The following is a 230,686-nucleotide window of genomic DNA, read 5'->3' as shown; positions in this document are numbered from 1 at the left end:
CCGGCGGCGCCAATGGATCGTGGACCCAGGACGTGGCGCTGAACCGCTTCACGGCCTCGAATTTCCAGGGCGTCAACCTGAAGGCCGGCGGCGAGACCATTCCCCTGACCCAGGGCCAGCAGATCACCATCTCGACCCGCCTGCCGGGCGACCACGTCATGCTGATGGACAAGCCGCTGGTCTTCGTCGGCTACGGCATCAAGGCGCCCGAGCGGAACTGGGACGACTTCAAGGGCGTCGACGTGCGCGGCAAGGTCATCGTCGTTCTGGTCAACGACGCCGACTTCGAGGAGCCGGCGCTGGACACCTTCAACGGCCGGGCCATGACCTACTACGGCCGCTGGACCTACAAGTATGAGGAGGCGGCCCGTCAGGGCGCCGCCGGCGTCATCATCGTGCACGAGACGGCCCCGGCCTCCTACGGCTGGGCCACGGTGCAGAACAGCTGGTCGGGCCCGCAGTTCGACATCGTCCGCGCCAACGCCGCCGCCGAACGCGTGCCGATGGAAGCCTGGATGCAGCGCGACGTCGCCGTCGACCTGTTCCGCCGCGCGGGTCAGGATTTCGAGGCTCTCAAGACCGCCGCCCGGGGCCGTGATTTCCGCCCGGTCGAGCTGGCCGGCGCGACCTTCAGCGCCATGTTCGACGTGGCGACCAGCCGGGTCACCACCCGCAACGTCATCGCCCGTCTGCCGGGCACGACCCATCCGGACGAGACCATCCTGTACACCGGTCATTGGGACCACATCGGCGTCGGCGAGCCGGACGCCAACGGCGACCGCATCTTCAACGGCGCCGTGGACAATGCGACGGGCACCTCGGGCCTGCTGGAGCTGGCGCGCCTCTGGGCCGCCGGTCCGCGTCCCGAGCGGTCGATCGTGATGATCAGCTTCACCGCGGAAGAGAGCGGCCTGCTGGGCTCGGAATTCTACGCCGCCAATCCGGTGTATCCGCTGGCCACGACGGTGGCGGGCTTCAACATCGACGCCATGAACGTCTACGGTCGGGTCGCCGACGTGGACATCATCGGCTCGGGCCAGTCAAACCTGGACGCCCGCGTCACCGCCGAGGCGACGCGTCAGGGCCGCACCGCAAGGCCGGACAGCAACCCCGCCTCGGGCAGCTATTTCCGTTCGGACCACTTCCCCCTGGCCAAGCGCGGGGTGCCGATGGCCTATGTCGACGGCGGCGGCGCCTTCCGTGACGAACCGATCGCCGCCCGCGAGGCCGCCCGCTCCGAATACAGCGCCAAGCGCTATCACCAGGCCGACGACGAATGGTCGCCCGACTGGGACCTGCGTGGCCAGGTCGAGGATCTGGAGCTGATCTTCAACATCGGCCGCGATCTGGCCAACAGCCGCGACTGGCCGGAATGGATGCCGGGCTCGGAATTCGGCCCGGCGCGCGCGCCGAGCGCGAACCAGCGGCGGTAGGAAGCCGGGTTCTCCCTCCCCCGAAGTGGGGAGGGTGGTCGCGCAGCGACCGGGTGAGGAACAGTCCAGCCATACCCCACCCTGTCGTCGCTTCGCGCCGACATCCCTCCCCATGAAAGGGGAGGGAGAAGCGACCCTCGACATGACGAAAACTTAAGGGACGCCGTCCGGACGGCTCCCTAGAGTGCGCGCCATCAGGTCCGGGGATGGAGTCCGCCAAATGTTTCGCAAGATGATGGGCGGCGTCGCCGTCGCCGCCGTGCTTCTGGCCGCCGGCATGGCCTCGGCCCAGGAGTTCTCGGCCGCCCGGATCAGCGACAATATCCGCACCATCAGCGCCGACGAATACCAGGGCCGCTATCCCGGCACCGAGGGCGAGCGGATGGTGCTGGCCTGGCTTCAGGCCCAGTACGAGGCCATGGGCATGCAGCCCGGCGGCCCCGACGGCCAGTGGCTGCAACCCGTCGAGCTGAAGCGCTACACCCCCGTCGCCGGCGCGACCGCCAGCTGGACAGGGCCGGACGGCCAGGTTCATGCCCTGACGCCGGGAACCGACATCGTCGTGCGCGCCGCGACCAATGACGGCCGCGCCTCGATCCGGGACGCGGGCGTGGTCTTCGTCGGCCACGGCATCCATGCCCCCGAGCGCCAGTGGGACGACTATGGCGACGCCGACGTGCGCGGCAAGGTCGTCGTCGTGGTCGGCGGCGAGCCGGACGGAGAACGCTTCAACGGCGAATACGCCACCAACTACCAGTCGGGCGCCTACAAGGCCGACGAGGCCTTCCGCCGCGGCGCGGTCGGGATCATCACCCTGGTGGCCCAGCCCGCGGCTTCGCCGATGTGGCAGGGCGCCCTGCGCGGCGCGGCTCGCACCCGCACCCTGACGCCCGGCGCGGCCGATCTGGAGTTCTCGGGCGCCATGCCGCACGACACCGCCGCCGCCTGGGCCGCCGCCGCCGGTCTGGACATCAGCCAGCTGCCGAACATCGCGGACGGCTCGTTCAAAGCCGTGGCCCTGCCGGGCGTCACCCTGTCGGTCGAAGTCGCCGAAACCATCGAGACCCTGGTCACCCACAATCTGCTGGCCCGGATTCCGGGGACCGAGCATCCCGAAGAAACCATCATCTACTCGGCCCACTGGGACCATGTCGGCGGCGCGGAGCAACACCCGACCGTGACCGGCGACAACATCTGGAACGGAGCCTGGGACAACGCCTCGGGCACCATCGGCGTGCTGGAGATGGCGCGTCAGATCAAGGCCGCGCCGGCGCCGAAGCGTTCGATCGTCTTCGCCCACATGGCGGCCGAGGAGATGGGCCTGATGGGCGCCTATGGCTATGCGGCCAATCCGGTCTGGCCGCTGGAGACGACGGTCGCCGACATCAACATCGACATGCTGCCGCTTTCGGGTCCGACCCGCGACGTGCCGATCTTCGGCCGGGGCCAGAACGAGCTGGAAGACCGGCTGCAGGCCCTGGCCGAACCCCTGGGCCGCTATGTCTCCGACGACGGCATGCCGGAGGAGGGGTTCTACTACCGCTCCGACCACTTCCCGTTCGCCCGCATGGGCGTGCCGGCGATCATGCCGTGGCACGGCTGGGACTGGGTCGACGGCGGCCGGGCGGCGGGCGAGGCCGCGTGGCGCGCCAAATTCGCGGCCGACTATCACAAGGCCTCGGACGAATGGTCGGCGGACTGGGACCTGACCTCGGCGGTCGAGAACCTGACCCTGCTGTATCATCTGGGCCTGGACCTCGCGAACAGCGGCGACTGGCCGGGCTGGAAGCCGACGTCGGAATTCGCCGTCGTCCGCGCCCGCTCGGACGCCGCGCGGCAATAGGACGGAGACGCCGGTGGCCGCTATCATCCGCCCGCTGACCGGAGACGGCTCCCCGCCGGCGGAAGGCGCCTACGCCCAGGCGGCGGAGGTCTCCGGGGCGACCCGCTGGCTGTATCTGTCCGGCCAGATTCCGGTCGCGCCCGACGGCTCGCTGGCGCCCGACTTCACGGGCCAGTGCGAGCAGGTCTGGGACAATGTCGAGACCCAGCTGAAGGCCGCCGGCATGACGCTGGACAACCTGGTCAAGGTCACGACCTTCCTGTCGGACCGGGCGCATGCGCTGGAGAACCGCGAGGTCCGCATCCGCCGGCTGGGCGGACGGCAGACGGCGCTGACGGTGATCGTGACGGGCATCTTCGACGAGGCCTGGCTGGTCGAGATCGAGGCGGTGGCGGCGGCGTAACGCCGCCTTGTGCGGCCCCGGCAAGCGCCGCAGTGTGCCCGCATGAACCGCTGGTCGCCGCAGCCCGCCCCGGATGAAGCCGACGGCCTGATCCTGTTCGACGGCGTGTGCGTCTTCTGCTCGCGCTGGGTGCGGTTCGTGATCGCACATGACCCCGGGCGGCGTTTCCGTTTCGTCGCCATCCAGTCCGAAACCGGGCGGAAGCTGGCGGCGCGGTACGGGATCGATCCGGAGGCGCCGCAGACCAACGCCGTCGTTTGGGGCGGGCGCATCTTCTTCAAGTCGGACGCGGCGTTGACTGTCTTGGGCCAGCTGTCGGGCACGCGCGCGCTGGCGGGTCTGAAGGCGGCACCCCGGTGGGTGCGGGACCCGGCCTATGATCTGATCGCGCGGAACCGGTACGCCATCTTCGGCCGGACCGAGACCTGCATGGTCCCGTCGCCCGAAGACCGGGCGCGCTTCGTCGCATGACGCGGGTGCTGGTGGTCGGGGCGGGCGGGGTGTTCGGCTCGCGCCTGTGCGAGGGCCTGCTGCGAAACGGGTTCGAGGTGGTGGTCGCCGGCCGGGATCCCGCCCGGGCCGAGGGCGCGGCGGCGCGGCTGCGGGCGGCGTTTCCCGACGGGTGGGTCGAGGCGGCGGTGATGGACACGGCCACCCTGACGGCGGGCGATCTGGCGGCTACAGGCGCGGCGATCGTCGCGGATGCGGCGGGACCGTTCCAGGGCGCCGAGCCGGGGACCGCGCGGGCGGCGATTTCGGCGGGGATGTCCTATGTCGACCTGGCCGACGGGCGGGATTTCGTGGCGGCGTTTCCGGCGCTCGACGCGGCGGCGGAGGCCGCGGGGGTGGTCGCCCTGACCGGCTGCAGTTCGACGCCGGCGCTGTCCAACGCCGTGCTGGACCGGCTGACGGAGGGGTGGCGCGAGGTCGTCTCCGTGGAGGCGGCGATCTCGCCGGGCGCGCGGGCGCCGCGCGGGCTGTCGGTGATGCGGGCGATCCTGTCCTGGCTGGGGCGGCCGGTGAGGGTGTTCGAGGGCGGAATCTGGACGACGCGGGCGGGTTGGAGCGGCCTGCATCGGCGCGACTTCGGCGCGGCGGGCCGGCGGCGGGTGTCGCTGTGCGAGACGCCGGACCTCGATCTGCTGGCGGAGCGGTTTCGGCCCGGCGAACGGGCGTGGTTCCTCGCCGGGCTCGAGCCGTGGCCCGCCCACATTGGCGCGTGGGCCCTCGGCCTGCTGGTGCGCGGCTTCCGGTTCGATCCGGTTCCGCTGGCCAAGGCGCTGGTCGCCATGTCGGGATGGATGTCGGTCTTCGGCTCGGACCGGGGAGCCATGCGGGTCGAGGCCTATGGCGTCGACGGCCAGGGCCGGGCGGCGCGGACGGTCTGGCGGCTGGTCGCCGAGCCGGGCGAGGGACCGGCGACGCCCGGCCTGCCCGCTCTGGCGGCGATCAAGGCGATCGCGGCGGGACGTGTTGCGCCCGGCGCGCGGGCCTGCGTCGGCGTGCTGTCGCTGGAGGACATCGTCGCCGAAATGGCGCCGTACGGGCTGGCGACGGAGACCGTGGACCAGCGAGGGGCGATCTACGCGCGCGCCATCGGGCCGGCGTTCGACGCCCTGCCGGCGCCGATCCGCGCGCTGCATGAGGCGCCGGGGCGGTCGCTGTGGCGGGGAGAGGCGGCGACCGAGGGGGCGTCGGGACCGTTGGCCGCGCTGGCCGCCCGCATCGTGGGCTTTCCGAAGGCGCAGGCGGCCTGTGCGGCCGAGGTGGCGATCGAGGCCGACGGCGAACGCTCCGTCTGGCGGCGGCGGATCGGCGGCCACGGCTTCGCCAGCGTGCTGTCGCATCCGCGGCCGGGCGGCCGGATGAGCGAGCGGTTCGGGCCGCTGCGCATGGACCTGACGCTGACCCCCGAAGGCGGTCGGCTGGTCTACCGGGTCGAGGGATGGCGGCTGGGGCCGATCCCCCTGCCGCGCGCCCTGGCCCCGGCGACCCGGGCGCACGAGGAAGTCGACGAGGAGGGGCGGTTCGTCTTCGACGTCGAGATTTCCGCGCCGCTGATCGGGCGGCTTGTGCGCTATCGCGGTTGGCTGATGCGGGTCGCATGACGGCGATTTAAGCTGACAAGCTTCGCCATGCGGCGTCATCTTCCGTCGTCAGGGAGGACACCGTCATGAGCATCGATCCCGCGGCCGAGACCGCGCGCTGGCTGGCGACCCTTTCGTCGGACGATCTGGAACGGGCGGTGGCCTATACGCGCGGCGGTCACTGGCTGCTGCTGTGGGGCGCGATCGTCTCGATCGTCGTGGCCTGGATCATCATCCGCACCGGGGTGCTGAGCGGCATCCGCAACCGGCTGGAGCGGCGGCGCAAGCGGCCCAAGCTGGTCTCGCTGCTGGTCGGCGTGACGTATCTGCTGATGAGCTTCATCCTGACCCTGCCGTGGTCCATCTATGAAAGCTGGTGGCGCGAGACACAGTACGGGCTGACCAGTCAGCCGCTGACGGGCTGGCTGACCGAGGCGCTGATCGGGACGGCGATCTCGGTGGTGTTCACGGGGCTGCTGATCGTCGGCCTGTATTTCATCATCCGCCATGCGCGGCGGCTGTGGTGGGCCTGGGGCGCGGGGCTGACGGCCCTGGCGGTGGTCTTCATGCTGATCGTCTCGCCGATCCTGATCGAGCCGATCTTCAACACCTATACGCCGGCGCCGGACGGACCGGTCCGCGACGCGGTGGTCGAGCTGGCCCACGCCACGGGCACGCCCGACGACAAGATCTACATCTACGACGGCTCGAAACAGTCGGATCGCTACACGGCCAATGTCTCGGGCCTGTTCGGCTCGGCGCGGGTGGCGATGAGCGATGTGATGTTCGCCAAGGGCGCCGACATCGCCGAGGTGCGCGGCGTGGTGGGCCACGAGATGGGGCATTACGTCCACATGCATTCGCTGTGGATCACGGGCGTGCTGATCCTCCTCACCGCCGTCGCCTTCTGGCTCATCGACCGGCTGTTCCCGATGGCGAAGCGGTTGCTGGGCGCGAACCGGGTGGGCGACATCTCCGATCCGGCCGGGCTGCCGGTTCTGGCGGCGATCGGAGCGGTGATCGGCCTGCTGGCGACGCCGGTGATGGCGACCCTGATCCGGACCATCGAGGCGGACGCCGATCATTTCTCCATGGTTCACGCCAATGAGCCGGACGGGCTGTCCAGGGCGCTGATCAAGACGGCGGAGTATCGCGCGCCGTCGCCCCCGGCGATCGAGGAATTCCTGTTCTACGACCACCCCTCGGTGGAGAACCGCATCCGCAAGGCCATGGAGTGGAAGGCGGCGCATCCGCCGTCGGGCGGGACGCCTACGCCGGCACGGTGAGGCCGGGGCGCTCGTTGTCCCAGATCATGTGCAGGATCGACCACAGGCCGTCGGGGCCGCGGCACAGCTGGATGGAGTTGATGCCGCGGCGCTCGGGCTCGACGTCGTCGGGGGCGGTGCGGGCTTCGTAGATCGACCAGACGTGGGCCATGTTGCCGAACACGTCGATGCGGCGGCTGATCTCGACCTCGAAGAAGCCGTTGGCCTCGAAGAAGGGCGTGACGTTGGCCTGGTATGCCTCGCGGCCCATGACGATCAGGGTCGGGCGGCCGGCGGTGTCGAGGCCGGTGCGGGCCTGGCGGCTGTCGGGGTGGAAGATCTCGCGCTGGGTCGCCCAGTCGCGCGGCCCGGCGGGGCCGGAGATGCAGGCGTACATGGCGTCGACGACGGCGCCGATATCGCTGCGGTCGACCCTCATGCCCGCTTCCGGACGAAGACGGTCCCGGCCGAATAGCCGGCCCCGAAGCTGCAGATCAGGCCGACGTCGCCGGGGGCCATGTCCTGCTGGCGCAGGTGGAAGGCGATGATCGAACCGGCCGAGGAGGTGTTGGCGTAGTCGTCGAGGATGATGACGTTCTCCTCCGGCGTCGGCTCGCGGCCCAGCACCTTGCGGCCGATGAACTGGTTCATGTTGATGTTGGCCTGGTGCAGCCACATCCGCTTGAGGGTCGCAGGGTCGACGCCCAGCTCGGCGGCGTGGTCGACGATCATCTCCGACACCATCGGCACCACGTCCTTGAAGACCTTGCGGCCCTGCTGGATGAACAGCTTGTCGGGCTTGCCGATGCCTTCGGGGGCGGCGTTGTTGAGGAAGCCGAAATTGTTGCGGATGTTGTTGGAGAACACCGTCTTCAGCCGGGCGCCGAGGATGTCCCAGCCGCCGGGCCCGGCCTGATCCGAGGACTCGATGATGACGGCGGTGGCGACGTCGCCGAAGATGAAATGGCTGTCGCGGTCGCGGAAATTCAGGTGGGCCGAACAGACCTCGGGGTTGATCATCAGCACGGCCTTGACCGAGCCCGAGGCGATGAAGTCGGCGGCGGTCTTGAGGCCGAAGGTGGCCGAGCTGCAGGCCACGTTCATGTCGAAGGCGAAGCCGTCGATGCCCAGCGCCTGCTGCACCTCGATCGACAGGGCCGGATAGGGGCGCGGCATGTTGGAGGCGGCGCAGATGACGGCGCCGATCTCCGAGACCGGCTTGCCCCAGGCGACGATGGCGTCACGGGCGGCGGCGACGGCCATCTCAGCCATGACCGACAGTTCGTCGTCGGGGCGTTCGGGGATGTTCGGGACCATGCGGGCGGGGTCGAGCACGCCGGCCTTGTCGAGGACGAAGCGGCTCCTGATGCCCGAGGCCTTTTCGATGAATTCCACCGAGGACGGGGTCAGTTCGGCGACGTCGCCCTCGAGGATTTCGGCGGCGTGGTCGATGTTGAACTGTTCCGCATACGCATTGTAGGCGGCGACCAGCTCGGCGTTCGAGATCGACTGTTCCGGGGTGAACAGGCCGGTGGCGGCGATGACGGCATGGGACATGAGACGTGGGGCCCTATCGCTCGCGGCGCGGCCGCTCGCTGCTTGAGGGCCCTCGCTGAGTTCTGTTTCTGGACGCACTAGATAGGCGTGAGTCCGGACCGCGTCGAGGCCGCCTCGTGACGCGCCAGCAGGCGGTGGGCGGCGTCGAGGTGCAGGCGCTCGACCATGCGGTAGCCGACGCGGATGGCGCCCTGGCCCTGGGCGTCGGCGGCGGCGAAGGCGGCGACGACCTCGCGGGCCCGGGCCACCTCTTCGGGGGAGGGGGAGAAGGCGGCGTTGGCGGCGTCGATCTGGGCCGGGTGGATCAGGCTCTTGCCGTCGAAGCCGAAGGCGCGGCCCTGCAGGCATTCGGTCCGGAGGCGGTCGGCGTCGTCGGTCGCATTGACCACGCCGTCGATGGCCAGCAGGCCGTGGCCGCGCGCGGCGGCGACGACGGCGGCCAGCCACGGCTTCAGCGGTTCGCGCTCGGGGCCGAGGACGAGGTTCATCCGCTCGCCGAAATCATTGATCCCCAGCATCAGGGCGGCCAGCGGAGCGCCGGCGCCGGCGATGGCGTCGAGCCGCAGGACCGAGAGCGGAGTCTCGACCATGATCCACAGATCGACGTCGGCGGGCAGGCGGGCCGCGACCTCATGGACGGCCCCGGGGCTCTCGATCTTGGGCGCGACCACGAAGTCGGGCTTGCGGCCGGCGAGGACCGCCAGATCGTCGGCGCCCCAGGGGGTGTCGAGGCCGTTGACCCGCACCCCGATGCGACCTCTGAAGCCGCCGGCGGTCAGGGCCTCGACGGCGGCCCGCCGCGCTTCGGCCTTGGCGTCGGGGGCGACGGCGTCCTCGAGGTCGAGAATCACCGCGTCGGCGTTCAGGCCGCGGGCCTTTTCGATGGCGCGCGGATTGCTGGCGGGCAGGTAGAGGACCGAGCGGGTGAGGAACATCAGACCCGCCCCGTGACCGGCAACAGGGCGCCGGTGACGGCGCGGCTGTCGGGCGAGGCGAGGAAGAGCATGACTCGGGCGAGGTCGGACGGCTGGACCCATCTGGCCGGGTCGGCGTCGGGCATGTCCTTGCGGTTCTGGTCGGTGTCGAGGATCGAGGGCAGGACGGCGTTGACCGTCACCGACGTGTCCTTGAGTTCTTCGGCCAGGGCCTCGGTGAGGCGGTGGACCCCGGCCTTGGAGGCGGCGTAGGCGCCCATGCCGGCCGCGGCCTTCAATGCGCCGTTGGCCCCGACGTTGACGATGCGGCCCTCGGGCGAGGTCTTGAGGTAGGGCAGGGCGGCGCGGCTGGCGTTCAGGGCGGTGGTCAGGTTGAGGGCGAACATCTTCGCCCAGGCCGGATCGGCGTCGTCCGTGGTCTGCCAGACGAAGCCGCCGGCGATGTTCAGCAGGGCGTCGAGCCGGCCGAAATGGGCGGCGACGGCGTCGATGGCCTTCGTCGCCGAGGCGGGATCGGTCAGGTCGACGCCGCCCAGCTCCAGCACGCCTTCGGGTGCACTCCGGCCGCCGGCGTGGTCGATGATCGCCACCTTCAGACCGTCAGCCAGCGCCGCCTCGACGACGGCGCGACCCAGCACGCCATGGCCGCCCGTGACCGCGATCACCCGTTCCGACATGCCGATCTCCCAAGTCATTCCAGCGGCTCCTGGCGCCTGCCCCGGACGAAAAAAACAGTCTCATGAGTTTCATGAGTCTCATCGGCTCAGGCGAAGACCTTCGCCATCAACCGTTCCAGAGCATAGGCGTCCGTTGCGTCAAAAGCGGACGTCTCGGTCGCGTCGACGTCGAAGACCGCGATCAGGGCCCCGGTGGCGTCGAACACCGGCACGACGATCTCGCTGGCCGAGCGGCTGTCGCAGGCGATGTGGCCGGGGAAGGCGTGGACGTCGTCGACGATCTGCGTCGCGCGGTCGCGGGCCGCCGTGCCGCAGACGCCGCGGCCGAAGGCGATGCGCAGGCAGCCGAGCGTGCCCTGATAGGGGCCGACCACCAGTTCGTCGGCCTTGTCCGGATCAACGAGGTAGAAGCCGGTCCAGAAGAAGACGGGAAAGGCGTCGGCCAGCATGGAGGCGACGGTGGCCATGCGCGCGACGCGGTTGGGCTCGCCCTCCAGGACGGCCAGAATCTCGTCCTCGAGCTCGGCATAGCGCGCGGCCTTGTCGGCGGGTCGGTCGTCGCGGGCGGCATAGGCCATGGAAAGGCTCCGGGCGGGTCTGGCCGATGCATATAGGGACGCCCGCCGGCGCTGGCGAGAGGCGGCTTTTCCCCTGTCAGGCGAGTCGGCAAGCGACTGATTCGTGGGGATAAGTACGGGCGCAGACACAAAAGGGCCGTGCTGCGGCAACGCTTTGTCGCAAACCGGCGTTAACCTTGACAGATGGTTAACTGGACGGGACTGTCCCGCTTGCGCAAGCTTGAGCGTGGGGGCCCCGGGGCTGTCGGCTTTGATCGAAGGGGGGTGGATGCGCGACGATCAATCGAACCATGACGAACAGCCCCGCTCCGGCAACCGACGCGGTCCGATCGCCATAGCGGCTGCGGCGGGCGTGCTCGCCCTGACCGCCCTCGGCATGGTCTCGTGCGGCGACCGCGACGGCGTGCGCTTCTGGCAACCGGCCGGCGGCGGAGCCGGCAACGCCTGCCCGCGTCCCGCGTCCCTGAGCGGCTCCGAGTTCAACGCCCAGGAGACGGGGCTGCGGGCCCTGCGCCGCGCGGCCTTCCGCGGCGACTTCTTCGCCCAGCTGGAGCTGGGGTCCCGCTACGCCGCCGTCAGGGCCACGGACAAGAATATCGAAGACCCGATCGAGAGCGCGACCTGGTACGCCCTCGCCCTGGCCAATGACGAGGGCTACGCCCCGATCAACCGCGTCGACCGCGGCGGCTTCGGCGGCTGGCGGCCGCTGTCGAAATACGACGACTGCCGGGCGTGGGAGCGCCATGCGGCCTATCAGCGGCTGGACCGCCTGCTGGGCCAGATGACGCGCGAGGAGCAGGAGGCCGTCCGCGACCGCGTCATCTATGTGCTGTCGACCCAGGACGCCGACGGCTACCGCACCCTGGCGCGGCTGCACGACGGCCTGTACGGCCCCTTCGGCGAGCCCGAGGACAACCGCGAGGCCCGCGAAGCCTGGGGCAGGAACCGGAGCGGCGCCCCCGGGGACCGCAACCGGCGCGGCTACTACTCGGCCACCAACCTGTTCCAGCGCAACGACGTCGACGCCTATCTCTACAACTATCTGGCGGTGCAGACCGGGGATGTCGGGGCCTATGTCCTGCTGAAGGATTTCGAGCGCTCGACACCCAGCCGCAGCCAGTATCAGGGACTGGTCGAGACCAAGGCGCGGCAGTGGACGCCGCCCTTCGAATTCTATCCCAACACCGCGCCGCGATCGGGCGTGCCCTTCTCGGACGAAAGCCGTCCGCGCGGCGACGCCTATGAATATGCGCTGGGCCGGATGGCGAGCGAACTGCCCTTCGTCCACGTCGGCCGGGCCCTGCGCTACCTCGGCATCACCGACGCCGCCCCGGCGCGGCCCGAGGACCTGTCCAAACGCCAGATCGAGACGCTGGAGGCCATGCTGGGCCACCCGATGGAGGGCCGGCTGTCGTATCTGGAGCGGGTGCGGGCCATCCAGATGGCCGCCATCAACGGCTCGTCCGAGGCCCAGCTGGTGCTGGCGGTGATGTACGCCGAGGGCATCGGCCTGCCGCCCGACTACGCCCGCGCCTTCAGATGGTTCGATGAGGCGGCCAGGCAGGGCAGCCCCGAGGCCAAGTTCGCCATGTCGAGCTATTTCGCGCTCGGCGTCGCGGGAGTGGCCGATCAGGACAAGGCCCAGGCCGTGGCCCTGCGCATCGATTCCGCCCTCTCGGGCTTCGGCCCCTCGGCCGGCCGCCTGCAGGCCGTGCTGGCCCAGGTCTCCCGTTCGCAGCAGCGCCGCTAAGGAGGGCGTAGCACCATGACCAGCCCCACGCCCTTCGCCCGGATCGCCAGCGTCATCGGGGGCGCGTTCGCAATCGCCGCCGCCGTCGGCGCCTTCGTCCTCACCGACGCCCCGACCGCGCGGGCCCAGGTGGCCGCCAAGGTCGAAAGCCAGACCCGGCCCAATTTCGGCATCCTGCTGGATCCGCCGACGCGCACCTACCGCAACCGCGGCTCGTCGCACCGGCGCTATGACTATGGCCGGCACCGGCCCGACTGGCGGCCCGGCTATCCGGGCGGATATCCGCGCGGGGAAGAGGTCGTGCTGGTCGACTGCGGTGGCAATCCCGGCAGCGGGGCGGTCGAGGACGCTGTGCGCCGCGTGCGGCCCGGCGGGACCCTGGTGATCCGCGCCCGCGGCGGGGCCTGCGTCGGCTGGCTGAACATCGACAAGCCGTTGACCATCATCGGCGAGAGCGGCTTCGATCCGCGCGACTGGGACCGCCATCCGTCGCCGACCCTGATCGCCCCCGACGGCCTGCCTTGCATGACGGTGGCCCAGGGGGTGCGGGTCGAGATCCGCGACATGATGTTCGCCTCGCCCCACGCCGGCGACGCCGCCTGCATCGTCGGCTACGGCGCCGAGATCGTCATGAACCGCGTCGGCTTCCGCCATGCCGGCGACGAGGCGGCGATCTACATGGACGGCGGCCTGCTGGACATCCGCAACGCCGTGATCGACGCCCAGACCATCGCCCCGGCGATCGTCGCCGACGGCGCGGTGCTGACCGCCTGGGAGATGGTGGTGACGGGCGCCCAGTCGGGGCTGGAGCTGATCCCCGGCGCGGGCCAGACCTCGCGCATCGGTTCGACGACGCTGAAGGGCACGGGCGCGCCCAACGCCTTCGGTCCGCGCTCGATCGGGGTGGTGGTGCGGTCGGCCCGGGACTACGGCCGGGTCGAGATCGAGAACACCGCCGTCGTCGGCTATGTCGAGGGCGTCGCCGTCGAGGGGGCCTCGGTCCAGATTCACAACAGCCGCATCGGCCGGTCGGACAAGGGGGTGGTGCTCTACAATGGCGAGTTGCGCCTCGCCGACAGCCGCATTCGCGCCACCACCGTCGGCGTGGCCGCGGCCTCGGGTCATGCGGTGATCGTCAACAACGTCTTCGCCGGAGTGCGCGAGGTCATCTACAGGGAGGCCCGCGCCACGGTGGAGGCCAGCGGCAACCGGGTCTGGTCGCAATACGCCTGCCGACCCCAGTTCCGCGACCGCTACCGCGGCCGCTACGAGCCCTACTGGCGGCCCGGCGAGGGCTGGACCTGCGAGGACAGTTCGTATCCGCGCGACTGGTGGGACGACGAGGACGGCCTGCTGGGCCTGCCCTACCAGGACGACGGCTACCGGCCCGACGGCTATGACGACTATCGCGACGGCCAGGGCTGGTACGACCGCGACGGGCGCTACATCCCCGACAGCCGGTATCGCGGCGACGACCGCTGGGGCCGGGGCGGGGGCATCTGGGGGCGGTAGGCGCGGAGGGACTCGAACCCCCAACCAGACCGTTATGAGCGGTCGGCTCTAACCATTGAGCTACGCGCCCGCCGTGGGCTTGGCCTAGCAGGCGGGGCGGCGGCTTGCCAAGCGGCCTCCCTCGCGCCCTCGACCTGTCGCCGATTTCACGCCGATGAACGGAAACCGCCACCGTACGCGGGCGTTCATTCAGCGGCCAATGGTCAAGGTGCGGCCATGGTCGTCGCCCACCTTCGGATGAACGGCCTTTCCGCTTTCAGGAGCTCCGACCCCATGAACCGTCCCGCCGCCCGCGCCGCCGTCGCCACGCCCGCCGTGTCCAACCGCCTGCTGCTGATGAGCGGCGCGGTCATGGCCGCCGCCGCCCTGTTCGCCGCGCCCGCCGCCCGCGCCCAGTCGCAGCCCGAGGGCGGCGCGCCGATGGTCATCCACGCCGTCGCCGACCGCCCGGCGCTGAACCTGTCGGCCTATGGCGAGGTCAAGACCGCCCCGGACATGGCGACGATCAGCTTCGGCGTCGTCACCGAGGCCACGACCGCCGCCGAGGCCATGCGGCTGAACGCGACGCGGATGAACGAGGTCATGACCGCCCTGCGCCGCGCCGGGATCGAGGCGCGCGACGTCCAGACCTCGGGCCTGAACCTGTCGGCGCAATATGACTACGTCCAGAATGAGCCGCCCCGGCTGCGCGGCTATCAGGCCAACAACCGGGTGACGGTGATCATCAACGACCTCGACGCCGTCGGCACGACCGCCGACGCCGTGGTCGCCGCGGGCGTCAACCAGATCGACGGCATCTCGTTCGGTCTCAAGGATCCGACCTCGGCCGAGAACCAGGCCCGTCAGATCGCGGTGCGCAATCTGCAGGCCAAGGCGGCGCTGTACGCCCAGGCGCTGGGCGTGCAGTTGGGCGGCATCCGTTCGCTGTCGGAAGGCGGCGGCTATTCGCCCCAGCCGCAGCCGATGCTGCAATACGCCCGCGCCGAAATGGCCCAGGACTCGGGCTCGACGCCCGTCGCCGCCGGCCAGTTGACGGTGCGGATCGACATCACCGGCGTCTACGACCTGGTGCGATAAGACGCTTGTCGTCCCGGATCGCCGGTTCGCGGCGTCCGGGATGACAAGGCTACCGCGAACGCACCAGCATCAGGCCGACGCCGACGTTCAGGCCGTAGCAGATGCCCAGCACCGCCAGCGCGGTGACCGGGCCGTCGTCCATGACGAACAGCGGCAGGCTCCACGGCAGACCGAGGATTGTGGCCGGCAGGAAGGACACCATGCCGTCCGTGAGGCCCAGCGCGCGCAGGCCCGCGGGCGTGGCCAGCATCAGGGCCCCGGCGCCGGCGACGACATAGAGCCCGAGCAGGGCCCACTGCAGTGTCTGGATCGTGCGCGCCATCGACCGTCCTCCCTGTAGACAGGGAAGGGAAGGCCCGGCGCGCGCCGCCGTCAAGCCGCGCGCTTGATCTCGTTGCGGTCGTCGAGCAGCACCACGGTCGGCGACCACTGGCGCGCTTCTTCCTGCGGCAGCTGGCCGTAGGTGACGATGATGACCTTGTCGTGCTTCTGCACCAGCCGGGCGGCGGCCCCGTTGACGCCGATGACCTTCGAACCGCGCGGCGCCTCGATGGCGTAGGTGGTGAAGCGCGCCCCGTTGGTGATGTTCAGCACATCGACCTGCTCGTGCGGAAATATGCCTGCGGCGTCCAGCAGGTCGGCGTCGATGGCGATCGAGCCTTCATAGTCGAGGTCGGCCTGGGTCACCGTCGCGCGGTGCAGCTTGGCCTTCATCAGGGTGACCAGCATGGGGAGTGCGGTCCGGAAGTGACGCGGGGCGATAGGCCCCCGCTCGCAGATCGCTCATATAAGGGGTCGGACCCCCGCCATCAATCGTTCTCGTTGCGCTGCACCATCGATGCTGCGGCGCGGCTCGCCCGTTACGCGACGTTCATTTGACGGCGAGGTTCGCCGCCCTATGGTCAGATCGCGGCCAGGACCCGGCCCGCGCCCCGGACCACGTCCCCTTCCATGAAGCAGTTCTTCCTGACCGTGCTGGGCGTCTTCGCCGGGCTTTTCCTGTTCCTGATCGTCGTGCCCTTCATCCTGATCACCGTGGCGATCAGTTCGGCCTCGTCGAAGGAGCCGACGCCCGCCAACTCGGTGCTGGAACTGGACCTGCGTGAGGGGATCACGGACCAGACGCCGACCAACCCCTTCGCCGTCTTCGGCGGCGGCCTGTCGACGCTGCAGATCGTGGACGTGCTGGCCCAGGCCGAGACCGACAACCGGGTCAAGGCGCTGCTGATCCGCCTGCCGGAGGGCGGGATCACGCCCGCGGCGGCCGATGAAATCCGTCAGGCGGTTCGCCGCTTCCGCCGCTCGGGCAAGGTCGTCATCGCCCACAGCCAGGGTTTCCAGCCGGTCGGCACGGCCATCTCGAGCTATATGGTCGGCGCCTCGGCGTCGGAACTGTGGATGCAGAACACGGCCAGCTTCCAGCTGGCGGGCTTCTCGTCCGACGGCGTATTCCTGGGCCGGGCCTTCGACAAATACGGCGTCACGCCCCAGTTCGAGCAGCGCTACGAATACAAGAACGCCGTCAACGAATTCACCGAGAGCGACTACACCCCGGCCCACCGCGAGGCGATGACGGCGTGGATGACGTCGATCTATGTTTCCGCCATCGCCAATGCGGCGCAGGACCGGAAGCTGACCCCGCAGGCGCTGCGGGCGGCCATCGAGGCGGGCCCCTGGTCGTCGGCCGAGGCGCGCCAGCGCCGGCTGATCGACAAGATCGGACAGGTCGAGGAGGCCGAGGCCGAGGCCCGACGCCGCGCCGGACGCGGGGCCGAGATCATCGAATTCTCCGACTACGCCTCGGCGAAGGGCGAACGGGCGGGCTCGGGCCGGAACGCCATCGCCATCGTCGGCGGCGAGGGCGCGATCAACACCGGCACGGGCGGCGGCGAGCCGTTCGGCGGCGGCTCCTCGATCCAGTCGGACGATCTGGCCGAGGCTCTCTACGACGCCATCGAGGACAAGGCGGTCAAGGCCATCGTCTTCCGCGTCTCCTCGCCCGGCGGTTCGCCCGAGGCGTCGGAGCAGATCCTCGCCGCCGTGCGCGCGGCCAGGGCGGCGGGCAAGCCGGTGGTGGTGTCGATGGGCGACTATGCCGCGTCCGGCGGCTACTGGATCAGCTCCGAAGCCAACTGGATCGTGGCCCAGCCCTCGACCCTGACCGGATCGATCGGCGTGTTCGGCGGCAAATTCGTGCTGGCCGACGCCCTGGGCCGCTTCGGCGTGGACATGCGCAACCTGTCGGTCGGCGGCGAATACGCCGACGCCTTCTCGCCGTCGCAGGACTTCACGCCGGCGCAACGGGCCGCCTTCTCGGCCCAGATCGACCGGACCTACGAAGAGTTCATCACCCGCGTCGCGACCGGCCGCCGCCTGCCGCCCGCCCGGGTGCGCGAGATCGCCCGCGGCCGCGTCTGGACCGGCGCCCAGGCCCGGACCCTGGGTCTGGTCGACCAGCTGGGCGGCCTCGAGGAAGCGATCGCCAAGGCGCGCGAACTGGCGCGCATTCCGGCGGACGAGTCCGTGCGCTTCAAACGCTATCCGACGCCGGAATCGCCGTTCGAGGCCCTGGCCGAGATGTTCGGCGTCTCGGGCGAGGCAGCGCAGGTCCTGGTCGGCATCGGCGGGGTCATGAACGACCCGGCGGCGGAGGCGACGGTTCGCCGCATCCAGACCGACCGCGCCCGGGCCTCGGGCGCGTCCGTGCTGGCGGATCAGCCCTGGTAGGGCGCGCGGAACACTCTCCTGTGAAGGGGCCGGTCATTGACCGTTCACCCTCGCGGACCGACATTGGGTGTTCGGCGTTGTACACAGCGTCTGTGAAGGTGAAGTCATGACCCAGTCCGACCGTCTGATCTTCGGCCCCGGTTCCGGCGCTGCAGCCCGCCGTCCGGCCAACGGTCTGCTGGCCTCGATCCTGTGGCTCGGCGGTCTGGTGGCCACCCTTGTCGCCATGGCCGTGGGCGCGGTGCTGGCCGTCTTCACCGCGGCCGCCGTGGCCGTGATCGCCCTGTTCGCCGCCGTGCTGGTCTTCTTCGCCGGCCTGGCCATGGGCGCCCGCCGCAAGGTCACCGTCCGCGCCCGCCGCGCCGACGACGTCATCGAGGCCCGCAAGGTCGACGGCGCCTGGGTCGCCTATGGCTGGGAGAGGCCCGGACGCTAGGCCGGGACCGCTGACGGTGCTGGCGGTCAAGGACGCGCCGTCCCCCAATTTCGACGCCCGCCGGGCCCCGCCCGACATGCTGGTGCTCCACTATACCGGGATGAAGACGGCCCGTGAGGCCATCGCCCGGCTGCAGGATCCCGAGGCCAGGGTCTCGGCCCACTATGTGGTCAAGGAAAACGGCTCGATCCTGCGCCTCGTCCACGAGGAACGCCGCGCCTGGCATGCCGGCGCCGGCGCGTGGCAGGGCGAGACCGACTGCAACGCCGCCTCCATCGGCGTCGAGATCGTCAATCCGGGCCATGAGTTCGGCTATCGCGACTTCCCCGAGACGCAGATCGACGCGGTCATCAGCCTGATCAGCGACATCCGCACGCGCTGGACCATCCCCGACGCCCGCATCATCGGCCATTCCGACCTCGCGCCCGAGCGGAAGCAGGATCCCGGCGAGCGCTTCCCGTGGAAGCGGCTCGCCTCGGTGGGCCACGGCCTGTGGTTCGAGCCCGCGCCGGAACGCACGGCCGCGCTGGGCCCGCCGCTGGGCGTGGGCGACGAGGGTCTGGGCGTGGTGGTTCTGCGCGCCGGCCTGCACCGGCTCGGCTACGCCCTGCCGCCGGGCGGCGACTATGACGAGGCGACCCGGCTGACGGTCGAAGCCTTCCAGCGCCACTGGCGGCCGGCGAAGGTGGACGGCATCGCCGACGGCGAGACGCGGGCGACGCTGATGGGCGTGCTGCAGCTGGCCACGGCGGAGAGCGTGACGGGCGTGCTGAGCTAGTTCAGCTGCTAGCCCTGACCCAGATCGCGCCGATCTGGAGAACCATGCCCACCAGAAAAACCGGCCAGAACGGAAGTCCGGTCGCGAGCCCGAGCACCAAAGCTGCGCCGGCCGTAACGAAGAGGCAGTTCGAGATCAGCGCGCGCTTTTCTTCGATCACGACGTGATCATTGACCCCGATCCGCTGGCGGCGCAATTGAGCCCCGTCAGACGGCCGGGCGGTCGCGGCGGGGGTTATGCCCGCGTCGAGGAAAGTCCGGGCTCCACGGTGAAAAGGCGGCGGGTAACTCCCGCCCGGGGCGACCCGAGGGATAGCGCCACAGAAAGCAAACCTCCGGCCTTGCGAGGCCGGTAAGGGTGAAAGGGTGGGGTAAGAGCCCACCGCGTGCCTGGCAACAGGGACGGCATGGCAAGCCCCGCCTGGAGCAAGACCGAATAGGGACGTCGCGCGGTTTCGGCCGCAGGGTTCATCGCCCGAGGCGTCCGGGTAGGTCGCGAGAACCGTTCAGCAATGGGCGGTCCAGAGGAATGATCGTCGCCCGCTTCGGCGGGAACAGAACCCGGCTTACAGGCCGTCTGACATTTTCTCCTTGTTGGGGCCTATCGCTCGCGACGCGGTCGCTCGCTGCTTGAGGCCGCCCCTCCGTCACGGCGCGAACAGCGGCGCGCCTCGTCGCCATCCGCGAGGGGGATAGAGAAGTCGACCGCCGTTCGGCGGTTAACGCCTTGGCCCGTATTGCGGCGCAACATCAGTCCACAGCCTGTCTATACTTTGGATGTTCTATGTATGTTCTGGTCGTTACAGCGTTTTCAACCACCTTCGAGGTTAACCTCCGTCAACTAATCCCATTGAGGCCCAGTTGATCCCATGCTATCCCATTCTCTCTGAGGGTGTTCAGGGGAACAGAGGGGCGGATCGCGAGATCCGAGTTTGGGGCAGGCGTGTTTCTCTCGACCTATGAGAAACAGTTGGACGGAAAGCGACGCCTGCTGATTCCGCAGGAGTTCCGCACCGCCGACAACGGCGCCGAGCACGGCGTCTTCTGCTTCTTCTCCATGGCGTCCGACTGCCTGGAGGCCGGCGGCGACAAGCTGATGGCCGAATACGTCGCCCGCATCGAGGCCCTGCCGTTCGGCAGCGACCGGCGCACCGCGCTCGAGGAAACCTTCTACGCCGGCCAGCGCCCGCTCTCGTACGACGGCGGCGGCCGCATCACCCTGCCGGAAAGCCTGTGTCAGGACGCCGGCCTGGGCGAGGACGTGGTCATCGTCGGCCTGGGCCCGCGCTTCCAGATCTGGGACCGGGCGCGCTGGAACGCCCGCCGCGACGCCCGCCGCGCCCTGGCCCGTCAGGTCATGCTGGGCGACGACGTGAAAGGGGAGGGCGCATGAGCCCTCACGCCCCGGTTCTGCTCGATGAAGTGATCGAGGCCCTGGCCCCGGGTCCCGGCGACGTGATCATCGACGCCACCTTCGGCGCCGGCGGCTATACCCGCGCCATCCTCGCGACCGGGGCGACGGTGATCGGTCTGGACCGCGACCCGACCGTGCAGCCGCATGCGGACGCCGTGGCCAATGACTATCCGGGCAAATTCCGGCTGATCCGCACCCCCTTCTCGGGCCTGGCCGACGCCTTCGCGCAATCGGGCGAGGCGAGGCTGGACGGGGTGGTGTTCGACATCGGCGTTTCGTCGATGCAGCTGGACCAGGCGGAGCGCGGCTTTTCCTTCATGCGCGACGGGCCGCTGGACATGCGGATGTCGGACGAGGGCCAGACCGCCGCCGACATCGTCAACACCTGGGACCACGGGCCGATGGCCCATATCTTCAAACTGTATGGCGACGAGCGCCAGTCGGGCCGGGTCGCCACCGCCATCCTGCGCCGCCGGGTCGAGAAGCCGTTCGAGCGGACGCTGGATCTGGCCGCCGTGGTCGAGAAGGCGCTGGGCGGCCGGCGCGGCGCGGCCATCCATCCCGCCACCCGCGTGTTCCAGGCGCTGCGCATCGCCGTCAATGACGAGCTGGGCGAACTGCGCGCCGGGCTGGAGGCGGCCGAGGCGACGCTGGCGCCGGGCGGGCGCCTGGTCGTGGTCACCTTCCATTCGCTGGAGGACCGCATCGTCAAGGCCTTCCTGACCGAGCGCACCGGCAACGCCCCCGGCGGTTCGCGCCACGCCCCGGTCGCCATCGAGACCCGCAAGCCGAGCTTCACCCTGTCGTTCAAGGGCGCCCGCGAGGCGGGCCAGGCGGAGCTGGGGTCGAACCCGCGCGCCCGGTCGGCCAAATTGCGCGCCGCCGTGCGCACCGACGCCGCGCCCTGGGGGAGGATCGCCGCATGAGCCCGGCCGTCGCCACCCTGAACCGGCTGTATGCGTGGAAAATCCGCGGCGTGCGCTGGGTCGAGATCATCGGCGTCATGCTGGTCGCGGCCATGGTCTTCTCGGTCTATCTGGCCAAGGCCGCGGCGGCCCGCGAGAGCGCCCGGATCACCGATCTGGAACGCCAGATCACCGACAACGGCCAGCGCGTCCGCCTGCTGCGTGCAGAGGTCGCCCGCCTGGAACAGCCGGGCCGGCTGGAGGCCCTGTCGCGCGGCGCGGGTCTGGGGCCCGTCGATGTTCATCGCCAGGCGACCGAGGCCAGTCTGTCGACGCTGACGGCCGTGCCCGCGCCGCCGCCCGCTCCGGCCGCCGCGCCGCCCGTCGAAGCCGCGGCCCCCGCCGCGCCGGTCGCGGAGCCCGCGCAATGAGCGCGCACGATCCCTTCGCCGCCGACCGGTCCCCCGCCTACGACGGGCGGCGCTACAGGCCCTCGTGGCGCTGGCTGGCCGAGGCCATGTGGTGGGTCGAGCATTCGTTCGGCCGCGCCCGCGCCGACGCCCGGCCGGAGGAAGACACGCGGGTCCGCATCTTCGTCATCCTGTCGCTGTTCTCGGCGGTGTTCGTCTGTCTGGCCGTGGGCGCCGCACATGCGGCCCTGCTGACGCCGAAGGGCGGGGCGGGGTCGGCGGTCCATCCCAATGCGGTGGTCCGCGCCGACATGGTCGACCGCAACGGCGCCCTGCTGGCCACCAACATCACCCACTACGGCCTCTATATCGATCCGCGCGAGGTGTGGGACCGCAAGGCGGCGGCGATCCAGATCAAGCGCGCCCTGCCGCGGGTCTCGATGGCCAAGCTGAACCGCGTGCTGAATGGCGACCGGCGCCTGCTGGTCATCAACCGCCTGACGCCGCAGGAGAAGGTGGCGGTCCACGCCCTGGCCCTTGGCGGGATCGGCTTCGAGCCCGAGGACGTGCGGGTCTATCCGCTGGGCGAATCGGCGCGCCATGTCGTGGGCAATGTCGACACCGGCGGGGTCGGCCTGTCCGCCGCCGAACGCGCCTTCAACGACGAGATCCGCGCCGCCGGCGCGCGCGGCGAGACCTTCCAGGTCTCCATCGACCTGCGCATCCAGGGCATTCTCGAGAACGAGCTGGCCGCCGCCGCCGCCGAGACCCGGGCCAAGGGCGCGGTGGGCATCATCACCGACGTCCAGACCGGAGAGGTCCTGGGCATGGCCAGCTGGCCGGGGGCGAACTCGCGCAACCTCGCCTCGGCCGCGACCTATGAGATGGGCTCGGTGTTCAAGACCTTCACCGTCGCCGCCGCCATCGACACCGGCCGGGCCGACATGAACACCCTGCTGGACGCCTCGGAGGCGCTGCAGATCGGCAACCGGCGGATCACCGACTTCCACGCCACCAACAAGGTGCTGACGCTGGAGGAGGTCTATCTGCACTCGTCCAACATCGGCACCTCGCGCCTGTCGACCGAGATGGGGCCGCGCGTCATGCGCGACTATTTCCAGCGCTTCGGCCTGATGTCGCGGGCGCCGTTCGAGATCGCCTCCGAGACCCCGATCATTCCGCGCGAATGGTCGGACTCGACCCTGGCCTCGCTGTCGTTCGGCTACGGCATCTCGATCACGCCGCTGCAGATGGCGGCGGCGATGCAGGCCCTGACCAACGGCGGGCGCTATATTCCGCTGACCCTGCGCAAGGGCGGGCGGCCCGATGTGCAGGCGCGGCAGGTGATCTCGCCCGAGACCTCCCTGACCATGCTGGACCTGATGCGCCGCAATGTGGTGCGCGGTTCGGGCGGCCGGGCCGAGGCGCCCGGCCTGCGCGTCGGCGGCAAGACGGGCTCGGCCAACAAGTCCGTCAACGGCCGCTATTCCACCGCCCACGCGGTCGGCACCTTCGCCGGCGTCTTCCCGGCGGATGGTCCGGTGAACGCGCGCCGCTACCAGATCCTCGTCCTGATCGACGAGCCGCAAACCTATCCGCGCACCGGGGGCTTCGTGGCCGCCCCGGCCGTGGGCCGCATCGCCGACCGGATCGCGCCCTTCCTGAACGTGCAGCGCCGCGCCGACCCGTATCGCACCGCTGTCGGCGACAAGATCCCCGCCTTCGAGGATCTGGAAGGCGACGGCCGATGAGCGCCGTCCCGTCCCCCGTCAAACTGTCGGAGCTGCTGCGCCGCGACGTGGCCTCGGACCCGGTGATCACCGGTGTGACGGCCGACAGCCGCAAGGTCGCGCCGGGCTCGCTGTTCGTGGCCCTGCCGGGCAGCGCCGCCGACGGCCGGGCCTTCATCCCGCAGGCCCTGTCGCAGGGCGCCGCCGCCGTGCTGGCGCCGGCCGACACCGACGCGGCCATGGCGCCGGTGCTGGTCACCTCGGGCGACGTGCGCCGCGCCTACGCCATCGCCGCGCGCAGCTTCTACGGCGCCCAGCCGGCCACCTGCGTCGCCGTGACGGGGACCAACGGCAAGACCTCGGTCGCCGCCTTCTGCCGCCAGATCTGGGCCTCCATGGGCCTCCATGCCGCGAGCATGGGGACGCTTGGGGTTTTGGCCCAATCAGGTAACGTTAACCGGGCGTTGACGGGCCCCGGCCTGACCAGTCCCGACGCCGCCGACGCCGCCCGCATGCTGGCCGATCTGGCCGCCGGGGGCGTGACCCATCTGGCGCTGGAGGCGTCGTCGCACGGCATCGACCAGCGGCGTCTGGACGGGGTGTCGCTGAAGGCCGCGGCCTTCACCAATCTGAGCCAGGACCATCTCGACTATCACGGCGACATGGAGGCCTATCGCGCCGCCAAGCTGCGCCTGTTCGAGACCCTGCTGCCGCGCGGCCGGACCGCCGTGCTGAACGCGGACAGCGACGCCTATTCCAGCTTCGCCGCCGCCTCGATCATGTCGGGCCTCGGCGTCATGGGCGTGGGCGAGCGCGGGCGGGACCTGTCGCTGGTCGCCCGTCGGGCCACGCCGGAGGGCCAGCGCCTGACCATTGACGCGCGCGGGACGATGCACGAGGTGCTGCTGCCGCTGGCCGGGGCCTTCCAGGCCTCGAACGCCCTCGTCGCCGCCGGCCTTTGCATCGCCGCTGGCGAGACGCCCGAGCGGGTGCTGGCGGGGCTGGAGAAGATCACCGGCGCCCAGGGCCGGCTGCAGCGCATTCCCGGTTCCGGAAAGGGCGAGGTCTATGTCGACTACGCCCATACGCCCGACGGGCTGGAGACCGTGCTGAAGGCGCTGCGTCCGCATGCGACGGGCCGGCTGATCGTGGTGTTCGGCGCCGGCGGCGACCGGGACAAGGGCAAGCGGCCGCTGATGGGCGAGATCGCGGGCCGTCTGGCCGACGTGGCCATCGTCACCGACGACAATCCCCGCTCCGAGGACCCGGCCGCCATCCGCCGCGCCGTGCGCGAGGGCTGCCCGTCCGCGCGGGAGACCGGCGACCGCCGCGCCGCCATTCAACAGGCCATCGCGATGATGGGCGACGGAGATGTGGTGGTCATCGCCGGAAAAGGGCATGAGCAGGGACAGATCATCGGCGGGACGACTCATCCCTTCGATGACGCAACCGTCGCCGCCGAAGCCCTTCGCCTCCATGCCTGACACCGCTCCGCTCTGGACCTCCGCCGAAATTGAAGCCGCGACGGGCGGCCGCCTGTCCGGGGTCGCCTTCGAGGCGACCGGCATCACCTACAACAGCCGCGAGATCGTGCCCGGCGACCTGTTCCTGGCCCTGAAGGGCGCGCGCGACGGGCATGAGTTCGCCGCCGCCGCCTTCGCCGCCGGCGCGGCCGGCGCGATCACCGAACACCCGGTCGAGGGCGGACCGTCCGTCGTCACCGCCGACACCCTGCGGGCCCTGGAAGCCCTGGGCGTCGCCGCGCGCGAGCGCAGCGCGCGGGTCCGGCGCGGGGCGGTCACCGGCTCGGTCGGCAAGACCAGCGTGACCCAGGCGGTCAAGGCGGGGCTCGACCTGGCCGGCCCGGCCCACGCCTCGATCAAGAGCTACAACAACCACATCGGCGTGCCCCTGACCCTGGCCCGGATGCCGCGCTCGACCGAGCGGGCGGTGTTCGAGATCGGCATGAACGCGCCGGGCGAGATCGCGCCCCTGTCGAGGATGGTCCGGCCCCACGCCGCCTGCGTCACCACCATCGGCCCGGTTCACATCGAGGCCTTCGCCGACGGCGAGGCCGGGGTGGCGGCCGAGAAGGCGGCGATCTTCGAAGGCCTGGCCCCCGACGGCGTGGCGGTGCTGAACGGCGACACGGCGTTTTCCGTCCTGCTGGACGCGGCCGCGCGCAAGGCCGGGGCCCGGCGCGTCACCTTCGGGACCGGCGCCGGCCACGACGCCCGGCTGATCGATTTCGAGCCCCTGCCGCAAGGCGCGCGGGTGAAGGCCGAAATGTTCGGCAAGACGGTCGACTTCGCGCTCGGCCAGTCCGGCTTCCACTGGGGCCTCAACAGCCTGTGCGTCCTGTTGATGCTCGACGCCCTCGACGTGCCGCTGGAGACGGCGCTGAGCGCGCTGGCGGATTTCCAGCCGCTGGCGGGCCGGGGCCAGACAACGGTCGTGGCCGCGCCCGGCGGGGCCTTCACCCTGATCGACGAGAGCTACAACGCCAATCCGCTGTCCATGGCCGCGGGCTTCCGCAGCCTCGGCGCCAGGCCGGTGTCAGCGGGCGGGCGGCGGGTGGTCGTCCTGAGCGATATGCTGGAGCTGGGCGACCAGTCGCGCGTCCTCCACGAAGGTCTGGCCGCGGCCATCGACGCCGCCGCGCTGGATCTGGTCCACACCGCCGGGCCGGAGATGAAGCGGCTGCACGACGTCCTGCCGCCCGCCCGTCGGGGCCTGTGGCGCGAGACCGCCGCCGAACTGGCCGCCGAGGCCGCGGCTCTGGTTGCGCCCGGCGACGTGGTCATGGTCAAGGGATCGAACGGGTCGAAGGCGTCACTGGTCGCCCGGGCCCTTGCTGCTCTGGGAGGGGCTGGCTGATGTTTTACCTGCTGTATCTCCACTATGCCGACATCGCCCAGGATTATCCGCTGCTGAACCTGGTCCAGTACCAGACCGTGCGGGTGGCCCTGGCCATGGCCACGGCCATGATCGTCTCGGTCGCCATGGGCAGCCGGTTCATCGCTTGGATGCGGCTCAAACAGGGCAAGGGCCAGCCGATCCGCTCGGACGGCCCGGTCTCGCACCTGTCCAAGGTCGGGACCCCCACCATGGGCGGTTTGATGATCCTGGCGGGCATCGCGGTGGCGGTGCTGCTGTGGGGCGACCTGACCAATCCCTACATCTGGATCGTGAGCCTCGTCACCGCGGCCTTCGGCGTGCTGGGCTTCATCGACGACTACGCCAAGGTCTCGAAACAGACCTCGGCGGGGCTGACCTCGAAGCAGAAGCTGCTGGCCCAGGTCGCCGTCTCGCTGGTCGCCGGCGTGCTGACGGTGCTTTGGATGAAGGCGTCGCCGACATCCCCGAACCTCGAGACGTCGATCGCCTTCCCCTTCTTCAAGGCCGTTCTGCTCAACGTCGGCTGGTTCTATGTCGCCTTCGCCGCCTTCACGATCGTCGGGTTCTCGAACGCGGTGAACCTGACCGACGGCCTCGACGGCCTCGCCATCGTGCCGGTAATGATGGCCTCCGCCGCCTTCGGCATCATCGCCTATCTGGCCGGCAATTTCATCTTCTCGAGCTATCTCGGCATCCACCACGTCCCGGGCGCCGGCGAGCTGGCCATCTTCCTCGCCGCCATCATCGGCGGGGGCACGGGCTTCCTCTGGTACAACGCCCCCCCGGCCAAGATCTTCATGGGCGACACCGGGTCGCTGGCCCTCGGCGGCGCGCTCGGCGCCATCGCGGTGGCGACCAAGCACGAACTGGTGCTGGGCATCGTCGGCGGCCTGTTCGTGATCGAGGCCGCCTCGGTCATGATCCAGGTCGCCTATTTCAAGGCCACGAAGAAGCGCATCTTCCTGATGGCCCCGATCCACCACCATTTCGAGAAGATGGGCTGGCCGGAATCGACCGTGGTGATCCGCTTCTGGATCGTCTCGGCCATGCTGGCGCTGCTCGGCCTCGCCACCCTGAAGCTGCGGTGAAGCCGGCCTCATCAAACAGACCGTCACCCTCGGGCTTGACCCGAGGGCCGGACCGTACGCGCGCGCGATCGCTGGTGAGTTCGCACCGCCCTGGCGCGGCGCCTGCGGAACATCTGATCCTCGGGTCAAGCCCGAGGATGACGGAGCTTTTGCCATGATCCCCGTCCCCGGTTTCGAAGGGCGGCGCATCGCGGTCTTCGGCCTGGGACGGTCGGGACTGACGGCCGCCCGCGCCCTGAAGGCCGGCGGGGCCCTGCCGGTGCTGTGGGACGACAGCGTCTCCAGCCGCATGCAGGCCGAGGCCGAAGGCTTCGCCGTCGAGGACCTGACCGGCGCCGACTGGTCGGGCTTCGCCGCCCTGGTGCTGTCGCCGGGCGCGCCCCTGAACCATCCCGAGCCGCACTGGACCGTCGGCAAGGCGAAGGCCGCGGGTGTCGAAGTGATCGGCGACATCGAACTGTTCGCCCGCGCGATCGCGGCCCTGCCGGAGAGCGACCGTCCGAAGATCGTGGCCATCACCGGGACCAACGGCAAGTCCACGACCACGGCCCTGATCGGCTGGGTGCTGAAACAGGCGGGGCTGACGGTCCACGTCGGCGGCAACATCGGCATCGGCGTGCTGGCGCTGCCGGCGCCGACATCGGGCGCGGTCTATGTGATCGAGGTGTCGAGCTACCAGCTGGATCTGACGACCGGTTTCGCGCCGGACGTGGCGATCCTGACCAACGTCAGCCCCGATCATCTGGATCGGCATGGGGGCATGGCGGGCTATGTCGCGGCCAAGGCGCGGATCTTCCAGGCGCAGGGGGCCGACGGGCTGGCGCTGGTCGGCGTGGATGAGAAATGGGGGCGGGCGATCGCGGCGGACCTCGCGGAGAACGGGCGTCGCGTCACGACGGTCAGCACCCTCCCTTCTCCCCTGGGGGGAGAAGGTGTCTCGCGGAGCGAGGCGGATGAGGGGTCTGCCCCACACGCACAGGCTGGCGCCGGGCAGGCGGCGCAAGCCCCCTCATCCGAGCCGCTCCGCCGCCCACCTTCTCCCCCGAGGGGAGAAGGGATTCTGGCGGCCGACGGGGTCTTGAGCGTAAGGCGTGAAGCGGACGTCAGCCTGTCGAACGCCCGTTCTCTGCCCGGCCGCCACAACGCCCAGAACGCCGCCTTCGCCTGGGCCGCCGCGCGCGCGCTGGGCGTGAGCCACGCCGCCGCCGTCGAAGGCCTGATGACCTTCCCCGGCCTCGCTCATCGCATGGAAGAAGTCGCTCGCCTCGGCCGCGTCCGCTTCATCAACGACTCCAAGGCCACCAACGCCGACGCCGCGCGGCAGGCGCTGGCCAGCTATGAACGCAGTTTCTGGATCGCCGGCGGGCGGGCCAAGGCGGGCGGGATCGACGATCTGGAGGACCTCTTCCCGCGCGTCGTCGAGGCCTTCCTGATCGGCGAGGCGGCGGGGCCGTTCGCCGCCCGGCTGGGAGAGACGCCGCACCGGATCAGCGGCGACATGGCCAGCGCCGTGAAAGCCGCCGCCGAAGCCGCCGCCGCGACCGGCCGCGAAGAGGTGGTGCTGCTGTCGCCCGCCGCCGCCAGCTTCGACCAGTATCCGGACTTCGAGGCGCGGGGCGAGGCCTTCCGCGCCGCCGTCCTCGCCCTCGGCGCCACACCGGCCAGCGCGTCATGACCGACTACAGCCCCGCCTTCTCGCGCAACGACCAGAGCCCGATCGCCAAATGGTTCTGGACCGTCGATCGCGGCCTGCTGGCCGCGGCCCTGACGCTGGTGGCGTTGGGCGTGTCGCTGAGCTTCGCCTCCAGCCCGGCGGCCATTCTGGCGGATCAGTCGATCAGCGATCCCTTCCACTATTCCTGGCGGATGATCGTCTGGGCGGCGGGCGGGACGGTGATGATGCTGCTGGCGTCCCTGCTGTCGCCGCGCGGCGTGCGGCGCATCGCCCTGCTGGCCCTGCTGGGGGCCATCGTCGTCATGGCCGCCCTGCCATTCATCGGCAATGAGGTGAAGGGGGCGGCGCGCTGGGTCAATCTGGGGCCTTTCAGCCTGCAGCCGTCCGAGTTCGCCAAGCCCAGCCTCATCGTCTTCGCCGCCTGGATGTTCTCGGAGGCGCAGAAGGGGCAGGGGGTGCCCGGCGTCAGCATCGCCTTCGGGGCCTGGGCCCTGACCGTGGGCCTGCTGCTGATCCAGCCCGACATCGGCCAGACCCTGCTGATCACCACCACCTTCATGGCGGTCTTCTTCATGGCGGGCGTGCCCCTGAAATGGGTCGCCGCCCTCGCCGCCGCCGGCATGGCGGGGGTGGTGGGCCTGTATTTCGCCTTCAGCCACATGCGCGACCGTCTCAGCCGCTTCCTCTCGCCCGAGACCACCGACACCCACCAGATCGACCGCGCCTCCGAGGCCATCCGCGCCGGAGGCCTGGTCGGGCGCGGCGTCGGCGAGGGGGTGATGAAACGTTCGGTGCCCGACCTGCACACCGACTTCATCTATTCCGTCGGCGCCGAGGAGTTCGGCCTGGTCCTGTCGCTGGCCATGATCGGCCTGTACGCCTTCATCGTCGTCCGCGGCATGCGCCGGGCCATGAAACTGACCGACCCGTTCGATCAGACGGCGGCGGCCGGCCTGTTCATGCTGATCGGACTGCAGGCCTGCATCAACATCGCGGTGAACCTGAACCTGATCCCGACCAAGGGGATGACCCTGCCCTTCATCAGCTATGGCGGCTCGTCGATGCTGGCCATGGGGCTGACCATGGGCCTGGCCCTGGCCTTGACCCGCCGCCGCCCCGGCGCCTACGAGCCGGGGGCCAGCCTGCCGCAGGGCCGGCGGATTTTGCCGTAGGTTTCCGATGTCCAGAGTCTGCGTCGTCGCCGCCGGAGGCACCGGCGGCCATATGTTCCCCGCCGAGGCCCTGTCGCGAGAGCTTCAGGCGCGCGGCTGGCGCATCGTCCTGGCCACCGACCATCGCGGCGAGGCCTATGCCCACACCTTCCCCGCCGAGGAGCGGATCGCCCTCGACGCCGCCACCGGGCGCGGACCGATCGGCATGGCCAAGGCCGGGGTCGCCATCGCGCGCGGCGTGCTCAAGGCCCGCAAGGCGCTGAATCGTCTCGACGCGGCCGTGGTCGTCGGCTTCGGCGGCTATCCGTCGGCGCCGGCCCTTATCGCCGCGCTCAGCCAGCGGCGGCCGACCCTGCTGCACGAACAGAATGCCGTGCTGGGCCGCACCAACCGCTGGCTGGCGCCCTATGTCGGGGCGGTGGCGTCGTCCTTCCCCGATCTGCAGAAGGTGCCGCAGGGGCTGGGCGCGCGCGTGTCGCTGGTCGGCAATCCGGTGCGGCCGGATATCCGCGCCCTGTACGACCGCGTCTGGAGCCCGCCCTCGCCGGACGGCCCGATCCATGTGCTGGTCACCGGCGGCAGTCAGGGCGCCCGCATCCTCGCCGAGACCGCCCCCCGCGCCCTGGCGGCCCTGCCCGAGGCGATCCGCGCCCGGCTGAAGGTGCAGCAGCAATCGCGGGCCGAGACGCTGGAAGCCGCGCAGCAGATCTATCTCGAGGCCGGTGTCGCCGCCGAGGTCGCGCCCTTCTTCCGCGACATGGCCCGGCGTCTGTCGGCGGCGCATCTGGTCATCGGCCGGGCGGGGGCCTCGACCTGTTCCGAGCTGGCCGTGGCCGCCGTGCCGTCACTGCTGATCCCGCTGAAGATCGCCATGGACGACCACCAGCGCTTCAACGCCCTCAGCCTGGCCGAGGCCGGCGGGGCCGAGGTGATGCTGGAGGACGAGGTGACGGTTCAGGCCCTGACGGCGGCCTTGGCGCCCCTGCTGTCCGATCCGGCCCGTCTGGCGGCGATGAGTACGGGCGCACGGTCAGCCGCCCTGCCGGACGCGACGCGGGCCTTGGCCGATATGGTCGAGGCGGCGGCCTAGTTCGCGGCCAGAGCCGCGCGCCCCACCCGCACCGCATCTGCCAGATTGTCGGCGTCGGCCTCGCCTGCGGAGGCAGGATCGCAGGCGACCGCCAGCAGTTCCGCTGCGTCTCCGCCGGGCGCGGCGGCATAGGCCTGGGCCGGATCCGGCGTCGCGGGCCCCTCGGCCCCGCCCTCGCGCACCGCGGCGAAGTCCAGCCGGTCGGCGGTTCTGGCCGCGCAGTCGAAAGTCCACCATGACCAGCCGCCCCACCAGGGCTGGCCGCCGGCCGTGAAATCCTCTTCCGTGACCTGCAGGCTGCGCATCCGCACACGGCCGCCCTGCCGCGAGATGGTCGACAGGTCCGCCAGCACCGCAAACCGGCCCACGCCGGTCAGGACGAGGCGGTGCCCCTCGGGCTGCGGCGCCGGCGGCTGGGCGCAGGCGGGCGCGGCCAGCAGGGCGGCGGTCAGGACGACGGCGTGCAGGCGCGTTTTCATGTCCCATCGTAACCGCGCGTTGACCGGGATGCGACTAGGCTGTCGACCATGACGCGCTTCATGACGCTCGATTTCGCCGGCGGCGACCGGTCCGCGATGCTGGACCGCGTCCTCGGCATGGCGCGCGACGCCTATGGCTATGTCGTCACGCCCAATGTGGACCACGTCATCAAGCTGATGGACGGCCGTGTTCCCCGCGACGTGTATGAGGGCGCCGGGCTGAAGGTCTGCGACAGCCGCATCCTCGCCCATCTGGCCCGGCTGCGGGGCGTGCGCCTGCCGGTCTATCCGGGATCCGACCTGACCGCCGACCTGCTGGCCTCTCCGGCCGCCGAGGGCCTGACCATCGCCGTCTTCGGCCCCGACCGCGCCGCCTTCGACGATCTGGCGGCCCGCTATCCGCGCCAGACGCTGAAATTCCTCGAGGCGCCCATGCTGGTTCCCGGCACGCTCGGCTGGCGCGCCGCCGTCGGCCATGCCGCCCACGCGGAGTGGGACGTCCTGCTGGCCTGCGTCTCCTTCCCCAAACAGGAGCTGTTCGCCCACGCGCTGCGCGCGGCGGGCCGCCGCACCGGCGTGACCCTGTGCGTCGGCGCCTCGGTCGACTTCCTGACCGGCCGCCAGCAACGCGCGCCGCGCATCTTCCAGCGGCTGTCGCTGGAATGGCTGCACCGCCTGCTGAGCCAGCCCCGCCGCATGTTCCGCCGCTACGTCATCGAGGGGCCGGCCATCTTCGGCTGGTTCGTCCGCACCGAACTGCTGGGCTCATCCCGATAATCCGCTCATCCCGGCGAAAGCCGGGACCCAGTCCTTTGCGTGATGAGGCGGTTCCGGAAGTCTGCGATCGGCAGTCCTGAAACGCCGGCGTCAGGCTGTACAGAACTGGGTCCCGGCTTTCGCCGGGATGAGCGGAATTTGGATCAGGCGGTCACGATCTCTTCCGCCTGCGTGAGATCCACGCTGACCAGCTGGCTCACCCCCCGCTCGGGCATGGTCACGCCGTACAGCCGGTCCATCCGGCTCATGGTCACCGGGTTATGGGTGATGACGATGAAACGGGTGTCGGTGCGTTTGCGCATCTCGTCGAGCATGCGGCAGAAGCGGTCGACGTTGGCGTCGTCCAGCGGGGCGTCGACCTCGTCCAGCACGCAGACCGGGGCCGGATTGGCGAGGAAGACGGCGAAGATCAGGGCCGCCGCCGTCAGGGCCTGTTCGCCGCCCGACATCAGGCTCATGACGGCCAGACGCTTGCCGGGCGGGCAGGCGTAGATTTCCAGACCGGCTTCCAGCGGATCGTCGCTCTCGACCAGTTTCAGCTCGGCCTGGCCGCCGCCGAACAGGGCTTCGAACAGGCTCTTGAAATTGTCGTTGATGATGTCGAAGGCGGCCACCAGACGCTCGCGGCCCTCGGCGTTCAGTTCATCGATGCCGTCGCGCAGCCTGGCGATGGCGGAGGTCAGGTCCGACCGCTCGACCTTCATGGTGTTGAGCCGGTCGCCGTATTCGAGCGCCTCGTCCTCGGCCAGCAGATTGACCGCGCCCAGGGCTTCGCGCTCGCGCTCCAGACCGTACAGCAGGCTCTCGGCCCCGGCGGCGTCGGGCGGACGGGCGATGGCGTCGTCGGTCAGCTTCTGGCCCAGTTCTTCCGGCGACATCTGGGCCGTCTCGCGCAGGTTGGTCTCGGTCTCGGCCAGCCGTTCGGCCGCCGCCTCCGCCCGCGCCGCCAGCCCGGCCCGCGCCTCTCGCGCCGTCGAGGCCGCGCTTTCGGCCGCCCGCGCCGCCCGGTCGGCCTCGCCGGCCGCGCCCTCGGCCGTGGCGAGGGCGTCGCCCGCCGCCTTGCGCCGGGTCTCGGCGGCGGTCAGGGCGTCCAGCAGGGATGAGCGCTGCGCCGCCAGTTGTTCCGGCGCGTCCGCCGCCTGCTTCAGCCGCTGCGCCGCCTTTTCCGCGTCCTTTTTCAGCGCGGCGATGCGGGCCGTGGAATCCTTCGCCCGCGCGGACCAGCCGTCGCGTTCGCGGGTCAGGCCGTCCAGACGCGCCTGACGCCCCGCCACCTCGCGCGCCTCGGCGTCGCGTTCGACCCGCGCCGTGGCCGCCGCGCCGCGTGCTGCGTCCGCCGCCGTTCGGGCCGCCGTCAGTTCGGCGCGCAGGCCGTCGAGGGTCTCCGACGGCGCGTCGTCTCCCTGCGCCTCCGCCAGGGCCGCCTGCGCCGCCTCGACCTCGGTCGTCAGCCGCGCGATCGTCTCGTCCAGCGCCTGGGCCCGCGCCTCCTTGCGCGCCTGTTCGCGGCCCAGGGCCTCGACCCGGTCGCGCGCCGCCGTGACGGCCTTGTCCAGCGGGAAGGGCGCCGCGCGGGCCGTCTTCACCGCCTCCTCCGACGCCCGGAAGGCCTCGGTCGCCGCCTTCTGCGCGGCTTGGGCCGCGTCCAGCGCCGGTCGGCCCGTGTCGATCTCGGCCTCCAGCTCCGCCAGCCGTGACCGTTGCGCCAGACGCACGGCGGCCGGACGCGGCGCCGCGGCGCGCTGCACGAAGCCGTCCCAGCGCCACAGGTCGCCCTCGCGGGTCACCAGCCGCGCGCCGACCGGCAGGGATTTCGCCAGCCGCTCGATGTCCCCCGCCGACGCCACCCCGCAGTGGGCCAGCCGCGCCGCCAGCTGAGCCGGCGCCGAAACATGGTCCGCCAGCGGCTTGACGCCCTCTGGCCATGACGGGGAGGGGACGCCGGCCCCGGCCCAGTACGCCGCCGCCCGCGCGTCCAGCGCCGCGTCCAGATCGTCCCCCAGCGCCGCCGCCAGCGCGGCCTCATAGCCCTTGTCGGCCTGCACGCCGTCCAGCGCCGGCGGATATTCCCGCTTTCCCTGCACCAGCAGCTGCGCCAGTCCCCGCGCCTCGGTCTGCAGCCGGCCCAGCCGGTCCTCGGCCGCGCGCGCCGCCGTGCGCGCCTCGGCCTCGGCCCGGGCCCGGTCGCCGCGCTCGGTTTCCGCCGTCTCCACGGCCGCCCGCGCCGCCGCCAGTTCGGCCTGGGCCGTCGCCAGCGTCGCCGTCGCCGCCTCGATCTCGGGCGTCTGCAACGGGCCCAGCGCCGCGCGCTCGGCCCGGGCCGACTCCAGCTGCGCCTCTGCCCGGTCGACCCGGGCCTCGGCGTCGCGCTTGCGGGCGTTCTCGGCGTTGACGCGCGCCTCGACCGAGGCCACGGCTCCGGCGACCCGTTCGACCTCGGCGTCGGCGGCCTTGCGCGCGTCCTCGGCGGCGGCGAGGGCGGCTTCCAGTTCCGGGCCGCGCGCGGGGGCGCCGGCGATCTCGGCGGTCAGGGTCTCCAGGGCCGCGCCCAGCCGGGCCAGTTCGTCCCCGGCGTCGCCGGCCATGGCGGTCTCGCGTTCGATGTCGGCGGCGATGCGCGTCGTCTCGGCGGTCAGCCGCTCGACCTCGGCCCGCGCCGCCTGTTCGGCCATGTCCAGCCGGTCGCGCTCCAGCGAGGCGCGGTGCAACAGGGCGCCGGCGACGGCGTCCTCCTCGCGCGCCGGCTTCAGCGCCTCCTGCGCCGCCAGGGCCGCGGTCTGGGCCCGGCTCGAGGCCGTGCTCGCCTCGGCCACGGCCCGGTCGGCCCCGGCCAGCTCGGCCGCGGCGGCCTCGGCGGCCACCCGGGCATCATTCCAGCGCACGAACAGCAGGGCGGCCTGCAGGGCGCGGATCTCGGCGGAAATCTTCTTGTAGCGTTCGGCCTGCCGCGCCTCGCGCCGCAGCCGCGTCAGCGCCGTCTCCAGCTCGCGGCCGATGTCGTCCAGCCGTTCGAGGTTGGTCTCGGCCGCCTTGAGCCGCAGCTCGGCCTCGTGCCGGCGGGTGTGCAGGCCGGCCACCCCGCCGGCCTCCTCGAGGATGCGGCGGCGGTTCTGCGGCTTGGCGGCGATCAGTTCGCTTATCTGGCCCTGACGCACGAGGGCGGGCGAGTTGGCGCCGGTCGAAGCGTCGGCGAACAGCAGCTGCACGTCGCGCGCGCGCACCTCCTTGCCGTTGATGCGATAGGTCGAGCCTTGGCCCCTGTCGATGCGGCGGGACACCTCCAGCATGGGGCTGTCGGTGAACGGCTGGGGCGCGCGGCGCTGGGCGTTGTCGATGGTGAGCTGGACTTCGGCGTGGTTGCGCGGGGGCCGGTTGGCGGCGCCGGCGAAGATGACGTCGTCCATACCCTGACCGCGCATGGCCTTGGCCGAATTGGCCCCCATGACCCAGCGCAGGCCTTCCAGCACATTGGACTTGCCGCAGCCATTGGGCCCCACCACGCCGGTCAGGCCCGGCTCGATATGCACCTCGGCGGGGTCGACGAAGGACTTGAAGCCCACGAGCCGGAGGCGCTGGAACTGCATGGGTCCCTACGCGGTCATCGGCCGGATGCGGCCGCCCGGATCGCGACCTCCAGTCCGCCCAGCGAACGGTCCGTCACCCGGCGTCCGTTGACGAAGAAGCTCGGGGTGCTGTCGATGTCGGCGGCGATGGCGCTGTCGATGTCGCGGTTGATGGCGGCCCGGGTCGCCGGGGTCGCGGCGCAGGCGTCGATCTGGGCCCGTGTCCGGCCGCTGACGGCGATGGCGGGGGCGTACCAGTCGTCGCGATCCCCGCCGCGCAGCACCGCCGCCTGGCCGTGCATCAGGCTGGCGGCCACGTCGAAGAATTTGCCCGGCGCGGCGCAGCGCGCCAGGGCCGCCGCCGGCAGGGACATCTCCTCGGGCGGCGTGGGCAGGTTGCGGAACACGTACCGCACCCGGCCGGTGTCGATGAACCGCGTCTTGAAGGTCGGATAGACCAGCTGATGCCAGTCGGCGCAGAGGTGGCAGGCGAACGAGGCGTATTCGATCACCGTCACCGGGGCGTCGGCCCGACCGATGCTGCGGTCGGCCGCCGTGACCGGCGCGACCTGTTCGGTCGCGACCGCGGGCGCCGAGGCCGAGACCGAGGCGAGGGGCGCCGTCGCCAGCGCCAGGATCAGCAGGAGACGCGGCGGCCGCACCGGCGCGATCAGCCCTTCGCCAGCTCGGCCTCGATGGCCTTCGACAGATCGGCCATGGTCGCGCCCTCCTCGCCGGGCGAGATGATCTGCACCCCGTTGACGAAGAAGGCGGGCGTACCGGTGACGCCGGCCTTGATGGCCGCGTTCGAGCGCTCCTCGGAGGCCTTCAGGTTCTCGGGGTCCTTGATGCAGGCCTCGATCTGCTGGTTGTTCAGGCCGGCGCCGTTGCCGACGCGGAACAGGGTGTCGCGCGGATTGACGCCTGTGCGCCATTCCGCCTGGCTGGCCATGATGCCGTGGACCACGTCGAAATATTTGTCCTCGCCGGCGCAGCGGGCGATCATGAAGCCGGCGACGGCGACATTGTTCGGCGGGGTCGGCAGTTCGCGGAAGACGTAGCGGACCTTGTTGGTGTCGACATAGGCGGCCTTGAACGCCGGCCAGGTCGTTTCCTGCCACGCGGCGCAGTGGGGGCAGGTGACCGAGGCGTATTCCACCACGGTGACCTTGGCGCCCTCGGGGGCTCCCAAGGCCATGTCGCCCTCGGCCGTCGCGCCCGCTCCACCCCCGCCGCAACCGGCCAGGGTGACCATGGCGGCCATGGCGGCGGCGGTCATGGCCGCACGGCGGTTCATGGCGGCGTATTTCGTGATGGCGCTCATGGCGTCGTCCTCAACTGGCGGCGGGAATTTCCGGAGTATCGCGCGATTCCCCGCGGTCGCGCGCGCCTGACCACCTTCGAGAACAGAAACGGCGAAGTTTTGTCAACGGCCCGCGCGGTCGCGGCCTTTTCCGGGGTCGCCCAGAACCGCCCGTCCCAGCCGTTCCAGCGGGCCCTTCAGGGCGTCGGACGCGTCCGCCACGGCCGCCTTCAGCGCGGCTTCGTCCCGGGCCGCCAGCGGCTCGGCGGCGGGGCGGCGCTTCAGGGGGGCGGCGATGTCGGACGGCGGCTTCACCGGCCCTTGGGCGATGCGCAGGCGGTCGACGCTGCCCGCGCCGAGGAACAGGTTCACCCGGGCGATGATGTCTTCCGACTGGTGCTGCACCAGCAGGGCCGCCGGACCGGCCACGCGCAGCTCCAGCGTCCCGCCGGTGCCGCCGCGTCCCCTGGTCAGCTTCTGCGGCCGGGTCACCCTGGCCAGCCGGTCGCCGACGATCTCGCGCCAGCGCGGCTCCAGCGCCTGGGCGCCGCGGCCGAATTTCGCGTCCAGTTCCTTGATCAGCCCCTGCAGCGCCCGCCCGGCCTTGGGCGCGGGACGCGGGGCCGGACGCGTGCGTCGTCGCGACAGGATTTCGCGGACCTCGGCGTCGGTGGGCAGCGGGCGGGGCATTTCCGGGTTATAGCGCGGTCGATGCCTCCCGTCCCGGTTCACCCGTCCGCCGACCTGCCAGCCCTGCGCGCCGCCCTGCTGGACTGGTACGACGCTCACCGCCGCACCCTGGCCTGGCGCGGCGCCCCCGGCGCGGCGGCCCCCGATCCTTACCGGGTGTGGCTGTCCGAGGTCATGCTGCAGCAGACCACCACACCACACGCCACACCGTATTTCGAGGCCTTCACCGCCCGCTGGCCGACCGTGTCCGATCTGGCGGCGGCGGCGGACAGCGACGTCATGGCCGCCTGGGCCGGCCTCGGCTACTACGCCCGCGCCCGCAACCTGCTGGCCTGCGCCCGCGCGGTGGCGGGGGACCATGGCGGCGTCTTCCCCGACACGGAGGCGGGACTGCTGGCCCTGCCGGGCGTCGGCGCCTACACCGCCGCCGCCGTGGCCGCCATCGCCTTCGGCCGCCCCGCCAATGTGGTGGACGGCAATGTCGAGCGCGTCATGGCCCGGCTGTTCGCGGTCGAGACGCCGCTGCCCGCGGCAAAACCCGAACTGCGCCGGCGGGCGGCCTCCCTTGTCGCCGATCACCGGCCCGGAGACTGGGCCCAGGCGCTGATGGATCTCGGGGCCACGGTCTGCCGTCCCGGCCGGCCCCTGTGTCATCTGTGCCCGCTGACGGCCTGGTGCGCCGGCTTCCGGTCGGGCGCGCCGGAGCGCTGGCCGCTGAAGACAAGGAAGACTGTGCGCCCGCACCGGACCGGAACCGCCTGGGTCCTGCGCGACGACAGGGGCCGGGTCGCCCTGGTGCGCCGGCCGGACAAGGGGCTGCTGGGCGGCATGACGGGCCTGCCGACCTCTGACTGGGCGGTGGACGCGGCCGAGGCCTCGCCCCCTGTCGCCGCCGATTGGCGCGGCGCGGGTGCGGTCGAGCACGTCTTCACCCATTTCTCGCTGACGCTGGACGTCCGCACCGCGACCGGAGCGGGCGACTTCCTCTGGACCGACCCCGACGAGGCCCTGCGATCCCTGCCCACCGTCTTCCGCAAGGCCCTGGAGCGGGGCCTTGCCTAGCGAACGGTGCGCACCGACACGGGTCCCTCGCGGCGCTGGGGGATGACCACCGTGTGCTGGCCCATCTGCTGGAAGGCCAGGTCCACGACGCCGTCGCCGACCTGCAGATTGGTGACATTGAGCCGATCGATGCCCGCCGGCAGCACCGGGTCGTCGATCTCGACCGTCCCGGCCACGGCGTCGAGGCTGATCCCCAGCGCCGACTGCAGCATCAGGAACACCGACCCCGCCGCCCAGGCCTGGGGCAGGCAGGCCACCGGATAGGCGATCGGCGGCTCGCCGGTCTGCCGCTCGAAGCCGCAGAACAGCTCGGGCAGGCGCAGGTGGAAATGGGTCGCCGAGGCGTAGATCTCGCCCAGCAGCAGGGCTACCGCCCGCCGCTCGCCGTAGCGGGCCATGCCGGCCGCCGCCATGGCGGTGTCGTGAGGCCAGACCGAGCCGTTGTGGTAGCTCATCGGATTGAACCGGGCCTGACCCGTGGCCAGCGTCCGCACGCCCCAGCCGGAGCGGAACTCGGCCCCCAGCAGCCGCTTCGTGACCCGCTTCGCCCGCTCCGGCGAGGGCAGGCCGGTGAATAGCAGATGGCCGGCGTTGGAGCCGATCGAGCGGCACTGCTCGCCGTCGCCGTCGACGGCGATGGCGTAGAAGCCTTCCTCCTCCATCCAGAACCGGTCCTCGACGAGGGCCCGCACCCGTTCGGCCTGCGCCGCCCAGCCCAGGGCGCCGGGATCGCCGAGCGCCGCGCCAAGGTCCGCCATCGCCTGCCAGGCGGCATAGGCGTAACCCTGCACCTCCAGCAGGGCGACCGGTCCCTTGGGGAAGCGGCCGTCGGTGTGGAAGATGGAGTCCTCGGAATCCTTCCAGCCTTGGTTCGACAGGCCCGTCTCGGCCCCGCGCTGGTAGCTGATCAGGCCGTCGCCCTGGATGTCGCCGTGATCCTTCATCCAGCCCACGGCGGCGATGAGATTGGGCCACAGCTGGCGGATCAGGGCGAAATCCCCCGTCCGCCGCGCATAGGCTCCGGCCAGGGCCACGAACAGGCAGGTCGTGTCGACCCCGCCGTAGTAGAGGCCGAACGGCACCTCGCCGAGCGCCGACATCTCGCCGCCGCGGGTCTCGTGCATGATCTTGCCCGGCGCCGAGTCCTGGAAGGCCGAGAATTCCGTCGCCTGGCGCATGGCCAGATAGGTCAGCACCCCCTTGGCCAGGCTGGGGTCCAGCCACAGCATCTGCCAGGCGGTGATGATCCCGTCGCGCCCGAAGGGCGTCGAGAACCACGGCACGCCGGCATAGGGATAGGGCCCGGTCGGCAGGTCGGTCGTCAGCAGGGCCACGTCGGCCCGGCTCTGGTCCAGCCAGTCGTTGAACCGTGGGCTGCGGGGCCCTCTCAGCGACGCCCCGCGTCTCCGGCGCGTGCGCATGGCCAGCCGGGCCGCCACCGCATGGAACCGGTAGCGCGCCTCGTCGGGCTGCTCGCATCGGTCGGGGCCGCATTCGATGTAGAGATCGCTGCGCCGGCCCCGGGGCAGGCTGAACATGAATTCGGCTCGCGCGCCGGTCAGCCGCGCCGGCGGTTCGGAGAAGGCCAGGCAGCTGGTGCGGCGGACGCCGTCCAGCCCGGCGTAGGCGAAGGTGACCCGCCGCCCGTCATGCGTCGGCGTCTCGGTGGTCCCCCGCTTCTCGCGCAGCGTGCCGCGCACCTGGAAGATGTCGGCGAAGTCGGCGGCGAAATCGATCGCCAGCGGCAGCAGCATGTCCTCGACGCCGTGATTGACGATCCGCACCCGCTCGAACATGCGCCGGTCCCGGATGAAGCGCCGACGCTCGATATGCAGCACCCCCGCCGGCGCCGAACGCCCGCCCATGGGCGGCAGGGGCCGGTTGGTGGAGTGACAGGTGAAGTAGACGTTGTCCTGGCTGACCCCCGAGCTCAGCCGCGACGGCCGCGCCAGCCCGACCGTCAGGACCAGTCGCGACAGGATCCGCGTGTCCTGCTCGAACAGGCCGTCGGCCCCGCCCTTCATATCGCCCCAGCCATCCGCCACGGCGAAGGTGTCGCCGTCCTTCAGCGCCATAAGCCGTTCCAGCCCGTCGGCTTCGGACGTGTCGAGCGCGGTGGTCTGAACGTTGTAGGCGTCGTCCATGAAGACTCCAGGGGCGGTGGCCGGGGCGGACAGGCTGGCGCGCAAATGCGAACGCTTGATGGCGCGGCCCGTTCACTCTTCCGCTCATCCCGGCGAAAGCCGGGACCCAGTTCTGTCCAGCTTGACGCCGGTGTCAGAGGACCGGCGAGCCGAGATCCTCGGCCCCGCTGCATCACCCGCAGCACTGGGTCCCGGCTGTCGCCGGGATGAACGGAAGACTATGCGGAGAAAAAACTGCGCCCCTCATGGGCCCGCAGCGGCGTCACCACCTCGGCCAGAGGCTCTTCCGCATAGGGCCTTCGGGCCAGCAGGTCGCCGTAGACGTCGAGATAGCGCCGCGCCATGGCCGTGGCCGAGAAGCGCAGGTCGAACCGGGCCCGGATCGCCTCGCGGTCCAGCAGATGCGCCCGCCCGGCCGCCGCGACGGCCTGTTCCAGCGTATCGACGAGGAAGCCGGTCTCGCCGTCCTCGATGATCTCCGGGGTCGAGCCGCAGCGGAAGGCGACCACCGGCGTGCCGCAGGCCATGGCCTCGATCATCACCAGGCCGAAGGGTTCGGGCCAGTCGATGGGGAACAGCAGGGCCTCGGCCCCGCCGAGGAAGGCGGACTTCTGGTGATCGCCGATCTCGCCGACGAATTCGACCAGCGGATTGGCGTCGACCATCGGCTTGATGACCGTCTCCCAATAGACCTTGTCGGCCGCATCGACCTTGGCCGCGATCCTGAGCGGCTTGTTCAGCTTGACGGCGATCTCGATGGCCCGGTCGGGCCGCTTCTCGGGCGAGATGCGGCCCAGGAAGGCCAGATAGCCCTGGGCCTTCGGCGAGAATTTGTAGGTCTCGCCCGGCATGCCGTGGTGCACCGTGGCCTTCCAGTTGGCCAGGGGCAGGGGGCGGCGCTGGTCGTCCGAGATCGAGACCAGGCCGAATTCGTTCCAGCGCTCGTACACGCCGGCGAGGTCCTTCAGGTCCAGCCGCCCGTGCAGGGTCGTGATCGTCTTGTCGGCGCAGCGCGAGAAGAAGGGGAAGTGGATCATGTCTGTGTGGAAATGGATCACGTCGAAGTCGTCGGCGCGCTTCAGCACTTCGGCCAGCATGGTCATGTGGGCGGCCAGGTCGGACTTGAGCGGGGCCGGATCCAGACGGATGGCCTGATCGCGAACGGGGATCAGGCGCGCCCGCGTCTCGGCGTCGGCCGAGGCGAACAGGGTGACGTCATGGCCGAGGTCGACCAGGGCGTCGGTCAGGTGCGCCACGACGCGCTCGGTGCCGCCGTACAGCTTCGGAGGCACGGCCTCATACAGGGGGGTGACCTGGGCGATCTTCATCTCGATGGTTCCGTCGGCGCCCCGGGGCCGGGGGCGCTCCTGTATCAACCATCGGTCAGGTGGACGGGTTCCGTCCGAAAGAAGCGAATTTCGCGTGTCTTCTCTGTCGGTTACCGCACCCAGACGATCGGTCGCAGCCTATTGCATCCCCGCGCGGACCTCGGCCCGCAGGGTATCGATGGAGCGCAGCCCCTGGTCGGTCTTGAAGCGCCAGTAGGTCCAGCCGTTGCAGGCGGGCGCGTTCTCGAACAGGGCCCCGAGCTTGTGGATCGAGCCGCTCATCTCGCCGGCCACCAGCGAGCCGTCGGCCCGCACCCGGGCTTCCCGGTCGCCGCGCGGGCAGTAGAGCTTGTCGCCTGGCGACAGCAGCCCGGCCTCGACCAGGGCCCCGAACGGCACCTTCACCTCGGCCCGCTTCGAGCCCATGACCACCAGATCCTCGGGCGCGGCGGGGATGACCGCCTTGATCCGCTTCTCGGCCACCTTGGCATAGGTCTCGTCGCGCTCGATGCCGATCCAGCGCCGGCCCAGCCGCTTGGCGGCCGCCCCGGTCGTGCCGGTGCCGAAGAAGGGGTCCAGCACCACGTCGCCCGGCCGCGTCGCCGCCATCAGCACCCGGTGCAGCAGGCCTTCGGGCTTCTGGGTCGGATGGGCCTTCCGGCCGTCGGCGTCCTTGATCCGCTCCTCGCCCGTGCACAGGGCCAGGGTCCAGTCGGACCGCATCTGAACGTCCTCGTTGAAGGCCTTCAGGGCGTCGTAGTTGAAGGTGTAACGCTTCTGGTCGCGGCTCCGCGCCGCCCAGATCAGGGTCTCGTGGGCGTTGGTGAAGCGCGTGCCCTTGAAATTCGGCATCGGGTTGGACTTGCGCCAGATAATGTCGTTCAGGACCCAGAAGCCCAGGTCTTGGATCGCCGCGCCCAGCCGGAAGACATTGTGATAGCTGCCGATCACCCAGATCGAGCCCTCGGGCTTCAGCACCCGGCGGCATTCCGTCATCCATTCGCGCGTGAAGGCGTCATAGGCGGCGAAGCTGTCGAACTTGTCCCAGTCGTCGTCCACGGCGTCGACGAGGCTGTTGTCCGGCCGCAGCAGGTCGCCGCCCAGCTGCAGATTATAGGGCGGGTCGGCGAAGACCATGTCCACGCAGGCGTCCGGCAGGGACCGCAACACCTCGATGCAGTCGCCCCTCATGACGACGTCGGTCTTCAGATCGGACATGGAAACGCGGCCCCGTACAGCTTGAGGACCGATTGGTGAATGAGCGCGGTTAAGGGCGGTTTAAGCGACCCATCGTTCTTCCTCCCCACTTCGGGGGAGGGAGTTTGCATAAGGGGGCCGCGGTCGGTCCTTGGATTGGCCGCGATCGTCCTTCATGAGGAAAGCGCGCTCGTGGCGCGTAGAGAAACACAGGGCCGGAAGCGGCCGGACGTCAGGAGACCAGGCATGCGCAACTTCAATCCCGCGCCCCTTATCGCCGTCGCGACGATCGTCGCGTTCGCCGCCGGACCGGCCGCGGCCCACGCCCGGCTGGTCAGCGGGACACCGGCGCCCAACACGACTGTGTCCGCGACCCGGACGCTGAGCCTGACGTTCAGCGAGCGCACGGTTCCCGCCTTTTCCGGCTTTGATGTCGTCAATGCAGCGGGTGACAAGGTCGCGGTCCGGACCGCAGTCGCCGAGGACGGCAAGACTCTGACGGGGGTCCTGACGCGCCCGCTGGCCGCCGGGGCCTACCGCGTCGATTGGCGCATCGCGTCGCGTGACGGGCACCGCATGACGGGCTCCTATACCTTCACCGTGCGCTGACGCTGTGCTGGAAGTCGCGGTCATCGCGCTTCGCTGGCTTCAATACAGCGGCGCGGTCGTCCTTCTCGGCGCGCCGCTGTTCCTGCTCTACAGCTTCAGGGATTCCAACGGGCCGAGCCTCGTCTGGGCGCGCCCCACGCTGATCGTCGCGGCGAGCGTCGTGGTCCTGGGATCGCTCGCCGCCCTCGTGGCCCAGACAGCGGTCATGGCGGGGTCGTTGAGCGAAGGGCTCAAACTCGCTTCGCTGTCCTTTATGGTCACGGGCATGGCCTTGGGCATGGCCATGGTCGCCCGGGCCGTTGTCGCCGCGTTCGCACTGCTCGCGATCATCGTTCTCAAGCCGGGACGGGCGCTCTGGACAGTGCTGTCTACGGTTGGAGTGGTCGCATCCGCCAGTTTCGCCTGGACGGGTCATGCCGCCGGGACGGAGGGGCCGGGCGCGCTGCTGCACCTGACCGCCGCCGTAATCCATGCCGTCTCCGCTGCTCTGTGGCTGGGCGCCTTGATGGCCTTGACCATCCTCCTGCTGCGCCGAACGGCCACGGACGACCCGGAGATCCATCACGCCCTGCGCGGGTTCTCTGGCTGGGGGACCCTGGCCGTCGCCCTGCTGGTGCTGAGTGGGCTGGGGAACAGCTGGTTCATGATCGGACCTGAGCGCGTCACGGGCCTGGGAACCAGCCTCTACGGCCAACTCCTGATCGCCAAGCTCGCCCTGTTCGCGCTGATGCTCGCCATTGCAGCGACAAACCGCTTCCGCCTGACCCCGGCCCTGGGTGTGGTTCTGGGGCGGGGCGAGAATCCGCGACAGGCGCTCCGCCGGCTCCGGCTCAACATCATCGCGGAGACCGGGGTCGGAGCCGTGCTGCTCGCCGTGGTCGCCGTCCTGGGCACGCTCGCCCCGCCGTCATCCATGTGAAGCGTCGAATGCGCCTGACCGGCCGCACGCGGCGGCGCGTTTCGGCCGGAGACCTCACTGAGGGTTCAGGTCACCACTCCCGCCCCGCTGATCCAGACCCGCCACATCCGCTCACGGTTTGTTACAGCCCCGGCCTCGCCTTCGCGGGCGCAGCACGTTAGTCAGGCGGGATACGACCAGGGCTCAGGGACCATGCGATGACTCAGTGGGTGTACGGCTTCGGCGGCGGTTCCGCTGACGGCGATGCGTCGATGAAGAACCTGCTCGGCGGCAAGGGCGCCAACCTGGCCGAGATGTCCTCGCTCGGCCTGCCCGTGCCCCCCGGCTTCACCATCACCACCGAGGCCTGCGTCCACTACTATTCCAACGGCCAGACCTACCCCGACGCCCTCGCCGACCAGGTCGCCGCCGGCCTCAAGAAGGTCGAGCAGGTCGTCGGCAAGACCTTCGGCGACGCGAACAACCCGCTGCTGGTCTCGGTCCGCTCGGGCGCCCGCGCCTCCATGCCGGGCATGATGGACACGGTCCTCAACCTCGGCCTCAACGACCGGACGGTGGAAGGCCTCGCCGCCCTGTCCGGCGACCGCCGCTTCGCCTTTGACAGCTACCGCCGCTTCATCACCATGTATTCCAGCGTCGTGCTAGGCCTCAGCCACGACGACTTCGAGGAGGTGCTGGACGACCACAAGGACCGTCTGGGCGTCACCATCGACACCGACCTGACCGCGAAGGACTGGGAGAAGGTCGTCGCCGACTACAAGGCCGTGGTCGAGGACCGGCTGGGCCAACCCTTCCCTCAGGACCCCAACGACCAGCTGTGGGGCGCCGTCTCGGCCGTCTTCGCCAGCTGGATGAACGACCGGGCCAAATTCTATCGCCGCATGCACGACATTCCCGAAAGCTGGGGCACGGCGGTCAACGTCCAGTCGATGGTGTTCGGCAATATGGGCGACACCTCCGCCACCGGCGTCGCCTTCACCCGCAATCCCTCGACGGGCGAGGCCAAACTCTACGGCGAGTTCCTGATCAACGCCCAGGGCGAGGACGTCGTCGCCGGCATCCGCACGCCCCAATCCCTGACCCGGGCGGGCCGCGAGGAGATGGGCGAGACCGCCCCCTCGATGGAAGAGGCCATGCCCGAGGTCTTCGGCCAGTTCGTCGAGGTCGTCGGCCGGCTGGAGACTCACTATCGCGACATGCAGGACATCGAGTTCACGGTCGAACAGGGCCGGCTGTGGATGCTGCAGACCCGCAACGGCAAGCGCACCGCCAAGTCGGCGCTCAAGATCGCCGTCGATCTGGCCGCCGAGGGCGTGATCTCGGAGGAAGAGGCGGTGTCGCGCGTCGAGCCGTCGGCGCTGGATCAGCTTCTGCACCCCACGCTCGACCCGAACGCGGCCCGTCATGTGGTCGCCGCCGGCCTGCCCGCCTCGCCGGGCGCGGCCACCGGCAGGATCGTCTTCGACGCCGATGAGGCCGAGCGGCTGAACCAGCTGGGCGACGCCGTCATCCTGGTGCGCGAGGAGACCTCGCCCGAGGACATCCACGGCATGCACGCGGCGCGTGGCATCGTCACTGCCCGCGGCGGCATGACCAGCCACGCCGCCGTGGTGGCGCGCGGCATGGGCCGCCCCTGCGTCTGCGGCATCAACGAGCTGTCGATCGACGACAAGGCCGGGACCTTCACCGCCCGCGGCCGCGTCTTCAAGGCCGGCGAGATCATCACCATCGACGGGTCGAAGGGCGAGGTGCTGGACGGCGCCGTGGCCATGATCGAGCCCGAGCTGACCGGCGATTTCCAGACCCTGATGGCCTGGGCCGACAAGGTCCGCCGCCTCAGAGTCCGCGCCAACGCCGAGACCCCGCTGGACGCCCGCACCGCGCGCGGCTTCGGGGCCGAGGGCATCGGCCTGTGCCGGACCGAGCACATGTTCTTCGACGACGCCCGCATCGCCGCCGTGCGCGAGATGATCCTCGCCGACGACGAGGCCGGCCGGCGTCTGGCCCTGGCCAAGATCGCGCCGTTCCAGAAGGCGGACTTCGTCGAGCTCTTCACCATCATGGCCGGCCTGCCGGTGACGGTGCGCCTGCTCGACCCGCCCCTGCACGAATTCATCCCCCACACCGACGCCGAGATCGACGCCCTCGCGGTCACGCAAGGGTTGGACGCCGCCAAGCTGAAGCGTCGGGCCAGGGAGCTGCACGAGACCAACCCCATGCTCGGCCACCGCGGCTGCCGCCTCGGCGTCGCCTATCCCGAGATCTACGAGATGCAGGTCCGCGCCATCCTCGAGGCGGCGCTGGAGGTGAAGCAGACCGCGGCCGAGGCCCCCATCCCCGAGATCATGCACCCGCTGGTCGCCCTCGGACTGGAGATGAAATACCTGCGCGAACTGACCGACCGCACCGCCGAGGCCGTCTTCGCCGAGGCAGGGGATCGCGTCGACTACCTCGTCGGGACCATGATCGAACTGCCCCGCGCCGCCCTGCGCGCCGGGGACCTGGCCGAATACGCCGAGTTCTTCAGCTTCGGCACCAATGACCTGACCCAGACCACCTTCGGCATCAGCCGCGACGACTCCGGCCGATTCCTGCAGGCCTATATGGACAAGGGCATCTTCGAGACCGACCCGTTCGTCCGCCTCGATCAGGACGGCGTCGGCGACCTGATCCGCATCGCCGCCGAGCGCGGCAAGGCCGCGCGTCCGGGCGTCAAGATGGGCATCTGCGGCGAACACGGCGGCGATCCGTCCTCGATCGCCTTCTGCGAGGAGGTCGGCCTCGACTACGTCAGCTGCTCGCCCTACCGCGTGCCGATCGCCCGACTGGCCGCCGCCCAGGCCGCCCTGCACGCCCGCGCCGGGACGGAGCGCGAGAAGGACCGCTGAGCGAGCAATGTTCGCGTCGCCATGAATCTGTCCAGCTTGGGGTAACGCGGTCTGTGCCTCGCGTCACACAGTTGTCGTTATGTATTCGAGCGCCACTGGAACGCCGCCTTCGGTCGCCCATTTGTGTCCTCGCTGGATGGGGCTGGCAGCCGACGGTTGCCGCATCTAGAGGATACAAGAAACAATGCGTAACATTCTTCTCGCCACTGCCGCTCTTACTTTGCTCGCCGCGCCTGCCATGGCGCAGACCATCTCCAACCCGCAGGTCACCGGCTCGATCGGCTACACCCAGCTGGACGGCGACAACGCCGACCTGGGCGCCGTCACCGGCCGCCTGAACGCGAAGTTCAACCGCTACGTCGGCGTCGAGGGTGAAGCCTCGTTCGGCGTCAAGGACGACGAGATCACCGTTGGCGGCGTCACGGGCGACCTGTCCCATGAGTACGACGCCGCGGCCTATGTCGTCGGCACCCTGCCGATCAGCCCGAATTTCGAACTGTTCGGCCGCGTCGGCTACGGCACCACCTCGATCAAGGCCGACGTCGCGGGCTTCACCTCGACCTCGGACGGCGAGAGCGTCAACTACGGCGCCGGCGCCAACTACTTCTTCGACGGCCGCAACGGCGTCCGCGCCGACTGGACCCGCCGCGACTTCACCGACGACAACGGCGGCGAACTGGACACCTACGGCCTGAGCTACGTCCGCCGCTTCTAAGCGCGGGAAGGGCCGATACATTTCCGCCGCGACAAGCAAGACATCGCGGCGGAGACATCCGCGACAAACGGGATAACCGCGACAGGGGTGATCCCATACAAGGAGGCCCGCAACGATCCCGTTGCGGGCCTTTTGTAATCCTGAAGCGAGACGCTCCTACACGACGCCCGGCTGCAGCGCCCAGCGCATCGAGCCTTCGCCGAACGGCTTGAAGAACAGGTCGCGGTATTTCTCGAACACCTCGACGATGCGGTTGGCCAGGTCCTGGGCCACGGTCTCGCCGCGCTGGCGCTTCATCGCCGCCACGCACTGGACCACGTCGCGCTGGTGGGCCGAGCCGCCCATTCGTTTGAGCACCGCGGCGATATCCTGCGCCAGCGGATCGACCTGCGCGGCCCATGGATTGGTGTTCTGAGTCATGCGGGACGCCCCCTTGTTCTCGACACTGGCGAACCGGTCGCAAAATCTTCCGGTGGATGCAAGCGTGGCCGCGAATTCGTGATCGAGGCGAGATCGGGAGCCGTCGAGGCCGAACCGCGTTCCGAAGCCATGCCCCTGCACCGACTCGCTCCCTTCGCCGTCCTCGTCCTGGCCGCCTGCGGCCCGTCCGAAACCAATCCGCCGACGGATCCCGCCGCGCCCATCGACACCCCCGAGGCGGAGGCCCCGGCACCGACCCCGCCGCCGGGCGTCGGCGCCATCATGCCGGGGTCCGGGCCCCAGACCTTCGTCGGCCTCTGGGCCGCAAACGGGCGCTGGTGCGCCAATCCGCGCGGCGCGGAACGGCCGATCGAGATCAGCACGACGCGGTTCGAGGGCTACGAAAACAGTTGCGGCATCCTGTCGATCAGCCAGGTGTCGGACGGCTATGAAGCCGCGCTGGCGTGCGCGGCCGAGGGCCGGACGTCGGCCGAGCGTGTCCGCATGGCCGTCCAGGGCGACGCCATGCGCCTGACCTGGCTGAACCGGAACGACGCCGCCGTCAGTCTGGTGCGATGCCCGACGCCCGGGGCGGTGAAGCCGCCTAGTTGAACAGGAAGTTCATCACGTCGCCGTCCTTGACGACGTAGGACTTGCCCTCCGCGCGCAGCTTGCCCGCCTCCCGCGCCCTCGCTTCGCCCTTGAGCGCCACGAAGTCCTCGAAGGCGATCGTTTCGGCGCGGATGAAGCCCTTTTCGAAGTCGGTGTGGATGACGCCGGCGGCCTGGGGCGCGGTGGCGCCGATCGGAATGGTCCAGGCGCGCGCCTCCTTGGGTCCCACCGTGAAATAGGATTGCAGGCCCAGCAGGGCATAGGCTTCGCGGATCAGGCGGTTCAGGCCGGGCTCGGCCAGGCCCAGGCTCTCGAGGAATTCGGCCTGTTCCTCGGCATCCAGCACGGCCAGCTCGGAATCGATCTTGGCCGAGATGACGACCGCCTTGGCGTCGTCCTCGGCGGCGCGGGCCGCGACCAGGTCGGACAGCTCATTGCCCTTGTCGGCCGAGTTCTCGTCGACGTTGGAGACATAGAGCGCGGGCAGGGAGGTCAGCAGCTGCAGCATGTGCCACGCCTTCTCGTCCTCCTTGTCGACCTTGACCACGCGGGCAGGCTTGCCGGCGCGCAGGGGTGTCAGGGCCAGGTTGATCAGGCGCAGCGTCGTCTGGGCCTCCTTGTCGCCGCCCTTGGCCTTCTTCTCGACGTTGACGACCCGCTTTTCGAGGCTTTCGAGGTCGGCGAGCATCAACTCGGTCTCGATGATCTCCAGATCGCTGATCGGGTCGATGCGGTTTTCGACATGGGTGATGTCGTCGTCGACGAAGCAGCGGGCCACGAAGGCCACAGCGTCGCAGTCGCGGATATTGGCCAGGAACTGGTTGCCCAGGCCCTCGCCCTTGGACGCGCCGCGCACCAGGCCGGCGATGTCGACGAAGGTGATCCGCGACGGGATGATTTCCTTCGAGCCCGCGATCCCGGCCAGGACTTCCAGACGCGGCTCCGGCACCGCCACGTCGCCGGTGTTCGGCTCGATGGTGCAGAACGGATAGTTGGCGGCCTGGGCCGCCGCCGTCTTGGTCAGGGCGTTGAACAGGGTGGACTTGCCGACGTTGGGCAGGCCGACGATCGCGACTTTGAGAGCCATGGGCTTGGGCGGTTCCTGAAGCCTCGTCGGCGGGGGGACGCGCGGTCCCGTCCGCGAGAGGCGGCAAAGCGAAGTGGTGAGCGCGAGCCTTTAGCCGGTCGCGTCCTGTTTGTCAGGTTCGGCGTCAGGAACCGCTCTTCGCGGCCGCGTGATCGTATTCCGACGTGGAGGGCTGGCCGACGGTCGCCGTGACCTCGACCGGGGCGGCGCTCCCGAAGATCAGCTTCAGGGCGACGGTGTCGCCCGCGACCAGGGGCTCCTTGACGCCCAGCAGCATCAGGTGATGGCCGCCGGGCTCCAGCGCCGTGGCCTGACCCGCGGCCAGGGGCAGGCCGTCCCGCAGCTGCTGCATCATCATCATATTGCTCTCCATGCGGCTCTCATGGATCTGGACGATGTTGGCGTCAGGGCTTTCGACCGAGATCAGCCGGTCCGGGCCGCTGGCGGTCAGCGTCATGTAGCAGCCGGTCATCTGGCGGCCCTTCGGCGTGGGCCGGCACAGGGCGTCGGCGACCTGAACCGTCGGCGCGCCGGGCTCGGGCGCGCGCTCGCCGGAACCGCAGGCGGCCAGGGTCAGCAAGGCGACGGAGATCAGGGCGCGGTTCATGGGAGTTCCTTCAGGGCTCGGCGCGGTCTATCCGCGCCGGCCCCGACGGACAAGACGGTGCGTCTAGTCGTCGCCCCGCGCCGCCTGGCGCGGGCTGAATTTCGGCGCCGGGGCCAGACGCATCACCTCCGCCTGATACCGCTCGTCGTCACCGGCCAGGGCGAAGGGCAGGGCCTCCGCGACGGCGGCCAGCATGGGGTCCAGCCAGACCCGGTCGGCCTTGTGAAAGTCCCCGAGTACGTGCGGCATGACCAGATGGCTCTCGCCGGGGTGGCCCACGCCCATCCGCCCGCGGCGGAAATCCGCGCCCAGATGGCTGATCATCGAGCGGACGCCGTTCTGGCCCGCCGCGCCCCCGCCGGTCTTCATGCGGAAGCGGCCGGGCGCCAGATCGATCTCGTCGTGGAAGACGATGACCCCGGACGGTTGGACCTTGTAGAAGCGCGCGGCCTCGCCGACGGCGCGGCCGCTCTCGTTCATGTATGTCTGGGGCTTCATCAGCAGGACGCGGACGGCGCCGTTGGCCGTCGCCACCTCGCCCTCGCGGATCACCGACTGGAATTTGGCTCGTTCGGGCCCGAACTTCCAGCGCGAGGCGATTTCGTCGGCGGCCATGAAGCCGATGTTGTGGCGGTTGCCCTGGTATTTGGGACCCGGATTGCCCAGGCCGGCGATGATGATCATGGCTCAGGTCCAGACAAGGAAACGGCCCCATCCGTAGCCGGAAGGGGCCGCTTCGCAAAACAGTCGAAAGAAGGCGATCAGCCCTCGGTCGATTCGCCCTCGGCGGCGGCTTCTTCGCCATCGGCCTGTTCGGTGGCGGGGACTTCGTCCGCGGCAGCTTCTTCGGCGGCGGCGGCGACTTCCTCGGCGATGGCTTCCTCGATCTCGTCAGCAGCCTTGGCGGCCGAAGAGGTCTTGATGGAGGCGATCACGAAATCGCGGTCGGTGATGGTCGGCTCGACGTCTTCCGTGCCCTTCAGGTCGGTCCAGCGGATGGTGTCGCCCATCTTGTGGCCGGCCAGGTCGACGATCAGGTCTTCCGGGATGTGATCCGCGCGGACCTTCACTTCAACCGAGTGACGGACGATTTCCAGCGAACCGCCCTGACGGAAGGCTTCGCACTGGTCCTGGTTGATGAAGTGAACCGGCACTTCGATCTTGATGGTCTGCTTTTCGTCGACCCGCATCAGGTCGAAGTGCAGCGGACGGTCCGACACCGGGTCGAACTGGACATCGCGGGCGATGACCGGCTGCGATTCCTTGCCGTACTTCAGGGTCACCAGGTGGCCCAGCAGCTTGCCGGTATAGAGCGACTTGCGGAAGTCGCGCTCGTTCACCGAGATGGCGACGGGGGCCTTGTCGCCGCCGTACAGCACGCCCGGGACCATGCCCGCACGACGCGCGGCGCGGGCGCCGCCGGTGCCAACGCCATCACGGACGTCCACGTTCAGAATGATCTCGGCCATCGCCTCGCCTCAACAACACAAACGCCGCGCTGACCAGTCAGCCCTCGCGGCGGGGTCTAGGGACCCTGAATTCAAGAGCGCGGGTCATTACACGCAAGAACCCCCGGACGCAACAGGCCGGGCGTCGCTTGTACGCCGGTTCAGCCGCCGTTGTTCAGCGACGCCGTCGCGGCGGTGGAGGCCGCGGCGGCTTCCGCGGCCACGGGAGTCTGCTCCGGCGCCCCGCCCGCCACGGCGGTCAGGGGAAGCTCCGGCGGCGCGGGGGTGATGTTCTGGGCCGTGCAGGTGGCCAGATCGCGGGCCACGTGGCGGCCGACGCAGAACATGTCCTCATAGCTGGGCCGGGAGGCGGCCAGGCACTGGAACAGCATCAGTTTGGACATGTTGAGGCAGAATTCGCTGTTCTGCTCGACCGTCAGGGCTTCGGTGCTGGCCCGGGCGTCGTCGCCCCCCGCGCCCAGGGCCGCCAGGGCGGCCACGGCGAGGGAACGGATCACGGCGGGCGTGTAGGGCGGGCCTGAACGGGCGGGGCCCACGCCCAGTCCCGAGCCGTTGTTGGCGGCGGCGAACAGCCGGGCCGACTCCTCGGCGGACGGCAGCATCTGCACGGCCGACAGCGACTTGGCGCCCTCCAGCCGGGTGACGCGGTCGGAAATGTGCACCGTGGCCCAGCGGCGGCGCGGATCGCCGCGCCCCTGGATCGTATAGGCGTCTTCCTCGACGGCTTCGGCGATCAGCATCATGGCCGCCGAGTCGCGGCCGATGGTGTCGACGATCAGGCCGGCGGCGGCGTCCGCCCCGGGGAAGGTGGCGGCGGCGGCGGGGTCGGCGAGGATGCGGGCGATCATCTGCTGGCGCTGGACCGGATCGGCGGCATAGGTGCGCACGCCCTGCACGAACTCCGGCGATTGCAGCGCCAGGATCGAGCCATAGGCGATCATGCCCCGCGAGAGCTGGGCCGGTTCATAGGACGCGCCCTTGCGGATCGCGGCCTGGATGGCCTCGGCGCTGTCGAAACCGGCGCGGATCGTGCCGACCTCGCGCATGAAGGCGACGTAGATCGAGGCGGCCTGGGCCACCCCCTCGTTCAGGTTGACGGCGGGCGGCGGCGACGGCGGCGGCGGCGGGGCGGGGGCGGGTTCCGGCTCAGGCGTGGCGCAACTGGCCAGGACAAGGGCGGTGACGGCGGCGGCGACCGAGAGGCCGCGACGCGGATAGGCCATGAACATCCGAGATTCCCCAGCTCACTCACGGCGTCTTCGCGGGACGCCGAAACTCAAGACGCCTTATAAGGCGCCGCGAATCGTTTGCCGATCACTAATCCGCCAGCGGGATCGGCGCGCCGGTCCCGATATTCAGCTGCTGGGTCGGCGAGACGGGCGTGCGCTCGGGCGGGTCCAGCGGCGCGGTGACGATCGCCGGTCGGGGAGGCCCGGCGGGAACGATGTCCGACACCGTGACGGTCGCCGCCGGCAGGGCCGCGCTGCGGGTGCAGGTCGCCAGATCGCGCACGATATGCCGCCCGACGCAGAACATGTCCTCGTAGCTGGGCCGGGACGCCGCCAGGCACTGGTAGAGGTTCAGTTTGGACTCGTTCAGGCAGTTGTTGCTGACCGGCTCGGACTGCAGGGCGGCGGTATTGGCCCGCGCATCCTCGCCGGCGGCGCCGAGGGCCGCCAGGGCGGCGAGGGCGAGGGCGTTCGCCACCACCGGCGGATAGGGGGCCTCGCGACGCCGCGACCCCGCGATGGTCACGCCGGCGCCGCTGTTGCCCGCGGCGAACAGGCGGGCCGACTCCGTGGCCGAGGGCAGCATGGTCTGGCCCGAAAGGGCCTTGGCGCCGGCCAACCGGGTTTCGCGGTCGGTGATATGGGCGATCGCCCACGACCGCCGGCCGTCGGCCTGGACCGCATAGGCGTCGTTCTCCACCGAGTTGGCCGCCGCGGTCAGGGCGTCGATGTCGGCGTCCAGGGCCGCCATGATCAGGCCGGCCGCCTCGTCCGCGCCCGGCATGTATGAGGCGGTGCGCGGGTCGGCGACGATGTCGGCGATCATCTTCTGCCGGCCCGTCGGGTTGACGCCGTACTGGTTGACGCCGGCGACGAACGCCGGCGATTGCAGGGCGACGATGGAGGCGTAGGCCACCATGCCGCGCGAAATCTGGCCGGGATCATAGGCCGAACCCTTGCGCAGGGCGGCCTGGATCGCTTCGGGGTTTTCAAAGCCGCCGCGGATGGTGGCGATGTCGCGGGCGAAGGCGAGATAGACCGCCGCGTCCTCGGCGACGCCTTGCGACAGGTTGATCGCCGGCGGCGTCCGCGCGGCCAGGGCGGCGGCCTCGGCGACGCGCGCGGCCTCGGCCTCGGCTTCGGCCTTGCCCGAGGCGCAGCCCGCCAGAACCGCGGCCGCGCACAGGGCGGCCAGCGATAGGCCGCGTCGCATCATTGCCGAATGCATGGAGTCTCCTCGAACTGTCCGTCGTGGAGCAGAGAACGCGCTCCCGGCCAATTTGAGGCAGGCGAATCGGTCAATCGAACAGTTTGGAGACCGATTCCTCGTTGGCGATCCGCCGGATGGCCTCGCCGATCAGCGGAGCGACCGAGACCGTGCGGATCTTGGCGCAGGTCAAAACTTCGTGCGGCTGCTCGATGGAGTCGGTGATGACCAGCTCCTTCAGCGGCCCGTCGGTCACCCGCTGGACGGCCGGCCCGGACAGGACGCCGTGGCTGATGTAGGCCGAAACCTCGGTCGCGCCCTTGTCCATCAGCGCCTTGGCCGCGTTCACCAGGGTGCCGCCGGAATCGACGATGTCGTCGAACAGGATGCAGCGCCGGCCCTCGACGTCGCCGATGATGTTCATGACCTCGCTCTCGCCCGCCCGGGCGCGGCGCTTGTCGACGATGGCGAGGTCGGCGTTGAGGCGCGAGGCCAGCGAGCGGGCCCGGACCACGCCGCCGACGTCGGGCGACACGATCATCAGGTCGTCGCCGCGCGGATAGTGGTCCTTGATGTCCTGGGCCAGCACCGGGGTGGCGACCAGGTTGTCCGTCGGGATGTCGAAGAAGCCCTGGATCTGGCCGGCGTGCAGATCCATCGTCAGGACCCGGTGCGCGCCCGCCCGGGTGATCATGTTCGCCACCAGCTTGGCCGAGATGGGCGTGCGGCCGCCCGTCTTCCGGTCCTGCCGGGCGTAGCCGAAATAGGGCATGACCGCCGTGATCCGCCGGGCCGAGGCGCGCACCAGCGCATCGGTCATGATCAGCAGCTCCATCAGGTTGTCATTGGCCGGATAGCTGGTCGACTGGACGATGAAGACGTCCTCGCCGCGGACGTTCTCCTCGATCACGGCGAAGACCTCGTTGTCGGCGAACCGTTTCACCTGGGCCTTGGTCAGGGGCATGTCGAGGTGGGCGGCGATCGCCTGGGACAGGGTCCGGTTGGAGTTGCCAGAGAGCAGCTTCATGTCCGGTCATCCTTTCGCCGTCATCGCCGGGCTGAGAATGCCGCCGTGGCGCTGGCGCGCTACATACCAGCGGATGGGCCGGCCACAAGGCGCGACGCGTCTTTTTGCAGGTCTTCTTCGCGCATTGGCGCGGACAAGTCCGCTGGTGTAGAGATCGCGTCTCGTTTCCGGGGGCGCCGACGGGTTCGCGCTCGCCGGCTTGAATTTTGAGGTCGTCCTTGCCTGCTTACAATTTCCGCGCCGGCCTGATCCTGGCCACCGTGGCTGTTTCGGCCCTGACGATCTCGGCCTGTAGCGGCCGCACCAATCGTCCGCGTCTGGCCTATGAGGAGCGCCCGGTCGAGGCGCTCTACAACACCGGCTACCAGCGCCTGCAGAGCCAGCGCTGGGCCGACGCGATCGACTATTTCCAGGAGGTCGAGCGCCAGCATCCGTATTCGGAATGGTCGCGCCGCGCGATCCTGATGCAGATCTACGCCTACTACCAGAACAACAACTACGCCGACGCCATCGCCGCGTCGGACCGGTTCATCCAGCTCTTCCCAGGCAATCCCAGCGCGCCCTACGCCTTCTACATGAAGGCCCTGTGCAATTTCGAACAGATCACCGACGTCGGCCGCGACCAGGGCTATGCCCAGGCGGCCCTCGACGGGCTGAAGGATGTGCAGCGCCGCTATCCCGGCACGTCCTACGCCATCGACGCCACGGTCAAGATCGACATGGTCAACGACCAGCTGGCCGGCAAGGAAATGGCCATCGGCCGCTACTACCAGCGCGCCGGCCAGCCGCTGGCGGCGCTCAACCGCTACAAGACCGTGATCGACAACGAAGCCTACCAGCGCACCTCGCACACCCCCGAGGCCCTGTACCGTCTGGTCGAGGTCAATCTGACGCTGGGCCTGAAGGAAGAGGCGACCCGCAACGGCGCCGTGCTCGGCTTCAACTATCCCGGCAGCCCCTGGTACGCCGAGGCCTACGCCCTGCTGACCGAGGACGGCCGCCAGCCCGACGTCGCCCCGACCGGCCAGCGTGAAAGCTGGCTGCGCCGGATCATCCCGGGCTGATCTTCAACGACCCGTCATCTCGGGCTTGTCCCGAGGACCCATTGGTCAGCATTCTCCGGCGTCGCCGGTGAAACGATTCGCTTTGTCCCACGCCCATCTCTCCTGCCCCGGACAAATGGGCCCTCGGGACAAGCCCGAGGGTGACGGATGGAGGGTGTTCGCATGCTGACCGCCCTCTCCATCCGCGACATCGTGCTGGTCGACGCGCTCGACCTCGAGGTCGACGGCGGCCTGACCGTGCTGACCGGCGAGACCGGGGCCGGCAAGTCGATCATTCTCGACGCCCTCGGCCTGGCGCTGGGGGCGCGCGCGGACGCCGGACTGGTGCGGGCGGGGGCCAAACAGGCCTCGGCCACCGCCGTCTTCACCGCCCCTGACGACCCCGCCCTGATCGCCATGATCGTCGAGCGCGGCTTCGACGTCGCCCCGGGCGAGGAGCTGATCCTGCGTCGCACCGTGGCCGCCGACGGCCGCAGCCGCGCCTTCGTCAACGACCAGCCGGCGGGCGTGACCGCCCTGCGCGAGATCGGTCAGGCCCTGGTCGAGGTCCACGGCCAGCACGAGACCGTCGGCCTGCTGGACTGGAAGACCCACCGCGCCCTGCTCGACAACTACGGCGGCCTGCAGCCCCAGCTGGACGGCGTGGCCGGCGCCGCCGACCGGCTGAAGACCGCCGAACGCGCCGTCTCGGACCTCAGGGCCGCCGCGGCCGACGCCGCCGCCCACGCCGAGGAGCTGACGCAGAACCTCGCCGAGCTCGACGAACTCGACCCCCGCCCCGACGAGGAGACCGAACTGGCCGGCGAACGCGCCATCCTCGGCGCGGCGGAAAAGGCCATCGGCGACCTGGCGGACGCCCGCACCCAGCTGGGCGGCGACAAGCTGTCCCAGAAGCTGTCGGCGGCCCTGCGCGCCGTCGAGCACGCGCGCCAGCGGGCCGGCCAGGCGGGGACGGATCCCGAGCACCCGCTGCTGCAGAAACTGTCCGCCGCGGCGGAAGCCATCGACCGGACCATGGTCGAGGCCGAGGAGGCCATCGCCTGCGTCGACGCCGCCGCCAACGCCTTCGACTTCGAGCCGGGTCGGCTCGACAAGGCCGAGGAGCGGCTGTTCGCCCTGCGCGCCGCCGCCCGCAAGCTGAATACGTCGGTCGAGAGTCTGCCCGTGCTGCGCGTCCGCTTCCGCGAGAAGCTGCGCCTGATCGAGGACGGCGCCGAGGCCATCACCGCCGCCGAACGCGCCGCCTCGGCCGCGCGCGAGGCCTATGATGTGGCGGCGATGCTGCTGACCTCGGCGCGCGAGGCCGCCGCCGACCGTCTGACCGCCTCGGTGATGACCGAACTGGGGCCGCTGAAACTGGACCGCGCCCGCTTCCGCGTCGCCTTCGAGCCCGTGACCGAAGGCCGCCGGGGACCGCTGGGCGTCGAGACCGTCCGCTTCGAGATCGCCACCAACGCCGGAACCGCCTTCGGCCCGCTGGACGCCATCGCCTCGGGCGGCGAGCTGGCCCGCTTCGCCCTGGCCATGAAGGCGGCGCTGGCCGGGCGCGAGGACCAGCGCCAGCCGGTGATGATCTTCGACGAGGTCGACCAGGGCGTGGGCGGCGCCGTCGCCTCGGCCGTCGGGGCGCGCCTGCAACGGCTGTCGCATGGCGCCCAGGTCCTGGTCGTGACCCACAGCCCCCAGGTCGCCGCTCGCGGCCACGCCCACTGGAAGGTCCGCAAGGCCGACGCGGGCGGCATGACCACGACGACCGTCGACACGCTGGACGACGACGCCCGCCGCGAGGAGATCGCCCGCATGCTGTCGGGGGCGGTGGTCACCGACGAGGCGCGGGCGGCGGCGCGGTCGCTGATCGGGTAAGGGGACGACGGGGCGCGCCTCTTCAAGCGGACGTTCCGGAGGTCGCCTTTGGGTGGAAAGCGGACGCTGACCCCCCGAGCAGTCGTGCCATGCCGGTCACTCTTAGGGTGTAACAGGCACCTCGAGTGTGCGGTGCCTTCACCGGCCTCAACGGCCATCAGGCCGCCGGGAACACGATCTCATAGATCATCCCGTCGTCGGAATAGGTAACCTCCACATTGCCGCCGAGGTCGTGCCGGGCACTCGTTTGGATGAGCTTTGTACCGAAGCCCGTTCGCTCAGGCTTCCGACAGGGGCCGACGCCCATTTCGCGCCACGCAATGCGGGTCAGTGATGACGGCTCCGACAGAGCTTCGCAGGTGATGGTGATCGTGCCGTTTGGCTTTCCGAGAGCACCATATTTGACTGCGTTGGTGGCCAACTCGTGGAAGATGAGCCCCAAGCTCAACGCGGTCTTCGCCTCTACGTACAGCTCGCAACCCTCGATCTGGAGCTGGGGGCTCTGCCGTGAGAGGTGCACCCCCACCACGTCGTTGATCAACTCGCGTATGTCCGTCGCGCCCCATTGGGATTTCGTCAGAAGGCTGTGCGAAGCAGACAGGCTTGTCAGCCTTTGGGTGAAATCCTGAGTATAGGATTTGACGCTCACTGCGTCTCTGGCGGTTAGCGCCGCCATACTGGACACGACCGCCAACAGGTTCTTCGTCCGGTGATCCAGTTCCCCGAGAAGGAGCAGCTGATGCTGCCGGTCCCTCTCACGCTCCAGCGCCCGCCCGGCTTGGGCCGCTATGGTTTCGGCGACCAGGACGCGATCAGGCTCCTTTCGCATAGGAACAGGCGAGAAGAACTCGAGTACCGCCACCACTTGCCCTCGCGCAGTGATTGGTATGGCGAAGGCAGCCCCGATGCCGAGATCACGGCTATCTCCGCGAACGAACTTCTGCGCCATGTCCGCGTCATCGATCCACTCGCTTTTCGTTCCCGCCCAGACCCTCCCGGGAAGGCCGTAGCCGCGTGGGAACCGGGTGCGTTTAGTCGCCTCTCTTAGGTTTCCGTAGTCCAAGACGTCCCCGGTCCAAAAATGATCCGACAGATGTTCGGATTCCGGACGTGCGAGAAACGCATGACCAATAGGCCAACCGAGAAGGTCACAGATAGATTCTAGGCAAAGCTGGATCACGTCATCCAACGAACCGGACTCCGCTGCAACGCTGGCGACCCGGTGCAACAGAGCCGCTTCGTGGGCCCTTCGTTCCAACGCCTCCATGGTGGCCTTCGACGAGGACACGTCCCTGATGAAGGCTAGGAACACCTCTTCGCTCCCGAGACGCACAGGGGAGATGGAAAGCTCTATCGGGAACTCCTCGCCAGACCGCCGCAACGCCGTGATCTCGATTCTGGTCCGAAGCACCGGCCCTTCACCAGATGTCAGATAGTGCCTCAGGCCGGCGTGGTGCCGCTCCCGAAAATGGGCGGGCACGATGAACTGCGCCATTTCCTGATCTAAGACATCGGCACGGTCCCAGCCGAACACTCGGGCAGCCTCGTCGCTCCACTCAGCGACGGTCCCATCGGAACGCATCACTACAACCGCATCCATGGACGTGGCGAGCACGAGCTCGAGAGTATCAGTCGGTACCAAGAAGATTACGCCCTAGATTGGCGCTGAGTTTGGCAAAGAACGATCCCAAGGCAAAGAGCCTAGTCCGCTTTGGGTCAGGAGCGGGTTGTCGCCTAAGGGTGGGAAGCGGACCTGCTTAGGAGTCGGGATTGAAGCCCCAACTGGTTGCGCTCCGGGTTCCAACCGCCAGCTTGGCGGCAGTTGCCCTTAGCCTCATCTCGGACTGTGCTTGGACTGTCGGGACGGAGAAGACAGCTTTGTTTGCCCCCGCCTGATATCGGACTTCCGTGCTGGCGTTTCGGGCTTCTTCGGCAGCGACGAAGCGCGCCACCTCGCCGGGCGCTCCTTCCACTTCGAGCGTGTGGGTCGAGGACGGTGACGAGCATCCGACCAGAGCCAGCGCCGCCAACGCCACCTTGAATAACTTCATCACCCTCAACCTCCGCGAGCCCAAGGCATGACCATAGCGGGTGGAGCAATGTCTGCAACGGGTCGGGAGCCGACTGTTGCCTAAGGGTGGTAAGCGGACGTCGATTGGTGGAAGCTACCGCCATGACTATTCGCCGACGCTCTCCTACCATTTCTCTTTTCGCCACGGTGTTTGCGGTGGCCGGAGTGTCCGCCTGCGGCGCACCACCGCCGATGTCAGTCGCGGATCACTCATTCGACAAAGCGATTTCAGCAGCTTTGGCGGATGGCCAACCTATTGCGGTCACCTCAATGGAGCCGGGTGGCTGGACTATGGTTTGCGTCGTTGGTGAGCAACGACCAGCGGACATGTTGCCCGGCCAAGCCGCGCTCCCCGGCGAGGAGGCGTTTGAGAGCTTGTTTGATGCGGCGGCTTACAGATCAGGGCCGAGTTCCGCTTTCGCGTTCCTCTACGACGAGGGGGTCGAGATGCGACCGGTAAACAGCATCAATGTGAACATGGGCCAGCCCATCAACAGATGCGTTTCGAGAGAACAGGCCATTCTGGTCCCGGACGGAGAAGGCGGTTGGCGGTTCCGGGACTTCCCCCCGGAGAGCTAGGACCCGCTAACGTCCGCAATGGGTCGGAAGCCGACCGTCGCCTAAGGCTGGAAAGCGGACGTGTGGCGAGCCTAAGCCATACGATGGAGAAGATGTAGGCCGGGCTGTGAGAGCCGATCGGGTGCTCTAGGCCGCCGCTGACTCCGCTGCCGCGACAGGGCCGGCAAGGGCGCTCTCTATCGCCCGGTGAAGCGCATCAATCCGCACGGGCTTGGAGATGTGGCTGTCGGCGCCGGCCGCTGCGCTCGCGGCGACGTGCTCCGGGAGAGCGTTCGCGGTCACCATGATAATCGGCGTCCGGGCGGACCCGCGGGTTTTTTCGAGCCGGCGGATTTCCCTGACCGCCGAAACGCCGTCCATGACCGGCATCTGCATATCCATCAGGATCACGTCGAAGTTTTCGGCGAGGCAGGCGGCGACAGCCTCGGCGCCGTCCTCGACCTGGACCAGTTCGCAGCCCGAGGGGGCCAGCATCATTTCGAGGACCTTGCGGTTCACCGGGTGATCGTCCGCGATGAGGATCCTCAACCCGGGCGCCTCGACGGGGTTTGCCGGACTCTCCTCTGGCTGGGACGGGGCCTCTGCTCGCGCGAGAGGCAATGTGGTCCAGAAGCGCGAACCCGCCCCGAGCGTGCTGGAGCAGTCGACCGTTCCTCCCATCAGGCTGGCGAGTTCCGCACAAATGGCCAATCCGAGGCCCGTGCCGCCATAGCGCCGGGTGATGGTGCCGTCCGCCTGCTGGAAGCGGCCGAAGATGTCGGTATGCGTGGCGTCGAACCCGATTCCCGTGTCCTCAACCGCAAGGGTGAGCAGGTTCTCGCTCAGGCTCACGGTCACGCGCACCTCCCCGCGGGCCGTGAATTTGATCGCGTTCGATACGAAATTGCTGATGATCTGGCGAATGCGGACGGGATCGCCGAGGAAGTGCTCATCCGCTTCCGGGACGATATCGACCGTCAGCAGGGTCCCCTTGTCGGACGCCTGCGCCTGATGGAGGGCGACGGCGGAACGGACCGTGTCGCCGACATGGAAGGGAATCTGCTCGACAGCGAGCTTGCCTGAATCAATCCGGGCCGCGTCGAGGATATCGGACAACAGCCTTTCCAGGCTTTCCCCCGACGAACGGATGGTCTGCACCATGTACGCCGCCTCCGGGTCGAGCGACCGACGGGAGAGAGCATCGGCCATCGCCACGACGCCGTTCAGGGGCGTGCGAATTTCGTGCGACATGTTCGCGAGGAAGACGCTCTTGGCCTTGTTCGCGGCATCCGCCTGACGCTTCTGGTACTTGACGGCCGCCGAGGTCATGAACAGGCGCTGGTGTGTGATGACGGCGCTGACCGCGGTTGCTGCGCCAAATCCGACGACGACCACCATGGCGACCTGGCTTGCGATCAACTCCGCCGGGGTGAGGGGAATGACCCAGGGCGTCGCCAGGAGCGCCACGGCCGGGGGGAGACCACAGGCGAGCATGTGGATGGGGGTTCTGAAGCAGGAGCCGATCGCATAGACCGCGACCCCGGCGACCAGGGCCACGCCCACCATGCTCGGGGCCGGCTGATGGGTGCCCACGAGCAGCAGGGAACCGGCGCACCAGCCGATCGCGGTGACGGCCGAAGCCCCCATTCGCAGCGCGCGCGAGGTGTTGGGATGACTCGCCATGAATTTCGGGAGGCAGGCGATCGTCAGCGCGGCCTCCGCCGCCAACATCAGGAGAAGCCAGGCTCCGACCTGAAGCGGGCTCAGAAACTGAAAAAGGACGCCCGAAATTACGATGAAGAGCGCCGTTCTCACCCAGAACTTCTTGCGGCTTAGACGCGCGCTGCGATCGAGCCGCTCATCGAAGCAAAGCCAATTCAAAATATTGCGCATCAGGCCTCCCAGGATGAAGCAATGTCCGAGGCAACTTGAGATATTGTGAATCGCGCGCCGCCCCTTTTAGGGGAACCACAGCGCCTCTCGACATGGAGACTCTCGCCCCCTCCGACCCGCCCTTTCGGGGACAGGAATCCGCGACTTCCGCCCCGTCTGACAGACGCCGGCTCGCCGAAAACCGGCCTGCGACCGTTTCTGACGCAGGCCCGTGCATAATAGCCAAATGCCCGCCGGGCCTGGTCTTTGACAGTGTTGAACACGTCGGCTCCGCTGCCCAGGGGCGGGTCAACCGTCCTTCGCAGGCACGGCCTGATCCACAGGAATCGCCGTCCCGCATTTTTTCGCGGGACTCCGGGACTCTCTGCCCTTGGACGGCGGTCCAGAATTTCAAAATTCCGCTCATCCCCGCGAAAGCGGGGACCCGGTCCTTTCCAGCTACGCCGGCGTTCGTGGACGAGCGTTCCCGGCTCACTGGAACCGCTGAACCGCCCAAAGAACGGGGGCCCCGCTTTCGCGGGGATGAGCGGATTGGGGGCGCGCGAAGGGGGGCTACCCCCGCAACACCTTCAGCAACTGCGGATGCAGCTCCGAGTTCGTGGCCAGGATCTGCCCGCCCGTTTCCGGCCGGCCCTCGCCGTCGATGGTGGTCACAATCCCCCCCGCCTCGGTGACGAACAATATGCCCGCCGCCACGTCCCATGGCTGCAGGTTGCGCTCATAATAGGCGTCGTACCGTCCCGCCGCGACCCAGGCGAAGTCCAGCGCCGCCGAGCCCAGACGGCGGATGCCGGCGACGCGCTGGCCAATGGCGTGGATGTCCTTGATGGCCTGGGCATGGCCCGTCTTGCCGATGAAGGGCAGGCCGGTGGCGATCAGGCTTTCCGACAGGTCGCGGCGTCCGGCGACGCGGATGCGCGTGTCATTGAGATAGCAGCCCTTGCCCTTCTCGGCCCAGAACAGCTCGTTCATCACCGGATTGTAGGTCACGCCCGCGACGATCTCGGACGCTCCGTCCGGCGCGGTGCGCTGCAGCCCCACGGTGATGGCGAAATGGGGCATGGCGTGCATGAAGTTGGTCGTGCCGTCGATCGGGTCGACGATCCACATGTGGGACTTGTCGGTCCCCTCCATCATGCCGCGCTCCTCGCCCAGGAAGCCGTAACCCGGGCGGGCCTTCATCAGCAGTTCGTACAGGGTGTCCTCGGCGCGGATGTCGGCGGCGGTGACGAAGTCGCCGGGTCCCTTGCGCGACACCTGCAACTGGGCGACCTCGCCGAAGTCGCGCAGCATCGGCCGGGCGGTCTTGCGGACCGCGTCGATCATCACGGAAACGAGGGCTGAGGCGAGGGCCATGGGGATCTCCTGGTCCGAAGGTCCTTCAAAGGCGACAGCCCGGACAGTCGGAGAAGGTCATGGAGGCGCAGGATCGCGCCTCCGGGTCGCGGCGTCGGTCGGGCCTATTCGGCGCGGCGGACGTATTCGCCGGTCGTGGTGTCGACGACGATGCGTTCGCCGACGCCCATGTACGGCGGGATCATGATGCGCACGCCGTTGTTGGCGATGGCGGGCTTGTAGGAGGAGGAGGCGGTCTGGCCCTTCACGGTGGGCTCGGTCTCGACGACTTCCAGAGTGACCTGGTCGGGCAGGGTCAGGCCGATGGGCCGTTCCTCGTGCATTTCGATGACGACCTTCATGCCGTCCTGCAGATAGGCGACGCGGTCCTCGCCGACCCAGTCCTTCTGGAGTTCGGTCTGCTCGTAGGTGGCGTCGTCCATGAAGACCAGGGCGTCGCCCTGCTCGTACAGGAACGAGAAGTCCTTCTGTTCCAGCGTGACGCGCTCGACCTTGTCTTCCGACCGGAAGCGTTCGCTCAGCTTGTTGCCGGTTTCGAGGTTCTTGGCCTCGATGTTGGCGAAGGCGCCGCCCTTGCCCGGTTTGACGTGGCTGGCCTTGGTCACGACCCACAGGCCCTTGTTGTGCTCAAGGACCATGCCGGGCTTGATGTTGTTGCCGTTGATCTTCATCGGGTTCTCGGAAGGGATTGGGCGCAGCCCCGTGGCGCGCGCGAACGGGCGCAGTCCCTAGAGGATGCGGCGTGATCCGGCAAGGCGCGGGTCAGTGAACCGTCGGCGCCTGGTCCCGCGACTTTCCCTGAACCAGATTGGCAAGATGCACCGAGCCGCCGCTGGGGGCGGCCAGCTTGCCGGCGCGATTGTCCAGCTTGCGCGCCTCGTGGGCGAAGGCGGCGGCGAGGCCGGCGGACGACATGGCGGCGGCGATCTGCAGGCCGCGGCTGGCGGGCCGCATGGCGATCCACACCGCGTTCAGCGCCTGTGCCGCGGCCCACAGGCCCATGGCCGTGGTGCGCTCGGGCCGGGCAGGGGCGTTCCAGACGCGCACCGCCGACAAGGTGGTGACCGAGAAGACGGCGGGCAGGATCAGGCTCAGCGGCCCGCGCGGACGCTCGGTGATCGGCGCGTCGTCGTCCGCCAGATGTATCGGCCGGGGCCGGATCGTGGTCCGCGCCAGCAGGGTGGCGCCGAGGGCGAAGCCGACGGTCACAGCCACGCCCAGGATGACATGGCCGATGTCGCGCTCGTTGGCGTTGAGGAAGTCGCCGGCGGCGTCGCGCGCGTCGTCAAGGATGTCGTCGATGTCGTTCACGCGTGGCTCTCCCGGTCTGCGGACAGACAATGGCGGGCGAGGGCGGCGGTTCCGTCAGACCTCGTCGTCCTCGACCGGGGCCAGATCGGCGGGATCGAAGCCGTAGTCCAGCAGGTCGCCCGGCCTGCAGTCCAGCGCCGCGCACAGCCGCGCCAGGGTGCGGAAGCGGATGCCCTTCACCTTGCCCGATCGGAACAGTGACAGCTGGGTCTCGCTCAGGCCGACCTCGGCCGCGAGGTCGCGCGCCTTCAGGCCCTTCTTCACGATCAGGGCGTCGAGGGTCACGCGGACGGGCATCAGATCATCTCGTCCAGCTCGGCCTGCATCCGGCCGGCCTGATCGACCACCCGGCCCAGCAGGAACAACGCCCCGCCGATCATCCCCAGCGTCATCCCCGCCACGTCAAAGTGCAGGAAGCCGCCGCGCCCGTTTTCGACCAGCCGGACGAGGTTGGACACCACGAATACGCTCAGCACGCCGCCCAGTCCCAGCGACAGTCCCACCCGCCGCAGGGCCGAGGACAGGGTCGGCTGGATCAGCCGTCCCCTCGCCAGCTGGCCCATGGCCGATCCGATCGACCAGACGCCGAACAGATAGAAGGCCGTCGGGCTGAACCAGATCAGGCCGGCGATCGTGCTGGCCTGCAGAGGCGCGCGGCCCTCGCGCAGCCAGAAGATCAGCGGCGCGCCGACCCAGGTCAGCAGCAGCCCGCCTCCCACGGTGACGACCATGAAGACAGCCAGCCAGCGGAACTGGCCGCACATACGACGAAAACGGACGAGATCGGTCTGGCTCACGCGGCGCTCCCGGGCGTGGAATCATGTCTGCTCTTTAATCTTGACTTAAAGACGCAAGGTTCGCAACTTTATATCGCACTTAAACGAACGCGAGCGCCGCCGTCATGACAGCCGCCATCGAAACCGAAGCCCTGAGCCGCTGCTTCGGTTCGCATCGAGCCGTCGACGCGGTGTCGATGACCGTGCCGGACCGCGCCGTCTACGGCTTTCTCGGGCGCAATGGCGCGGGCAAGACGACGACGCTGAAGATGCTGCTGGGCCTGATCCGCCCGAGCTCGGGCTCGGCGCGGATCGCCGGGATCGACGTCGCCCGCGACCGCATCGGCGCAGCGCGCAAGGTCGGGGCCCTGCTGGAGGCGCACGGTTTCTACGCCAATCTGACGGGACGTCAGAACCTCGACCTGACCCGCACCCTGCTGGGGCTGCCCGCAGCCGAGATCGAGCGCGTGCTCGAGGTGGTCGAGATGTCGGAGCACGGCCGCCGCCGGGTGTCGGACTATTCGCTGGGCATGCGCCAGCGGCTGGGTCTGGCCCGCGCCATGCTGGGCGCGCCGCCGGTGCTGGTCCTCGACGAACCGACCAACGGCCTGGACCCCGACGGCATCGCCGACATGCGCCGCTTCCTCAAGGACCTGCCCGCGCGGACCGGCGCCACCGTCCTGTTGTCCAGCCATCTGCTCGGCGAGATCGAGCAGATCGCCACCCATGTCGGCATCGTCCATGAAGGCCGGCTGGTGCTGGAGGGAGAGCTGGCGCGGATCAAGGCGGACCTCGCGACGGAGATCGCGTTGCGGGTGGATGATGCGGGTCGCGCCTCGGCCGTGCTCAGGCCGTTCGACCTGGCGCTGTCCTTGGCCGACGACGGCCTGACCGCGCGGCTCAATCCCGGAGACGATCCGGACGGCGCGGTTTCAGCCATGAACCGCGCCCTCGTGGAGGCCGGGGTCGCCGTCTTCGCCATCGGCGCCCGGGCCCGGTCGCTGGAGGGCATCTATCGCCAGGCGTCCGCCTCCACCGTCATCCCCGCACCCCAGCCGGAGTTCGTCTGATGCTCGCCGTCCTGTCCGTGGAAATCCGCAAGCTGAACCGGTCGCTGGCCGCCCTGCTGGCCGTGGCCGCGCCGTCGCTGATCGCCATCTTCACCTTCTTCAACCTGCTGCGCGGCAAGACGCCCATGCCGTGGGAGATGTGGATGGTCAGCGGGATCGGCATCTGGTCCTATTTCATGCTGCCCATGAGCGTGACGGCCCTGACGGCGCTCGTCGCCCACATGGAGCACGGGCCGAAGTCGTGGGATCATCTGCGCAGCCTTCCGCTGCCGCGCTGGAGGCTCTATGCGGCCAAGGCGGTGATGGTGCTGGCGGTGGTCGCCTTCATGAGCGCCGCCACTCTGATGATGACCTGGGGTGCGGTGATGCTGGCGACGGCGATCAAGCCGAACCTGACGCCGAGCGGGACGCTGGACATCGCCCTCTACGCCTCGACCATGGGCAAGGTCTTCCTGGCCGCCATCCTGATGGTCGCCATCCAGCTGTGGATCGCCCTGCGGTTCTCCAGCTTCGTGCCGGCCCTGGTGGTCGGCATCGGCGGGACCTTCTTCTCCGTCGTCGCCACCTCGGCGAAGGCGGGCGTCTTCTTCCCCTGGCAGATGCCGGTCAACATGCTGGTCTCGACCCAGGCCTGGCGTGTGAACACGGCCCTGGGTCTCGGCTGCGGTCTGGGTCTGATCGTGCTGGCCCTCGCCGTCGCCCATCTGGCCCGGCGCGAGGTGCTCTAGATCAATTGCCGGTCGCCGAGCGGTCCGGCGCGATCTCGGTCATGGCCGACTGCAGATAGTTCTGCTCGCCCAGCTGTTCGATCAGCTTGTGCTGCGCCTCGAGGAAGTCGATGTGCTCCTCGGTGTCGGCGAGGATTTCGGTCAGGATCTGGCGGCTGATGTAGTCCGACGCCGCCTCGCACTGGGCGATGCCCGCCAGCAGCGTGTCCCGCCCGCCCAGCTCCAGCGACAGGTCGGCGCCGAGGCATTCGAAGACGTTCTCGCCGATCTTCAGTTTGTGCAGGTCCTGCAGGTTCGGCAGGCCGTCGAGGAACAGCACCCGCTTGATCAGCTTGTCGGCGTGTTTCATCTCGCCGATCGACTCGTCGTAGATGACCTGGCCGAGATGCTTCAGGCCCCAGCTCTCGAACATCCGCGCGTGCAGGAAATACTGGTTCACCGCCGTCAGCTCGTTGGTGAGAACCGCGTTGAGCGTGCGGATGATCGCGGGATCGCCCTTCATTGTCGTCATTCCTGACAGCGGCGCGTCGGTCAGCCCGACCGTCGTGAATCACCGGCTGCGAGCGCCTGTTTTAACACGCAAACACGCCCTGTGTTCACCTGCGAACACTTTTCACGACATTGAAAATGCGAATGAATCTTCCTTGGAGGAGGCGGGGCCTATTCGGCCGCCATGGCGAAGGTTTCGCGGCTGTCCTGGATCATTTCGCGCATTTCGCAGACGCATCGAGCGCACTGGACCGCGCACTGGTTGCGGGCGAAGACATCGCGCGGCCGCGTGGCGCCGGCCTCAATGGCGGCGGCGACATCCCGTTTGCGAAGGCCGTTGCAGTTGCAGACGTACACGAACCGAACCTGAAAGGCTTGTTGCGAATGGTTCTTCTTAACAGACCAATCATGGCGAATGCAAGTCGTTCGCAGGGGCGGAGTTGACGCAGGCGCGCGCCCGTCGCACTTCGCGCCCATGTCCAGGATCCCCGTCGTTCCCAGCCCTCCGCCGTGTCAGCTCTATTTGATCACCCCGCCCGCCTTGCCCGACCTCGGCGCCTTCGCCCGCGCGCTTGAGGCGGCGCTGGACGCCGGGGGCGTCGCGGCGCTGCAGATCCGGCTCAAGGACGCGGACGACGCCGCCGTCCTCGCGGCCGTGGCCGCGCTCAGGCCGATCGCCCAGGCGCGCGGGGTCGCCGTGATCCTGAACGACCGGCCCGACCTCGCGGCCCGCTCTGGTTGCGATGGCGTCCATGTGGGCCAGGACGACGCCTCCGTGGCCGAGGCGCGGCGGATCATGGGTCGCGACGCCATGATCGGCGTGACCTGCCATGACAGCCGCGAGATGGCGATGGACGCGGCCGAGGCGGGGGCGGACTATGTCGCCTTCGGCGCCTTCTTCCCGACGACCACAAAGGAGACGGTCCATCGCCCCGACCCCGAAATCCTGACCATCTGGCAGGAGACGGTCGAGATTCCCTGCGTCGCCATCGGCGGAATCACCGCGGCGACCGCGGGTCAACTGGCCAGCGCCGGCGCCGACTTCGTGGCGGTCAGTTCGGCGGTCTGGACTCATCCGGACGGCCCGGCGGCCGCCGTATCCGAACTGACGGCGGCGTTGGCGTCACACGCCTGACCTTCAGGGGATATTAGGAAGCGCGGGCCTATGGAACGAGACCACGCCTTCGTTCCAGGACCCAACATGCCGATGAGCCGCGCGCTCGACCCCTTGGAGCCCGCCGTCGGCGTCACCGCGTCGCCGGCGCCGCGCGCCCGGGCCATACCGCGGCCCGCGAGCGGGATCGGCCAGCCTCTTGCGCCGGTGTTCACGGCGATGGCGGTCATGGTGCTGGTCGTCCTGGCTCTCACCTTCGCCCGCTCGGCGGGCGTCGTCGCCGCCCTCTGGGGCGCGGGCGGTCTGGCCGTCGCGGTCTGGCTCCGCACCTCGCGGGGGCCGTTGTACGATCTGTCCTTCGGCGCGCTGATCGCCATGGGCATAGCGGCCGGCGAACTGCTGGCCGGGAATTCGGCCGAGCTGACGGCGATGTTCACCGTCGCCAACATGCTGGACATCTACATCCCCGTCCTGCTGGCCCGCCGGTTCGCGCCGACCCTGAATCTGGCGTCCGTCGAGGGGGCCTGCCGATTCCTCCTCAGCGCGGCCGTCGTGGGGCCGCTGCCGGCCGCGCTGTTTGCGAGCGCCATGCTATGGTGGATGAACGGGGCGAGCTTCCTTGATTCCGCCCAGACCTGGTGGTTCGGCCACGCGCTCGGCGTGGCCGTGCTGTCGAGCTTCGGCCTGGCCCTCACGAAGCGCGAGGTCGTCCGCTTCCGCGCGCCGGCCCGCGCCATCGAGGCCGTCGTTCTCCTTGGCCTGTTCACGGCCCTGTGCGTCACCGTTTTCTCGCAGGTGATGCCGATCGGCTTCGTCACCATGCCGCTTCTGTTGCTGATCGCCGTCCGCATGCGGATGCTGGGCGTCACGGCGGCGCTGATCATCGTCTCGATCCTGGCCGTGGGCGCGGCCATGCGCGGCCTCGGTCCCTACGGCCGCGCCTTCGAAGGCGCCGATCGCGCCATGATGGCCCAGTTGCTGATCCTGTTCGGCTACATGCCCATCATGCTCGTGGCCGCCCTGCTGGAGGAGCGCGACCGGCTGTCGGATCGCGCCAAGGCCGGCCAGGTTCGCGCCGAGCGGGCCTCGGAGGCCAAGTCACGCCTGCTGGCCAACGTCGCCCACGAGATCAAGAGCCCCGTCGGCGGCGTGATCGGGATCGGTGAACTGTGGAAGTCCGGGCAACTGGGACCGGTCACGGCCACCCAGGCCGAGATGGCCGAGATGCTGGTCAAGACGGCGCGCCAGGTCGAAACCCTGGCTCACGACCTGCTGGACGTGGCCCGCGCCGAGTCCGGCGCGGTCAAGGTCGAACTCCGCCCCACCGACGTGCCCGGTGTGCTTGAGGATGTGAAGCGGGCGGTGGCCCTGCGCCCGGAAGCCAACGGCGTGCGGCTCGAGGTGATCAGCGAAGGCGACGGCCTGGTGGCCTTGGCCGATTCCCAGCGCCTGACCCAGGTGATCGCCAACCTGGCGTCCAACGCCGTCAAATACGGGGGGGCGGGCGGCCTCGTCGTGTTCCGCGCCAGCAAGGTCTACGATGGCGTCCGGATCGAGGTCAGCGACCGCGGCCCCGGCCTTTCGCCGGAGAAGCAGGCCCAGCTGTTCGAACCCTTCAACCGCCTGGGCCTCGAACGGTCGACGGTCGAGGGGCATGGCATCGGCCTGGCCCTGGCCAAGCGCCTGGTCGAATTGCAGGGCGGGTCCATCGGCGTCACCTCAACCCCCGGCGAAGGCGCGGTCTTCTGGGTCGAGCTTCCCGCCGCCTGATCGCGGCGAAGCGCCGCGCGGCGCTTCGGATGTGGACACCGCGGCCGGGGAGGGTCATTTGTGATCCCCTAGGTCAGTGAGGACATGGAGCCGTGGAACTCGACGCGTTGCTGCTGTCGCGATTGCAGTTCGCCTTCACCATCGCCTTCCATATCCTGTTCCCGGCCTTCACCATCGGCCTGGCGGCGTTCCTGGCCGTGCTCGAAGGCCTGTGGCTGTGGACGAAGCGGGACGCCTTCAAGGTCCTCTACCTTTTCTGGGTCAAGATCTTCGCTCTCAGCTTCGGCATGGGCGTCGTCTCGGGCGTGGTGCTGAGCTATCAGTTCGGCACCAACTGGTCCGAATTCATCCGCCTGACGGGCGGCGTCATCGGCCCCCTGCTTGCCTATGAGGTTCTGACCGCCTTCTTCCTCGAGGCGTCGTTCCTGGGCGTCATGCTGTTCGGCTGGAAGAAGGTGGGGCCGAAGCTGCATTTCACGGCCACCTGTCTCGTCGCCGTCGGCACGACCATCTCGGCCTTCTGGATCCTGTCGGCCAACAGCTGGATGCAGACGCCGCAAGGCTTCGAGATCATGGCCGACGGGCGGTTCCAGGCCACCGACTTCATGCAGGTCATCTTCAATCCCAGCTTCCCGTCGCGGCTGACCCACATGCTGCTCGCCGCCTTTCTGACCACCGCCGCCGTCGTCGGCGGCGCCTCGGCCTGGCGCGTGCTCAAGGAGCGGAACGGACCGCTGGCGACAGGCTGGACCGAAAGCCGCATAGCCCTGGTCATGGCCATCGGAATGATCGCCGTCGTCGCCCCGCTTCAACTCGTCGCCGGCCACTGGTCGGGCGTGGTCGCCCATGAGCACCAGCCGGCCAAGACCGCCGCCATCGAAGGCTACTGGCAGACCCGCGCCGACCAGCCGCTGCACCTGTTCGGCATCCCCGACCGCGACGCGCAAAAGAACCATTTCCAGGTCTCCGTCCCGGGCGTGGGCAACTGGATCCAGAACGTGCCGAAGGACGAGGTCATCCAGGGCCTCGACGCCTGGTCGCGCGAGGACCAGCCGCCGCCCTTCATACCCTTCTTCGGCTTCCGCATCATGGTCGGGCTGGGCCTGTTGATGATCGCCCTAGGCGGGGTCGGAGCCTTGCTGATCTGGCGACGCCGGCTGTTCGACAGCCGCTGGTTCCTGCGCTGGTGCGTGGCCATGGGACCGTCAGGCTTCATCGCCGTGCTTGCCGGATGGATGGTCACCGAGGTCGGCCGCCAGCCCTGGGTCGTCTACGGCGTCCTCCGCACCCGCGACGCCGTCTCGCCGGTGACCGCCGGCGAGGTGGCCTTCAGCCTGATCGCCTACATGGTCGTCTACGCCATCGTCTTCACCGCGGGCGCCGTCTTCATCCTCAGGCTGATGGCCGAGGGTCCGGTCGCCGCTCTCGCCGAGCCCGCGCCGCGGCAGGATCGCGCCCCCGGCTCGCCGCTGGCCAAGGCGCCCGAGGACACGACACCCGGAGACTCGAACGGGGGGGAGGGCGCCTGATGCTGGACCTGCAACTGATCTGGGCCGGGCTGATCGCCACGGCCGTCCTCCTCTACGTCACCCTCGACGGCTTCGACCTCGGCGTCGGCATTCTGTTCCCCTTCGCGAAGTCGAAGGAGGAGCGGGACGTGATGATGAACACCATCGCCCCGGTCTGGGACGGCAACGAGACCTGGCTGGTGCTGGGCGGGGGCGGCCTGCTGGCGGCGTTTCCGCTGGCCTATTCGGTGCTGATGCCGGCGCTATACCTGCCGGTGCTGCTGATGCTGGCCGGACTGATCCTGCGCGGCGTGGCCTTCGAATTCCGCTTTCGGGCCCGCAACCGGGGTCGCAAATTCTGGACCCAGATGTTCGCCGGGGGCTCGATCCTGACGGCCCTCGCCCAAGGACTGATCCTGGGCGGCTTCATCCAGGGCGTGACCGTCGCGGACAACCGCTTCGCCGGCGGCCCGTTCGACTGGCTGACCCCCTACACCCTGCTGGTCGCGGCGGGCATCGTCGTCGGCTACGCCCTTCTGGGCGGGACCTGGCTGATGATGAAGACCTCCGACAACCTGCACGGGGACGCGAAGCGCTGGACCCTGATCAGCGCCGCGGGCGTGGCCGTGCTGCTGGCGGCCGTCAGTGTCGCCACCCTGTTCGTCCATCCGCGCATCGCCGACCGTTGGGGCTTCGACGCCTCCGCCGGCCTGGCCGTCGACTGGGCGACCTTGGCCCCCCTGCTGGCCATTCCGGTCCTCGGCCTCGCCGGCCTCGCCGTGGTTTTCGCCATGGCCCGCAAGGGCTCGCACCGCTGGCCGTTCGTAGGCGCCATGGTGGTCTTTCTGTCGGGCTATCTGGGCCTGGCGGCCAGCTTCATGCCGTCGATCGTCCCCTATGACATCGACTTCCGGCAGGCCGCGGCCCCCGACAACGCCCTGGCCCTGATGCTGGTGGGCACGGCGGCCATCCTGCCGCTGATCCTCGGCTACACCGGCTGGGTCTACTGGGTCTTCCGCGGCAAGATGGATGCGGACGCCGGCTATCATCATTAGGCCCGAACCACCCCCTGAGCCGGGCGAGGACAGTGGTCCCCTGTGGCGGCGGCTGGCCTGGTTCGTCGGCCTGGCCGTGGCGGGCTCGGGGGTGACGGCCGTCGTCGCCTATGCGCTCAGGGCCTTGCCGTTCGCGGGCTGAGGCGCGAAGGTCGGGCTCATGAAAGTCCAGCTGCTTACCACCGCCGTCCTGCTCTCGCTCGCCGGCGCCGCCCATGCCCAGACCCCTCCGACGCCGGCGCCCGGCAGCGACCTGACCCGCGACCTGAACAGCGGCCCGCCCGTTCCCGCCGCCTACATCGCCCCGGTCCCGGCGACGGCCCCCGCAAGCCCGCCGCCCGCCGCTGTTCCCGCGACAACGCCGACGCCGACGCCTGCCCCGGTCATCACGCGCCCCGTCGCCGCGCCCGCCATGGCTTCGCCGCCCGTCGCAACCCCGTCGGCGGCCACGCCCCGACCTGTTGCGGCTCCGGCCGCCCTCACGCCGGCCCCCGCCCATGCCGCCGCCCCCCCGGCGTCCGCCCCCGCCGCGACTCCGCCCGCCGCCAGTCCGGTCGCGACGCCGGAGCCCGCATCGCCGCCTCCGTCGCCCGGCGTATCCACCGTCGCCGTCCTCGACGCCGGCGCCCGCGCGGCCCTGCCGTTTTCCGTGACCCTGCCGGCGGGGTTCGAGATGGTGACGGGCCGGCCGGGGCCGGACTTCCGCATCTACACGATCCGTCGCGGCGGCCAGTCCTTCGTCATGATCTATGCCGGGCCCGCGTCGCAGTTCCCGATCTACAGCGGCCAGATGGTCGAGGCGGGCGGCCGCGCCTCGGTGGTCTCGACCGAGGACGGCGTGCGTCACGCCCTGGAGCACCTGTTCCAGCGCCCCGACGCCCCGCGTGAAATCCACGTCTGGACCATGAGCCTGGACGGCGCCGACCGCGCCCTGGCCGAGCAGATCGCCCAGTCGGTCGACCTGCGCTAGGCAGGCGTCAGCTCTCCGACCACACGGCCAGTTCGTTGCCGGCCGGATCGCGGAAATGGAACCGGCGGCCGCCCGGGAAGGCGAAGATCGGCTTGACGATCACGCCGCCCGCCGCCTCGACCCGGGCGGCCATCGCCTCGAGGTCATGGGTGAACAGGACGGGCAGGGGCGGGCGACCGGCCTCGGCGTCCGCGTCGAAACCGCCCTCCAACCCCTGGTCGAAGGCCGCATAGGAGGGCCCATAGTCCTGGAAGGTCCAGCCGAAGGCCGCGCCGTAGAAGGCCTTCACCGCGCCCAGGGCGCCGCCGGGCAGTTCGAGATAATCCAGCTTTCCGTCTTCACGCATTGTGGTGCTCCGCTCAGCCGCCATCCGGTTCGGGGCTTGCCATGGGCGGGTCATCCGCGCAAACCTGAGAATCGTTCGCAAAACCGGAGCGATGCAATGATCGTGATCGGCCTCGGCCGCACCGGCTTGGTCCGCCTTATGGCTGGCGAGCGCCGTCCGGGGCCGGTCCGAACGTCAGCGTCTGCGCCCGCGACCCCGGCCGGAACACCACCGTCCGCGTCACGCCGTTGAGACGGACATTGACCTGCTGTTCCTGGTCGTCGTGCACGCCCGGGAAGAAGTCCAGGTCGACGGTGACCCGGGCGATGTCGCGGTCGCTGGTGGCGCCGCTGAATTCGACCCGGACGTTGTCGCCGGCGAGGCGGGTGCCCGTATGACTCACCGGAACCGCCGCGCCGTCCACGGACAGGCGGAACCGCCGTCCCAGATGCGCCTCCAGACGGGCGACGGCGCGCGGATCGTCCAGCGACGGCTGGGCGTCCGGCGCGATTGAAACGAGGGCCGGCTCCACGTCATGGGCCGCGAACCGGTGCGTCACCGCGACGGCGCCCGAGGCCGGATCGATCTCGATCACTGTCAGCCCCGAATGGCCGCGGTGAGCCGCGGCCGGCGAGGCCAGGCCGGCGATGAGGGCGGCGGTCAACAGGGCGTGCTTGAACACGGTCGGTTCCTCAGGAAGGACGGCGCACCCGGGCGGCGGTCGAGTCCGGGCTGACCTCCACGTCGGAATCTCGCATCCGGTTCTCTCCGGGCGGCGGGGCGGGCGAGAGGCGCAGGGTCCGCTCGTCGATGCGGCGCGGGAAGACGTTGTTGCCGCGGTTGGCGTCGGCCGTCTCCAGCAGCGGATCGATCTCGGCCGAGACCAGCGTCTTCGGCGACACCCACTGCCAGACGACCTGCTGGCTGTTGCGGCGCCAGACCTCGGCCGGGATGCGCACCGTCTCGTCCGAGCCATCGGCCCAGGTCAGCTTCAGGATCACCGGCATGACCAGACCGCCGACGTTCTTGAAGGTGAAGCGATAGATGTTGTCGTCGAAACCCTGCGCCGCGCGGCGGTCGGCGTCGGCGCGGCGGGCGGCGCTTTCGGCGTCGCGGCGCTGCTGGGCCGTGACGGTGAACCGGTCGGTCTGGTTGTAGAAGTCGCGCGTGGCGGGATCGCGCTCGACCATCGTCTCGATGTCCTGGTTCCGGGCCGCGGTGAGCGACCCCGGCTCGGCCTCGAAGCGCTCGCGGGCGGCGCGGGCGCGCGCTTCCGGATCGGTCGATTCCAGCGTCGCGGCGGTCACGCCCTCCAGCGAGATGTCGACGTGGTCGGTCGAGTAGAACCAGCCGCGCCAGAACCAGTCCAGATCGACGCCCGAGCTCTCCTCCATGGTGCGGAAGAAGTCATAGGGCGTCGGCCGCTTGAAGGCCCAGCGCTGTGCGTATTCGCGGAAGGCGCGGTCGAACAGCTCGCGGCCCAGCACCGTCTCACGCAGGATCACCAGGGCGGTGGCCGGCTTGGCGTAGGCGTTGTTGCCGAACTGCAGCAGCGAATCCGAGTTGGTCATCACCGGCACCTGGTCCTGGCTGACCATGTATTCGACGATGTCCTTCGGCTCCCCCCGGGCCGGGAATTCGTGGTCCCACAGCTTTTCGGCCTCGAACTGCAGGAAGCTGTTCAGCCCCTCGTCCATCCACGTCCACTGGCGCTCGTCCGAGTTGACGATCATCGGGAAATAGGTGTGGCCGACCTCGTGGATGACCACGCCGATCAGGCCGTTCTTGGCCCTTTCGGAATAGGTCAGGCGGCCGTCGTCGCCCCGCACCGGGCGCGGCCCGTTGAAGGTGATCATCGGATATTCCATCCCGCCGACCGGGCCGTTGACCGACTGGGCGGTCGGATAGGGGTAGGTGAAGGCGAACTGGTTGTAGACGTCGAGGGTGTGGGCGATCGACCGGGTCGAATAGGCGTCCCACAGCGGCCGGGCCTCCTTGGGGAAGAAGGACATGGCCATTACCACCGGATGCTCGGCGCTCTGCTGTTCGACGCCCATGGCGTCCCAGATGAATTTGCGGCTCGAGGCCCAGCCGAAGTCGCGGACGTTGTCGGCGCTGAAATTCCAGGTGCGGACGCCGGACCGGGCGGGGCTGGCCTCGGCGGCGGCGGCCTCGGCGGGGGTGACGATATAGACCGGCGCGTCGGCCGTGCGGGCCTCGGCCAGTCGCGCCCGCTGGGCGGCGCTCAGGATGTCCGGGTTCTGCAGCTCGCCCGTCGCGGCGACGACGTGGTCGGACGGCGCGGTGATCGAGACGTCGTAGTCGCCGAACTCCAGCGTGAACTCGCCGGCGCCCAGGAACTGGGCGTTGTGCCAGCCTTCATAGTCGGAATAGACCGCCAGGCGCGGGAACCACTGGGCGGCCAGGAACAGGCAGTTGCCGTCCTCGCCCGGCTTGGTGAAACACTCGTAGCCGCTCCGGCCGCCGACCACGTTCGTCTCGGGCAGGGGCAGGCTGAAGTCGATGCTGAAGGCGAAGCTCTGGCCCGTCGCCAGCGGACGCGGCAGTTCGATCCGCATCATCGAATCGACGATGGTGAAGGGCAGGGCCCCGCCGTCCGGGCCGGTGACCTTCAGGTCGTTGAAGCCGCCCTCCCAGCCCTGCATGCGCTGGACCCGGAGGATCTCGTTCACGCTGACGGTCTCGGACGCCGAATAGGTGCGGCTGCGCTCGGCCAGCGAGTTGCGGCGATAGTTCTGCTGGTCCAGCAGCAGCCACAGATAGCCGAGCGCGTCCGGCGAATGGTTGGTGTAGGTCACCGCCTCGCGGCCCGTCAGCGTCCGGCGCGCCTCGTCAAGCGACACGTCGATGTCGTAGTCGACCTGCTGCTGCCAGTAGCGGTGGCCCGGCGCCCCGGAGGCGCTGCGGTAGTCGGTGGGGGTCGGCCAGTCCTCGCCCTCGAACTGGCGGAACTTGTCCTCGAACGTTCCCCTCGACTGGTCGATCGGCCCGATGCTCTGCTGGGCCAGGGCGGCCGAGGCCATCAGGGAAACGCCGGCGGCTGACGCCAGCAACAAACCGATCCGCATACGAAACACCCGCCCGCTGTCTGAAAAGCCCGCGCGAACCTTAACGGGCGAGGGCGGGGGAACAAGGCGACGAAGATTAAGTCTGCGTAATCCAGCCGTGACGCGCGCCCGAAGGCCGCCGGTCAGACCAGCTCCACCGCCACGGCCACGGCCTCGCCGCCGCCGATGCACAGGCTGGCCATGCCCTTTTTCCCGCCGCGCGCCTGAAGCGCCGCCAGCAGGGTGGTCAGGACGCGCGCGCCGGACGCGCCGATCGGATGGCCCAGGGCCGTGGCGCCGCCGTTGACGTTCAGCTTCGCCCGGTCGATGCCCAGGTCGCGCATGGCGATCATGGCCACCACGGCGAAGGCTTCGTTGATCTCCCACAGGTCGACGTCCTCGACCGACCAGCCGGCCTTCTTCAGCGCCTTCTGCATGGCCGGAACGGGGGCGGTGGTGAACAGGCCCGGCTCATGGGCGTGGGCCGCGTGGCTGACGATGCGGGCGATGACCGGCAGGCCCAGCGCGCGCGCCACGCTCTCGCGCGTCATCACCAGGGCGGCGGCGCCGTCCGAGATCGAGCTGGCGTTGGCGGCGGTGATGGTGCCGTCCTTCGAGAAGGCGGGTTTCAGGTTCGGAATCTTCTCCGGCATGGCCTTGCCCGGCTGTTCGTCCTCGGCGACCGTGACGACGCCCTTGCGCGAGGTGACCTCGACGGGCGTGATCTCGGCCTTGAACGCGCCCGAGGCGATGGCCTCCAGCGCGCGGCTCAGGCTCTCCAGCGCGTATTCGTCCTGGGCCTCGCGGGTGAACTGATAGGTCCGGGCCGAGTCCTCGGCGAACGCCCCCATCAGCTTGCCGGGGGTGTAGGCGTCCTCCAGCCCGTCCATATACATGCTGTCGACGATGACATCGTGGCCGATCCGGGCGCCGCCGCGGTGCTTGGTCATCAGATAGGGGGCGCCGGACATCGACTCCATGCCGCCCGCCACGATGACGTCGGCGCTGCCGGCGGCCAGCGAGTCCGAGGCCATCATCACCGCCTGCAGACCCGAGCCGCACATCTTGTTGACCGTGGTCGCCTCGACATGCTGGCCGAGGCCCGCGCCGATCGCGGCCTGGCGCGCCGGAGCCTGGCCCAGGCCGGCCGGCAGGACGCAGCCCATGTAGATCTGCTCGACCTTCGCCGGCGGAACGCCCGCCCGCTCCACCGCGGCCCGCACCGCGATCGCGCCCAGCTCGGTCGCCTTGACGCCGGACAGGGCGCCCTGGAATCCGCCCATCGGGGTGCGGGCGAAGGAGACGATGACGACGGGATCGGACATGGCGGAAAACCTTGGGGGAGGAGTTCGGGAGGAAATTTCGACGGGTGAATGGACCGGTTGCGCGCCCTCGGCAAGCGCCGCGGCTACTGCGGCGTCATCGGGCCGCGGCGGGCGGCTTCGCCCATCCAGCTGCGGCTGGCCGGGGCCAGGCCGAACTCGGTCAGGCGGTCGCGATGGGCGGCCAGCGGCGTGCGCATCAGGTTGCGCGCCAGCTTGTTCAGCGGCCCCAGCGGCGTCTGCTCGTTCATCCGCTCCAGCCAGGCCGCAAGACGGGGCCAGCGTTCGGGGTCGACGTTGATCTGCACGGCGCGGGCGTTGAGAAAGGCCGGGGCGACGCTGAGATCCGCCATCGACAGCTCGCCGAACAGGAAGCCGGTCTCGGGCATCTGGCTCTCCAGATAGTCGAGGATCTGGGGCAGTTCGACGTCGCGGGCCTTCTCCACCACTTCCGGGTCCGCCTCGGTCCCGAAGAAACGCGGCTTCAGGGCGATCTGGAAGAACAGCCGCCAGCCCAGCACGTCGAACAGGCGGGTGTCGGCGAACTCCTCCAGCCAGCGCGCCTTGGCCCGCCGGGCCGGATCGGCCGGCCACAGCGACGGGCCGGGCCGGGTTTCCTCGATGTACTGGACGATGACGCTGGAATCGCACAGCACCAGATCGCCCTCGATCCACACCGGCACGCGGCGCAGCGGGCTGATCCGCTCGAAATCGTCATTGCCGTACATGGGCGAGATGGGGTCCAGCTCGACCTCGAGCCCCTTGATGGCGCAGGCGGCCAGCACCTTGCGCACATAGGGCGAGACCGGACTGCCGATCAGGGTGACGGCGGCCACCGATCAGGCCACCTTTTCGTCGACCCGGGGCATCATGTCCCCGACCGTCGGGCAGTCCTTGGCGTGGACCAGCTGGATGTCGCGCGGCTTGACGATCTCGTTGCAGTGACCGCAGGCGATGCGCGGGGCGAGATTCTGGCCGCATTCCTTGTGGATCATGGCGAAGCCGGAATCGGTCTCGCCATAGACATGGCGGGCGCCCCAGGCGTGCAGGGTGACCAGCACCCCGTACAGGTCCTTGCCCTTGGCCGTCAGCCGGTACTCATTGCGGGGCGGGCGTTCTGAATACAGATGCGGCTCCAGCACCCCGTGCTGGACCAGGGTCTTCAGCCGCGCGGCCAGAACGTTGCGGGCCACGCCCAGCCGCTCCTGCCACTGTTCGAACCGGCTGACGCCGTTGAAGGCGTCGCGGATGACCAGCAGCGTCCACGGATCGCCGATGATTTCCAGCGTCGCGGCGATCGAACAGCTCTGGCGAGAATAGTCTGCGGTGCGTCCCATGATGCGAAAGTGACCCTGCGTCACCCGTTTGGCAAGAGGGTTGCCAATCTGGACGGACTACGTCAGTCTTGTTTGGCTACGGAGTCGCGACAGCGACTCCCGATCCCCTCGACTCGGGCGGAAGGCCTCCCCGTCTTCCGCCCGCCCTTTCTCCACGATATCGACAGCGCATGACCCAGCAGACCCTGGCCGAAGCCCTGACCCTGAACGACGACAGCGCGGGCGGGCTGACGGCGCGGCTGGACGGCGGCTTTTCGAACGCGCCGCAGTCCGCGCCCCAGGAACGCGGCGCGCCCTTCGGCGGCCTGATGGCGGCGCTGGCCGCCGGCGCCATGCGTCAGGGCCTCGGCGTCCAGACGCCGCTCCAGTCGCTGACCGTTCAGTACCTCGCCGCCGCCCGCTTCGAGGACGCCACCTTCTCGCCGGTGATGAACCGCGGCGGCCGCAACGTCGCCTACGCCTCGGTCATCGGCGGCCAGGGCGACCGTCTCGCCGTTCAGGCGCTGGGCACCTACGGTCGCGATGTCGCCGGACCGGTGCTGACGCCCCTGATCGCCTCGCCCCCGCCCGTCGACGAACTGGAGCCGACGCCGCTCGACCCCATGTTCGGTCCGTGGTTCACGCGACACATCGACTACCGCTTCGTCGCGGGACCGAAGCAGTTCGGCGAAAACGCCGGCAAAAAGCCCGAACTCGGCTGCTGGATGCGGACGACCGACGCCGCGCCGCTGGACGAGGCGCGGCTGCTGTTTCTGCTGGACGGCCTGTATCCGACCTATTTCACGGCCTTCCCCGCGCCGCCGGTCATCTCCGCCAGCGTCGACCTGCGCGCCGACCTGCTGACGGCGCTGACGCCGGACACGTCCCCGGAAGGGTGGGCGTATTTCCACTTCACCAGTCAGGATGTCGGAAGCGGCTGGGCGGTCGAGGACGGCGTCGCCTGGGCTCCCGACGGTCGACCGCTGGCCCTGGTCCGGCAGCGCCGGAAGCTGATGCCGAGCCGATGACCCCCTACGTCCGGATTTGACGCAGGCGTATGTTTTCCTGCTCCAGGCTTGTCGGGTTCGGTTTTTGACAACTAATGTCTAAACGGCGGCGACACGCGGCGCTCCCTGCACGCAACGCATGCGTTTTGGGGAGTGCGCTCTGTGGACGGAGCGGACGCTTCGCGCGGTATTTTCGGTCCGCCCTGAGACTCATGAGACTCATGAGACTGTGTTTTTGGGCCGGACCGGTCTCAGCCGTGCAGCCCCCGCAGATGGATCAGGGGGATGACGATATCCTCCTCGTCCTCCAGATGGCGCAGCAGGGGGCGGCCGTTTGCGTCGATCAGGTCCGATAGCCGGTTGGCCGTGTCGGCCGCGTCGGGCGCCTTGGCGGCTACGGCCTGATGGAAGGCCATCCCGCCGTGGAACAGCGCCTCCAGCGTCTCGTGGATGGCGTCGTGGTCGCGGTCCAGCAGATCGATTCCCGCGCTGATCCTGGGCTCGATCTGGCGCATCATGGGAAAATACTGGCCGCTTTCGACGCGGTGGTGGCCGTCGAGGTGCTGCAGGAAGGACTGGAGCGCCGGGATCAGCCGACGATGCAGGGCGGCCGCGTCCCCGCTGGCCCGCCACTGGCTTACCAGCCCGTCCATATGCGCCTGATGGCCGCGGAAGCTGGCGTGCATCTGCAGCCAGAAGGCGGCGGTCTCGTCGAGCTTCGAGGTCCAGCGATCCCGGGGATAAGCCTCCCGCAGGTAAAGGAACTCCGGCGGCAGGCCGGTCCGCGAGGCGAGCGCCGGCAAGCCGCCGGTCTCAGACAACGGCGGTGGTCGTCTTGATGAAGCCGCCGCCCAGCAGACGGTCGGGATCGGCCGGATCGTAGAGGGCGCAGGCCTGACCGGGGGCCACGCCTTCCTCGCCGGTCTCGAAGAGGATCGCGACGGCGCCGTCGACCAGCGCCAGCCGGGCCGGTGAGGGCGGACGCGTCGAGCGCACGCGCGCCAGCACCGGGGCGCCGGCCCGCGCCGCCGCCTCGATGTCCGGTTCGTCGCCCAGCCAGTTGGTCTCGTCCAGCGTCAGGGAGGCGGTCAGCAGGGCTTCGCGCGGGCCGACGATGACGTGGCGCTTCGCCGGATCCAGCCGGGTCACGAACAGCGGCTCGCCCACGGCGACGTTCAGGCCGCGGCGCTGGCCGATGGTGTAGTCGGTGATGCCCGAATGGCCGCCCAGCACCCGGCCGTCCATGTGGACGATATCGCCGGCTTCCCGGCCCTGCGGCCTCAGCTTGTCGATCAGGGTGCGATAGTCGCCGTTGGGGACGAAGCAGATGTCCTGGCTGTCCGGCTTGGCGGCGATGCGCAGGCCCAGCTCCAGCGCCACCCCCCGCACCTGGGGCTTCTCCAGATCGGCGAGGGGGAAGCGCAGATAGTCCAGCTGCCGCGCCGTGGTGGCGAACAGGAAGTAGGACTGGTCGCGCGAGTGATCGATCGCCTTGCGCATCTGGGCCCGGTCGTTGACCACCGAGCGCCGGACATAGTGGCCCGTCGCCATCGCTTCGGCGCCCAGGTCGCGAGCCACGTCCAGAAGGTCGCGGAACTTGACCGTCTGGTTGCAGCGGATGCAGGGCACCGGCGTCTGCCCGGCCAGATAGCTGTCGGCGAACTGGTCGATGACCGCGTCGCGGAACCGGCTTTCGTAGTCAAGAACGTAATGGGGGATGCCCAGCATCTCGGCCGCCAGCCGGGCGTCGTGGATGTCCTGGCCGGCGCAGCAGGCGCCCTTCTTCTTCAGCGCCGCGCCGTGGTCGTAGAGCTGCAGGGTCACGCCGACGACGTCATAGCCCGCCTTGTGCAGCAGGGCGGCGACGACGGTGGAGTCCACCCCGCCCGACATGGCCGCCACCACGCGCGATCCGACCGGCAGGCCGACCGCCGCGCGCGCGGACTCGATCGCCGCGTCCATGTCGGCCTTGCCGGTCATGGGAGCGATGGTCGGGATCGGGCAGATGTCCTCGGCGAGGGTCATGGCGCGCTATCTAGTGCGAAACCCGTGCGATTTCGAGGCCGGACGAAAACGGAGCCCGAAACGACAACGGCCGCCCCCGTTTCCGGGAGCGGCCGCAGTCGGCTCGGGGAGAAGATTTACGGGCGGCCGTAGTGCTGGATCCGCGTCGTGCGCAGGCCCTGCATGCCCCATTTGTCGATGGCCTTCTGCCAGGCCAGGAATTCCTCGGCTGTCAGGCGATAACGCGCCAGGGCGTCATCCAGGCTGATCAGACCGCCACGCACGGCGGCCACGACCTCGGCCTTGCGACGGATCACCCAGCGGTCCGTATTGGCCGGGGGAAGGTCGTGCATCGTCAGGGGCGTGCCCGTCGGACCGACCACATATTGTTCGCCTCGGCTATTAAGACGTCGCTCTTGCAACATGGGCTTATGCCTCATTGACCACCACCACTAAGCTCATGACCATAGCGGGCGGCGGCTAAGGGCCGTTTAAGCGTCGTGGTGAAGGAAAGGCTAAAATGCCTTCCGTCCACCCTCTCAATATTCAACAAAGGATTCATTGAGGTTTACGGCCCGTTACTGAGGTATCAGCGTTTGATGCTGATCAGCTCGGCCAGCATTTCGTCGGCCGTGGTGATGATCTTGGACGATGCCGAATAGGCGCGCTGGGTGGTGATCAGACCGGTGAACTCGGCGGAGAGGTCGACGGTGGAGGCTTCCAGCTGGGACGCCCCGATCAGCCCCGCGCCGCCGGTGCCCGCGGCCTTGAGGTTGTAGGTGCCGGATCCCTGGCTGACGCGGTAGGCGTTGCCCGAGGTCTGGGACAGGCTGTCCGGGCTGGGGAAGGTGGCCAGGGCGATCTGGGCGATCTGGCGCGTGACGCCGTTGTCGAAGATGGCGGTCACGAAGCCGCTGTCGTCGATCTTGACCTCGGACAGGTTGCCGAAGGCGGTGCCGTTGGTCAGCACGGCCTGGACCACCGAGGCGCTGTCGTACTGGGTCAGGCCGCCGGCCGAAGCCGACAGGTCGAAGGCCAGGGTCTGATTGTCGATGCCCAGGCCCGGGGCCCAGTTGAAGGCGCCGGCCCCGGGTGCGGCGGTGTCCGAGGACCCGAACGTCAGGCTCGCGGAGGCCGGGTCGGGGAACAGGGCCTGGGCGCCGAGCGCCGCCATGGCGTCCACGTCCAGACGGCCGTCCTGGGTAAAGGCCACCAGACCGGTTTTCAGCTGGCCGCTGGTCAGGCCCGCGCCGGTGACGACATCGGAAGCCGGGATCGCGCGGATCTCGGAATACCACTGGTTCGGCACCGTGCTTTTCAGGAAGGCGATCGCGATGGTGCGCTGTCCGCCCTTGGAGTCAGACACGGGGATGGTCAGCTCGAAGTCGGGTTTGACGCCCGCGCCGGTTTCCGGATCCCACATGGCCATGGAGTTGGTCGTGGGATCGTAGGCGTTGGCGCCGACCGGCACGGCCGAGGCGTCGGCCGCTTCGGCCGAAACCAGCTGGCTGGACTTGATGTTGGCGTTCAGCTGGATGCGGGTGGTGGCCTCGGCCGTGCCGCCGACGGAGCCGACGTTGACGGTGCGCAGGCGGTTCAGATCTGAGGGATCGGTGGCGATATTGCCTTCCGCATCGACCGGCCAGCCCTGCAGATAGAGGCCGGCGGTGTTCTTCAGATAGCCCAGGTTATCGACGGTGAAGGCGCCGGCCCGGGTGAACAGGCGGCTGTCCGTGACCTGCAGGTCCTCGGGCTTCTCCGTGACGACGAAAAAGCCCTGTCCCGCGATGCCAAGGTCGGTGGCCGAGGTCGTCCGCTGCAGCTGCCCGGCCTGGCTGGTGTAATGGCGCGCCGAAGCCATGACGCCGCCGGCGGAATAGCCGGCGCCTTGCGACTGGCTGTTGATCACCGTCTGGAACTCGCCGGCGGTCCGCTTGTAGCCGACGGTGTTCACGTTCGCGATGTTCTGCGAGATGGCCGCCAGGGCGGCGGAGTTTGCGGTCAGGCCGGACACGCCGGCAAGCAGGGCGCTGTTGATACTCATGGCGCAGTCTCCTTACGAGAACAGGTTCGAGGGGGTGAGCGAGGCAGGCGAGCGCATCAGGCCGCCCCGTCGTCGGAAGGGGCCCTGGTTTCTTCCAGGGCGATGACTGTGGAGAGCGGCAGGATCGAGTTGCCGACGGTCAGGAACGGCTCGCCGTCGTACATCTCGACGCCGGTGATGCGTCCCCGGGTCAGGACCTGGCTGTCGACGGCGCCGCCCGCGGCGTCCTTGGCCGTGACCTTCAACGTGTAGACCTGGCCGTCCTGGCCGTTGTTGCCGCTTGTCGCAGCGCCGTCCCAGGTGAAATCGTGCAGGCCGGTCGTCTTCGAGGGCGCGTCGCCGGACCACACCACCTTGCCGGATCCGTCCAGCACCTGAAGCGTGGCCGACGAAGCGTTGGCGCCGAGCTCGTAGCTCCAGGTCGCCTCGCCGCCGGCCATCTTGGTGGCCGACCAGGCCGCGGTCGCTTCCTTGCCGATATAGGTGGCCGCGCCGGCCAGACCGCCGCCGGCCTGGGCGGAAACCAGGCTCTTGAGCAGGTCGTTGGTCAGCAATTGCTGCTCGACGCCGGCCATCTGGGTCAGCTGGGCGGTGAACTGGTTGGAATCGACGGGCGACAGCGGATCCTGATTCTTCAGCTGGGACGTCAGCAGGGCCAGGAAGGTCTCGAAATTCGAGGCCAGCATGCCGCTGCCGGCGGCGATCCGGTTCGTGGCGTTGGTGGTGGTGGTGACGGCGTCGACCATCGATCAGACCTTCAAGTCCACGCCCGCAGGCGAGAGGGAGAGCGCCATCCAGCGGGGAGGCTGGGCGACGTCGATTTCGGCGTTCAGGCGCGAGGCGGCGGTGAAGGCCCGGTTCTGGCCGTCACGGGCGTCCTGCCCCCGGTCGAAGCCGCTGGATCCGCTATCGCGTTCGGTGAATTCGAGGGCGTCGTCGGCGAGGTGGAAGCCTGCGTCCTCCAACTGGCGCCGCAGATCGTCGACCCGGCCGCGCAGGTCGGTGGCCGCCGCGGGGTTGTCGAAGGCGAGCCGGGCGGCCAGCCGGCCCTCCGAGTCGATATCCAGCCTCACATCCACCCGACCCAGGTCGTCGGGGGTCAGGGCCATTTCGAACCGCGTCGAGCGGCCTTCCAGCTTGCGCAGGATCTGGGCGGCGATCTGCGCCGTGGCGTCGATGGTGGCGCGCGACAGGCCGGACAGGCTGGTTTCACGGGTCTGGCCCGTCGAGGTGTTCGAGGTGGCCGCGCTCTCGCCCGCAGGCGCGGCGTCGATTGAGGGGTCGTCCGATCCTGCGACAACGTCGGTCGTGGGCTTCGGCGCAGTATCCGCCGGCCCGGAGGTCCGTTCCGGGCCGGAGCGGGCGACGGGGCTGAGCGCAGCGCCGTCCTTCGCTTCGCTGGCGTCCGCACCGGAAACCGAAGGGGCGGCGGTCTTGTCGACCGGCGCATCCAGCGGCCGCGAAGTCCGCTCGGCCAGGGCGCGCAGCGGCGGCGGCGTGGGCTGGAGGACTGCCCGCGCCGGGGCGACGCCAACCGCGGCGGTCATGGCGGCGGCGGCGGCGGCGGAGGTGGAGGCGGCGGCGGCGGTGGCAGTGGAGGGGGCATTGGCGGCGGCGTTCGCCGCTTTCGCGTCGGCGGTCGCCGCCGGCGCGTCGACCTCGGCCGCGGCGTCGGAATGCGGAGCGGCTGAAGCGACGGGCGGCGGCGCCTGCCGGGCCGGTTCGGACGGGGCCGCAGCTCCCGGCATCACAGGCGGGGCAGGCTGGGCGCCGGTGTTCTGCAGAAGGGAAGAAAGGTCGGGTTCCGGAGCGGCCGACGCGACGGGAAGAATTTCGCCAGAGGCTGCGGCCTGGTCTTCAGGCGCCGGCGTCGACGGGACCGGTGCAATGACCAGGACCGGAACCGGGGCGGGCGGCAGGGCCGTCGCCGGGGCCGGCTCGCCCCCGTCGTTGGCGGGCGCGACGATCATCGGATCATCGGTCTTGCCGCCTTCTGCGTCGTTCTCGAGGCAGGTCGCCAGCAGGCTCATGAATCCGGTCGCGTTGTCTGCGCCGGTCGACCCTTGCGGGGCGCTGGCCGGGGCGGGCGCGATGAAGGACGGCAGAGCGAGGGCGGACATTGTCCCGGGGGGATGGTCGCGAAGGCGATGGTGGCTTGGGCGCTTGCTGCGCCGAACATTCAGACCCCATGGCGCAAGTCGCGGGCCAACTCGGCCCGGGGCCGGAAGCGACTGAAAAAGCGTAAGAAAAGGAAATGCACCGAGAGGCGTCATCGCCTCGCGTCCGGTCGAAACTTGCCGCGTGCCGACGATTCTTGCCCGGCGCCGGCGACGATCGACCGGTGCGGTCGTCGCGGCTGGCCCGCCCCTTGCGCTCATCAACGGTCATGACCCAGGCGCGAAACGCGGTAGCGCGTAAAATCAAGGACTTGCCGGCCATCCCTGCGCGGGACGCCGGGCAAAAATCGCTCGTCGGCTGGCAGGGCTTGCCGGGCGCCGCTCGTATGGAGACCGCCGGATGTCGCTGAACGCCATCATGAACACGGCGACTTCGGGACTGGCCACCGCCCAGACCCAGTTGCGCGTCGTCTCGGACAACGTCTCCAACGTCAACACGCCCGGCTATGTCCGCAAGATCGCGGATCAGACCTCCCTGACCAGCCAGGGCATGGGCTCCGGCGTCGAGGTGTCCCGCATCCGTCTGGCGACCGACCGCTTTCTCCAGGCCGCCAGCCTGAACGCCGGCGCGAACGCCGCGCGCGAAAGCGTGCGTTACGAACTGTATGACCGCATCCAGTCGCTTTTCGGCGATCCCGGCGGCGACAGCGGCTTCTTCTCCCAGGTCGATGGCGTGTTTTCGGCCTTCGCCGCCAGCGCCGAGGATCCGACCTCCTCGCCGCGCCGTCAGGACGCCCTGTTCAAGACCCAGGCCCTGTTCGACGAGGCCGGCCGCATCGGCAAACAGATCCAGGCGGTCCGCGAGGACGCCGACGGCCGTATCCAGAGCGCGATCGAAAAGACCAATGGCCTCCTCAAGCAGATCGAGAGCCTGAACCTCGAAATCGCCCGCGCCACCGCCGTCGATGGCGACGCCTCCGGGGCCGAAACGGCCCAGGCGGCCCTGATCGGCCAACTGGCGGAAATGGTGGACATCCGGGTCTCGGTCCGGCCCGTCGGCGGCGTGTCGATCCGGACCGGTTCGGGCACCCTGCTGGCCGGTCAAGGCGCGGCTACGCTGGACTACAACCGCGCGGGCACCGTCACGGGCGAGACGGCCTTCAACGAACTGTGGATCACCGAGCCGGGCGGTCAGAAGCGCTCTCTCCTGGACAGCGTCACCTCGGGCGAGATCAAGGGCCTGGTCGAACTGCGCGACATCGAGGCGCCAGCGGCGGCCGAGCGCCTGGCGGAACTGGTTTCCCATGTCGCGGACGAGTTGAACCGCGCGCACAATGCGAACTCCTCGGTGCCGGCCCCGATCAGCCTGAAAGGACGGAACGTCGGCCAGTCGTTCGAAACCGCCATCGCCGGCTTCGCCGGGCAGACCACCGTCGCGATCACCAATGCGGCGGGCGTCGTCCAGAGCCGGGCGGACATCGTCTTCTCCGGCGCGACCATGACCGTCAACGGCGCTCCGGCCACACCGGCGAACTTCCTGACCGTCCTGAACGCCCAGCTGGGCGGGGCCGCCACGGCCAGCTTCGCCGACGGCCGTCTCAGCATCACGGCGACGGCTCCGAATGGCGTCGCCGTCGCGGACGACGCGACCACGCCTTCGGCAAAGGCGGGCAGGGGCTTTTCGCACTATTTCGGTCTCAACGACCTGATCTCGGCCGACCGCCCCGCCTTTTACGACAACGGTCTGACGGCGGCGTCTCCGCACGGCTTCACCACCGGCGAAACCCTGACTTTCCGCTTCACCGGCGAAACGGGATCGCGGTTGCGCGATCTTGAGGTTGCTGTCCCGCCTGGCGGGACCGTGGGCGACCTCGTCAACCGCCTGAACGACCCCGCGCTCGGGATCGGGCGCTTCGGGGCCTTCTCTCTCGCCTCCGACGGTTCGCTGAGCTTTACGGGTTACGGCAATCCGGCCCCGATCCTCAGCGTCCTCGCGGACACGACGACCCAAGTCCCCTCGGGCGTGTCGGTCACTGAGTTGTTCGGCATCGCCGGCGGCGTCCGTTCGTCCCGGGCCGACAGCTTCGCCCTGCGCGCGGACATCCGGCAGACGCCCTCGAGACTGGCGCTGGCGCAGCTCAATCTGGCGGCGGCCGCCGGCACGACGGCTCTCAGCACGGGCGACGGCCGCGGCGCGCTTGTCCTGGCCGACGCCGGAGAGCAGTCGGCCAATTTCCAGCCGGCCGGCGGATCCACGGGCGGTTCGATCTCGGTGTCGCGCTACGCCTCCGAAATGTCGGGCGAAATCGGCGGCCGGGCGGCGGCGGCGAAGAACCGCCAGGAGACAGCGGCGGCGCTCTACTCGGAGGCCAGTTCCCGCCAGACGGCGCACGAAGGCGTCAATCTGGATGAGGAACTGGTGCTGATGACCACCTACCAACAGGCCTTCAACGCTTCCGCCCGCCTGATCCAGGCGTGCAAGGACATGTACGAAACGCTGATGGGGATTGTCTGATGACCCGCGTCGCCACCTACGGAAATTATCAGTCGGCCCTGCTGAACCTGATGAACACGCAAACGCGGTCGGCCGAGGCGCAGGAGCGGGTCTCGACCCAGAAGAACGCGACCGACCTGACCGGCTTCGGTCGGCAGTCCGAGACGCTCACGGCGTTGAAAGGGGCCCAGAGCCGCATACAGGGCTTCATCGACACGGCCGAGGCGGTGACGTCACGCCTGACCACCCAGGATCTGGCGATGAACCAGATCAACGACGGCATCAGCGGTCTGCGCGAGGCCATCGGCAGCGCGCTGTCTACGGATTCCGCCGGGTCCCTCATGCTGGAGATGGAAGGCCAGTTCCAGTCGATCCGCGGCGGCCTGAACATGCGGCACCAGGGGGGCTATCTGTTCGCCGGCGCCTCGACCACGACCGCGCCTCTGGATGTAACGAACCTGACCGAGCTCGCGGCCGCGCCCGGCGTCGCCTCGGTCTTCCGGAACGACGCCCTGAAGACGGTCAGCCGGGTGGCCGACGGCACGACGCTGGAGACCGGATTCCTGGCCGACGAACTGGGGACGGATGTGCTGGGCATTCTGCGCGACGTGCAGATTTTCCACGCGACGGCGGGGCAGGGGCCGCTGACCGGCAAGCTGACCGAGGCGCAGAAGACCTTCCTGACCACCCAGCTCAGCCGGCTGGAACAGGCCGGCTCGGCCGTTATCGACAAGGTGGCCAAGACCGGCTCGCTGGCCAAGCAGGTGGAGAGCATCTCGGCCGGCCACACCGCCCAGAAGAACGCGCTGGACGAACTGGTGTCGAGCCGGACGGACGCTGACATGGCCAAGGCTGTGACCGATCTGCAGTTGTCTCAGATCGCGATCCAGGCCTCGGCGCAGGTGATCAGCCAGCTGCGTCAGGTGTCCCTGCTCAACTATCTGAGCTGACGCGACAAATCGCCTTTATGGCCACGCTGGACCGCGGTGCGCGCATGGAACATACCATGAACGCATGACCCAGATCGACCTCCGCAGAAAATTGGCGATCCTCGCGGACGCGGCCAAGTATGACGCCAGTTGCGCGTCATCGGGAACGTCGAAACGCGACTCGACAGGCGGCAAGGGGATCGGCTCGACGGAGGGCATGGGCATCTGTCACGCCTACACCCCGGACGGCCGGTGCGTGTCGCTGCTCAAGATCCTGCTGACCAATTTCTGCGTCTACGACTGCGCCTACTGCATCAACCGGGCGTCCTCCAACGTTCCGCGCGCACGCTTCACGGTCGACGAGGTCGTCCAGCTGACGCTGAACTTCTACAGGCGGAACTATATCGAGGGCCTGTTCCTGTCGTCGGGCATCATCCGCTCCGGGGACTATACGATGGAGCAGCTGGTGCTTGTGGCGAAGACGCTGCGGGAGGAGCACGACTTCCGCGGTTACATCCATCTCAAGCTGATCCCTGAAGCCGATCCGGGACTGATTGAGGAGGCGGGTCGCTACGCCGACCGTCTGTCCGCCAACATCGAACTGCCGCGCGACGAGGCCTTGCGGCGGCTGGCTCCCCAGAAGGACGTCGGCGTCATCAAGAAGGCCATGGGCCAGGTGCGACTGAAGGTCGATGCGGCGCGGCCGGACAGGAGAGATCGGGCGCAGCCTCCGAAATTCGCGCCGGCGGGCCAGTCGACCCAGCTGATCGTCGGCGCCGACGGGGCGCCGGACACCGAGATCATCGACCGGGCGGCCTCGCTGTACGGCGGTTACGGCCTGCGCCGCGTCTACTACTCGGCCTTCAGCCCGATCCCGGATTCGTCCAGCGCGCTACCCCTGTCGAAGCCCCCGTTGATGCGCGAGCACCGCCTGTACCAGGCCGACTGGCTGATGCGGTTCTACGGCTTTTCACCGCCCGAGATCGGCGAGGCCGCCGTGGACGGGATGCTCGATCTGGCCATCGATCCCAAACTGGCCTGGGCGCTGAACTCCCGCGCTTCGTTCCCGGTCGATGTGAACACCGGACCGCGCGAGATGCTGCTGCGGGTGCCGGGCCTCGGCGTAAAGTCGGTCAACCGGATCGTTCAGGTCCGACGCTGGCGGACCTTGCGGCTGGAGGACATCGGCCGGCTGTGCCGCGGCATCGACAAGGTGCGGCCCTTCATCACTGCTCTGGACTGGACGCCGGGTGGGTTGACAGACGCGGCTGACCTTCGCGCCCGGATCGTCCCGGAACCCAAGCCGGTCCAGATGAGCCTTTTCTGATGCGCGTCGCCTCGCTGACGCATCAGACGGATTTCGACGGCTGGCGGAAGGCGGCGCGTGCGTTCCGGCAAGCCGGGGTGCCGCCCGGCGCGGCTGCCTTCAGGATGGGCGCGAATGAGGGCAGGCTGTTCGACGAGGCTGGACCGCCGAGCGGCGGCGGGCCCGCGTTCGCCGCGCCCAAGGCCTTCGTCGATCTGGCGAGGGCGGTGATCCTCCACCGGTCCGACGACCGTTTCGACCTCATGTACCGGCTGCTGTGGCGGCTGAAGGACGAGCCCGACCTGATGAAGGTGGTCACCGACGCCGACGTGGCCGACGCCCTGGAGCGGGCGAAAAACGTCAGTCGCGCCAGCCACAAGATGAAGGCCTTTGTCCGCTTCCGGCGGGTCGAGGACTCGACGGGCGAGGCGTGGGTCGCCTGGTTCGAGCCGGCGCATCGGGTGGTGGAGAGGACGGCGCCGTTCTTCGTCCGGCGCTTCACGACCATGCGCTGGTCGATCCTGACCCCGGACGGCAGCGCCATCTGGAACGGGGAGACGCTGACGTTCGGTCCACCGGCGACACGCGACATGGCGCCGGCGCAGGACGAGATCGAGGAATTCTGGAAGACTTACTATGCCTCCACCTTCAATCCGGCGCGGCTGAAGACCAAGACCATGCAGGGCGAAATGCCCAAACGGTACTGGAAAAACCTGCCCGAGGCGGCACTGATCCCGGAACTGGTGGCTCGGGCGGCGCTTCGCACCGAAGCCATGGTCGCCATGCCCGCACCCCAGCCCAATCCGCGTCTCGCGAAGACCCTGTCGCGCATGGGGCGCGATCACGCCTTCGATGAAGGGTTCGTGCCCTCGACGCTGGAAGAACTGGGTCAGGCGGTTCAGGCGTGCCGGCACTGTCCGCTGTGGCGGGACGCGACCCAGGGTGTTTGCGGCGAGGGGCCGAGGAAGGCGCGGCTGATGATCGTGGGCGAACAGCCAGGCGATCACGAAGACCTGACAGGCCGTCCTTTCGTCGGCCCCGCGGGCGGGGTCCTGGACGCCGCGCTCGAGGAAGCGGGGATCAACCGGGACGACCTCTTCGTCACCAACGCCGTGAAGCATTTCAAGCACGAGCCGCGGGGGAAGCGTCGTATTCACAGGACGCCGCTCGCCAGCGAGGTCAGCGCCTGCCGCTGGTGGCTGGAAGCGGAACGGCGGCTGGTGAAGCCGAAGGTCATTGTGACCCTGGGCGCGACAGCGGCGCTGGGGGTGCTGGGCCGCAGGGCGGCGGTGACGAAGGAACGGGGTCAAGTGATCGCCCAGCCCGATGGGTCCCGCGTCCTGATGACCGTGCACCCTTCGTACCTGCTGCGTCTGCCGGACGAGGTCAGCCAAACCGTCGAACGCGGCCGCTTCGTCGAAGATCTGACGCGCGTGCGGGCGCTGCTTGACCTTTAAACATCTGAAACCGTGGCTGAACGAATACGGCGGCGCCGCGTTGTGAGGTCTGCCCCAGCTTTGCCGTTCGGCCGGCGTAGGCAAATCGAACGGCGCAATCTAGGTAGGGGCATGGCCGTAGCGGATTTTGACATCGACGACGGCGAACCGGGTCTGACCCTGCGCTTGACCGGCGACTGGACCGCGACCGAGCTTGGCCGGATCTCGCGCCGGCTGAACGAGGAACTGCACGACCGGGAGATCGGGGCGGTCGACCTGACGGAACTGGGCCGGTTCGATACGGCCGGCGCCCTGGCCATCGTCCAGGCCGTCGGAGGCGTCCTGCCCAAGTCCACCTGGACCCAGCGTCCCGAGGCTGGCCGCACCTACGCCTTGGTGGCGAAGCTGGAGCGTGAAAGCGCGGTTCCGCCAAAGCGGTCGCCCGGATGGGTGCGCGGCTTCGCCAAGGTCGGCCGCGGCGTGGGCGATATCGCGGCCGAAGCCACACTATCGATGGCCTTCTTCGGTCGGCTGATCGTGGCGGTCGGAACGGCCCTGGGCCATCCCGGCCGGATTCGCTGGGCCGCCTGGTTCAGCCAGGGCGAACGGTCGGGGCTGGACGCCATCCCGATCATCGCCACGACGAATTTCTTCATCGGGGCGGTCATCGCCTTCCTGGGCGCGAATCTGCTGACCCAGTTCGGCGCCGGCGTCTTCACCGTGCAACTGGTCGCCGTGTCGGTGCTTCGCGAGTTCGCCGTGGTCATCACGTCGGTCCTGCTTGCAGGCCGGTCATCGTCGTCGTTCGCGGCCGAGATCGGCTCGATGCGGATGAACCAGGAGGTCGACGCCATGCGAGTGATGGGCGTCAATCCGTTCCAGGCGCTGGTGATCCCACGGCTTGCCGCGATGCTCGCCATGCTGCCGTTGCTGACCTTCGTTGGCATGATCGCCGGCCTGTTCGGCGGTTTGATCGTGACCTGGGCGGAACTGGGATACGGACCCGCCTTCTTCATCCAGCGGATGACCGAGGACGCCAAGATGAGCACTCACCTCGGCGTCGGCCTGCTCAAGGCGCCTGTGTTCGCGGTGGTCATCGCGGCCATCGGGTGCCGTCAGGGCATGGCCGTTGCGGGCGATGTGGAGAGCCTTGGCCGCAGGGTCACCGCCGCCGTGGTGCAGGCGATCTTCGCCATCATCTTCCTGGACGCCGTATTTGCGATGATCTTCCTGGAGCTGAACTGGTGACCGCCCCGGCTGCGACCCCGACCGCGCCCGAACACCTGATCGAGGTGCGCGGCCTGCTGAGCCAGTTCGGGGAGCGGGTGATCCACGAAAACCTCGACCTCGTCGTCGAGCGCGGCGAAGTCCTCGGCGTCGTCGGCGGCTCCGGTTCGGGCAAGACCGTCCTGCTCAACTCGATCATCGGCCTCAAGGAGCCCGAGGGCGGCTCCGTCAGCATCCTGGGCTACGACCGCGCGACCATGGGAGCGGACCAGGAAGCCGACGTCGAACGGCGAACAGGCATTCTGTTCCAGCAAGGCGCCCTGTTCTCCGCGCTGAGCGTCATAGAGAATGTCGCGTCGCCCCTGGTTGAACACACCCGGCTGCCGAAGGACGTGATCCGCGAGCTTGCCGAGATGAAGATCGCGATGGTCGGGCTGAAGCCGGACTCCCACCATCTGAAGCCGGCCGAATTGTCCGGCGGCATGCGCAAGCGCGTCGGCCTCGCCCGCGCGCTGGCGCTGGACCCGGAACTCCTGTTCCTCGACGAACCGACCGCCGGCCTCGACCCCATCGGGGCGGCGGCCTTTGACGACCTGATCCGAAGGCTTTCCGACGACCTCGGGCTGACCGTCTTCATGATCACCCACGACCTCGACAGCCTCTATGCCATCACGGACAAGGTGGCCGTGGTCGCCGACAAACGTATTGTGGCCAAGGCGACGGTTCAGGAGCTCGAGCGTTCTGATCATCCCTGGATCAAGGAATATTTTCTGGGGCCGCGCGGACGCGCCGCCGACAGAGCCGCCTGAGGAGAGCGGACCAGATGGAACGAGACGCCCATTATGCCGCCGTCGGCATCGCCACCATCGCCCTTCTGGCGGCGCTGGCGGTGTTCAGCATCTGGCTGGCCCGCCTGCAATTCAACGACGACTACGACGTCTATGACATCGTCTTCTACGGACCGGTGCGGGGGCTTTCGGAGGGCGGCGAGGTCCATTTCAACGGCATCCGCGTCGGCGAGGTGACCGACCTGAACCTCGACCCGAAGAAGGGCGACCAGGTTATCGCCCGCATCCGCGTGGACGGCACCACCCCGATACGGGTGACCTCGCGGGCCCAGCTGGAGCCCCAGGGCATCACCGGCCTGAACTATATCCAGGTCACCGCCGGCAATCCGCAGAGCGCGATCCTGAAGACCCAGTATCCGGACAATGTCGTGCCCGTGATCCAGAGCCAGCCGTCGCCGATCGCCGAGCTGCTCAGCGGCTCGGGGACGGTGCTGGCGCAGGCCGTGGATGCTCTGAACCGGATCAACCGGGTGCTTTCGGACGACAACATCCGATCGTTCTCGACCAGCGTGAAGAACGTCGAGGCCCTGTCGAGCGAACTCGAGGCCCGCAAGGGGATGTTCGCCGAACTCGAGCAGGCCCTGGCCAAGGCCAACGCCGCCATCGGCGAATACCAGGCGCTCGGCGTCAGCGCGCGTCAGCTGATCGAGGGCGACGGCCGTCAGGCGATCGCCAACATCAACCGGGCGGCCGAGCAGGCCGCGGAAGCCGCGACGTCGGCCAACCGCACCATCAGCGGACTGGAACGGCCGGTCAGCGATTTCGCCACCACCGGCCTGCCGCAGCTGCAGCAGTCGATCCAGAGCCTTGAGGACGCCACGCGGGCGCTTGAAGGCCTGGTGGAAGAGGTGCGGTCCAGCCCGCGCGACTTTATCGGCCGCGCGCCGACCAAGGAAATGGAGGTCCAGCCGTGATCCGTTCATCCCTCATCCGGCTGACCGCCATCGGCGCCGCCGCGTCCATGCTCGCGGGCTGCGCCCTGCTGAGCTCTCCCGATCCGGTGCAGACCTATCGCTTCGGCGGGTCGGCTCCGGCCGTGGCTGAAACCGTGGGCTCGAACGCGACCTCGATCGCGCTGCGACGGGTCGAGTTCCCCGAGGCGGTCGAGGGCGATCGGCTGCTGGGCGTGACCGGCACGGAGACGGCCTATATCGCGGGGGCCCGGTGGGTGTCTCCGGCCGAGGACCTGTACATGGAAAGCCTGGAGAACGCCTTCGCCGGCCAGGCCACACGGGTTCGCCTGATCGGGCCCCGGGAGCCGGTGCGCAGCGGTCGCAGCCTGGACATCGACATGCGGGCCTTCGAGGCGCGCTATGACGCGCCGGGCGCGATTCCGACCGTGGTGATCACGGCCCGGGCCCGGGTGACGACCTCGCCGGAACGGACCGTCTCGGCCGAGCGTATGTTCAGCGTCGAGCAGCCCGCGACCGAGAACCGGGTGGGAGCCATCGTCGAGGCGTTCGACATGGCCACGCGCGACCTGAACACCCAGATCGTGGCCTGGACCGAGGCCAACACCCGCTAGATCCCGAGGCTGGTTCCCAGGGCGGCCAGCCGGCGCTCGACATCGCCGCGGCGGGCGCCCAAGGTGGTCATTTCGCCGAGGGTTCGGTCGATCCGGGCCAGCGCCTGATCACGGCTGCGGGCCAGACGGTCCCTGTCAGGGCGAATGCGGCGGGGACGTTTTCCGGACAAGCCCAGCGCCTCGCGCCAGTCGTCGCGCCAGGCGGCGAGCCCGTCCGTGCAGGATTTGAGCGTTTCCGCGGTGCGGGCGTCGGCGTTCTGGGCGCCCCGGATCAACGACAGGGACTGAAGAGCGGCTGCGCGGCAGGCGTCCAGCATCGCCTTGCGGCCCTCCAGCGGATGAGCGGCGCCGTCGTCGGCGGGCGCCAGGCCGGACAGGCGTCGGGCGGCGGCGGCCAGGTGGGCGTCCAGATCGGCGACCGCGTCGCGGACCTCGGCCCAGACGCCGTCCAGCGCGGTCGCGCGGCGCGCGGCCGCTTCGACGGGGTCGGCGAGGGTGGCGCCGCTGTCGGTCAGACGGTCCGCCGCGTAGCGGAACTGTTCGCGGAAACGGTTCAGGCGCTTGCCGCGGCTGTCGAACAGGCCGGCGAGGCCGCGGCGGGGTTCGAGAGCCTCGGGCCGCAAGGCGTCGATGCGGGACCGGAGCTGGGCCAGGGCGGCGGCGGCGGCTTCGAGGCTTTCGGCGCGGGCGGCGGTCAGGGCGCGCTCGATGCGTTCGACGGCGGCGATGCGGGCCGGTTCGCCGAAGGCGTGGGCGGCGGCCTCGTCAAAGGCCGCGTCGATGCCGTCGACCCGCGCCGCGTCCGGCGCAGGGGCGGCGCCCTGCCAGCGGTAGGCTCCGTCCGCCATCTCGATGCTCCCACCAGACCGGCTCTGCGGCCGGTTCCGGGGGAGTATGCCTACGAGTTCAGGTCAGCCGCAACGGTGTAGCTTGCCTCGGTCTTGCTCGCGACTTCCTCGAGGGTGACGCCCTCGGCCAGTTCGATCAGTTCGAGGCCCGAGCCGTCCGGCTTGACGTCGAAGACGCACAGGTCGGTGATGATGCGGCTGACCACGCCCGTGCCGGTCAGGGGCAGGGTGCATTCCTTCAGGACCTTGGACTGGCCGTGCTTGTTGGCGTGATCCATGACCACGACGACGCGCTTGACGCCGGCGACCAGGTCCATCGCGCCGCCCATGCCCTTCACCAGCTTGCCCGGGATCATCCAGTTGGCGATGTCGCCGTTCTGGGCGACTTCCATGGCCCCGAGGATCGACAGGTTGATGTGGCCGCCGCGGATCATGGCGAAGCTGTCGGCCGAGCTGAAATAGCTGCTCTCGGGGATCTCGGTGATGGTCTGCTTGCCGGCGTTGATCAGGTCGGCGTCGACCTCGTCCTCATAGGGGAAGGGGCCCATGCCCAGCATGCCGTTTTCGGACTGGAGGGTGACCTCCATGCCGTGCGGGATGTAGTTGGCCACCAGGGTCGGAATGCCGATGCCGAGGTTGACGTAGAAGCCGTCCTGCAGCTCTTTCGCGGCGCGGGCGGCCAGTTGTTCGCGGGTGCGGGCCATTATGCGGTCTCCCGGGTACGGACGGTGCGTTGCTCGATGCGCTTCTCGGGCACGGTCAGGACGATGCGGTCGACATAGACGCCGGGGGTGTGGATGCAGTCGGGGTCCAGGGAGCCGGTCGGGACGATGTGTTCGACCTCGACGACCGTGACCTTGCCGGCCGTGGCCATCATCGGGTTGAAGTTGCGGGCGGTCTTGCGGAACTGGAGATTGCCGCGGCCGTCGGCCTTCCAGGCCTTGATGATCGACAGGTCGGCCAGGAGCCCCGTCTCCATGATGTAGCGCTCGCCGTTGAAGGTGCGCTCTTCCTTGCCTTCGGCGACCAGGGTGCCGACGCCGGTCTTGACGAAGAAGGCCGGGATGCCGGCCCCGCCGGCGCGAATGCGTTCGGCCAGGGTGCCCTGGGGGTTGAACTCCAGCTGGAGCTCGCCGGCCAGGTACTGGCGCTCGAACTCCTTGTTCTCGCCGACGTAGGACGAGATCATCTTGGCGATCTGGCGGGTCTCCAGCAGCTGGCCGAGGCCGAAGCCGTCGACGCCGGCGTTGTTGGAGATGACGGTCAGGCCCTTGACGCCGCTGTCGCGCAGGGCGGCGATCAGGTGCTCGGGAATGCCGCACAGGCCGAAGCCGCCGGACATGACGGTCATGCCGTCGAAGGTCAGGCCCTCGAGGGCGGACGCCGCGTCGGGGAAGATCTTCCGCATCGCTTCCTCATATTTTCACCGCTTGATGAATATTCGCGGCGCTCGTCCGTCCGTAACGTGGCGAGGCGGGACGGGCAAGGCGGGCCGGAAAAAACACCGTCCAAACCGTCCAGACCGTCCAATGCCTCCGGCTCGCGTCAGGCCGAAGAGAAGAAAACACCGTCCAAAGCGTCCATAACGTCCACTTCGTCCGACGGCCGTCGACGCCCATCCGCACTATGGCGGCGCCCTACGTCAGAATCGGACGGACCCATGGGTCACCGGTTGGCCCGGCGGCGCGCCGCGGACCCGGTATCGGGCGCCCTTGAGCATCATCGTCAGCGCCTCCCAGTGGATGCCCCAGGTGACCTTCCAGGTCAGGAAGGGGTGGGTGACGAAGGCTCGCAGCAGCTGGCCGTCGGTCAGGGGGCGACGGAGGCCGGCGAAGCTGGCGGTCAGGATGGGCGTGTCGCCGCGACGGACGGCGACCACGACGGAGACGGCTTCTCCCGGCGGACGGACGGTGAAGTCGTAGGTCAGGTCCCGGTCCATGAAGGGAGAGACGAAGAACCGCTTTTCGACGGACTGGCGGATCAGTGCGGGAGCGCCCCCTCCACCATGCTCCGCATGGTCCGGTCGTCGAAGCGGCTCCGCCGCTTCTTCCTCCACCCCCCTGGGGGGAGGAGACGGAACCGCCACCAGATAGCTGTGGCGCTCGTGGAAGGTGTTGGTGACTTCGTACAGCAGGGCGGCGAGGGCGCCGTCGGGGGTGTGGCAGAAGAAGACGCTGATCGGGTTGAAGCCGTAGCCGAGAATGCGCGGCATGGTCAGCAGGCGGATCGGGCCGCCGGCGATGTCGATGCCCGCCGCGGCGAGATGAGCCTCGATCTGGAGGCGCAGCGGCCGACCGGAGCGGTCGCCATGGTCGGCGGTCCTGAGGGTGATCGGGCCGAACCGGCGGCGGAGCAGGCGCAGGCGGTCCTGCAGTCCGTCCAGCTCGTCGAGGTCGGCGAGCACCATCCAGAGACGGTAGCGCAGGCGATGGTCAAAGGTGCGGGTGCGCTGGTGCACGACCTCGCCGACGTAGAGGGCGGAGGACAGGCCGGCTCCCCCCTTTCCGTCATCCTCGGGCTTGACCCGAGGATCGGACGAAGGGCGGCCAAGACCGGCCGTGGTGATCCGCTGATCCCGACTTCGGCCCATGAAACCGAGGGTCGGATCGTCTGATCCTCGGGTCAAGCCCGAGGATGACGGGGCGTGGGGATGGGCGAGGGTCACGCCGCCTCGGTCAGCCGGTCCGGGGCGCCGGACGGATCGTGCACATGGATGCGGCCGCTCTCGTGAGCCACGGTCCATGGACGGCGGACGCCGCCCAGCTGTTCGGCCACCGCCAGACCGGCCTGCAGGCCGTCCTCGTGGAAGCCCGAACCGAACCAGGCGCCCGCGAACCAGACATTGCGGCGGCCCTGGAGGCTCCACAGTTTCGACTGGGCGGCGACGGCGGCGGCGTCGAAGACGGGGTGTTCGTAGTCCCATTCGCCGATCACGAGTTCGGGGTCGGGGGCCTTGGCGGGATTGAGGCTGACGAACAGGGGCGGGCCGGGCAGGCTCTGAAGTTCGTTCATCCAGTAGGTGACGCCGCCTTCGCCCGCGCGGTCGGAATAGCCGAGGTGGGTCCAGGCCGCCCAGGCCTTGCGCCGTTTGGGCATCAACGCCGTGTCCCGGTGCAGGATCACCCTGTTGGGCCGGTATTCGATGGCGCCCAGCAGGCGCCGGTCCTCGGCCGAGGAGGACTCCAGGAGCGCCAGGGCCTGATCGGAATGGGTGGCCAGGACGACGGCGTCGAAGCGCTCGATCCGGCCGTCGGCGAAGCGCAGGGCCGCGCCGTCGAGACCGCGCAGGACGCCGGTGATCCCGGCGTCCGTGACGACCCGGCCGCGGAAGGCCTCGACCAGACGGGAGACATAGGACCGGCTGCCGCCGTCCACGGTGCGCCAGGTCGGCTTCAGGTCCACCTTGAGCAGGTTGTGGTTCATGTAGAACCGCACGAAGGAGGCCGCCGGATAGCCGGCCATCTGCCCCATGGTGCACGACCAGATGGCGGCGGCCTGGGGCAGCAGATGGGCCTCACGGAACAGGGTGCCGTAGCCGCCGCGGGTCAGGTAGGCGTCGAGGGTTTCGCCCGACTTCTCGAGCGCGGGCAGGTCGCGCGGGGCCTGTTTCTGGAAGCGCAGCACGTCGCCGATCATGCGCCAGAATCTGGGGCTGGCGTAGTTGCGCTTCTGGGCGAACAGGGCGCCGATGCCCTGGCTGCAATATTCGAAGGCCCCGTCGTCGATCGAGACGGCGAAGGACATCATGGCCGGCTTGGTCGGCACCTTCAGATGTTCGAACAGGGCCGTCAGATTGGGATAGTTGGCCTCGTTGTAGACGATGAAGCCGGTATCGACGGCGACCGGTTCTCTGGGCGAGGGGGCGTCGACGGTATGGGAGTGACCGCCCAGCCGGCTGTCCGCCTCGAACAGGGTCACGTCGTGCGACTGCGACAGGAGCCAGGCGCAGGACAGGCCCGAGATGCCCGAACCGACGACGGCGATGCGCTGGCCGGGAGGCGTCGGGGATGTGGCGACGAGGTGGGGGGGCATGCAGGCTCCAGCGAAACTCGCGAACAGCTACGAGCCGGGGGCTGTGATGGATGCCGTACATCCGGATGCGACGCCGGCCCGTAGCTGGATGGGTCGTCAGCCTGTCAGGACCAAAGCATGAGCCTCGCCACCGCCGCCATTCGCCGGCTTCAGGATGCGCCGTTTCCCGATCTCGTCGCCCGGCCGGCGATCGACAGCCTGGTCTCGGAGGCGCGCAAGAGGCTGGATCGGGAAGGGCCGCACGACGAGGCGGCCTTCGCCCGCGACATGGCCAAGCGGGCGATCGCCGAGCACACGACGGCGGCCAATGAGCAGCACTACGAACTGCCGCCGGAATTCTTCCAGCTGTGTCTGGGGCAACGGCTGAAATACTCGTGCTGCCTGTACCCGACCGCGGAAACGACGCTGAACGAAGCCGAGGAGGCCGCGCTGGACGAGACCTGCGCCCACGCCGCCCTGACGGACGGGCAGCGCGTGCTGGAACTGGGCTGCGGCTGGGGCTCGCTGAGCCTGTGGATGGCCGAGCGGTACCCCCGGTCGAGAATCACCGCCGTGTCGAACAGTCATGGCCAGCGCCAGCATATCGAGGCCCAGGCCGCCGCCCGGGGCCTGACCAATCTGACGGTCATCACCGCCGACATGAACGACTTCCACGCTCCGACGCCCATGGGCGAGGGCTATGACCGGATCGTCTCGGTCGAGATGTTCGAGCATATGGCCAACTGGCGGGCGCTGCTGGGACGGGCGCACGGCTGGCTGAAGCCGGGCGGGCGGATGTTCATCCATGTCTTCACCCACCGCGACGCGCCGTACCGGTTCGACCACACCGACAGCGGCGACTTCATCGCCCAGCATTTCTTCACCGGCGGGGTCATGCCCAGCCGGGGGCTGATGCGGCAGTTCCCGGACCTGTTCGAGGTCGAGCGGGAATGGACCTGGAACGGGGTGAACTACAGGCGCACCGCGGACGACTGGCTGGCCAATATGGACGCCAACGGCGACCGGGTGATGGAGCTGATGCGGGAGACCTACGGCGCCGACGCGCTCCTGTGGCGGAGGCGCTGGCGGCGGTTCTATCTGGCGACGGCCGGGCTGTTCGGCAATGACGACGGAAACACCTGGGCGGTCAGCCATTACCTGCTGAAGCCGGTCTGACGGAGCAGAACCGATGATCAAATATGTCGCCGCCTATCTGGGCGCCGGGCTGACCTTCGCCGCGGTCGACGCGGTCTGGCTGACGACCATGACCGACCGGCTGTACAGGCCGGTGCTGGGTCCGATCCTGGCCGACAAGCCTGACATGAAGGCCGCCGTGGCCTTCTACCTGATCTCGATCGCGGGGACGGTGTTCCTGGCCGTGGAACCGGCATTGCGCGAAGGGGCGTGGCAGAGGGCGGCGATCAACGGGGCGGTGCTCGGGTTCGTGGCCTATGCGACCTATGACCTGACCAATCAGGCGACGCTGAATGTCTGGTCGACGCGACTGACGATCATCGACCTGTGCTGGGGCACGGCCCTGACGACCCTGTCGGCGCTGGGGGGCTATTTCGCCGCGCGCTGGGCTGAAGGACGGTTCGGCTGACGCCGACCCTGGGGGCCGAAGGCCGCTTCGGTTAACCTTTTTCTTCCCGTGAGACGGGCGCGAGGTGGCGGTCGGGCGGCGATAAGGTAAAAGGTCCGACGGAACGGGGTTCAGTCGGGGAAAAGTCTTGCGTGCTGGCGTCAACGCTCTGACGGCGACCTTCGCGGTCGGCGTGCTGGCCGGGCTGGTGCTGACGCCCGACGGCCGGGCATGGCTGCGCCATCCGACCATCATGCTGGGCGACAGGGCCGCGGCGTCCGCCCCGCCCGCGCCGGTGGCGCCGGTCGTTCCGGTCGCGGCGCCGGTCCTGCCGACGGTGACGCCGCTGGACGCGCGACTGGCCCGCGGGCCGCTGCGCATCGGCGTGTTCGGGGATTCCATGGCCGACGGCCTGTACGCAGGCCTGTACCGCGACCTGCAGCACACGCCGGATGTGACGGTGAGCAAATTCTCGCAGGTGTCGACGGGGCTGAGCCGCTACGACTACGTCGACATCCAGGCGAAGACCCGGGGCCAGCTGGACGCGCAGCCGGTGGATGTCGCGATCATGCTGTTCGGCACCAATGACGCCCAGGGCATCGAGATGGACGGGCAGATCCATCCGTTCGGCTCGGACGGCTGGAAGGCCGCCTACGCCAAGCGGGTCGACGACCTTGTGGGCCTGCTGCGCAGCCGCGACGTGGCCGTCTACTGGGTCGGCCTGCCACGGATGAAGCGGGCGTCGTTCGACGCCAGGATGACGCTGATCAACGGCGTCGTCGAGGCGCGGATGCGGGCGCTGGGCGTGCCGTACATCGAAACCACCGCCCTGACCTCGAACGATGAGGGCGGGTATGAAGCCTATCTCCCCGCCGACAGCGGGCGACGCGTGCTGATGCGGGCCAACGACGGAATCCACATGTCGATGGCCGGATATTCGCGGCTCAGCGCGCCGGTGACGGCGCGCCTGAAGCACGACGCGGGGCTGGATCGGCCGGCGGCTCCCCTCGCGGCGCCCGCCGCCTGAGGATGAGGCGCCTGGAGGCGGTCATCGCAGCCGGTCTGTGCGCCGCGGCGCCCGGGGCCGCCGCGCAGGAGATTCCCTATCTGTCGCTGTCGCGGTCGGCGCCGGGGGCCTCGATCTGCGCGGGCGGGCTGTGTCAGCCGGGGACGCTGACGGGGTTCTTTCAGGCCCTGGCCGACACCGAGGCCGGGCGGCGCGTCGCCCCGGTGAGGGTCGTCCAGTACGGCGACAGCCATACGGCCGGGGCGCGCGTCACGGGTCGGGTTCGGGCGCAGCTTCAGGGGCGCTTCGGCTATGCCGTCGATGGGGCCGCGCCGGGACTGATGATGAGCGAGGTCGGCGTGGTGGGGGCGACGCTGGAGACGTTCGCGGGCTGGCCGGACAGGCCGGAGCTGGCGGGGGCGGACCTCGTCATTCTGGCGCTGGGCGTCAACGACGGCTTCGAGGATGGTCTTGATCCGGGCGCCTGGGAGGCGCTGCTGCGGGCGCAGGTGCAGCGGCTGCGCGGCTGGGGCGCGTCGGTGCTGATCCTCGGCGCGCCCGACGCCCAGCGGACGGGCGCGGCGGGGGGCTGCAGCGCCGACGGCCGGCGCGCGCCGCCCCCCTCGCTGGCCGTGGTGCGGGACGTGCAACGCCGGGTCGCCGCCGACATGGGTGTGGCGTTCTGGGACTGGCACGGGCGGATGGGCGGCGATTGTTCGGCGGACCGGCTGGCGATGCAGGCCGAGCCCTTCATGCGCGGCGACCGGGTGCATTTCACCTCGGCCGGGGCCGACTGGATCGGCGGCGTGCTGACCGACGACCTTCTGGCCGCCTATGACGCGTGGAAGGCGGGAGGGCCGCGCTAGATGCTGTTCCCGACCCTGGCCTTCGGCGTCTTCTTCCTGTTCGTCTATTTCACGGCCTGGTCGCTGGATCGCGAGAACGGGCGGCGCAAGCTGTTCCTGCTGCTGGCCAGCTGGTTCTTCTACGCCCAGTGGGACTGGCGGTTCGTCGGCCTGCTGATCGCGTCGGCGGTGCTGAACTGGGGCGTGGCGGCGCTGATCGCGAGACAGCCCGGGGCGAGGAAGGCGTGGCTGGTCGGCCTGGGGGTGGCGGTCAATCTGCTGATCCTCGGCTTCTTCAAATACTACGGCTTCTTCATCGAGCAGGCCGGCGACCTGCTGACGCGGTTCGGCTGGGAGCGGGACCTGCCGCTGCTGCAGGTCGTGCTGCCGGTGGGGATCAGCTTCTTCACCTTCCAGGGCATCAGCTATGTCGTGGACGTGCATCGCGGGAAGACGCCGGCGGCGAAGAGCCTGCTCGACGTCATGCTGCTGATGAGCTTCTTCCCGCATCTGGTGGCGGGGCCGATCGTGCGGGCGTCGGACCTGCTGCCGCAGTTCGACCGGACGCCGCGACTGACGCGCGAGATGGCCACCCACGGCCTGCTGCTGATCGTCTGGGGGCTGTTCAAGAAGACGGTGATCGCGTCCGAGATTTCGGTGAACCTGGTCGACCCGGTGTTCTTCGATCCCTCGGCCTATGGCGCGGTGGATATCGCGGCGGCGGTCTATGGTTATGCGGTCCAGATCTATTGCGACTTCTCGGCCTATTCGGACATGGCCATCGGGATCGCGGCCCTGCTCGGCTATTCCTTCCCGCGCAATTTCGACCAGCCCTATCGCGCCAGTTCGATGCAGGCCTTCTGGCGGCGCTGGCACATCAGCCTGTCCAGCTGGCTGCGGGACTACCTGTATGTGCCGCTGGGGGGCGGGCGCAGGGGGCTGATCTCGTCGTGCATCAACGTCTTCATCACCATGGTGCTGGGCGGGTTGTGGCACGGGGCGGCCTGGACCTTCCTGGCCTGGGGGGCGCTGCACGGCGGGGTGCAGGTGATCGAGCGGCTGGGTCGCGCGGCGTTCGGGGACCGCAAGGTCGTTCCGACAGTCGTCGGGGTGCTGGTCACCTTCCACATCGTCTGCCTGGGCTGGATCCTGTTCCGGGCCGAGAGCTCCGACATGGCCATGGCCATGCTGCAGGGCCTGGGGCGGATCGGGCCGGTGGCCGCCCTGACGCCGCTGCTGCTGATGCTGATCCTCGGCGGGCTGGCCATGCACTGGTTGCCGCCGCGCGCCGTCGAGGGGCTGGCCGAGCGGCTGAAGACGGCGCCGTCGATCACCCTGGGCCTGCTGGTCGGCGCGGCCTTCCTGCTGATCGAGGCGGTGCGCCCCGAGGGCGTGGCGCCCTTCATCTATTTCCAGTTCTGAGGCGTTGGACCCGCGATGACCGACGACACGACAGGCAGGCACGAAGATCCCCCGGAAAGGCTGGAGCCGTTCCCGCTCCAGGGGGCGGATTCGCCCTTTCCGCCGCTGTACGAAAGTCTGCCGCCGCCGCCGAAGGATCCGCCCAGCGACTGGATCGAGACGGCCGACGCCCATGACCTGCCGACACGCGACAACGCCCTGACCGCCCTGGGTCGGTTCGCCTTTCCGCCCGCGCCGCCGCTGGACGACGAGGGCGTGGCGGCGCGCGACCGGCGCTGGACCAGCCGGACCGTATTGATGACGGCGGCCTTCCTGATGGTGTTCAACGCCGTGTCGCCGCTGAACTGGGCGCGGCAGCAGCCGCCGGGATGGATCGCGGGCACGGTGGAGCAGCTGTCCGAGGTCTGGGTCGCCCGGTTGGCCGTCTTCGGCGTCGATCAGCCGCGTCAGGGCCTGCGCGAGATGTGGACGGCGGCGCGGCAGGCGCGGTTCATCGGCCAGGACCCGGTGCGCGACGCGGGGTCGACACCAGGTTGAGATTGGTGAACCTTCGCGGTTCAGAAGATGTGCGGGGGCATGGGTGAAAATCGACCGACGGAAGGCCCTGACCGGCGCCGCGATGCTGAGCCTGTGCGCCGGTCCGGCGCTGGGCCAGACCCGGCGGACAAGACGCGGCGCCGGCGGTCTGTCCGCCACCAGCGACGATGTGGTGGCCTTCGGCGAAGGCCTGGCCCTGATGAAACGGCGGCGCGACGACCGGTCCTGGGCGCGGCAGAACGCCATCCACTCCCGCAACGGCCAGCACAACAACGGCCTGTTCCTGCCCTGGCACCGGCTGCAACTGCTGCATCTCGAGCGGATCATCGCCGGCCTGACGGGGCATGCCGCCTTCGCCATGCCCTACTGGGACGCGCAGGAGCATCGGACCCTGCCGTCGTGGATCACGGAGCAGGACGCCCTGCTGTACGAGCGGCAGCGCGCGCGCGGCGTCGAGACCCTGGACTTCAACGCCGCCCGGTGGGCCCGGTCGCCGTATATGTCGCGGCTGACCTCGGATGATTTTCCGACCTTCGCGGGCCGGCTGCCGACCGGGGCGGGGATGGTCGAGGGCTATGGCCACAACTACATCCACGAACTGGTCGGCGGGGTGATGAAGCGGCTGACGACGGCGGCGACCGATCCCATTTTCTGGCTGCATCACTGCAATGTCGACCGCGTCTGGGCGACCTGGCACGCGCGTCAGCCGGCCGGCGTCTATCCCGAGGACTGGACCGCACGGACGCTGGACGGCTTCGTCGGCGGGCAAGGCGAGGACACGGGCGACTGGCGGGTTGGGAGCGTGCTGGAGACGCGGGCGCTGGGCTATGGCTACGACCATCTCTATCCCTTCCCGGTGTTCAACGCGCCCGAGGTGGGACCGCCGGGAGCGACGCGGCGCGAGCCGCTGGGCGGGGTCGTCCACCGGATGCGGGCCGAGGGCGGAGACGGGCAGGGCGGCTTGTCCGTGACCCTGCCGGCGGAGGCCGTGGCGCGGATGCGGGCGGCGGACGACACGCTGATGATCGAGGGGGCCGGATCGGTCGCCTGGGCCGCGAACGAGACGCTGCTGGACCGGTCGATCGAGATCCGCATGAGCTGCGCCGGGCGGCGGATATCTCTGGGGTCGTCGCCGACCTTCCTGCACCTGCGGGAAGGCGTGGAGGCGCACCACGCCGGCGACTACGTCCTGCCGTTCCGGTTCGGCGAGGAGGTGCTGAACCTGATCGGCGAGGGCGATGCGCCCGTGACCATCAGCGTCGAGGCCGAGGACCTGGCCCCGGAGGCCGGACGGGGCCCCGCGCAGGCGCTGGCGCTCGACCTGTCGTTGACCCTGACCGAAAGCCGCTGGGCATGAGCCGTTTGAAGATCGTTCTGGTGCTGGCGCTGGCGGCGCTGTGCGTTCCTGTGGCCGGCTGTTCGGTGTTTCAGGATCAGGTTCCGCCACCGGTGATGGCGCCGCCGCCTCCACCGCCTCCACCGCCTCCACCGCCTCCGCCGCCACCGCCGCCTCCGCCCGCCGCGCCGCCGCCGGCCCAGGCGGACCTGTGGCCGGACGGGCGGGCGCCGATGTGTTTCGAGGCCCCGGCCGAGGCGGACGCCTGGGCGCGGGAGAAGGTGATGGACGCCGCGGCCGCGTGGGAGGCCGTGGCCCGGGTCGAGTTCGACATCCTCGCCGCCTGTCCGGCGCCCGGCTCAGGGCCGCGCCGGATTCCCATACGGATCGAGCACGATCCCGAGCTGTTCGCCTCGTCCAGCCATCTGGGCGTCAATCTGGTGCGCGGCGGGGCCATCACCCTGAACGCCGACTATCTGGTCACCAACCGCATCTGCGGCCGGCGCGGGACCGTGGGGCGCGAGGGGTGTTTCTACGCCGACGCCCTGCATGAGCTGGGACACGCCCTCGGCTTTTCGCACGACCACGTCAGCCCGCGCGCGCCCGATTGCGTCGCCCGCCTGGGCACGCCGGAGGCCGAGGTCGCCGACGAGCAGTATTACGACCCCGCATCGATCATGAACTACTGCAACCCCGACCGCTGGAAGGGCCAGTTGAGCCCTGCCGACCTGTGCTCGGTCCGCGCCGCCTACGGCGGACCGCACGGCGACCGGCCCAGCCGGGCCAGCTGCTATGCGATGACCGGGGCGACCGCGGGCGGTCGGGAGAGCCGGCGCCCTTGACCCCCGTCTCCCCCGCACCCTAGCGTGCGGCGCCCGTGGGGCGTGGTGGTTTGGGGAAGTCAAAATGCGTCATGGTCTGCTCGCACGGGCTCTGCCCGCCTTCGTACTTCTGGCGGCCCTTGCGGGGCCGGTGCTGGCCCAGGACGGCCTGGCCTACCAGCAGCCGCCCGCGCCGATCGCCGACATTCTCGACACCAAGCCAACGCCGACGCCAAGCCTGTCGCCCGACCGGACGACCCTCGCGCTGTTCGAGCGCGCCAATCTGCCGCCGATCGCCGAACTGGCAGAGCCGATGCTGCGGCTCGCGGGATACCGGATCAATCCGCGCAACAACGGGCCGGCGAACAGCCGGGTCACCTGGCTGACGGGGCTGAGCCTGCAGCCGGTCGCGGGCGGCGAGGCGCGCACGGTCGCGCTGCCGGCCAATGCGCGGTTCCTCTCGCCCAGCTGGTCGCCGGACGGAAAATCGATCGCCCTGATGATGGACGCCCCGACGGGGCTGGAGCTGTGGGTCGTGGATGTCGCGAGCGGACAGGCGCGCAAGCTGACCGACGCCCGTGTCAACGCGGCCGGGGGCGGGGCCTTCGACTGGCTGCCGGACAGTTCGGGCCTGATGGTGCGGATGACGCCCGAAGGCCGCGGCGCGGCGCCGGATGTGAGCCGAGCCCCCGTCGGCCCGACGGTCGAGGAAAGCATGGGGCGGACGGCCCCGGCGCGGACCTATCAGGACCTGCTGTCCAACGCCGGCGACGAGGCCCTGTTCGACCACTATTTCACCTCGCAGCTGACGCTGGTTCCGCTGAATGGACCGGCGCGCACGCTGGGGGCTCCGGCTGTGTATCTCGGCGCGGGCGTGTCGCCCGACGGGCAGCACGTGCTGCAGACGACGGCCAGGCGGCCCTACAGCTATGTCGTGCCCGCCGCCCTGTTCCCGGCGGACGTGGTCGTGACCGATCTGCAGGGCCGGGTCGTTCACCGGGTCGCCGACCTTCCCCTGAGGGACAACATCCCGACGCCGTTCGACGCCGTGGCGCCGGGCCCGCGCTCGGTGCAGTGGCGCGCCGATGCGCCCGCGACCTTGGTCTGGACCGAGGCCCAGGACGGCGGCGATCCGCGCACGCCCGCCGAGGTGCGCGACCGGGTGTTCATGCTGGCGGCGCCGTTCAACGCCGGGCCGACACGGCTGATCGACCTGAAGGAACGCTACGCCGGCGTGACCTGGGGTGACGCGGACACCGCCCTGGTGAACAGCCGCTGGTTCAACACCCGGCACGAGACCCGCTATGTGGTCGATCCGTCAAACCCGGGCAGCGGGCGGGTCCTGCTGGAGCGCAATTATCAGGACCGGTACAACGATCCGGGCTCGCCCGTGACCGAGCCCAACGACCAGGGCTTCCCCGTCATCCGTTTCGCCCGCGACGGCCGGGTGCTGACAACCGGCCCCGGCGCGACGCGCGAGGGGGAGTACCCCTTCCTGGCGGCCATGGACCTGTCGAACGGACAGTCCGAAAGGCTGTGGAGCTCGGCCAGCGGCGACTATGAGAGCGTCGTCGGCATCCTTGACGAGGAAGGCCGCCGTCTGGTGACCCGCCGCGAGACCCGCAACGACCCGCCGAACCTGTTCGTCCGCGACCTGGATGCGAGCCGGCAGGACGCCCTGACGACCTTCCCCGATCCGGCGCCGCAGCTGGCCGGGGTCAGCAAGCAGACCATCGCCTATACGCGCGCCGACGGCGTGGCGCTGTCGGGGACGTTGTATCTGCCGGCGGGGTACGACAAGGACCGCGACGGTCCGCTGCCCCTGGTGATGTGGGCCTATCCGGCCGAGTTCACCGACGCGGCGGTGGCCGGCCAGGTGGTGGACAGCGCCAACCGCTTCACGCGGCCCGGCGGCATCAGCCATCTGTTCCTCCTGACCCAGGGCTATGCCGTGCTGGACGACCCGTCGATGCCCATCGTCGGCGTGGGCGGAGCCGAGCCGAACGACACCTATGTCGAACAGCTGAAGGCCAGCGCCGAGGCGGCGGTCGAGGCCGTGGTCGGCATGGGCGTGGCGGACCGCGAACGGATCGCCGTGGGCGGGCACAGCTACGGCGCCTTCATGACCGCCAACCTGCTGGCCCACACCGACCTGTTCCGCACCGGCATCGCCCGGTCGGGCGCCTATAACCGCACCCTGACGCCGTTCGGATTCCAGGCCGAGCAGCGGACCTACTGGGAGGCGACCGAGACCTATACGGAGATGTCGCCCTTCACCTACGCCAACCGGGTCAATGAGCCGATCCTGCTGATCCACGGCGAGGCCGACGACAACTCCGGTACCTTCCCGGTCCAGTCCGAGCGGTTCTACGCGGCGCTCAAGGGCAATGGCGCGACGGTGCGCTACGTGGTCCTGCCGCTGGAAGCCCACGGCTATCGCGCACGGGAATCCGTGGGTCATACGCTGTGGGAGATGACCCGCTGGCTGGACCAGTATGTGAAGAACGCGCCGCCCCGGTCGGCCGCCCCCTGAGGCGACGGAACGCTTGCCGCGCCGCAACATTCCTGTTGCCTCAGCGACGCTTGTCGGGTCACGCTGAATCTTCAGAGCAGCGGGAGCGGCATGGCGTTCGACGAGATGTCAGGTGGGGCGCCCGGGTGCGGGGCGGATGTCCGCGACAGTTATCGCGGGCTGGCCCGCTGGCTGGCCGAGGCGCCGGACGGCCTGCTGCAGGCGCGCTCGCGTCAGGCCGAGCTGTTCTTCCGCCGCATGGGCATCACCTTCGCCGTCTATGGCGACGCGGAGTCGAGCGAGCGGCTGATCCCCTTCGACGTCGTGCCGCGCATCATCGGGGCGTCGGAATGGGCCGGGCTGGAGGCCGGGCTGATCCAGCGCGTGACGGCGATGAACATGTTCCTCGCCGACGTATACGGCCCGCAGGAGTGTCTCAAGGCGGGCGTCCTGCCGCCCGAACTGGTGCTGACCAATCCCCACTATGTGCCCGAGATGCAGGGCCGCCGGCCGCCGCGCGGGGTGTGGGTGCATATCGCCGGCGTCGATCTGGTGCGGACGGGCGAGGACGGCTTCTACGTGCTGGAAGATAACTGCCGCACGCCCAGCGGGGTCTCCTACATGCTGGAGAACCGCGAGATGATGATGCGGCTGTTCCCCGACCTGTTCGCCGACTATCCGGTGCGGCCGGTCGAGACCTATACGGACATGCTGCTGAGCTCGCTGCGGGCCTGCGCGCCAGAGGCGGCGGGGCCGGACCCGACGATCGTGGTGCTGACGCCCGGGCCGTTCAACTCGGCCTATTATGAGCACAGCTTCCTGGCCGACAAGCTGGGGGTCGAGCTGGTCGAGGGGCGCGACCTGTTCGTCGACGATGGCAAGGTCTTCATGCGCACGACGCAGGGACGCCAGCAGGTCGACGTCGTCTACCGCCGCATCGACGACGACTACCTCGATCCGCTGACCTTCCGGCCGGATTCGTCCCTGGGCGTGCCGGGGCTGATGACCGCCTACCAGGCCGGGACGGTGACCCTGGCCAATGCGGTCGGGACGGGCGTGGCCGACGACAAGGCGGTCTATACCTACATGCCCGAGATCATCCGCTTCTTCACCGGCGAGGAGCCGATCCTGAAGAATGTGCCGACGTGGCGCTGCCGCGAGCCCGAGGCGCTGAAGGAGGTGCTGTCGAAACTGGATCAGCTGGTGGTCAAGGAGGTCGGCGGATCGGGCGGCTACGGCATGCTGGTGGGGCCGGCGGCGTCGAAATCCGAGATCGAGGCGTTCCGCAAGCGGCTGATCAACGATCCCGACGACTTCATCGCCCAGCCGACCCTGGAGCTGTCGACCGCGCCGACGTTGGACAAGTCCGGCGTGCTGGCGCCGCGCCACGTCGACCTGCGGCCGTTCGTGCTGTCGAGCCCCGACGGGGTGAAGGTGGCGCCGGGCGGTCTGACGCGGGTGGCGCTCAAGCCCGGGTCGCTGGTGGTCAACTCCAGCCAGGGCGGCGGGACCAAGGACACGTGGGTGCTGGATGTTTGAATGCTGAGCCGCACCGCAGACAGCCTGTACTGGACCGGCCGCTATATCGAGCGGGCGGATTTTCTCGCCCGCATCCTCGAGGCCACGCTGAGGCTGGCCGCCATTCCGACGCGCGGCGACGGCGACGCGGAAACCGTATGGGCCAGCGCGCTCGCTTCCGCCGGCGCGCCCAAGGCGCTGGGCCGGTCGCCGACCGAGAAGTCGGTGCGGGAATATCTGGCCTTCGCGCCGGACAATTCCTCGTCGATCACCGCCTGCATCACCCGGGCGCGGACCAACGCCCGCTCGGTGCGAACGGCCCTCACGGTGGAGCTGTGGGAGGCCATCAACGGCGCCTGGAACGGGCTGGAGGAACAGGGCCAGCCGACGCGCCGCGACGAGTTCGCCCGCTTCCTGGAGTGGGTGAAGACGGTCACCCTGTCGGTCGAGGGCGCGACCAGCCGGACGATGCTGCGCAACGACGGCTACTATTTCCTTCGCCTGGGGGCGGCCATCGAGCGGGCCGACAACACGGCGCGGCTGCTGGACGTCAAATACCATCTGCTGTTGCCCGAGGGCGAACGGGTCGGCGGGCAGCTGGACTATTTCCAGTGGACGACCCTGCTGCGCGAGGTCTCGGCGCTGACCGCCTATCGCTGGGTCTATCGGGACTCGGTCAAGCCGTGGCTGGTGGCCGATCTGCTGGTGCTGAACCGTCAGATGCCGCGCTCGCTGGCCAGCTGTCAGGCGTCGATCGTGCGGTATCTGGAGCGTCTGGCCAGCGACTATGGCCGGCGGGGACCGGCGCAGCGGCTGGCGGCGGAGCGGATGCGGGCCTTCGACAATTCGCGCATGGACGACATCTTCCAGTCGGGCCTGCACGAATACATCCAGGCCTTCCTCGGCGAGAACGGCCGCCTCGGGCAGGCGATCCACGAACAGTATCTGAGCTGACCCAGTGCGCATCCGTATCGATCACGCGACCACCTACGCCTATGACCGGGCGGCGCGGTTCATCATCCAGACGCTGCGTCTGTCGCCCCGGTCGTCCGAGGCCCAGCAGGTGCGGGACTGGCGGGTCGAGACCGATGTCGACGCGCGTCTGCGCAAGTCCGAGGACGCCTTCGGCAACATCGTCCACACCCTCTATACCGAACAGCCGACGCAGAGCCTGACGATCCGGGTCTCGGGCGAGGTGGTGACGAACGAGACCGCCGGCGTCGTGCCGCGGGATCAGGAGACCCTGTCGCCGCTGGTGTTCCTGCGGGATACGGCGCTGACCAAACGCGACAAGCTGATCTCGGTCTTCGCCTCGGAGTTTTCGGCCCATCCGCCGCTGGAGCGGCTGCACCGGCTGATGGCCGGGATCCACGGCTCGGTCGCGTTCGAGGTCGGGGTGACGACGCCGACCCATACGGCGGCCGAGGTCCTGGCCCTGGGGCGGGGCGTCTGTCAGGACCACGCCCATGTCTTCATAGCCTGCTGCCGGCAGATGGGCGTGCCGGCGCGCTATGTGTCAGGTCATCTGCTGCGGCGGGACGGACAGGACGACCAGGAGGCGGGCCACGCCTGGGCCGAGGCCTGGATCGAGGATCTGGGCTGGGTGGGATTCGATCCGGCCAACGGCATCTGTTCGACCGAGCGCTATGTGCGGGTCGCCACCGGCCTGGACTATCTGGGCGCGGCGCCGGTGCGCGGGGCCACCTACGGCGGGGGCGGCGAGCGGCTGGCGGTGCGGCTGAACGTGCGTGATGCGGACATGCAACAGAGCCAGCAACAGGCCTGACCCGGGTGAGGATGCGGGCGCCGCCGTCGCGCGAATCTGATACCGTCGCCTCATGACTGCCGTACGGGGATGGCGCGCCGCATGACCTATTGCGTAGGCATGCTGGTCGAAGAGGGTCTGGCGATGATCGCCGACACCCGCACCAATGCGGGCGTCGACAGCATTTCGACCTATCGCAAACTCCACGTCGTCGACCGGCCCGGCGAGCGGGTTCTGGGCGTCTGCACCGCCGGCAATCTGTCCGTCACCCAGACCGCCCTGGCCATGGCGAAGGAGGGCGTCCACCTCAACGTCGGCGACGAGCCCGAGACGCTGGAGACGGCGCCGAGCCTGTTCCGCTGCGCCCAGATTCTGGGCCACGCCCTGCGCAGCGTGCGCTTGTCGATCGCGCCGGCGCTGGAGGCCGACAGCCTGAACACCTCGGCCTCGATGCTGCTGGGGGGCCAGATCAAGGGCGGCGAGATGGGGCTGTTCCTGATCTACAGCCAGGGCAATTTCATCGAGTGCGGGCGCGACACGCCCTATCTGCAGATCGGCGAGCTGAAATACGGCAAGCCCATTCTGGAGAGCGGCCTCGCCTTCGACACGCCGCTGGCCGAGGCGGTCAAGCTGGGACTGATCTCGTTCTCGACCACGATGCGCAGCAATGTCGGGGTCGGGGCGCCCTTCGACCTGATCACGATCCGCCGCGGCTTCATCAGCGGCGAACAGCGGCGGATCGAGGAAGACGATCCCTATTTCGCCGACCTGCACGAGCGCTGGACCCGGGCCCAGAACACCGCGCGCCGGTCGATGCCGGAGCCGCCGTGGATGATCGGGCCGCGACTGGCGTCCAGCCGCACCTGATCCTTCTTCCGATCATCCCGGCTGTCGCCGGGATGATCGGAGTTGTTCAGCCTGACCCTCAAGGTAGGGTGGCGCATGATCCGATCCCTGAGCCGCCGCCACACCCTTGCCCTGATGGGCGGAACCGCCGCCGCCGGCCTGCCCGCCTTCGCGCGGAATGAGGACTGGGCCGCCCTCGGCGCCGATGTGAAGGCCGAGTTCAAATGGGCCTGGGACCACTATGTCGCCCGGGCCTGGGGCAAGGACGAGATCAATCCTGTTTCGGGGACCAGCCAGTCCTTCTTCATCGAGGGGCATGACCTCGGCCTGTCGCTGGTCGAGGCGCTGGACACGCTGTGGATCATGGAACTGGACGAGGCGTTCCAGGCCGGGGTCGACTGGGTGAAAGCCCATCTGGACTTCGACATCGACGGCTTCGCCCAGGTGTTCGAGACCAATATCCGGCTGGTCGGCGGCCTGCTGTCGGCGCATCTGGCCAGCGGGGATCCGGTGCTGCTGGCCAGGGCGAAGGATCTGGCCGACCGGCTGATGAAGGCGTTCGACGCCTCGCCGCACGGTCTGCCGTACCGCTATGTGAACCTGAAGACGGGGGCGGTGCGCGACCCCATGACCAACCTCGCCGAGATCGGCACCTACGCCACCGAGTTCGGCCTGCTGGGCCAGCTGACGGGCGAGCCGAAATACTATGCGGCGGCCAAGCGGGCGATAAAGCATGCGCTCGAGATGCGGTCGGACAAGGGTCTGATGGCGGCCAATATCCATGCGGAGACGGGGCTGTTCACCAGCCGCAACGCCTCGATCGACGTCTATGCCGACAGCTTCTACGAATATCTCTGGGACAGCTGGGAGATGTTCGGCGACGCCGAGATGAAGCGCTGGGCCGAGGAATGCACGGGCGCGATGATCGCCCATCAGGGGCGCCGCTACGAGGGCCGGCTGTGGTTCCCGATGGTGGACTATGAGACCGCCGAGGTGACCGGCACGTCGCAGACCGTGCTGGGCGGTTATCTGGCCGGGCTGCTGGGGCAGGTGGGACGCAAGGCCGAGGGCGACGACTTCCTGGCCAGCTACACCGACATGCAGGCGCGCTACACCATCATCCCGGAATCGATCGAGGTGACGACGGGGACGGCGCGCGGCAAGCGCACCGGCCTGCGTCCCGAGTTCGCCGACGCCTGCCTGAACCTGTGGCTGGGCGACCGCGACGAGCGGTATCGCGCGCTGACGGCGGTGCACTACCGGGCGATGAAGGCGACGTCGAAAGCGGCCTATGGCTATACGTCGCTGGCCGACATCACCACCCGGCCGATGGCGCAGGGCGACAACTGCCCCGGCTACTGGTGGTCGGAGCAGATGAAATACTACTTCCTGATGTTCGCCGAGCCGAAGCGGGTGGACCTGAGCCGGCTGGTGCTGAGCACGGAGGCGAATGTGCTCAGGGGGTTTGTGAGGGGCTAGGTCGGCGGAGGACGCCTAGTCCTCCAGGTCCCGAGCCTGCCCCAGCCGCTTCAAGAACGCCGCGACACTCCCCTCTCCGTCATCCTCGGACTTGATCCGAGGATCGGGCGCCGATCCGCACAGCGATGGGTACAGGTCCGCCCAATCAGGATTGCGCGCCTCGATCAACTGCATCTTCCACGCGCGTTTCCAACGCTTGAGGGCCTTCTCCCGTCGGATGGCCTCCGTGACCAGCGCGTGCTGTTCGTACCAGACCAGAAGATTGCACTCGTGGCGTTTGGTGAAGCCTTCGATGACGCCGTCGCGGTGCTGTCGCCCGCGCTCATAGAGGTTGCTGGTCATGCCGATGTAGCGGACGCCGAACGGTCGGCTGGCCTCGATATAGGTGGCGATGAACGGGCGGCGCTCGCTGTCCATGGACCGATCTGAGGAACGTCCGGCCCTCGGGTCAAGCCCGAGGGTGACGGTCTTGAGGGGAGTGCGGCGTCCTGATGAGCCGGCGCTGGACGTCAGTTCGCCGGATACCCCGTCATCGAATACGGCCGCGCCTCCGCGCTGACACCCCAGGTCATGTTCGACTCCCTCCCCATGAGGAACCTCAGTTCGCCGCCTGCCATGATCTCCTCGTGCCCGATCCAGGTCCGCGCCAACGGTACGCCGTTCAACATGATCGCCTGGATGTACGGGTGGTCGTCGGCCAGACCGTCCGTGACGATGGCGAAGCGCTTGCCGCCGGGCAGGTTCAGCACCGTGCGGTCCGTGAACGGCCGGCCGATGACGTACTGGTTCGAACCCGGCGTCACCGGATAGAAGCCCATGGCCGTGAACATCAGCCAGGCCGACATCTGGCCGACGTCGTCGTTGCCGGCGAGGCCGTCGGGGCGGGCGTGGTACTGGCTGGTGACGATCTGCGTCAGCCGCGCCTGGGTCCGCCACGGGGCGCCGGCGTAGACGTACATATAGCCGGTGTGGTGGCTGGGCTCGTTGCCGTGGATGTACTGGCCGATCAGGCCGGCGATGTCCTCGGCGTGGGAATAGTCGAGCCCGGTGTTGTCGAAGTCGAACATGGCGTCGAGCTTGGCCACCGTGGCCGCGTCGCCGCCCATCAGGTTGACGAGACCGCCGAGGTCCTGGGGCGCGAACCACGAATACTGCCAAGCGTTGCCCTCGGTGTAGTCCGATCCGTAGTTGATGGCGGTGGGGTCGAAGGGCGTGCGGTACGAACCGTCGGCCAGACGGGCGCGGACGAAGCCGGTGTCGCGGTCGAAGGTGTTGCGCCAGTTGCCGGCGCGGCGGTCGAACTGCGCCGCCACGTCGCCCCGGCCCAGCCGCTCGGCCATGCGGGCGATGGTCCAGTCGTCATAGGCGTATTCGACGGTCTTGGACGCCGCCTCGGGCTCGCGGTCGATGGGGACGTAGCCGAGGTCCATATAGTCGCCCAGCCCGCCATAGGGCCGGTAGGTGGCGCTGGCCGTCATGGCGGCCAACGCCGCGGCGCCGTCGATGCCGGGGATGCCCTTCAGATACGCATCCGCGATGACCGGGACGGCGTGATAGCCGATCATGGTCCAGGTCTCCTGACCGTGGAACGACCAGACCGGCAGGATGCCGTAGGGGCTGACCTGTTGCGCCGCGATCAGCGAGTTGACGATGTCGGCGTTGCGCGCCGGCGGGGCGACGAGGGTCAGCAGCGGATGCTCGGCGCGGAAGGTGTCCCAAAGCGAAAAGGTCGAATGGACGGTGAAGTCGGACTGATGGACCTGCTGGTCCGGCCCGCGCCAGCGGCCGTCGGCGTCGCCATGGACGCTGGGCGCGATCAGGGCGTGATAGAGGGCGGTGTAGAGGGTGGTCCGCATCTCCGGCGCGGCCTCGATCTCGACCACATTCAGCGCCTCTTCCCACGCCCGGCGGGTGACGGCGCGCGTGCCGTCGAAGTCGAACTCGCCGCCCTCCGACTCCAGATTGCGGATCGCTCCGGCCTCATCGACGGACGAGACGGCGACCTTGACCAGCAGCGGCCCGGCGATCTCGCCGAAGTCGAAGGCGGCCTCGAGCTGGCGGCCCTGGACCTGGTCGCGATCGGCGGGGGTGCGGCCGGGCTGGCGGAAGCCGTTGTAGGGGATGGCCTCGTCGCGATCCTTCAGCTCATGGCCGACCATGGGGCGCGAGAAGCGCATGGCGAAATAGAGCTGGCGGGCGGGGGCCCAGCCGCGCGTCTCGCGGAAGCCGGTGACCGTGCCGTCGGGATGCAGGCGGATGCGCGACCACAGCACCTTGCCGGGGTAGTCGTAGATGGAGTTGCGCAAGTCGAGCAGGACGCGGGCGGGAGCGCCGCGCGGGAAGCTGTAGCGGTGCAGGCCGATGCGGACGCCCGCGGTCAGTTCGGCGCGCACGGCCGAGTCGGTCAGGCTGACGGCGTAATAGCCGGGCTCGGCGGTCTCGGACGCCTTGCTGTAGCGCGAGCGGTAGCCCGAGCCGGGCTGGTCGGCCGCGCCGGGGTCCCATTTCAACTCGCCCGAGATCGGGGTGATCAGCACGTCGCCGAGGTCGGAATGGCCGGTGCCCGAGAAATGGGTGTGCGAGAAGCCCATGATGGTCGGGTCGTCGTAGCGGTAGCCCGAGGCCCAGTCATAGGACTGGCGGAACGGCCGGTAGTCTGTGTCGGGGCTGAGCTGCACCATGCCGAACGGGGCCACCGCGCCGGGGAAGGTGTGGCCCTTGCCGGCCGTGCCGATGAAGGGGTCGACGGCCTCGAAGGGCGTGGGGAGGGGCGGGGGCGCTTCCTGCGCGGTGGCGCAGCCGGCGAGGGCCAGAACCAGAACCGCCGCCCATATCGTGCCCTGGCCGATCCGCCGCATGAAACGCCCCTCCGCGAAGAAGGGGGAGCCTATGCAGGATGGAGGGGAGAGGGAAGGACGATGGTGGGTGATGTAGGGTTCGAACCTACGACCCGCTGATTAAGAGTCAGCTGCTCTACCAACTGAGCTAATCACCCGGACCATACGTCAGGCGGAGCCTCGCAAGGCTCGTGCCGTCCCGACCGTGCCAGTCCAGGACCGGCGTCGGCGAGGGGGCGTACCTAATGGGAATGCCGCTCGCGTGCAAGGGGATGCGGCTGGCCGTTCCGGTTTGTCGCAGGACGGTCTAGGGTCGTGAATCAGCCGCCGGGGAGCGGCGACGGGGGAAAACGCACCATGGCCTTCTGGAACCGCCGGCGCTCGATCGACGCCATGCTGGCCCCGCACAGCGGGCATGCGCTGAAGAAGACGCTGAGCTGGCCGCACCTGATGGCCCTGGGCGTCGGGGCCATCGTGGGCACCGGCATCCTGACCCTGATCGGGGTCGGAGCCGGGCTGGCCGGGCCGGCGGTGATGATCAGCTTCGCCCTGGCGGGCCTGGTCTGCGCCTGCGCCGCCCTCGCCTACGCCGAGCTGTCGACGATGATGCCCGCGGCGGGCAGCGCCTACACCTATTCCTACGCCGTGCTCGGCGAGCTGGTCGCCTGGATCGTGGGCTGGAGCCTGATCCTGGAATATTCGCTGGTCGTGTCGGCGGTGGCCGTGGGCTGGTCGGGGTATGCGGTCGGCTTCCTGAGCGGCATGGGGCTGGACCTGCCGACGGCGCTGACGGTCGGACCGCACGTGGCGGGCGGGATCGTCAACCTGCCGGCGGTGTTCATCATCGCCGTGGTGACCGGCCTGCTGCTGCTGGGCACGCGCGAGAGCGCGACGCTGAACGCGGTGCTGGTGGTCATCAAAATCCTGGCCCTGATCGCCTTCGTGGCCATCGCCCTGCCGGCCTTCGACGCCGCCAACTTCACGCCCTTCATGCCCAACGGCTTCGGCGCGCCGGCCCTGCCGTTCGCCGAGCAGATCACCGGCCAGCCCGTGGTCCAGACCGGCGTCATGGCGGCGGCGGCCATCATCTTCTTCGCCTTCTACGGCTTCGACGCCATCTCGACGGCGGCCGAGGAAACCAAACGGCCCGAGCGCGATCTGGCCATCGGCATCGTCGGCTCGATGGTGGTCTGCACGGCCCTGTATCTGGTCGTCGCGGCCGCCGCGATCGGGGCCCGGCCCGTGGCCAGCTTCGCCGAAAGCCCGGAACCGCTGGCCCTGATCCTGCGCGAGATGGGGCAGGGCACGGCGGCGCAGTGGATCGCGGCCAGCGCGGTGATCGCCCTGCCGACCGTGCTGCTGGCCTTCCTGTTCGGCCAGAGCCGCATCTTCCTGGGCATGGCGCGAGACGGCCTGCTGCCGCGGCGTCTGGCCCGGGTGTCGGTGCGCGGCGTGCCAGCGGTGGTGACGGTCTTCACCGCCATCGTCGTGGCGGCGCTGGCGGGGGTGATGCGGCTGGACGAGCTGGCCTCGTTGGCCAACGCCGGGACGCTGGCGGCCTTCGCGGCCGTGGGCCTGTGCCTGATCGTGCTGCGGGTCCGCGACCCGAACCGCCCGCGTCTGTTCCGCGCGCCGCTGTGGTGGCTGGTCGGGGCGATCACCATCGTCGGCTGCATCGTCTTCTTCTTCAGCCTCGCGGCCCGGACGCAGATGTGGTTCGTGATCTGGAACGTGATCGGTCTGGTCATCTACTTCGTCTGGTCCTCCCGGAACTCGCGGCTGGCCAGGGGCGAGGAGACCGCCGGCTGATGGCCCTGCGCGACCTGTCCGGCGCCGTCGACTTCGCCGTCCTGGAGGCGGCGACCGGCGGCGACGACGGGATCGGCGAGGAGGTGCTGGGTCTGTTCGCCCAGCAGGCGGCCCTGTGGTCGCCCATGCTGGACGTGCGGGACGAGGGCTGGCGCGACGCGGCGCACACGCTGCGCGGCGCGGCCGCCGGCATCGGGGCCGGGACGCTGGCCGAAGCCTGTCAGGCGGCGGAGGCGGCGGACAAGGCCGCCGCGCCGCCGCTGCTGGAGCGGGTGCACGACGCGCTGGAGGCCGCCCTCGCCGACGTTGCGGCGTACCGGCACGAGCTGATGCTGAGGTCGCTGAGGGGCTAGCCCCGCGTGCGGTCGAACGCCTCGAACTCGTGGGCGATGCAGCGGGCGATCAGGGTGCGCCAGACGGGCTCGGCGATGGCGGGCGAGAGGCCGGCGGGTTCGGCGGCGATGAGCACCTTGCGCACCACATCCTCGATGCGGGCGTCGTCGTGGACGACCGAGCGGTCCGGCTTGATGCGGGCGGCGGCGTCCATATAGCGCTGACGCTCGGCGAGCAGGACGACGAGGGCGCGGTCGAGGGCGTCGACGCCCTGACGGACCTCGGCCATGGAGGCGCAGGCCTCCGGCGCGGTGCGCGGATCGATCGTGACGCTATCCGACAAAGGCGCGCTCCAGCACATAGTCGCCCGGTTCGGCGTTCGACCCTTCCTTGAGGCCGAAGGCTTCGAGCAGTTCGCCCGTCTCCTTGATCATGGCCATGGAGCCGCACAGCATCACCCGGTCACGTTCGGGCGAGAAGCCCGCGGGAAGGCCCAGATCAGCGAACAGGGCGCCGGACCTGATGCGGTCGGTGATCCGGCCGGGGGTCTCGAACGACTCGCGGGTGACGGTGGGGTAGTAGACCAGCCGGGCCTTGGCCTCCTCGCCGACCAGGGGGTCGTCGTGGATTCCGGAGGTCAGGAAGTCGCGGTAGGTCAGGTCGGCGACGTTGCGCACCGTGTGGCAGACCACGACCTGGCCGAAGCGGGCCCAGGTGTCGGGATCGCGGACCACGCTGAGCCATGGCGCCAGGCCGGTGCCGGTTCCGATCAGCCACAGCCGCTCTCCGCCGGTCAGGGCGTCGAGGACGAGGGTGCCGGTCGGCTTCCTGCCCATCAGCACGGTGTCGCCGGGCTGGATCTTCTGCAGGCGCGAGGTCAGGGGGCCGTCGGGGACCTTGATGGACAGGAATTCCAGCTGTTCGTCCCACGAGGGGCTGGCGATGGAATAGGCGCGCAGGATCGGCTTGCCGCCGTCCTCGCCGGGCAGGCCGATCATCACGAACTCGCCCGAGCGGAAGCGGAAGTCGTCGGGGCGCTCTATGGCGAAGCTGAACAGCTGGTCGGTCCAGTGGCGCACCCACAACACCTTCAGCTCATGGAAGGGCGAGGCTTTCGCGGGCGGGGAGGAAACGGCGAGGTCGGTCATCTCGGGGCTTATTAGGCGGTGCGGCGGCGGGGGGGAAGCCGCGGGGATGTCGCGATCCGAGCTTGGGGGATGACGACGACGAATTCTCCCTCTAGCGTTCGCCTCATGCGCAACAAACTCCTCGCCTCCACCCTGTTCCTTGCGGCGTTGTCGCCGTTCACCGCCGTGATGGCGCAAACGGCGGACCCGGCGATCCTTACGCCCGAGCGGGTGTTCGCCAATCCGTCGCTGGCCGGACCGGTGGCGCGCGGGGTCAGCCTGTCGCCGGACGGCGAACTGGTCGCCTTCCTGCGGTCTCGCGAGGACGACGTGGACGTGCTGGATCTGTGGGCCGCCCCGACGGGCGCCGGCGAGCCGTTCAAGCTGATCGACGCGCGGGCGCTGGTCCCCGACGCCGGCGAACTGTCGGAGGCCGAGAAGGCGCGGCGCGAGCGCATGCGGATCTCGCAGCGCGGCGTGGTCGAATATTCGTGGGACGAGCAGGGCCGTTACATCCTGGCCCCGCTGGAAGGCGACATCTTCCTCGCCAGCCGGGACGGAGGCGCGGTGCGCCGGCTGACCGAAACCGAGGCCGACGAGATCGACGCCAAGGTCTCGCCCAAGGGCAACTATGTCTCCTTCGTGCGGGATCAGGACCTGGTCGTTGTCGATCTGGCGAGCGGCGCCGAGACGCCGATCACCGACGACGGCGAGGGCCTGATCACCTGGGCGACCGCCGAGTTCATCGCCCAGGAGGAGATGGATCGCGACACGGGCTACTGGTGGAGCCCGGACGAGCGCTACATCGCCCTGCAGCGCACCGACGAATCGCCCGTCGACATCGTGCCGCGGCTGGACATCACCGGCGGCGGCGCGACCGTTGTCGAGCAGCGCTATCCGCGCGCGGGCAGGCCCAACGCTGTGGTCGAACTGTATGTGCGCGACATCGTCGGCGGCGGCCGGGTCAAGGTCGACCTGGGCGAGAACACCGACATCTATCTGGCCCGGGTGAACTGGTCGGCCGACGGCCGCACCCTGTATGTGCAGCGCGAGAGCCGCGATCAGAAGCGGCTGGACCTGCTGCGCGTCGATCCGGCGACCGGCGCCTCCCGCGTGATCTCGACCCAGCGGTCGGACGCCTGGGTGTCGCTGAGCAACGACTTCAAGGCCCTGGATGACGGCACCTTCATCTGGTCGTCGGAGGAGACCGGCTGGAAGCACCTGTATCTCTACAACCGCGAGGGCCGCCGTCTGCGGGCGATCACGCGCGGGGACTGGCCGGTCAAATCGCTGAACGGCGTCAACCAGGCGACCGGCGAGGTCTTCTTCACCGCCTCGATGCGCGACGGGCGCGAACTGCCGATCGAACAGCAGATGTTCCGCGCCTCGCTGCGCCGGACGGTGACGCCGGTGGCGGTGACGCCGGGCGGCGGCTGGTGGAGCGCCTCGGTCAACAAGACCGGCACGGCGTTCGTGGGCAACTATTCGGATCTCGACACGCCGCCGCAGTCGGGCCTGTACCGCGCCGACGGGACCTTCGTGCGCTGGATCGAGGAGAACGCGCTGGACGCGGACCACCCCTTCTTCCCCTACGCCTCCCGGCGGCAGACTCCGACCTTCGGCACGCTGGACAGCCATGGCGAAACCCTGGTCTGGCAGATGACCACCCCGCCGGGCTTCGATCCGTCGAAACAGTATCCGGTGGTCATGCAGGTCTATGGCGGCCCGTCGGGCGGCGGGGTCAAGCAGGCGTGGCAGTCGGCCACCAGCCAACTGCTGACCGAGGCCGGCTACATCGTCTTCCGCCTCGACAATCGCGGCGAGGGCGATCGTTCCGCGGCTTTCAAACAGGCCCTCTACCTGAAGATGGGACAGCCCGAGATCGAGGACCAGGTGCTGGGCGCCGACTATCTGCGCTCGCTGCCTTATGTCGACGACGACCGCATCGCCATGATGGGCTGGTCCTACGGCGGCTTCATGAGCCTGATGGCCCTGACGGAGCCGAAGATGGGGCTGGCCTCGGCCATCGCCGGCGCCCCGCCGACCGAGTGGAGCCTGTACGACACCCACTACACCGAGCGGTTCATGTCGACGCCGGAAGCGAACGCCGCGGGCTATGCCGCCTCGGACGCCATTCCGCGGCTGCCGAACCTGACCGGGCGGCTGCTGCTGATGCACGGCATGGCCGATGACAATGTCATCCTCGAGAACTCGACCCGCGTCATCGACGCGCTGCAGGCCTCGTCCACCCCGTTTGAACTGATGCTCTATCCCGGTCAGCGCCACGGCGTGCGGGGCAATGAAAGGCAGCTGCAGCAATGGCGTACCTATCTCGACTTCCTGGATCGCACGATCGGTTCAAGGGCGCCCGCCGCGCGGGACTGATCGCAGGGGCGATCGCGGTTCTCTGCGCGCCTAACGCAACGGCGCAGACACCGTCGCCGACCGGCAGCCAGCGGAGCGTGGCCGGGAGCCAGTGCCGGGCCCTCGAAACCCTGACCGCGTCAGAGCGGCGGAGCGCGGAGTACATGCTGGCTGAACGGGGCTGGACCGCGGGACGGCCCGTCCCCTGCATAAAGACGGAGCCAGGGCGGAGCGTGGGGTCGATGGGGTCGATCTGCATCGACGGTCCCGAACCGGATATCATTGATTGCGTGGAGCACCTTGGAACCAGGCCGCGCTCGGGCCGGGATCCCTGGAACAGTGTCATCGCGCTCGTGCCCTCTCCGGTTATGCCGCCACCGGGCATTGACGCCGACAGCGGTCTGGTCGGCACGCCGATCCTGCTGAAAGACAATATCGAAACGACCGAACTGCCGACGACGGCGGGATCGCTGGCGCTGGCCGGCAATTCGCCCGGGAGGGACGCGCCTCTGGTCACGCGTCTCCGCGCAGCCGGCGCGGTCATCGTCGGCAAGGCGAACCTGTCCGAATGGGCCAACATCCGTTCGACCAATTCCATCAGCGGATGGAGCGCCGTCGGCGGGCAGGCGCGGAACCCTTACGATCCGGAGCGGACGCCGTGCGGGTCCTCCGCTGGCAGCGCCGTGGCCGTGGCGGTGGGTCTTGTCCCGGCGGCGATCGGCACCGAGACGGACGGCTCGATCACCTGCCCGGCCTCCGTCAACGGCGTCGTCGGGTTCAAGCCGACGGTGGGGCTGGTCAGCCGCACGCACATCGTCCCGATCAGCCATTCGCAGGACACGGCCGGACCGATCACCACCACCGTAGAGGACGCGGCCATCGTGCTGTCGGTCATCGCGGGATCGGACCCGCTCGATCCGGCGACGGTCGAGGCCGATGCGCGCAAGGTCGACTATCGCGCGGCTCTGGACGCGGACAGCCTGCGCGGGACCCGGCTCGGCGTGATGCGGTTCCTGGTCTCCAACTATTCGGCGGAGACGCAGGCCGAATTCGAACGGGCCCTGCAGGCCCTGCGCGACGCGGGGGCCGAACTGGTCGAGATCACCGAGGCGCCGAAGGATTTCCGCGCCCTCGGCGGCTGGGAAATCCAGGTCCTGATGAGCGAACTGAAGCACGATCTGAACGCCTATCTGGCCTCGACCGACCCGGCGCAGGTGCCGACCCGGACCCTGGCGGACCTGATCGCCTTCAACGACGCCGAGCCGCGCGAGACGGTGCTGTTCGGCCAGGAGCTGTTCCTGCGGGCGGAGGCGACCACGGGGCTGGAGGATCCGGTCTATCTGGACGCGCGCGCCAACTCGCTGCGCGCCGCGGGTCCCGAGGGCATCGACAAGATGTTGGCGGACCATACGGTCGCCGCCCTGATCGCGCCGACGACCTCGCGCGCCTGGACCAATGACCGCGAGGACGATGACAACGCCCAGGGCTCGGCCAGCCGGCTGGCGGCGGTGGCGGGCTATCCGCACCTGACCGTGCCGATGGGCTTCGACCGCGGCATGCCGGTGGGGATCAGCTTCATCGGCGGCAAGTGGGACGACGCCCGCATCCTGTCGCTGGGCCATGCCTATGAACAGCGGACCTATGAGCGCCGGCCGCCGACGCTGGCGGCGCCGTAGGCGGCAACCTTCGGCGGGGCGAACGGGTTGGAGCGGCATGGAAAAGCTGTTCGTCTCCTTCGCCACGGCGACCGCCAGGATCGCCGGCAAGCCGTGGACCTTCCTCGGCTGCGTGCTGATCGTGCTGCTCTGGGCGGCGACGGGCCCGATCTTCAATTTCAGCGAGACCTGGCAGCTGATCATCAACACCGGGACGACCATCGTCACCTTCCTGATGGTCTTCCTGATCCAGAACACACAGAACCGGGACGGCGCCGCCATGCAGGCCAAGCTCGACGAACTGTTGCATGCGGTCCGGGCGGCGGACGAGCGGTTCGTCGGCATCGAACATCTGACCGAGAAGGATCTCGACAAAATTCTCGGCCAGGTCGAGGAACGGGCGGCGCGCGTTCATGGCGAGGGGGCCGGCGCGCTGCCGGTCGTGGCCACCCGGGCCGAGGACACAACCGCGGGAAACCGTCGACGGAAGGCGGCCGCGGGAAAGGGGCCCGGCAAGGCCAAGACCGCGGCCCCGGCGCGAAAGACCCGCGCGTGAGCGAGTTGGTCGCCAATGTCGTCGGCACGGCCGCCGCCCTCTGTTCGATCACCAGCTTCGCGCCGCAGATGATCAAGATCTGGAAGGAGCGGGACGCCTCGTCCGTGTCGCTCAAGACCTATTCCCTGACGGTGACCTGTTTCATCCTGTGGACCGCCTATGGGGTGCTGACGGGGGCCTGGCCCATCATCGTGGCCAACGCCTGCGCCCTCGTGATGGCGTCGGGCGTGCTGGCGATGAAATGGCGGTTCAGCGAACACGGCAAGGCTTGACCGATCCGGCTTCGCCGCCGAGACTTCGGTTCTGCCAGCGCTCGGGCTGAGAGGACGGCTCATCTCCCAGATTCCGTCTTCCGACCGGCTCGCGCCCCTGGCGTGGGCCGCCATCCTGATCGTCGCAGCCAGCCATTTCGCGGCCTTCGTCGATCGCAGCCTGCCAGCCGTCGTGGCCCCCCTGATCCGAACCCAATTCGGCCTGAACGACACCCAGATCGGCCTGTTGCAGGGGCCGGCCTTCTCGACCCTCTACGCATTCGGCCTGCTCGGGGCGGGCCATTTCATCGCTGGCCGGAATCCCTATCGGGTCGCGGCGGCCTGCGTGATCGTCTGGACCGCCGGCGCCGTTCTGTTCGCCCTGGCCCCCGACTACCCTTCGATGCTGGCGGCGCGTGTGGCCCTGGGTCTGGGTCAGGCGGCCTTCGTGCCCGCAGCCCTCATGCTGCTGACCGCGCAGGACGACGCCGGGCGCAGGGCCCGCGCGCTGTCGACCTTCACCACCGGATCGGCCACCGGGCGCAGCGCTGCATTGGTGCTCGGCGGGGCTGCGCTGGCCATGGTCGCCGGCCGGGCCGTCGCCGGGCTGGAGCCCTGGCGGGCGGCGTGTCTGGCCCTGGCGCTCCCAAATCTTGTGCTGATCGCTCTGCTGGTATGGAGCGGGCGCGGCCATGAGACCGTCGTCCGCGAGCCGGGTCAGGGTCTCGGCGACGCGTTTCGTTTGCTGGGCCGCCGCTGGCGCGTCTTCGCGCCCCTTCTGATCATCGGGGCCTGCGCGGTGCTGATGATCCAGGCCACCGCCGCCTGGAGCCCCTCGATCCTGAATCGCAGCTTCAGCCTGACGCCAGCGCAGGCCGCGCTTGTCGCGGGCGCGGTGGCCCTGAGCTTCGCGCCGCTCGGGCATCTGGGAGGGGGGTGGACCCTGGGCTCGCCCGTGGGGCGGCGCTTCGGCGCCGGTCCGCTGCTTGCGGCGGGGATGGCGCTGGCGCTGGTCAGCGTCGTGGCGCTGGCGTCGGCGCGGGGGCTGCCCATGGCGGCGGCAGGCCTGGCCGGTCTGACAGTCGGCGGCGGCTTCACGGCGGTCATCGCGCTGATCGAGGTCCAGGCCCTGACGCAGCCCCGTCTGCGGCCGCAGGTCGGAGCCGTCTATCTGGCCTTCGTCTCCCTGATCGGCGTCGGCCTGGGGCCGTTGCTGACCGGAATCGTCAGCGATCACGGCGGGACTGGTCACGGCGCCCTGACCTGGGCGATCGCCGCTGTGGTCAGCGTGGCGGCGATCGTGGGGGCGGGCGTCGCCCTGGCCTTCGCCGGCCGGCGGGCGCTGGATGCCAGCGTCTGAGCCCGCGGCGTCGAAAGGGGCGACGAACGCTGGAACCCGGTCGTCGGCCTGACCCCGTTTATGCGGGGACGACGGCGGTGGTCTCGATCTCGACGCGGGCGGAGTCCTCGATGAGCCCCTTGACCTCGACCACGGCCATGGCGGGGTAGTGGGGCCCGATCAACTCGCGCCAGACCGCGCCGATCTCGCGCAGGGCGGACAGGTATTCGGCCTTGTCCACCACGTACCAGGTCATGCGGACGATGTGTTCGGGGCCCGCGCCGGCCTCGGCGAGGACGGCGAGGGTGTTGTCGATCGTCTGGCGGAACTGGTCGGCGAATCCCGGCCCGGGGAACACGCCCTCGGGCGTCCAGCCGATCTGGCCGGCGACGAAGACCATGCGGCCGGTCGCCTCCACGCCGTTGGAATAGCCCTTCGGCCGGGGCCAGCCTTCGGGAAGCAGGATCCGGTTCATCAGGGCGTCTCCACGAAGGGGGCGAGGCGGGCGCGAAGGGCCTCGGGCCAGGGCTCGGGCTTCAGCGAGGCGCCGACGTAGACGATGGTCTGGGTCGCCTCGAACCGCAGTTCGCCGCCCGAGCTGATACGATGCCGCAGGCCGCACGACGCGCCGCCGAGCTTCGTCACCGTCAGTTCAAAGGTCAGCTCGTCCTCCAGCCGCGACGGGGCGATGAAACGGGCCTCGACGGCGGCGGTCGGGACGCTGACGTGGCGGTTGACGTGCAGCTCGCGGAACGAGGCCTGCAGCGGCCCGGCGAACCAGTCCTCGACCACCCCGTTCAGCATCTCGAAATAGCGCGGGAAGAAGACGATGCCCGCCGCGTCGCAGTCGGCGAAGCGGACGCGACGTTCGACCGTGAAGACCTCGCCCGTCATCCCGGCTCCTTGAGCCGGAAGCGCTGCAGCTTGCCGGTCTGGGTCTTGGGCAGGGCGTCGACGAAATCGAGCCCGCGCGGGTATTTGTAGGGGGCGATGACGCCCTTCACAAAGGTCTGAAGCTCGGTGCGGAGGGCGTCCGAGGGGTCGTGGCCCTCGTTCAGGACCACGAAGGCCTGGACGATCTGGCCGCGTTCGGGATCGGGGGCGCCGATGACGGCGGCCTCGGCCACGGCGTCGTGGCGCAGCAGGGCGTGCTCCACCTCGGGCGCGCCGATGTTGTAGCCGGACGAGATGATCATGTCGTCGGACCGGGCCACGAACCAGAAATAGCCGTCCTCATCCAGCCGGTAGACGTCGCCGGTCAGATTCCAGCCGTCCTGGACATAGGCCGCCTGACGCGCATCATCGAGATAGCGGCAGCCGGTGGGCCCGCGCACGGCGAGGCGGCCGGTTTCGCCCGGTGGCAGGGGCCGGCCGTCCGCGTCGATGATCCGGGCCTGATAGCCGGGCACCGCCTTGCCGGTGCTGCCGGGGCGGATGTCGTCGCCGCGGGCCGAGATGAAGACGTGGATCATCTCGGTCGAGCCGATGCCGTCGATGATGCGGACGCCGGTCGCCTCATGCCAGGCGTCCGAGGTGGCGGCGGGCAGGGCCTCTCCGGCCGAGACGCAGGTGCGCAGGCTGGACAGGTCATGCTGGCCGGCCAGCTTCAGCAGGGCGCGGTAGCCTGTCGGGGCGGTGAACAGGGCGGTGGCCCCGCAGCGCTCGATGGTCTCGGCCAGGGCCTCGAAGCCGGGGCGGGGCGCGAAGGCCGTCGCGGCGCCGACGGCGGCGGGGAACACCACCAGACCCCCAAGACCGAAGGTGAAGGCGATCGGCGGGGTGCCGACGGCGATGTCGTCCTTCGTCAGGCCGACGACGTGGCGGGCGAAGGTGTCGGCCATGGCGAGGATGTCGCGATGGAAGTGGACGCAGCCCTTGGGCTTGCCCGTCGTGCCTGAGGTGAAGGCGATAAGGGCCGGATCGTCGGCGGCCGTATCGACGGCGTCGAAGCGGAAGCCGGCCGGCAGAGCCTGGGCGGCCGCCTGCAGCGCGGTGGAATCCATGACGTGGGTCAGTGAGGGCGAGGTCGCACGGGCCTCTGTCACGGCGTCGGCGAGGGTTGAATAGACCAGCGCGTGGCTGATCCGGGCCTTGTCGATCACCGTCGCCAGTTCGGCCGCGCGGAGCATGGGCATGGTGGCGACGACCACGCCGCCGGCCTTGAGGATCGCGAACCAGGCCAGCACCGTCCAAGCCGAATTCTGGCCGTGCAGCAGGACGCGATTGCCGGGGATCAGCCCCATGTCCTCGACCAGCACCCGCGCCATCCGGCCCGAGATGGCGTCGACCCGGGCCCAGGAGAATTCGTGGTCAAAGTCGATGAGCGCGCGGGCGTCAGGGCCTGCCGCTTCAATGGCCCGGCGCAGCAGTTCGACGCCGGCGTTCAAACGCTCGGGATAGGCCAGTTCCGGCAGGTCGAAGACGAGCTCGGGTTGCTGGTCCGCCGGCGGCAGGTGATCGAGGACGAACCGGTCGATGTGGGCGCTGGTCCTCATCAGGCGCCTCCGCCCATGCCGGCGAGGACCTGCCGCGCGATGACGATCTTCTGCACCTCGGACGCGCCTTCATAGATGCGCAGGGCGCGGATCTCGCGGTACAGCCGCTCGACCGGATGGCCCGAGACGACGCCGAGGCCGCCGAACAGCTGGACCGCCGCGTCGATGACCTGCTGGGCCTCGTCGGTGGCGTAGAGCTTGGCCATGGCGGCCTCGCGGGTGACGCGCGGCGCGCCCTGATCCTTCAGCCAGGCGGCGCGGTAGATCAGCAGGGCCGAGGCGTCGATCTTCAGGGCCATGTCGGCCAGCGAGGCCTGCACCAGTTGCAGGTCGCTCATCGGCGCGCCGAACAGCTGGCGGGCGCCGGTGCGCGAGGCGGCCTCGTCGAAGGCGCGGCGCGAGAAGCCGAGGGCGGCGGCGGCGACGGTCGAGCGGAACACGTCCAGCGTGGCCATGGCGATGCGGAAGCCGTCGCCCGGGGCGCCGAGGATGCGGTCTTCGTCGATGCGGCAGGCGTTGAAACGGATGGTGGCCAGCGGATGGGCGGCCATCAGGGGGATGCGTTCGACGATCTCGAAGCCGGGGGTCCCGGCGTCGACGACGAAGGCGCTGATGCCCTTGGCGCCCGTCCCTTCGCCGGTGCGGGCGAAGACGGTGTAGCGGTCGGCGAGGCCGCCGTTGGAGATGAAGGTCTTGGTCCCGTCGAGGACCCAGCCGTCGCCGTCGCGGCGCGCGGAGGTCGACAGGGCGGCGACGTCGGAGCCGGCGTCGGGCTCGGACAGGGCGAAGGCGGCGATGGTCTCGCCGGACGCGACGCCGGGCAGCCAGCGGGCCTTCTGCGCGTCGGTGCCGAACAGGCTGATCGGGCCGGAGCCGAGCCCCTGCATGGCGAAGACGAAGTCGGCGAGGCCGGAGCGGCGGGCGAGGGTCTCGCGCGTCAGGCACAGGGTGCGCACGTCGAGCTTTCCGTTCGCATCCGGCACCGCGTTGTTCAGCCAGCCGCCCTCGGCCAGCGCCTTCAGGATCGTCCGGCAGTCGCCGTCGAGGTCGTGGTCGCCGTGCAGGTGCAGCGCGTCGCCGTTCGCCTCGGCCCAGGCTTCGATGTCGGCGGCGAAGGCGCGGTGGCGTTCGTCGAAGAAGGGCCAGTCCAGGAAGGTGCGGTCGGCCATGGCTCAGTTCCCCTCGAACACCGGCTCGCGTTTCGCCGCGAAGGCCTCGTAGGCGCGACGGAAGTCCTTGGTCTGCATGCAGATGGCCTGGGCCTGGGCCTCGGACTCGATGGCGGCGTCCAGGCTCATGTCCCATTCGACGTTGAGCTGGTTCTTGGTGATGCCGTGGGCGAAGGTCGGGCCCCTGGCCAGCGGACGGGCCAGTTCCAGCGCCGTCTCCATCAGCGCCTCGCCCTCGACGACCCGATTGTGGAAGCCCCAGCGCTCGCCCTCGTCGGCGGTCATGACCCGACCGGTGAACAGCAGCTCCGAGGCGCGGCCCTGGCCAATCTGGCGGGGCAGGATGGCGCAGGCGCCCATGTCGCAGCCGGCCAGGCCGACACGGGTGAACAGGAAGGCCGTCTTCGTCCGCGGCGTGGCGATGCGCAGATCCGAGGCCATGGCCATGATGGCGCCGGCGCCGACGCAGACCCCGTCCAGCGCGGCGATCACTGGCTGCGGGCAGCCGCGCATCGCCTTGACCAGATCGCCCGTCATGCGGGTGAAGGCGAGCAGGGCCGGCATGTCCATTTCGGTCAGCGGGCCGATGATCTCGTGCACGTCGCCGCCCGAGGAGAAATTGCCGCCGGCGCCGGTGACGATGACGACCTTGCAGTCGTCGGCGTGGACCAGGGCACGGAACAGGTCGCGCATCTCGGCATAGGAGTCGAACGTCAGCGGATTCTTCCGCTCGGGCCGGTTCAGGGTCAGGGTGGCCACGCCGTCGTCGTCCACCGACCACAGGAAATGGGCCGCCTTGTAGTCGCGCGCCTTCATCCGTTCAGCTCCTCGTGCGTGGTGGCGTGGAGCGACCGCTTGGCGCGCTCCAGCAGGCGGGTCAGGTCGTCGGCCTCGGCCGCGGTCAGGTCGGCGAACAGGGCCTCGAGCCAGCGTTCGTGAGCCCGGGCCATGGCGGTGAAGCGGCTCTGGCCGGGCGGCGTCAGGCGCAGGCGCTGAACCCGGCGATCAGTCCCGGCCATGGCCTCGATCAGGCCGTCGGCCTTGAGCCGCGCGGCGAGGCCGGTGACGTTGCCGTTGGACACCATCAGCATGCCCGCCGCCTCGCCCATGGTCAGGCCCGCCTCGCCCGCGCGATCCAGCGCCGACAGCATGTCGAACCGGGGCAGGGTGGAGCCGAACTCGTCGCGCAGGCGCTGGGAAATGGTCTGTTCGATGGTGGTGGTGCAGGTCAGAAGCCGCAGCCACAGGCGCAGCGAGCGCTTGCCGTCGGGGGCGCCGCCCAACCTGTCCGGAAGCGGGCGGTCAGGAAGAGCGGCGGCGGCGCTCACAGCTCGCCCCCGGCCACGGGGACGGCGGCGCCGTTGACCCCGGAGGCGCCGTCGCCGCAGAGCCAGACGATGGTCATGGCCACTTCGTCTGGCGTGATCAACCGGCCCTGGGGGTTGGAGGCGGCGAGGGCGGCGCGCGCCTCGTCCTCGGTGCGGCCGGTCTTGCCGATGATCGCTTCGATCGAGCGGGCGACCAGTTCGGTTTCGGTGAAGCCGGGGCAGACGGCGTTGACGGTGACGCCCTTCGAGGCGACCTCGAGCGCCAGGGCGCGGGTCAGGCCGACGAGGCCGTGCTTGGCCGCGACATAGGCCGAGACATAGGCGTAGCCCTTCAGGCCCGCCGTCGAGGCGACGTTGACGATTCGGCCCCAACGGCGCGTCAGCATGCCCGGCAGGACCAGTCGGGCGGCTTCGGCCGGAGCCTCGAGATTGAGCGCCAGCATGGCGCGGAAGGCGTCGGCGTCGGTCTTGAGGAAGGGGGCGGACGACGCGGCGCCGGCATTGTTGATCAGGATGTCGATCGGGCCGAACCGGTCGCGGCCGACCTCGATGGCGGCGGCCAGGGCGTCCGGGTCGGTGACGTCGGCGGGGGCGGCGAAGGCGAGGTCGCCTATGCGGTCGGCTGTCTCGTTCAGACGGGCGACATGGCGTCCGATCAGGGTGACCTGACAGCCGGCCTCGGCCAGCCGTTCGGCCGTCGCCCGGCCGATGCCGGAGCCGGCCCCGGTGACCACGGCGTGGTGTCCGGTCAGGCTCATACGGGCCCCGCCTGCGACGACTTTTCAAGGTTGCGGGCCAGCTGGGCGAAGCCGGCGCGGTACTGGACCGGCGGCTGAATCCCGCGCCAGCCCAGTTCGGCGGCTGCGCGCAGGCTCCAGTTCGGATCGGCCAGATGCGGCCGGGCGAGGGCGCACAGGTCCGCGCGGCCGGCGGCGAGAATGCTGTTCACGTGGTCGGTCTCATAGATGTTGCCGACGGCCATGGTGGCCACCCCCGCCTCGTTGCGGATGCGGTCGCTGAAGGGCGTCTGGAACATGCGGCCGTAGACGGGTTTCGAGTCCGGCGAGGTCTGGCCGGCGGAGACGTCGATCAGGTCGCAGCCGGCCTCGGCGAAGGCGCGGGCGATGGCGACGGAATCCTCGGGCGTCAGGCCGTCCTCGACCCAGTCGCTGGCCGACAGGCGGACGGACATCGGCTTGTCGTCGGGCCAGACGGCGCGCATGGCGGCGAAGACTTCCAGCGGGAAGCGCAGCCGATTGTCGACGGAGCCGCCGTATTCGTCGGCGCGGTGGTTCGACATCGGCGTCAGGAAGGACGACAGCAGATAGCCGTGGGCGCAGTGCAGCTCGACCATGTCGAAGCCGGCTTCATCGGCCCAACGCGTGGCGCGGACGAAATCATCCCGGACGCGGTCCATGTCCACGCGGGTCATTTCACGCGGAGTCCGGTCTTCGTCCGACCACGGAATGGAGGACGGGGCGATCAACTCCCAGCCTTCCTCGAGCGGTTGGTCGGCGCGCGGACCCCACGGCCGTTCGACCGATCCCTTGCGTCCGGCGTGGGCCAGCTGGATGGCGAGGCGCGAACCCTGCCCATGGACGAAGTCGACAATCCGCCTCCAGGCGTCGCGGTGCGCGGGACGGTACATCCCTGCACAGCCCGGCGTGATACGGGCGTCGGCCGAGACGTCCGTCATCTCGGTGAAGACCAGTCCCGCCCCGCCCAGGGCCCGGGCGCCGAGATGGACGAGGTGGAAGTCGCCGACCGTCCCGTCCTCGGCCGAATACATGCACATGGGCGACACGACGACACGGTTGGGCAGGGTCAGGCCGCGCAGCCGCAAGGGCGCGAACATCGGCGCGGGCGGTTCGTCCGTAGGCGGAGCGCCCGCGCTTTCAGCGAACCAGCGCTCGACGCTGGTCAGAAACCCCTTGTCGCGCAGGCGCAGGTTTTCGTGGCTGACGCGCTGGCTGCGGGTCAGCAGGCTGTAGGCGAATTGCAGCGGGTCGAGGTCCACATAGCGGTCCACCGTCTCGAACCATTCGGTCGAGTTGCGCGCCGCGCTCTGCAGCTTCAGCACCTCGACCCGGCGTTCCGCTTCGTAGTCGGCGAGGGCGGCGTCGAGGTCGCCGCCTTCTGTCAGGGCTTCGGCGAGGCGGATGGCGTCCTCGAACGCCAGCTTGGTGCCCGAGCCGATGGAGAAGTGGGCGGTATGGGCGGCGTCGCCCAGCAGCACCACCTTGCCGTCGCGCCAATTGGCGCAGGCGACGCGCGGGAAGTTCAGCCAGGCCGAGCCGCGCAGATGTCTGGCGTTGCTCATCAGGGCGTGGCCGCCCAGCCAGTCGGCGAACAGCGCCTCGGCGGTGCGGCAGGTCTGGTCCTGATCCATGGCGTCGAAGCCGAGGCCGCGCCAGGTCGCCTCGGTGCATTCGACGATGAAGGTCGAGGCGCCCGGCTCGAACTGGTAGGCGTGGGCCCAGATCCAGCCGTGAGGGGTCTCGACGAAGGCGAAGGTGAAGGCGTCGAACGACTGTCTGGTGCCCAGCCAGATGTATTTGTTGGTCCGCACGTCGATATCGACGCCGAAGACCTCGGGATTGTCATTCCGGATGCGGCTGTTCAGGCCGTCCGCGGCGACGACGACGTCGGCGGGCAGGGCGCGAATGTCGGCGACCTCGTCCTGGAAGCGGAGGTCGACGCCCAGCGAGCGGGCGCGGTCCTGAAGGACCGTCAGCAATTTCTGGCGGCCGATGCCCGCGAAGCCGTGCCCGCCAGAACGGATCGTCCGACCGTGAATATGCACGTCGATATCGTCCCAGTGGACAAAGGCCGCCTCGATCGCCGCCGCTGTTTCGGGGTCGTTGAGCTTGAGATTCGCCAGGGTCTGGTCGGAGAACACCACGCCCCAGCCGAAGGTGTCGTCGGGCCGATTGCGCTCGTGCACGATCACATCGAGCGCCGGGTTCCGCAGCTTCAGGGATATGGCGAGGTACAGGCCGCCGGGTCCGGCGCCGACGACGGCTATGCTTGTGACGGCCCGTCCTGACAACATATTTTAAGCCTAAAACAAAATCGGGAGGCCGTCTATGGGGGATGAGGCGCCGCCGCCCGGAGCAACCGGTTGACGCACGGCGTTCGTTCAGCCCAAGTGCGACGAGGCCGTGGACGCCAGCGTCTGATTTCCCCACCTTTGCGTAGCAGTATCCGTCCCGCATGACAGAGCGCTTCAGTTATTCCAGCGACGCGCTGTCCGAAGGCGAGGCGTTCGAGGCCTATCGGCTGCTGTATAGCAACGGGTCGGATGTAACCCGGGGCGACGGGCCATTCCAGGCCCAGGTCAGCGCGTGGCGGCTGGATGGCCTGCTGCTTTTCGAAAGGCGCCTGACGGGGGTGGTCCATTCCCGGGATGGGCGGGCAAGCAAGGATCGCTTCGATCATATCGTTCTGAGTCTGGTGATCTCGGGCCAGGTCATTGGCGGGGCGGCCAGTGGGTTCAACCTGGCGAGCCCCGGAGAAATCTATGTGATGGACACGGTTCGTCCTGCGCGGACTGAATTCATCGATGCGCATGTTCTGACCGTCAGCGTGTCCCGTGACCTGATCGAGGCGGCGCGTGGAACGGCCGGGGGGCTGCACGGACGGCTGCTGAAGGCGCCACGCAATCTGATGCTTGCGGACTTCCTCCGGTCGCTGGCCCGCCACGGCGACACGATCGAGACCGAGGCGCTGCCCGGGCTGGCGCGAGCCTTCATTCATATCCTGGGGGCCGTCGAGGACAAGGGACGCGTCGGCAACGAGGCGCATCGGCGGGAATATGCGCGCCGCGATGCGGTAGGGCGGATGATCGAGGACAATCTGGGCGATCCGGGCCTCTCGGTCGCGACGGTGAGCCGGGAAACCGGCATGTCCCGCTCGGCCCTTTACCGGCTGTTCGAGGACTATGGCGGCGTCGCCCGGCTGATCCAGAACCGTCGGCTGGACGCTGTGCGCAGGGCCCTGGACAACCGGACGGCCTTAACGCTGGCCGAACTGGCCCATAGATTCGGACTGGGCGACGAAGCGGGCCTGAACCGGATGTTCAGCGAGGCCTACCAGGTCTCCGCACGAGCCTATCGCGCCGAGGTGGAGGCCTCGTATCCGGGCGATCCCGAGGACAGCCGCCGCAAATGGGTCGGCTGGATGCGGGAGGTCTCCCAGGATCACTGACGGCGCCGTCGCGCGCGCCCGGTCCCGGCGCAAACGACAATGGCGCAAACGAAAACGGCGGCTCCCGGGGGAGCCGCCGTCCATGATGGTCTGAAGGCCGACGAACTCGTCAGCCGGTCGACTTAGTCGCTCTCGGAGTCGTCGTCGGCGGCAACCACCGCGGCGAAGGCGGCGATGGCCACCACGGCGAAGATCAGGCCGGGGGCGATCGAACCGCCGAACTCGTCGGAGGCGCCGGCGGTGCTGCCCACGCGGTCAGCGACGCTCGGGGCGGCGGAAACCTGGTTGGCGGCGACGGCCTGGCCGGCGATCAGCAGGGCGCCGGTCGCGATTGCAGCAAGAGTTTTCTTCATAGGTCGGCTCCGTGATGATTAGACAGCGTCGGCGAACACAACACCACGCGGAAGCGATAGTTGCAAGCCAAGGCGGCTATCTCCCACGTCTATTGCCGTTTCGCCACAGTTCCGGACCGCCCCACGGCGAATTTCGCCGGAACTGTGGCGCGGAAGGCTCAACTCCAAGTACGGACGTCCGGATGTTCGCACATCCTTAAGTCTAAATTCGTCAGCGCCCGGTAGAATCGGGACATCGCCTGCACGCCCCAAGTGTCTCGCCGACGTGGAGAGAAAACCACCACGGAATCTGGAGAAATCCCGCTTCAGGCGAGACGTCCCAAGTTTGGGACGAACGCCGCTATGCGAGCCATTCCTTCACTATGGTTGCCAATGTATTACCGCCGTCCGTTTGGTGTGGGCGACGTGTGCTCCCTCTGTGCGTGGTTGATATTTAGCGTCGGCGGAAGCCGGCCGTTCGGGGTGAGTTCTACATGTCGGCTTCCAACAAGCGCCCCGTCGCGGGCTCGCGCACGCCTGCTCGCTCGAACACCAGCGCCGACGCGGCGCGGCGGATGCGTATGGGCCTGCTGGGATCCACAGCCCTGATCGCGGCGTCGCTGGCGGTCTCCCCGGCCTTCGCCCAGGTTGTCGTGAACCCCGCCGGCGGCGGCACGATCACCCGGTCAGGCGGCGGCGCTCCCACGGTCAGCGACCAGTCCGGATCCGGCGGCGGCATCCAGATCTCCAACATCAGCCAGTCGACCACGACCACGGTCGACAGCGTGGTCATCAACAACACCACCGGCGCTCCGACGGCCGACGCCTTGCGCATCCTGGGGTCGACCGGCGGCCTGAACTCGACCGGCGTGACCCTGACCGGCGTCAACACCCTGACCACGACGGTGAACGGGGGCGCGGCGCTCTACGTCCAGACCAACGCCAACATGGGCATCGGCATCACCTCCAGCGGCTCGACCTTCACGGGCAGCTACGGCATCAACCTCCTGGCCGCCTCGGGCTATGTCTCGTTCGACGCCTCGAACCAGAGCCAGTCGTTCGTCGCCAACGGCACCCACATCGCCGGCTTCAACGCCGTCACCGCCGTCAACGCCAGCATCCAGCTGGGCTCGTCAACCTTCTCGGGCTTCGACACCGGCATCAATTCGAGCAATTTCTACGGCAGCTTCGTCGAGATGACGGGCGGCTCGATCAATGCGCTGGTCACCGGCATCCGCACCGACGCGACGGGCGGCCGCAGCAACATCCAGTCCCAGGCGGCGATCGTCGCCCCGACGGGCATCCACTCCACCAACACCGCCGGCGCCGAGATCACCACCAGCGGCGGCGGCACGATCAACAGCACCTCGAACGGCGTTGGCACCGGGATCATCGCCACCAGCAGCGGCGGCACCAACGTCGACCTGTTCTCGATCAATGTCGGTGCGGCGATCGGCAACGTCACGGCGTTCGCCACAGGCGTGGACCTGTCGACCACCGGCACCTCGACGAACACGATCAACCTCACGACCACGGCGGCGATCACCGCCACGGCTCGCGCCATCAGCGTGACCGCCGGGACGTTCGGCAACACCGGCACGTTCAACCTGGGGGCCAACGTCACCGGCGCGACCGGCGTCTATACGAACGTCGGCAACTACGCGGTCAACATCGCCGCGGGCGTCACCATCACATCGACCGGCAACACGTCCTCGAACGCCGCCCTGTATCTGGTCAACGGGACGAACACGGTCACCAACAACGGCGCCCTGACCGCCAGCGGCACGGGCAGCCACGGCGTGCACTTCAGCAGCGACGGCCTGGTGACCAATACCGCGACCGGAACGATCACCGGTTCGAGCGGCATCTGGTACCAGAACGTCGCCTCGGTGAACAACGCCGGGACGATCACCGGAACCGGATCGACGGGCACCGCGGGCGTTTACGGCTCCGGCGGCGCTTCGGTGACCAACACGGGCACGATCACCGGCTACGACGGCGTCTATTCCGGCGGCAACCCCACCACGCACAACAACAGCGGCACGGTCACGGGCGTTGCGCACGGCTACAACGTGAACGGCGGCCGCATCACCCTGACCAACAGCGGCGCCATCAACACGGCCGGTGGAACCGGCGGCGCCGGCCTGTCGGGACTGCGGTTGAACACAACCGGTTCACCCAACACCGTGACCAACAGCGGTACGATCACCGGCGGCGGCGACGCCACATACGGCTTCGGCGTGGAGGTCGCGGACGGCGTCGTGACGCTGACCAACAACTCGGGCGGCGTGATCAGCGGCGGCGTTGGCGGCATCCGGCTGGCCAGCGACGACCTGGCGGTCATCAACCTGAACCTTGGCTCGACGGTGACCGGCCAGATCCTGTCGGACAATACAGGCACGCGGACCGTCACGGTCGCCGGCCTTCTGGACGGCGCCTATAACGCCGCCTCCGGCACCGGCGTCGATACGATCGCCCTGGCGTCGACCGGCGCGATCACCGGCGCAGTCGCGCTCGGTGGCGGCAACGACCAGTTCACCTGGCAGGGCGGCGCGATCGGTTCGACGATCAACGCCGGCGCGGGCACCGGCGACACCTTCAACAGCCAGCTGGGCGGGGGCGGCTCCGGGTCGCTCAACCTCTCCAATCTCTCGAATTTCGAGACCTACAACCACCTCAGCGGCACGCTGACTCTGACGGGCAGCCGGAACGGCGGGGCGGTGTGGGACATCGCGACCGGCACGACGCTGAACCTCTCGGGCTCGCTGACCAACGTCGGCGGCACGGGCTTCGGCATTACGGCCGCCGCAGGCGCGACCGTCAATGTGCTCGGCACGGGCGTGCTCGACAACTGGATCGGCCTCTACTTCAACGGCGGCGCCACCAGCACCGCGAGCAACTCGGGCTCGATCACGGGCCAGTCCACCGGCATCTTCAGCACCTCGGGCCGGGTCAACTTCACCAACAACGTCGGCGCTACCGTCTCAACCGCTGGCGCGAGCGCGGGCGTGGCCATCGCTCTCGCGAGCGGCGGCGGCACGATCGTCAACAACGGCACGGTGACCGCGGTTACCAACGCTCTTACGTCCTCCAACACGGGAACCGGGGGCAGTGCATCCAGCCTGACGAACGCGGGGACCCTGGAGGGCATCTCGGCCGGTCTCGTCATGACCGGCAGCGGCGCTTTCGGGGTGACCAACACGGGCTCGATCAACGGCTCGGCCGTCGGCACGGGCGCCGGGATCTCGCAGACGGCCGGAACCGTCACCATCGCCAACAATTCCGGCGGCACGATCAGCGGCAACGGCTATGCCGTCAACGTCACCACGAGCGGCGCTCTTGCCTTGACCAGCGCCTCCGGCGCGACGATCTCCGGCGGATCGGTCGCGGCCATCCAGGCGAACACCAGCGGTACGGCTACGATCGATCTTCAGGCCGGATCGACGACGACCGGCGACGTGATCCTGTCGGGAAGCGGCGCGCGCACGGTGACCGTCGCGGGCGGATTCTCCGGCAACCTTGACGCCACGGGCAACAGCGGCGCGGTCAACCTGACCCTGAACACCAGCGCCACGGGCTACACCCTGCTGCACGCCGGCTCGGGCGTGGACAGCCTGACCTTCAACGGTTCGGGCTCGCGCAGCTTCAGCGTCGACAATCTGAGCGGCTGGGAGACCGGCTCCTTCACGGGCGGCGCCTGGACTCTGACCGGCACCGGGAACCAGAACAGCTTCACCTCGGGCCTGACCATCAACGGCGCGGCCCTCACGGTAAGCAACACCCAGCAGTTCCAGGGCGCGACCGGGCTCACCCTGACCGGCGGCGGCTCGATCACGACCACGGCGTCGCTGAGCAATACGCGGACCCTCGCCATGACCGGCGCGGGCAGCCTTGGCGCAGCCTCGGGCCAGACCCTGACCCAGTCGGGCGTCGTCAGCGGCGCCGGCGTCCTGACCCTCAACGGGCCCGGCACCGTCAACCTGTCGGGCAACAACACCTACACCGGCGGCACGGTCGTCAACGCGGGCATCCTGCGGCTGAGCCACACCAGCGCGGCGGGTACAGGCCTGATCCGGATGATCGATCCGCAGATCGATTTCGCGGCGACCGGCACCTACAACAACGCCATCTCGCTGGAAGTCGTCGACGGGCAACAGGCGGCCGATCCGACCATTCTCAACAACACCTCGGGCGGCGCCATCACGCTTGCCGGCCAGATCTATGAGACCGGCGGCGTCGGCGGCGCGAACCAGTATGTCACCTTCAGCGGCGGCTCCATCACCCTGACGAACAGCGCCAACACGTGGGGCGGCGTCACCCGGATCAACTCCGGCGCCACCCTGCTGGGCACGACGGCCTCGATCTCGGGGGCCAGCATCGTCAACAACGGCACGCTGACCTATCAGAACGCATCCGCCGGGACAGCCAGCCAGGCCATCTCGGGCTCCGGCGCGATCAACATCAACGGCACGGGCGCCACGACCCTGGCCGGCGCGATCACCACCACCGGCCAGCTGACGGTCAGCGGCGCGGGCGCCAATCTGATCCTTGGCGGCTCGCGCACCGGCTCAACCAACACCGGCGCGGTCATCAGCGGCGCGGGCGCCAGCCTGACGGTGGCGAACGGCGCATCCCTGCAGAGCGGCCAGTACAACGGCGTCCGCATCACCAGCGGCGGCGTTGGCGCCACTGTCACCAATCTCGGCCTGCTTCAGAACGCCGGCACCGGCGGCGACGGAACCGTCGGCGCGGGCATCTATGTCCTCAACGGCGGCGCGGGCGGCACGACCACGGTCAACAACGGCTCGATCACCGACACGGGCGCGGGCTCGACCATCCAGGGCCGCAACGCCGGCGTCCGGCATGAGTCCGGCTCGACCGATCTGCTGGTGGTCAACAACTACGGCCTGATTGTCGGCGATCTGTACAACGGCGTCGAGAACACCGCCGGCGGCCTGACCGTCAACAACTTCGCGGGCGGCTACATCACGGCCACGCTGGGCAACGGCGTCTCCAGCGCCTCCGCAAGCGCGGTCAGCATCACCAACGCCGGCACGATCGGCCGCAACATCGCGGGCACGGTCACGGTCAACGGTTACGGTGTGGCCACCAACGGCGTCCTGACGCTGGTCAACCAGGCCAATGGTCTGATCACCGGGACGCTGGGCGGGGTCCAGAGCAACGCGGCCGGCAGTTCGATCACCAACCAGGCCGGCGGGACCATCCTCGGCAACTACGGCGTCGTCACGGCCGGCGGAACCATCAACAACTCCGGCCTGATCCGGGGCTTCAATGACGCGATTATTCTGAACGGCGCCACCGCCCTGACCAACAACGCCGGCGGCCTCATCGTCGGCGCCGGCAACGAAGGCGTCTTCGTCAACGCGAACGGCAGCACCATCAGCAACGCCGGCCTGATCGTGAACTCGCTGAGCGGAATCGGCGCGAACTTCTCGGTCGCGATCACCAACTCCGGCGTCATCGCCAGCGGCGCGGCGCCCGACGCAGCGACCACGTCCGCCCACATCAGCCGCAACACCGGTACGGCGCTCGCGCTGGGCGCCGGCGGCTCGGTCACCAACCTCGCCGGAGGCGAGATTCTCGGGGGCGTCGGCGTCAGCTTCAGCAACGGCGCTTCCGGAACGCTCAGCAACGCCGGCCTGATTGACGGCTCGATCGGCTACGGGGTGCAGATGACCGGCGCCGGCACGATCACCAACCAGTCGGGTGGCGCGATCGGGGGCTGGTTGGGTTCGATCCAGCTGTCCGGCGCGGGCAGCAAGACCCTCGACCTGTTGGCCGGCTCGACTACCAACGGCCAGATCCTGTCCACCGCGACCGGCACGCAGACCGTCGGCATCGCAGGCTTGCTGAACGGCGCCTACGACGCCACGACCGGCTCGGGGATCGACAACCTTACGCTCGCGTCGACGGGCTCGATGACCAGCGCGACCCTGGGAGCCGGCGCCGACAGCTTCCTCTACCAGGGCGGCGCGTTCAGCGGCCTGATCGACGCCGGAACCGGCACGGACAGCTTCACCTCGAACCTCAGCGGCGGCGTCGCCTCGGTCAATCTGAACAACCTCGCCAACTTCGAAACCTTCGCGCACCAGTCCGGCACGCTGACCCTGACAGGGACTGGCGCCTTCGCGGGCGGCGCCACGGTTCAGGGCTCCCTGATCGTCAACGGCACGCTCCAGGCGGCGGCCACTGTCGCCAACGGCGCCACGCTGAACGGCGGCGGCTCCGTCACGGGCGCGGTCACGGTCGCCAGCGGCGCCACCCTGATCGGCGCCCAGGGCACGACCCTGACCATGGGCTCGCTGGACCTGTCATCGGGTTCTACCATCAATGCGACCTTCAGCGGCGCGGGTGGTCCCGCCCTGTTCGCCGTCACCGGCGACCTGACGCTGGACGGCACGGTCAACGTCGCCAGCACCGGCGCCTATGGTTTCGGCGTCTACGGTCTGATGACCTATGGCGGCGTCCTGACCGACAACGGCCTCGTCATCGGCACGACGCCGGCCGGCGCCCAGCGCGTGGCGGTGCAGACTTCGGTCGCGGGCCAGATCAACATCGTCCACGCCCCGACGGAATTGCTGTTCTGGGACGGCGGCCCGGGCGGCCATGACAATGGCGCGGTCAACGGCGGCGCGGGCACCTGGACGGCCGCTGGCTCGGAATGGACCGACTCCAGCGGCCTGTTCAACGGCGCCATGCAGCCGCAGCCCGGCTTCGCCATCTTCCAGGGCGTCGGCGGCGTCGTCACCGTCGCCAACGGTGCAGGTGCGGTCGGCGTGACCGGCATGCAGTTCGCGGCGGACGGCTATCGCATCCAGGGCGACTCCATCACCCTGGCGAACGCCACCAACACGATCCGTGTCGGCGACGGCACGGCCCCGAGCGCGGCCTGGACGGCGACCATCGCCTCTGAACTGACGGGCTCCGGCGGACTGGTGAAGACCGACCTCGGCACGCTGATCCTCGCGGGTGAGAACACCTACAGCGGCGGAACCACCATCAACGCCGGCACGCTGCAGATCGGCGACGGCGCCGCGGCCGGCTCGATCCTCGGTTCGGTGGTCAACAACGCGGCGCTGGTCTTCGCTCGCAGCGACAATCACGACTTCGCCAACGCCGTCAGCGGTTCCGGCACGGTCGGCGTCCGCGGCGTGGTGACCCTCAGCGGGGCGATCACGGCCAGCAACGGCGTCAACGTCGCCGCCGGTTCCACTGCGACCCTGTCGAATGTCAGCGTCGCCAACGGCGCGGCCGTCACCGCCGGCCTGAACTCGACGGTGAACGTGGCCTCGGGCGGTACGGTGTCGACCGCGAACGGCGCCGGCGTCGTCTTCACCGGTTCGGGCTCGCTGACCAATAGCGGTCTGATCAACGGCACGACTGCCGGCGTCGCCCTGAACGGCGGCGGCGCCCTGAGCAACCTGTCAGGCGGCGAGATCCGTGGCGTCAACGGCGTCACGGCCAACACGCTGGCGAGCGTCGCCAACGCCAGCGGTGCTACGATCGCGGCGACGACGGGCAACGCCGTCCGCCTGGTGGGGTCAGGATCCAGCGTCACCAATGCCGGCGTCATCTCCGCCGGAAGCGTGTTCTCGGCGGTCTATTTCGATGGCGTCGGCACGGTGACCAACCAGGCCGGCGGCTCGATCTCGAATACCGCGACGGCCGTTCAGTTCGTCGGCGCGGGATCGACCCTGGACAACGCCGGCGCCATCTCGAACACCAACACGAACGCGGCGGTCTATTTCAACAACGCGGGCACGGTAACCAACCGGGCGACCGGAACGGTCAGTTCGACCAACGGCTATGGCGTCCAGCTCGCCGGGGCCAACGCCTCGATCACGAACTTCGGATCGATCACCGCCGGCCTGCGCGCGGTCTCGCTCGACGGCGCGAACTCGACCCTGATCAACTCGGGTTCAATCACGGGCGGAAACGCCGCTGTGCTCGCCGCCGGCGGTTCGGTGACCAATAGCGGGTCGATAATCGGAACCGGCGGCTCGGGCCTCGCCTTCTCGAACGGCGGCGTCGTCGACAATCAGCTCAATGGGCTGATCCGCGGCGCCACCAACGGCGTGAACGGGGCCGCCGGCATGGCCACGGTGACGAACGCCGGCGCGATCACGGGCCTCAACGGCGCGGGCGTACGTCTGGCGGGCGGCGGCTCGGTCGACAACCTCTCAGGCGGTTCAATCAGCGGGACGAGCGCGGCGATCCTTTCGGTCGGCTCGTTCGTCGACACCATCACCCTGCGCGACGGCTCGACGCTGACCGGGGGACTGTCGCTGGCCGGCGGCGACGACACCCTCTTCATGCATGGCGGGGCCGCAACATCGGGGCTCATCGACGGCGGCGATGACTTCGATGCGTTCGTGGTCGCGGGCGCCGGTTCGTCGAGCTTCGACATCGGCAATCTGATCAACTTCGAATCCCGGACCATGAATGGCGCGGGAACCTTCACCCTGACCGGCGTGGACGCCTCGACGGTGACGTGGACGATCAACTCCGGCACCCTGGCGGTCAGCGGCGGCGCCGCGATCAACGACGCCGTGACGGTGACCATCGCCGCGCCGGGCGCGCTTCAGCTGAACGCCAGCGAGCGGATCGGCGCCCTGAACGGCTCGGGCTTCGTGGCGCTTGGATCCAGCACGCTCACCGTGGGCGGCGCGGGCGCCAGCAACTACGCCGGCGTCATCGGCGGCTCGGGCGGCGTCACGGTTACGGGCGGCGGCGTACTCACGCTCAGCGGCGCGAACACCTACACCGGCGCCACAACGGCCTCGGGCGCAACACTGCGCCTCGGCGCCTCGAACGTGCTCGCCGACGCGACCAACCTGACGGCCAGCTTCGGCGGTGTCGTCGACATGGGAACGTTCAGCGACACCGTCGCGACCTCGACCTTCTTCACCGGAACCCGGCTCGACGGGACGGGAACGCTGACCGCCGGCAGCTACACGAGCTACGGCGCGGTCATCAACGCCAACCTCGGCGCCGGAACGTTCAACGCGATTGCCGGTACGACCACGCTGAACGGAACGGCTGGCGCGGGCCAGGTCCTCGTCAATGGCGGCGCCCTGTCGCTGGGCGCGTCGAACCGGCTGGCCGACACCGCCACGGTATCCGTATCGTCGGGTTCCAGGCTTGAGCTCAACGCCTTCAACGAAACCGTCGGCGTTCTGACGTTGAACGGCCTTCTGAACGGCACCGGCACGCTGACCGCGGCGCAGTACGCCCTGAACGGCGGCACGGTGAACGCCAATCTCGGGTCCGGCGCCCTGTTCAGCATCGGATCCTCGACCCTGAACGGCACGGCCTCGGCCGGCCAGGTGGCTGTCACGGGCGGAACGCTGACGCTGGGATCCTCGAACCGGTTGGCGGACGGAGCCGCGGTGACCGTGGCCTCCGGCGCGACGCTGGCGCTCGGCGGCTTCACCGACACCGTCGGGACAATCGATCTCGCCGGCGTTCTGGCGGGAACGGGCACCCTGACGGCGGGGACTTACACCCTGTCCGGCGGCGTCGTGAACGCCAATCTGGGGGCCGGCCTGCTGATCCAGCAGTCGGGCGTTTCCACCCTGAACGGAATGTCGGGCTCGGCGCAGGTGTCGGTCAACGCCGGTACGCTCGACCTGGGCGCCTCGAACCGTCTGGCCGACACGGCCACGGTTTTGGTGGCCTCGGGGGCGACGCTGAACCTGAACGCCTTCGATGACACCGTCGGCCTGGTGCTGCTGAACGGCACACTGGGCGGAACCGGCACGCTGACGGCCGGCGAATATGATCTGAACGGCGCGACCATCAACGCCAACCTCGGCGCCGGCAATCTGTTCAATGTCGGCGGCGTCTCGATCCTGACCGGGTCAAGCGCGGCGGCCAATGTCGTTGTGCAGGCCGGCACGCTCGACCTGGGCGCCTCGAACCGTCTGGCCGACACGGCCACGGTCTTGGTGGCCTCGGGCGCGACGCTGAACCTGAACGCCTTCGATGACACCGTCGGCCTGGCGCTGCTGAGCGGCACGCTGGCCGGGACCGGCACGCTGACGGCGGGCGAGTACGATCTGAACGGCGCGACCGTCAACGCCAACCTCGGCGCCGGCAATCTGTTCAATGTCGGCGGCGTCTCGATCCTGACCGGGTCAAGCGCGGCGGGCAATGTGGTGGTGCAGGCCGGGACGTTGACGCTGGGCGCTTCGAACCGTCTGGCGGATACGGCCACGGTCTCGGTCGCTTCGGGCTCGATCCTGAACCTGAACGGCTTCGACGACACCGTCGGCCTGGCGATGATCAGCGGCGCCCTGAACGGCACGGGGACGCTGACGGCGGCCCAGTACCAGCTGAACGCGGCCACGGTGAACGCCAACCTCGGCGCCGGAGCCCTGTTCAATCTGGGCGGGGTCTCGACCCTGAACGGAACGGCGGCGGCCAGCCAGGTCTCGATCGACGCCGGCACGCTGCGGCTGGGCGCCAACGAGCGCCTTTCGGACGCGGCGTCGGTCTGGACGGCGGCGGGGGCGACCTTCAACGTCAACGGCTTCAACGAGCGCGTCGGCGCCCTGTTCGGAACCGGCAATGTCGACGTCGGCGCGGGCCGCCTGACCTTCGGCGGCGTCGAGTCGGGCTTCGGCGGCCGTCTGTCGGGCTCGGGCTCTCTGGTTCACACCGGCGGCCTGTTCACCCTGATGGGCGATCACACCATCGCATCGATCAGCAACACCGGCGGCGAACTGCGCTTCCTGGGCACGACCACCGGAGGCCTGACGGCCTCGGGCGGCAGCGTGACCGGGGCGGGCACGATCGGCGGAGCCCTGAGGGCGTCGAACGGCGCGGTCCTGTCCCCCGGCCTGGCCGGCGTCCAGGACGGCATCGGCGGCTTCACCGCGGGCGGCCTGACGCTGAACGGCGGCACGCTGGCCATCGACGTGCTGGGCAAGTCGGGCGGGAATCTGATCGACCAGCTGCGCATCAACGGCGCGGCGACCCTGACCGGCGGCCTGCTGGCTCCGACCTTCCGGGGTTCGGCGGCCACGGACTTCGACTTCTCGACCCGCTACCTGTTCCTGCAGGCCAACACCCTGGTGGGAACCTTCGCCAACGGCGGGACCTTCACCGCGGCGGGTCCGGAGAACCTGTTCTGGCGGGTCCGTTACGATCTGAGCCCCAACGGCGCCGTGCTGGAACTGCGCGAGTTGACCGACTTCGATCCGGGCGCGACCGGAACCGGAAACCAGCGGGCGGTGGGCCAGGCGCTCTCGGGCGGCCAACTGAACGCTTCGGATGACTTCGCCGGCATCCTCAGCCTCATCGCCGGCCTTAACGCCGCCGACCGGGCGGCGGCCTTCGACAGCATCAGCGGCGAGCCGCTCGCTGACATGACCACCTCACTGTTCGGCGCCAACGACAGCTTCCTGACCGCAGTGCGCGACGGCGGCCTCGGCGGCCGGGATGACGGCGGCGAGGCGATGAACTTCGTCGACGGGCTGAGCTTCGCCGGGGGTCGCGACAACGTGGCCGACCGTCTGGGCGACGTCCTGGGCGCCTTCGATCCGTCGGCCTCGACCGCACGCGGCGCGGGCGGCTGGGTCTCGGCCTACGCCGGCGACCAGACTCTGGACGGCAAGCCGGGCCAGGCTACAGTCGACAGCCGCCTGAACGGCTTCGCCGGCGGCTATGGCGTTCGCAACGGTTCGATGAGCATCGGCGCGGCCGGCGGCGTCAGTCGTCTGGAAGGCGATGTCGCGGCCCGCGACGCCCATTACGAAAGCGACCTGTCGCACGCGGCGGCCTATGTCGCCTTCGACGACGGCGCCTGGGCGACGGACGTGACCGCGACCTTCTACGGCGGCGACCTCGACAGCCGTCGCGGCGTCCGGGTCGGCGCGTTCGGCGGTCAGGCCATCGGCAACACCCACGTCGAGGGCCAGGCGCTCTCGGCCAGCGTGGCGCGCCGCTTCCAGGTGTCGGACAACACCATGATCGCCCTCGGCGCCATCGGCACGGCGTCCAACGCCTCGGTCGACGGCTTCACCGAAACCGGCGCTGGCGGCCTGTCGTTGCAGGCCTCGGGGCTGGAGCGTGACTGGCAGTCGCTGCAGCTCAGCGCACGCGCGACGCAGGACTATCGCGTCGACGGGCGCGGCTTCCGGATCTACGCCGGAGCCGGCGTCCTGGCCACGACGGGCGACCGTCAGGCCACGGGCGACATGCGCTTCAGCGGCGCCCCGACGGGCTTCGGCGCCTTCACCATCGAGGGTGCGGAAACGCCGCCGCTGGCCGGTCTCGCCGACTTCGGTCTCGAGGTCGGGGTCGCCGAGGGCGTGACCGTGTCGGCCGGCTATCGGGGCCTGTTCAGCGAGCGTCTGCAGGACAACCAGATCGGCGTGAAGCTCAAGGCCAGCTGGTAAGCTTCGGACGCGCCCCCGCCCTGACGGCGGGGGCGTCGCCCCATCCCTGAAAAGCCGACGGTTCGCGAACCCTTGTGCGCGGCCCCGCGACGGGCGATGGACGGTCGTCCTTGTTGCGCAGTTGGGGGCTTGATGTCTGATCGGGGTCCGCTACTCGCCGGGGTCGAACTGGGCGGGACCAAATGCGTCTGCCTGCTGGCCTCCGGGCCTGACGACGTCCGCGAGGAGGTCCGGATCGACACCTCCGCGCCCGCGGAAACGCTCGCCGCCATCCACGGCGTCCTGTCCCGCTGGCAGGACCGGGAAGGGTTCGCGGCCATCGGCGTCGCGAGTTTTGGTCCGCTGGAGCTCGATATCGGGGCGGCCGGATACGGCTGCATCGTCAACACGTCGAAGGCCGGCTGGAGCGGCGCCGACGTGCTGGCGCTCCTGCGCGGCTTCGGCGCGCCGACCGGGTTCGACACGGACGTCAACGGCGCGGCCCTGGCGGAGGGGCGCTGGGGCGGCGCGCGGGGTCTGGACAGCTACGCCTACATCACCGTCGGCACGGGCATCGGCGTCGGCTCGGTGGTGCGGGGCCTGACCCTCCGGGGGCTGGGACATTCCGAGGCGGGGCATCTGCGCATCCCCCGCATGCCCGGAGAAACCTGGGCCGGCGTATGCCCGTTCCACGGAGACTGCGTCGAGGGACTGGCCTCCGGCCCGGCGATCCAGATGAAGGCGGGCGGGCCGGGCCATGGGCTCGGGCCTTCCAGCCCCGTGTGGAACGAGGTGGTTCACGCCCTGGCGGCCCTGCTGCACAATCTGGTGCTGACGACGGCGCCGCAGCGGATACTGATCGGCGGCGGGGTGGTCGGCGGACATCCCTTCCTCCTGCCCCGGCTGAGAGAGGCGCTGATTCACAGTCTGAACGGCTACGGCGCGGCGCCCGGGATCGTCGAGGTGATCAGGGAATTCGTCGTGGCGCCCGCGCTGGCGGATCGCGCCGGTCCCCTCGGCGCGATCGCTCTGGCGGAAGACGCCCTGGCCGATCAGGTCGCGAGGCAGGGTCGCGCGACCTGACTGCGGGGGAGGGCGTCGCCGCTACACGCCGGTCTCGCCCGGGCGATGAAACGACAGGCTGGCGTCAAAGACCGATCGGACCGTAGAGCCATGTCATCCAGGCCCCGATGGCGAGAAAGACGCCAAACGGCAGCCGGTCGCCTCCGGACACCGCTCTCTGTGACAGGCGTCTGGCCAGAATCACGCTGAGCCCCGCGGCGGAAGCCCATAACAGGACGCTGGGAAGCGCCAGCCATCCCACCCACGCACCGATCGCCCCCAGCAGATAGGGATCTCCTCCGCCCAAGCCCTCCCGCCCCCGCAGCCGGCGGTAGGCCAGGGCCAGGGCCCAAAGGGTGAAAAAGCCCAGGCCAGCGCCCGCGAGGCTGTCGCGCAGATTGGCCTGATCCAGCACCAGCGCCGCACCGAGGCCCGTCGCCATGAGCGGGAGGGTGAGGCGGTCGGGCAGCCAGAAATGCTCCCCGTCGATGACGGCCAGCAGCAGGAGTTGCCAGCCCAGCAGCGCCGTCAGAAGCGCGCCCGGCAATGTCGGCTGGGCGATGGCCGCCCAGGCCCCGATGGCCCCGCACGCAAGTTCCATCAGCGGATAGCGGGCAGGGACAGCCCCTCTGCACGCGGGACAGCGCCCCCCTTGAGCCAGGTAGCTCAGCACCGGCACGAGAGACCAGGGGGGCAGGGTTCGGCCGCACGCCCGGCATTGCGATCTTCCCCAAAGCACGCCTTCGCCTTGCGGCAGGCGGATGCTCAGAAGGCCGACAAAACTGCCCACGATCAGGCCCAGCAGGGCCAGACCTGTCATCAGCAGGGGCGGCGGGGCGGCGTCGAACAAGGGCGGTCCAGGCTTGAACGGATCCAGATGGGCCCCCCTTAGAGCCCGCGCAAGTCGCGCACTAGCGGCGGTCTGTGACAGTTGAGCCGTGCCGGGACGGGTTTTCACGGAACCGCGAAGACAACTTCACACAAGCGCACCGGAACCGTCACCGTACGGCGTCGGCCCCGTCATATCCCACCCCTAACCACAGCGGTGGGCAGGGGGCGATTCCGTCGTCGCGTCAGGATCTGGGTTCCTGGCGACCTCTGTCGTGAAATTCTTTTGCACAGACACGGTGAAAACGATGACCGGCTTTCGACTGACGACCCTGCTCGCGGTTTCCGCCAGCGCCCTGACCCTGGCCGCTTGCGGCTCGGCCGAAGTCGCATCGCCTGGAGAGGGTGATTTCGGCGACGGCGGCGGCGGCGGGGGCGGCGTGACGCCCCCGCCCGCTCCGGGCACGCCGGCGGCCGACTGCCCGACCGGCTTCGCCAACGTCGGCCTGATCGCCGGCAACACCCTGCGGGTCTGCCAACTGCCGCAACAGATCAACGGCGCCCTGACGGTGCCGCTGCGCGCCGGCACCATCTATTCCATCACCGGCCGCACCGCGGTCGGCACCGACCGCGGCGTCGATCCGGCGGCCCCGATCGCCGGCAGCGAGCAGGGCATACTGACCATCGAGGCGGGCGTCCGCATCTTCGCCTCGGGCGGCTCCGACTATCTGCTGGTCAACCGCGGCTCGCAGCTGTTCGCGGAAGGCACGGCGACGAACCCGATCGTCTTCACGAGCCGCCAGAACGTCGAAGGCACGACCACCGAGAGCTCGCAAGGGCAGTGGGGCGGCATCGTCCTGGCCGGCCGCGCGCCGCAGGCCAATTGCCAGCTGACCGCGCCGGTGACCTGCACCGGCACGGTCGAAGGCACCAGCGCCTTCTACGGCGGCAACACGCCGTCGGATAATTCTGGCCGTCTGCGCTACGTCCAGATCAAGTTCTCGGGCTTCGAAATCTCGACCGGCAACGAGCTTCAGGGCCTGACCATGGCCGGCGTCGGCTCTGGCACCACGGTCGATCACATCCAGGTTTACAACAGCTCGGACGACGGCATCGAAATCTTCGGCGGCAACGTCAACCTGCGCCACATCGTCATCAACGGCGCCGACGACGATGGTCTGGACACCGACACCGGCTGGCGCGGCGGCGCCCAGTTCGGCATCGTGACGCAACGGGCCCCCGGCTCGACCAGCCGCAGCGCCGGCTTCGAATTCTCGTCGGCCCCGGCCTCCGTACCGCTGGCCACCCGCTATGTCTCGCGGCCCTTCATCGCCAACTGGACCCTGGTCGGCCGCAACGCGCCGACCAATGCCCATACCGTGGCGCACTTCGACACCGGCAATGACGCGACCGTCATCAACTCGGTCTTCACCAGCGTGGCGGGTTCGGCCGCGGGCTGCCTCGACATCGCCGACGCCGACACGGTCACCAGCGCTCCGGCCTTCAACTCGGTGTTCATGTCCTGCGGCCTCTCGTTCCGGCCCGGCGGCACCGCCGCGCAGTCGGGAGCCGTCTTCAACGCCGGTACGGGCAACACCCCCGCCGGAACCTCGACCCTGACGGCTCCCGGCGCGGGAACGAGCATCAGCAACCAGGTGCTGACGTTCATCAACGGCGCCAATGAAACCGCCGTGACCCCGGCCAACGCCCCGGCCGTCTATCCCTTCTTCCAGGCCACGACCTACATCGGCGCCGTCCAGAACGCCGCCGACACCTGGTACCAGGGCTGGACCTGCGGCCTGACCGCCGGCGCGACCTGCTGATGACGGATGCGCGGAGGCGGCCCGAACGGGTCGCCTCCGGCCTTCGCGTATCCCGTTGAACCCCTTCAAGGCGCAGATCATGAAGACAGTTACCCTGACCCTGAGCGGGGTCCTTCTGGCCACCAGCGCGCTGATCGCGCCGGGGCTGGCCTATGCTCAAACGCCGCCGGTCCAGGCCGCGCCGCAAACCGCCACCGCGCAAACGCCGGCCGCACAGGCCGAGCCGCAAGCGGACGACGGCTCCCAGCTCGACGAGGTCGTGGTTCTGGGCCGCTACATCCCGGAGCCGAACCGCGAAAGCGCCGAAGTCGCCGCCTTCCTGACGGCCGAAGACCTGCAGCGCACCGGCGACAGCAGCGCCGCCGGCGCCCTGGCGCGCGTCACCGGCCTGACCGTGGTCGAAGGCCGCTTCGTCTATGTGCGCGGTCTCGGCGAGCGTTATTCGTCGGCCCTGCTGAACGGTTCGCCCCTGCCCAGCCCCGAGCCGCTGCAGCGGGTCGTTCCGCTGGATCTGTTCCCGTCCAGCATTCTTGAGAGCGTCACCGTCCAGAAGTCGTACTCCGTCGACTTCCCCGGCGAGTTCGGCGGCGGCGTGATCGACCTGCGCACGGTCGATGCGCCCAACGAACCCTTCTTCTCGATGTCGGCGTCGGTCGGCGGCAATACAGAGACGACCAACAAGGAAAGCCTGATCTATTACGGTTCGCGCACCGATTTCACCGGCTTCGACGACGGCACGCGCGACGTACCCGGCCCGCTGGCCCTCGCGTTCGAGCGGGGCGTTCCGGTCAACAGCGCCAACTTCGAGGCGCAGCAACTGCAGCGGATCGGCCAGTCCCTGATCAACGCGCCATTGCGCCTGTTGCAGCGCGAAACCACGCCGGTGAATTTCGGCTTCGACTTCGCGGGCGGCCTGAAAAGCGACAGCAGCATGGGGACCTTCGGCCTGATCGCCGTCGCGGGGTACAGCAACAGCTGGTCGACCCGGAACGGCGTCCAGGAGGAGGGCCAGTTCTCCGGCTCCGTCCTGGTGCCGGTCACCAGCAAGGCCTTTGAGTCGAACCAGAACGACATCCAGCTGAACTTCCTGGGCGGCCTGTCGCTGACCAACGAGAACAGCGAGATCAAATGGACGAACTTCTTCGTCCGCAACGTGACCAAGGAAGCCCGCATCAGCGCCGGTCCTGATTTCGACGCCGGCGGCGAGGTTCAGCGGTCCGATTTCACGGAATGGTTCGAACGCCAGCTGTTCTCCAGCCAGCTGGCCGGCGAGCATGAATTCATGGACGGCGCAGTCGAGCTCGCCTGGCGGGCCGCCTATGCGAAGACCGAGCGGGACGCGCCGTACGAGACGCGCTTCGAATACGGCCTCGATACCAGCGGCAATTTCGTCCACGAGATCGGCGGCAACCGCATCTCGTTCAGCGAACTGGACGACGACATCGTCTCGGGCGGGGCCGACCTCAGCTACACCCTGCCGCTGTCGGACTATCGCGAAGCCGTCTTCAGCGTCGGCGTCGCATACTCGGACAACAACCGCGACGCCCAGCGTCGCGACCTGCAGTTCGTGCCCGCCAGCACCCTGACGGAAGAGCAGCGTCAGTCGCGGGTCGACTATCTCTACTCGGACTTCAACATCCGCCCGGACGGTCTGATCCTGACGGAAATCACCGGCGGCGCCGGCAGCGGCGCGGCGGCCTATTCGGCCCAGCTGGAAGTCGCCGCGGCCTACGCCCAGGTCGACGCCGAGATCATCCCGCTGGTGCGCACAACCTTCGGCGTGCGCTATGAGGACGGCCAGCAGTCGGTCATCACCCGCGACCTGTTCGGCGGGGCCGCGCCCTTCGCGCCGACCGAGATCGAGGAGCAGTATTTCCTGCCTTCGTTCACGGCGACCTGGAATTTCGCCGAGGACCAGCAACTGCGTCTGGGCGCTTCCCAGACCATCGGTCGCCCGCAGTTCCGCGAACTGGCGCCGCAGTCCTATACGGACCCGGAAACCGATCGCGAGTTCACCGGCAACCCTTTCCTGGTGGACACCGAGATCCTGAACCTCGACGCCCGCTACGAGTGGTTTTTCGCCCGCCAGCAGTTCCTCACGGCCGGCGTCTTCTACAAGGATCTGGACAAGCCGGTTGAGTCGACGATCGTGACCTCCGGCAACGCGCGTCAGCAGTCCTTCATCAACTCGCCGCAGGCCACCATCTACGGGGCCGAAATCGAAGCGAAGAAATTCTTCGAATTCCCCGACGCCGGCATGGCCTTCATCGCCAACAAGCGCTGGCTGGTCCAGGCCAACTACACCTGGTCGGACTCCGAAGTGAATGTCGAGGCGGGCGATATCGTCCGCACGCCGGGCGGCGGCGGCGCCGACGAGGATGCGACCTTCTTCATCCAGGATGGCAGCCGTCTCCAGGGCCAGTCCGAGCACGTCGCCAACCTGCAACTGGGCTGGGAGGACGATACGGCCCGGTCCCAGGCGACGATCATCGTCAACTACGTCAGCGAGCGCATCAGCGCCCGCGGCGCCGGCGGGGCAGGCAACCGCGAGCCCGACTTCATCCAGGATCCGGGCATCTTCCTCGATTTCGTGTACCGCAAGGACTTCGAGTACGGGGGCCGCGATCTCGGTTTCGCGCTCGAACTGCGCAATCTGCTGAACACCGATTTCGACGAGTACCAGGAGCTGGGCAACAAGATCCTGATCAACAACTACGAGCTGGGATCCAGCGCCTCGGTCAGCCTGACCGCGCGCTTCTAGATCATACCGGGGAGGTCGCGCGGGCGGCTTCCCCGGACCGTTGCGCGACTGTTTTGCGGCGGTTCGTCCGTGGGCGCACCAACCGTCACGGACAGTTCGCCGGGCCGTCATGTGGCGGTGAAGCCGGACCCGGACGATTGGTCTAGGGAGTCCGCCGGGCCGTCGGGGCTCCGTGGGGCACGCCATAGTGATCGGCGCAGTGCGCAGTTTCAGAGACCAGGTTCGGGACGCCATTGCGGCGCGTCCGGATCGCGTGCGCGCCGGCGTCGAGATCGCCCTGGCCATGGCGCTGGCCATCCAGCTGGGTCAGCTGGTCTGGATCGTCGCCCAGCCTCGCGCCGAGACCGCGACCGCGAGTTCCACGCCGCTCGAGGTCTCCCCGCCGGACTATTCGGTTTTCCAGCGTTTCGACGCCTTCTTCCGCACCGGCGACCTCAGCAGTCTGGCCGAGGCCACGGCGGCGGGCAGCAGCCAGATGCGCCTGTTCGGCGTTCGCGCCGGCGGCGCGGGCGGCGGCTCCGCCATCATCGGCCTGGCCGACGGACGGCAGGTCTCTGTCGGCGTCGGCGAGGAGGTCGAGCCGGGCCTGATCCTCCAGTCGGTCGGCCAGGATCACGTCACCCTGGCGCGCGGCGGCTCGATCACCCGCCTGATCTTCAGCGACACGCCCGTCGGCGCCGCCCCGCCGCCTCCGCCGCCGCCCGGACCCCAGACCGTCAGCCCGCCGGCCGAAGCCGCCCTCGCCGTCGCCCCGGCCGCGGCGGCCGGACCCTGGGTCGATCCCGCCCGGCTGATGGCCCAGGCTTCGCTGCGGCCCCGCATGCAGGGCCTGCGCGTCAACGGCTTCACCGTCTCGGCCGCCGGCGACGGCGCCGCGCTGAAGGCTGCCGGCCTCCGGTCGGGCGACGTCATCCTCGCCGTCAACGGGACCTCGCTGGACAGCCTCGACCGCATCGCCGGTCTGCGAGGCCAGCTCGCCAACAGCACCAGCGCCGAGATCCGCTTCGAACGCGGCGGCGCCGTGCAGACCACCACCATAAGGACAGGCCGTTGAAGCGATCGAACCGAAGCGTCCTGGCCGCCGTCCTCGGGGCGCTCATCGCCGTGCAGGGCCCCCTGGCGGCGACGCCCGTGCTGGCCCAGTCGGGCGAGCGCCAGACCCTGAACGTCCAGGGCGCCGACATCCGCGCCTTCATCCAGGACGTGGCCCGCTCGACCGGTCGCACCTTCATCGTCGACCCGGCGGTCAGCGGCACGGTGACCGTGACCAGCGACCGCCCGCTGAGCCGCGCCCAGCTATTCGAGGTCTTCCTGTCGACCCTGCGCGCCAACGGCCTGGTGGTGACCCCGACCTCATCGGGCGCCTACCGCATAAGCCCGGCCCAGGGCGCGGCCCAGGGACCGTCGACCGTCGGTTCGGAACGCTTCTCCACCGAGGTCTTCCAGTTGCGCAACATCGACGCCGCCTCGGCCGCCGAGACCGTCCGCCCGCTGGTCGGACCGCAGGGCCAGGTGCTGGCCAATCCCGGCGCCAACAGCGTCGTCGTCGCCGACTTCTCCGACAATCTCGCCCGCATCCGCTCGCTGATAGGCCGCATCGACGTGGACCGCACGGGCTTCGAGGTCGTGACGCTGCAGAACTCCTCGGCGCGCGAGATCGCGGCCGTGCTGCAGTCCGTCCTCGCCCCGCCGGGCGGCCAGCCGGGGCAGGGGATGGCCACGGTGACGTCGGTCGAGAGCTCCAACTCCATCGTCCTGCGCGGCGACCCCTCGGCCATGGCCCGCATCCGCCCGCTGATCGAGGATCTGGACCGCCGGGCGGAGTCCGCCGACGACGTCAAGGTCATCTTCCTGCAGCACGCCAACGCTGAGGCCCTGCTGCCCGTCCTGCAACAGATCGTCGGCCAGCAGGTCACGGCCGCCAGCGCCAATGCAGTGCCCGCCAGTGCTTCGCGCGGTGGTTCGGGCGACACAGCGGCCGCGGTCATTCCGGCCAGCCCCATGGCCACCGCCCCCGTCCCGGGCCAGCGCGCCACCATCGCCCGCTTCCCCGGCGCCAACGCCCTGGTGATCTCGGCCTCGGCCGACACCCAGCGGATGCTGTCAGAGGTCATCCGCCAACTGGACCAGCGCCGCCAGCAGGTACTGATCGAAGCCATCGTGGTCGAGCTGTCGGACAACGCCGTCAAGGAGTTGGGGGTCCAGTGGCTGCTCGCGGGTGAGGACGGCAATCCGGTCGGCCTGACCAATTATTCCGACCGCGCCACGCCGCTGGTCCCCATCGCGGGCGGCGTGGGGGCGGGTCAACTGGAAGACGACAACCCCCTACGCGAACAGCTGCAGAACCTGGCGCTGAACACGCTTCTGGGCGCCAACGGCTTCATCGGCGGCGGCGGGGGCAGCATCGGCAACGGCCTGTTCGGCTTCATCATCAACGCGGCCAAGACCGACGAGGGCTCCAACCTTCTCCAGACCCCGTCGCTGATGACGCTGGACAATGAGGAGGCCACCATCCTGGTCGGCCAGGAAGTGCCGATCACGACCGGCGAGACCCTGCTGGACGGCAATTCCAACCCTTTCCGCACGACCCAGCGCCAGGACATCGGCGTCAAGCTGATCGTGCGGCCGCAGATCAACGCCGGCGGCTCCATCACCCTGTTCCTGCGCCAGGAGGTGTCCAGCATCAACGGCGTCCTGACCAACTCGGCCAGCGACCTAGTGCTGAACAAGCGCGAGCTGGAGACGACGCTCGTGGTCGACGATGGCGATATCGCCGTGGCCGGCGGCCTGCTGGACCAGAACGACCGGCTGTCTGTCGACAAGGTGCCGGGGCTGGGCGACATCCCCTATGTCGGCGCCCTGTTCCGCTCGACCAGCCGCCAACGCGGGCGGACCAATCTGATGGTCTTCATCCGCCCGACCATCATCCGCAATGCGGGCGACGCCCAGACCCTGGCCGCCGATCGCTGGGGCTATATGCGTCAGCAGCAGCTGAACAACGCCCCGGGCGTCGAGCCCGGCCTCGACGAAATGCTGCGCGACTACATGCGCACCCAGCCGCCCGTCGCGTCCGGCGCGATCGCGCCGGTCGGCGAGGTGGTCATCGGCCCCCTGCCGCCCGTCCAGACGAGCCCCGGAGGCTGAGGCCGCCATGATCACCCTGATCAATCCGACCCTGCCCTATGGCTTCGCCAAGCGGCACGGCGTGATCCTGCTCGAGGCCGGCGACATCGCCGTGGTCGGCCTGCGCGAGGGCGCCGATCCCTCGGCCCTGATCGAGACGCGTCGCGCCCTCGGTCGCCCCCTGCGCGTCGAACCGCTCGGTCAGGCCGCCTTCGACCGCCAGCTGTCCGAGGTCTACGCCGGCGACCACCTGAACGCCGCCGACAGCGATGATCTGGACATGCCGTCCGGCCTCGAAAGCCTGATCGACGACATTCCCGCCGCCGCCGACCTGCTGGACACGGCCGACGACGCCCCGGTCATCCGTCTGATCAACGGCATCATAGCCGAGGCGGTCCGCACCGGTGCCTCGGACATCCATCTGGAGCCGTTCGAGACGGCCCTGACCGTGCGCATGCGCGTCGACGGCGTGCTGCGCGAAACCCTGTCGCTCAATCCCCGGATCACGCCCCTGCTGGTGTCGCGCATCAAGGTTATGGCGCGGCTGGACATCGCCGAGAAGCGCGTGCCCCAGGACGGGCGCATCCCCCTGACGCTGGGCGGCAAGACGCTTGACGTGCGCGTCTCGACCCTGCCGTCGCGCGCCGGCGAGCGAGTCGTGCTGCGCATCCTCGACAAGGAGCAGGCGGGCCTGACGCTGGACCGGCTTGGCATGTCGTCCGAGGCGCTGGACGCCTTCCGCCACGCGCTGAAGGAGCCGAACGGCATCATCCTCGTCACCGGCCCGACGGGCTCGGGCAAGACCACCTCGCTCTACGCCGGCCTGTCGCTGCTGAACGACGCCACGCGCAACATCCTGACGGTCGAGGACCCGGTCGAATACGCCATCGACGGCGTCGGCCAGACCCAGGTCAATCCCAAGGTCGGCATGACCTTCGCCGCCGGCCTGCGCGCCATCCTGCGTCAGGACCCGGACGTGGTCATGGTCGGCGAAATCCGCGACGTCGAGACGGCCCGGATCGCGGTCCAGGCCTCGCTGACCGGCCACCTCGTCCTGTCGACCGTCCACACCAATGACGCCGCGGGGGCCATCACCCGCCTGCGCGACATGGGCGTCGAGCCCTTCCTGCTGGCCTCGACCCTGCGGCTGATTGTGGCCCAGCGGCTGGTGCGGCGGCTGTGCGGCGAATGCCGCCGGCCCGAGACGGCGGACGCGGCCACGGCCCGGCTGGCCGGGGTCGAGCGCGGCGCCCGCGTCTGGCGGCCGCAGGGCTGCGCCCACTGCCAGAACACCGGCTATGTCGGTCGCGTCGGCCTGTACGAAGTCATCCGCGTCGACGACCGCGTGCGCCGCCTGATCGCCGCCGAGGCTGATGAGGAAGCCATCAACGCCGCCGCCTTCGGCAAGGCGGGAGCCGACACCCTCACCCAGCGGGCGCGCGCGCTTGTTCTCGAGGGCGTCACCTCGGTGGAGGAGGCCGTCCGCGTCACCCGCCAGGAAACGGCGGATCTCGAGCCCGACGCCGCCGATCGCGGGGTCGCGGCCTGATGGCGGCCTTCGACTATGTCGCCGTCGACGCCGGCGGGCGCACCGTCACCGGGGCGGTGACCGCCGCCGACGAGGGCGCCGTGCGCGCCGTCCTGGCCCGCCGCCGTCTGATGCCGCTGGAGGTCACGACCGCGCGCGGCGCCGTCTCGCGGACCGAACAGGCCGGACCGCGCAAGGCGACGAAACTCAATGCCAAGACCCTGGCCCTGACCACCCGCCAGCTCTCCACCCTCGTCTCCGTCGCCCCGATCGAGGAGGCCCTGCGCACCATCGCGCTGCAGGCCGACCGTCCGGCCGTCCGCCGCGTGCTGGACGGCGTCCATGCGGGCGTGATGGAGGGCCGCCGCCTGTCGGACGCCATGGCCCTGCAGGGTCAGGCCTTCCCGCCGCTGTATCGGGCTATGGTCTCGGCCGGCGAGACCTCGGGCGCGCTCGAGCCGATCCTCGAACGCCTCGCCGATGGGCTGGAGCGCGATCAGGTGGTGCGCGGCAAGGTGATCACCGCCCTGGTCTATCCGATCGTGCTGGCGGTCGTGGCCCTGGGCGTCATCACCGCCATGATGACCTTCGTCGTGCCCAGGGTGGTCGACCAGTTCGACAGCATGAACCAGACCCTGCCGCTGCTGACGCGGTTGGTCATCGGCGTCTCCCAACTGATGCGCGACTGGGGCTGGTTGCTGGCGCTGGTCCTCGTCGCCGGCGGCCTGATCGGCGCGGTCCTGCTGCGCAATCCGGCGATCCGCCTGAGGGCCGATACGTCCGTGCTGCGGCTACCCCTGATCGGCCGTCTGACGCGTGACCTGCACGGGGCGAAGATGGCCCGCACCCTGTCCACCATGATCGCGGCCGGCCTGCCGGTGCTGGAGGGTCTGACCATCACCGCCCGCACCGTCTCCAACCGCCGCCTGCGCCTCGCCACCGAGACCATGGCCGAGGCGGTGCGCGAGGGCGGGGGGCTGTCCGCCGCCATGCGCCGCGCCGACGTCTTCCCGCCGATCCTCGTCTACATGACCGCCTCGGGCGAGAGCAGCGGCCGGCTGGAGCCCATGCTGGAGCGCGCCGCCGACTATCTGGAGCGCGAATTCTCCACCTTCACCGCCGTGATGCTCAGCCTGCTGGAGCCGGCGATCATCGTCGTCATGGGCGGCGTGGTCGCCCTGATCGTGCTGTCGATCCTTCTTCCCATTCTGCAGATCAACACCCTGGCGATGGGGTGAGGAGCGTGGCCATGACGACTGAAATCGAACGTAAAATCTCAAAGCGTCGCCGGCGAGCCGGCTTTACGCTCGTCGAGCTGATGGTGGTCATCGTCATCATCGGCCTTCTGGCCACGGTGGTGGCGATCAACGTCCTGCCCAGCCAGGACCGGGCCATGGTCGGCAAGGCCAGGGCCGACATTTCCACCCTGGAGCAGGCCATCGAGACCTACCGCCTCGACAACCTCGACTTCCCGGCGGACCTGCAGGCGCTGGTCGCGGCCCCGGCCGGTCTGGTCAATCCGGACCGCTACCGTCCCGGCGGCTATGTGCGCCGCCTGCCCGAGGATCCGTGGGGCAATCCGTACGGCTACCGCCGCCCCAGCGCGCACGGCGGCCAGTTCGACGTCTTCTCCCTGGGCGCGGACGGCAAGGAGGGGGGTGAGGGCAATGACGCCGATCTGGGCAACTGGCAGGGTTAAATCCCGTGCTGGCCGAGCGGGCTTTACATTGGTCGAGCTGCTGATGGTCGTGGCCATCCTCGGCCTTGCCGCCGGCGCGGTCGTGTTGGCGGTTCCCGATCCGCGCCCGGCCGTCGGCGCCGAGGCCGTGCGGTTCGCGGCCCGGCTGTCGAGGGCGCGCGACGAGGCCGTGCTGTCCAACCGCCCGGTCGCTGTCGAGGTCACCCCGGCGGGCTACGCCTTCACCGTCTTCGACGGCCGGGAATGGTCGGCGCTGTCCGATGGTCCGTTCGGGCCCGAGACCTGGCGGGCGGGGACGGCCGTCAGCCCCGCCGAAAGCGCGCGCTTCGTCTTCGATCCCACCGGCGTCGCCGAGCCGGCGACCCTGACGCTGGCCCGCGACGGCAAGGGCAAGACCGTGACGGTGGACGGGGCGGGGGAGGTCACCCTCCGATGATTTTCCCGACTTTCCGATCATCCCGGCGAAAGCCGGGACCCGGTCCTTTCGTGGGGCGGACTTTTCGGGATCGCTTTCGGTGCGCACCCTGTGCGGCCGATCGCTCAAGGAACCGGGTCCCGGCTTTCGCCGGGATGATCGGGAATTCTGAGACCAGACAGGGTTTCACCCTGATCGAAATGCTGGTCGCCCTGTCCGTGTTCAGCCTCGCCGCCATGGCCTTGCTCAACCTCTCGGGCGAGAACACCCGCTCCGCGGCGCGCGTCGAGACCCGCACCCTCGGCGGCGTCGTGGCCGAGAACCTGGCGGTCGAGGCGGCGACGATGCCGGTTATCGGAGAGGGGACGTCCGCGGGTCAGGTCGAACTGGCGGGCCGTCGCTGGAACTGGACCCGGGTCGTCGCCGCCACTGACGTCGCCGGCATGCTGCGCATCGACGTCCGCGTCAGCGACGCCGAGGGTCAGGCCGCCGAACGCACCCTGTTCCGGTCGCGCGCGTCATGACCCGGCGGGCGGGCTTCACCCTGGTCGAGGTTCTGGTCTCGCTGATGATCTTCGCCATGATCGCGGCGGCGGGCGCGGCCGTGCTGGGCGTGACCATCGACAACCGGTTCGCGGTCAAGGCCGCCAGCGACCGCGTCGGCGACCTGCAGCGCATGCGCGGCCTGCTGCGCACCGACCTCGGCCAGGCCACCGGCCGGCGCTCGCGCGGCCCCACCGGCCGGCCCGTGCCCCAGCCCATGGTCGGGGCGACGGCGCCCGGCGACCCCATCCTCGTCCTCACCCGCGCGGGCTGGAGCAACCCCGGAGAACAGGCGCGGCCGTCGCTGCAGCGGGTCGAATACCGGCTGGTCGGGGACCGGCTGGAACGCCGCGTCTCCAGCCATCTCGACGGCGCCCGCCCCGGGCCGCCGCAGGTGCTGTACCGCGGCGTGCGCGACGTCACAGTCGGCTTCGTCCGCGACGGCGAGGCGGCGCCGGCCTTCATCTCCAGTATCGACCGTCCGCTGCCCGACGCGGTGCGCATTGGAATGACGGTCCAGGGCTATGGCCGCATCGACCAGTTGTTCCTCGTCGGGAGCGGCCGATGAGCCGGTCGCGGCGCGAGCGCGAGGGCATGGCCCTGCTGACGGTCCTGCTGCTGGTCGCCGTCATGTCGGTGGTGGCGGTGGCCATCCTCGACGACGTCCGCTTCTCGGTGCGCCGCGCGACCAATGTCGAGACGCAGAGCCAGGCCCAGTGGTACGCCGCCGGCGCCGAAACCCTCGCCCGCGGCCAGATCACGCGCCTGCTCGCCGCCGGTCCGTCGCGCACGCCGCTAGATCCGCAATGGAACGGCCGGACCCTCAGCTTCCCCATCGACGGCGGAACCATCGCCGCGACCGTCACCGACGGTCAGGCCTGCTTCAACCTGAACAGCCTCGTGCTCGGCGTCGGCGAGGACCTGACCGCCCGTCCGCTCGGCGCGGCCCAGTTCCGCGCGCTCGGCCGCGCCGTCGGGGCCCCCGACAGCCGCCTCAAGGCCATCGCCGACGCCCTGACCGACTGGCTCGACGCCGACACCACGCCCCTGCCGCTGGGCGCGGAAGACGGCGCCTACGCCGGCCTCGCCAGGCCTTATCGCACCGGCGGCGTCCTGCTCGCCGAGGTCAGCGAGTTGCGCGCGGTCAAGGGCGTCGATGCCGATACGTACCGCCGTCTGCGCCCTTACGTCTGCGCCCTGCCGACCTCGCGCCTGTCGCCGCTGAACGTGAACACCCTGACGCCGGAGCAGGCGCCGCTGCTGACCATGCTGACCGGCGGCGCCCTTCCGCCGCAGCGGGCTCGGGCGGTGATCGCGGCCCGGCCCCGCGACGGCTGGCCCGATTCCGCCGCCTTCTGGGCCCAGCCGGCCCTGGCGACGCTGCCGCTCGACGCCGAGGCGCGCGACCAGATCACCGTCCTGACCCGCTTCTTCGACCTGCGTGTCGATGTCGAACTGGGCGGCTCCCACGCCGTCCGCACCGCCCTGCTGGAGGCCGGCTCCGACGGCCGCGTCCGCACCGTGATCCAACGCTGGACCCCCGAAGAATGAAACCGACCCGTCTGATCCTGATTCCGAGCCTAGGCAGCGAACCCGCGCCCTATCTGTTCATCGCCGATGGCATGGTGCGCGAGCGCGGCCTGCTGGAGCTCGACGCCGTCGAGCGCCCCGAGCCCATGCGCACCGTGGCCGTCGCGCCCGGCGCCGACGTCATCCTCCGCTGGCTCGACCTGCCCGCTGGCGGCCCGGTCCAGCAACGCGCCGCCGCCCTGTGGATGCTGAAGGATTCGCTGGCGGCGCCCGCCGACCGGCTGGCCGTGGCGCTGGGACCCGTGCCCGCGGCGGGCCGGCCCCGTCTCGTCGCCGTCGTCGGCCTGTCCCTGCTTCAGGCCTGGACCGACTATCTCGAGGCTCTCGGCGTACGCGCCGACGCCATCGTCCCCGACGCACTGACCGTGCCCGAGCCCGACGAGGACGGCCGCCTCAACGCCGTCGCCTTCGGACCGTCCACGGCGTTGCGGGGGCGGGGTTTCGCCGCGAGCGTCCAGCCCGATCTGGTCGAGCTGGTCGCCGGCGCGCGTCGGGTCGAGCCGATCGCGGACGCCGGCGCGGTCGAGCGCGCCCTGATCGACGCCGCCCTGTCGCCGCTCGTCAACCTCCTGTCCTCGCAGGACCGGGCCCGCGGAACGGCCCGGCGCGGTTGGGCCCTGGCTTCGGCTCTCGCCGGCCTGCTGGCCGTCTCCCCCCTCGTGCTGGTCGGCGCCGCGGCCGCCCGGGATGACATCGACGCTCGCAAGGCCGCTGAGCAGGCCCGCGCCGGGATCGCCAGCGTCGCCCCCGATCTCGCAGCCCGTCCCGATCCGGTCGAGGCCCTGCGCCAGCGGGTCCGCGCCGCCCCTCCGCCCGGCGGGGTCGTCGGCGCGGCCGCGGCCCTGTTCGCGGCCGTCGAGGGCGTCGAGGGCGCCGAATTGGACCTTCTGATCGTCGATCCCGCCGCCGGCATGAAGGCCAGCGTCACCCATGCCGACTATCAGGACATGCAGGCCATCGGCCGGGCCATGCGCGCCCATGGCCTGGAGATCACCGAAACCGGCACCCTCGATGACCGCGGCCGCATCGTCAGCGACATCACGATCGGAAGCGCCCGATGACCCGGTTCACAGGGCCCCTCGCGTTCTGGTTCAGCGGCCGCACCCTGCGCGAGCGCCGAATGCTGATGGTCATGGCCGGGTTGCTGACCGCCACGATCATCTGGCTCGGGGTGGTGCAGCCGGTCCTGGCCTGGAGACGCGCCGCCGCCGACCGCGCCGCCGCCTCGTCCGAAACGCTCGCCGAGGTGCGCGCCGCGGTCGCGGCCCTTGGTCCGCTCCGCGCCCCGGCCCGGCCCCCGGTCGAGGGTCTGGATCCCCTGATCCGTCGCACCGCCGCAGCCGCGGGGCTGGAGGTGGTCACCGTCATGAGCCCGTCCGGCCAGTTGGGCTTCCAACTGGCCCGCGTCCGCTCCGGACCTCTGTTCGCATGGCTGGCGGCGCTCGAAACCGACCACCGCCTGACCGTGTGCAGCCTCGGCGTGGTCAAGAACGCCGACGCCACCCTGAACGTCGAGGGCGCCTTGTCCGCGGGAGCCTGCATGGCCTGACAGGCGGCGCTGTAACGTCCGCAGGCGGGGAAACTGTCAAACTTCATACTTCTAACCGTCGCATAATCTTTACAATGCGAAGAAAGAGCGCATTATTCCTCCGGGTCCTGACTGTTTCAGGCCATCGGGAGAGACTGGAATGCGCGCTTTCGCCCCCCTTGTCGGCCTTGCCGCCTTCGCCGCGGCGGCGATTCTTCCCGCCGGACTGGTCAGCGCGTCCGACCTCGATCAGCCGGCCGCCAGGGCCCCGGCGCGCGCCGTTGTGATCTGCGGCACGGACGCCGCGACCCGCCGCGCCTTCACCCGCGAACACGGCGCTCCTCCGGTTTTCGTCACGGCCCGTGAGGCGCTGTCGGTCCGGGGCTCCGATCCGGCGTGGAGCACGCCGCGCTGCATGACGGCCCGGGAGCACGCCCGCTATCGCGACGCCGCCACCAGCTACGCCGCCGTTCGCTAGTCCGGTCGCCGCGGCGTCCCGTCTACTCGCCGGCCAGCAGGGCCAGCAGGGCGAAGCTGGCCAGCCAGTGCTCGCCCATATAGTCGCCGGTCACATGGGGCAGGGCGGCGCCCAGATGCATGCGTGCGGCTTCAGTCGCCAGGGCGCGCCGGGGATCGCCGGCGTCCAGCGCGGAGGCGATCTCGCGCCAGCACCAGGCCCGGCTCAGATTGAGGCCGTCCAGATGGGCGATCTTGCCGTCGGACCGGTCGCTGACGCCGGCGGGCTGGAACAGGGTCGCGGGCTCGCGCCGCTCAAGCCGGGGCAGGAAGGCGTCGAACCACGCGGCGAAGGCGTCCCCCGTCATCACCCGTCGCATCAGCACGGCTTCCATCAGGGCCGGCGACAGGAACTCGTCCTGCGACGGCTCCCACGCCTGACAGTCGCGGTCGCCGGAATGCCAGCGCACGGCCCGCTCGCGGCACAGCGCGGCCAGGACGGCGTCGCCGACGGCCTCGGCGTAGTCGAGCGTCAGTCTCAGGGCGAAGGCGGTGTTGTAATGGGTTCCGACCCGGACCGGATAGTCGGCCAGCGGCAGGAACTCGGTGAACCGCCCGGCGAGGGCCAGCGTCAGCGGGCGCAGGGCATCGGCCCGCCTGTCCCCGTGCCGCTCCAGCTCCGCCGCCAGCATCAGCAGCCACGCCCAGCCATAGGGCCGCTCGAACCCGCGGCTTTCCGGGCGCTGCAGGTAGGCGGTTTCGGCCGCCACGTTTTCCGGCGTGAACAGCTCGTCGGCCAGCGCCCGGATCCGCGCCGCTTCCGGCATGTCGGGGTGCAGCCGCAGCAGCGTGAACAACGTCCACCAGCCGTGGACGCAGGAATGCCAGTCGAAGCTGCCGAAGAAGATCGGGTGCAGCGCCCTCGGTCCCTCGACGTCGCCGGGTCCGGCGAGGACGTGGTCCATCTTGTTCGGATATTCGCGGGCGACATGACCCAGCGCCGCCGAGGCGAAGCGGGAGGCGGTGGCGGCGTCGAGGCTGTGGGTCATGTTCAGAACCTGAAGGCGAAGGCGTACATCAGCGCCATGTTGATCCCCAGCAGGATCAGGGCGGTGGGGATCTGCGCCCGGATCACCCCGTTCAGGGCCGAGTCGCGGTCGGGCAGCTCCAGCAGGTTGGCCGGCACGACGTTGAAATTGGCCGCCATGGGCGTCATCAGCGTGCCGCAGAAGCCGGCCAGCATGCCGATGGCGCAGACGATGGCGGGATTGCCGCCGAACTGGACGACCACGAACGGCAGGCCGATGGCGGCGGTCATCACCGGGAAGGCGGCGAAGGCGTTGCCCATGATGACGGTGAACAGCGCCATGCCGAGGCAGTAGACGACGACCGCCAGCAGCGGCGAGGTCAGGGGCACGGCCTGGCTGACCATCTGGCCCACCACGCCGCCCACGTCGGAGGCGAGGAACACGGCCCCCAGCGAGGCCAGCATCTGCGGCAGCAGGGCGGCCCAGCCGATGGAGTCCATCAGTCGCCGCCCTTCCTGCACCGGCGCCATCACCGGCGGCCGCAGCCAGGCCATGGCGGCGAACAGGGCGATGATGCAGCCCAGGCCCAGCGCGATCAGCGTCGTCTGGGTCGACGAAAGCAGCCACGCGCCCGCGCCCGTATGCTTGGCCGCCAGGGTGCCTCCGACCGCGACCAGCGGCACGATCAGGGCGGGAATAAACAGGGCGTTGCCGCGAAGCAGGGCGCCCTCGCGCCGCTCTTCCAGCGTGGTGGTCGGCGGATGTCCGACGCCCAGCTTCTTCAGCCCCCCGACGGCCACGAGGGCCAGCACCAGCACGCCGTTCCCCAGCCCGCCCAGCCACGAACCGAACAGCATCGACCCCGCGACCAGACCCCAGAAGACGGCGCTGCGGATGCGCGTGGGATGCGCCCGGTCGCCGAGCGTCAGCACGGCGAAGGCGCCGAACATCAACCCCACCAGCACATAGGCGTGGTCCAGGGTGATCATTGCGCCGCTCCGGTCTCGGCGGCCGTCGCGATGTCACGCTTCACCGAGCGGTCGAACAGCAGCAGCCGGGCGCCGTGGACGGCGAAGGCGGCGATGGCCGTCGGGATGGCCCAGACCGACATCTGCAGGGGCTCGACGATGATCCCGGCCTGTTCGAGGAAGCCGACCATCAGGACGATGGAGCCGATGGCGATGAAGATGTCCTCGCCGAAGAACAGGCCGATGTTGTCGGTCGCGGCGGACATGGCGCGGATGCGGAAGCGCAGCGCGTCCGGCAGCGTTCCGCCCGCCTGGACCTCGGCCGCGCCCTCGGCCATCGGCGCCACCAGAGGCCGGACCATCTGCGGGTGGCCGCCCAGCGAGGTCAGGCCGAGGGCCGACGTCGCCTGGCGCACCACGAGATAGCTGATCAGCAGCCGCCCCGCCGTCGCGGCCCTGACTTGCGCGATCAGCAGCCGGGCCCGCTCCTGCAGCCCGGCGCGCTCCAGCAGGCCGATGACGGGCAGGACCAGCCAGGTGATGTGGAAATAGCGGTTGTCGTTGAAGGCGTCGCCGAACGCCGCGAGCGTGTCGATCGCCGCCCGCCCCAGCGCGCGGGCGTCGACGCCCGGCGCGACCGCCGCCGCCACCCCCGTAACGATGGCGGCGAGCAATATGACCAGCAGCGGATTGATGCGGGCGATGAAGCCCAGCACGACGACCGCGATCCCCAGAAGCACAAGCATTCGGATTCTCCCCCTCCGTGGATGGTTGCGCCGATTGCGCCGTTCAGGAAGCTTTTTTCGGCCCGTACCCGCCGCCGCCCGGGGTCTCGATGACGAAGACGTCCCCGACACCCATGCGAACCTCGGCGGTCGAGCCCAGGGCCTCGCGCCCGCCGTCGGCCCGTTCGATGCGGTTGACGCCCATCGCCCCGTTCTCGCCCCCGGCCGCGCCGAAGGGCGCCGTGCGGCGATGGTTGGACAGGATCGCCGCCGTCAGGGGCTCGAGGAACCGCACCCGTCGCACCGCCCCGTCGCCGCCCCGGTTCGCGCCGTCTCCGCCCGAGCCGCGGCGGATCGAGAACTCTTCGAGCAGGACCGGGAAGCGGGTCTCCAGCACCTCCGGATCGGTCAGGCGGCTGTTGGTCATATGCGTCTGCACCGCCGAGGCGCCGTCGAAGCCGGGGCCGGCGCCGGAGCCCCCGGCGATGGTCTCGTAATACTGCCGGGCGTCGTCGCCGAAGGTGAAATTGTTCATCGTCCCCTGGCTGGCGGCCAGTACGCCCAGCGCGCCGTACAGGCAGTCGACCACGGCCTGGCTGGTCTCGACGTTTCCGGCGACGACGGCGGCGGGATAGCGGGGGTTCAGCATCGACCCTTCCGGCACGATCAGCCGGATCGGCTTCAGACAGCCCTCGTTCAGCGGGATGGCGTCGTCCACCAGGGTGCGGAACACATAGAGGGTGGCGGCCCGGGTGATCGACAGGGGCGCGTTGAAATTGTTCGGCCGCTGGTCGCTGGTCCCGGTGAAGTCGACGACGGCGCTGCGGGCCGCCGGGTCCACATCGATGCGCACCCGGATGACCGCCCCGTCGTCCATTTCCAGTTCGAAGACGCCCGGCTTCAGGGCGGCGATGGCGCGTCGGACCGCTTCCTCGGCGTTATCCTGGATGTGGCCCATATAGGCGGCGACCACCTCGCGCCCGAACTCGGCGACCATGCGCGTCAGCTCGTCGGCGCCCCGCGCGCAGGATGCGACCTGGGCCTTCAGGTCGGCCATGTTCTGCCCGACGTTGCGCGACGGATGGCGGCCCGAGGCGAACAGGGCCCGCGTTTCGGCGTCCCTCAACCGGCCGGCGTCGATCAGCAGGAAGTCGTCGATCAGCACGCCCTCGTCCTCGACCGTCCTCGACGAGGGCGGCATCGATCCGGGGGTGGTTCCTCCCACGTCGGCGTGATGGCCCCGGGCGGCGACGAAGAAGGCGGGTGCGTCGTCGGCCCCCAGGAAGACCGGCATGATGACGGTGATGTCGGGCAGGTGGGTGCCGCCGTTGTAGGGGGCGTTCAGCATGTAGACGTCGCCGCGCAGCAGGCCCCGGCCGTCGGCCGCATCGCCTCGCGAACGGATCACGGTGCGGATGCTCTCGCCCATCGAGCCCAGATGGACCGGGATGTGCGGCGCATTGGCGATCAGGGCGCCGGTCGCGTCGAACACGGCGCAGGAGAAGTCGAGCCGTTCCTTGATGTTGACCGAATAGGCCGTGGCCCGCAGCGCCTCGCCCATCTGTTCGGCCGCCGCCATGAAGCGGCTGTTGAACACCTCGAGCATGATCGGATCGGCGTCCGTGCCCAGCGCCGTGCGGGCGGGCAGGGCGGTCACGCGGGCGAGGATCAGGTTCAGCGCCTCGTCCGCCGTGGCGCGCCAGCCGGGCTCCAGCACCGTCGTGCCGGTGTCCTCGAGGATGACGGCCGGACCATCGACCGAGGCCCCCGGTCCGAAGGCGTCGCGGCGGTAGACGGGCGTGTCGCGGTCGACTCCCGCCATCCGCACGGGCACGCGGGCGACGGCGGATGGCGCCCCGTCCGATCCTCCTGCGAAGGGCGTCGACGCGGCCTGATCCGATGCCGCGACGGCCTCGGCTTCCAGCGTCTCGACCACCAGCGCCTTGTCCTCGGCGAAGAAGCCGAAGCGCTGGCGATGCAGGGCCTCGAACGCCGCCCACATCCCGTCGGCAGGCCCGAACGGCACGGACAGCGGCGTGTCCGACCCGGCGAATTTGATCTCGGCGCGCACGACGGTGGTGGTCAAGCCGTCGGCGAAGCCCTGCGCGGTCAGCAGGCCGCGCGCGTCGGCGCTCAGGGCCTCGGCCCGCTCGCTCAGGGCCGCATCGCCGGCCGGCTCCAGCGGGGCCGCCACGGTGGCCTGGCGTATAGCCCGCACGTCGGCCAGGCCCATGCCGTAGGCCGACAGCACCCCGGCGAAGGGATGCAGCATGACCCGCGTCATCCCCAGCGCGTCCGCCACGAGGCAGGCGTGCTGGCCCCCGGCGCCGCCGAAACAGTTCAGCACATAGCGGGTCACGTCATAGCCGCGCTGGATCGAAACCGACTTGATCGCCTCGGCCATGTTCTGCACGGCGATGGTGACGAACCCCTCTGCCAGGGTTTCCGGCGTCGTATCGCGGCCCGTGGCGCGCGCGACCTCGGCGGCCAGCGTCTCGAATTTTTCCCGCACCGCATCGGCGTCCAGTGGCTGGTCCCCGTCCGGTCCGAACACGGCGGGGAACTGATCGGGCCGCAGCTTTCCCAGCATGACGTTGCAGTCGGTCACCGTCAGCGGGCCGCCGCGGCGGTAGGCAGCCGGACCGGGCACGGCGCCGGCAGACTCGGGACCGACCCGCAAGCGCGACCCGTCGAAGCGGCAGATCGACCCGCCGCCCGCGGCCACGGTATGGATGCTCAGCATGGGCGCGCGCAGCCGGACCCCGGCCACGACGGCGTCCGAGGTCCGCTCATAGTCGCCGGCGAAATGCGACACGTCGGTCGAGGTGCCGCCCATGTCGAAGCCGATGACCCGGTCGAAGCCCGCGGCGGCGGCCGTCTCGGCCATGCCGACCACGCCGCCCGCGGGTCCGGACAGGATGGCGTCCTTGCCCCGGAAGGCGCCGGCGGCCGTCAGCCCGCCGCTGGACTGCATGAACAACAACGGCGTCGCCTCGCCCAGATTGGCGCCGACGCGGTCGACATAGGCGCGCAGGATCGGCGACAGATAGGCGTCCGCCACGGTGGTGTCGCCGCGCCCGATCAGCTTGATCAGGGCCCCGACCTCATGGCTGACCGAGACCTGTTCGAACCCGACCTCGCGCGCGATCTCCGCCAGCCGGGTCTCGTGATCGGTGAAGCGCCAGCCGTGCATCAGCACAATGGCGACGGCCCGCAGGCCGGCCGCATGAGCCGCCGTCAGGTCGGCGCGGGCCCGGTCCTCGTCCAGCGCCTGTTCGACCGTTCCGTCGGCGCGGACGCGTTCGCCGATCTCGACGACCCGGTCGTAGAGCTGTTCGTTGAGCACGATATGGCGGGCGAAGATGTCGGGCCGGCTCTGCCAGCCGATGCGCAGGGCGTCGCCGAAGCCTTGCGTGATGGCCAGCAGCGTCGGCTCGCCCTTGCGTTCCAGCAGGGCGTTGGTCGCCACCGTTGTGCCCATGCGGATGGCGTCGACGCGGCCCTCGGGCAGCGGCCCCGGCGCGGCGTCCAGGATGCGGCGCACGCCCTCGACCGCGGCGTCGGCATACTGCTCCGGATTGTCGGACAGCAGTTTGCGGGTCTCGAGTCGTCCGCCCGGCGCGCGGGCGACGATGTCGGTGAAGGTTCCGCCGCGATCGATCCAGAAGCGCCAGCCGTCGCGAGCGGAGATCGAGGACGCGCTCATGAGGTCGCTCCGGCGGTTGGCCCGGCATGGGTTGATGCATGCAGATAGCCGGTGTGGCCGCCGTCCGTCCAACGGCAACTTCCGATCGACCGACGGCTGGCCGGACCGGGCGGCTCCCGGCCTATTTCATCATGGCCGGAAGCCAGAGCGACAGGGCCGGGACGAAGGTGACGAGCATCAACACAGTCGCGCAGGCCAGCCAGAACGGCCAGATCGTTTTCAGCGCCCGGGTCATCGGTATGCCCCCGATGGCGCTGCCGACGAACAGCACGGACCCCACGGGCGGGGTGATCAGGCCGATGCCGCAGTTCAGCAGCAGGCGTTCCACACGGTGGACATCCCCCTGGCGTTCGACAACGTCGCCGCGGCCGGATCGCGGGTCGCGGGCGTCGACGCGCAGACGGTCGCCGACCGCCTCAGCGACGCCTTCATCGCCTTCGCCCGCTCTGGCGATCCGAACCATCCCGGACTCCCCGCCTGGCGCCCCTACGGGCTTACGGATCGCGAAACCATGGTGCTCGATGTCGAGGCCCGTCTCGAGAACGATCCCCGCGGAGCCGAACGCCGCTTCTTCGCCCTGACCCCCTACGTCCAGCCGGGGACCTGAGACTCCGCCATGGAAACCCGCCCCGTCATGCGGCGTTGAGCGCCCATGGCGGAGACAACCGGACTGACCCAAGGAGCCATACCGAGTTCGGCGGTTCACCTGTGCGTGGACATGCAGCGCCTGTTTGCCGAGGAGACAGCATGGCGGACTCCGTGGATCCGCCGTGTCCTGCCCGAGGTCGTGCGGTTGTGCGAGCATGGACCGGAACGGACCTGCTTCACCCGCTTCATCCCGGCGGCGCGGCCGGGGGAGGGCGTCGGAACCTGGCGCGGGTATTACGAGCGCTGGTCGTCGATGACGCTGGAGGCCCTGGAGCCGGGCCTGGTCGATCTGGTCCCCGAGCTGGCGCTTTTCACGCCGCCCGCCCTCGTCTTCGACAAGCGTGTGTATTCGCCATGGCTCAGCGGCGACCTGCAAGGACTGCTGCGCGAGCGCGGCGCGGACACCCTGGTCGTCAGCGGGGGTGAAACGGATGTTTGCGTGCTGGCGACGGTCCTGGGCGCGGTGGACCTGGGCTATCGGGTCGTCATCGCCGTGGACGCCCTGTGCAGTTCCTCGAACGAAACCCACGACGCGACGGTCAGCCTCTATCACGACCGGTATGGCCAGCAGATCGAAACGGCCACCTGCGATGAGATCCTTGACGGGTGGTGAAATCCGTCGTGACCGAAAGCGGGTCGCGGCGCGAAGTCAGCGTCGGGAACGGCGTCAGAAGGCGCCGGCGGAGGTCAATATGCGCGCCGACCGCCTCCCGCCGGCGGCGGCCAACGGGGTCCGCTATCTGATGATCCTGTTGAAGGACCGTCGGACCGTCTGAGGGCGGCCCCGCTGCGTTATCGCTCCCGTCGCCGGGACGGGTCGATCAGAACGAACGCCCGCGAACGCCGGGGGCCGCCGACAGTTCAGCGGCCACGCTCTTGGGATCGGGCTCGACGCCCGCCCTGGAAAGCAGGCGCGAGACGGCTTCACTGAAGGCCTCGCTGCGCAGGGGCTTGGCCATGGTTTCGTCGGCCCCGAACACCAGCGCCATGCGCAACAGTTGGCTCGCGTCCATGCGTCCGCCTGACGAGATCGCCAGGATTCGTATCTGCGGCCGGGCGCGCCGCAGCTCGACGATCGTTTCCAGCCCGTCCTTGTTGGGCATGAGCATGTCCAGAACGACGAGGTCAAAGGCGTTCGCGGCGACCAGCGTGAGGGCTTCGTCGCCGTCTGCCGCCTCGATTACCTGGTGCCCCGCAGTCGTCAGAATTTCGGCCGCGATCATGCGGACGGTCGGGTCGTCGTCAACGACGAGGATCATGGACATTGCGAGACTCCTTTACTGACAGGTCGGGGGGCGGGAACGCACATCAGGCGGCAGCCCTGACTTCGGAAACGGGAAGGTCCTGGAAGTCGCAGGGACGGCGGTAGTAGTAGCCCTGAATATAGTGGACGCCGGCGGTCCGCAGGAACCGGAACTGCTCTTCGGTCTCCACGCCCTCGCAGACGATTTTCATGCCCAGGGCCCGACCAACGCCGATCACGGCATGGATGATGGCGGCCGACGCGGTGTCCTCGCAACACCGTGTGATAAAGCTTCTGTCGATCTTCAGCGTGGCGAACTGGAGACGTCTCAGCGCGTGAAGGCTGGTGTACCCGGAACCGAAGTCATCCAGCGCGACCCCCACCCCCATGGTTTCGAGCCGCTCGAGGGTCGGTCGCGCCCGTTCAATGTCGAGGATCGCGGTTTCGGTGACCTCGATCTCGATTTGCTCGAGCGGGTAGTCTGTCCGCGCGGCGGCCCTGGCGACCCGGTCCGCAAAATCATCGCACTGAAACTCGTCCGCGGACGCGTTGACCGAAATTCGGAGGTCCCGTCGCGCCACGCCCTCCTGCATCGCCCTTTCCATGACGAAATCCGTCAGCCGCCTGATCGCGCCGGCGGCTTCAAGGGCGGGTATGAACTCATCCGGACTCCGCACGCCTCGCTCGGGGCAGGTCCAGCGGACGAGGGCCTCGACCTTGCCGGCGAAGGCCCCGTCCCGATCCATCATGGGTTGATAAACGAGCCTCAGATGCCCGCCCTCCAGGGCGGCCGCCAGATCCTCCTCCACGGTCGCGGACTTCGAATCCGACGCCGGGGGCTCCGAGGAGCGCGCGGCGATACTGGACAATGTTTGATCCAGCACCAGGGCAAGGGCGTCGACGTCCAGGCGGGCGCCGTTCCCCCCACGCGCCGCATTCTCCACCGAGGCCGCCGCCTTTGCCACCGCTGCCGCGCCCAGGCTCAGGCTCATCGATTTGAGGGCGTGCGCGGCGCGCGCGGCTTCGTCGGTGTTCCCGGTCTCGACCGCTTGCCGGAGGTCGGACAGACGCAGGGGTGCATTGGTCGCATAGAGGCCCTCGACCTTGGCGACGAAATCGGGCCGGCCGTTGAGGGCCATGGCCTGCAGCTCAGCCTGAACGACGGGGTCGAAAAGGCCTGTGTCCACAGCCGCTATGGTCTCCACCGCCGGGGCGGTTTCCCCGCGTTGCGCGAATTCGGGGCAATGAGCGCCAAGAGCGTCGGCGAGGTCGCCCATGGTGAACGGCTTGTAGATCACCCCGTCCATGCCCGCGGCCTCCCAGGCGCCGGCCGCGGTTCCGACCACGTGAGCGGTCAGGGCCAGGATCGTCGATCTCGGACGGTTCCGGGCCGCCTCTTCGGCCCGAATGATCATCGTCGCCTCGAACCCGTCGAGATTGGGCATCGAGCCATCCATCAGGACCAGATCGTAGCTTTCGGTCCTGAGGCGCTCCACCGCCTGAAGCCCGTCTTCAGCGAGCGTTACGGAGGCTCCCAGCCGGTCCAGCGCCTCGCCGGCGACCTCACGGTTCACCTCGGAATCGTCGACCACCAGAACCCGGACGCCGGGGAACTGGACCGACTGGAAATCGCCGCCTCTGCCTTGCGGCACGGCCAGCGGCTGACCTGCGCGCAGCTGGCGCGCGATCGCCTCGATTTCGCTCCGGCGGATCGGGGTCTGCAGGACACACGTTCCCGGGGGAGCCTGAACGTCGCCCCCGGCGACCACGACGGTCGGGACGCCCAGGACCGGTTGATCCGGTCCGTGGAACGCCGCCTCTGTCGCCTGTCCGGCCGGAGCCGCGCCGATGCCGAAATCCGCCAGGTAGCGGCGCAAGGCGCGTTCGGACATGGGCCCTACGCCCTCGACGGAGGCCGACATGGCGGTCGGTTCCGCCGCGAGACCGACGCTGCCCGGGGCCGTCCGCAGCGACACGGCGAAGGCGAACAGCGAGCCCTCGCCAAGGCGGCTGCGCAGACGCCATTCGCCGTCCATGGCCTGAACAAGGCGGTCGCAAATCGTCAGCCCGAGGCCGGTACCGCCGTGCTTTCGGGTCGTGCTCTGGTCGGCCTGCGAAAAGGCCTGGAAAAGGTCCGGCAGCTTGTCCTCCGGTATCCCGGGACCGGTGTCGAGGACCCCCAGGACGTACCCCTCCGGCCGTTCGCTGTCCGCCTCGATCGTGATCAGAACGCCTCCGCTCTCGGTGAACTTGATCGCATTGTTGGTGAGGTTGCCGAGGATCTGCCGGAGCCGGGTCGGATCGCCGCAGACACGGGGCAGGGCGGGATCGACATAGACAGCCAGATCGAGCCGCTTTTCACGGGCGCGCTCGGTGAACAGGCCGGCCACGTCCTCCGCGGCCTCCGTGAGATCAAACTCGACATCTTCAAGATCGAGTTTGCCCGCCTCCACCTTGGAGAAGTCGAGGATGTCATTGATGATCGCCAGCAGCGACTTGCCCGACTTGGCGATGACGTCCGCGTACCTGCGCTGGCGAGGCGCGAGGTCTGAGCCGGAGAGGAGTTCGCTCAGGGCGAGGATGCCATTCATGGGCGTCCGGATTTCGTGGCTCATGACCGCCAGGAAGTCGGACTTGGCCGCGGTCGCCGCCTCGGCCGTCTCCTTGGCCACCCGAAGCTCTGCGGTTCGGGCCGATACCTCCTGTTCGAGGCCGGCGACGTGAGCGGCAATGCGGTCGTCCCGGACCCGGATATCCTCCATCATCGCCCGCACGCCCGACACCAGTTCGCCCACCTCGCCGTCGGCCGCGATTTCCGGCGACCGCGCGAAATCGCCGGAGTGCCGGACGTCGCTGGTGAAGGCGGCCAGTTGTACGATCGGGGTGCTTATCCGGCGCGCCAGCCGGAGCGCGATCATCAGTCCCGCCAGAAGCGCAACCGCGGCGCCGGCGAGGCTGGTCAGGACCGCGGCGAGAATGCGGGACTTGAGTCCCGGCGCCTGGCTCAGAAGGGTGATCTCCCCCACCTGGGCGCCCTGGCTCATCACGGGCGCTGTCGCCTGAAGCGTGCCGCTTCTCAGGACGGACCAGAAGGACGCCGCGCCGCTCCGCCCGATCGTGGCGTCGGACGTCAGGCGGACGCCGCCTCCCGTCTCGGCCAGCAGGCGCCCCCCGGTTCCGGTGATGCGGGCATAGGTGATGTCCGGCATCTGGCCGATGGATCTGATGGCGGTGAAGGCCCCCGAGGAATCTCCCGAACGAACGGGGTCGGCCGCGAGCGAAGCGATGACGCGCGCCGTTTGCGTCAGCCTCTGGGTCTCGAGCGCGGACTGATCCCGGGCGTCAAGCCATACCGCAAACGTTGCCGTAACGATGCAAGTCGTCAGAAGCGAGGACAGCACCAGCCCGATCAGCTTTCGGCGGATGGATCCGCTTCGATATGGCTTCGAACTTAGCAACTTCGAGCACCCGGATTGCCGATTTGTCTCAGGATACGGACGCTTAATGACTCTTCCCTTAAGCTTCTGTCGTCGGGACTGTCCGGCGGGGCCCGTAAGGCCCGAAGGGTTGAGTAGTGGGCGACTTTTTCTACGTCCTTGATGAGTCCGCACGGATCCTGTTTGTGGATGACGACCCCATTCTGCGCGAGTTCGCCCAGGTAAATCTCGCGTCCCCGAAAGCCCGTATCGATGTCGCCGTTCACGGAGCGGACGCGTTGGAGCGGCTGAAGGAGGACTACGACGTCGTTCTTCTTGATCTCGAGATGCCGGTCATGGACGGGTTCGACACCCTCGCCGCCATCAGGGCCAATCCGCGAACCCGGGACATCGCCGTCATCGTTCAGACAGGGCGGGAAGACGTCGAGGCCATTGATAGGGCCTTCCGGCTGGGAGCGACGTCCTTCGTCACCAAACCCCTGAACTGGCGGCTGCTGACGTATCAGATACTCTATGTCCTCCGCGCTTCCCGGGCGGAGCGCAGCGGCGCCGTCCACGACTCCGGCAAGGACCGGGCCGCATGAGGGCCGTGGCGCGTCTTCTGATCAGGCTGGGGATTCACGTCCGCCTGCTTCGCTCGGACACACGAGGCAATATCGCCCTCGCCTTCGCCTTCATCGGGCCTGCGGTGATCCTGCTCGGAGTCGGCGCCGTCGACCTGTTCGCCGTTCACACGGCAAAAGTCCGCCTGCAGAGCATCGCCGACGCAGCCGCCCTGGCCGGGGCGCCCTCCCTCGCCCTGGCCACCGACGGCGCTGCGGCCAAGGAACGCGCCGCCTCCTTCGTCGCCGGGGCCATGAGCGACTGGTCTGAGGGGCCGAGCTTCGAGGGAACCTACGAGGTTGTCGACCAGGGCGGGCAGCGCGCGATCCGGGTCCTTCTTCGGGGCCACCGCCCGTCATTCTTCGCCAATCTGCTTCCTCCGGGGGGATGGAATTTCCAGGGCGACGCCACGGCCACATCGCTCGGCCTGGTTCCCCTGTGCGTGCTGGTCACGGCGGACACCAACGCCAGGGTTCTGAACATCACGGATACCGGCCGGATCGCGGCGCCGGCCTGCATGGTGCACTCCAACCGGGACATTCTGGTCGAGGGCGGCTCCATCACGGCGGCCGCCGTTCAGGCCGTCACCTCGGCCAGCGGGGCGATCAGTCCCACGCCCGGAACCGGCGCGGCCCGGATCGCCGATCCCTTCGCCGCGCTGGATCTCGATCGGAGCGGGCTGGCCGACTGTGTCGTCGGCGCGGTGCTCGAGCCGCTCAAGCTCGCGGTCGGCGTCACTCGTATCCGGCCCGGCATCCATTGCGGCGGTCTGGAAATCTCGGGAACCGCCGCCGTCGTTCTTGAACCCGGCGAGCACTGGTTCAGTCGTGGAAGTCTGATCGTCAAGGACGGGGCTCGCCTGCAGGGCGACGATGTCGTTCTGTTCTTCGACACGGCGTCCCGATTCCAGTTCATCGACAATGCGCTGGTGAGCCTGTCGGGACGAACGAGCGGCGCCTATGCGGGCATCGTGATGGGCGCCACGCGCGACAACAGGCAGGACTTCATCATCTCCAGCGACAACGTCGACAGCCTGCTGGGCGTGATCTACGTGCCGACCGCCCGACTGGTTGTCCAGGGCAGGGCTGACGTCGCGCGTGACAGCGCCTGGACCGTCATCGTGGCGCGCAGCCTGCAACTCACCGGCGCGCCGTCGCTGTTCGTCAACGCCGACTACGACGCGACGACCGTTCCCGTGCCGAAGGGTGTGGGTCCGCGCGCCGGCGGTGCGCGGCTGATCGAATAGGGAGGGAAGCCATGTCTGTTGAAGCCCAGGTGATCGCGGATCGAATCGACGACGAGCCGCCATCGGAGAAGCGTCAAAGGTCAGGCGACCGCCGGGCGCGGGACCGTCGCAAACCCGGCAGCCGGATCAACAAGGGCGCCCCGCGGAACTCGCTGCTCAAGGCCGTCGGTGCCTTTGGCGTCGTCTTCAGTACGGCCGCGTTCGTCCTGACGCTGCTGGGCGGGCAGATGCTGAACCTGCCGTCGACCATCGTCGCGGTCGGATTTGAAGCCGCCGCGCTGGTGACGTCGGTTCTCCTGCTGGCGCTCGGCTCGATCGAGCTCAGACTGGTGGAAATCCGCCTTGAGTTGATGATGTTGAACGGCGGGATGCGAGGCGAGGATCGACGCGAGGGCGACCGACGCGAGTAGATCGCGGCGGCTTCAGTCCGTCGACGGACTGTCTTCGCCTGACGCGGATTCGGCCACGGCGGGAGCCGGGAAGAACACCTCTGCAAGCGAGCGGTGCTCGGGCAGGATGTAGACGATCCCGGTCGTCCCGGTGAAGGCGGGCTGCACGATCTCTTCGTAGAATTTCACCGGCACGTTCACGCACCCGTACGAGATCCGGTTGTCCTGCGCGGTCGCCGTGCCGAGGCGCTCCAGCCGGCGGTCAGCCGCCCGGGTCGTAACGACCGGATGCAGGGAGAGGGCGGCGTCGTAGTCGATCCACAGAATGCCCTTGCCGCCGAGGTTCTCGCCCATCGAAGCGAGGAAGCGTCCCGCCGGCGTGATCCGGTCTTCGGGACCGATGGCGGACAGCGGACGGTCGCCGATTCCCGGCGGGGAGACGTCGCCGCGCGACAGGCCCAGCAGGACGGGGGCTGAGCCCAGCAACCGCCCGTCGCCGTCATAGGCGAGCACCCGGGCATTGACCTTGTCCACCATGAGGAACGGCAGCCCCTGATTGTCGGCGGTCTCGCTGATCCAGGCCGCAATCTCGCTCGCCGCCGGTGAGACGACGGCGTCGCGCCCGTCAGGCGACCAGGCTCGCTCGGACGCCTGGCCGGGATGCGGAAAGGCGAGGCCCAGGGCCAGGCCTCCGACCACGCACAGCCCTGGCCAACGGGGGGTGAACCCGCGGGACGTGGCATGCGCGGCGCATTTCGGAGGTGTGGACGCCATGGTCAGTTGCGGTCCTGCTTGGGAACATAGACCGGGACGGGCGGCGCGATCCGCGTGGGCGGGGCGGGGCGCGCAATCACCTCCTCGGCGGGCGGAGAGACAGGGGTCGCCTCATACGGCGGCATCCGGACGCCCCGATCGACGAGGTCCAGGGGCAACTCCGGCGTCGGCGTCACGACGGGATAGTTGATCGTCGGATAAGGCACGAACGGCGAAGGCGTCCCGGGCGGCGTCACCGGCGGCGGTGCGACAGGCGGAACGACCGGCGGCGTCACCGGCGGAGTCACGGGCGGCGGCGGCGGGGGAGGAGGCGGAGGCGGAGGCGGCGGCGGCGGAGGCGGAGGGGGAGCCGCGGTGATCGTCCCCCGTGTCCGGAAGGTCGCCACGCAGCAGGATCCGGCCAGGGCATACCGGCCAGCGTCAGGGCCTGCCAGTGTGTAGCCGCTGTAGGTGATGCCGACATCGGCGCCGACCGCCGCGGAATCGAACGTCGCGCTGGCGGCGGGCCCCGCCACGAGGGTCACCCCGGTCGGCAGGCCTGACGTCGCGGTGGTCCTGAACCCGGTGAGAACCGCCGCCGTCGTACCGTCAAACACCCGGCTGCCGTCCGGGAAGAGCAGCATCCGTTGAGTCAGCGCCGCGCCCTCGGTCAGGACGAAGCGGGTGCTGAAGTCCGTCGGGGCGGCGTAGGAGACCGGATTGTAGTTGATCGTCACCGGGGCGACCGTGACGGTGACCGGCGGCGCCAGGGGGCTGAAGATGATGGTGCCGCCGCCCACGCCCGGACCCGTTCCGTCCGCGCCGGCGATCAGGGTCAGGCCGACCGGAAGACCGAGGCTCTGGGCGGGAATGGTGCTGCCCCGGGTGAGAGTGACCGCGGCGTCGATGTGGACGTCGTGCCCCGCGCACAGCGCGATATTGCCATCGGTCGTGGTGATCGCGTGGAAGACATTCACATTCTGCCCCGCGTTCAGCAGGACGCTGCCGTTCACCGTGGTGATGGGCGCATTGACGTTCACGTCGCGCCCGCAACAGGCCACCAGGTTGCCATTGGTGGCCGTGATCGCGGCATTGATGTTGACGTCGCGGTTGGCGTTCAGCGTCAGCGTCGTCGGGGTGGAGGAGGCGGTCCAGGCGATCGCGTCATTGACGTGGATGTCGCCATTGCCCGGGAGGCTGGCGCCCGGCCCGGTCATCGTGCTGATGACGACATTGGTGGTCACCAACTGGGCGGACAGGGTGGCTCCGGAAATATTGCCGCCGGCGCCGATCGTGAAATCAGCCGGGTCGATCAGCCATGTCCCGGCGGCGCCCGAGGGCGCCTCGGTCGTGACGCGGGTCCCGGTCGCGACATTCACGGTCCGGGCGGATGTTTCGATGAAGCCGCCGTCGCCGCCGTCAGGCGCGCTGGCGTCGAGCACGCCCGAGACGCTTACCGTGCCGCTCTGCATGTCGCCCATCAGCAGGATGACGCCGTTGCGCTCGCCGATGGTGCGGGCCTGAATCACGCCGGTGTTGTTCACCACCGTCCTCAGCAGCTCGCCCGCCCCCTGGGCGGTCATCAGCACCCGGCCCCCGTCGGCCTGCAGGATGCCGCCGTTCTGGACCAGGGCGTTGGCCGCACCCCTGTCCACGGCGACGTTGAGCAGTCCGTCGCCCGCGACGTCGAGTGTGATGGCTTCGCCCGAGGCGAGGGTGATCGTGCCCAGATTGGCCTGGATCAGGCCCTCATTGCTGACGGTCCCCCCCAGCAGGGCGACGTAGCCGCCGTTGGCGATGATCGTGCCCTGGTTGAGCACTGACCCGCCGCTGCCCGAGAATCTGTAGTCGCCCGCCATGAAGTCCGCGTCCGTCATGCCCAGGGTGGACGCGACCAGCCCGCCGACATTGACCTGGGACCCCTGTCCGAACAGCACGCCGTTCGGATTGATCAGGAACACCTGGCCATTGGAGGTCAGGCTGCCGAAGATCGAAGATGCGTCCGCGCCCAGCACCCGGTTCAGCGCGATCGAGCTGCTGTTCGGCTGCACGAAGACGACGCTGCCGCCCTGACCGATCGAGAAGCTCTGCCAGTTGATGGCCGTGTTCTGGGTGGACTGGTTGATCGTCATCGTGCCGGGGCCGGTGGTGATGGTCGCGCCGCCGGCGACGACCGTTCCGCCGGTGGGCAGGGTCTGGGCCCGGGCCGTCGTTCCCACGGAAAGCGACACAGTCAGTCCGATCACGGCGTAGGCGGCGATGCCCGCCAGAGCGGTTGACGCGGACAGCACGCCCTTGCGACGGCGCAGGCTCCGGGCCCCGGCCCGTACGGCGCCGCTGGCGGTCATGTGCTGGAGTCTGGTCATCAGAACGTCCTTGTCAGGAGGAGCGCGGGAGGAGGGCAGGTCGGGACGGTCATCAGAACAACTTGACGATCTGGAACCAGGCCCGGCCCGTCTCGTCGGGTCCGGAGGTCGATATCTGGTCGTTGAACCTGCGGGCGTAGGACGCCCGGACGATCAGGTTCTGCGGGCCGAACCAGTTCAGTCCGATGCCGCCGCCGCTGCGTCGGGCGTGATTGGGTCCGGCGAACCAGGGGTCATGGGCGAAGTCCACCTCGCCCGCATCGACGAAGCCGATCAGCTGGAACCGGCCCGGCAGGGCGCCGGTCCATCGGTCCAGTTCAAGGCGCGCCTCGATCGTCGCGACATAGCCTTCGTCGCCATAGGCCTCGCCCTCCGGATAGGCGCGCACCGCATAGGCGCCGCCCAGCTCCATCTTCTCGGAACTGTCCAGATTGTCGGTGGCGATCTGGCCGCGAACGGCGCCGTAGACCGACAGCGGTCCGCTGACCGCCTGAAGGCGCGACACGGCGTACTGGAGCTTGTTGAACCCGCCCTGCGAGCGCGCGCTCATCGCATCGGCGGCCCGCTCCAGCGGGCTTTCGATGTTCAGATCGCCCGACGTCCACGACAGCGATCCGGCGTTCCAGCCGCCGCCCCCGAAGGCGTCGCGGGAGTCGCCGCGCAGGCCGAGGGTCACGGCCTGTATCTCCTTGTCGGACACCTGTGAAACCAGGCCGATTTCGTCCGTCAGATATTTGGCGTCCAGACTGGCCAGGGCGTAGAGGTTCGCGGTCCGGGAGCGGATCAGCGGATAGCTGGCGAAGACGCTGAAGATGTCCGCCGTGCCGCCGGCGTCGAGCGCCCGAAACTCGCGGCCGAGCTCATACTGCATGTGCGTATAGGCGACGCCCACCGTCGCATCGCCCAACGGCGCCTGCCAGGCCGCGCGCCCATAGGCCAGACCCTTCGTCGAAGCGAGCAGGCGCAGGCTCAGCAAGTCGCCGAACCCCGTCGCATTGGCGTAGTTGACCGAGCCGCCGAACCGGTAGGCGCCGGTGTATCGGTTGCCGGCGTTGTCAGCCTCGAGGCTGCCCGAGAGTCGGGGCGCCCGGGCCAGGTCCACGGTCAGGTCCGCGGCCCCGACCTCGGCGCCCGGAGACAGCGTCGAATGAACGAGCACGCCCGGAATGTCGGAGAGAAGCAGCAGCCTGCGTTCAAGCGGGGCGATCGCGACAGGATCGCCGGTGTTCAGGCCGGCCGTTATGCGCCGGGCCACATCGTCGGACACGCCGGACTGGTTGCGTACGTTGATCGCGCCGTATCGGCCCTCGATCACGGCGATGGTCACGGCCCCCTCGAGGACGTCCTGCGCCGGCAGATAGGCCTGGGCCAGCACATAGCCGCGGCTGTTGTAGAAGCGCGTAATACCGGCCGCCAGATTGCGAAGTTCGGGCAGGGTCAGATCGCTCCCCGGGGTGAAACCCGCGGCCGCGATCAATTCGTCTTCCGGGAACAGCGTCGCGCCCTTGACGCGCAGGGAATTCACGCGGATGCGCGCACCTTCCGCCACCGCGTCGGTCGGCGCGTCGGGGTGTTCAATTCGGATGTCGGGACCCGGTCGCTGCGGGAGAGCGGACGGCGGAATTTGCTGCAGCTGCCCGCCCCCGGCGGGTTGCTGGGCGTACGCAGTTTGGCTCGACGCCAATAGCGCAGCCGCTATCAAGCCGGATTTCAACATAGCTACCTCGAAGCGCCGCCGCGAATTTAGGGCGTACCGGCCCTCACGCAGCGGAGGGCACGCACGTAGGAAGCCTGGCTACCGTCGGTTCAACGCGGACCGGGAAAGCATACTACCCGGGAAGGGTAAAATGCCGAGCCAGCAAGTTGAGCGTAAAGTTAACAATGCATAAAAAGGTCGTCGACTGTGACGCCTGTACTTATAAATGACATGATAGAAACTTGGTTCCAGATCCGAAGATAAATATTCACGCAGTGCTGATGTCGGTCGCGTACTTGGAATGCTGGATCAATGCGCGGCGGCGGGAGCATGTCTGACCGATAGTGGGCGTTCCCTGTCTTCGCCTTTCCCTGCCGTCGACCTCGGCCGGGTGGCGAAACGGGCCGCAGCCCTGTCTCTGCTTAGCGCCCGTCCGCAGAACGGAGCCGCCTGGCCCTGTAGGAGCATCGATCAGATGCCGGTGAGGCGCTGAAGGAGGCGACAGGCCTCGGCCGCCTCCCTTCCGATTCGCTGGCGCGATTACCGCCCGGGCAACAGGCTCACGCTCGCGCGCACCGGACGGACCAACAGGCTCTCAGGAGGCCTGTGCGACTCCGACGACTTCGACGCGGTGAAGGACCGGATGGCCACCCTCATGGCCGCCGGCTTCCTGAGCATCTGCAAGCCGACGCCGACGCTTCGCGTGGGGGCGCGGGCCGGTCCGGTCAGACAACACACGGAAATTGGAGGCGGGCGGCGGAGGCTGGAACGCTCGCCGGTTCGTCGGCGCGGACATCCTCCAGACCCTCCTCGCCCCTCGCAGGAACTGAACCCCCTCCAACGGCCTGCTCTGGTGGTCGAACGTCCGACCAGGAGCTGACGCGTTCGGGCGGGGGCGCGCTCTCAGGTTTCCTTCCGCGCCTCCCGACACCGTCGCCGCGTTGGGAGCCGGCGGTCCGATGCTGCTGATCGTCCCGTCGCGCAACCTGGTCGTGGTGCGGCAGGGCGACGCCCCCGGGTGCGCAACCCTGGGGGGCGATCTGCTCGCCGGGACCCTCGGCGAGTCGGCCCGCCGGTAAGTTCGTCTCTGTACGGAGGGTGCGAGGCGCTGCTGTCAGTCGGACGACAAATCGTCTTCGATAGCCAAGGCATTCTCGGCCCGCCCCCGCGGGCCGTCGCTTCCGCTCATCCACCCCAGCACCAGATCGTAGCGGATGCCGGCCTGATCGGAGGCCGGCCGCGCAGATGGCCCCGGCGATTGAACTGCGCCGGGCGCCTGACCATAATGATCCCGGAACGACCGGCTGAAGTGGGACTCGCTGACGAAGCCGTGAGCGTGCGCGATCTCGCCGATGGTGGGCCGTCGGCCGACCCGCGCCAGCAAGGCCTCACGCGCGAACTCGAGCCGCCGATGCTTGATGTAGAGCTGGACGCCCCCGGACAGGGCGAAGGCCCGGAACAGGGTGGCTCTGGAGACACCCAGTGCGTGGGTGAGGGACCCGATCGTGAAATGAGGATCGTGGACCGCCCGATCGATCAGGGCGACGGCCGAGGATCGCAAGCCCCGGTAGACCGCCGCAGTCTGATCGGTGCTGAGGCGGCCTGTGTCCGTGAAGGCCCGTCCTGCCAGCACGAGGGCGGCCTCGATGCTCGCCAAGCCATCCTCGACGGTGAGAGACGGTGCTGACTCGAGAAGTGCGATCAGCTGTCCGGTCAGCAACCGGCTGAGCCGGGACGTGCCGTCGATGGTCAGGCCGTGAAAGTTCCGGTCGACCAGCCAGCGCGGCGCCACGTCTCGCGGCATGGCCAGGACCACGGCGTCTACCGCGCCGACCTTGAGCGCGGAAGGGCGCGCCAGGTCGCGCAGATGGAAAGACCCCGCGGGCGTGTTGATGTCGACGCCGTCGGCGTCTCCCTTCATGCCGGCGAGGTCCAGCATGAGCGCCACGCTGTCCAGGCCCGAACGCCGTATCTCGCCCGGCCCGCGAACGAGCACCTGCCCGACGGATCGTCCCCGACCGAGCACATACGGGCCGAACTGATAGACGATGTTGTCGGTGAAGAAGGCCTGGCCGTGGTCGATCTCCGACACCCCGTACCAGTCGCTGATCCCGTTGAGGTAGAAATCAAGAGCGGACGGAACGTCCTTGGCCGAAATGCTCCAGCCCGCTGCGGGAGGCGGGCCGGACGACTTGTTACCCAACGCCATGAACGCCACAGATTCCCGTTATGTCGACTTCTGACTCAGACCTGTATCGATAAGCGGGCGCAATTCAACGTCGATGGAACGCTGTCCGACGAAGAAATTATGTTGACTATGTTTCTCGCTCGTGACGCGAAATCGTCAGCTTTTGCAATAGATGACCACTGAAATTGAGACGCTCAGGCATATCGCAATGCTAACGAGCCGTTAACTTCCTGTCGGCTGGTGACGACTCCGCTGAACGCGGGTCTCTCACCGGTGCGTGATCGCAATGAATGCGGCGCGCGAAATCGGGGTGGGGAATTTCAAGTCAGACGCGGATCGGTTTCGACGAAACCGACCTGTTCGGCCTCTTGCGGTCGGGCGGCTGTCCTGTCGTTGCGCCCGGATGCAGATCAATCACGGGGCGAACAATGGCGACGCAATCGAATTCCGGCTCGAACACCATCACCGGCACGTCCGGCAGCGAGCACCTGAACGGGGGCTCCGGGGCCGACACCATCTACGGGATGGGCGGAAACGATCGCATCAACGCCGGTTCGGGCGACGACATCATTGACGGCGGATCCGGCAACGACATCGTGAGCGGCGACGCAGGCGACGATACCGCCATCTATGTGCTGGGCGAGAACGTTGGTTCGACCGATGTCTACGACGGCGGCTCCGGCATAGACACCATCAGGCTGGTGATGACCCGGGCGGAATGGCAGACCCCGATGGTCCAGGCTGACCTTGCCCGCTACCTGACCTTCCTCGCCCAGGTCACGAACCCGGTGAACGGTCAGGCCACCAATGCCAATTTCACCTTCTCCTTCGGCCTGACAGTTTCCAAATTCGAGAAGCTTCAGGTCACCGTTGACGGTGTCGCGATGGACCCGCGCGACCAGGATGTGACGCTGGTCAATGACGTGATGTCCGCCGGCGAAGAGAGCGTCAGCGTCTCGGTGAACGTCCTGGCCAACGACAGCGTGCCGGACCTGATCGCGAACCTGACGAACACCCAGCCCGCTCATGGTTCAGTCACCCTGACCCGCACCAGCGGCGCGCCCGGCACGCCGGACACGGCCAGCTTCGTCTACACGCCCAGCCCGACCTACTGGCAGTTCCTGGCCGCGGGCCAGACGGCGACTGACACCTTCACCTATACGGTCACGGACTCGGACGGCGATGTCCGCACGGCGACGGTCACCGTCACGATCACGGGCACGAACGACGCGCCGACCATCACCTCGGCCGTGTCGAGCGGCGCCGTGGTCGAGAACGGCGTTGTCGCCGCCTCGGGCGCCATCGGCTTCGCCGATATCGACCTGCGCGACGCCCACACCGCCACCAGCACGGCGGCGGCTCCCGGCTATTTCGGAACCTTCTCCACGACAGTGACCGACAGCGGAGAAAACGACGGCGCCGGCTCGGTGACCTGGAATTTCGCAGTCGACAATGCAGCGATCCAGTATCTGGCCGCTGGAGAGACCCTGACCCAGAGCTACACGGTCACCGTCGATGACGGGCAGGGCGGCTCGGTCAGCCAGCCGGTCACCGTCACCATCACGGGCACGAACGACGTCCCGACAATCACGGCCGCCGTCGCTTCTGGCGCCGTGGTCGAGGATGGCGTGGTCGCCGCCTCGGGCGCCATCGCGTTCGCCGACATCGACTTGCGCGACAGCCATGCGGTGTCCAGCGCGGCCAATGGCCCGGGTTACCTCGGAACGTTCAACGCCCATGTCACGGACAACGGCGCCGGCGACGGCGTGGGCGGAGTTGCATGGGACTTCGCCGTCGACAATGCGGCGATCCAGTACCTGGCCGCGGGCCAGGTCGTCACCCAGACCTACACCGTCACCGTCGACGATGGTCAGGGCGGAACGGTCAACCAGACCGTCACAGTGACCATCACGGGCACGAACGACGCGCCGGTCATCACCACGGCGGACGTGCAGGGGGGCGTCAGCGAGGCCGAGCCCGTCACGGGCGTCCAGGCCCCGACCACGCCTGTCATGGCGGACATTGAGTCCAACAACGCCTTCGCCACGGCCCAGGTCATCAACCGCGCCGACATGCGCATCAACGCCGGCAACACCAATCTGGCCGACCCGACCGATCCGTCGGTCCGGATCCAGGGCGCGATCTCCACCAGCGCCGACCAGGACGTGTTCCGCATCGACCTGCAGGCGGGCGAGACCCTGACTCTGGACGTCGACTTCGCCGGCATCATCCCGGGCGTCGGCGGTCTGGACAGCTTCGTCTTCCTGTACGATGCCGCCGGCAATCTGCTGAACTTCAACGATGACTCGTCGACCACGCTGGGCGGCGGCGGCTCCACCTCGACCCAGGATTCCTTCCTGCAGTTCGTCGCCGCTTCGGGCGGAACCTACTACATCGTCGTCAAGGACTTCGATCAGTTCGGTCAGTCCTCGGCCGGCACCTATGCGCTGAACGTCAGCGTGGATAGCCAGAACCTTCAGCTGACCGACACCGGCACAATGACGTTCGCCGACGTCGATCTGCGCGACGGCCACACGGTCAGCGTCGTCGCCGAGGGCGGCGGCTATCTGGGCGGTCTGACCGCCATCGTGTCGAACGCAAGCACCAATGACGGCGCCGGCTCGATCCAGTGGACCTTCTCGGTCGCCAACGCCGCCGTCCAGTTCCTGGCCGCGGGCGAAACCCGGACGCAGTCCTATGTCGTGACCGTCAACGACGGTCAGGGCGGCACGGCCAGCGACACGGTGACGATCACCATCACGGGCGAAAACGACCGTCCCACCATTTCCACGGCCTTCTCGTCGGGCCAGGTGATCGAGAACGTCGTCCACGCGGCGACCGGCGTCATCGCGTTCGACGACGTCGACCTGATCGACAGCCACAGCGTCAGCAGCGCTGCGGATGGAACCGACTATGTCGGAAGCTTCAGCGCCTCGGTCAGCGAACCCGCGACCGCCGCTGGCGGCGGCGAGGTCTCCTGGACCTTCAACGCCAGCGAGGCCGAACTGCAGTTCCTGGCCGCTGGCCAGAGCCGGCTCCAGCGCTACATCGTCACGATCGACGACGGCAATGGCGGCACGACCCAGCAGCTGGTGAATATTACCATCGTGGGCACGAACGACGCTCCGACCATCACCTCGGCCGTTTCGAGCGGCGCCGTGGTCGAGGACGGCGTGGTCGCCGCCTCGGGCGCGATCGCCTTCGCCGATGTGGATCTGCGCGACGCCCATACGGTGTCGAGCGCCGCGGATAGTCCCGGCTATCTCGGAACCTTCAGCGCCACCGTGACTGACAACGGCGCCAATGATGGCGCGGGCTCCGTGAGCTGGAACTTCGCGGTCGACAACGCCGCGATCCAGTATCTCGCCGCCGGTGAAACGGTGACCCAGACGTATACCGTCACCGTTTCCGACGGGCAGGGCGCAACGGTCAACCAGCCCGTCACCGTGACCATCACGGGTACGAACGACGCGCCGACGATCACGGCGGCGGTCGCTTCGGGCGGCGTGACCGAAACGGCTGACCTGTCGGCGGGCGAGAATGCCGTGCTGCTCGGCGCCACCGGCTCCATCTCGTTCGCGGATGTCGATGTGATCGACACCCACAACGCGAGCGTCACACCGCAGGGTGTTGACTATCTTGGTTCTCTGACCCTCGGGGGCGTGGACCAGGACGGCAACTCGGTGGGCTGGTCGTTCGCGGTCAACGACGCGGACATCGACTTCCTCGGCGCCGGGGAGACCCGCACCCAGAACTACACCGTCGCGATCAGCGACGGGCAAGGCGGCACGGTCGAGCAGGTGGTCACCATCACCGTCACCGGCTCCAACGATGCGCCGACCGTCACCAGCAGCGCCAGCCAGGTATTCAGCTTCAGCGACTCCCAGGACTCGAGCGTTTACGACGGCACGAACTGGTCGTTCCAGGAGAACGGCTTCGATTTCGACGGCTTCTACGACTACCCGTACGGCTATGGCGCCAATGGCGGCGGCATGGCCTACACCTACGGCAACAACAACTGGTCGGTCAGCGGTTCGGACGGCACGATCAGTCGTCAGGATGGCGCCAACTTCGGCATCCGCAGCTTCTCGGTCGCCAACTTCGCGTCCAACTCGACCGCGACCATCTACGGCTATGTGGACGGCGTTCTGGTCGCGACCCAGACCTTCAACGTCAACAGCCAACATCAGGTCGTCACGCTGGATTCTGCGTTCGGCAACGTCGACGAAGTCCGCTTCGACGCCCCGCAGAACGACTACATCTTCCTGGACGAGATCGTCATCGGTTCGACGGGCGCGACGGTCCAGCTGGCGGAACTGGCCGACGGGGACGCCAACGAAGGCTCGGCGAGCCTGACCGCCAGCAGTTCGACGGCCTTCTTCGACGTCGACCTCAGTGACACGCACACCGCCACGGCCGCGGCCCAGGGATCCGGCTATGTCGGCGGCCTGACCATCGATGGCGTCGACCAAGCGACCAACACGGTCAACTGGACCTTCGCGGCGGCTGACGGCGAACTGGACTACCTGGCCGCCGGTCAGACGATCACCCAGCGCTACGTCATCACCATCGACGACGGCCACGGCGGCACGGTCGATCAGACCGTCTCGGTAGTCCTGACCGGCTCCAACGACGCCCCGACCATCGTCGCGGACGGTTCGGACACCTCGGGCGGCGTCACCGCCGAACCGATCGATCCGGCCACCGCCACGCCTCCGGCGCCGATCAGCTTCCTGGTCGAGCAGTTCACCGGCTTCCAGTCGAACGATCTGAATACGCTGCGCAACTACGCCGCCAGCAACCCGGCCAACTACACGGCGACGACCAGCGTCATCGACTACACCGATGATCCCGGCGGCTTCTCGGGCGAACTGCCCGGCAGCTCGCCCTGGCCGGCGGCTGTCGCCGCGGGTCAGTCGGGTACGGGCGGCGTCAATGACGTCTTCTTCGCCCGCATCACCTCGCAGTTCTCGGTGACGACGGCAGACACCTACACCTTCCGGACGTTCAACGACGACGGCGTCTTCCTGCTGGTCGACGGCGTGCTGGTCATCGCGGACGCCGGATACCACCCCGAGTCGCCGTTCGAGGGCAGCATCGCGCTGTCGCCGGGCAATCACACGATCGAACTGTTCTTCTTCGAGAACGGCGGAGAGGCCTCGCTGGAGCTCTCGGTCCGCAACTCGACGGGCCAGTACGGCCTGCTGGGCGGCTCCGGCGGCGGTCTGGGCGGCGTGACCACCCTGATCTCCGACACGGGCGTCATCAACTTCGCCGACGTGGACCTGGCTGACGGGCACACGGTCTCGGTCGCGGCCCAAGGCTCAGACTACCTCGGCAGCCTTTCGGCCCATGTCAATGACGACGGCTCCGGCGATGGCGAAGGCGATGTGACCTGGACCTTCAACGTGTCCAATGACGCGGTCCAGTTCCTCGGCGCAGGCGAAACCCGCACACAGGTCTATGCCGTCACCGTCAACGACGCCCACGGCGGCACGGCGACCCAGAATGTCACCGTCACCCTCACCGGCAGCAACCTGGCGCCGATCGTGTCCGGCGGCGTGTTCGCCGGCGCGACGGTCGAGGACGCCCAGGTCACGGCGGCGGGTGTGGTCGCCTTCACTGACGTCAACCTGATCGACGGCCATTCGGTCAGTTCTACGGCTGCGGGAACCGGCTATCTGGGAACCTTCACAACGACGGTCGCCGACAACGGCGCAGGCGACGGCGCCGGCTCGGTCAACTGGAATTTCGCGGTCGACAACGCAGCCGTCCAGTTCCTGGCCGCGGGTCAGGTTCTGACCCAGACCTACAACGTCGTGATCTCGGACGGTCAGGGCGGCTCGGCCACCCAGCCGGTCACGGTCACTGTCACCGGGACGAATGACGCGCCGGTGGCCAACGCTGACACAGCCACGACCAACGAGGACACGCCCGTCACCTTCGACGTGCGCGCCAACGACACGGACGTGGACGGTTCGAGCCGCACGGTCACCCACATCAACGGTTCGGCGATCGCCGCCGGCGGTTCGGTGACCCTGGCGGACGGCGGACTGGTGGCGATGAACGCCAACGGCACGCTGACCTACACGCCGGCGGGCAACGCCAACGGCGCCAAGAGCTTCAACTACACGATCAACGATGGCCAGGGCGGCTCGGCCGCCAGCACGGTCAATGTCACCGTCAACCCGGTGAACGACGCGCCGGTCGCGAACCCCGACTCGATCACGACGAACGAGGACACTTCGGTGAACTTCGACGTGCGCGCCAATGACACGGACGTGGACGGTTCGAGCCGCACGGTCACCCACATCAATGGTTCGGCGATCGCCGCCGGCGGTTCGGTGACCCTGGCGGACGGCGGTCGCGTGGTCCTGAACGGCAACGGCACGCTGACCTATACGCCCGCCGCCAACGCCAACGGCGCCCGGACGTTCGACTACATCATCAGCGACGGCCAGGGCGGTTCGGCCAGCAGTACGGTCAATCTGACCGTCAACCCGGTCAACGACCGTCCGGTCGCCGTCAACGACACAGGCTCGGCTATCGAGGCTGGCGGCGTCCAGAACGGAACCCCGGGCTCCGCAGCCACGGGCAATGTGCTGGCCAACGACACCGACATCGACGATGCGGTGCTGGTCATCTCGGCCGAACGCACCGGCCCCGAAGCCGGCGGCGGCACGGCGGGAACAGTGGGTTCGCCGCTCAACGGCGCCTATGGCACGCTCGTGCTCAACGCCAACGGCAGCTACAGCTACGCCGTCAACGAGACCCACGCCGCGGTTCAGGCCCTGGCGACCGGCCAGGCCCTGACCGACACCTTCACCTATACGGTGCGGGACGCGGCCGGTCTGACCGACACGGCCCAACTGACGATCACGATCAACGGCGCCAATGACGCGCCGGTGGCCCAGAACGTCACCCTGCAAGCCAACCAGCTCGGCAACGGCGGCTTTGAGGCCACGCCGAACTTCCAGGGCTGGACGGTCAGCACCGCGACCAGCGGCCTGACGTCGACCAACAGCTCGACCGCCGTCGTCGACCGGTCGGGAACACCCATCGCCGGCGACGCGGCCGTAGCGGTCCTGCAGTTCACCGGCACGGTGCCGAACGGCTACGGCACCGGCTTTGGTCCGTCGATCACCAGTGCGGCGTTCGCGGGTCAGGCGGGCGATACCGTCCGCTTCGTCTACAAGCTGTCCTCGGGCAGCGACCAGGCGATCGGCACGGGCTACATCCGCGATGCCGTCACCGGTGCGATCGTGCAGACGGTGTTCAACTACCAGACGCCGTTCTCGGGCTCGACAGGCGTGGTCACCCAGGATGTCGTCCTGGCGGGCAGCGGCAACTATGTGATCGAGTTCCGCGTCGGTTCGTATGACGCGACCGGCGGCCGTGCGGTCGGCGCGCGCCTGGATCTCGGCTTCGCCGGCATCCTGCGCAACGGCGTCGGCGAGGATGAGAACTTCACCTTCCCGGCCTCGAATTTCACCTCCAGTGCGGTCGATCCGGATGGCGGCGCCCTGACCGTGATCTCGGTGGGCGCCAGCGCCAACGGCGCCGTCGTCACACTCAACGCCAATGGCACCGTGACCTACAACCCCGCCGGCCACCTGGACTTCCTGGCCGCCGGCCAGCAACTGGTCGACACCTTCGAATACACCATCAGCGACGGCCGCGGCGGCGTCAGCACCGCCACCGCCAGCGTCACCGTGATCGGCAAGGACGATGCGACCGTGGTCAGCCACGCCGCGGAAGACCAGTCGTCCGACATGCTCAGCGCGTTCAGCTACACGTTGGCCGCGGACACCTTCACGGATCCGGACTCGACCCTCACGCTGACGGCGACCCTGGCCAACGGCAATCCGCTGCCCTCGTGGCTGAGCTTCGACGCCGCGACCCGCACCTTCTCCGGCACCCCGCAAGGCGCCGACGTGGGTCACCTGGATATCAAGGTCACGGCATCGGGCGGCGCCCAGGCGGCGTCCGACGTGTTCAGCCTGGACGTCAACATCGTCAACCAGACCCTGACGGGCTCGGCGGGCAACCAGACCCTCACCGGGGACGTCGGAGCCGACACGATCGTCGGCGGCGACGGCAGTGACAGGCTGACCGGCGGCGCGGGCAATGATGTGATCTCGGGCGACGCCCTGAACGCCGCCGGCGTTCAGGGGCCGGTCCAGGCTCCACTGACGGCGACGGCCGCCTCCTACTACACGGCCAGCCACAACCTGGTCACCGGACTGGGCGGTGAGCGTGGGTTCGGCGAGCAGCTGTTCGCCCGGAACGACGACTCCTCGCTGGGTCCGATCGACATCACCTCGGTGTTCGGCGCCGCGGGTCTGGACTTCTTCGGCACCACCTACTCGTCGCTGTTCCTGAACAACAACGGCAACATCACCTTCAACAGCGCGTTCGGCGGCTACACCCCGTCGAGCATCAGCGCCGGCATCGGCAACCCGCTGATCGCGGCGTTCTGGACGGATATCGACACCCGCAACGCCGCGGGCCAGACCAGTCCCGGTGGAACGTCGCAGGGCACCAACCAAGTCTATTATGATCTGGACGCCGTCAACGGCGTGCTGACCTTCACCTGGGATGATGTGGGCCAGTATTCGAACGGCACGGCGCCGAACGCCTTCCAGATCCAGTTGATTAGCCGGGGGAATGGCGATTTCGACATCATCTACCGCTACGAGGACATCACCTGGGGCGACAACGCACGGGCCGGCTACAACTCCGGCACCGGCACCTCGTTCGAGTTCGCCTCGTCGGGTACGTCGGCCATGCTGGATCTCGAGAACACGGTCGGAAACACCGGCATCGCAGGGGTCTATGTATTCAACGTCCGCGACGGCGTGGTCACGCCGGACAACAACGACATTATCGACGGCGGCGCGGGCATGGACCGGCTGATCGGCGGTCTCGGCGATGACGACTTCGTCTTCCACGCAGGTCAGGCCGACGGCGATGTCATCGTCGACTTCATCGGCAATGGCGACGGCGCAGGCGACGAACTGGTCTTCCGGGGTTACGGCACGGCGGCGCAGGGCGCGACCTTCGTCCAGCTGGACGCGACCCACTGGCAGATCAACTCTGCTGACGGCTCGATCCACGACGTGATCACGATCGAGAATGGCGGATCCATTCATTCCACCGACTGGGAGTTCGTGTGATGAACCGCTTGCTCACCCCCGACTGGCGTGGCCCGATCGACTGGAATGCTGAACGGGAACCGGGAGCGCCGGTTCTGCGGTTTATACCGGCTGCGCGCCCGATCGATCTGCTGGACGAGGCGGAGGTCGTCGTTCAACGGCCAACACCGACCGTCCATTCGGTCGAGTCCTTCGATGCAGGCGAAGAAGTCGGACGTTACCTTCCGCTGGGCGAGGGGAGTGTTGCGGTCCGGGAGACGGGGTCATACGTGCCCTCCGTGGCGGCCTTCGAGCCGCTGACTGGATCGGCGGCCGGAACGGGGCTGTATGACGCGGCCGTGGATGAGTTCTTCATCGGGGGGCGGATCGGAAATCTGCAATCGCATGATCCGTCGGGAACGGATTCCTGGGAGCTCCCCCCGCTTGAAAGTGTGTCCGACGACGTCATCGCCGATCCGGCGACCGTCGCGGGGGACCTGGACGTCTTCATCCCGCTGCCGCATGGCGAGGTGTTCGCCCTGTCGCTGGATGAAGGCGCGGACGCCTTCAGCGTCCAGGACGGCGGGCTGACGTTCGGAGGGGGGGACGACCCCCTCTGGATGTTCACCCTGCTTCCGACGCCGGACGACCACGTACACGACACCGGGTTCGGTCATCCCGGCCTGGGCAGCGATCCCTGGGGCTGAGGCCCCGAGGGAAGTCGGCATTTACCGTTGCTGGGGTGACGTCCGGGCATGGTATGAGCCGCAAGGTGCGATACCTGTACCCTATGAGTAGCAGACGCGTGGCCCAGACTTGTTGAAGAACCTGCTGCCCAGCAAGCCGGGGACCGAGCCTCTGGCCGAAGCGTTGAGGGCCTGCCGTCCGCACTTCGTGTGGGCGGCGGTGTTTTCGGCCCTCGTGAACCTGCTCTATCTGACGCCGACCCTGTACATGATGCAGGTCTATGACCGCGTCGTACCGACGGGCGGTCTGCTGACGCTGGTGCTGGTCACCGCCGTCGCCGTCTTCGCCCTGGCGGCGCTGGCCGCTCTCGACTGGCTGCGCGGGCGGTTGATGCTGCGGGCCGGGCTGCGGCTCGACCGGCTGCTGTCGGGCAAGGTCCTGGCGCGGGTTGTCGACCTGCAGGCGAAGTCCCCGAACACCCAGGCGCTTCGCGAATTCGATCACGTGCGCGGGGCCATCGGCGGCCAGGGCATGCTGGCGCTGTTCGACGCGCCCTGGACTCCCATCTATCTGCTGTGTTGCTTTCTGCTGCATCCGGCCATCGGGCTTCTTACGCTGGTCGGCGGCGGCGTGCTGTTCGCCCTGGCCTGGCTGAACGAGCGCGACACCCGTCCGCGGCTGAAGAAGGCCATGCAGTCCCAGAACTCGGCCTACGCCGCGCAGGAAGGCGTGGCGGGCCAGTCCGAGGTTGTGCGCGCCCTTGGCATGAGGCAGGCGTCGATATCGCGGCAGGTCGAGCAGCGCCGTCTCGCGACCGCGGCCCAGGCAGACGCCCAGCTGGCGGGCGGGCGCTATTCCGGCGCGATCAAATTCCTTCGTCTCGTCCTGCAGTCAGCCGCGTTGGGCCTGGCCGCCTATCTTGCGGTCAAGAGCGAGATCTCGCCCGGGGCCATCATCGCCTCGTCCGTCCTGCTCAGCCGCGCCGTGGCGCCGATCGAACTGCTGGTCGGCGTCTGGCCCAGCCTGGTTCAGGCGGTGAGCAGCTGGAAAGTCCTGACCGACCTGTTCGCCAGCACCGCCTCGGTGGAGCGGGAACGCACCCTGTTGCCCGACCCGCGCGGACGGCTTCAGGTCGAGGGCGTGTCGGTGAAATTCCCCGATACCGACCAGCCGCAATTGCGCGGTGTCTCCTTCGCGTTGAAGCCGGGGCAGACGCTGGGCATCGTCGGGTCGAGCGGCTCGGGCAAGACCACGCTCGCCCGCGTCATAGCCGGCGCCCTGCAGCCCCAGGCCGGAGCGGTCCGTCTCGACGGCGCCGAGTACGAGGCGCGGGAGGGCGACGAACTGGCGCGCTGGATCGGCTATCTGCCGCAGGTCCCCAGCCTGTTCGCTGGCTCGATCAAGGAAAACATCTCGCGGTTCGCCACCTCCGCCGGGCTGGATCAGGAAACCGCGGATCGCGGCGCCGTGCAGGCCGCGATGGCGGCGGGCGCGCACGAGCTGATCCAGCGCCTGCCGCAAGGCTATGACACCATCCTGGGACCGTTCGGCCAAGGCCTTTCGGCGGGTCAGGCCCAGCGCATTGCACTGGCGCGCGCCCTCTACAACGATCCGGTCCTCCTTGTGCTGGATGAGCCCAACTCCAACCTCGACCAGGAAGGCGAGGCGGCGCTGATGCAGGCGATCCTGGGCGCGGCGGCGCGCGGAGCGGCTGTGGTTGTCATCGCGCACCGTGCGGGGGTGCTCGCGCGCGTCGATCGTCTGTTGATGATGCGGGACGGGGTGGTCCAGCTCGCGGGCCCTCGCGAAGAGGTGCTGGAAAAGATGCGCGCCACCGCCGGCCGACCGGGCGCGCCGCCCACGCCCGCGGCTGAACGGCCGATGTCCACGCCCCCCGGAGTGATGCAGCCAGCGGGTACGGAACAAATCTCGCCGCAGGCGACGAGCGCGCGGACGTCCGGGCGCTCCCAATGACCAACGCCGATACGCCATCCCTTCCAGCGCCGGGCATCGTCGCGCCGCCCCCGGAGCCACCGGTTCTGGTGCCGGACACCCCGCGCCGCGAGCTCGCGGTCGGCGGGCTTATCATCGTGGTCTTCTTCGTCATCTTCCTGGGCTGGGCCGCCCTTGCGCCGCTTGACGCCGGCGCCTACGCCCAGGGCCAGATCGCCGTCTCGGGCAACCGGCAGGCTGTGCAGCACCGCGAAGGCGGCGTGGTCAGCGCCCTGCACGTGGCCGAGGGCGACACGGTTCGCCGCGGCCAGATTCTGCTGCAGTTGGCGTCCGGCGAGTTGCGGGCGACCGAGCGCGGCGTGGCCGGCCAGGTCTTCGCCCTGATCGCCCAACGGGCGCGCCTGACCGCGGAGCGCGACCGGCTCGGCGGCATACCGACCCCCCCCGAGTTCGCCGACCTCTCCGGGGACGACCTGGTCCTCGCCCGGGAGTCGCTGCGTATCCAGCAGCTCCAGTTCGGCGCCCGGCGCAGCGGCCGCTCGACCGAGACCGGCGTGCTGGGCCAGCGCGTCGCACAGCTGAACGAACAGATCGCCGGCTATGAAGGGCAGATCGCCGCCAACCTCGAACAACAGCGGCTGATCCAGGAAGAACTGACCGGGATGCGCAGTCTGGCGGAGCAGGGCTACGCGCCGCTGACGCGCGTGCGCGCGCTGGAACGCACGGCGGCCCAACTGGACGGCGAACTGGGGTCGCTGCGATCGCAGATCGCGCGCTCGCGGGAAGCGATTGGCGAGACCCGTCTGCAGATGTCCGGCGTGTCCACCCGGATGAACGAAGATGTGGCCGACCAGCTCCGCCAGATCGACGTCCAGCTGAACGAGCTACGACCCAGGATGGCCGAATTGAGAGCCCAGATCGCGCGGACCGAGGTGCGGGCGCCGGCGTCGGGCGAGGTCGTGGGGCTAACCATCTTCACCCCGGGCGGCGTCATCCAGCCGGGGCAGACGCTGATGGAGGTGGTGCCCCGCGACGCGTCCCAGGTGATCATCGCCCAGGTCAATCCCAACGATATCGACAACCTGCGCGTCGGGCAGACCACCGAGGTGCAGTTCCCCGGGCTGCGCGAACGCAGCCCGCCCACGATTCACGGCCGCGTGACCCGGATTTCAGCCGACAGCTTCACCGTCGAACAGACCGGCGCCACCTATTACCGGGCGGAGATCGTGGTCCCGGCGTCAGAGTTGAAGACCCTGGGACGGGCGGCGAGCTCGTTGCGGCCTGGCGCCCCGGTCCAGGTGATCATCCTGCTGAGAAAACGAACCGCGCTGGCCTATCTTCTCGAGCCTCTCACAGACAACTTGTGGCGCTCCGGAAGCGAGCAATAAGCAGCCGGAAGCCCGTCGCCGCCCGTTGGCCGGCAAGCCCATCCGGCACACAAACCAACAGGCCCGGCATCTTGCAGTTGCAGGGCCCGATTCATGCTCGAACAGACCTGTTACCACCCTGTTCCTGTCGCGGGCAGATCATACGGATCGACGGGGCCCGCGAACAGACGGTTTGCAGGCAGAAGCGCCTTCATTACCCCGAAGATCCAGACCTAAATTACATCGGAACAGGCGGAGCAAGGTCAACCCAAGGGAGGGCGGCCCTCGATCGGCAGAGACGACGGCGGGAACACGCTGGTGAACGGCCCGGTTCAGCGGACCTATGGCGTGGCATCTCCCCGGATGCAGGCCGTTTTGACGGGACCAGTCGGTGCTTGGAATGCTGGATAAGGTTGGCCGGCTCGGCGAAGTGCGTGGCGGACAGAGAGGTTGTCCGCTCCCTCCGCAAAATCAGACCCTTAGGCTGTCTAACCGCCCGCTTCGCCTACATTGTTCTTCAAGGTGTTTCCGGCTCTCTGCCTAACCCGGATGCTGCCCCTCGGGGTGGCGCATGAGCCGCCTTCTCGACGTCCATAACTTCGTTGGCGACAAGCTGCGCTGGCAGACGCAGGTGCTGCTCGACGTGGCGCTGAGCGCCAGCGCCAGAACCGTCGGCTGTCTGATCGCTCACGACCTCAACGTTGAGCGCGGCGCCGCCTGGCGGGCTCAGGAAAACATGGCGGTCGCCTTGGGCCTGTCGTTGTCCACCATTCGACGTGGGATCGGCGAACTGCGGCGCGCCGGCCACCTGTCCGTTCGGCGGTCGCGGGGCCGCGGGCGAACCCAAAACTATGTCGCCATGATCCTCGATGCTGCCGAGGCTCACGACAGCATCGATCAGGCCATCCTCGCGCGCAAAGCTGCCGTCGCAGGCGAGCCTGAAAAGGTGTCACCAGTGACTTTGGACGCTGCCGAAAAGGTAGCACCCGTGACTTTAGACGCTGCCGAAAAGGTAGCACCGGTGACCGGTCAGGCCTCGGAAAGGGTGTCACCAGTGAACGGTGACGTCGCCGAAAGGGTGTCACCTGTGACGCAAAAGGGTGGCGCCAGTGACCGCCAATCCCTTGAAGACTCCATTACTCCCCCCTTCCCCCCGTCGAGGGCAAACCGGGTTCGTTCGAACTGGGGTGAGCCGCTCCAGTCGTCTGCTCCTTTCCCGGCCCGGGAAGTGCGCGAGGCGATCATCGGTAGGCTCGGCGAGGCAGGAGCGCGGTCATGGCTGGACCCTCACGGCTGGGACCGGGAGAGCCGCACCATCGTGACGAACCTCGCGATTGCGGCTGACAAGCTCCGGTCGGACTGCGGTCGAGAGCTTCGAGGGCTCGACGTGAAGGTCGTCTGCGACAAGGCCCGACATGACGCGCTGCGCCGCGAGCCCCGCCCGGTGTTCGCCAGCGAGGGCAAAGGGCTCGCCGCGTGAGGTCCGCTTCCATGATCTCGACCGCGACCAGGGGGGGCTTCGAAAATCCCGGGCGTCCGTTCGTTGCGGACCGGTGGGGGTGCCATTCGGAGATTTTTTTCGGCGCAGCGGGAAATCCGACGGCGACCCGCAAAGGGCTGCTCAGCCAGTTGGGTCTGACCGGCGACCGCGTCCGGCGCCGGATCGAACGGAGTGCGCCGCCAGCGGATGCGCAGGCTGCCCCTCACAGCATTCCCGGCGCGGAGCTCCCGCCCGGCGACGGACGGCGCTCGCGCCTCATTTTTTTCGATCTGGAGAACACCCGTGACTGACTTCGATGCGACCGCCCAAGTCGTCGATCTGGCGAAGGATATCCAAACCGTCATCGCCGCATCCGACCTCGAGGGGGAGGCGGCAGTGATCTGCGACGCTCTCCAGCTCGTCGCCGTTCAAGCGGCAGAGCGAGCGTTTTCGAACGAGCAGATCGGGCGAAACCTCCTGCTGCTGGCCGAACGCTACCTGTCGGCACCGGGCCCGGGCGCGGACGCCCCGAAGTCGGAGGTCGAGACCGCTCACGAGGTCCTCTGTGGAACGACGCTGTTCCTGGAACGGCTGGGGATCAGCCGCCCGAAGGTGCGCGAGTTCATGCTCGGCTTTGTCGTCTCGTGGATCGGGATGGCCGAGGGACCTCAAGGAGCGGGGGTCATCTACCGGCACGCCGACGCTCTGGCTGGACGTCCTATGGGAACGGTTCAGTGAGACTTGTCACGCAACGCGGGAGTGGCTATAGAGGTCGGGTCGCTACCGGAATCCGGGGCGGCACCATGCGTCACCAAGCCCCTGAGCGGGACGCAAGGCTGAACCGAGGCGCTCCGCGCCTCATGGCTTCGCTTTGCCCTTTGGTGACCCCGTGACCGCTCATTCCGACCTCCGCACTGGCCCCATGCTGGCCATCAAGATCGCGCCTCAGGATGCTGAGCGCGGTTTGATCGAAGGCTATGGCGCGACCTTCGAGTCGACGCCTGACCTCCAAGGCGACATCGTCCGCCCTGGAGCGTTCGCCCGAAGCCTGACCCGGTATCTACCGGCGATGGTCTGGGCACACGATCTAGGCCGTCCGGTCGGACGCTGGATGGAAGCTCGCGAAGACAGCAAGGGCCTCTGGCTGAGGGGTCGGTTGAACCTCGAAACCGAGTCAGGGCGCGAGGCCCATTCCCACGTCATGGCCGGCGACGTTACCGGCCTGTCCATCGGCTACAGCGTCCCGCCTGGCGGGGCCAGTCGAGGGAAGGGCGTCGACGAGCGAATCCTGACGGCGGTCGATCTGCACGAGGTCAGTCCCGTGGCAGTTCCAGCCATGCCGAACGCGCGGATCACGGCGATCAAATCCCTGACGTCGCAACGCGAACTGCAAGCCCTTCTCCACGAAAGCGGCCTCTCACGCGGGGCCGCCGCCAAGATCGCCGCCGCAGGGTGGACGGCGCTTAACGGCGAACAAGACCACCCGGACCTCAACAACTTGGGCGCGCGGATCAAAGCCGCGACCGCCGAAATCCTCAGCATGAAAGGCTGAACGACATGACCACCACCACCTCGCTTCCCTTCGGCGTCCTCGGCGCCATGTCTGCCGCCGAGCGCCGCGCCGGGCGGTTTCTGCGCGGCCCGGATGGCCACCGCGAGATCAAGTCCTTCGAGGACCTGGCCTCCGCTTTCGGCACCCACAACGACGCGGTGAAAGAGGCCTTCGCCGACCTCAAGACCAAAGCCGCCGAAACTTCCGCACGCCTGGACGACGTCGAACAGAAGGTCACGCGCCGCGGCGGCGGGGGCGGCATTGGCAGCGGCGACGAACTGGAGTGTCGCTCCCTGGGGGCCAAGTTCGTCGCCCAAGACGGGGTGAAGGAGTTCGCCGAGCGAAACGCCCGCAATGACCGCTACGCCTTCGAGACCAAGGCGACGATCACCACGGCCACGACGGACGCCGCGGGGTCGGTCGGCGCGGCAATCGAGGCGTTCCGCGACCCCACCATCACGCCGCTCCTCCAGCGGAGGCCGGTCGTTCGGTCGCTGCTTCCCGTCATTCAGATGTCGGGTGGCGCAGTCGAGGTTCCGCGCATCAAGGGCCGCAACAATGGGGCCGCGCCCGTCGCTGAAGGCGCGGCGAAGCCCGGATCGGACATGCAGCTCGAGCTTGAGACGATCCCGGCACGCGTGATCGCGCACTGGATGAAGGCCAGCCGGCAGGTGCTGGAAGACCTGCCGCAGTTGGAGGGCCTGATTAACACCGAGCTCCTCGACGGCCTTGCCTTGGTCGAAGAGGCCCAGTTGCTCTATGGCGACGGCACCGGCCAGAACCTTCAAGGGATGGTGCCCAAGGCGACTGGTTTCGCGGCGCCGTTCGTGATCGCCGATCCGACCATGCTGGACACGCTGGGCCTCGGCCTCCTGCAAAGCGCCCTTGCGGAACATCCGGCGACGGGCATCATCATGCATCCGTCGGACTGGACCCGCATCACGCTGCTGAAGGACGCTGACGGAAACTACATCATGGGTTCGCCGGGGTCCGCGATCTCGCAACGGCTCTGGGGTCTGCCGGTCATCACCACGCAGGCGATGAATGTCGACAAGTTCCTGATCGGCGACTTCCCCCGCGCGGCGACCCTGTACGACCGCTGGTCGGCGCGGGTGGAGCTCGGCACCGTCAACGACGACTTCACCCGGAACCTGGTGACGATCCTCGCCGAAGAGCGGCTCGCCCAAGCTGTCAAACAGCCGAAGGCGCTGACCTACGGGGACTTCGGCAACGTCGCCTAAGCCACCGAGGCAAACCGGGTTCGTCGCATCACAGACGAACTCGGTTTGTCCGCCTCGGTACCGCCGCCGAACAGGCGCCCAATCCAGAAAGATCAGCCATGTCCACCGCCGTCATCGGGTCGCTCAGGGTCGTTCTCGGCCTCGATTCCGCTCAGTTCGAGACCAACCTCACCGCAGCCCAAAAGCATCTTCAGGGCGTGGGTCGCGACCTTCAGAACATGGGCCGGGGCTTCGCCATGGTCGGGGCTGGCCTGACCGCGACGGTCACCGCGCCGCTGATCGCCGCGGGCTTCGCGGCCTCGAAAGCGGCGACAGAGGCCGCCGACGCCATGGGTCAGGTCTCAGCGGCGCTGGCGTCGATGGGCGCGGCCTCGGGCAAGACCAAGGAGGAGCTCGCGGGTCTGGCCGACGGCCTGATGCGCAACTCGCTGTACGACGACGACGACATCCTGCGTTCGGTCACCGCCAACCTTCTGACGTTCGGCAAGGTGTCGGGCGTGGTGTTCGACCGGGCTCAGACCGCCGTGGTGGACTTGGCGACTCGCATGAGAATGGACCTCCAGTCAGCCACGGTGCTGATCGGAAAGGCGCTCAACGACCCGATCAATAGCCTGTCCGCGCTCGGACGGACGGGGGCGGTCACCAAGGACTGGATCGCGGGCAACAAGGATCGCATCGCGGCTATGGTCGAGTCGGGCAATGTCGCGGGCGCGCAGGCCCTCATTCTTGGCGAGCTAGAACGCCAGTACCGCGGCTCGGCGGCGGCGGCCCAGCGCACCGATCCATACGACAGGTTGCGCGACAGCCTGAACAGCCTGTCCGAAAGCGTGGGCGCCATCGTCAACCGCTACCTCGTCCCGCTGACGGACGGGATCGCGGGCATCGCCGACAAGTTCAACGGCCTCAGCCCCGCCGCACAGAACATGGTGGTCGCAGGTGCGGCCATCGCCGCCGCGCTCGGGCCGGTTCTGATCGCCGTGGGAGCGGTTGTCGGCGCGGTCGGGACCTTGGTCACCACCCTGGGCACGGGCGGCGCTCTGGCGGGCGTCGGCGTGGCCATTGGAGCCATCGTCCCCTTCATCCTTCCGGTCGCCGCCGCCGTCGGCGCCGTAGTCGGGGCCTTCCTCCTATTCCGAGACGACGTCGAGCCGGTCCTGAAACGCCTCTGGGCGACGACGCAGGAGACGCTCGGGCCCGCGCTGGGCGAACTGTTCTCGACGGTCGGCGACCTCGTCAGGGGCATGGCCGGCGCTTGGATGACGTTCTTCGACGGCCCCATCGGCTCGCTGATCAGCAAGTTCGCGGCGCTCGTGGTCGATCTCCTGGGCAACTCCATCGTGCGAACGCTGACGGCGCTGGTCTCCATCGTCGAGGGTACGCTCTCCAACATCGGATCCCTGTTCTCGATCCTTGGCGATCTCCTGACCGGAGACTTCTCCGGTGCGTGGGCCACGCTGAAGGACGCGGTCGGCAACACCGTTGGCGCGCTGGCCGGCGTGATCGAGGCCTTCTGGCCGGGAGCCATCGAGTCGCTCAAGAAGGTCTACGAGGGCGCGAAACATTGGCTTCAGGACAAGCTCGGCGAGGTGCTGGGCTGGGTCGGGCGGAAGCTGAAGGAGACAGGCGACTTCTTCTTCAACCTGTACGACCGTGTTGTCGGCCACAGCTACGTCCCTGACCTTGTCGAGGAGACGGGCCAGTGGTTCGCGAAGCTCCAAACCCTGATGGTCGACCCGGTAGGCCGCGCGACCCGCGCGACCGCCGACCGGTTCAAGGAGATGCGCGAGGAGCTCCGTGGTGTCCTGCAAGACCTCATGACCGATCAGGAGCGCGCCGCGCTCGCGCTGGAGCGTCGAATGCAGGTTCTCCGCAGGAGTCTGGGGACGGGTGATCTGACCCAGGGGCAGTTCAACGAGCAGGCGGGCCGGGCCCGCGGCATCTACGACGCCGCGGTGACCGAGCGGCTCGACCCCATGGCGCGCATCGACCTTCAGCCGCTGACTGCCGCCGCCGATCTGAAGGAGGCCCTCGGCCTCGACCGGGTCAAGGAACGGATCGCGGCGATGAAAGAAGACTTCGCCGACGCCTTCGCCAACGGTCTGGACGCGGCGCTGCATGGCGACTGGGCGTCGGTATTCCAGATCATGTTCGGCGACGCGATGCGGAACTCGATGCGGAACGTCGGGTCGCAAATCTTCGATCTGCTCGGCCTCGGCCAGAGTGGGATGAAGCAGGGCGGCGGCCTCGGCAACATCGGCTCGGTCCTGTCGTCGATGTTCTCGAAGCTGCCCAAGTTCGCGACGGGCGGCTCGATCATGCCGGGCGGCAGCGGCGGGACCGACAGTCAGTTGGTCGCCTTCTGGAAGTCGCCTCACGAGCGGGTGGACATCGGCGCGCCCGGTTTCAGCCCAGCGGGAGGAGGGGCGCCGTTGCACTTCGACATGCGCGGCGCGGTCATGACGCAGGACCTTCTCGCGCAGGCACAGCGGATGGCGAACGAGAGTGGCGGTTTGGCCGTCACTGGGGCCCGTCAAGCGGTCCCTGTCGATCGTGCGAAGTCTGTCCGCTACCGCCTCGGCATGAGGGCTGGGTGATGACCTCCGTCGAACTTCAGGCCCTCTCCGGCCGGCTAGCTGCCCAAGATTTTCTCATTGGTCAGTTACAGGCCATCGTGCTGGCCGCAGGCCTGGTCACAACCGATGAACTGGCGACGATGATCGATCAGCAAGGGAAGGCCGCCAAGGCCAGTGGGAGCGCGCACCTCGCGATGATTCTCTCTGCTCGCGCCGCGGCGGTTCGGGCGTCCGGGATGCTTCAACCCTGACGTGGCGCCGGTCATTGGGTTTCAGCCGAACTGCACCCATAGTCGGCCCATGGAACCGCCGGCCCACATCACTGAAATGATCAAGGCCCGGGCCAAGGCGCTCGGGCCTATCTCGCTGCGCGATCAGATGTGGCGCGAGGCCGTGCAGTTCCATGAGAGCGCGCAACGAAACTTCGAGCAGCGGGTCGGTCCAGATGGCCGCTACGCCTTTCCGTTCACCGCGGGTGTGGTCGGCCTGGCGTTCGCCAGCGAGCTCTATCTGAAGACGTTGCTTCTAATCGCGCACGGGAAGGCCCCGTCGGGTCACCGACTCAACGTCCTGTTTGCGAAGCTGCCGGACACTGTGCGCGATCTCGTGAAGGTGCGTTACGAGCAGCGCCGGAAGGGGACAGGCTCGGTCCTCGAGCGCGACCTCGTCACTTACTCCAACGCCTTCGTGGAGTTCAGATACGTTTACGAGGGCGGGAACCGGGCGATGGACGTCGTCGGTCTCGGCCAGATCGCGGCTTCGCTCTACGAGGCAAGTCTGCGGCTCAACCCTGATCTTCAGATGTACGAATACACCCACATTCGGGTCACCTCGGCCCTGCAGGGCGTCCCGATCTTTTCGCAGGGCGCGCACCCTTACCCGCCCGGGCCGCCTTGGCCGGACGAAGAAGGGGCCTCCACGGTCGACGCTTAACCGAGCAGTTGGGTTAACGCCGGTAGGAAGGGGGCCAGGACGGTCATGTGGTTGGCCGCGCTCGACACCAGCCGCTGGTACGCGTTCGCCTTCGAAGCCGGGTCCTGCGCTGCCTTCAGGTCCGCAAGGGCGATCAGAAGCCGGTCCCGGTCGGCGGCGTCGTCCACCTGCGCCGAGATGGCTTCGCTGGCTTGCTGGATCACGTCCCCTTGGTGCGAGATGTTGACCGAGGAATCGTGCCCGATGGTGACCCGCGAGTTCGGGCCCGAGACCGAAATCGACTGTGGCACGCGATGAGGGAGAGCGCCCTTGCGCCTGACCTTGAGGGTGTAAACTGGCGGGATCGGGCCCAAGCCGTCAGAGAACACGACGTCGTAGACTTCGAACACCTCATCTCGACCGTTCGGCAGAAGGCGCCTGACCTCGTCACCGGGCTCCACATGGATGGAGACGTCTTCGGTGATGATCTCCTTGTCGCTGATGACGACCAGCGGCTCCGCACGAACGCTGCCGTCGGGCGCAAACACAGTCACCTTGATCGGGTCGAAGTGCGAGAGGATCGACATTGTTACGGCCCTTTGCGGCTGCCTGACGTTTCGTCAGCGCGCCAAACTATTGTCCAACAGGCGACGGATCGCCTCAGGGCGTGACGGCGGGTTCGGGCCCTGTACCGAAATCCAGCTATCGAGGCGCCGCAGCATATCAGGTGCCAGCCGTACCATCACAGGAGTCGCATCTGTCGGCGGACGCCCGCGCCTTTTTCCAATATCATCTATTGCCTTGGACATGGTTAAGCAATATTGGAAAAGGCGGGTCGGAGCAAGGCTGGAACCTCGCTCTCGACCCTAACCGCAACCTCGACCACTGGAGGATCGAGATCATGGCTAGCCACGCCAATAGCACACCCGCGCCCACGTCGCGCCGGGTCACTACCCGCCACGCCGAATCGGAAGTCGATGCATTTCGCCGCTGGGAGGCCGAGGCTCACGCCTGTGAAGTGGCCGCTCAAGCGATGGATGAGGATGATGCGGAGTTTTCCGGCCTTTGGGCCAAGCAGGCCGACCTCGAAACCTTGATCTTGGTGACGCCCGCCGCCACCCGACCGGCGATGCTGGTGAAGGCACGCCTTGGGCGGCTGGATCGGCACCGTGATGTTGATGGGGCAGGGGTGGCCCTGTTCGAGCAGATCATCGAGTACCTGGCGGAAGGCGACGACCGAGAGAAACAAACGCGGTTTGCCGGTGAGCGTGGGAGTTGACACGGCAATGATACCGTGTCATTTCACACGCAACGAGGAGAGACGCCATGGGCTGGACCCGCCAATACACGCAGTTCTCGGCCAGCGAGGCCGAACGGATCACTGGCCTTGACGCTGCCCGTCAGCGCGACTTTCGCCGGCACGGCTATCTGCCGCCGTTGGAGGCGGGGCGGGCAAAGTTCGACGCCAAGACTCTCGCCCGGATGCTGGCTCTCAAGGCCCTCGCCGACGTCGGCGTGTCGCCGTCCTTCGGCGCAGAGGTGGCGGGTTCTTGCGAAGCCCTAATCTCGGCGCGAGTGCTGGCCGACGACCGCGCAGTGAGCGACCCGCTGGACCTTCGGATGGGCGAACCGCTGATCCGGGGCGCGGAGGGCTTGCCGGAGCGTCACCGGTGGCTGGTCGTTCGGCCCGTGTCCGAAAAATACTCTTGGGCGGCGACGCCGGAAGACTTGGCCTCCGCGGTCGGCGCCGCCTCGGTCGTGGTCGATCTGTTCGCACTGGGCGATCTGCTGCTCGAGCGGGCTGGCGTCTTGGTCACCATCGAGAGGGAGGCGGCCTGATATGGCTCGCGCCAACCTTCTCCCGCCCAGCCTAGCGCCCCTGGGCGTAGGCCGAGAGGTGGCGTCGCAGTTTATCGGCATCAGCGCCGTGAAGTTCGACGAGATGGTTCGCGACGGGCGAATGCCGAAGCCCAAGCGGATCGACGGACGCAAGGTCTGGGACCGCCGCGACCTGGAAGCTCATTTCGCCGCCCTGCCCGAGGATCGCGGGCCCAACGAGTGGGACAATGCCACGATCTAAGCCTGCTCACGTCAGTTGCTATCGAGATCGCCATGGCGTGTTGCGCTGGCGCTTTCGCGAGCCCGGCAAGCCTCAGTCACAGACGCGCGAGGCGTTCCAGAGTGCCGCTTGGTGGGCTTGGTATGACGCGGCGGTCCAGTCCAGCGCGCTCCCTATCGGGGCGGGGAGGGTGAAGCCCGGCAGCGTCAATGCTCTGGCCGTCGCCTTCTACGGCTCAGCCGAGTGGGCCCAACTGCGCGACACCACCAAAACCACCTACCGCGGGATCATTGAGCGCTTCCGGGTCAAGCACGGCGACAAGTCCGTCGCGACCATCGAGGCGCACCATATCCGGGGGATGCTGGACGCGAAGGCGGCCACGCCGGCGGCGGCGAACAACCTCCTGAAGGTGCTGCGCGCGCTGATGAGGTTCGCCGTTGAGCGGAACTGGCGCAGCGATGATCCTAGCCGGGCCGTGAAGCCGCTCCGCAATCAAACGGACGGATTCCACACTTGGTCCGAGGAGGACATCGCAGCGTTCCACGCGCGCTGGCCCTTGGGAACGCGCGAGAGGCTCGCCGTCGACCTGTTGCTCTACACAGCCCAACGAAGCGGCGATGTCCGCGTGATGGGCCGTCAGAACGTCAAGGGTGGGGTAATCCGGGTCCGGCAGGAGAAGACCCGCGAACAGATCGAGATACCCGTCCACCCCGCGCTTCAGCGGTCGCTGGACGCCGCAACCTTGGGGCAACTCACGTTCGTCGTGACCGGAGGCGGCGAGCCCTTCACTGCCAAGGGGTTCGGGAACTGGATATCAGCTGCGGCCAAGACCGCGGGCCTTCCGGCTGGTGCGTCGGCTCACGGTCTGAGGAAAGCAGCCGCTCGCCGCCTCGCCGAAGCAGGCTGCACGGCTCACGAGATCATGGCGGTGACGGGTCACCGGACCTTGAAAGAGGTCGAGCGATACACCCAAGCCGCCGCCCGGAAGGGCCTCGCCGAGAGCGCAATGGCGCGCATCGACGGCACGGAACCAGAACAAAAACTGTCTAACCCTGAGGACGGGTTAGACAAATCGAGGGCCAAGTAGTTGAACGTGCACGATAAAAAAGAGGCCGTGGCGGACAGAGAGGGATTCGAACCCTCGGTACGCTTTCACGTACACACGCTTTCCAAGCGTGCGCGATCGACCACTCCGCCACCTGTCCGTTTCCACGACGCGCGTGAAACCCGCCGGAGGTCGATCCGGCGCGAGGCGAGGCTGATAGAACACCCGGACCCCCTCGGCAAGCGCCTCGACGCATCCCATATAGGCGTTCGCCCCTTCGACCGGAGTCGCCGCCATGCTGTCCAGGAAATCCCACGAACTGCCGACCGCCGCCGAGGCCCTGCCGGGCCGTTCGGCGCCCCTGCACACTGACGAGGTCCATTACGTGACGGGCCGCCCGCTGAAGGGGCCCCATCCGGAGGGGTTCCAGACAGCCATCTTCGGCATGGGCTGTTTCTGGGGCGTCGAGCGCATCTTCTGGCAGCTGCCGGGAGTGTGGGTGACCTCGGTCGGATATTCGGGCGGCATCACGCCCAACCCGACCTACGAAGAGACCTGCACCGGCAGGACCGGTCACGCCGAGGTCGTCCAGGTGGTCTTCAACCCGCATGAGGTCAGCTACGGAGAGCTGCTCAAGACCTTCTGGGAAAACCACGATCCCACCCAGGGCATGCGTCAGGGCAATGACGTCGGCACGACCTACCGCTCGGTCATCTATTATCTCAACGACGAACAGAGGGCCGAAGCCGAGGCCTCGCGCGACGCCTATCAGGCCGCGCTGGACAAGGCCGGACGAGGGACGATCACCACGGAGATCGCGCCGGCGGGCCCCTACTATTTCGCCGAGGACTATCACCAGGGCTATCTGGCCAAGAACCCGGCCGGTTATTGCGGCATCGGGGGCACGGGCGTGGTCTGTCCGATCGGCGTCGGCGTCGAGGCCTGATCATGGACCGCGAGGGGGTCGGGACGGTCTGCCTGGCCCTGCCGGCGGCGACGCTGGACCACCCCTTCGGGGCGCATCACGACGCTTATCGCGTCGGCGGCAAGATGTTCGCCATGGTCGGCGAGCAGGGCGGCATCTCCTTCAAGGTCTCGGACATCGCCTATGAGGTGCTGACCGAATCCGGCCACGCCCGTCCGGCGCCCTATATGGCGCGCAACAAATGGGTGAACCTGCCGCGCATCGACGACTGGCCCGACGACGAACTGGCCGAACATCTGACCATCGCGCACGGCATCGTGGCGGCCAGGCTGACCAGGAAGGCCCGGACGGCGCTGGGGCTGCGCTAGTCCGCCGGCCGCGCCTTCTCCCCGGCGATCCAGCGGTTCATCCGCTCGTCCAGCAGGGCCATCGGCAAGGGGCCGTCGACCAACAGGGCGTCGTGGAAGCGACGCACGTCGAACCGGTCGCCCAGTTCGCGCTCGGCGCGCGACCGCACCTCGCGCAGGCGGATCTCGCCGATCTTGTAGGCCGTGGCCTGGCCGGGCCAGCCGATATAGCGCTGCAGTTCCGTCTCGATGTTCAGCGGGGCCAGGGCCGAGTTGTCGCGGAAACAGGCGCGGGCCTGTTCGATGTTCCAGCCCAGCCAGTGGATGCCGGTGTCGGACACCAGCCGGCAGGCCCGCCACATCTCATAGCTCAGCCGCCCGAACCGCTCGTAGGGCGTGCGGTAGAAGCCCATCTCCTCGCCGAGGAACTCCGAATACAGGCCCCAGCCTTCGATGAAGGCGGTGACGTCGACGCTGCGGCGGAAATAGGGGCCGTCCTCGGCCTCCTGCTGCAGGGCGATCTGCAGGTGGTGGCCGGGCACCGCCTCATGCAGCGTCAGGGCCGGCAGTTCATACAGCGGGCGCTGGTCCAGGGCCGAGGTGTTGACCATATAGCCGCCGGCGACGCCGTTCTTCATCGAGCCCTGGAAGTAGCGGCCCGTGGTGTAGTTGGCCTCGATCTCGGCGGGGACAGGTCGCACGCCATAGGGGGTGCGAGGCAGGGTTCCGAACAGGGCCGGCAGGCCATCGTCGGATCGCTTGGCCATTTCCGACGCCTTCTCCAGCAGGTCCTCGCGCGTCGTCGCGTAGAACTGCGGATCGGTGCGCAGGAAGTTGAGGAAACCGGCGAAGTCGCCGGTCCAGCCGGCGGCGCGCATCTCGACATCCATGCGGCCGCGGATGCGGGCGACCTCGTCCAGTCCGATCCGGTGGACCTGGTCCGGGGTCAGGTCGGTCGTCGTGAAGCCGCGCACCAGATAGGCGTAGAGCTCGCGCCCGCCGGGCCGGTTGACCAGACCCAGGGTTTCCGGCGCGCGGGGCAGATAGTCTTCGCGCAGGAAGCGCGCCCATTCGCGGCGCCGGGGCGCGATCCCGTCGGCCACGGCCCGGGCGGCGCGCTCCCGCAGGGCGGTCTGTCGGGCTGCCGGGATAGAGGCAGGGAGGGTGGCGAACGGCTTCAGCAGAGGGTCGGTTTCGGGCGTCAGGGCGGCCTCGGGCTCGATCAGGCTCAGGGCGTTTTCAACGATCGACCGGGGCTGAAGCATGCCGGTCTCCAGTCCGCGCCGGGCGTTGGCCAACTGGTCCTCGTACACCTTCGGCATGGCCTCCAGCCGCGCGATCCATGCGTCGGCATCTGCGGCGGTGGCGATGCGGGTCACGCTGGCGACATAGCCCATGCCCTGGCCGGGCCCGCCCTCGGACGAGAAGGCGTCAATGCGGCCCGTGTCCAGCGGGATGCGGTCGCGCGACCGCTTGATGACATAGGTCATGAAGGCGTGGTTCAGCCGTTCCTCGTCGGTCAGGCTGGCCGGATCGATCTGGGCCAGCCGGTCCGCGAAACCCATCAGCGCCGGTTCCTGGGCGACCTCGAAGGCGCGGGAGACGTCGGACAGCCGCGACAGGGCCGCCCGGTCGCCCTCCATGCCCGCGCCCACCGGATCCACCGAGCGCAGATAGGCCTCGTAGTCCGCGAGGATCGATGCAAGCGCCCCGTTCGCAACGGGGCGCGCGACAACGGTCGGGGTCGGGGCCGGGGACCGGGCCGCCGCCGGCTGGGCGAAGCCGGCGAGCAGGGCGACGGCGCTGGCGGCGATGACGGTTTTCATGAGGTCCCTCCCGAAGAGGGGGGACTGCACCGGAGCCGGCGTCCTCCGTCAACCGCAGAAGGCGAAGAACCGCTCGATATTGGGCGCCGACGCGGGATGGGGCGCATAGGCCTCGCGTTTGCCGTCCTGCCACAGGGCCAGCCAGCCGACCCGCCGGAACCGCTGGAACACCGGGGCGTCTGCGGCGGCTTCGCCGCTGAGGAAGACGCCGTCATGCAACTGGGATGGCTCTGCCCGGGCGGGAAACCGCGCCGTCTCGCCGCCGGCCTCGACGTGGAATTCCGGCCTCGCTCCCGTCGAGGCGGTTCCGCTGAGCGTCAGCCGGCCCGAGCCGCGGTCGCAATCCAGGCCCAGGCGCAGATCGTCGCTCTCGGCCAGGCCGTAGGCCAGCCGGGCGGCGGCGGCATCCGCATGGAAGAACCAGTCATAGCCCTCGACCGGCGCGGGCGATCCGCTGGACGTCACCCCGGTCGGCGCCTCCGGTGCGGCGGTCGCGCAGGCCGAGGCCGTCACCGCCAGGACGGTCAGGGCGAAGATCGTGCGGCTCCGCATTTCGGCTCCAGGGTTTCAGCCGGAACATAGTTCCGAGAAACGGCGCAGCTTGGCAAGGTGGGCCGCCGGAACTTCGACCGGCCGCCTGTGGTCGCCGACCAGCACGTTCATCCGGCCGTCCGCGGCGAAGGCTGCGAAGGCGGGATGATCGGTCCGCAGCGCCAGCCTTGTCGACTCGCCTCGCGCGACGGCGGCCTCGGCTACGGCGACGGCGTCCCCGGAGGAGACGCGGGCCATGCCGGAAAGGGCGATTCCATAAAGGGTGACCCGCGCGACACTGGACCCCGGGTCGCACTCAAGGGTGACGCGCAGGTTGGCGGTGTCGGGAATTTCATTGGCCAGCACCACGGGCGTGGCGTCGGCGTACAGCGTCCAGGTCCAGGCGGGAGCCGGGGGCGCGGTCTGCGCGGCCAGGACCGCTGCGGCAAGAAAGGCGATCATGGTTCAGCCCCCGCTGAAAGTTCGATCAGATGTGATCAGGCCTGCCGGTTTCCGCAATAGGCGAAGAAATTCTCGATCAGCTTGCGTTCCTCGCGGGAGGCGGTGATTTCGAACGCGCCTGCATCGCCCTCGACCGCCATCCTGCCGCGCCGGGCAAGCTGTTTCAGGGACGGATCATCGACCGACAGCCGGAGCTCGTCCTCAAGCCCTCCGTCCAGGGGATCAATCGCGACGCTGGTCATGGACGCCTTGTGGATCCGCGGGCCCGCCGGCCGCACGTCCCCGTAAACAACGGCCTGCGCCTGACCAGGCTCGCAGGTCATCATCAGCGCCAGCTGGTCGGAGTTGGCTACGCCATAGGCCAGCTTGGCCAGATCGCCCTCATGGCTGAGGTGCCATCCCATCGGCGCGACGCCGGTCTGGACGTCCGAGCTCGTCGCCTGGGACTGGGCGGCGAACGCGATCAGTCCGAGGGCGGCGACAGCAGGGAGGGCGAACTTCAGCATGAAAAACACTCGCGTCTGAGGGTCAAACGCTGCTTTTCATTAACGGTTCACGGCGCCGCTTGGGCGCGGCCGGCAGTTTTCGCCCTGTGGCGAAATTATCGCGCGCTCTGGCCCGACCCGGATCGCTTCGGATCGGGGGGTGAGAAGGGCCAAGACCGCAGTCGCTAGAACGGGCTGAAGCGCTCCACGAGGCTCTGGGCCGCAGGCGTGGCCTGGACCCGGCTGATGTCGCCGCGACCGCCGTAGCTGATGCGGGCCTCGGCGATCTGGGTGTGGGCGATGGTGTTGGCCGAGCTGACGTCCTCGGGCCGCACGATGCCGGCGATGGTCAGTTCGCGCACCTCACGGTTGGTGCGCACCTCCTGCCGGCCCTGGATGACCAAGTTGCCGTTGGCCATGACCCCGGTCACCACGGCGGCGATGGTCAGGCTGACCTTCTCCGACCGGTTCACCGAGCCCGAGCCGTTGGCGTTGGACTCGCCTTCAAGCCCGACCAGATTCTGCGGATCGAACCCGCCCGGGAAGGCGCGGCCCAGGCTGTTCTCCAGCCCGAAGAAGTTGGAGATGCCGCCAGAAATGTCGTTGGAGCGCGACCGCTGCGTCGAGTTCTGCGTCTGGGCGCGGTCGTCGATGTCGATGTTGACCGTCAGGATGTCGCCGACGCTGCGCGCGCGCTGGTCGCCGAAGAAGGTGCGGGCCCCGGTGCGCCACAGGCTGTTGGCGCTGGCGGCGCGGTCGGCCTGCTGCTGGGCGGCCGAGGCCATGATCACCTGATCGGTGGGAACCAGGGCCGACGGATAGCCGATCGGAGCCAGTTGGGGACCCATGACCGTCTCGACGGCGGTCGAGCAGGCCCCGAGGGCCAGAAGCGAAACGGCGGCGGCGAGGATCGAGGCGGTACGCATCAGGACTGTTCCCTTTACCGGGCGGAGAGTTGTTGGGTGGAGGCGCGGGCGGCGGGACCGGCGGCGGCCTGACCGGGAGCGACGGCGACGGCGTCGATGACCCGGTTTGACTGCAGATTGCGGACGGCCAGGCGCTGGCCGACAGCGGCGGCGCCCTCGGCCCGGCCGCTGATGGTCAGGCGGACGCCGGCGAGCTCATAGGCCACCTCGACGATGTCGTTGCGGCTGATGACCCGGTCGCCGTAGGCGCCGCGGGCGGAGGCGGAGGCGGAGGCGGGGGCAGGGCGCGGGACGCCGGGTGCGACGGCGGCGGTGACCGCAGCGGCTGAGGTCGCGGCGGGCGCGGCGGCGGCGTTGCGGACCACCACGCGGCGCAACCCGGCCGGATTTGCCCAGTCCAGTCCCGCCTGACGGGCCAGACTCTGCAGCTGCCCGGCCTCGAACACGATGGATGGACCGGCCCGCTGGCCGACGACGACATTCGACGCCCCGCCGGCGTCGTCGAACAGATCGCCCAGCGTCACACGCCCGTCGGAATCCACGGGATTGGCCTTCAGCGTCACCGGGCCGGCCAGGGCCGGGCCCGCGAACAGCAGGGCGGCGGCGAGGATCAGCGTCCTCATGATTTCACCTGGGCGCTGACCGACAGCATCTGATCGGCCGTGGTGATGACCTTGGAATTCATCTCATAGGCGCGCTGGGCGATGATCAGGGCGCTGATCTCGGCCACGGCGTCCACGTTCGAGGCCTCGGTATAGCCCTGAAGGATCTGGCCAAGGCCCGCGTCGCCGGGCGTACCGACCGTGGCCGAGCCCGAGGCGGCGGTTTCCATCAGCAGGTTGTCGCCGACAGCCTCGAGGCCCGCCTCGTTGAAGAAGGTCGCCAGTTCCAGCTGGCCTACCGTGGCCGGCTCCGGCGTTCCCGCGGTGATGACCTGAACCTGGCCGGACTTGGAGATCGACACGTCGACCGCGTCCTGCGGAATGCTGATCGACGGTTCGACCGCATAGCCGTCGTCCGTGACCAGCTGGCCCTCGCCGTTGACCGAGAAATTGCCGGCCCGGGTATAGGCGGTTTCGCCCGACGGCAGGATGACCTGGAAATAGCCGCGTCCGTCGACCGCCATGTCGTAGCGGCCGCCGGTCTGCGTGGGGCTGCCCTGTTCGGTGATGCGGTAGACGGAGCCCGCCTTGACGCCCGCGCCGATCTGGATGCCGGTCGGGACCACGGTGCCCTGACTGGACGACTGGGCGCCCATCCGCTCGACGTTCTGGTACAGCAGGTCCTGGAACTCGGCCCGCTGACGCTTGAAGCCGACGGTGTTCATGTTGGCGATGTTGTTCGAGATGACCTCGACGTTCAGCTGCTGGGCGGCCATGCCCGAGGCTGCGGTTCTGAGCGCACGCATGTCCCAGTCTCCCTTTCTATGCCCGGCCCAGCCGCTCGACGGCGCGGCGTGACAGGTCGTTGGTGTTCTCGATCATCCGCGTCACGCTCTCGTAGGCGCGCTGGATCTCGATGAGGTTGGTGATCTCGAGGATCGGATTGACGTTGGAGCCTTCCAGCATTCCCTGCCGCACCCGGGCGTCCGGGGCCTCGACTGCGGCGGCGTTGGAGGCGTTGCGGTACAGGCCGTCGCCGCCCTTCTCGAGGGCGGCCAAGGTGTCGAAGCGTACGACAGACAGACGGCCGACAAGCGCGCCGTTCTGGCTGATGGTCCCGTCGGGCGCCACGGAGGGCTCGCCGAGGGCCGGGTCCAGGATGATGTCGCCGGCGTCGCCCTGAACGGCCGCGCCGCCTTCGGTCACCAGCCGGCCTTCGCCGTCCACGGTGAAGGCCCCGTCGCGGGTATAGGCGTCGCCTTGTCCGTCGGTCAGCTTGAAGAAGGCGCCTTCGCCCTCGATGGCGAAGTCGAGGTCGCGGCCCGTCTGGCCCAGCGCCCCCTGGCCGAAGTCGCGGCCGACGCCGTTGTCCAGCACAAAGCTGACGCCAGGCCGCACGAATGCGTTGCGGGCGCGCTCGCCGACCTCGGCGCCGACCAGCAGCTGTTCGACCTTGAAGCCGGTCGTGTCCGCATTGGCGATGTTGTTGGCCACGATGTCGAGCTCGCGGCGCAGCGTCATCTGGCGTGACAGTCCGACATAGGCGGCGTTTTCCACGGGCGGCTCCTTTCGGTTCCTCCCTCGCAACGGCCGTGCCAGGAGGGTTAATCCAGCAACGGCGGGCCTTTGAGCCGTAGAGCTTGATCCGGAGCCCGGCAGGATTTGCCGGTTCTTAGCGGCTCGTTAACCAAAAAACGGTCGTATGGGTCGAGAGATTCTCGGGGCGCGGTGCATGTTCAAATTCGGCAAGAAGAAGGGTCCGGCGGCAGACGACGACGCCACCCTGCCGGCCGTCTCGGATACGCCGGCGCCGGAAGGCGAAGAGGGCGAGGCGCCGAAGAAAAAGAAGCTGCCGCTGCTGTTCATCATCATCCCGGCCGCCCTCGTGGTGCTGGGCGGGGGTGGGGGCGCGGCCTTCTTCCTCATGCAGCCCAAGGCCGCAGCGGCCGAAGACGGCGCCCACGGCGCGGAGAAGAAGGGCGGCCACGCCAAAAAGGACGACAAGAAGGGCGGGGGGCACGGCGGCGGAGCCGACGCGGCCGCGAATCCGGCGCTGGGCGTCATCGCGGAAGGCCCCGACGGCGTCACCTTCTTCACCCTGCCCGACATGGTGGTGAACATCCAGGCGCCCGACGGCCGCCCGACCTACCTCAAGCTGAAGTTGACGCTGGAGACCAGGGACATCGCTGTCGCCGAGCAGCTGCAGGCCGAGATGCCGAGAATGCAGGACATGTTCCAGGGCTTCCTGCGCGAGCTGCGGCCTGAAGACCTCGCCGGCTCGGCCGGAAGCTTCCAGCTGCGCGCCGAGATCCTCCGCCGGGTCAATCTGATCGCCGCGCCCGGCAAGGTGGACGCCGTGCTGATCGAAGAAATGCTGGTGCAGTAGGCATGACCGACGCGGCCTTCGCCGACGACGCCGATCCGTTCGCGGAAGCGATCGACCCCCTCGCGGAAAACGAGCCCGGGGAAGGCGCGGCCGTGCTCTCGGAACGGGTCCTGAACCAGGACGAGATCGACAGCCTGCTCGGCTTCGACCTCGGCGAGGACGACGGGTCAGAGCGATCCGGCATCCGGGCGATCATCAACTCGGCCCTGGTGTCCTACGAACGCCTGCCGATGCTCGAGATCGTCTTCGACCGCCTGGTGCGGCTGATGACGACGAGCCTGCGCAACTTCACCTCGGACAACGTCGAGGTCAGCCTCGACAACATTTCGTCGATCCGTTTCGGCGATTATCTGAACTCCATTCCACTGCCGGCCATCCTGGCGGTGTTCCGAGCCGAGGAGCTGGACAACTACGGGCTGCTGACGGTCGATTCCAACCTGATCTACTCGATCGTCGACGTTCTGCTGGGCGGCCGCCGCGGCACCGCCGCCCTGCGCATCGAGGGCCGGCCCTACACCACCATCGAGCGGGTGCTGGTCCAGCGCATGGTCGAGGTCGTGCTGGCCGACGCCCGCGCCGCCTTCGAGCCGCTGACGCCGGTGCATTTCACCCTCGACCGGCTGGAGACCAACCCGCGCTTCGCCGCCATCGCCCGCCCGGCCAACGCCGCCATCCTGGTCAAGCTGCGCATCGACATGGAGGACCGGGGCGGCCGCATCGAACTGCTGCTGCCCTACGCCACGCTGGAACCCATCCGGAAGATGCTGCTGCAGCAGTTCATGGGCGAGAAGTTCGGTCGCGACAACATCTGGGAAGGCCACCTCGCCACCGAGCTCTGGACTACCGAAACCGAGGTCCGCGCCGTGCTCGACGAGCAGCAGCTGCCGCTGTCGCAGGTCCTGGCTCTGAAGGTGGGCGACACCCTGATGCTCAACGCCACCCCCGACAGCGACATTTCCGTCCGCTGCGGATCGATCCCGGTCACGATCGGCCGGATGGGCCGCAAAGGCCAGCACATCGCCGTACGGGTCGAAGCCCCGATCAGTGTCGAGGCGGCGACCAGCCTGACGAAGGGAAGACGCGGATGACCGGTATGATTCTCGACGGCGTTCTGATGCTGCTGCTGGTGGCCGCCCTCGGCTACGGCGTGCGGCTGGAGAAAAAGCTGACCGCCCTGCGCGCCGGCCAGCAGGCATTTGCTTCAGCGGTCACCGAACTGAACGCCGCCGCAGGGCGCGCCGAGGCGGCTCTGGCCAGCCTGCGGGCGTCCGGTCAGGAAACAGACCTGCTGCACGACCGCATCATCAAGGCGCGCGAGGTGAAGGCCCAGCTCGAGGCCCTGATCGCCCGCGGGCCGGCTTCGTCAGCCGAATCCGCCCATCCCGCCCGCGCCAAACTCCAGGCCGCTCCCGCGCCGGCCCCGCCGGTCGAGGATGAGCGCGCGCTGCGCATGGCGGCCCTCGCCGACCGCATCCAGGGCATGGCGCCCGCCGCCGCCCGTGCTCCCGCGCCGGTCCCCGGCGGAAACAACGTCGCCGCCATCCTCGGCGCCCTGACCGCTAACCAGTCTGCGAAGCAAAGCATCAATCTGGCCCGCCGTAGTCTGGACGAAGACCTGTTCGCCGCCTGACCCCCTATCCTTGTGGCCCTATGGCGAACGCGCCGCGTTCGTCGACCCTGGGGCTGGAGTAGCCGATCATGAGCAAGATCCCCCGCCTTCTGCCCCTGATCGCGATCGCCATTGGCGGGGTGGTCGTCGTCCGCGCGGTCGGCGTGGCCCCCGGCATGTTCGAGGGCGCCAAGGCCTGGGCCGAGGAGGCCGTGCCCGCCGCGGCTCCGGCGACCCCCGCCGCCGCCGTCTGCGCCCTGACGCCGGAACAGCTGGCCCAGCAGGCGGGCATTTCGCCGGCCGAACTGCGCATCCTGCAGTCGCTGTCCGGCCGCCGGGTGGAACTGGACGCCCGCGACGCCGATCTGGCGGCGATGCTGCCGCTGATGGCGACCGCGGAGCAGAAGCTCGACGCCAAGGTCGCCGCCCTGGAGGCCGTCAAGGCCGAGGTCAGGGTGCTGCTGGGCCAGGTCAGCGAGCAGGAAAAGGCGGAGAACGATCGGCTGGTCGCCGTCTATTCGGCCATGCGGCCCAGGGAAGCGGCCCGCGTGTTCGCAACCCTGAGCGACGATGTCCGTCTGCCGGTCGCCGCCGCCATGCGGCCCCGCTCGCTGGCGGCGATCATGGCCCAGATGGAGCCTGCCGCGGCGCGCACCCTGACTGAAAAACTGGCCCACCGCTTCCAGGCCCGTCAGCAACTGGCTGCTCGCGCCGCCGCCGCGGCGGCCCCGGCCGCGACGCCGCCGCCTCCCGTTGCGACGACCGCGCCGCCCGTCGCGCCGGGGCCAGTCGCTCCGGGCTCCGCCGTTCCGACCCGGCCCCCCGCCGCCGACCTCGCATCCGCGGCGGCTCCACGGCCCACGCCCGCTCGCACCGCCGCCCGTCCTCCCGCCCGTCGCCCGGCGGCTCGTCCCGCGGCTCGCACGCCGGCGCCCGCTCCGGCGACGGCGGCTCCGGCGCAGGCCGAGCCCTCGGGGGAACGTCCTTTCCAGCCGCCGCCCGCGGGGACCCCCGCGGCCGCCGCCCCCCGACAGTCCGTACAGTAGGGCGGGCAGCCGGCCCGGCGCCGCGGACAGGAAAAAGGGCCGCATCCTCGGCGGATGCGGCCCTCAGTCGTTCGGGATAAAAGCCTGAAGCCTAGTCGATGTCTTCGTTCAGCAGGCCGACCTTGTAGAAGCCCTGCTCCTGGAGGGCATTCATGACCTCCATGAACTGATCGTACTTCACTTCCGGCTGGGCGCGGACGAAGACGCGTTCTTCCTTGCAGCCCGGGTTGCCGCCGCCGAGGGCCGCGCAGACGTCGGGGATCAGCGTTTCCAGCGAGGTCTGCTTTTCGGCGATGAAGATCGATCCGGTGTCCTGGATCGTGATGTAGACCGGCTCCTTCGGCTCGTCGGTCGTCGGCGGGGTCGCCGGCGGGAGGTCGAGGCGGATCGAAACGGTGGCCAGCGGCGCGGCGACCATGAAGATGATCAGGAGCACCAGCATGATGTCGACGAACGGCGTGACGTTGATGTCAGCGTTCTGCTCGATGGTCTTGCCGCCCTGGCCACCGGGACCTGAAAGTTTGGAGCCCATGTGCTTCAGTCTCTCCATACAGCCCGGCGCGATGGCGGCGAGCGCAAGCTATGACGTTCGGTTCGTCTCTTGGCGTCCCGCAACTCGCTTGTAAAGCGGCTTCGGGCCCCTTGAGGTTCCGAAGCGGGGCGATTGCGCGAAATACGCCTGCGGCGCGAGCCGATCAGCCTTTGGCGAGCTTCAGGAAACGGTCCTTCAGCGCGCCGTCGGTCTTGAAGACGCCAGTGAACCGGGTGGTGATGGTCGAAACGTGGCGGTGATGCACGCCGCGCGTCGTCATGCACTGGTGTTCGGCGTCGATCAGGATGGCGACGCCGGCCGGTTCGAGGTGCGATTCGATGGCGGCGGCGATCTGGTTGGTCAGCACCTCCTGCGTCTGCAGGCGGCGCGAGAAGATCTCGACCACGCGCGCCAGCTTGGAGATGCCGACGACCTTCTCGTTCGGGATGTAGGCGACATAGGCCTTGCCGATGAAGGGGGCCATGTGGTGCTCGCAGTGGCTCTCCACCTCGATGTCGCGCAGCAGGACCATGTCGTCATAGCCCTGGACGTCCTCAAAGGTGCGGCTCAGCTCCTTTTCGACGTCGGCGTCATAGCCGTCGAACCATTCGCCATAGGCGTCGACCACGCGGCGCGGCGTGTCGATCAGGCCGGGGCGGTCGGGATTGTCGCCGGCCCAGGCCAGCAGGGTGCGCACCGCCTCCAGCGCCTTCTCGCGCGAGGGGCGAGGGGCGGGGTCGTTGTCGCCGACCAGAACCGGCTTGACGGGGATGACGCTCATTATCGATCTCGACGCTGTTCGCTTGTGCAGCAGGACGGCTATATGGGACCGCAGGTCCGTCCTGCAAGAAAACTGAAAGCTACCGCCTCACTATGCCGCTGACCCTGCACGACACCCTGCACCGCGAAAAGCGCGTGTTCACGCCGCGAAATCCGGACCGGGTGACCCTCTATGTCTGCGGCCCCACGGTCTATGACTACGCCCACATCGGCAATGCCCGGCCGCCGGTGGTGTTCGACGTGCTGGTGCGTCTGCTGCGCCGTGAGTACGGGGCGGACAAGGTCATCTACGCCCGCAACGTCACCGACGTGGACGACAAGATCAATGCCAAGGCCGCGAAGGAGGGCGCGCCCATCGGTGACGTCACCTCGCGTTACGAGGCCGCCTATCTGGAGGACATGAGCCGGCTCAACGTCTCGCCGCCGGATCTGGCCCCCCACGTCACCGACCACATGGACGCCATCGTCAGACAGATCGGCGCGATCATGGAGCAGGGCTGCGCCTATGCGGCCGAGGGCCATGTGCTGTTCGACGTCTCTTCCTACGGGACCTACGGCCGGCTGTCGGGCCGGAACCTGGACGACATGATCGCCGGGGCCCGGGTCGAGGTCGCGCCGTACAAGAAGAATCCGCACGACTTCGTGCTGTGGAAGCCTTCGAAGGAGGGCGAGCCTTCGTGGCCGTCGCCGTGGGGCGAGGGGCGTCCGGGCTGGCATATCGAGTGCTCGGCCATGATCGAGGAGACGCTGGGCCTGCCGATCGACATCCACGGCGGCGGCATCGATCTGGTGTTTCCGCACCACGAGAACGAGATCGCCCAGGGCGTCTGCGCCCATGGCCATGCGCATGAGCCGGACGCCCATGCGGAATACAGCCGCTACTGGATGCACAACGGCTTCCTGACCGTCGATGCGGAAAAGATGTCCAAGTCGATCGGCAACGTCCTGCTGCTGCACGACCTGGTTCAGAACATCCCGGGCGAGGTGGTTCGCTGGGCCCTGCTGAGCGCCCACTACCGCCAGCCGCTGGACTGGAACCAGTCGCTGCTGGACCAGAGCCGCAAGGCGCTGGACCGGCTGTACGGCGCCCTGCATCGCGCCGCCGGCGTCGAGGCGAATGGCGACGCGCCGCCCGAGGACTTCCTCAAGGCCATCGAGGACGACATCAACACCCCGGGCGCCATGGCGACCCTGTTCGCCCTGTCGAGCGAGATCGAGCGCGCCATGACGGCGGGCGACCACGGCGTGGTGGCGCGGGCCAAGGGCGAACTGATCGCCGCCGCGAACATCCTGGGCGTGCTTCAGGCCGATCCGGCCGGATGGCTGGAAGGCGAGGTGTCCGACGACCTGCGCACGGAGGTCGAGGCCCTGCTGGAACAGCGCGCCGCGGCGCGCGCCGGCAAGGACTGGCCGGAGGCCGACCGCATCCGGGACCGGCTGAACGCCCTGAACGTCGTCGTCATGGATGGGCCGACGGGGGCGACCTGGCGGGTGAAGGGGTAGGAACAGGGCGGGTCTCCGATTCTCCCTCCCCTTCATGGGGAGGGATGTCGGCGCGAAGCGACGACAGGGTGGGGTATGTCGAAGAGGATACCGTGCGGGGGTTCCCCACCCGTCCGCTTCGCGGCCACCCTCCCCACGAGGGGGAGGGAGAGACAACAGGCATGCGTCATCGCCCTTTCGGCGTTTCCGCCGGAAAGTGCGGGGAGGTCGCGGAGCGCGGGCGGCTAGCCCGGAACCGATATGTGGCCCCCTGCTTTCGCGTTACGGGGACCGGATGTGTTTTCGGCGTCGCCGCCTTCGCTCCGC

200 protein-coding genes, 3 tRNA genes, 1 other RNA gene and 1 pseudogene (1 of these 205 cut by a window edge) are annotated in these 230,686 nt (G+C 69.0%); 116 read left to right on the top strand and 89 right to left on the bottom strand.

Translation table 11 applies throughout. The annotated features are described in order from the left end of the window. From ASD59_RS10620 to ASD59_RS10595, 6 genes are all read left to right on the top strand, one after another. Positions 1–1,433: the 3' portion of a M28 family metallopeptidase gene (locus ASD59_RS10620; protein ID WP_055831594.1), read on the top strand. 235 nt of this gene lie to the left of the window's left edge; the window shows 1,433 of its 1,668 coding nt (coding positions 236–1,668); its start codon lies off the left edge, out of view; its stop codon occupies positions 1,431–1,433. A 220-nt stretch (positions 1,434–1,653) separates the two neighbouring features. Continuing rightward, positions 1,654–3,276 (top strand): M28 family peptidase, encoded by a 1,623-nt coding sequence (locus ASD59_RS10615; protein ID WP_055831593.1) that lies wholly within the window; start codon positions 1,654–1,656, stop codon positions 3,274–3,276. 13 nt (positions 3,277–3,289) lie between these two features. Beyond that, complete coding sequence (locus tag ASD59_RS10610; protein WP_235561803.1) at positions 3,290–3,679, top strand: RidA family protein; 390 nt, start codon at positions 3,290–3,292, stop codon at positions 3,677–3,679. 42 nt (positions 3,680–3,721) lie between these two features. Then, positions 3,722–4,150, top strand: coding sequence for a thiol-disulfide oxidoreductase DCC family protein (locus ASD59_RS10605; RefSeq protein ID WP_055831592.1), 429 nt, complete (start codon positions 3,722–3,724; stop codon positions 4,148–4,150). After that, entirely contained in the window at positions 4,147–5,787 is a 1,641-nt protein-coding gene (locus tag ASD59_RS10600) for an SDR family oxidoreductase (protein ID WP_055831591.1), read from the top strand. Before ASD59_RS10605 ends, ASD59_RS10600 begins: the two co-directional genes overlap by 4 nt. Positions 5,788–5,852: 65 nt before the next feature. Next, positions 5,853–7,052, top strand: coding sequence for a M48 family metallopeptidase (locus ASD59_RS10595; RefSeq protein ID WP_055831590.1), 1,200 nt, complete (start codon positions 5,853–5,855; stop codon positions 7,050–7,052). On the opposite strand, the gene ASD59_RS10590 is transcribed toward ASD59_RS10595, so the two are convergent. The 5 genes from ASD59_RS10590 to ASD59_RS10570 all read right to left on the bottom strand — a co-directional run bounded on the left by ASD59_RS10590 (position 7,036) and on the right by ASD59_RS10570 (position 10,778). After that, the gene (locus ASD59_RS10590) at positions 7,036–7,470 is read right to left on the bottom strand and encodes a hypothetical protein (RefSeq protein WP_055831589.1); all 435 of its coding nucleotides are present in this window, start codon (positions 7,468–7,470) and stop codon (positions 7,036–7,038) included. The genes ASD59_RS10595 and ASD59_RS10590 overlap by 17 nt on opposite strands. Further along, positions 7,467–8,588 carry a beta-ketoacyl-ACP synthase III gene (locus ASD59_RS10585; protein ID WP_055831588.1) on the bottom strand — a complete coding sequence of 374 codons (1,122 nt, stop codon included), beginning with the start codon at positions 8,586–8,588 and terminating at the stop codon, positions 7,467–7,469. Before ASD59_RS10585 ends, ASD59_RS10590 begins: the two co-directional genes overlap by 4 nt. A 77-nt stretch (positions 8,589–8,665) precedes the next feature. Further along, the gene (locus ASD59_RS10580) at positions 8,666–9,523 is read right to left on the bottom strand and encodes an HpcH/HpaI aldolase/citrate lyase family protein (RefSeq protein ID WP_055831587.1); all 858 of its coding nucleotides are present in this window, start codon (positions 9,521–9,523) and stop codon (positions 8,666–8,668) included. Continuing rightward, positions 9,523–10,200 (bottom strand): SDR family NAD(P)-dependent oxidoreductase, encoded by a 678-nt coding sequence (locus ASD59_RS10575; protein ID WP_055831616.1) that lies wholly within the window; start codon positions 10,198–10,200, stop codon positions 9,523–9,525. The genes ASD59_RS10580 and ASD59_RS10575 overlap by 1 nt, the downstream gene beginning before the upstream one ends. A gap of 86 nt (positions 10,201–10,286) precedes the next feature. Further along, positions 10,287–10,778 carry a GAF domain-containing protein gene (locus ASD59_RS10570; RefSeq protein ID WP_055831586.1) on the bottom strand — a complete coding sequence of 164 codons (492 nt, stop codon included), beginning with the start codon at positions 10,776–10,778 and terminating at the stop codon, positions 10,287–10,289. Positions 10,779–11,046: 268 nt separating this feature from the next. On the opposite strand from ASD59_RS10570, the gene ASD59_RS10565 reads away from it, so the two are divergent. Both ASD59_RS10565 and ASD59_RS10560 read left to right on the top strand, forming a co-directional pair. Then, a complete protein-coding gene (locus ASD59_RS10565; RefSeq protein WP_055831585.1) occupies positions 11,047–12,528 on the top strand; it encodes a tetratricopeptide repeat protein in 1,482 nt (493 codons plus the stop codon). A gap of 15 nt (positions 12,529–12,543) precedes the next feature. Further along, positions 12,544–14,040 carry a hypothetical protein gene (locus tag ASD59_RS10560; RefSeq protein ID WP_055831615.1) on the top strand — a complete coding sequence of 499 codons (1,497 nt, stop codon included), beginning with the start codon at positions 12,544–12,546 and terminating at the stop codon, positions 14,038–14,040. Here the strand turns inward: ASD59_RS10560 and ASD59_RS10555 are convergent. Next, positions 14,038–14,110: transfer RNA gene (locus ASD59_RS10555), tRNA-Ile, on the bottom strand. The two genes, ASD59_RS10560 and ASD59_RS10555, sit on opposite strands and share 3 nt — an antisense overlap. Before the next feature lie 203 nt (positions 14,111–14,313). Here ASD59_RS10555 and ASD59_RS10550 point away from each other — a divergent pair. Then, positions 14,314–15,117: an SIMPL domain-containing protein gene (locus ASD59_RS10550; protein ID WP_055831584.1), complete on the top strand. Its 804-nt coding sequence runs from the start codon at positions 14,314–14,316 to the stop codon at positions 15,115–15,117. Positions 15,118–15,166: 49 nt separating this feature from the next. On the opposite strand, the gene ASD59_RS10545 is transcribed toward ASD59_RS10550, so the two are convergent. Together ASD59_RS10545 and panD are read right to left on the bottom strand one after the other, a co-directional pair. Further along, positions 15,167–15,439: a hypothetical protein gene (locus ASD59_RS10545; protein WP_055831583.1), complete on the bottom strand. Its 273-nt coding sequence runs from the start codon at positions 15,437–15,439 to the stop codon at positions 15,167–15,169. Positions 15,440–15,489: 50 nt separating this feature from the next. Further along, complete coding sequence (gene panD, locus ASD59_RS10540; protein WP_055831582.1) at positions 15,490–15,846, bottom strand: aspartate 1-decarboxylase; 357 nt, start codon at positions 15,844–15,846, stop codon at positions 15,490–15,492. Between the two features lie 222 nt (positions 15,847–16,068). Between panD and sppA the strand changes: the two genes are divergently transcribed. From sppA to ASD59_RS10525, 3 genes are all read left to right on the top strand, one after another. Beyond that, entirely contained in the window at positions 16,069–17,844 is a 1,776-nt protein-coding gene (sppA, locus tag ASD59_RS10535; protein WP_055831581.1) for a signal peptide peptidase SppA, read from the top strand. Positions 17,845–17,950: 106 nt separating this feature from the next. Continuing rightward, the gene (locus tag ASD59_RS10530) at positions 17,951–18,280 is read left to right on the top strand and encodes a hypothetical protein (RefSeq protein WP_055831580.1); all 330 of its coding nucleotides are present in this window, start codon (positions 17,951–17,953) and stop codon (positions 18,278–18,280) included. Further along, positions 18,255–19,058, top strand: a complete 804-nt coding sequence (locus tag ASD59_RS10525) for a peptidoglycan recognition protein family protein (RefSeq protein ID WP_055831579.1) — start codon at positions 18,255–18,257, stop codon at positions 19,056–19,058. Before ASD59_RS10530 ends, ASD59_RS10525 begins: the two co-directional genes overlap by 26 nt. A 1-nt stretch (position 19,059) precedes the next feature. Here the strand turns inward: ASD59_RS10525 and ASD59_RS10520 are convergent, their stop codons facing one another. Next, a complete protein-coding gene (locus ASD59_RS10520) occupies positions 19,060–19,218 on the bottom strand; it encodes a hypothetical protein (protein WP_156377008.1) in 159 nt (52 codons plus the stop codon). 46 nt (positions 19,219–19,264) lie between these two features. On the opposite strand from ASD59_RS10520, the gene rnpB reads away from it, so the two are divergent. The 11 genes from rnpB (at position 19,265) to murG (ending at position 31,439) form a co-directional block, all read left to right on the top strand. Continuing rightward, positions 19,265–19,642, top strand: an RNA gene (gene rnpB, locus ASD59_RS10655) — RNase P RNA component class A. Between the two features lie 358 nt (positions 19,643–20,000). Beyond that, positions 20,001–20,450 carry a division/cell wall cluster transcriptional repressor MraZ gene (locus tag ASD59_RS10515; protein WP_055831577.1) on the top strand — a complete coding sequence of 150 codons (450 nt, stop codon included), beginning with the start codon at positions 20,001–20,003 and terminating at the stop codon, positions 20,448–20,450. Beyond that, positions 20,447–21,397 (top strand): 16S rRNA (cytosine(1402)-N(4))-methyltransferase RsmH, encoded by a 951-nt coding sequence (gene rsmH, locus ASD59_RS10510; RefSeq protein WP_055831576.1) that lies wholly within the window; start codon positions 20,447–20,449, stop codon positions 21,395–21,397. The genes ASD59_RS10515 and rsmH overlap by 4 nt, the downstream gene beginning before the upstream one ends. Further along, positions 21,394–21,807: a cell division protein FtsL gene (ftsL, locus tag ASD59_RS10505; protein ID WP_055831575.1), complete on the top strand. Its 414-nt coding sequence runs from the start codon at positions 21,394–21,396 to the stop codon at positions 21,805–21,807. Before rsmH ends, ftsL begins: the two co-directional genes overlap by 4 nt. Continuing rightward, the gene (locus ASD59_RS10500; RefSeq protein ID WP_055831574.1) at positions 21,804–23,537 is read left to right on the top strand and encodes a peptidoglycan D,D-transpeptidase FtsI family protein; all 1,734 of its coding nucleotides are present in this window, start codon (positions 21,804–21,806) and stop codon (positions 23,535–23,537) included. Before ftsL ends, ASD59_RS10500 begins: the two co-directional genes overlap by 4 nt. After that, positions 23,534–25,000, top strand: a complete 1,467-nt coding sequence (locus tag ASD59_RS10495; protein WP_055831573.1) for a UDP-N-acetylmuramoyl-L-alanyl-D-glutamate--2,6-diaminopimelate ligase — start codon at positions 23,534–23,536, stop codon at positions 24,998–25,000. Before ASD59_RS10500 ends, ASD59_RS10495 begins: the two co-directional genes overlap by 4 nt. After that, positions 24,993–26,393 carry a UDP-N-acetylmuramoyl-tripeptide--D-alanyl-D-alanine ligase gene (locus ASD59_RS10490; RefSeq protein WP_055831614.1) on the top strand — a complete coding sequence of 467 codons (1,401 nt, stop codon included), beginning with the start codon at positions 24,993–24,995 and terminating at the stop codon, positions 26,391–26,393. Before ASD59_RS10495 ends, ASD59_RS10490 begins: the two co-directional genes overlap by 8 nt. Beyond that, positions 26,393–27,502, top strand: coding sequence for a phospho-N-acetylmuramoyl-pentapeptide-transferase (mraY, locus tag ASD59_RS10485; protein WP_055831572.1), 1,110 nt, complete (start codon positions 26,393–26,395; stop codon positions 27,500–27,502). The genes ASD59_RS10490 and mraY overlap by 1 nt, the downstream gene beginning before the upstream one ends. A gap of 154 nt (positions 27,503–27,656) precedes the next feature. After that, positions 27,657–29,177, top strand: coding sequence for a UDP-N-acetylmuramoyl-L-alanine--D-glutamate ligase (murD, locus tag ASD59_RS10480; protein WP_055831571.1), 1,521 nt, complete (start codon positions 27,657–27,659; stop codon positions 29,175–29,177). After that, positions 29,174–30,349 carry a putative lipid II flippase FtsW gene (gene ftsW / locus ASD59_RS10475; RefSeq protein WP_055831570.1) on the top strand — a complete coding sequence of 392 codons (1,176 nt, stop codon included), beginning with the start codon at positions 29,174–29,176 and terminating at the stop codon, positions 30,347–30,349. The genes murD and ftsW overlap by 4 nt, the downstream gene beginning before the upstream one ends. A 7-nt stretch (positions 30,350–30,356) precedes the next feature. After that, a complete protein-coding gene (murG, locus tag ASD59_RS10470; protein ID WP_055831569.1) occupies positions 30,357–31,439 on the top strand; it encodes an undecaprenyldiphospho-muramoylpentapeptide beta-N-acetylglucosaminyltransferase in 1,083 nt (360 codons plus the stop codon). Here the strand turns inward: murG and ASD59_RS10465 are convergent. Continuing rightward, entirely contained in the window at positions 31,436–31,918 is a 483-nt protein-coding gene (locus ASD59_RS10465) for a surface-adhesin E family protein (protein ID WP_235561802.1), read from the bottom strand. The two genes, murG and ASD59_RS10465, sit on opposite strands and share 4 nt — an antisense overlap. A gap of 60 nt (positions 31,919–31,978) precedes the next feature. Here ASD59_RS10465 and ASD59_RS10460 point away from each other — a divergent pair, with 60 nt between their 5' ends. Further along, complete coding sequence (locus tag ASD59_RS10460; RefSeq protein ID WP_162246633.1) at positions 31,979–32,695, top strand: WecB/TagA/CpsF family glycosyltransferase; 717 nt, start codon at positions 31,979–31,981, stop codon at positions 32,693–32,695. Between the two features lie 143 nt (positions 32,696–32,838). On the opposite strand, the gene smc is transcribed toward ASD59_RS10460, so the two are convergent. The 4 genes from smc to ASD59_RS10440 all read right to left on the bottom strand — a co-directional run bounded on the left by smc (position 32,839) and on the right by ASD59_RS10440 (position 38,251). After that, on the bottom strand, positions 32,839–36,279 hold the full coding sequence (smc, locus tag ASD59_RS10455) for a chromosome segregation protein SMC (protein ID WP_055831567.1): 3,441 nt from the start codon (positions 36,277–36,279) through the stop codon (positions 32,839–32,841). Positions 36,280–36,293: 14 nt separating this feature from the next. Further along, positions 36,294–36,920: a thioredoxin domain-containing protein gene (locus tag ASD59_RS10450; protein WP_200943563.1), complete on the bottom strand. Its 627-nt coding sequence runs from the start codon at positions 36,918–36,920 to the stop codon at positions 36,294–36,296. Positions 36,921–36,928: 8 nt separating this feature from the next. Continuing rightward, positions 36,929–37,582, bottom strand: coding sequence for a DsbA family protein (locus ASD59_RS10445; protein ID WP_055831566.1), 654 nt, complete (start codon positions 37,580–37,582; stop codon positions 36,929–36,931). Positions 37,583–37,684: 102 nt separating this feature from the next. Next, the gene (locus ASD59_RS10440) at positions 37,685–38,251 is read right to left on the bottom strand and encodes a DciA family protein (RefSeq protein ID WP_055831565.1); all 567 of its coding nucleotides are present in this window, start codon (positions 38,249–38,251) and stop codon (positions 37,685–37,687) included. Between the two features lie 21 nt (positions 38,252–38,272). Between ASD59_RS10440 and mutY the strand changes: the two genes are divergently transcribed. After that, positions 38,273–39,313, top strand: a complete 1,041-nt coding sequence (gene mutY / locus ASD59_RS10435) for an A/G-specific adenine glycosylase (RefSeq protein WP_055831564.1) — start codon at positions 38,273–38,275, stop codon at positions 39,311–39,313. Here mutY and ASD59_RS10430 read toward each other — a convergent pair. From ASD59_RS10430 to ASD59_RS10420, 3 genes are all read right to left on the bottom strand, one after another. Continuing rightward, the gene (locus ASD59_RS10430; RefSeq protein WP_055831563.1) at positions 39,310–41,457 is read right to left on the bottom strand and encodes an amylo-alpha-1,6-glucosidase; all 2,148 of its coding nucleotides are present in this window, start codon (positions 41,455–41,457) and stop codon (positions 39,310–39,312) included. The two genes, mutY and ASD59_RS10430, sit on opposite strands and share 4 nt — an antisense overlap. A gap of 218 nt (positions 41,458–41,675) precedes the next feature. Beyond that, positions 41,676–42,785 carry a glycosyltransferase family 4 protein gene (locus ASD59_RS10425; RefSeq protein ID WP_055831562.1) on the bottom strand — a complete coding sequence of 370 codons (1,110 nt, stop codon included), beginning with the start codon at positions 42,783–42,785 and terminating at the stop codon, positions 41,676–41,678. Between the two features lie 138 nt (positions 42,786–42,923). Next, positions 42,924–44,003, bottom strand: a complete 1,080-nt coding sequence (locus ASD59_RS10420; RefSeq protein WP_055831561.1) for a site-specific DNA-methyltransferase — start codon at positions 44,001–44,003, stop codon at positions 42,924–42,926. A gap of 225 nt (positions 44,004–44,228) precedes the next feature. Between ASD59_RS10420 and copC the strand changes: the two genes are divergently transcribed. The 4 genes from copC to ASD59_RS10400 all read left to right on the top strand — a co-directional run bounded on the left by copC (position 44,229) and on the right by ASD59_RS10400 (position 49,113). Next, positions 44,229–44,591: a copper homeostasis periplasmic binding protein CopC gene (copC, locus tag ASD59_RS10415; RefSeq protein WP_055831560.1), complete on the top strand. Its 363-nt coding sequence runs from the start codon at positions 44,229–44,231 to the stop codon at positions 44,589–44,591. A gap of 4 nt (positions 44,592–44,595) precedes the next feature. Then, positions 44,596–45,510, top strand: a complete 915-nt coding sequence (gene copD, locus ASD59_RS10410; protein ID WP_055831559.1) for a copper homeostasis membrane protein CopD — start codon at positions 44,596–44,598, stop codon at positions 45,508–45,510. 197 nt (positions 45,511–45,707) lie between these two features. Then, a complete protein-coding gene (gene ppdK / locus ASD59_RS10405) occupies positions 45,708–48,398 on the top strand; it encodes a pyruvate, phosphate dikinase (RefSeq protein WP_055831558.1) in 2,691 nt (896 codons plus the stop codon). 184 nt (positions 48,399–48,582) lie between these two features. Next, positions 48,583–49,113: a porin family protein gene (locus ASD59_RS10400; protein WP_055831557.1), complete on the top strand. Its 531-nt coding sequence runs from the start codon at positions 48,583–48,585 to the stop codon at positions 49,111–49,113. Between the two features lie 156 nt (positions 49,114–49,269). On the opposite strand, the gene ASD59_RS10395 is transcribed toward ASD59_RS10400, so the two are convergent. Further along, a complete protein-coding gene (locus ASD59_RS10395; RefSeq protein ID WP_055831556.1) occupies positions 49,270–49,533 on the bottom strand; it encodes a hypothetical protein in 264 nt (87 codons plus the stop codon). A gap of 129 nt (positions 49,534–49,662) precedes the next feature. On the opposite strand from ASD59_RS10395, the gene ASD59_RS10390 reads away from it, so the two are divergent. After that, positions 49,663–50,145, top strand: a complete 483-nt coding sequence (locus ASD59_RS10390) for a hypothetical protein (protein WP_156377007.1) — start codon at positions 49,663–49,665, stop codon at positions 50,143–50,145. Here the strand turns inward: ASD59_RS10390 and ychF are convergent. The 7 genes and pseudogenes from ychF to ASD59_RS10355 all read right to left on the bottom strand — a co-directional run bounded on the left by ychF (position 50,138) and on the right by ASD59_RS10355 (position 56,771). Next, positions 50,138–51,232, bottom strand: a complete 1,095-nt coding sequence (ychF, locus tag ASD59_RS10385) for a redox-regulated ATPase YchF (protein ID WP_055831554.1) — start codon at positions 51,230–51,232, stop codon at positions 50,138–50,140. The genes ASD59_RS10390 and ychF overlap by 8 nt on opposite strands. A gap of 124 nt (positions 51,233–51,356) precedes the next feature. Further along, positions 51,357–51,839: a copper chaperone PCu(A)C gene (locus tag ASD59_RS10380; RefSeq protein ID WP_055831553.1), complete on the bottom strand. Its 483-nt coding sequence runs from the start codon at positions 51,837–51,839 to the stop codon at positions 51,357–51,359. A gap of 63 nt (positions 51,840–51,902) precedes the next feature. Continuing rightward, positions 51,903–52,523 carry an aminoacyl-tRNA hydrolase gene (gene pth, locus ASD59_RS10375; RefSeq protein WP_055831552.1) on the bottom strand — a complete coding sequence of 207 codons (621 nt, stop codon included), beginning with the start codon at positions 52,521–52,523 and terminating at the stop codon, positions 51,903–51,905. Between the two features lie 176 nt (positions 52,524–52,699). Further along, positions 52,700–53,308, bottom strand: a pseudogene (locus tag ASD59_RS10370) (50S ribosomal protein L25/general stress protein Ctc); the annotation flags it as partial. Between the two features lie 140 nt (positions 53,309–53,448). Further along, a complete protein-coding gene (locus ASD59_RS10365) occupies positions 53,449–54,531 on the bottom strand; it encodes a hypothetical protein (RefSeq protein ID WP_235561801.1) in 1,083 nt (360 codons plus the stop codon). A 94-nt stretch (positions 54,532–54,625) separates the two neighbouring features. After that, positions 54,626–55,765: a hypothetical protein gene (locus tag ASD59_RS10360; RefSeq protein WP_055831549.1), complete on the bottom strand. Its 1,140-nt coding sequence runs from the start codon at positions 55,763–55,765 to the stop codon at positions 54,626–54,628. 70 nt (positions 55,766–55,835) lie between these two features. Continuing rightward, the gene (locus tag ASD59_RS10355; protein WP_055831548.1) at positions 55,836–56,771 is read right to left on the bottom strand and encodes a ribose-phosphate pyrophosphokinase; all 936 of its coding nucleotides are present in this window, start codon (positions 56,769–56,771) and stop codon (positions 55,836–55,838) included. A 218-nt stretch (positions 56,772–56,989) separates the two neighbouring features. Here ASD59_RS10355 and ASD59_RS10350 point away from each other — a divergent pair, with 218 nt between their 5' ends. Next, positions 56,990–57,835, top strand: coding sequence for an outer membrane protein assembly factor BamD (locus tag ASD59_RS10350; protein WP_235561800.1), 846 nt, complete (start codon positions 56,990–56,992; stop codon positions 57,833–57,835). Positions 57,836–57,997: 162 nt separating this feature from the next. Beyond that, positions 57,998–59,698 (top strand): DNA repair protein RecN, encoded by a 1,701-nt coding sequence (gene recN, locus ASD59_RS10345; RefSeq protein ID WP_055831546.1) that lies wholly within the window; start codon positions 57,998–58,000, stop codon positions 59,696–59,698. A 157-nt stretch (positions 59,699–59,855) separates the two neighbouring features. Here the strand turns inward: recN and ASD59_RS10340 are convergent, their stop codons facing one another. Beyond that, positions 59,856–61,313 (bottom strand): sensor histidine kinase, encoded by a 1,458-nt coding sequence (locus ASD59_RS10340; RefSeq protein ID WP_055831545.1) that lies wholly within the window; start codon positions 61,311–61,313, stop codon positions 59,856–59,858. Positions 61,314–61,871: 558 nt separating this feature from the next. On the opposite strand from ASD59_RS10340, the gene ASD59_RS14295 reads away from it, so the two are divergent. After that, positions 61,872–62,348, top strand: a complete 477-nt coding sequence (locus ASD59_RS14295; RefSeq protein WP_156377006.1) for a hypothetical protein — start codon at positions 61,872–61,874, stop codon at positions 62,346–62,348. 126 nt (positions 62,349–62,474) lie between these two features. On the opposite strand, the gene ASD59_RS10330 is transcribed toward ASD59_RS14295, so the two are convergent. The 6 genes from ASD59_RS10330 to ASD59_RS10305 form a co-directional block, all read right to left on the bottom strand. Then, positions 62,475–64,220 carry an ATP-binding protein gene (locus ASD59_RS10330; protein WP_055831543.1) on the bottom strand — a complete coding sequence of 582 codons (1,746 nt, stop codon included), beginning with the start codon at positions 64,218–64,220 and terminating at the stop codon, positions 62,475–62,477. Between the two features lie 552 nt (positions 64,221–64,772). Beyond that, entirely contained in the window at positions 64,773–65,576 is an 804-nt protein-coding gene (locus ASD59_RS10325; RefSeq protein ID WP_055831542.1) for an inositol monophosphatase family protein, read from the bottom strand. 104 nt (positions 65,577–65,680) lie between these two features. Next, a complete protein-coding gene (efp, locus tag ASD59_RS10320) occupies positions 65,681–66,247 on the bottom strand; it encodes an elongation factor P (protein WP_055831541.1) in 567 nt (188 codons plus the stop codon). Positions 66,248–66,338: 91 nt separating this feature from the next. Then, positions 66,339–66,887 carry a tryptophan-rich sensory protein gene (locus tag ASD59_RS10315; RefSeq protein WP_055831540.1) on the bottom strand — a complete coding sequence of 183 codons (549 nt, stop codon included), beginning with the start codon at positions 66,885–66,887 and terminating at the stop codon, positions 66,339–66,341. Between the two features lie 54 nt (positions 66,888–66,941). After that, positions 66,942–67,184: a helix-turn-helix domain-containing protein gene (locus tag ASD59_RS10310; RefSeq protein ID WP_055831539.1), complete on the bottom strand. Its 243-nt coding sequence runs from the start codon at positions 67,182–67,184 to the stop codon at positions 66,942–66,944. After that, positions 67,184–67,684 (bottom strand): DUF2975 domain-containing protein, encoded by a 501-nt coding sequence (locus ASD59_RS10305; protein ID WP_055831538.1) that lies wholly within the window; start codon positions 67,682–67,684, stop codon positions 67,184–67,186. Before ASD59_RS10305 ends, ASD59_RS10310 begins: the two co-directional genes overlap by 1 nt. Positions 67,685–67,788: 104 nt before the next feature. Here ASD59_RS10305 and ASD59_RS10300 point away from each other — a divergent pair, with 104 nt between their 5' ends. Both ASD59_RS10300 and ASD59_RS10295 read left to right on the top strand, forming a co-directional pair. After that, the gene (locus tag ASD59_RS10300) at positions 67,789–68,733 is read left to right on the top strand and encodes an ABC transporter ATP-binding protein (RefSeq protein WP_055831537.1); all 945 of its coding nucleotides are present in this window, start codon (positions 67,789–67,791) and stop codon (positions 68,731–68,733) included. Continuing rightward, entirely contained in the window at positions 68,733–69,461 is a 729-nt protein-coding gene (locus ASD59_RS10295; RefSeq protein WP_055831536.1) for an ABC transporter permease, read from the top strand. The genes ASD59_RS10300 and ASD59_RS10295 overlap by 1 nt, the downstream gene beginning before the upstream one ends. 1 nt (position 69,462) lies before the next feature. Here ASD59_RS10295 and bfr read toward each other — a convergent pair whose 3' ends face one another. Then, on the bottom strand, positions 69,463–69,963 hold the full coding sequence (gene bfr / locus ASD59_RS10290; RefSeq protein WP_055831535.1) for a bacterioferritin: 501 nt from the start codon (positions 69,961–69,963) through the stop codon (positions 69,463–69,465). A gap of 158 nt (positions 69,964–70,121) precedes the next feature. Further along, entirely contained in the window at positions 70,122–70,307 is a 186-nt protein-coding gene (locus ASD59_RS10285) for a (2Fe-2S)-binding protein (protein WP_055831534.1), read from the bottom strand. A 118-nt stretch (positions 70,308–70,425) separates the two neighbouring features. Between ASD59_RS10285 and thiE the strand changes: the two genes are divergently transcribed. The 6 genes from thiE (at position 70,426) to ASD59_RS10260 (ending at position 76,367) form a co-directional block, all read left to right on the top strand. Further along, positions 70,426–71,085, top strand: coding sequence for a thiamine phosphate synthase (gene thiE, locus ASD59_RS10280; RefSeq protein WP_055831533.1), 660 nt, complete (start codon positions 70,426–70,428; stop codon positions 71,083–71,085). A gap of 72 nt (positions 71,086–71,157) precedes the next feature. Next, the gene (locus tag ASD59_RS10275) at positions 71,158–72,834 is read left to right on the top strand and encodes a sensor histidine kinase (protein WP_235561799.1); all 1,677 of its coding nucleotides are present in this window, start codon (positions 71,158–71,160) and stop codon (positions 72,832–72,834) included. Between the two features lie 92 nt (positions 72,835–72,926). Then, complete coding sequence (locus tag ASD59_RS10270) at positions 72,927–74,363, top strand: cytochrome ubiquinol oxidase subunit I (RefSeq protein ID WP_055831531.1); 1,437 nt, start codon at positions 72,927–72,929, stop codon at positions 74,361–74,363. Continuing rightward, the gene (gene cydB / locus ASD59_RS10265) at positions 74,363–75,397 is read left to right on the top strand and encodes a cytochrome d ubiquinol oxidase subunit II (RefSeq protein ID WP_235561798.1); all 1,035 of its coding nucleotides are present in this window, start codon (positions 74,363–74,365) and stop codon (positions 75,395–75,397) included. The genes ASD59_RS10270 and cydB overlap by 1 nt, the downstream gene beginning before the upstream one ends. Beyond that, entirely contained in the window at positions 75,372–75,539 is a 168-nt protein-coding gene (locus tag ASD59_RS14290; protein ID WP_156377005.1) for a hypothetical protein, read from the top strand. Before cydB ends, ASD59_RS14290 begins: the two co-directional genes overlap by 26 nt. Before the next feature lie 18 nt (positions 75,540–75,557). Further along, the gene (locus ASD59_RS10260; RefSeq protein WP_055831530.1) at positions 75,558–76,367 is read left to right on the top strand and encodes a hypothetical protein; all 810 of its coding nucleotides are present in this window, start codon (positions 75,558–75,560) and stop codon (positions 76,365–76,367) included. A gap of 7 nt (positions 76,368–76,374) precedes the next feature. Here the strand turns inward: ASD59_RS10260 and ASD59_RS10255 are convergent, their stop codons facing one another. From ASD59_RS10255 to ASD59_RS10230, 6 genes are all read right to left on the bottom strand, one after another. Then, entirely contained in the window at positions 76,375–76,713 is a 339-nt protein-coding gene (locus ASD59_RS10255) for a VOC family protein (protein ID WP_055831529.1), read from the bottom strand. Between the two features lie 136 nt (positions 76,714–76,849). Beyond that, a complete protein-coding gene (locus ASD59_RS10250) occupies positions 76,850–77,374 on the bottom strand; it encodes a DUF6702 family protein (protein WP_055831528.1) in 525 nt (174 codons plus the stop codon). 10 nt (positions 77,375–77,384) lie between these two features. Next, the gene (locus tag ASD59_RS10245) at positions 77,385–79,766 is read right to left on the bottom strand and encodes a M1 family metallopeptidase (protein ID WP_369816572.1); all 2,382 of its coding nucleotides are present in this window, start codon (positions 79,764–79,766) and stop codon (positions 77,385–77,387) included. A gap of 137 nt (positions 79,767–79,903) precedes the next feature. Next, entirely contained in the window at positions 79,904–81,085 is a 1,182-nt protein-coding gene (locus tag ASD59_RS10240) for a thiolase family protein (protein WP_055831526.1), read from the bottom strand. Positions 81,086–81,168: 83 nt separating this feature from the next. Further along, positions 81,169–81,918, bottom strand: coding sequence for a glutathione S-transferase family protein (locus ASD59_RS10235; RefSeq protein WP_055831525.1), 750 nt, complete (start codon positions 81,916–81,918; stop codon positions 81,169–81,171). 3 nt (positions 81,919–81,921) lie between these two features. Next, positions 81,922–82,419 (bottom strand): winged helix-turn-helix transcriptional regulator, encoded by a 498-nt coding sequence (locus ASD59_RS10230; RefSeq protein WP_055831524.1) that lies wholly within the window; start codon positions 82,417–82,419, stop codon positions 81,922–81,924. A 170-nt stretch (positions 82,420–82,589) separates the two neighbouring features. On the opposite strand from ASD59_RS10230, the gene ASD59_RS10225 reads away from it, so the two are divergent. After that, positions 82,590–83,426, top strand: coding sequence for an acyl-CoA thioesterase (locus ASD59_RS10225; protein WP_055831523.1), 837 nt, complete (start codon positions 82,590–82,592; stop codon positions 83,424–83,426). Between the two features lie 230 nt (positions 83,427–83,656). Here the strand turns inward: ASD59_RS10225 and ASD59_RS10220 are convergent, their stop codons facing one another. The 6 genes from ASD59_RS10220 to ASD59_RS14595 form a co-directional block, all read right to left on the bottom strand. Then, positions 83,657–84,208, bottom strand: a complete 552-nt coding sequence (locus tag ASD59_RS10220; protein ID WP_055831522.1) for a hemerythrin domain-containing protein — start codon at positions 84,206–84,208, stop codon at positions 83,657–83,659. 10 nt (positions 84,209–84,218) lie between these two features. Then, complete coding sequence (gene mnmA / locus ASD59_RS10215) at positions 84,219–85,430, bottom strand: tRNA 2-thiouridine(34) synthase MnmA (protein ID WP_055831521.1); 1,212 nt, start codon at positions 85,428–85,430, stop codon at positions 84,219–84,221. Positions 85,431–85,546: 116 nt separating this feature from the next. After that, complete coding sequence (gene sciP / locus ASD59_RS10210) at positions 85,547–85,834, bottom strand: CtrA inhibitor SciP (protein WP_055831520.1); 288 nt, start codon at positions 85,832–85,834, stop codon at positions 85,547–85,549. Between the two features lie 164 nt (positions 85,835–85,998). Further along, a complete protein-coding gene (gene flgE / locus ASD59_RS10205) occupies positions 85,999–87,453 on the bottom strand; it encodes a flagellar hook protein FlgE (protein ID WP_055831519.1) in 1,455 nt (484 codons plus the stop codon). A 56-nt stretch (positions 87,454–87,509) separates the two neighbouring features. Then, positions 87,510–88,199, bottom strand: coding sequence for a flagellar hook assembly protein FlgD (locus ASD59_RS10200; RefSeq protein WP_055831518.1), 690 nt, complete (start codon positions 88,197–88,199; stop codon positions 87,510–87,512). A gap of 3 nt (positions 88,200–88,202) precedes the next feature. Further along, on the bottom strand, positions 88,203–89,573 hold the full coding sequence (locus tag ASD59_RS14595) for a flagellar hook-length control protein FliK (RefSeq protein ID WP_235561797.1): 1,371 nt from the start codon (positions 89,571–89,573) through the stop codon (positions 88,203–88,205). Between the two features lie 397 nt (positions 89,574–89,970). On the opposite strand from ASD59_RS14595, the gene flgK reads away from it, so the two are divergent. The 8 genes from flgK to ASD59_RS10155 all read left to right on the top strand — a co-directional run bounded on the left by flgK (position 89,971) and on the right by ASD59_RS10155 (position 99,335). Then, positions 89,971–92,085, top strand: a complete 2,115-nt coding sequence (gene flgK / locus ASD59_RS10190) for a flagellar hook-associated protein FlgK (RefSeq protein WP_055831517.1) — start codon at positions 89,971–89,973, stop codon at positions 92,083–92,085. After that, a complete protein-coding gene (locus ASD59_RS10185) occupies positions 92,085–93,014 on the top strand; it encodes a flagellin (protein WP_055831516.1) in 930 nt (309 codons plus the stop codon). Before flgK ends, ASD59_RS10185 begins: the two co-directional genes overlap by 1 nt. Positions 93,015–93,078: 64 nt before the next feature. Next, positions 93,079–94,320 carry a putative DNA modification/repair radical SAM protein gene (locus ASD59_RS10180; protein ID WP_055831515.1) on the top strand — a complete coding sequence of 414 codons (1,242 nt, stop codon included), beginning with the start codon at positions 93,079–93,081 and terminating at the stop codon, positions 94,318–94,320. Beyond that, a complete protein-coding gene (locus ASD59_RS10175) occupies positions 94,320–95,756 on the top strand; it encodes a UdgX family uracil-DNA binding protein (RefSeq protein ID WP_055831514.1) in 1,437 nt (478 codons plus the stop codon). Before ASD59_RS10180 ends, ASD59_RS10175 begins: the two co-directional genes overlap by 1 nt. A gap of 111 nt (positions 95,757–95,867) precedes the next feature. Further along, complete coding sequence (locus ASD59_RS10170) at positions 95,868–96,983, top strand: MlaE family ABC transporter permease (RefSeq protein ID WP_055831512.1); 1,116 nt, start codon at positions 95,868–95,870, stop codon at positions 96,981–96,983. Beyond that, complete coding sequence (locus ASD59_RS10165) at positions 96,980–97,771, top strand: ABC transporter ATP-binding protein (RefSeq protein WP_055831511.1); 792 nt, start codon at positions 96,980–96,982, stop codon at positions 97,769–97,771. The genes ASD59_RS10170 and ASD59_RS10165 overlap by 4 nt, the downstream gene beginning before the upstream one ends. 14 nt (positions 97,772–97,785) lie before the next feature. Next, positions 97,786–98,724 (top strand): MlaD family protein, encoded by a 939-nt coding sequence (locus tag ASD59_RS10160; RefSeq protein WP_055831509.1) that lies wholly within the window; start codon positions 97,786–97,788, stop codon positions 98,722–98,724. Beyond that, positions 98,721–99,335 (top strand): ABC-type transport auxiliary lipoprotein family protein, encoded by a 615-nt coding sequence (locus tag ASD59_RS10155; protein ID WP_055831506.1) that lies wholly within the window; start codon positions 98,721–98,723, stop codon positions 99,333–99,335. The genes ASD59_RS10160 and ASD59_RS10155 overlap by 4 nt, the downstream gene beginning before the upstream one ends. Here the strand turns inward: ASD59_RS10155 and ASD59_RS10150 are convergent. The 5 genes from ASD59_RS10150 to ASD59_RS10130 all read right to left on the bottom strand — a co-directional run bounded on the left by ASD59_RS10150 (position 99,332) and on the right by ASD59_RS10130 (position 104,215). Then, complete coding sequence (locus ASD59_RS10150) at positions 99,332–100,183, bottom strand: toxic anion resistance protein (protein ID WP_055831504.1); 852 nt, start codon at positions 100,181–100,183, stop codon at positions 99,332–99,334. The genes ASD59_RS10155 and ASD59_RS10150 overlap by 4 nt on opposite strands. A 50-nt stretch (positions 100,184–100,233) precedes the next feature. Further along, entirely contained in the window at positions 100,234–100,887 is a 654-nt protein-coding gene (locus ASD59_RS10145) for a 3-oxoacid CoA-transferase subunit B (RefSeq protein WP_055831502.1), read from the bottom strand. Then, positions 100,887–101,591 carry a CoA transferase subunit A gene (locus ASD59_RS10140; protein WP_055831500.1) on the bottom strand — a complete coding sequence of 235 codons (705 nt, stop codon included), beginning with the start codon at positions 101,589–101,591 and terminating at the stop codon, positions 100,887–100,889. The genes ASD59_RS10145 and ASD59_RS10140 overlap by 1 nt, the downstream gene beginning before the upstream one ends. Before the next feature lie 234 nt (positions 101,592–101,825). After that, complete coding sequence (locus ASD59_RS10135; protein ID WP_082560157.1) at positions 101,826–102,773, bottom strand: DUF1365 domain-containing protein; 948 nt, start codon at positions 102,771–102,773, stop codon at positions 101,826–101,828. A gap of 71 nt (positions 102,774–102,844) precedes the next feature. Next, positions 102,845–104,215: an NAD(P)/FAD-dependent oxidoreductase gene (locus ASD59_RS10130; protein WP_055831498.1), complete on the bottom strand. Its 1,371-nt coding sequence runs from the start codon at positions 104,213–104,215 to the stop codon at positions 102,845–102,847. Positions 104,216–104,332: 117 nt separating this feature from the next. Here ASD59_RS10130 and ASD59_RS10125 point away from each other — a divergent pair, with 117 nt between their 5' ends. The 14 genes from ASD59_RS10125 (at position 104,333) to ASD59_RS10060 (ending at position 119,863) form a co-directional block, all read left to right on the top strand. Then, positions 104,333–105,370, top strand: coding sequence for an SAM-dependent methyltransferase (locus ASD59_RS10125; protein WP_055831495.1), 1,038 nt, complete (start codon positions 104,333–104,335; stop codon positions 105,368–105,370). A gap of 13 nt (positions 105,371–105,383) precedes the next feature. Continuing rightward, a complete protein-coding gene (locus tag ASD59_RS10120) occupies positions 105,384–105,797 on the top strand; it encodes a DUF2177 family protein (protein ID WP_055831493.1) in 414 nt (137 codons plus the stop codon). Positions 105,798–105,924: 127 nt separating this feature from the next. Then, a complete protein-coding gene (locus ASD59_RS10115; RefSeq protein WP_055831491.1) occupies positions 105,925–106,803 on the top strand; it encodes an SGNH/GDSL hydrolase family protein in 879 nt (292 codons plus the stop codon). Positions 106,804–106,805: 2 nt separating this feature from the next. Continuing rightward, complete coding sequence (locus ASD59_RS10110; RefSeq protein ID WP_055831489.1) at positions 106,806–107,648, top strand: GDSL-type esterase/lipase family protein; 843 nt, start codon at positions 106,806–106,808, stop codon at positions 107,646–107,648. Next, the gene (locus ASD59_RS10105) at positions 107,649–109,049 is read left to right on the top strand and encodes an MBOAT family O-acyltransferase (protein WP_055831487.1); all 1,401 of its coding nucleotides are present in this window, start codon (positions 107,649–107,651) and stop codon (positions 109,047–109,049) included. It abuts the gene before it with no gap. Between the two features lie 15 nt (positions 109,050–109,064). After that, a complete protein-coding gene (locus ASD59_RS10100) occupies positions 109,065–109,586 on the top strand; it encodes a hypothetical protein (RefSeq protein WP_055831485.1) in 522 nt (173 codons plus the stop codon). 43 nt (positions 109,587–109,629) lie between these two features. Beyond that, a complete protein-coding gene (locus ASD59_RS10095) occupies positions 109,630–110,943 on the top strand; it encodes a tyrosinase family protein (protein ID WP_055831482.1) in 1,314 nt (437 codons plus the stop codon). Then, positions 110,940–111,764 carry a hypothetical protein gene (locus tag ASD59_RS14455; RefSeq protein ID WP_082560156.1) on the top strand — a complete coding sequence of 275 codons (825 nt, stop codon included), beginning with the start codon at positions 110,940–110,942 and terminating at the stop codon, positions 111,762–111,764. The genes ASD59_RS10095 and ASD59_RS14455 overlap by 4 nt, the downstream gene beginning before the upstream one ends. Before the next feature lie 64 nt (positions 111,765–111,828). Next, complete coding sequence (locus tag ASD59_RS10085) at positions 111,829–114,276, top strand: alpha/beta hydrolase family protein (protein ID WP_055831478.1); 2,448 nt, start codon at positions 111,829–111,831, stop codon at positions 114,274–114,276. Between the two features lie 90 nt (positions 114,277–114,366). Continuing rightward, positions 114,367–115,794, top strand: coding sequence for a circularly permuted type 2 ATP-grasp protein (locus ASD59_RS10080; RefSeq protein WP_055831475.1), 1,428 nt, complete (start codon positions 114,367–114,369; stop codon positions 115,792–115,794). Then, the gene (locus ASD59_RS10075; RefSeq protein ID WP_055831473.1) at positions 115,795–116,727 is read left to right on the top strand and encodes an alpha-E domain-containing protein; all 933 of its coding nucleotides are present in this window, start codon (positions 115,795–115,797) and stop codon (positions 116,725–116,727) included. Between the two features lie 4 nt (positions 116,728–116,731). Beyond that, a complete protein-coding gene (locus tag ASD59_RS10070; RefSeq protein ID WP_055831470.1) occupies positions 116,732–117,559 on the top strand; it encodes a transglutaminase family protein in 828 nt (275 codons plus the stop codon). An 81-nt stretch (positions 117,560–117,640) separates the two neighbouring features. Beyond that, complete coding sequence (locus ASD59_RS10065) at positions 117,641–118,405, top strand: hypothetical protein (RefSeq protein ID WP_055831608.1); 765 nt, start codon at positions 117,641–117,643, stop codon at positions 118,403–118,405. Between the two features lie 75 nt (positions 118,406–118,480). Beyond that, complete coding sequence (locus tag ASD59_RS10060; protein ID WP_055831607.1) at positions 118,481–119,863, top strand: glycoside hydrolase family 47 protein; 1,383 nt, start codon at positions 118,481–118,483, stop codon at positions 119,861–119,863. Between the two features lie 15 nt (positions 119,864–119,878). On the opposite strand, the gene ASD59_RS10055 is transcribed toward ASD59_RS10060, so the two are convergent. The 3 genes from ASD59_RS10055 to ASD59_RS10045 all read right to left on the bottom strand — a co-directional run bounded on the left by ASD59_RS10055 (position 119,879) and on the right by ASD59_RS10045 (position 122,858). Further along, the gene (locus tag ASD59_RS10055) at positions 119,879–120,280 is read right to left on the bottom strand and encodes a GIY-YIG nuclease family protein (protein ID WP_055831468.1); all 402 of its coding nucleotides are present in this window, start codon (positions 120,278–120,280) and stop codon (positions 119,879–119,881) included. 92 nt (positions 120,281–120,372) lie between these two features. Further along, a complete protein-coding gene (locus ASD59_RS10050; RefSeq protein ID WP_055831465.1) occupies positions 120,373–122,721 on the bottom strand; it encodes a GH92 family glycosyl hydrolase in 2,349 nt (782 codons plus the stop codon). 61 nt (positions 122,722–122,782) lie between these two features. Continuing rightward, positions 122,783–122,858 (bottom strand) — tRNA-Lys (locus ASD59_RS10045). 199 nt (positions 122,859–123,057) lie between these two features. On the opposite strand from ASD59_RS10045, the gene ASD59_RS10040 reads away from it, so the two are divergent. Together ASD59_RS10040 and ASD59_RS10035 are read left to right on the top strand one after the other, a co-directional pair. Further along, entirely contained in the window at positions 123,058–124,509 is a 1,452-nt protein-coding gene (locus ASD59_RS10040) for an amino acid permease (protein ID WP_055831463.1), read from the top strand. Beyond that, positions 124,509–124,862 (top strand): Hpt domain-containing protein, encoded by a 354-nt coding sequence (locus ASD59_RS10035; protein ID WP_055831461.1) that lies wholly within the window; start codon positions 124,509–124,511, stop codon positions 124,860–124,862. Before ASD59_RS10040 ends, ASD59_RS10035 begins: the two co-directional genes overlap by 1 nt. On the opposite strand, the gene ASD59_RS10030 is transcribed toward ASD59_RS10035, so the two are convergent. Next, positions 124,859–125,203, bottom strand: coding sequence for a chorismate mutase (locus tag ASD59_RS10030; RefSeq protein WP_055831459.1), 345 nt, complete (start codon positions 125,201–125,203; stop codon positions 124,859–124,861). The genes ASD59_RS10035 and ASD59_RS10030 overlap by 4 nt on opposite strands. After that, positions 125,175–125,990, bottom strand: coding sequence for a ferredoxin--NADP reductase (locus ASD59_RS10025; RefSeq protein WP_055831457.1), 816 nt, complete (start codon positions 125,988–125,990; stop codon positions 125,175–125,177). Before ASD59_RS10025 ends, ASD59_RS10030 begins: the two co-directional genes overlap by 29 nt. A gap of 105 nt (positions 125,991–126,095) precedes the next feature. Here ASD59_RS10025 and ASD59_RS10020 point away from each other — a divergent pair, with 105 nt between their 5' ends. From ASD59_RS10020 to ASD59_RS10000, 5 genes are all read left to right on the top strand, one after another. Further along, positions 126,096–128,354, top strand: coding sequence for a S9 family peptidase (locus tag ASD59_RS10020; protein WP_055831454.1), 2,259 nt, complete (start codon positions 126,096–126,098; stop codon positions 128,352–128,354). Between the two features lie 347 nt (positions 128,355–128,701). Then, positions 128,702–130,009 (top strand): amidase, encoded by a 1,308-nt coding sequence (locus tag ASD59_RS10015; RefSeq protein WP_055831452.1) that lies wholly within the window; start codon positions 128,702–128,704, stop codon positions 130,007–130,009. Positions 130,010–130,046: 37 nt separating this feature from the next. Continuing rightward, entirely contained in the window at positions 130,047–130,544 is a 498-nt protein-coding gene (locus ASD59_RS14010) for a low affinity iron permease family protein (RefSeq protein ID WP_082560154.1), read from the top strand. Then, complete coding sequence (locus ASD59_RS10005) at positions 130,541–130,816, top strand: SemiSWEET family sugar transporter (RefSeq protein ID WP_055831450.1); 276 nt, start codon at positions 130,541–130,543, stop codon at positions 130,814–130,816. Before ASD59_RS14010 ends, ASD59_RS10005 begins: the two co-directional genes overlap by 4 nt. A gap of 31 nt (positions 130,817–130,847) precedes the next feature. Then, entirely contained in the window at positions 130,848–132,155 is a 1,308-nt protein-coding gene (locus ASD59_RS10000) for an MFS transporter (protein WP_082560153.1), read from the top strand. A gap of 58 nt (positions 132,156–132,213) precedes the next feature. On the opposite strand, the gene ASD59_RS09995 is transcribed toward ASD59_RS10000, so the two are convergent. The 8 genes from ASD59_RS09995 to ASD59_RS09960 are packed head-to-tail and all read right to left on the bottom strand — an operon-like array spanning position 132,214 to position 140,178. Further along, positions 132,214–132,609, bottom strand: coding sequence for a RidA family protein (locus ASD59_RS09995; RefSeq protein WP_055831445.1), 396 nt, complete (start codon positions 132,607–132,609; stop codon positions 132,214–132,216). Next, a complete protein-coding gene (locus ASD59_RS09990; RefSeq protein WP_055831443.1) occupies positions 132,609–133,028 on the bottom strand; it encodes an acyl-CoA thioesterase in 420 nt (139 codons plus the stop codon). The genes ASD59_RS09995 and ASD59_RS09990 overlap by 1 nt, the downstream gene beginning before the upstream one ends. Further along, positions 133,025–134,629: an AMP-binding protein gene (locus ASD59_RS09985; protein WP_055831440.1), complete on the bottom strand. Its 1,605-nt coding sequence runs from the start codon at positions 134,627–134,629 to the stop codon at positions 133,025–133,027. Before ASD59_RS09985 ends, ASD59_RS09990 begins: the two co-directional genes overlap by 4 nt. Beyond that, the gene (locus ASD59_RS09980; RefSeq protein ID WP_055831438.1) at positions 134,629–135,798 is read right to left on the bottom strand and encodes an acyl-CoA dehydrogenase family protein; all 1,170 of its coding nucleotides are present in this window, start codon (positions 135,796–135,798) and stop codon (positions 134,629–134,631) included. Before ASD59_RS09980 ends, ASD59_RS09985 begins: the two co-directional genes overlap by 1 nt. 3 nt (positions 135,799–135,801) lie before the next feature. Beyond that, a complete protein-coding gene (locus ASD59_RS09975; RefSeq protein ID WP_055831436.1) occupies positions 135,802–136,614 on the bottom strand; it encodes an enoyl-CoA hydratase family protein in 813 nt (270 codons plus the stop codon). Next, positions 136,611–137,081, bottom strand: coding sequence for a MarR family winged helix-turn-helix transcriptional regulator (locus ASD59_RS09970; protein WP_235561796.1), 471 nt, complete (start codon positions 137,079–137,081; stop codon positions 136,611–136,613). Before ASD59_RS09970 ends, ASD59_RS09975 begins: the two co-directional genes overlap by 4 nt. Positions 137,082–137,122: 41 nt before the next feature. Continuing rightward, positions 137,123–137,884: an SDR family NAD(P)-dependent oxidoreductase gene (locus tag ASD59_RS09965; RefSeq protein WP_055831432.1), complete on the bottom strand. Its 762-nt coding sequence runs from the start codon at positions 137,882–137,884 to the stop codon at positions 137,123–137,125. Beyond that, positions 137,881–140,178: a bifunctional salicylyl-CoA 5-hydroxylase/oxidoreductase gene (locus ASD59_RS09960; RefSeq protein ID WP_055831429.1), complete on the bottom strand. Its 2,298-nt coding sequence runs from the start codon at positions 140,176–140,178 to the stop codon at positions 137,881–137,883. The genes ASD59_RS09965 and ASD59_RS09960 overlap by 4 nt, the downstream gene beginning before the upstream one ends. Positions 140,179–140,339: 161 nt before the next feature. Here ASD59_RS09960 and ASD59_RS09955 point away from each other — a divergent pair, with 161 nt between their 5' ends. Continuing rightward, complete coding sequence (locus tag ASD59_RS09955; protein WP_055831427.1) at positions 140,340–141,332, top strand: helix-turn-helix domain-containing protein; 993 nt, start codon at positions 140,340–140,342, stop codon at positions 141,330–141,332. 122 nt (positions 141,333–141,454) lie between these two features. Here ASD59_RS09955 and ASD59_RS09950 read toward each other — a convergent pair whose 3' ends face one another. Beyond that, positions 141,455–141,685, bottom strand: coding sequence for a hypothetical protein (locus ASD59_RS09950; protein ID WP_055831424.1), 231 nt, complete (start codon positions 141,683–141,685; stop codon positions 141,455–141,457). Positions 141,686–142,158: 473 nt separating this feature from the next. Here ASD59_RS09950 and ASD59_RS09945 point away from each other — a divergent pair, with 473 nt between their 5' ends. Both ASD59_RS09945 and ASD59_RS09940 read left to right on the top strand, forming a co-directional pair. Beyond that, positions 142,159–154,086 carry an autotransporter-associated beta strand repeat-containing protein gene (locus tag ASD59_RS09945; RefSeq protein ID WP_056621496.1) on the top strand — a complete coding sequence of 3,976 codons (11,928 nt, stop codon included), beginning with the start codon at positions 142,159–142,161 and terminating at the stop codon, positions 154,084–154,086. Between the two features lie 132 nt (positions 154,087–154,218). Continuing rightward, positions 154,219–155,148, top strand: a complete 930-nt coding sequence (locus ASD59_RS09940) for an ROK family protein (RefSeq protein ID WP_055831420.1) — start codon at positions 154,219–154,221, stop codon at positions 155,146–155,148. A 64-nt stretch (positions 155,149–155,212) separates the two neighbouring features. Here the strand turns inward: ASD59_RS09940 and ASD59_RS09935 are convergent, their stop codons facing one another. Beyond that, entirely contained in the window at positions 155,213–155,977 is a 765-nt protein-coding gene (locus ASD59_RS09935; protein ID WP_235561795.1) for a prepilin peptidase, read from the bottom strand. A gap of 286 nt (positions 155,978–156,263) precedes the next feature. On the opposite strand from ASD59_RS09935, the gene ASD59_RS09930 reads away from it, so the two are divergent. The 14 genes from ASD59_RS09930 (at position 156,264) to ASD59_RS09865 (ending at position 171,443) form a co-directional block, all read left to right on the top strand. Further along, the gene (locus ASD59_RS09930; protein ID WP_055831418.1) at positions 156,264–157,778 is read left to right on the top strand and encodes a hypothetical protein; all 1,515 of its coding nucleotides are present in this window, start codon (positions 156,264–156,266) and stop codon (positions 157,776–157,778) included. Positions 157,779–157,857: 79 nt separating this feature from the next. Then, entirely contained in the window at positions 157,858–160,539 is a 2,682-nt protein-coding gene (locus ASD59_RS09925) for a TonB-dependent receptor domain-containing protein (protein ID WP_055831605.1), read from the top strand. A 199-nt stretch (positions 160,540–160,738) separates the two neighbouring features. Beyond that, entirely contained in the window at positions 160,739–161,593 is an 855-nt protein-coding gene (locus ASD59_RS09920; protein WP_235561794.1) for a type II secretion system protein N, read from the top strand. Then, the gene (gene gspD / locus ASD59_RS09915) at positions 161,590–163,683 is read left to right on the top strand and encodes a type II secretion system secretin GspD (RefSeq protein WP_055831415.1); all 2,094 of its coding nucleotides are present in this window, start codon (positions 161,590–161,592) and stop codon (positions 163,681–163,683) included. The genes ASD59_RS09920 and gspD overlap by 4 nt, the downstream gene beginning before the upstream one ends. Before the next feature lie 7 nt (positions 163,684–163,690). Further along, positions 163,691–165,211, top strand: a complete 1,521-nt coding sequence (gene gspE, locus ASD59_RS09910) for a type II secretion system ATPase GspE (protein WP_055831414.1) — start codon at positions 163,691–163,693, stop codon at positions 165,209–165,211. Next, the gene (gene gspF / locus ASD59_RS09905) at positions 165,211–166,428 is read left to right on the top strand and encodes a type II secretion system inner membrane protein GspF (RefSeq protein WP_055831412.1); all 1,218 of its coding nucleotides are present in this window, start codon (positions 165,211–165,213) and stop codon (positions 166,426–166,428) included. Before gspE ends, gspF begins: the two co-directional genes overlap by 1 nt. Positions 166,429–166,439: 11 nt before the next feature. Next, the gene (gene gspG, locus ASD59_RS09900) at positions 166,440–166,889 is read left to right on the top strand and encodes a type II secretion system major pseudopilin GspG (RefSeq protein WP_055831409.1); all 450 of its coding nucleotides are present in this window, start codon (positions 166,440–166,442) and stop codon (positions 166,887–166,889) included. Next, positions 166,858–167,325, top strand: a complete 468-nt coding sequence (locus ASD59_RS09895) for a GspH/FimT family pseudopilin (RefSeq protein WP_082560152.1) — start codon at positions 166,858–166,860, stop codon at positions 167,323–167,325. The genes gspG and ASD59_RS09895 overlap by 32 nt, the downstream gene beginning before the upstream one ends. A gap of 134 nt (positions 167,326–167,459) precedes the next feature. After that, a complete protein-coding gene (gene gspI / locus ASD59_RS09890; RefSeq protein ID WP_055831408.1) occupies positions 167,460–167,828 on the top strand; it encodes a type II secretion system minor pseudopilin GspI in 369 nt (122 codons plus the stop codon). Then, entirely contained in the window at positions 167,825–168,415 is a 591-nt protein-coding gene (gene gspJ, locus ASD59_RS09885) for a type II secretion system minor pseudopilin GspJ (RefSeq protein WP_082560151.1), read from the top strand. Before gspI ends, gspJ begins: the two co-directional genes overlap by 4 nt. Beyond that, positions 168,412–169,398 (top strand): type II secretion system minor pseudopilin GspK, encoded by a 987-nt coding sequence (gene gspK, locus ASD59_RS09880; RefSeq protein ID WP_055831406.1) that lies wholly within the window; start codon positions 168,412–168,414, stop codon positions 169,396–169,398. Before gspJ ends, gspK begins: the two co-directional genes overlap by 4 nt. Beyond that, a complete protein-coding gene (gene gspL, locus ASD59_RS09875) occupies positions 169,395–170,498 on the top strand; it encodes a type II secretion system protein GspL (protein ID WP_055831404.1) in 1,104 nt (367 codons plus the stop codon). Before gspK ends, gspL begins: the two co-directional genes overlap by 4 nt. Next, positions 170,495–170,986, top strand: coding sequence for a type II secretion system protein GspM (gspM, locus tag ASD59_RS09870; RefSeq protein ID WP_055831402.1), 492 nt, complete (start codon positions 170,495–170,497; stop codon positions 170,984–170,986). The genes gspL and gspM overlap by 4 nt, the downstream gene beginning before the upstream one ends. A gap of 139 nt (positions 170,987–171,125) precedes the next feature. Next, on the top strand, positions 171,126–171,443 hold the full coding sequence (locus tag ASD59_RS09865; RefSeq protein ID WP_055831399.1) for a hypothetical protein: 318 nt from the start codon (positions 171,126–171,128) through the stop codon (positions 171,441–171,443). A 22-nt stretch (positions 171,444–171,465) separates the two neighbouring features. Here the strand turns inward: ASD59_RS09865 and ASD59_RS09860 are convergent, their stop codons facing one another. From ASD59_RS09860 to ASD59_RS14450, 5 genes are all read right to left on the bottom strand, one after another. Next, a complete protein-coding gene (locus ASD59_RS09860; RefSeq protein ID WP_055831397.1) occupies positions 171,466–172,470 on the bottom strand; it encodes a DUF2891 domain-containing protein in 1,005 nt (334 codons plus the stop codon). 2 nt (positions 172,471–172,472) lie between these two features. Next, a complete protein-coding gene (locus ASD59_RS09855) occupies positions 172,473–173,438 on the bottom strand; it encodes a DUF979 domain-containing protein (protein WP_055831395.1) in 966 nt (321 codons plus the stop codon). Continuing rightward, complete coding sequence (locus ASD59_RS09850) at positions 173,435–174,163, bottom strand: DUF969 domain-containing protein (RefSeq protein ID WP_055831392.1); 729 nt, start codon at positions 174,161–174,163, stop codon at positions 173,435–173,437. The genes ASD59_RS09855 and ASD59_RS09850 overlap by 4 nt, the downstream gene beginning before the upstream one ends. Positions 174,164–174,206: 43 nt before the next feature. Further along, the gene (locus ASD59_RS09845; protein ID WP_055831390.1) at positions 174,207–177,848 is read right to left on the bottom strand and encodes a hydantoinase B/oxoprolinase family protein; all 3,642 of its coding nucleotides are present in this window, start codon (positions 177,846–177,848) and stop codon (positions 174,207–174,209) included. A gap of 121 nt (positions 177,849–177,969) precedes the next feature. Continuing rightward, positions 177,970–178,176, bottom strand: coding sequence for a TRAP transporter large permease subunit (locus tag ASD59_RS14450; RefSeq protein WP_055831388.1), 207 nt, complete (start codon positions 178,174–178,176; stop codon positions 177,970–177,972). 3 nt (positions 178,177–178,179) lie between these two features. Here ASD59_RS14450 and ASD59_RS14445 point away from each other — a divergent pair, with 3 nt between their 5' ends. Both ASD59_RS14445 and ASD59_RS09830 read left to right on the top strand, forming a co-directional pair. Next, the gene (locus ASD59_RS14445) at positions 178,180–178,455 is read left to right on the top strand and encodes a carboxylesterase family protein (RefSeq protein WP_055831385.1); all 276 of its coding nucleotides are present in this window, start codon (positions 178,180–178,182) and stop codon (positions 178,453–178,455) included. Between the two features lie 45 nt (positions 178,456–178,500). Further along, entirely contained in the window at positions 178,501–179,109 is a 609-nt protein-coding gene (locus tag ASD59_RS09830) for a cysteine hydrolase family protein (protein WP_082560149.1), read from the top strand. 208 nt (positions 179,110–179,317) lie between these two features. On the opposite strand, the gene ASD59_RS09825 is transcribed toward ASD59_RS09830, so the two are convergent. Both ASD59_RS09825 and ASD59_RS09820 read right to left on the bottom strand, forming a co-directional pair. Further along, on the bottom strand, positions 179,318–179,761 hold the full coding sequence (locus ASD59_RS09825; protein WP_055831381.1) for a response regulator: 444 nt from the start codon (positions 179,759–179,761) through the stop codon (positions 179,318–179,320). A gap of 43 nt (positions 179,762–179,804) precedes the next feature. Beyond that, positions 179,805–182,948: an EAL domain-containing protein gene (locus ASD59_RS09820; RefSeq protein WP_055831379.1), complete on the bottom strand. Its 3,144-nt coding sequence runs from the start codon at positions 182,946–182,948 to the stop codon at positions 179,805–179,807. A gap of 365 nt (positions 182,949–183,313) precedes the next feature. On the opposite strand from ASD59_RS09820, the gene ASD59_RS09815 reads away from it, so the two are divergent. Genes ASD59_RS09815 through ASD59_RS09805 form a run of 3 tightly spaced genes read left to right on the top strand, consistent with a single transcriptional unit; the run spans position 183,314 to position 185,435 of the window. Then, positions 183,314–183,760 carry a response regulator gene (locus ASD59_RS09815; RefSeq protein WP_055831377.1) on the top strand — a complete coding sequence of 149 codons (447 nt, stop codon included), beginning with the start codon at positions 183,314–183,316 and terminating at the stop codon, positions 183,758–183,760. A gap of 5 nt (positions 183,761–183,765) precedes the next feature. Next, on the top strand, positions 183,766–185,025 hold the full coding sequence (locus ASD59_RS09810) for a pilus assembly protein TadG-related protein (protein WP_162246632.1): 1,260 nt from the start codon (positions 183,766–183,768) through the stop codon (positions 185,023–185,025). 11 nt (positions 185,026–185,036) lie between these two features. After that, positions 185,037–185,435, top strand: a complete 399-nt coding sequence (locus ASD59_RS09805) for a hypothetical protein (RefSeq protein ID WP_055831373.1) — start codon at positions 185,037–185,039, stop codon at positions 185,433–185,435. Between the two features lie 12 nt (positions 185,436–185,447). Here ASD59_RS09805 and ASD59_RS09800 read toward each other — a convergent pair whose 3' ends face one another. From ASD59_RS09800 to ASD59_RS09785, 4 genes are all read right to left on the bottom strand, one after another. Continuing rightward, positions 185,448–186,113: a L,D-transpeptidase gene (locus ASD59_RS09800; protein WP_235561792.1), complete on the bottom strand. Its 666-nt coding sequence runs from the start codon at positions 186,111–186,113 to the stop codon at positions 185,448–185,450. A 77-nt stretch (positions 186,114–186,190) separates the two neighbouring features. Next, positions 186,191–188,533, bottom strand: a complete 2,343-nt coding sequence (locus ASD59_RS09795) for a two-partner secretion domain-containing protein (RefSeq protein ID WP_055831371.1) — start codon at positions 188,531–188,533, stop codon at positions 186,191–186,193. Positions 188,534–188,585: 52 nt separating this feature from the next. Next, on the bottom strand, positions 188,586–190,058 hold the full coding sequence (locus ASD59_RS09790; RefSeq protein WP_235561791.1) for a ShlB/FhaC/HecB family hemolysin secretion/activation protein: 1,473 nt from the start codon (positions 190,056–190,058) through the stop codon (positions 188,586–188,588). A 1,285-nt stretch (positions 190,059–191,343) separates the two neighbouring features. Further along, positions 191,344–192,438: a helix-turn-helix domain-containing protein gene (locus ASD59_RS09785; protein WP_055831365.1), complete on the bottom strand. Its 1,095-nt coding sequence runs from the start codon at positions 192,436–192,438 to the stop codon at positions 191,344–191,346. A 407-nt stretch (positions 192,439–192,845) separates the two neighbouring features. Here ASD59_RS09785 and ASD59_RS14275 point away from each other — a divergent pair, with 407 nt between their 5' ends. The 12 genes from ASD59_RS14275 to ASD59_RS09730 all read left to right on the top strand — a co-directional run bounded on the left by ASD59_RS14275 (position 192,846) and on the right by ASD59_RS09730 (position 213,337). Next, positions 192,846–201,593: a VCBS domain-containing protein gene (locus tag ASD59_RS14275; protein WP_055831363.1), complete on the top strand. Its 8,748-nt coding sequence runs from the start codon at positions 192,846–192,848 to the stop codon at positions 201,591–201,593. An 8-nt stretch (positions 201,594–201,601) separates the two neighbouring features. Further along, entirely contained in the window at positions 201,602–202,258 is a 657-nt protein-coding gene (locus tag ASD59_RS14270; RefSeq protein WP_156377002.1) for a hypothetical protein, read from the top strand. A gap of 112 nt (positions 202,259–202,370) precedes the next feature. Further along, positions 202,371–204,212 carry a type I secretion system permease/ATPase gene (locus tag ASD59_RS09770; protein WP_235561790.1) on the top strand — a complete coding sequence of 614 codons (1,842 nt, stop codon included), beginning with the start codon at positions 202,371–202,373 and terminating at the stop codon, positions 204,210–204,212. Then, a complete protein-coding gene (locus ASD59_RS09765; RefSeq protein ID WP_055831360.1) occupies positions 204,209–205,579 on the top strand; it encodes an HlyD family type I secretion periplasmic adaptor subunit in 1,371 nt (456 codons plus the stop codon). Before ASD59_RS09770 ends, ASD59_RS09765 begins: the two co-directional genes overlap by 4 nt. A gap of 550 nt (positions 205,580–206,129) precedes the next feature. Beyond that, entirely contained in the window at positions 206,130–207,038 is a 909-nt protein-coding gene (locus ASD59_RS09760) for a helix-turn-helix domain-containing protein (protein WP_055831358.1), read from the top strand. A gap of 11 nt (positions 207,039–207,049) precedes the next feature. Further along, complete coding sequence (locus ASD59_RS14265) at positions 207,050–207,349, top strand: hypothetical protein (RefSeq protein ID WP_056621502.1); 300 nt, start codon at positions 207,050–207,052, stop codon at positions 207,347–207,349. Then, positions 207,342–207,776, top strand: a complete 435-nt coding sequence (locus tag ASD59_RS09755; RefSeq protein WP_055831356.1) for a hypothetical protein — start codon at positions 207,342–207,344, stop codon at positions 207,774–207,776. Before ASD59_RS14265 ends, ASD59_RS09755 begins: the two co-directional genes overlap by 8 nt. Before the next feature lie 184 nt (positions 207,777–207,960). Then, positions 207,961–208,590, top strand: a complete 630-nt coding sequence (locus ASD59_RS09750) for an HK97 family phage prohead protease (protein WP_055831355.1) — start codon at positions 207,961–207,963, stop codon at positions 208,588–208,590. 5 nt (positions 208,591–208,595) lie between these two features. Then, on the top strand, positions 208,596–209,831 hold the full coding sequence (locus tag ASD59_RS09745; protein ID WP_055831353.1) for a phage major capsid protein: 1,236 nt from the start codon (positions 208,596–208,598) through the stop codon (positions 209,829–209,831). A 359-nt stretch (positions 209,832–210,190) separates the two neighbouring features. Continuing rightward, positions 210,191–212,425, top strand: a complete 2,235-nt coding sequence (locus ASD59_RS09740; protein ID WP_156377001.1) for a hypothetical protein — start codon at positions 210,191–210,193, stop codon at positions 212,423–212,425. Next, positions 212,425–212,655, top strand: coding sequence for a hypothetical protein (locus ASD59_RS09735; RefSeq protein ID WP_055831349.1), 231 nt, complete (start codon positions 212,425–212,427; stop codon positions 212,653–212,655). The genes ASD59_RS09740 and ASD59_RS09735 overlap by 1 nt, the downstream gene beginning before the upstream one ends. Before the next feature lie 49 nt (positions 212,656–212,704). Then, positions 212,705–213,337: a hypothetical protein gene (locus ASD59_RS09730; RefSeq protein ID WP_056621504.1), complete on the top strand. Its 633-nt coding sequence runs from the start codon at positions 212,705–212,707 to the stop codon at positions 213,335–213,337. On the opposite strand, the gene ASD59_RS09725 is transcribed toward ASD59_RS09730, so the two are convergent. After that, entirely contained in the window at positions 213,334–213,903 is a 570-nt protein-coding gene (locus ASD59_RS09725) for a hypothetical protein (protein ID WP_055831345.1), read from the bottom strand. The two genes, ASD59_RS09730 and ASD59_RS09725, sit on opposite strands and share 4 nt — an antisense overlap. A 314-nt stretch (positions 213,904–214,217) precedes the next feature. Between ASD59_RS09725 and ASD59_RS09720 the strand changes: the two genes are divergently transcribed. The 4 genes from ASD59_RS09720 to ASD59_RS09705 all read left to right on the top strand — a co-directional run bounded on the left by ASD59_RS09720 (position 214,218) and on the right by ASD59_RS09705 (position 216,462). Then, a complete protein-coding gene (locus ASD59_RS09720) occupies positions 214,218–214,595 on the top strand; it encodes a hypothetical protein (protein ID WP_156377000.1) in 378 nt (125 codons plus the stop codon). Between the two features lie 47 nt (positions 214,596–214,642). Next, positions 214,643–215,155, top strand: coding sequence for a MerR family transcriptional regulator (locus ASD59_RS09715; RefSeq protein ID WP_055831341.1), 513 nt, complete (start codon positions 214,643–214,645; stop codon positions 215,153–215,155). A gap of 58 nt (positions 215,156–215,213) precedes the next feature. Then, positions 215,214–215,396 carry a helix-turn-helix transcriptional regulator gene (locus ASD59_RS09710; RefSeq protein WP_235561789.1) on the top strand — a complete coding sequence of 61 codons (183 nt, stop codon included), beginning with the start codon at positions 215,214–215,216 and terminating at the stop codon, positions 215,394–215,396. 169 nt (positions 215,397–215,565) lie between these two features. Then, positions 215,566–216,462, top strand: coding sequence for a tyrosine-type recombinase/integrase (locus ASD59_RS09705; protein ID WP_162246631.1), 897 nt, complete (start codon positions 215,566–215,568; stop codon positions 216,460–216,462). Between the two features lie 28 nt (positions 216,463–216,490). Here the strand turns inward: ASD59_RS09705 and ASD59_RS09700 are convergent. After that, a tRNA-Ser gene (locus ASD59_RS09700) sits at positions 216,491–216,580 on the bottom strand. Between the two features lie 135 nt (positions 216,581–216,715). On the opposite strand from ASD59_RS09700, the gene msrA reads away from it, so the two are divergent. Together msrA and ASD59_RS09690 are read left to right on the top strand one after the other, a co-directional pair. After that, positions 216,716–217,366, top strand: coding sequence for a peptide-methionine (S)-S-oxide reductase MsrA (gene msrA, locus ASD59_RS09695; protein WP_055831335.1), 651 nt, complete (start codon positions 216,716–216,718; stop codon positions 217,364–217,366). A gap of 2 nt (positions 217,367–217,368) precedes the next feature. Beyond that, entirely contained in the window at positions 217,369–217,713 is a 345-nt protein-coding gene (locus ASD59_RS09690) for an MmcQ/YjbR family DNA-binding protein (protein ID WP_055831333.1), read from the top strand. On the opposite strand, the gene ASD59_RS09685 is transcribed toward ASD59_RS09690, so the two are convergent. The 8 genes from ASD59_RS09685 to flgF form a co-directional block, all read right to left on the bottom strand. After that, positions 217,710–219,518 carry a DUF885 domain-containing protein gene (locus ASD59_RS09685; protein ID WP_055831330.1) on the bottom strand — a complete coding sequence of 603 codons (1,809 nt, stop codon included), beginning with the start codon at positions 219,516–219,518 and terminating at the stop codon, positions 217,710–217,712. The genes ASD59_RS09690 and ASD59_RS09685 overlap by 4 nt on opposite strands. A 48-nt stretch (positions 219,519–219,566) precedes the next feature. After that, positions 219,567–220,070: a hypothetical protein gene (locus ASD59_RS09680; protein WP_055831328.1), complete on the bottom strand. Its 504-nt coding sequence runs from the start codon at positions 220,068–220,070 to the stop codon at positions 219,567–219,569. Between the two features lie 15 nt (positions 220,071–220,085). Further along, complete coding sequence (locus ASD59_RS09675) at positions 220,086–220,511, bottom strand: hypothetical protein (RefSeq protein WP_055831326.1); 426 nt, start codon at positions 220,509–220,511, stop codon at positions 220,086–220,088. Between the two features lie 35 nt (positions 220,512–220,546). Next, complete coding sequence (locus ASD59_RS09670) at positions 220,547–221,017, bottom strand: hypothetical protein (protein WP_055831600.1); 471 nt, start codon at positions 221,015–221,017, stop codon at positions 220,547–220,549. Positions 221,018–221,181: 164 nt separating this feature from the next. Beyond that, positions 221,182–221,922: a flagellar basal body L-ring protein FlgH gene (gene flgH, locus ASD59_RS09665; protein ID WP_055831325.1), complete on the bottom strand. Its 741-nt coding sequence runs from the start codon at positions 221,920–221,922 to the stop codon at positions 221,182–221,184. Between the two features lie 14 nt (positions 221,923–221,936). Then, the gene (locus ASD59_RS09660; protein ID WP_055831323.1) at positions 221,937–222,545 is read right to left on the bottom strand and encodes a flagella basal body P-ring formation protein FlgA; all 609 of its coding nucleotides are present in this window, start codon (positions 222,543–222,545) and stop codon (positions 221,937–221,939) included. Continuing rightward, a complete protein-coding gene (flgG, locus tag ASD59_RS09655) occupies positions 222,542–223,330 on the bottom strand; it encodes a flagellar basal-body rod protein FlgG (RefSeq protein WP_055831321.1) in 789 nt (262 codons plus the stop codon). The genes ASD59_RS09660 and flgG overlap by 4 nt, the downstream gene beginning before the upstream one ends. A 16-nt stretch (positions 223,331–223,346) precedes the next feature. Beyond that, positions 223,347–224,081, bottom strand: coding sequence for a flagellar basal-body rod protein FlgF (gene flgF, locus ASD59_RS09650; RefSeq protein WP_055831319.1), 735 nt, complete (start codon positions 224,079–224,081; stop codon positions 223,347–223,349). A 175-nt stretch (positions 224,082–224,256) separates the two neighbouring features. Between flgF and ASD59_RS09645 the strand changes: the two genes are divergently transcribed. From ASD59_RS09645 to ASD59_RS09630, 4 genes are all read left to right on the top strand, one after another. Then, entirely contained in the window at positions 224,257–224,910 is a 654-nt protein-coding gene (locus ASD59_RS09645; RefSeq protein ID WP_055831316.1) for a flagellar basal body-associated FliL family protein, read from the top strand. A gap of 2 nt (positions 224,911–224,912) precedes the next feature. Then, positions 224,913–225,998 carry a flagellar motor switch protein FliM gene (gene fliM, locus ASD59_RS09640; protein WP_055831314.1) on the top strand — a complete coding sequence of 362 codons (1,086 nt, stop codon included), beginning with the start codon at positions 224,913–224,915 and terminating at the stop codon, positions 225,996–225,998. Next, positions 225,995–226,540, top strand: coding sequence for a DUF6468 domain-containing protein (locus tag ASD59_RS09635; protein WP_055831312.1), 546 nt, complete (start codon positions 225,995–225,997; stop codon positions 226,538–226,540). The genes fliM and ASD59_RS09635 overlap by 4 nt, the downstream gene beginning before the upstream one ends. A 68-nt stretch (positions 226,541–226,608) precedes the next feature. Beyond that, positions 226,609–227,565: a MotE family protein gene (locus tag ASD59_RS09630; protein WP_055831311.1), complete on the top strand. Its 957-nt coding sequence runs from the start codon at positions 226,609–226,611 to the stop codon at positions 227,563–227,565. Positions 227,566–227,656: 91 nt separating this feature from the next. Here the strand turns inward: ASD59_RS09630 and ASD59_RS09625 are convergent, their stop codons facing one another. Both ASD59_RS09625 and folE read right to left on the bottom strand, forming a co-directional pair. Next, positions 227,657–228,097, bottom strand: a complete 441-nt coding sequence (locus ASD59_RS09625; RefSeq protein ID WP_055831308.1) for a biopolymer transporter ExbD — start codon at positions 228,095–228,097, stop codon at positions 227,657–227,659. A gap of 163 nt (positions 228,098–228,260) precedes the next feature. Beyond that, entirely contained in the window at positions 228,261–228,878 is a 618-nt protein-coding gene (folE, locus tag ASD59_RS09620) for a GTP cyclohydrolase I FolE (RefSeq protein WP_055831306.1), read from the bottom strand. Positions 228,879–228,970: 92 nt separating this feature from the next. On the opposite strand from folE, the gene cysS reads away from it, so the two are divergent. Then, positions 228,971–230,380, top strand: a complete 1,410-nt coding sequence (gene cysS / locus ASD59_RS09615) for a cysteine--tRNA ligase (RefSeq protein WP_055831304.1) — start codon at positions 228,971–228,973, stop codon at positions 230,378–230,380. Positions 230,381–230,686 lie beyond the last annotated feature (306 nt).

This window comes from Brevundimonas sp. Root608, from assembly GCF_001427825.1.
GTDB lineage: Bacteria > Pseudomonadota > Alphaproteobacteria > Caulobacterales > Caulobacteraceae > Brevundimonas.
Note: the sequence above shows the minus strand (reverse complement) of the source record. Positions and strands in the feature narration are given on the sequence as shown.

Excerpts from the sequence above, each read along its gene's own strand:
- ASD59_RS10075 (WP_055831473.1), top strand. The coding sequence starts at position 115,795 with ATGCTGAGCCGCACCGCAGACAGCCTGTACTGGACCGGCCGCTATATC.
- ASD59_RS10365 (WP_235561801.1), bottom strand. The coding sequence starts at position 54,531 with ATGGCCTATCCGCGTCGCGGCCTCTCGGTCGCCGCCGCCGTCACCGCC.
- ASD59_RS10430 (WP_055831563.1), bottom strand. The coding sequence starts at position 41,457 with ATGGACGACGCCTACAACGTTCAGACCACCGCGCTCGACACGTCCGAA.
- ASD59_RS10495 (WP_055831573.1), top strand. The coding sequence starts at position 23,534 with ATGAGCGCCGTCCCGTCCCCCGTCAAACTGTCGGAGCTGCTGCGCCGC.
- copC (WP_055831560.1), top strand. The coding sequence starts at position 44,229 with ATGCGCAACTTCAATCCCGCGCCCCTTATCGCCGTCGCGACGATCGTC.
- ASD59_RS09690 (WP_055831333.1), top strand. The coding sequence starts at position 217,369 with ATGGACCGCGAGGGGGTCGGGACGGTCTGCCTGGCCCTGCCGGCGGCG.
- ASD59_RS10035 (WP_055831461.1), top strand. The coding sequence starts at position 124,509 with ATGGCCCTGCGCGACCTGTCCGGCGCCGTCGACTTCGCCGTCCTGGAG.
- flgE (WP_055831519.1), bottom strand. The coding sequence starts at position 87,453 with ATGAGTATCAACAGCGCCCTGCTTGCCGGCGTGTCCGGCCTGACCGCA.
- ASD59_RS09860 (WP_055831397.1), bottom strand. The coding sequence starts at position 172,470 with ATGACCCACAGCCTCGACGCCGCCACCGCCTCCCGCTTCGCCTCGGCG.
- ASD59_RS10300 (WP_055831537.1), top strand. The coding sequence starts at position 67,789 with ATGACAGCCGCCATCGAAACCGAAGCCCTGAGCCGCTGCTTCGGTTCG.
- ASD59_RS09645 (WP_055831316.1), top strand. The coding sequence starts at position 224,257 with ATGTTCAAATTCGGCAAGAAGAAGGGTCCGGCGGCAGACGACGACGCC.
- gspF (WP_055831412.1), top strand. The coding sequence starts at position 165,211 with ATGGCGGCCTTCGACTATGTCGCCGTCGACGCCGGCGGGCGCACCGTC.
- ASD59_RS09955 (WP_055831427.1), top strand. The coding sequence starts at position 140,340 with ATGACAGAGCGCTTCAGTTATTCCAGCGACGCGCTGTCCGAAGGCGAG.
- ppdK (WP_055831558.1), top strand. The coding sequence starts at position 45,708 with ATGACTCAGTGGGTGTACGGCTTCGGCGGCGGTTCCGCTGACGGCGAT.
- ASD59_RS10240 (WP_055831526.1), bottom strand. The coding sequence starts at position 81,085 with ATGTCCGATCCCGTCGTCATCGTCTCCTTCGCCCGCACCCCGATGGGC.
- ASD59_RS09950 (WP_055831424.1), bottom strand. The coding sequence starts at position 141,685 with ATGAAGAAAACTCTTGCTGCAATCGCGACCGGCGCCCTGCTGATCGCC.
- ASD59_RS10055 (WP_055831468.1), bottom strand. The coding sequence starts at position 120,280 with ATGGACAGCGAGCGCCGCCCGTTCATCGCCACCTATATCGAGGCCAGC.
- ASD59_RS09795 (WP_055831371.1), bottom strand. The coding sequence starts at position 188,533 with ATGACCAGACTCCAGCACATGACCGCCAGCGGCGCCGTACGGGCCGGG.
- ASD59_RS14010 (WP_082560154.1), top strand. The coding sequence starts at position 130,047 with ATGGAAAAGCTGTTCGTCTCCTTCGCCACGGCGACCGCCAGGATCGCC.
- ASD59_RS09740 (WP_156377001.1), top strand. The coding sequence starts at position 210,191 with ATGGGCGCGGCCTCGGGCAAGACCAAGGAGGAGCTCGCGGGTCTGGCC.
- ASD59_RS09805 (WP_055831373.1), top strand. The coding sequence starts at position 185,037 with ATGTCTGTTGAAGCCCAGGTGATCGCGGATCGAATCGACGACGAGCCG.
- ASD59_RS09660 (WP_055831323.1), bottom strand. The coding sequence starts at position 222,545 with ATGAGGACGCTGATCCTCGCCGCCGCCCTGCTGTTCGCGGGCCCGGCC.
- gspE (WP_055831414.1), top strand. The coding sequence starts at position 163,691 with ATGATCACCCTGATCAATCCGACCCTGCCCTATGGCTTCGCCAAGCGG.
- ftsW (WP_055831570.1), top strand. The coding sequence starts at position 29,174 with ATGACCGACTACAGCCCCGCCTTCTCGCGCAACGACCAGAGCCCGATC.
- ASD59_RS10140 (WP_055831500.1), bottom strand. The coding sequence starts at position 101,591 with ATGCGGAAGATCTTCCCCGACGCGGCGTCCGCCCTCGAGGGCCTGACC.
- ASD59_RS09675 (WP_055831326.1), bottom strand. The coding sequence starts at position 220,511 with ATGATCGCCTTTCTTGCCGCAGCGGTCCTGGCCGCGCAGACCGCGCCC.
- ASD59_RS09895 (WP_082560152.1), top strand. The coding sequence starts at position 166,858 with ATGACGCCGATCTGGGCAACTGGCAGGGTTAAATCCCGTGCTGGCCGA.
- ASD59_RS09725 (WP_055831345.1), bottom strand. The coding sequence starts at position 213,903 with ATGTCGATCCTCTCGCACTTCGACCCGATCAAGGTGACTGTGTTTGCG.
- ASD59_RS10030 (WP_055831459.1), bottom strand. The coding sequence starts at position 125,203 with ATGTGCTGGAGCGCGCCTTTGTCGGATAGCGTCACGATCGATCCGCGC.
- ASD59_RS10420 (WP_055831561.1), bottom strand. The coding sequence starts at position 44,003 with ATGTCCGATCTGAAGACCGACGTCGTCATGAGGGGCGACTGCATCGAG.
- ASD59_RS10600 (WP_055831591.1), top strand. The coding sequence starts at position 4,147 with ATGACGCGGGTGCTGGTGGTCGGGGCGGGCGGGGTGTTCGGCTCGCGC.
- rsmH (WP_055831576.1), top strand. The coding sequence starts at position 20,447 with ATGAGCCCTCACGCCCCGGTTCTGCTCGATGAAGTGATCGAGGCCCTG.
- ASD59_RS09850 (WP_055831392.1), bottom strand. The coding sequence starts at position 174,163 with ATGCTTGTGCTTCTGGGGATCGCGGTCGTCGTGCTGGGCTTCATCGCC.
- ASD59_RS10560 (WP_055831615.1), top strand. The coding sequence starts at position 12,544 with ATGACCAGCCCCACGCCCTTCGCCCGGATCGCCAGCGTCATCGGGGGC.
- ftsL (WP_055831575.1), top strand. The coding sequence starts at position 21,394 with ATGAGCCCGGCCGTCGCCACCCTGAACCGGCTGTATGCGTGGAAAATC.
- ASD59_RS10460 (WP_162246633.1), top strand. The coding sequence starts at position 31,979 with ATGACGCTCGATTTCGCCGGCGGCGACCGGTCCGCGATGCTGGACCGC.
- ASD59_RS10325 (WP_055831542.1), bottom strand. The coding sequence starts at position 65,576 with ATGGCCCTCGCCTCAGCCCTCGTTTCCGTGATGATCGACGCGGTCCGC.
- cydB (WP_235561798.1), top strand. The coding sequence starts at position 74,363 with ATGCTGGACCTGCAACTGATCTGGGCCGGGCTGATCGCCACGGCCGTC.
- ASD59_RS09720 (WP_156377000.1), top strand. The coding sequence starts at position 214,218 with ATGGCTAGCCACGCCAATAGCACACCCGCGCCCACGTCGCGCCGGGTC.
- ASD59_RS09990 (WP_055831443.1), bottom strand. The coding sequence starts at position 133,028 with ATGACGGGCGAGGTCTTCACGGTCGAACGTCGCGTCCGCTTCGCCGAC.
- ASD59_RS10575 (WP_055831616.1), bottom strand. The coding sequence starts at position 10,200 with ATGTCGGAACGGGTGATCGCGGTCACGGGCGGCCATGGCGTGCTGGGT.
- murG (WP_055831569.1), top strand. The coding sequence starts at position 30,357 with ATGTCCAGAGTCTGCGTCGTCGCCGCCGGAGGCACCGGCGGCCATATG.
- ASD59_RS10395 (WP_055831556.1), bottom strand. The coding sequence starts at position 49,533 with ATGACTCAGAACACCAATCCATGGGCCGCGCAGGTCGATCCGCTGGCG.
- ASD59_RS10185 (WP_055831516.1), top strand. The coding sequence starts at position 92,085 with ATGACCCGCGTCGCCACCTACGGAAATTATCAGTCGGCCCTGCTGAAC.
- mutY (WP_055831564.1), top strand. The coding sequence starts at position 38,273 with ATGCCTCCCGTCCCGGTTCACCCGTCCGCCGACCTGCCAGCCCTGCGC.
- ASD59_RS10310 (WP_055831539.1), bottom strand. The coding sequence starts at position 67,184 with ATGCCCGTCCGCGTGACCCTCGACGCCCTGATCGTGAAGAAGGGCCTG.
- ASD59_RS10225 (WP_055831523.1), top strand. The coding sequence starts at position 82,590 with ATGACCCAGCAGACCCTGGCCGAAGCCCTGACCCTGAACGACGACAGC.
- ASD59_RS14295 (WP_156377006.1), top strand. The coding sequence starts at position 61,872 with ATGACTATTCGCCGACGCTCTCCTACCATTTCTCTTTTCGCCACGGTG.
- ASD59_RS09765 (WP_055831360.1), top strand. The coding sequence starts at position 204,209 with ATGACCAACGCCGATACGCCATCCCTTCCAGCGCCGGGCATCGTCGCG.
- ASD59_RS09680 (WP_055831328.1), bottom strand. The coding sequence starts at position 220,070 with ATGCGGAGCCGCACGATCTTCGCCCTGACCGTCCTGGCGGTGACGGCC.
- ASD59_RS14290 (WP_156377005.1), top strand. The coding sequence starts at position 75,372 with ATGCGGACGCCGGCTATCATCATTAGGCCCGAACCACCCCCTGAGCCG.
- ASD59_RS10230 (WP_055831524.1), bottom strand. The coding sequence starts at position 82,419 with ATGGGACGCACCGCAGACTATTCTCGCCAGAGCTGTTCGATCGCCGCG.
- msrA (WP_055831335.1), top strand. The coding sequence starts at position 216,716 with ATGCTGTCCAGGAAATCCCACGAACTGCCGACCGCCGCCGAGGCCCTG.
- ASD59_RS10355 (WP_055831548.1), bottom strand. The coding sequence starts at position 56,771 with ATGAAGCTGCTCTCTGGCAACTCCAACCGGACCCTGTCCCAGGCGATC.
- ASD59_RS09735 (WP_055831349.1), top strand. The coding sequence starts at position 212,425 with ATGACCTCCGTCGAACTTCAGGCCCTCTCCGGCCGGCTAGCTGCCCAA.
- ASD59_RS09945 (WP_056621496.1), top strand. The coding sequence starts at position 142,159 with ATGTCGGCTTCCAACAAGCGCCCCGTCGCGGGCTCGCGCACGCCTGCT.
- ASD59_RS09830 (WP_082560149.1), top strand. The coding sequence starts at position 178,501 with ATGGCGGAGACAACCGGACTGACCCAAGGAGCCATACCGAGTTCGGCG.
- ASD59_RS10255 (WP_055831529.1), bottom strand. The coding sequence starts at position 76,713 with ATGCGTGAAGACGGAAAGCTGGATTATCTCGAACTGCCCGGCGGCGCC.
- ASD59_RS09785 (WP_055831365.1), bottom strand. The coding sequence starts at position 192,438 with ATGGCGTTGGGTAACAAGTCGTCCGGCCCGCCTCCCGCAGCGGGCTGG.
- ASD59_RS10065 (WP_055831608.1), top strand. The coding sequence starts at position 117,641 with ATGACCTATTGCGTAGGCATGCTGGTCGAAGAGGGTCTGGCGATGATC.
- ASD59_RS09960 (WP_055831429.1), bottom strand. The coding sequence starts at position 140,178 with ATGTTGTCAGGACGGGCCGTCACAAGCATAGCCGTCGTCGGCGCCGGA.
- ASD59_RS10085 (WP_055831478.1), top strand. The coding sequence starts at position 111,829 with ATGCGTCATGGTCTGCTCGCACGGGCTCTGCCCGCCTTCGTACTTCTG.
- ASD59_RS10400 (WP_055831557.1), top strand. The coding sequence starts at position 48,583 with ATGCGTAACATTCTTCTCGCCACTGCCGCTCTTACTTTGCTCGCCGCG.
- ASD59_RS09630 (WP_055831311.1), top strand. The coding sequence starts at position 226,609 with ATGAGCAAGATCCCCCGCCTTCTGCCCCTGATCGCGATCGCCATTGGC.
- ASD59_RS10490 (WP_055831614.1), top strand. The coding sequence starts at position 24,993 with ATGCCTGACACCGCTCCGCTCTGGACCTCCGCCGAAATTGAAGCCGCG.
- ASD59_RS10440 (WP_055831565.1), bottom strand. The coding sequence starts at position 38,251 with ATGCCCCGCCCGCTGCCCACCGACGCCGAGGTCCGCGAAATCCTGTCG.
- flgG (WP_055831321.1), bottom strand. The coding sequence starts at position 223,330 with ATGCGTGCGCTCAGAACCGCAGCCTCGGGCATGGCCGCCCAGCAGCTG.
- ASD59_RS10545 (WP_055831583.1), bottom strand. The coding sequence starts at position 15,439 with ATGGCGCGCACGATCCAGACACTGCAGTGGGCCCTGCTCGGGCTCTAT.
- ASD59_RS10525 (WP_055831579.1), top strand. The coding sequence starts at position 18,255 with ATGGCTGGGAGAGGCCCGGACGCTAGGCCGGGACCGCTGACGGTGCTG.
- ASD59_RS09980 (WP_055831438.1), bottom strand. The coding sequence starts at position 135,798 with ATGGCCGACCGCACCTTCCTGGACTGGCCCTTCTTCGACGAACGCCAC.
- ASD59_RS09930 (WP_055831418.1), top strand. The coding sequence starts at position 156,264 with ATGACCGGCTTTCGACTGACGACCCTGCTCGCGGTTTCCGCCAGCGCC.
- murD (WP_055831571.1), top strand. The coding sequence starts at position 27,657 with ATGATCCCCGTCCCCGGTTTCGAAGGGCGGCGCATCGCGGTCTTCGGC.
- ASD59_RS09855 (WP_055831395.1), bottom strand. The coding sequence starts at position 173,438 with ATGATCACCCTGGACCACGCCTATGTGCTGGTGGGGTTGATGTTCGGC.
- folE (WP_055831306.1), bottom strand. The coding sequence starts at position 228,878 with ATGAGCGTCATCCCCGTCAAGCCGGTTCTGGTCGGCGACAACGACCCC.
- ASD59_RS10060 (WP_055831607.1), top strand. The coding sequence starts at position 118,481 with ATGATCCGATCCCTGAGCCGCCGCCACACCCTTGCCCTGATGGGCGGA.
- ASD59_RS10390 (WP_156377007.1), top strand. The coding sequence starts at position 49,663 with ATGCCCCTGCACCGACTCGCTCCCTTCGCCGTCCTCGTCCTGGCCGCC.
- ASD59_RS14275 (WP_055831363.1), top strand. The coding sequence starts at position 192,846 with ATGGCGACGCAATCGAATTCCGGCTCGAACACCATCACCGGCACGTCC.
- gspK (WP_055831406.1), top strand. The coding sequence starts at position 168,412 with ATGAGCCGGTCGCGGCGCGAGCGCGAGGGCATGGCCCTGCTGACGGTC.
- ASD59_RS09715 (WP_055831341.1), top strand. The coding sequence starts at position 214,643 with ATGGGCTGGACCCGCCAATACACGCAGTTCTCGGCCAGCGAGGCCGAA.
- sciP (WP_055831520.1), bottom strand. The coding sequence starts at position 85,834 with ATGTTGCAAGAGCGACGTCTTAATAGCCGAGGCGAACAATATGTGGTC.
- ASD59_RS10120 (WP_055831493.1), top strand. The coding sequence starts at position 105,384 with ATGATCAAATATGTCGCCGCCTATCTGGGCGCCGGGCTGACCTTCGCC.
- pth (WP_055831552.1), bottom strand. The coding sequence starts at position 52,523 with ATGATCATCATCGCCGGCCTGGGCAATCCGGGTCCCAAATACCAGGGC.
- sppA (WP_055831581.1), top strand. The coding sequence starts at position 16,069 with ATGAAGCAGTTCTTCCTGACCGTGCTGGGCGTCTTCGCCGGGCTTTTC.
- ASD59_RS10125 (WP_055831495.1), top strand. The coding sequence starts at position 104,333 with ATGAGCCTCGCCACCGCCGCCATTCGCCGGCTTCAGGATGCGCCGTTT.
- ASD59_RS10590 (WP_055831589.1), bottom strand. The coding sequence starts at position 7,470 with ATGAGGGTCGACCGCAGCGATATCGGCGCCGTCGTCGACGCCATGTAC.
- ASD59_RS10550 (WP_055831584.1), top strand. The coding sequence starts at position 14,314 with ATGAACCGTCCCGCCGCCCGCGCCGCCGTCGCCACGCCCGCCGTGTCC.
- gspL (WP_055831404.1), top strand. The coding sequence starts at position 169,395 with ATGAAACCGACCCGTCTGATCCTGATTCCGAGCCTAGGCAGCGAACCC.
- ASD59_RS10330 (WP_055831543.1), bottom strand. The coding sequence starts at position 64,220 with ATGCGCAATATTTTGAATTGGCTTTGCTTCGATGAGCGGCTCGATCGC.
- smc (WP_055831567.1), bottom strand. The coding sequence starts at position 36,279 with ATGCAGTTCCAGCGCCTCCGGCTCGTGGGCTTCAAGTCCTTCGTCGAC.
- ASD59_RS10260 (WP_055831530.1), top strand. The coding sequence starts at position 75,558 with ATGAAAGTCCAGCTGCTTACCACCGCCGTCCTGCTCTCGCTCGCCGGC.
- ASD59_RS09760 (WP_055831358.1), top strand. The coding sequence starts at position 206,130 with ATGAGCCGCCTTCTCGACGTCCATAACTTCGTTGGCGACAAGCTGCGC.
- ASD59_RS09965 (WP_055831432.1), bottom strand. The coding sequence starts at position 137,884 with ATGAGCCTGACCGGACACCACGCCGTGGTCACCGGGGCCGGCTCCGGC.
- ASD59_RS10130 (WP_055831498.1), bottom strand. The coding sequence starts at position 104,215 with ATGCCCCCCCACCTCGTCGCCACATCCCCGACGCCTCCCGGCCAGCGC.
- mnmA (WP_055831521.1), bottom strand. The coding sequence starts at position 85,430 with ATGACCCTCGCCGAGGACATCTGCCCGATCCCGACCATCGCTCCCATG.
- ASD59_RS10175 (WP_055831514.1), top strand. The coding sequence starts at position 94,320 with ATGCGCGTCGCCTCGCTGACGCATCAGACGGATTTCGACGGCTGGCGG.
- ASD59_RS09995 (WP_055831445.1), bottom strand. The coding sequence starts at position 132,609 with ATGAACCGGATCCTGCTTCCCGAAGGCTGGCCCCGGCCGAAGGGCTAT.
- ASD59_RS09745 (WP_055831353.1), top strand. The coding sequence starts at position 208,596 with ATGACCACCACCACCTCGCTTCCCTTCGGCGTCCTCGGCGCCATGTCT.
- ASD59_RS09845 (WP_055831390.1), bottom strand. The coding sequence starts at position 177,848 with ATGAGCGCGTCCTCGATCTCCGCTCGCGACGGCTGGCGCTTCTGGATC.
- ASD59_RS10605 (WP_055831592.1), top strand. The coding sequence starts at position 3,722 with ATGAACCGCTGGTCGCCGCAGCCCGCCCCGGATGAAGCCGACGGCCTG.
- ASD59_RS10110 (WP_055831489.1), top strand. The coding sequence starts at position 106,806 with ATGAGGCGCCTGGAGGCGGTCATCGCAGCCGGTCTGTGCGCCGCGGCG.
- gspI (WP_055831408.1), top strand. The coding sequence starts at position 167,460 with ATGATCGGGAATTCTGAGACCAGACAGGGTTTCACCCTGATCGAAATG.
- ASD59_RS10200 (WP_055831518.1), bottom strand. The coding sequence starts at position 88,199 with ATGGTCGACGCCGTCACCACCACCACCAACGCCACGAACCGGATCGCC.
- ASD59_RS09985 (WP_055831440.1), bottom strand. The coding sequence starts at position 134,629 with ATGAGGACCAGCGCCCACATCGACCGGTTCGTCCTCGATCACCTGCCG.
- fliM (WP_055831314.1), top strand. The coding sequence starts at position 224,913 with ATGACCGACGCGGCCTTCGCCGACGACGCCGATCCGTTCGCGGAAGCG.
- ASD59_RS10080 (WP_055831475.1), top strand. The coding sequence starts at position 114,367 with ATGGCGTTCGACGAGATGTCAGGTGGGGCGCCCGGGTGCGGGGCGGAT.
- ASD59_RS09685 (WP_055831330.1), bottom strand. The coding sequence starts at position 219,518 with ATGAAAACCGTCATCGCCGCCAGCGCCGTCGCCCTGCTCGCCGGCTTC.
- ASD59_RS10380 (WP_055831553.1), bottom strand. The coding sequence starts at position 51,839 with ATGAACCGCGCCCTGATCTCCGTCGCCTTGCTGACCCTGGCCGCCTGC.
- ASD59_RS09925 (WP_055831605.1), top strand. The coding sequence starts at position 157,858 with ATGAAGACAGTTACCCTGACCCTGAGCGGGGTCCTTCTGGCCACCAGC.
- ASD59_RS10100 (WP_055831485.1), top strand. The coding sequence starts at position 109,065 with ATGACCGACGACACGACAGGCAGGCACGAAGATCCCCCGGAAAGGCTG.
- thiE (WP_055831533.1), top strand. The coding sequence starts at position 70,426 with ATGTCCAGGATCCCCGTCGTTCCCAGCCCTCCGCCGTGTCAGCTCTAT.
- ychF (WP_055831554.1), bottom strand. The coding sequence starts at position 51,232 with ATGGCTCTCAAAGTCGCGATCGTCGGCCTGCCCAACGTCGGCAAGTCC.
- ASD59_RS09820 (WP_055831379.1), bottom strand. The coding sequence starts at position 182,948 with ATGCCGGACATCACCTATGCCCGCATCACCGGAACCGGGGGGCGCCTG.
- ASD59_RS10040 (WP_055831463.1), top strand. The coding sequence starts at position 123,058 with ATGGCCTTCTGGAACCGCCGGCGCTCGATCGACGCCATGCTGGCCCCG.
- mraY (WP_055831572.1), top strand. The coding sequence starts at position 26,393 with ATGTTTTACCTGCTGTATCTCCACTATGCCGACATCGCCCAGGATTAT.
- recN (WP_055831546.1), top strand. The coding sequence starts at position 57,998 with ATGCTGACCGCCCTCTCCATCCGCGACATCGTGCTGGTCGACGCGCTC.
- ASD59_RS09625 (WP_055831308.1), bottom strand. The coding sequence starts at position 228,097 with ATGGGCTCCAAACTTTCAGGTCCCGGTGGCCAGGGCGGCAAGACCATC.
- ASD59_RS09975 (WP_055831436.1), bottom strand. The coding sequence starts at position 136,614 with ATGAAGGCGCGCGACTACAAGGCGGCCCATTTCCTGTGGTCGGTGGAC.
- panD (WP_055831582.1), bottom strand. The coding sequence starts at position 15,846 with ATGCTGGTCACCCTGATGAAGGCCAAGCTGCACCGCGCGACGGTGACC.
- cysS (WP_055831304.1), top strand. The coding sequence starts at position 228,971 with ATGCCGCTGACCCTGCACGACACCCTGCACCGCGAAAAGCGCGTGTTC.
- ASD59_RS14595 (WP_235561797.1), bottom strand. The coding sequence starts at position 89,573 with ATGTCCGCCCTCGCTCTGCCGTCCTTCATCGCGCCCGCCCCGGCCAGC.
- ASD59_RS10105 (WP_055831487.1), top strand. The coding sequence starts at position 107,649 with ATGCTGTTCCCGACCCTGGCCTTCGGCGTCTTCTTCCTGTTCGTCTAT.
- ASD59_RS10135 (WP_082560157.1), bottom strand. The coding sequence starts at position 102,773 with ATGGGCCGAAGTCGGGATCAGCGGATCACCACGGCCGGTCTTGGCCGC.
- ASD59_RS10530 (WP_055831580.1), top strand. The coding sequence starts at position 17,951 with ATGACCCAGTCCGACCGTCTGATCTTCGGCCCCGGTTCCGGCGCTGCA.
- ASD59_RS10500 (WP_055831574.1), top strand. The coding sequence starts at position 21,804 with ATGAGCGCGCACGATCCCTTCGCCGCCGACCGGTCCCCCGCCTACGAC.
- ASD59_RS09635 (WP_055831312.1), top strand. The coding sequence starts at position 225,995 with ATGACCGGTATGATTCTCGACGGCGTTCTGATGCTGCTGCTGGTGGCC.
- ASD59_RS09670 (WP_055831600.1), bottom strand. The coding sequence starts at position 221,017 with ATGCTGAAGTTCGCCCTCCCTGCTGTCGCCGCCCTCGGACTGATCGCG.
- ASD59_RS09940 (WP_055831420.1), top strand. The coding sequence starts at position 154,219 with ATGTCTGATCGGGGTCCGCTACTCGCCGGGGTCGAACTGGGCGGGACC.
- ASD59_RS09825 (WP_055831381.1), bottom strand. The coding sequence starts at position 179,761 with ATGTCCATGATCCTCGTCGTTGACGACGACCCGACCGTCCGCATGATC.
- flgH (WP_055831325.1), bottom strand. The coding sequence starts at position 221,922 with ATGCGTACCGCCTCGATCCTCGCCGCCGCCGTTTCGCTTCTGGCCCTC.
- ASD59_RS09750 (WP_055831355.1), top strand. The coding sequence starts at position 207,961 with ATGCTGGCCATCAAGATCGCGCCTCAGGATGCTGAGCGCGGTTTGATC.
- efp (WP_055831541.1), bottom strand. The coding sequence starts at position 66,247 with ATGAAGATCAACGGCAACAACATCAAGCCCGGCATGGTCCTTGAGCAC.
- ASD59_RS10465 (WP_235561802.1), bottom strand. The coding sequence starts at position 31,918 with ATGAAAACGCGCCTGCACGCCGTCGTCCTGACCGCCGCCCTGCTGGCC.
- ASD59_RS10275 (WP_235561799.1), top strand. The coding sequence starts at position 71,158 with ATGAGCCGCGCGCTCGACCCCTTGGAGCCCGCCGTCGGCGTCACCGCG.
- ASD59_RS10425 (WP_055831562.1), bottom strand. The coding sequence starts at position 42,785 with ATGAAGATCGCCCAGGTCACCCCCCTGTATGAGGCCGTGCCTCCGAAG.
- ASD59_RS10170 (WP_055831512.1), top strand. The coding sequence starts at position 95,868 with ATGGCCGTAGCGGATTTTGACATCGACGACGGCGAACCGGGTCTGACC.
- ASD59_RS10145 (WP_055831502.1), bottom strand. The coding sequence starts at position 100,887 with ATGGCCCGCACCCGCGAACAACTGGCCGCCCGCGCCGCGAAAGAGCTG.
- ASD59_RS10150 (WP_055831504.1), bottom strand. The coding sequence starts at position 100,183 with ATGGCGGACGGAGCCTACCGCTGGCAGGGCGCCGCCCCTGCGCCGGAC.
- gspJ (WP_082560151.1), top strand. The coding sequence starts at position 167,825 with ATGACCCGGCGGGCGGGCTTCACCCTGGTCGAGGTTCTGGTCTCGCTG.
- ASD59_RS10445 (WP_055831566.1), bottom strand. The coding sequence starts at position 37,582 with ATGAGCGCCATCACGAAATACGCCGCCATGAACCGCCGTGCGGCCATG.
- bfr (WP_055831535.1), bottom strand. The coding sequence starts at position 69,963 with ATGAAGGGCGATCCCGCGATCATCCGCACGCTCAACGCGGTTCTCACC.
- flgK (WP_055831517.1), top strand. The coding sequence starts at position 89,971 with ATGTCGCTGAACGCCATCATGAACACGGCGACTTCGGGACTGGCCACC.
- ASD59_RS10585 (WP_055831588.1), bottom strand. The coding sequence starts at position 8,588 with ATGTCCCATGCCGTCATCGCCGCCACCGGCCTGTTCACCCCGGAACAG.
- ASD59_RS14265 (WP_056621502.1), top strand. The coding sequence starts at position 207,050 with ATGATCTCGACCGCGACCAGGGGGGGCTTCGAAAATCCCGGGCGTCCG.
- gspG (WP_055831409.1), top strand. The coding sequence starts at position 166,440 with ATGACGACTGAAATCGAACGTAAAATCTCAAAGCGTCGCCGGCGAGCC.
- ASD59_RS10570 (WP_055831586.1), bottom strand. The coding sequence starts at position 10,778 with ATGGCCTATGCCGCCCGCGACGACCGACCCGCCGACAAGGCCGCGCGC.
- ASD59_RS10180 (WP_055831515.1), top strand. The coding sequence starts at position 93,079 with ATGACCCAGATCGACCTCCGCAGAAAATTGGCGATCCTCGCGGACGCG.
- ASD59_RS09730 (WP_056621504.1), top strand. The coding sequence starts at position 212,705 with ATGGAACCGCCGGCCCACATCACTGAAATGATCAAGGCCCGGGCCAAG.
- ASD59_RS10580 (WP_055831587.1), bottom strand. The coding sequence starts at position 9,523 with ATGTTCCTCACCCGCTCGGTCCTCTACCTGCCCGCCAGCAATCCGCGC.
- ASD59_RS10020 (WP_055831454.1), top strand. The coding sequence starts at position 126,096 with ATGCGCAACAAACTCCTCGCCTCCACCCTGTTCCTTGCGGCGTTGTCG.
- gspM (WP_055831402.1), top strand. The coding sequence starts at position 170,495 with ATGACCCGGTTCACAGGGCCCCTCGCGTTCTGGTTCAGCGGCCGCACC.
- ASD59_RS10360 (WP_055831549.1), bottom strand. The coding sequence starts at position 55,765 with ATGCATTCGGCAATGATGCGACGCGGCCTATCGCTGGCCGCCCTGTGC.
- ASD59_RS10615 (WP_055831593.1), top strand. The coding sequence starts at position 1,654 with ATGTTTCGCAAGATGATGGGCGGCGTCGCCGTCGCCGCCGTGCTTCTG.
- ASD59_RS10295 (WP_055831536.1), top strand. The coding sequence starts at position 68,733 with ATGCTCGCCGTCCTGTCCGTGGAAATCCGCAAGCTGAACCGGTCGCTG.
- ASD59_RS10565 (WP_055831585.1), top strand. The coding sequence starts at position 11,047 with ATGCGCGACGATCAATCGAACCATGACGAACAGCCCCGCTCCGGCAAC.
- ASD59_RS14455 (WP_082560156.1), top strand. The coding sequence starts at position 110,940 with ATGAGCCGTTTGAAGATCGTTCTGGTGCTGGCGCTGGCGGCGCTGTGC.
- ASD59_RS10160 (WP_055831509.1), top strand. The coding sequence starts at position 97,786 with ATGGAACGAGACGCCCATTATGCCGCCGTCGGCATCGCCACCATCGCC.
- ASD59_RS10050 (WP_055831465.1), bottom strand. The coding sequence starts at position 122,721 with ATGCGGCGGATCGGCCAGGGCACGATATGGGCGGCGGTTCTGGTTCTG.
- ASD59_RS10015 (WP_055831452.1), top strand. The coding sequence starts at position 128,702 with ATGCCGCCACCGGGCATTGACGCCGACAGCGGTCTGGTCGGCACGCCG.
- ASD59_RS10595 (WP_055831590.1), top strand. The coding sequence starts at position 5,853 with ATGAGCATCGATCCCGCGGCCGAGACCGCGCGCTGGCTGGCGACCCTT.
- ASD59_RS10025 (WP_055831457.1), bottom strand. The coding sequence starts at position 125,990 with ATGACCGACCTCGCCGTTTCCTCCCCGCCCGCGAAAGCCTCGCCCTTC.
- ASD59_RS09865 (WP_055831399.1), top strand. The coding sequence starts at position 171,126 with ATGCGCGCTTTCGCCCCCCTTGTCGGCCTTGCCGCCTTCGCCGCGGCG.